Below are 228686 nucleotides of genomic sequence, written 5' to 3'. Positions count from 1 at the left end.
CAATCGACAACATGACAGGCTCTACGGTCGCGGAAATCCTCGCCCAGCACCAGGGCGGCAACGGCTCCCCGACCAGAACCGCGGCACGAGTGGCCGACGCGATCGCCGCACGCGGCGACGACGGCACCTGGATCACCCCGGTGCCTCGTGACGAATTGCTCGCTGCCGCGGCGGCTGTCGAAAGGATGCCGGGCGCGCGGACGCTGCCGCTGTACGGCGTTCCCTTCGGGGTGAAGGACAGCATCGACGTTGCCGGCTATCCGACAACGCTGGCCTGCCCCGACTACGCCTACCTCGCGACCCGTACCGCGCCCGCCGTGCAGCGCCTGCTCGACGCGGGCGCGCTGTTCGTCGGCAAGACCAATCTCGACCAGTTCGCCACCGGTCTCAACGGCACCCGAACTCCGTATCCGGTGCCGCGCAGCGTCTTCGGCGGCGATCTGATCTGCGGCGGTTCGAGTTCGGGATCGGCGCTCGCCGTCGCACTCGGCCAGGTGCCGTTCTGCGTGGCCACCGATACAGCGGGTTCGGGTCGCGTACCCGCCGCACTCAACGGCATCGTCGGCTGGAAACCGTCGCGCGGCCTGATCAGCACCGTCGGGCTCGTGCCCGCCTGCAAGTCACTGGACTGCCTCACCCTGATGGCGACCACCGTCGAGGACCTGGATCTGGTCGCCGAGGTGATCATGGCGGTCGATCACGAGGATCCGTGGGCCCGCGCCAGGGGAGCGCGATTTCCTGGTGGCCCGATCCGGCTCGGCCTGCCCGCACCGCAGGAGCTCGAGTTCTTCGGCGACGACGCCATGCGCGCGGCACACCTCGGTGCGCGAGACAGGTTGCCGGGTAGGGGATTCAGCTGCGTCGACACGACACTCGCACCCTTCCTCGCGGCGGGCGCGCTGCTCTACCAAGGTCCGTGGGTCGCGGAACGTCTGGTCGAATTCGAGGAGTTCCTGACCGATCGGCCCGACTCGATCCTGCCCGTGATCCGGGAAATCCTGGACAGTGGACGGCAATTCAGCGCCGTGGACGTGTTCCGCGCGCAACAGCGGTTGCAGGAACTGCGCGCTGAGGTCGCCCGGATATGGGACGAGGTCGACGCGGTGGTGGTGCCGACCATCGGCACCACCTTCACTGTCACCGAGGTGCTGGCCGACCCCATCGCGACCAACACCGTGCTCGGCCATTACACCCACTTCGGCAATCTCCTCGACCTGACCGCGATCGCGGTCCCCGGCGGCACCACCCGCGACGGCAGGCCGGTCTCGCTCATGGTGTTCGGCCCGGCACTCGCCGACGACCTCGTTCTCGCCGCCGCCGCACGGCTGCTGGACGAACCGCGCACCACGGCACTGCCCCACCACCTCGGCCCGGTATTTCTCCAGGAGCGACGATGACCGAAATCCCCGCCACCCCGAGCCCGTTCACCTTCGATCCCACCACGACCGCGCTCGTCGTCATCGACATGCAGCGAGACTTCCTGCTCCCCGGCGGCTTCGGTGAAAGCCTCGGCAACGACGTGGCGCTGTTGCGCACGGTCATCGAACCTCTCACCGGTGTGCTCGCCTCGGCCAGGGCCGCGGGCATCACGGTGATCCACACCCGAGAGGGCCACCTGCCGGACCTGTCCGATTGCCCACCGTCGAAACTTCGGCGCGGCAACCCCTCGCAGCGCATCGGTGATCCGGGGCGATTCGGGCGCATCCTGATCCGCGGTGAGTACGGCCACGACATCATCGACGAACTGGCGCCGCTCGACGGCGAGACCGTCATCGACAAGCCGGGCAAGGGCGCGTTCTATGCGACCGAACTGGCCTCTGTGCTGCAACAGCATTCGATCACCACCCTGCTCGTCGCCGGCGTCACCACCGAGGTCTGCGTCCACACCACCGTCCGCGAGGCCAATGACCGCGGCTACGAATGCCTCGTGGTCGCGGACTGCGTCGGCTCCTATTTCCCGGAATTCCAGCGCGTCGGACTGGCGATGATCGCGGCTCAGGGCGCGATCTTCGGCTGGGTCGCCGGCTCCGCGGATGTCATCGCCGCACTCGGCACCACCGCCCCCGTCACGGCCTAGCGAACAGGACCCACCATGTCCGTCGACACCTCGAAAACAGCAGTCACACCGGAACGACCTGCGCCACCGGCACTTCCGTGGTGGACCAGGGGAGATACCAACGCCTTCTTCGGTTTGGCGTTCAACATCCTGGTCAACGTCCTCACCCTGACCACACTCACCATCGCGGTGGTGAAGATTCCCAGCACCGATGTGCTCGGCACGGTGCTGCCCGCCCTCGGCGTCGCGCTCGTGCTGGGCAACTTGTACTACATGGTGCTGGCGAGACGCCTGGCCCGCCGCGAAGGACGCGCCGATGTCACCGCACTGCCCTACGGGCCGAGCGTTCCGCACATGTTCATCGTCGTGTTCGTGGTGATGCTGCCGATCTACCTGGCCACCGGGGATCCCCTGCAGGCGTGGGCAGCCGGGCTGGCCTGGGCGTTCATGATCGGCGTGATCGTGATGATCGGCGCCTTCGTCGGTCCCTACATCCGCAAGGTCACCCCGCGTGCCGCGATGCTCGGCACCCTGGCCGGCATCTCGATCACCTTCATCGCCATGCGCCCCGCCGCGCAGATGTGGGAGGTGGCCTGGATCGGACTGCCGGTGCTGGCCATCATCCTGATCGGTTTCTTCACCGACATCAAGCTGCCGGGCAACATCCCGGTCGGACTGGTCGCGCTGCTGGTCGGCACGGCGATCGGCTGGATCGGTGGGTACATGTCGGCACCCGATGTCGCCCAGGCCGCGCACGACATCGCGCTCGGGCTGCCCGACCTGCGCCTCGGCCTTCTCTTCGACGGCCTCGGCAACCTCGCTCCGCTGCTGGCCACCGCCATCCCGCTGGGCATCTACAACTTCACCGAAGCCATGAGCAACGTGGAAAGCGCCGCCGCCGCGGGCGACAACTACAACCTGCGCAGCGTGCTGCTGGCCGACGGTTTCGGTGCGGTGATCGGTGCGGGCTTCGGTTCACCCTTCCCACCCGCCGTCTACATCGGTCACCCGGGATGGAAGGACGCGGGCGGGCGCACCGGCTATTCCCTCGCCAGCGGCCTGACCATCGGCATCATGTGCCTGCTGGGGCTTTTCGGCATCCTCGCGACGCTGCTGCCCATCCCGGCGATCGTCCCGATCCTGCTCTACATCGGCCTGCTGATCGGCGCGCAAGCATTCCAGGCGGTGCCGAGGATCCACGCGGTGGCGGTCGTGGCCGCGCTGCTGCCCAACCTGGCGGAGTGGGCCGTCACCCAGATCGACAACGCGCTGTCCGCGGCGGGGACGTCGGCGGCGAAGGTCGGCTCGGACGCGCTCGGTCAGGCGGGCGTGGTCTATGACGGGCTGAAAGTGTTCGGGTCCGGTGCGGTGCTGGCCGGGCTGGTGCTCGGCGCGATCGTCACGTTCATCCTGGACAAGCGTTTCCGCGCGGCGGGAGTGGCGGCGATCATCGGCGCCGGGTTGAGCTGGATCGGGCTCATTCACGCGCACGCGGTCGAATGGGCCGCCGCGTCCGGTGTGGCGCTCGGTTACTTGTTCTTCGCGCTCGTCTGCCTGGCGTACTCGCTGCTGCCTGCGGCGACGCCCGCCGCCGAGGAGTCCATCGCTTGAGCCCGGTCGACCCCTACTCGCCGGAGCCGGGGGTCAGGAGTTCTTCGGCAGTGTCGTGAGGAAATCGCGGAAGTCGGTGGCCGGGTGGCCGGTCAGGTGCGGGACCGCATCGGTGACGTGCGCGAGGTCGCCCTGGGCGATCGCGGTGTAGGTGCTGACCCAGCCGTCGACTTCCCACTTCGGCGCGTCGTACTTCGCGCGAGAGGCGTAAGCCTCGTCGACAGACTGCTCGACGTAGCGGAACGGCCGGCCGAGAACTTCGGTCATGTCGGCGGTGGCAGTGGTCAGGCTGAAGGCTCGCGGGCCGGTGAGGTCGAAGGTCCTGCCGTGGTACGCGTCCGAATCGAGCACCGCCGCAGCGCAATCGGCGACATCGGCACGGGTGACCGCGGCGACTTTGCCGTCACCGGCCGGGCCTTCGATCACTCCGTCGGCATCGGCGAAATGCGGGATGATGTCCTGGTACTGGTTGTCGCGCAGGAAGGTGAACGTGAGACCGGAGGCGCGGATGGCCTGTTCGGTGTACCAGTGGTCACGGCCGAACGTGAACGTGGCATCCGGTGCGGCCCCGACGAACGACAGATACACGATCCGTTGCACCCCCGCGTCCTTCGCGGCGTTCACCACCGCGGTCTGCTGGGCTGCGCGGTCGGCGCTCTCGGTGGCGGAGACGAAGAAGAAGGTCTGCACGCCGTCGAGTGCGGCCGCCACCGTGGTGGGATCGCCGAAGTCGATGGTGGCCGTGGTAGCTCCGTCGATGGGCGTGATGTGGTCGACGTGGCGTCCCAGCAGTCGCAGGCGGGCGCTCGAGGACGCGAGCAGACGGGCAACGCGGCCGCCGATATGTCCGCTGGCCCCTGAAATCGCAATCGTCTCCGGCATCGGTCCAGGCTATGGGCACGTAGCGGCACGGTGGTCCGACACGCCCATCCGGTACGTCGACGCGCGCGTCGATGCGCGAATCACGCCGAGAGATGGTGGAATCGGCGCGTGCGCGTATCGAGTGCAATAGCCGCCTGTGTCGCCGTCGCGGCGCTGATTCTGCCCGCGGGCCCGGCTGCGGGCGCGGTCGGGGACACGGCCTGCGGGTCCACCCTGTCCCGGACCGACATCGACGAGATCGTGCGGTTGTCGGACACCTCGGCGATCTCCGGCGCCGACAGCCTGGACCGGCTCGAGGACGCGGTGGCCCGCCATCATCGGATCACCGAGATCCTCGTCGAGCATCGCGACCTGCGCGGACTGTTCGCGATCGGGCTCGACGGCGTCGAATACGCCGCAGTGATGCCGATGCAGCGTGACCCGGCGGCGTTCGCGAACCGCGAGTACGCGCACGCGATCAGCTCGGAACTGCTGCGCCGATTCCTCGACAATCTGCACGCCGAATTCACCGGCGGCATCGCGGAACCGCAATGGGCACACTATTTCTCCCTCGCCCGCGACTGCGAGGCATCGCGCGCCCGCACCGCTATGGCCGGCTACAACGCACACCTTACCGTGGACCTGACCTACTCAGTGGCCGCCGTGGGCAGCAGGCCCGAGAACGCGCCGGACTACTTCAAGATCGTGGCCGGCATCGCCTCGGTCGGTGACGTGATCATCGACCGCACCAAGGCGGCCTACGGCGCGGACCTGGGCCCGCTGTGGCGGTTCTATTTCGTCGGTGCGGGATTGGACCAACTGTTCGGCGCCGGCGTCGCCACCGAACAGATGCTCATCGCCGCCGACCTCGGCGCGAACACGGTGATCTTCACCAACGGCCTTGCCCTGCAAGACCCCGCCCTGGCACCCGCCATCCGCTCCGAGATCACGGCGTTGTGGCAGGCCGCCGATCTGGCTTTCGAAGCACTGGCCCGTATCAACGCACTCTGACCATCTCCGCGAAGCCCGTTCGAACTACCTCGCCCCCGTTGTCAGTAGCGTTCGAACCGGATGCCGGCGGCGAGCGGGTCGTGAGCGATGTCGTCGAGTTCGAGAATCTGGTGGATCCAGGTCGGCGCGGAGACCGGATTGCGGATCAGCGCCCGAACCGTGATGGCGGCGACCACGGCTGTAGCCGGCGATTGTCCACGACCGCTCGCCGATCTGGTCGATCCGTCCGCGGCGCGGGCGAGCGCTACCCAGCGGTCACTGCTACCGGGCATATGAGCAGGCGCCAGCGATTGCAATGCGGGCGCCCAGGTGAGAGCGGCCAGACCGAGTGTGGCGAGGCGGGAGTCGAGACGGAGATAGGTGCGCACCGGAATGCCGAACTCGCGGGTGAGGCGGTGCTGATCGGCGAAATCGGCGCGCAGCGCGGGAAACGGCCGGTAGGCGGCGTCCGCGGGCGTCGAAAAGTGTTGCCGTCCGGTGAAATTGCGGACGCTCGTGCCGTCGGCGTCGGGAAAACGCCGGCCGAGGAGCTGGTAGGTCCAGGCGGTCGCGGCGGGGCCGTGGGTTTCGCCGGCGCCGAGGCCGACCATGATGTCGACCGGGCCGCGACGGTGCGTGAGCGCGTCGACGGCGAGCAGGGTGGTCAATCCGGGAGCCAGCCCGACGCCGAGCACCGCGGGGCCGTCGAGGTCTTCGAGTGCCTGGACATACGTCGACGTCGCGGAGATGTCGACGAAGACGATTCCGCGACCGGCACAGGACTGCGCCAACCGAACATCTTCCGCGCCCGCGCAATTCACGACGACGGTCGCCCCGGCCAAGGCCGCGTCGACGCCGGCGCTGTCGCGCAGGTCGACTACTCGATCCGCCCTGACGGGATCCCGCCCCGCCGTGTGTGTCTCGACTCCCTCGGCACGCAGCAATCGCACCAGGTGCGCGCCGACCGTTCCGTATCCGCCCAGAACCACTACCGACATCGAATCTCCCGTCCTCGGCACCGATGCTACGTGGCCGGGAAACGGAACGGCCCCGACCTCGCGGTGGGTAACCGCATGGCCGGGGCCGGATTTCGTCGAATCAGCCCGGGGTCTTCTCCGAGGTGCGGATCTCGACGATCGGCAGGACCAGGGCGGCGGGCGCGCCCGCGGGCACGACCGGCCGGTTCGGGCGGATCGGGGCGATCGTGGCGTAGCCCGCGCTCTGTTCGGGGCGGGTGTCGAGTTCGCCCTTGTTCGGCCAGTAGGCGGCCGCGCGCTCGGCCTGGGCGGTGATGGTGAGCGACGGGTTGACGCCGAGGTTGGCCGACACCGCCGCACCGTCGACGACGCTGAGCGTCGGATAGCCGTACACGCGGTGGTAGGCGTCGATCACGCCGTGCTCACGGTCGGCGCCGATCGCCGCGCCACCGAGGAAGTGCGCGGTCATCGGCACATTGAACACATCACCCCAGGTGCCACCGGCGACGCCGCCGATCTTCTCCGCGACCCGGCGGGTCACGTCGTTGCCCGCCGGGATCCATGTCGGGTTCGGTTGTCCGTGGCCCTGTTTGGAGGTCAGCTTGCGGCCACCGAACAGTCCGCGCTTGGTGTAGGTGGTGATCGAGTTGTCCAGGTGCTGCATGACCAGGGAGATGATCGTGCGCTCGCTCCAGTTCTTCACGCTCATGAAGCGCAGGAAGATCAGGGGGTTGGACAGGACGAGGCCGAGGAACCGCAGCCACCGCGGCACCCGCCCGCCACCGTCGACCATGAGCGTTTGCAGCATGCCCATCGAGTTCGAGCCCTTGCCGTAGCGCACCGGCTCGACGTGGGTGTCGGGGGTGGGGTGGATCGACGAGGTGATCGCGACGCCCTTGGTGAAGTCCTGGTCGGGCCCGAGCGTCTTGGTCGCGGCACCGACGATCGACTCGGAGTTGGTGCGGGTGAGCAGGCCGAGCTTGTCCGACAGGTTCGGCAACGCCCCTTCGTCACGCATCGCGTGCAGCAGTTTCTGCGTGCCGAGCGTGCCGGCCGCGAGCACGACATGCTTGGCCGTGAGGGTCTTGGGCGCCTTACGCACCCAGGCGCCGGTCCGCTCGGTGGCCACATCCCATGTGCCGTCGGGCAGCGGTCGCAGCGCCGACACCGTGGTCATCGGAATCACCTGCGCGCCGGCCTGTTCGGCGAGGTAGAGGTAGTTCTTCACCAGAGTGTTCTTGGCGCCGAACTTACAGCCGACCATGCAGTCACCACATTCCACGCAGCCGGTGCGCTCGGGACCGACACCACCGAAGTAGGGGTCGGCCTCGGTCTCACCCGGCGTCCCGAAGAACACCCCGACGGGTGTCTGCACGAACGTCTCGCCCACGCCCATGTCCTCGGCGACGGCTTTGAAGATCTCGTCGGCGGGCGTCATATGGGGATTCGTCACCACACCGAGCATCTTCTTCGCCTGCTCGTAATAGGGGGTGAGCTCGCTGCGCCAGTCGGTGATCTCGCGCCACTGCGGGTCCTGGAAGAACGGCTCCGGCGGCACGTAGAGAGTGTTGGCGTAGTTCAGCGAGCCACCGCCGACACCGGCGCCGCCCAGGATCAGGACGTCGCGCAGCGGGTGGATGCGCTGGATGCCGTAGCAGCCGAGCTTGGGTGCCCATACGAATTTGCGCAGGTCCCAGCTGGTTTTGGGCAGTTCGTCATCGGCGAAGCGGCGACCGGCTTCGATGACGCCGACCTTGTAGCCCTTCTCCACCAGCCGCAGTGCGGTGACACTGCCACCGAAGCCGGAGCCGACGATCAGAACGTCGAAATCGGTGGTGCGCTCGGGCATGGGGGAGCTCCTCGATCGGTGTCGACAGTGACGCGGGTAACGCTAATGGCGACAGCCAGAGCTGTCAACGTAGGCTCCGTGCCCACCTATGCTGGTCGGGTGGCCCGATATACCCGAGCGGAACTCGCCGACGTCAGCGGCGTGGCGTCGCGCACCATCCGCTATTACCACTCGCTCGGCGTGCTGCCGAAACCCGGCCGGGCGGGTAAGGAAGTCGTCTACACCGACGAGCACTTGGACCGGCTGCGCGACATCGTCGCCATGCAGGCGCGCGGACTGCGGCTGGACGCCATCCGCGAGGTGTTCGACACCGAGCCGCAGGCAGGCGACTGGCGCACGCTGTTCGATCCGCGCGCGGGACAGTCCATCGAACGCTCGACCTACCTCGACGATGCCGAGCTCGCCACGATGCTGGGCGAGCGTGGGACGGATGTGCTCACCGAACTCGCCTCGGCGGGATATCTGGAACGACGCGGCCACCGGTGGTTCGTCGCGGACCGCACGATGCTCAAAGCCGCGCTCGTCCTCTACGACGTGGGTATCGACGTCACGCTCAGCGGGGTCCTGCGGACACTGATCCAGTCGCGCATCGCCGATCTCGCCGACGAGGTGGTCGGCACGGTGCGCGACGCGACCGGCACCGGGTACGGCGGCGAAGGGGTGGGCGTGGACCTGAGCCGCTTCCGCGACCGATTGCTCGCGATGGCCTGGGCGGTCGGTGGCGCGACACTGGCCGCCGAGATCGAACGCGCCGCCGCCGAGGACGACACGGCCGGACGCCGGGATCCGGCCCGCGCCGCGAGTGGGCGATGATCGGACGATGAGCTCCGACCAGCCGGGTCCGCGCGCACTGGCCCGCGCGCAGACGATCGCCGACATCAAACGCATCGGCCGCGAGCATTTGGCGACGCAGGGGGCGGCGGCGTTGTCGTTGCGTGCGGTTGCTCGCGATCTGGGCGTGGTGTCCTCGGCGGTGTATCGGTATGTCCGCAGCCGCGACGAACTGCTGACCATGCTGGTGGTCGACGGCTACAACGCGCTGGGCGACGCCGTCGACGCGGCCCTGATCGACGCGCCCGACGACCCCGCGACCCGCTTCCGGCTCACTGCCCGAGCCGTGCGGGAATGGGCTATGGCCGAACCCGCCTGGTACGGACTGCTCTTCGGCACACCCGTGCCCGGCTACGCCGCACCGGCGGCCGACACCGAAGCGCCGGGCGTGCGCGTGATCGCGATTCTGCTCGGCATCGTCGACAGCGCCTACCGGCGAGGCCAGCTCGACGGCCCCGTGCCCGACCCCGCGATCTCCGCGCGTACGGCGGCCGATTTTGCCACGATTCGCGAGCAGTTCGGCCTTGCCGCTCCCGATCGGGTGATCGCGTCCGCCCTCACCGCGTGGACCACCCTCTTCGGCGCCGTGAACTTCGACGTGTTCGACATGTACGGGCGCGACACCTTCACCGACCGGGCGGAAATCTTCGACCTGAACATCGACCAGCTACTGCATCTGCTGGGCTTCGTCGTGCCGCGCCGGGATCATGAGGACCGGTCGGTACGGTAGCGAATTGAAGAGTTCCCGCGGTATGTGGGGAGAGGGAATGTGTGAACGGCGACATCGGCGTCGCCAACGAAGGAGAGTGCCCGAGTGAATTCTCGCGAGGAGATCTTGCGCCGAGTCCGTGACGGGCTGCTCGACCTGCCCGAGGACGAGCGCCGGGTACCCATGCGTCGATCCGGGGGCAGGCACGCGATCGTGGATCCGACCGAGCGGGCCGAGGTGCTGGAACGGTTCGTCGACCGGTTGCGCGAGCACGGTTCGCTGGTGCGCACCGTCGACATCGCCGGCTTGCCCGCCGCGGTCGCCGACGTCCTCTACGGCATGAGCGTGCAGACAGTGCTCGCCGCGGTCGAGCCCGGCCCGGCGTGGCTGGACCACTGGGCCAGTGCGCCGGGCCATCAGGTCGTGCACAGTGGCTCGGATGCGGTCGAGCCCGGCGACGCGGTGGTTCGCGATGCGGTGGCAGGCGACGCCTCGACCGGTTCGCTGGCCCTCGATGTCGATGGTGGGCCCGCCGTCTCCGAGTCCGTACCCCAGGTCTGTGTCGTGCGCGCCGATCGTGTTTTCGTGTCCCTGCCCGAAGCGCTGGACCATCTCGACCAACGTCGCCCGTTGATCTGGCTCGGCGGTCCCGGCGACGCCGAGCTGGCTCGCCAGCTGGTGGTGCTGCTCGTCGAATAGGCGGGGAGAAAACGTTATCGCGTCAGGGTTGTGTGGGACTTACGGTCTCAGTTATTCTCGGGTAGCGGTGTGACGGCGATAACAGTGCCGTGCGCGCCGGACGCGAACCGAGGAGGCACCGATGACGCTGACCGAATCGAGCCGTGGCGGACCCATCACCGAGGAGTACCGAGAGGCGCTGGCAACCCTGTCACAGGGGTCTGTCGACCGTCATTTCGATCCCTACCTCGACATCGACTGGGATTCACCCGAGCTCGCCCTTGACCCGAACGATGTGCGGTGGGTTCTCTCGCCGCGGATCGACCCACTCGGCGCCACGCAGTGGTATCGCGACCAACCGCTCGACCGGCGGATCGCGATCGGCAAGTGGCGGACCGCCAACGCGATCAAGGTCGGCGCCGCCTTCGAGAGCGTGCTGATCCGCGGAATGATGCAATACATCATGAAGCTGCCGAACGGTTCGCCCGAATTCCGGTACTGCTTGCACGAGATGACCGAAGAGTGCAACCACATCCAGATGTTCCAAGAGCTGGTCAACCGCATCGACGTCGACGTGCCCGGGATGCGCCCGCTGTTCCGGGCGCTGTCGCCGCTGATCGGCGTCGCCGGTGGCTACGCTCACACGATTCTGTTCATCGGCATCCTCGGCGGCGAGGAACCGATCGACCACTATCAGAAGGCCGTGATCCGCGAGGGCGCGTCGATGCCGCCGATGGTGTTGCGCACCATGGAGATCCATATCGCCGAGGAAGCGCGCCATATCTCCTTCGCTGGGGATTTCCTCACCGCGCACATCGGCCGGATGGGCAAGTTCAATCGTGGCGTCTGCTCGGTGGCGTTCCCGATCGCGATGCGCTGGCTGGCCGGCGAGATCATGGCGCCGCCGCGGTCGTTCGAGCGCGAGTTCGATATTCCGCGCGAGGTCATCGAGCAGGCGTTCTGGAAGTCGGAGCATTCCCAGCAGATCCTGTCGGGCTACTTCGGTGACATGCGCAAACTGGCCAACGACCTCGGTCTGATGAACCCGACCGCCAAGTGGCTGTGGCGCAAGTTCGGTATCGACGGGCCCGCGTCGCGCTACCGCAGCGAGCCCGAACGCAGCGCGCGTCGCGTCGCGTGAGCAGATCCCGGCGGCGATTCAGTTGCCGGCGACCAGTTGGGTGATGATCTCGGTGAGTTGCTGGTCGGGGTCGAGGTTCAGGCCGTGGCGGCGGGCGACGCCGTCGACCACGTGCCAGGCGTAAGAGGCGACCTCCTCGATGAGCTGATCCCTGGTGAGCGCGGGCTCGGGGTCGTTGGCCCAGCGGGTGACGGTGGCCTCGGTCATCGACACGATGGCGAAGGTCATCGTGTCGGCCGAGGCCTCGTCGGTGACGCCGACCACCCCGGCCAGGCCGGTGACCAGCGCCCTGGTCGATCCCGCGATGGTGGCGATCAGCGCGCTCATCGCGTCGATATCGGGATCGGTCTCCGACGGGCCTGTCCGCAGGAACTCGTGTAATCGGGGGTGGTCCTGGATCCAGGTCACGACGCCGCCGATCGTGCGCACCAGGATTTCGTGGATGGAGCCCTCGGCGATGTCGAGCGCGTCCTCGATGTCGGCGACGAAACGGTCGGCGATCTCGCTCCTGATCCGGCGATCCAGCTCGTCGCGGCCGGCGAACTGCCGGTAGACCACCGATTTCGCGAGGCCGGCGTGCTCGGCGATCTGGATGATCGGCACCTCGACGCCGGCGGGCGCCTGCTCGATCAGCTCGACCGCGGCCAGCACGATCCGCTCCCGGCGGCTGTCATTGTGCGGCTGCCATCGGGCTTGCCTGCCGCTCACGGCGCTGGAGGGGTGTGACGCTGTGCTCGACACCCGCCCGAGTGTAGAGCAAACGTTGACGCTTCAAACCGCTACCGGGGGACCGACACCGGATCGGTGCAACTGGCGAGTCCGTCGACCAGCGAGCACGGAGCGACGGGGCGCGTCGGCCGATAGTCGGGGCCGACGCCACCCGCCGTGGTGATCGCCCGGTAGGCCGAGACCGCGTCGGTCGGTGTGCGAGTCAACGTCGGGTCGGTGAGCACGTCGACGGTGTAGAGACCGAAACGTGGCGTGTAGGAACCCCATTCGTAGTTGTCGGTCAGGCTCCAGTAGTTGTAGCCCATGAGCGGAATGCCGTCGGCGACGGCGCGCTGCAGCCAGTAGACGGTGTCGCGGAGCGAATCCGCACGGGTGTAGCCGTCGGCGCGCGGGCGCCCGTTCTCGGTGGGGATGCCGTTCTCGACGATGTAGAGCGGGCGGCCGGGGAACTTGCGGGCGTAATGGTCGAGCGCGTAGTAAATGCCTTCGGGTTGCAGCGGAATGGTCCAGAGGCGGTCGGGATCGGGGACTTGCAGCTGTGTGGGGGAGAGGCCGTAGTAGTAGTCGATGCCGATGTAGTCCAGGCGCGCGGAGATCCGGTCGAGCAGTGGCCCGCTGACCGCATCGTCGACCCCGGGAATGTAGGCGACGTTGCTGGTCACCTGCGCCCCCGGGTGTACGGCGTGGATGTAGTCGTAGATGCTGTTGTGGGCCTGGGCGATTCGATCACCCATCGTGAGGACGTCGGCCGCGCCGATGCCGCCGTGCCGCAGATCGTTGACCAGATAGAACGTGGGCTCGTTGAAGGTCACCCACAACGGATCAGCGCCGGCGTACCGGTCGACGACGCGGCGGGCGTTGGACAGCCAGTTCGCGACGATCTCCGGATCGCGCCAGCCGCCGCGGTCTGCCGCCCAGCCCGGGTACACCCAGTGATCGAGGGTCAGCATCGGACGCATTCCGGCCTCGGTGATCGCCGCAATGACGTCGTCGTAGAACGCGAGCCCTGCTTCGTCCCAGATTCCGGGTTGCGGTTGTACCCGGGCCCACTCGATACCGATGCGGTACACGCGCACACCGAGTTTCGCGGCCAGGGCGATGTCGGAGCGGTACCTACCGTGGAAGTCCACCGAGTTCAGGTAGGGGTCGGCCGTGCTCCCCGATTCGACATAGCGGCGCCAATTGCTGTCCGGCGCATCACCTTCGGCCTGAAAGCCGGAAGCCGCCACGCCCCACAGGAATTCGGGTCCGAGGGGCGCGAGGAGGGCCGGTGCGGGTGGTCGAGCGAGAGCGGGGGAGGGGCCGGTCGCGAGCAGGGCCGAAGCGGCCACAGCGAACGTAGCGAGGATGCGTCGACCACGAGGGGAGGGCATGGCACTCCTGGCGGGCTAGGGGAGGGGAGTGGGATCAGTGTGCGACATCGAGGGGACTGTGCGGGGGAATTGCGGCGGCGGGGCTGGAACTAACAAAATTACATGGAGTTACGTAGATATGCGCATCTACTTATGTATCTACCTCTGGGCGGCCCTACACACCCGCCCAACTGACAACATGTCCATACGATTCGAAGAACTCACCAGCACCGACAGGGGAGGGCTTCCGCTAAGTCGCCAGATCGACGGCTACGGCACGACCGGTGTCGAACCAGTACTCGTGCAGCCGCCGGATCTTCGCCCGTGAGGGCACACCGCGCAGGTGAAGCGTGCATTCGCCGAAGTCGAACGGCACGACGGTGTCGCACAGCAGAGCTCGCGCCGTGGCGAGTTCGGCCGGGTCGGTGATCTCTCTGGCCATCCCGCTGTGGGTCCCGTCGGGCAGCTTCACGGTGACGTGCGGATCGGCGCGGACATTGAGCAGCCAGGCATTGACCGCGCCGGGTCGCTGCACCGTCACGTGGGGTGGCATCAGCTGGACGAGGTACGCGCGATCACCGTCGCGAAGGATCCGGACGCACTTCGGGCGCGGAAGACCGGACTTGCGTCCCGTAGTGGTCAGAATCCCGTACCCACGCGGTGTGCGGAGGCGAAAGAACGGCAGCATGCCCGCGCTGAGCAGCTTGCCGTCGCGAGGACCGCGCACGAGTCGGCCGTGTTTGCCGATTTCGGCCTCCGCCGCGGTGCGCCGGGCTTCGTTTCGGGCCTCGTCCATGCCCCTATGGTCCGCTCGCGGCGATCGGTCGTCCAGCACACCGAGTGAGTTGGCTCTCAGCACGCGGTTGTGAGTGGGCGAACCAGGTTCGCTCGAGCCAGGATTCTGGGATGGTGTGGAATCCCTTGCCGGGCTTTGCGCGCGTGTTCGCGTCACAGCCCTGGGTGATGCGTGGCGCCGGCGTCGTTCTGCCGACCGAGCGGTTGTTGCGCAGGCTCAGCGGCGGTCGGTGGGGTGTGCTCGACCTGGCCGGGCTCCCGTCGATCGAGATCACGGTGGTCGGGCGCAAGTCGGGACAGCCGCGCACGACCTCGCTGCTGTGTGTGCCCGACGGCGACGGCTTCTATCTCGTCGGCTCGAACTGGGGTAAGCCCGAGCATCCTGCCTGGTCGGCGAATTTGCGTGCGGCCCGCACGGCATCGGCGCGTTTCGGCGGCAGTTCCGCGTTCCCGGTGTCGGTCGTCGAGATCACCGGTGTCGAGCACAAGCGGGTGTGGGACCAGGCGGTGGAGTTCTGGCCAGGGTACGAGATGGAGTTCCAGCGCTCGGGCGGTCGCGAGTTCCGCATCTTCCGGCTCGACCGGATCGCCTGATCAGAGGGCATTGATCGGCGCCGGCCGCCGATTGACGGCGCTGCGGGCTCGCTCGGATTCAGAGGCCGAGCTTGGTGACGGCGTTGTCTTCGAGCGGATTCGCGGTGCGGATGTAGCCGTGCACGGTGCGGGGGTTGGCCCAGCGGCCCTGGCGCATGATCTCGCGGTCGCTGGCGCCGCCGAGGGCGGCCTGGGTGGCGAAGCCCGCGCGCAGGGAGTGCCCGGAGAACAGGTCAGGGTCGAGGCCCGCGCGGGCCGCGTAGCGCTTGACGAGTTCGGCGACGGCCCGGCCGGACAGCGCGGTGTCACCGATCGAGCCGTGCCGGTTGATGGTGGGGAACAGTGGGCGGTCCGTTTCGGTGCTGAGCCGGGTGCCGGTGAAGCCGTGGCAGCGGTGGATCGTGGTATCGGCGGCGAGGTTGTCCGTCGTCCAGGATCGTGTGCCCTCGTCGCCGGCGTCGGCGTTGACTTCCAGTAGGCGAACCCAGTCGGCGAACGCGCAGATCGGGCAGGTGCGTGGGTGTTTGCCGCGGGGCAGGGCAATGCGCTGTTCGGCGACGCCGGTCGGGTCGGTCTTGGTTGTGGGCAGATGCACGACGAGCAGCGGTTCGCCGGTGGTGTGGTCGGTGCGTACGTGCACGTCGCTGATCCGCAGGCCCGCGAGTTCGCTGCGTCGCAGTGCGCCGGCGAAGCCGACAAGCAGCGCCAGACCGTCTCGGCGGCGCGCGGGCTCGGTGGGCCAGGCGGGTGCCGGGAGTTCGGCGAGAAGCTGGTCGAGGGTGTGCAGCAGGACCGGGCGTTTCCGGGCCGGCGGGGTGCGCCGGGTTCGGCGGATACCACGCAGGGTGAGGCGCACGACGTCGGAACGTGTCGGTGAGGGGAGTCCGTTGGCAGCGTGGACTGCGGCGATGGCGGCGGACTTGCGATCCAGGGTGGCCGGGCTGAACGCCCACGTGCCGTTTTCTCGGCGGGCGTCGGCGGAGGCGGCCAGGTAAACGGCCACATCGAGTGGGTCGGCGGGCAGGGCCTGTCGGTGTTCGGCCGCGCACCAGCCTGCCCAGGCGATCCAGTCGGTCCGGTAGGCGCGCAGCGTGTTGGCCGATTGGGACGCTTCGAGGTAGCGGCGCAGTGCGCCTGCCTGGGTGTCGTCGAAGCGCTCGCGGACCAGGCGCAGGGCTGCGGTGTCGACGAGCACGCTGCGTACTCCGCGGCGCAGTTCGGTGCGGACTTGCTCGGGTAGCACGACCGATGCGTCGCTCAAGTTCGCCACTCCTCGCGTGAATCGCCGCTGCCGCCGATGGTTACCGGCGTCGCAGCTTATGTCATCGGCGTGCGGTCACGGCATCTCTTCGAGTTCGGCGAGCTGGGTGTGGATGTAGGCAGCGAGGCGGTGCCGGGCCGCGCCGGTGAGGAAGCTGGTGTCGCCCAGGCGCGGGAAGTGTTCATCGACCTCTCCGGCAGGCGCCGCGGCAGTCTCAGGAGCTTCGCCGACCAATGCGAGACGGGCCGGATGCTGTTGGGGCAGAGCAACATTCGGTTCGTACGGCTCTGAGGTTACTGCTCCGGTACGCACCATGGTCGAATCCTAACGTTTTGGTTACGGCGGCTGCCAACATGACGTGGCATGGAGTGATTACCGCCACGTTTTGTTCCATATAGTTCATGACGCCCGGTCGGAGTCCGCGCGAGCCGACATCATGGAGCGATGCGGGTGGTCATCGCCGACACGGAAATTCGGTTCGTCGACTACCCTTTCGCGGGCGCGTCGGTGTATCCCGACGGCGTGATCGCGGTATCCGCGATCACCGAAGCCGATCCCGGAGCGATCCGCCCACACCTGCGCACCGTCACCGGTGAGACGTTGTTCGTGCCTGCCGAGCACCGTCGCGCGCTCGACGATTTCTGCCGGCGCAACGCGATCGCGGTGCATCGATGTCTCGATATCTGGGCTGATCTGCTCGAGCCGTTCCTCGACACCTGGTTCGATGCCGAGGACCAGCAGGCGACCGAGGCGCGGTTGCACGCGGCGGGACTGGGGTCGAAGGAGATCGCCGAGATCCGTGGGCGCGTCGAACGCGCGATGATGTCCTACAACTTCGACAGCATGCTGTGGGAGTGGGTGCATCTTGACCTGTACGACCTGTTGTCCGCGGCGAACGGCGTTCTCGTGCGGTCTGAAGCGCAGGCGACTCTGGGAGATCCGGTCGAGCTGTACCGCTGGGCGATGAGTATCGCCGAGCGAGCCGGATCGATCTGAACGGCACGTCTTTTCGTCTCACGACGCGCGTGCTTGCTGGTCCGGGCGGGCTGTCGCGGCGACATATCCGGCCACCGGGCTCAACCGCAACACCGCGGGCATGCGGCGGGTCAGCGCGGGCGGGCCGGTGAAGGTGATCCGTCCGGTGCGTTGCGCGTGGGTGAGCGGCATGCGCCCCAGCCACACTTCGTAGAGCCCGGCGACATCCGCGGTGATCGTGACGTCGACGGGATAGCCGGGATCGGTCTCGCACACCGAGGGCACCGCGCCTTCGACGACGATCCAGAAGCGACGTACATCGTCGGTGAACCGGACGTGCAGCACCTGCCGCCGGCCGGGCAGCATCGAGGTGTCGACGCGGGTGTGCATCCACCACACGAGCAGGGCGGCGTCGAGTTCCTCCTCCTGCGGTGCGCCGAAGGTCCAGCGTGCGCCCCATTCGCCGAGGCCGAACAGGATGGGCTCGAGCTGGCTACCGGCTTCGGTGAGCAGGTGTTCGGTGCCGAGCTTCTCGATGAGTCCGGCGCGTTCGAACTGGCGCAGGCGCTTGGCGAGCAGGCTGCGCGACAGGCCCGGCAGGCCGCGGGCGAGGTCGTTGAAGCGGGTGGTGCCGAGGAACAGGTCGCGCAAGATGAGCAACGACCATCGTTCGCCGAGCACGTCGAGAGCGCGCGAGATCGGGCAGTACTGGCCGTAGCCTGCGGTCGTGATTGTCATGGGCACCTCAGCGGTCGGCAATTGCTCCTCCGTCGCACCGACGGGGTCCACTTTCTGGACCGGGAGAGTCCACTTTCTGGACTATCTGGTTATCGCGCCGCTTCCTACCTTCGAAACATGACTTCCACAATTTCTGACACCACGTCCAGCACCGACCGGGTTTCGGTGGCCCGTGAGATCGGTGAAATCTTGCGTCTCGAGGTCTCTGAGCGGGACCGCACCGGCGAAATCTCTGTCGCCGCGTTCGATCGATTGCGGGCGAGCGGTCTGTCCGCGGCGCTCGTGCCGGTCGAGTTCGGCGGTGGGGGCGCGTCGCATCGGGAGATGGGGGAGATCCTGCGCGAACTCGGCAGGCACGACCCCTCGACGGCGGTCGCGTTCGCGATGCACTCGCATCTGGTGGCCGCGCAGGTGTGGCGCCACAACCATGGGGTGGACGCGTCGGCGGTGTTCGCGAAGGTGGCGGGCGGGGCGATTCTGGTCAGCACCGGCGCCTCGGATTGGGTCGATTCCAACGGGCAGGCCGTGCGCGTAGAGGGTGGGTATCGGGTGAGTGCGCGTAAGGCGCCCGCGAGCGGATGTGAGGTGGGGGACGTGCTCGTCAGCAGTGTTCGCTGCGACGGGGAGGTGCTGCATTTCGCGATCCCGTTGGCCGCCGCGGGGGTGAGCATCGACAAGACCTGGGACTCGTTCGGTTTGCGGGCGAGCGGGTCGCACACGGTCGTGCTCGATGAGGTGTTCGTGCCCGATGCCGCGATCTCGATGACCCGCCCGGCCGGTCCGTGGCCGCCGGTGCTGAATGTGGTGATCGGCGCGGCCCTTCCGCTGGTGCTGGCCGCCTACCTCGGTGTCGCGGACGCGGCTGTCGAGCTCACCGCGCGCCTGTTGGAGGGCCGTTCCGACGCCCACACGGTCCAGTCGGGGGGCGAAATGCTCAATGCCCACACCACCGCCGAGGACCTCGTCGCCGCCATGTTCACCGCCTCCGAGAACCTGAACTTCCCCAACACCGACGCCTACGCGGCCCGCACCCTCAGCCGCAAAACCGTCGCGTCCGACGCGCTCATCACCACCGTCCGCCTGGCCATCGAAACCACGGGCGGCGCAGGCTATTCGCGCGCCTGCGACCTCGAACGCCTCTACCGCGACATCCACGGCTGCCAGTTCCACCCACTGCCCCGCGCCAAGCAGACCCGTTTCAGCGGACGAGTTCTGTTGGGGCACAGTCCGCTCGGCTGAGCGGCAAGGGGTCATCCACGCCGGATGACCCCTTGTCTACTGGTAGAGGTGGGCGGTGACGGTCGGGTCGTTGGCCAGGACGAAGTCGACGACATCCCAGAACTCCGGGAGGCGAGGGTGGGCCAATCCGTCTTCGCGCGAGAGCACCACTCCGTGGACGTCGTCGGCGGATCCGTCCAAACAGGCTTGGACCAGGGTCGCCGCCGGGTACGGATTGTTCTGTACCGGGCCGACGCGGCAACCGAAAGTCACGTGATCGTCGACGGCATCGGAATCCCAGGTCCCCAGGATGACATCGATCCAGGTGTCATGGTCCTGGTCGGCGTGGCGGTAGCTGTTGGCGAAGTACGCCGCGTAGGCGATGCCGTCGCGGGTGACCATGTTCCAGGTGCGCTCGATCGGCTCTTCGCAGCAGGGGCATTCGTACCGGGCGAACTGTCGTTCCTCCAGATCCGCTGCGAGTTCGGCCGGATTCATGTCGGGCCGCCGATCACCACGACCGGACGCCACATCAGCATCCGCGCCTCGAGTGTGCCGCCGAATTCCGTCGCCCTGACCCTCAATAGATCTTGATTCACCGCCACATGATCCGCTAGAGCGGTGAAAATCTCCTACTCGGGCGAGCTTTCACGTGGTTTGATCACCGGGTGATGATGCTCGCGCAACTGTGGTGGCCGCTGACCAGCGGCTGACCGAGTTGTGCGCGGCCGCCTGGAGGGTGGCCAGATCTGTCGTGACGACATCTGTTCCGGCCCCACGGGCGGTCCCGGAACGGAAGGACGACCATGATCGACCACAACACGTCTGCGGGGACCGGTGGGTTCGGCGAGATTCTCGTCAGCTCGCGCTCCCTCCACGAGTACCAGGCGATGTTCGCGCTCACCGATGACGATCTCGAGCGCCGAATTCTCGATTGTCCGGGTGGCGCCGCTGGATTCGCCGCCGAGGTCAGTCGACGCGGCGGCGATGTCACCGCCTGCGACGTAGCCTATTTCGACGACGGTATCGACCGAGTGGCGGCCGCCGCGGTCGCCGAAGCCGACCGGGGCAACAGGTACGTACGCGAGCACGCCGACGCCTACCGCTGGACCTTCTTCGCCGACCCCGACGAACACCACCGCGCCCGCCGCGAGTCAGCCGAACACTTCGCCGCCCACGCCCGCACCTCCCCGAACTGCTACGTCCCGGGCCGCCTGCCCGCGCTCCCGTTCGCCGACAACACCTTCGACCTTGCGCTGAGCTCCCACCTACTCTTCAGCTACGCCGACGACCTCGACTACACCTTCCACCACCGATCGATCATCGAACTGGCCCGCGTCACCACCACCGAGATCCGCCTGTTCCCGTTGACGCCCATCGGTTCGTCGGAGCGGTACCCGCAGCTCGAGGAGTTGCTCGCCGATCTGTCCGAATCAGGTATCGAGGGCCGAATCGTGGAAGTGGAGTACGAATTTCAGGCGGGCGCCCAGGAGATGCTGGTCTGCGAGTTGGCGGATTAGTGCTACCAACTCGTCTCGCTCTTGCCGCCTAGGTCCGGTGTGACGGCTCGTCGCCGGCGCCTGTTGTCCGGTCGTGGTGGTTCAGCAGCGTGGACAGCAGCGCGGTCAGCTGGTCTCGCTCTGCGGGGGAGAGTGGGTCGAGGAGTTCTTCTTGGCTGTGGGCGAGTTGCTTTTCCAGGCGGCGGAGTTGGCGTTTTCCCTGGGTGGTGAGGGTGATGACGTTGCGGCGGCGGTCGGTGGGGTCGGGGGTGCGGTCGACGAGGTTGTGGTCGGCGAGTTCGTTGATGGTGGCGACGATGTCGCTGACGTGGATGCCGCTGCGGCGGCCGAGGGTGGCTTGGCTCGCGGGGCCGAATTCGTCGAGGGTGGCCAGCAGCCGGTAGTGGTAGCCGCGGGCGTCGGCCGCTGCGAAACCCTCGCTGACCAGGCGGTGAGCGTGGTTCGCGGTTTGGGTCAGCAGCCAGGTGGGCAGGGTTGCCCACCTGGCGGGGGCCGGTTCGGGTGGGTGTTCCATGTGACAACTCTAACAAATCGTTTGTGCGACCAACGATCGCGATATCGTTGGTCGCATAAACGTTAGTCGCCCCAACGTTGGGCGGACGAAGGAGTTCAGACCATGATCGAGCCGTTCCGCGTCGACATCCCCCAGGCCGATATCGACGACCTCAACGACCGGCTCGCCCGCACCCGCTGGCCCAACGAGATCGCCGACGCCGGCTGGGACTACGGCTTCCCGCTGGCACGGCTGAAGGAACTCGCCGAATACTGGCGCACCGGCTACGACTGGCGAGCGCACGAGGCGAAACTCAACGAACTCGCGCACTTCACCACCGAAATCGACGGCCAGAACATTCATTTCGTCCATGTCCGCTCGCCGAAGCCGGACGCGCTCGCCCTGATCCTCACCCACGGCTGGCCCGGCTCGTTCCTCGAATTCCTCGACGTGATCGAACCGCTGTCCCGCGACTTCCACCTGGTGATCCCGTCCATTCCGGGCTACGGCTTCTCGGGGCCGACCCGTGAGCGCGGCTGGGACATCGTCCGGGTGGCGCGCGCGTGGGCCGAGTTGATGCGGCGGCTGGGCTACGAGCGCTACGGCGCCCAAGGTGGCGACTTCGGCTCGGGCATCTCTCAGTCGCTCGGAGCGGTGGCACCGAAGAATGTTGTCGGCGTGCACGTCAACTACCTGCCGACCCGTCCGAACCCGGACGTCGAACTCTCCGGTACCGACGAAGCGCGACTGGACAAGGTCAAACAACTGATGGCGAACCGACCGCCCTACCAGGCACTCCAGGCCGCCACCCCGCAGACCATCGGCTACGCGCTCACCGATTCGCCGGTGGGTCAACTCGCCTGGATCGCCGAACGTTTCGCGCAATGGACTGACCCACGCTCGCCGATCAGCGACGACCGGATGCTCACCGACATCTCCCTGTACTGGCTCACCGCCACCGCGGCGTCCTCGGCACGCCTGCATCGCGAGTCCGCGAGGGGCAGCGAGCCGTGCCCGGTGCCGCTCGGCGTCGCCGTCTTCGCCCACGACATCACCCAATCGGTGCGCCCGCTGGCCGAGCAGCTCTACGACATCAGGCACTGGTCGGAATTCGACCGGGGCGGTCACTTCGCCGCCATGGAGGTGCCCGACCTGCTCGCCACGGATATCCGGGAGTTCTTCCTCAACAGCGTCGAGTAGGGCTACCGCCGATCAACGGCCGGTACCACCAGGAGCCGGTGGGCACTTCCACGGCGCCAGAGCGCTTCGATGCCTGTCCGGCGGTCGCCTCACTGGTGCTGCCGGCAACCGACTCTCCGCATCGCGCTCGCGCAAATATGACACAAGGTGTCAAGGTTGTCGCCGAGGATGGGACTCGCCGGTTGGCACACCACTGAGAGATGAGGGACCTCCTTGCACGAAACCCCAGAAGATCTCGCAGAGCTGCAGGCACTGCTCGACGCTTCACTCACCAGCGCCACGTCGCACCTGCGTTCGATCATCGACGCCGAGAACACGCTGACCGCAGAGGCGCTCACCCAGACCCTCACCGGCATGTGCACCCTCGCGCTGTCCACCGTGACCGCGAAGGGCGAACCGCGGATCAGCGGGGTGGACGGACATTTCCTGCACGGACAATGGCATTTCGGCACGGCGCGCACCGCCGCGAAGGCGCGTCATCTCGCGGCCAGACCTGCTGCCAGCGTGGCACACATGCGCGGGGAGAACTTGGGCGTGTTCACGCACGGCACGGTCGAGATCCTCAACCCGCTGGGCGGTGAACCCGGGGCAGGCTGGCCGCAACTGCTGGCGTACCTCCAGGATTTCTACGGTGGCGACGCCTTCGACTGGGACAACGAGGTGGTCTACTTCCGCCTGCGTCCGCACTGGATGACCGTCTACGCACCCGATATCGCCCGGCTGGCTCCCTGACTATCTGTACGCGGGCGAAAACCCACACTTGCGCTATACGTATACATCTACTTATAGTGAGAGCACGCAATGTACGTATACATCTACGTACAATCCTCGTAGCCCAGGAGTGCAGATGCCTACTTTCCAGACCCCGCAGTCGATCACCGTCGCCGTTGACGTGCCTTGCGGTGACGTCACCGTGGTCGCCTCCGATCGAACCGACACTGTCGTCGAAGTCCGCCCGGTCGATACCTCCAGCAAGGCCGATGTCCGTGCCGCCGAACAGATGCGGGTCGAATTCGCCGACGGCAAGCTGACGGTCGAGGCCCCGAAGACGTGGAAGACCTTCACCCCGTTCGGCGGCAACCCGTCGGTTTCGGTGACCGTCGCGGTGCCGATCGGCTCCGCTCTCGACGCGACCCTCGCCATGGGCCGGCTGGTGAGCGCCGGCGAATTCGGCCGGTGCGATCTCGAAGTCTCCGCCGGTGACATCGTGGTCGAGCGCCCGAACGGTTCGGTGAGCGCGAAGACCGCCAAGGGCAACATCCGTGTCGACGAGGCCACGCGCGGGGTGCTGCGACTGGAGACGTCGATGGGCGACCTCGAGGTAGGGATTCGGCCGGGCCGCGCGGCGCGGCTCGAGGTCAACGCGCTGTACGGCACTGTGCAGAACCGCCTGGAACCCGTCGATCCGTCGCAGGGAAGCGGCCAGGCCGTTGAGGTTTTCGCGCGCAACCTGTACGGCAACGTCATCGTCGGCCACGGAACCCTCGTGTAGACCAGCGGTGCCGTTCGCGTGCCACCACGCCATCCTCGCAGTGATCGCATCACCGATCGGTGGGCGTGGGCCATCCGGGTGGATGCGCCCACGTCTGCCGCGAGGGTGGCGCTGGTCGCCGCGTGCGTCGACGTCGGAGGGGAGTTCGCCGCGCTGGGCCGCGTGTTCGACAATGATCTCGGATCGGGTGTAGCGGTCGTCGCGTGGGCGCCGCAGTGCTCGGTCGGCTCGACCGCCATCGGATAGTCCACGCGCAGAAGGAGTTCCGCTGTGTCGCACGATCGCACGCCTGTTCCCGCCGACCCGACCGTGCTGCACCCGATGCCCGACCAGCCGCGGGTTGTGCTGTTGAAACCGCTGATCACCTCGCCGCTCATCGAGGTCGGCGAGTACTCCTACTACGACGATCCCGACGACCCGACCGCCTTCGAAACCCGCAATGTCCTCTACCACTACGGCCCGGAGAAACTGATCATCGGGAAGTTCTGCGCGCTGGGCACCGGAACGCGGTTCATCATGAACGGCGCCAACCACCGCATGGACGGCCCGTCGACCTTCCCGTTTCCCACCATGGGCGGCTCCTGGTCGAACCACTTCGACCTGCTCACCGGCCTGCCGGGCCGAGGCGACACCGTCGTGGGCAACGACGTCTGGTTCGGCAACGGCGCGACGGTGATGCCCGGCGTGCGAATCGGCCACGGCGCCATCATCAGCACCGGGTCTGTCGTCACCGGCAACATCCCCGACTACGGCATCGTCGGCGGAAATCCGGCCCGCCTCATCCGAACCCGCTTCAGCGACACTGATATCGCCCGCCTGCTGGCAGTCGCGTGGTGGGATTGGCCCGCCGAGAGCATCACCGCGCACGTACCGACGATCATGTCCGGCAGCATCGACGACCTCGAAGCCGCCGCCGAATCGTCGAAATGAGCGAGCTGAATCAGCTCCAGACGTAGCGTTGCGGGTCCATGCGTTGCCATGCGCGGTTCATTTTTGCGTAGGCGGCCCGGCGGTAATGCGTCCAGGTGTAGCCGCCGGCGCGCAGAGCACGGTGGTGGCCGACCCACACGAGGAGCATGACTGCGAGAAACAGGACGCGGTGCGCGATCATGGTGCAGCGGTAGCGGGTGCGGGATCGGTTGTGCGACAGCACCGCGAGTCGCTCACATTGCAGCCGCACATGGGGCACCTCGTCGGCGAGGATCTGAGCGCAGACCGCGCGCAGGACCGGTGAGCCGGTAGCCCGGCGGATCGCGTTGTAATAGATCATCGCCAGCACTTCGACCATGACGACCGGGGTGGTCCAGACCTCGATGTCGGTGATGCTGTACCGAAGTCTGCGAAAGAGCGTGTCACCCCAATCAGCTTGTCGCCGTGGAATTCCCGCATCGTCCAAGATCCGGCCCAGCAGCGCGCCGTGGCGTTGCTCCTCACGGATGAACAGGTCGATGACATCGCGATACGCGGGATCACCGGTGGCAGCGGCATATCGGTCGGCCGCCGCCGCCAGATGCTGTCCCTCCGATGTTTCGCCGAGCTGCCAAGCCTGGAGTGACCGGCGAAGAGGCGCCATCTCGGCGGTCGTTGCCCCGACCCCGTTGGACTGCCACGGAATCTCACGCTGCCGGAGCGCGTTCTGCTGGAAGTAGGCGAGCCATTCCTCGGTGGAACGCACTCTTCGCTCACCCACCCGTGTACCGATCGCTGATGTCGCGCTCGTCGAATCCCGCACAGCTTCCCCCTCTGCTCGCCTCCAGTCGTACCCGAAGCGGGAGTTCGCCGCCAGCGGACCGTACGCGAGCTACGCCGAGTCACCGGGAAGGCCGGCTTCCTGGTGACCCGGCGTCGGGTGTTCGCCCGGCTACTTCCAGGACGGCAAGCAGCCGGCGGCGCGCAGGCGCGAGGCGAAGCCGGTGTCGACGCTGCTGCTCGATCCGGTGGCCGAGCCGGTGGTAGCTCCGGTGAACGCGGCGGCGAGCTCGCCACCGAGCCCGGCACCGATGGAGCACCCGAGCAGATTGAGGTCGATGGTGATGATCTCGTTGGGCTCCGCGGGGTTGTCGACGGCATTGGCCGGTCCGGCGAGGCAGGCGATGGTGGCGGCGACAGCTACCGCGACGGCACCGGCTGTGACAGAACGCATTTTTCTCCTGGCAGTTGATTCGGCGAATTTTCGGTGCCGATCAGCCAGCGAACGACCGTCGGCACCGCGGCAGTGCGGCCCGGCCGAGCACGGCGGGGCAACTCCCCTCAACGAACTACCCACGACATCCGCTGCCGGAAACCCCGATTGTCCAGATGCGCGGTGAGACATCCCTCGCGTTGTGTGCGGCGGCATTTCGTGACCGACGCACACCTGTGCCCCACGGTGTCGATGCTGTGAGCTGGGAAGATTCATCGTCGACAGCGCAACGAGAACACGATTTCCGCAGTGCCGGTGAGCCGTTCGCCGTCTCTGGTGGACAGGGGCGAGTGCAGCGAGATCGAGAGCCCGCGACAGCTCGGTACGGTCGGATTCATGGAGTGGAGCTTTCGATCGGCCGAACAACTCGTCGCCGCGCTGCGGGCGGGTGCGGTGTCCTCGGTGGAACTGACCGACGAGGCGATCGACCGTATCGAGCGTGCCGACAAGGCGATCAACGCGATCTGTGTGCGCGACTTCGACCGTGCGAGGCAGGCCGCACACCGTGCCGACCAGGCGCGTGCCCGCGGCGCCGACACCGCACTGCTCGGAATCCCGGTGACGGTCAAAGAGTCCTACGACATCGCCGGGCTCCCCACGACCTGGGGCATGCCGCAATTCGCGAACTACTGTCCGCCCGGGAACGCGGTGCAGGTGTCACGGCTCGCCGCCGCGGGCGCGGTGGTCCTCGGCAAAACCAATGTGCCGTTGGGACTGCAAGACGTGCAGAGCTTCAACGAGATCTACGGCACCACCAACAACCCGTGGGATCACGCGCGCACGCCCGGTGGCTCCTCCGGTGGATCCGCGGCCGCACTGGCATCCGGATTCGGTGCGCTGTCCATCGGGTCCGACATCGGCGGTTCCCTGCGTACCCCCGCGCATTTCTGCGGCATCTACGCGCACAAGCCGACACTCGGGCTGGCCGCGACCCGCGGCATGGTCGCACCACCGGCGACAGCATTGCCGGTCGATCTCGACCTCGCGGTCGTCGGTCCGATGGCGCGCACGGCCCGCGACCTCACCCTGCTCCTCGACGTCATGGCCGGACCGGACCCGCTGACACACGGTGTGGCATACGACCTGGCACTGCCGCCCACGCGCCATGAGCGACTCGCCGACTTCCGTGTCCTGATCCTCGATGAGCATCCGCTCCTACCGACCGGGTCCGCGGTGCGGGCAGGCGTGAACCGGGTGGCCGACGCGCTGGTCGAAGCGGGCGCTCGCGTGCAACGACACAGTTCACTGCTGCCCGATCTCGCCGAAGCCGCGACGGTCTACATGCAGTTGCTGTTCGCGGGTGCGGGCGCGCGTTTTCCCGTCGACGCCTACGAGCAACTGCGGACCCGAGTCGCGCAGCTGAGCGCAGACGATCGGAATCTCGTCGCGGTGCGTCAACGCGCCCTGGTGTGCAGCCACCGCGACTGGCTCGCAGCGAACAACACTCGCGAACTGCACCGCGCCGGCTGGCGGCGACTGTTCACCGAATTCGATGTCGTCGTGTGCCCGATCACGCCCACTCCCGCGTTCCCCCACGACCACGACCCCAACCTGCTGGGCCGCCACCTCGAAATCGACGGTGTGGGCTACCCGTACCTCGACCAGCTCGTCTGGGCCGGCGTAGCGACGATGCCCGGCCTGCCCGCCACCGCCATCCCGGCGGGACGCTCACCCGATGGCCTACCGGTCGGGGTGCAGCTCATCGGCCCGAAGTTCGAGGACCGCACCCCACTGCGGCTTGCCGAACTGCTCGAACAGAAGATCGGTGGCTTCCAGACACCGCAGTAGACACACGGTGGCTGTCTCCTCAGTACCTATAGACGACTGATTCCGGACCGCTGTCGGCCACCTAACTTGGTGATCACACCACCGAGCCGCAAACGGACCGAGGAGAATCATGACCGCCTACGTCATCGCCAGATTGCAGGACGCCCCGCTGCACGCGGAGATCGCCGAGTACATCGAGCGCATTCCCGCCACCTTCGAGCCGTACGGTGGTCACTTTCTCGTGCACGTGACGCCGCACGAAGTGAAGGAGGGCAGCTGGAGCGGCGGCATCGTGATGATCGGCTTCCCGGGGATCGACCAGGCGCGGGCCTGGTGGGACTCGCCTGCGTACCAGGAGATCGCGCCGTTGCGCTCGCGGCACATCGAGGGCGACATCATCCTGGTCGGCGGGGTCGCCGAGGACTACGACCCCGCCGCCACCGCCCAGGCCATGCGTGCGGCATTGAGCGCCTGAGGCCCGAACGGGCCCTCGACCAGGCGGCTCAGGAACCGGGGGCCGGCCAAGTGGCCGCGTCAGTGTTGCGCGACACCCGGCGTAGCAGGGTCGCGAGCAGCTGCCGCTCCTGCTGGTCGAGTCCCGCCAGGAGCCGGTGGTCGCGATCCACGCGACTGGGCAGTTCGGCGTCGACGAGATCGCGCCCGGCAGCGGTCAGCTGCATCAGCACCACCCGGCCGTCGCGCTCGAAGCGCAAACGTTCGATCAGTCCGATCTTCGTCAGCCGGTCAGCGTGTTTGGTGGTCGAAGCGCCGCTGGTCATGGTCCTCGCGGTCACTTCGCTGGCGCGCAATGGACGGCCGGCGCGGGCGAGGGCGCACAGGATGTCGAATTCGCCACGGTTGACGCCCCTCGGTGCGAGCGCCCGGTCGAGCTGGTGCAGCGCCAGCGCGCTGATCCGATTGATCCGCCCGATCACCTCGATCGTGGAGGTGTCCACCTCGGGATAGGTCTCGGCCCATTCGGCTCGAACGCCGTCGACGAAGTCGGGGGAGGTGTCGCCCATAGGGTCATCCTAGCGATCGGTTTCACACTATTTCAGATATACTTTACTAGTAAAATAGATTTAGGATGGCAGCGTGCCTGCCGCGACTTCCGACCTACAGAACCCGCCCGACGCGACCCCTGCCCGGCTGCGGCACTCTCGTGACGCGTTGGCGCACTCGGTCTCCGCATCCACCTGGCGGCGTGCGCTCGAGGTTCGATCTGCCGACGCGACCCTCGCGGTCTCGTTGCGCGTCGGCGCAGCGGCCGCACTGGTGTTCGTCGCCTGCGGCCTCCTCGATCTGCGGCAATACGTCGGCTTCGCGGTCCTCGGGGCACTGGCCTCCGCCTTCGCACGGCACGAGCCGATGGTCCGGGTCGCCGCCAAGGTGACGCTGGTCGGCGTGCTGGTTGTCGCTTTCATCGCAGGCGGTGGACTGCTCGCGCTCGCCCACGTGCCGATGTGGGCCGAGGTCGCGTTGATGTCTGTCGGTGCCGCGGTGGCAACGATGTCGGTCTCGGCATTCCGGATCACCGGCCCGGGCCCGGTGATCCTCGTCTTCGCGGCCACCGCGGCCGTCGGATACGTCACCGCCTCCGGCGATCTCGTCCACGCGTGCTCGGCCGCGGCGATCGGCGCCGCGGTGGGACTGCTCGCACAGACCGCGCCACTGCTGGTGCTGCCCCTGGGTCCCGCCCGGCTGGCCGTCGCGCGGGCACTCTCGGCCGTCGCCGCGATCGATCGTGGCGGGTCCGTCGAACCGGCCCGCGCCGCGATCGCGCACGCTCGGGAGAAGGTGGCGCTCAGCGGTTGTCGAGGCCGGGATATGAGGCACGATCGTGACCTGATCGCCTTGCTCGATGAGGCGGAGGGCGCGGTCGACGACTGGACCGCGGGAGAGCGGAGGCGGCTGCTCGACGTAGTCGGGCACGAGGCCGAACTGCGCAAGATCAAGCGGCACAGCATTATTTTCGACCGCGATGCCGAAGGCGAGGTGCCCGCGCTGCCGCGACCCGAGGGGTTCCTTTCGACGGGCCTGTGTGGGCTGCGCTCACGCGCGGTCCTCGGCAATGCGGCGCGCATCGCACTCGCTTCCGCTGGCGCGGGGTGGTTCGCCGCCGCAGCCGGGCTCGCCAGTCCGCTGTGGGCGTCGATGGGTGCGATGGCCGCGATGCAGGGTGTCTCGTACGCGATGACCGTGCAGCGGGGAATCCAGCGCCTGCTCGGCAATGTCGGCGGCGCGGTCATCGGGGCACTGTTGATCGCGGCGGGCCTGGGGTACTGGGCGACCGCGGTCGTGATCGTGGTGCTGCAGGTGTGCGCCGAAGTGATGGCCGCCCGCAACTACGCCCTCACTTCACTGGCGGTCACCCCGATGGCGTTGCTGATGGTCGGCCTCGGAGTGCACCTGTCGCCCGAGATCGGCGTCAGCCGGATCGTGGACACCCTGATCGGCGTCACGATCGGCGTCGTCGTCGCGGCCGTGACGATCAGCCGTTCTGACCTACACCATCTCCAGGTCTGCCCAGCCGCCGACGCGAGATAAGGCGTCGTCCACGTTCGTCCCCAGGCCGACGAGCAAAGAGCGGCGAGCGCCGTCCTCGCAATACGAGATCGGGGTTGAGCCGCCGTCTGCCGGACACCGACCCGATCAACCAACCGTTCGATGGTGTTGTCCCGAGTCGCCGCGATGTGGGGAATCGGGGAGCCGAGCTCCGAGGCGAAATACGCACTCGGTGCAGGCGAACTGGCCGGGACCGGCAGCGCCACGCGCCGGTCCCGGAATGTCCTGGCTAGGTGAACAAGCGGGCGTGCTCGGTAGCCCAATGTGCGAATGTGCGGGCTGATCGGCCGGTCACTGTCGCTACGGTGTCGAGGACCTTGTCCGCGGCGTCGGGTGGGTGGGTTGCCAAGCGGAGACCGAATTCGACGTATTCGTCACCGAATCCGTGACCGGCCAAGCGGTCCCGTTCCTGGGCTCGGTTGAGTTGCCGGTGGGTGAGTGGAAGTCCTGTCGCCTCGGCGAGTATCCGTGTGCGTTGCGCCGGGGTCAGGGCCTCGGGGCCGGTGAGGCGGTAGGTTTTGCCGCCGTGGCCGTCTCGGGTCAGCGCGCAGCGGGCGACCGACGCGATATCGGCTTCGTGGACCATGGCACTGGGCCATTGGGCGAAAGCGGAGACGGTGCGGTGTTCGCGGATTTCGTCGAGCCAGTCGAGAGCGTTGAGCATGATCTCGACGGGTTCGAGGCGGGTCCAGGTGATACCGCTGCCCGACAGCGCGTCTTCGACGCTTGTCCGGGACCAGCCACCCAGGACGGTGGCGCGGTCGATTCCGCATCGCCGGGCGAGGTCGACGATCTCGGGGCCGGTGGTGAGATCCGCGCCGTCGTCGCCGCCGAAGGTAATGAGGTGGACGGCGTCGACACCGGTGAACGCCTCTTGCAGGGTCGAGGCGTCGGTCAGGTCGCCCTGCACACGCCGCGCGCCTGGTGGCAGGTCCGCGGAATGCGGGGTGCGGGTCAGTGCCCGGACTCGGTGGCCGTCGGCGAGTAGCTGGTCGACGAGGTGGCGGCCGATATGCCCGGTGGCGCCACAGACGAGGATTTCCATGGTGGTTCCTTTCCTGGTCAGTCGGTGCTCTTGCGCAGTGCGCGCAAGCCCACAGCGATACCGATGACCGCGGTGAGGATCGCGGCAAGCCAGCCCCAGCCGACGTCGGCCGAGAGGTGGCCGGCGAACAGATCGCGTTCGGCGTTCACAACGTGGGTCAGTGGGTTCACCACCGAGAGTGCGCGCATCCAGCCCGGAGCTTGTTCGAGGGGAAGCAGCATGCCGGACAGGATCATCGAGGGAAACAACAATGTCTGGTGCACGGTCCAGAAAACCCAGTCCTGTTCCCGGACGACGATGGCCAGTGCGTAACTGAACGAGCCGATGCCCAGGCCGAGGACACCCAGCAGCAGCAGGCCCTGCACCGCGCCGAGTGGATCCGGCCGCAGCCCCAAGGGGATGGTCACCAGGATGATCAGGGTCGCCTGCGCGATCAGGGGGAGGAATTCCTTGACCGCGCGGCCCAGGAAGAGGGCCGACCGGGACAGTGGTGTGACCAGCAGGCGCTCGTGAGTGCCGTTCTGGAGGTCGAACTGGAGATTGGAACCGGTGCCGGCGGTACCGAACAACGACGTCATGACCAGGATTCCGGGAACGAACCAAGCCCAGGGCGACTCACCGTCGCGGGCCAGCAGCGGCCCGAACAGCAAGAGGAAGAACAGGGGTTGGACCAGGCCGAAGACGACCGAGAACGGATCGCCGAGCACGGGGCGCAGTTCCCGGACGGTGACGAGCAGGGTGTCGGCGACGATATTGCGGCGCGGTTCAGTGGTGGTCATCGGGTCTCCTCCGGATCGTGGTTGCCGCTCTCGGTCGTCCCCGGGTCGCGCAAGCTGCGTCCGGTGAGCTCGAGGAAGACATCGTCGAGGGTGGGCACCCGGGTAGCGGCGGAAACGACCTCGATGCCGCGCGCATGGGCCGCGGTGACCAGCGCGGGTACGGCTTTCGGACCGTTCGCTGCGTGGGCGACGACAGTGGTGCCGGTGTGGGTCACCCGGTTCACGCACTCGGTCCGGCGCGCCAGCGCGGCCAGCTCTGCGGCCCAGGCCGGGTCGCCCGCTTCGAGCGTGACCCGGTCTCCCGCGTGCTCGCTCTTGAGCGTCTCGGGTGAACCGTCGGCGATGATGCGTCCGTGATCCACGATCACGACTCGATCGGCGATCTGGTCGGCCTCGTCGAGGTAGTGGGTGGTGACCACGATCGTCATGCCGGATTCCGCCCGGAGCCGGGCGATGTGGTCCCACAGATTGGCCCGGTTGTGCGGGTCCAGGCCGGTCGTCGGCTCGTCGAGGAACAACAGCGCGGGCCGGTGGACCAACCCCATCGCCAGATCCAGGCGCCGGCGCTGGCCGCCGGACATGGCCTGGGACTTCCGATTTCCGAGCCCGTCGAGACCCAGGGCGGTGAACAGCTCACCCGCCCGGATCCGCGCCGATTTCCGGTCCAGTCCGTAGATCCGGGCTTGGGTCACCACCTCATCCATCGCACGCTGGGTATGTCCCGCGCTGTTGCCCTGACCGACGTATCCGATCACCCGCCGCACCTGGCCGGGTTCGCGCTGGACATCGTGGCCGCCGATCTCCGCGGATCCGCCGGTCGGCGGCAGCAGCGTCGTGAGCATGCGCATCAAGGTCGTCTTACCGGCCCCGTTGGGGCCGAGAATCGCCAAGACTTCTTCGCGCGCGACGGTCAGATCGATGCCGTCGACCGCGCGGACTTCTGATTCGCCGGGACCGTGGAAGGTCCTGGTCAAATTCCGGGTGTTGATCACGTCCTGCCTCTCGATGGGGTACAGGACGATCAAAACCTCCGTTGCGGACGATATACGGCCACAAGTCGAACGGGGCGGCCCGGAAGTTCGTGCCCCGGAATGCCGAATGCCCTGCGGCGCAGACGAAGCCGCAGGGCATTGCCGACGGGTCAGCGGGTGCGCGGATCCTGCAGCGACGCCATCGCTTCCATGAGCGAGGAATGAACGGCGGTCAACTCCGGGGTCGCGAACGACTCCCAGGACTGCTCGCCGGCACCGGCCTCGGCGGAATCGGCCTGCCCCCAGTCGCCGCCGCCGGTTTCGTCCGCCGCTCCTTCATCCCAGGACGCGTTACCCGGATTGTGCTTGTACACCCACCACAGGTGGCCGAACGGGTCGGCGAACCGGGACAGTACGTCGCCCCAGAAATCGGTCGGCTCGGTGACGATCCGCGCACCACGCGCGGCGGCTCGTTTCAGCGTGGCGGCCGGATCGTCGACGTAGACGCGAACGAAGGACGGCGTATACGGCCAGTCCGGTTTGCGATCGGCGATCGTCAGCGTCGAATCGCCTATCCGCAGTTCGGAATGCAGAATCAGGCCGTCGGTGTCGGCGGTCCGCGCCTCGGTGACCTCGATCGCCCCGAACACATCGACCAGGAAGCCGAGCAGACCTGCCGCGTCGTCGGTCCAGATGAAGGGGTCGACCGTTGCTGATCCGGCGGGCGCCGGGGGGACGGCGGGAGTTGTGGACATACTGTCTCCTTTCGGTTGGTGCCCTAAGATTCGTCGCAGTTGCGGACAGTATGTGGCCACAAGTGCGCCTAGCCTCGGGGTGTGTCCACCAGTACTCGCACCCTCGCGCTTCTCGGTCTGCTGCAGAGCCGTCGCCACTGGTCCGGCGCCGACCTCGCGCGCCGGCTCGATGTCAGTGAGCGAACCGTCCGGCGTGATGTGCTCGGTCTCCAGGAGCTCGGCTATCCGATCGTCACGACGCGCGGTACCGGCGGCGGCTACCAGCTCAGTGCGGGTGCCTGCCTGCCGCCACTGGTCCTGGGTGAGGAGGAGGCCGCCGCGACGGTGCTGGGGCTGAAGGAGATCGCCACCGGCGTCCATCCTGCCTCCGCGGAAGCCGCGATGAGTGCTATGGCCAAGATCGTCCAGGTCCTTCCCACTCGTATCCGTCGCCGGATCGACAGTCTGCGGACCGTCGCGACCCCCGCCGGTGATGGATACCACCGAGCCGGGATCGACGATGTCACCGCGTTGACCACACTCGCGCTGGCCTGCCGGGACGCCGATACTGTCTCGTTCTCCTACCGCGGCAGCGACGCGGCCACTTCGCAGCGCACCGTCCAACCGCATCAGATCGTCAATGTCGAAAGCCGCCTCTATCTGGTGGCCTGGGATCTCGATCGCACCGACTGGCGTACCTTCCGAATCGACCGGATCACCCAACCACGCCGCACCGGCGCACGATTCGCACCGCGCCGCCTGCCCGGCGCCGATCCGGTGGAATATGTTCGCGACAGGATCGGGTCGATGCCGTCGAGGTACCGGGTGCACGCCACCATCCAGGCTTCCGCTGAACGCGTCAGAGCCGAAATCGTCCACTACGGCACCGTCGCCGCCATCGACCCCGGATCGTGCGAGGTCCATATCGCTGCCGAATCCCTGGACTGGGCAGCCTTCTGCCTCGTCTCGATCGGCGCACCGTTCATCGTGCACGGACCACCCGAAGCCACCGACCTCATGAAGGACTGGGGATCCAGGCTCCTCACCGCCACACGAGCGACCGGAAACGGACTCGTCTGCAACAGGTCGATCGGCGACCGGACGCAGGACTTCGGATGATCTTCGGCACCGGCGATACCCGCCGTGCTCCTCGCCCGGGACAGCGGACGGGGCGCACGCGGCGGTGATCGCCGCGGTGTCCCAGTAGAAGGGCCGCACCTCGGTGATGCGGGACGAAGTCCATTCCCTGCCACAGTGCCGCGACCGTGGTGGCGGAGACTCGGGAAGAAGGTGGCCGTGGCGGGGGGAGACCTCTGCCAGCGCGATGAACACGCCCGAGGTGGCCATTCCGAGCGAGCCCACCACCATCACCAAGCGCGGTCGTCTCCGGCCATGTGTCTCCCGAGCGCGGAACCGTGTGGCGCGGTGGGCTGCGGGGCACAAGTCTCGGGCATCCCTGAATCGGCCGGGAGCTCACGGTGAATCCGTCTTTGGTACGTCCGTACAGGCGAGCACAGTTTTTCAGCAGTTCCGTAGCCATTACGTTGCGTTGAATGCGACCAAACGTAAACGAAAATGATTCGAGCTCATTCGAAACGAACGCAGATCCTGACCACCGATAATGTTCACTTATCGGTGGTCAGGGTTGGAGCGTCCGGATCCGACTCCCGAAGGGGCGACACGGGTTTCGTTTCGTGCAATACGTAATGGAATGACGAAACAAACGCTACGATTCTCCCGTGTCGAGCGTATGCAACTATCCGGGCTGTGCCCGTCCCATCACCCGCGCCGGTGGCCCGGGACGCCCCTCCGAGTACTGCGATCACCCCGACCACACGCGGTGGCGGGCGTGGCGGGAAAGGCAACGGCAGCAACAGGAGTCCGAGAGTGCGAGCTCTGCCGTCACTGTGACGGCTCAGGGGCCGGTGACGGTGGCGCGGCTGCGCGCCGACGAACTGCTCGGGCAGTTTCGGGGGCTGGCCGAACAGCTGGGGACCACGCTGAACGCGGCGGTGGCCGAGCTGCAGACAATCGGCGATCCGTCGGTGGCCGAGGCGCAGGTCCAGGCTGTCCAAGCCGACGCTGCTCGCCGGATCGCCGAGGCGGAGATGGCGACGGTGGCGGCCGAACAAGCGCGGCGTGAGGCCGAAGAGGCCCGCGCACTGGCGGAATCGGTGGCCGAAGAGGCGGTGGCGGCCGCCGAACACGCTGAACAGGCAGTGAGTGAAGCACTCGCGGCTAGGGACGAAGTCGTGGCCTCGGTCGACGCACTCACCCGACAGGCCTCCGAAGACGTGTTCGCGGCCCGCAGCGACGCCGAGGCGCAAGTGCGTGCGGCGCAACAACAAGCGGCCGACGACATCGACGCGGCGACGCAACAAGCCGACGACACCGTGGCCCGTGCCCAACAGCGCACCGACACCGAGATCGCGCACCAGCGTCGCGACGCCGAGGCCCGGATCGCGGCCGCGAACGCCGAACGCGATCTGGCGATCCAGCGGGCCGCCGACGCCGACCGTGCCACCGAGCGCGCCGAGCAAGCCACCGCCGAACGCGTGGAGGCCGCGGCCGAAGCGCGCGAGGAGTGGCGCCGAGCGCGCACCGAACTCGACGCCGCGCGCGGCGAACTCGACCGCACACGCACCGAACTCGCCGAGCTGCGCCGCACCACCACCACCGAAACCCGGCAACGCCGCGACGAAGCCGCGGCCGCACTCGAGCAGGTGCGCACCGAAGCCGCCGAACGGTGGGCCGCGCTCGACGACGCACGCAAACAGACGCTGGCCCGTGCCGAACGCGCCGAAGCGCAGCTCGACGAACTGCTCGCCACCACCCGCGCACCGCTGCCACAAACATGAGCGGGGGTATCGGCGGCGGCGAGCAGCGACCTGGACTAGCGTCACGCACATGACCGAGCAGCCCGGCCCTCTCGAATCGACGCGTGAGTTCGCCGCCATCGACATCGACGACATGCTGAACGCCGACGAAACCTACACCGGACCGAACCCGCGCACGCGACTGATCGCGATCCTGGTGGTGGTGGCGCTGCTACTGGGCGCCGGTGCCACCACCCTCGCGATCCTGCTGGCCTGACCTCTCAGGCAGGCCGGGCCAGCGGGGTGTCGGGTTCGCCGGAATTGCGCAGTGCGACGATCTGTTCGGGCACCCAGTAGATCCGGCCGAACTCGAACGCCTGATACATCCCGTCGTCGTGGGCGGTCTCGTCGGAGGCCGGCCACCCGAGCTCGCCGTTCTCCGACCCGGCCGCCGCCCACCGCGCACCGATCGCACCGTGCACCCAGTACGCGGGTTGTGCGGCACGCCGGTAGACGGTGCCGCCCTGAAAGGCTTGCGCCAGCCCGGGTCCGGAACCTCGCGGATCGGGCAGTTCGGTGTGCTCGGCCGTCGGAAAGCCCAGAGGGCCTGTCTCCCAATCCAACTCCGCGTACTTGTCCATGATCGCGGTCGGGACGGCGTGGGCATCGGTGCTGGGATGCCAGTACACATAGCCGTGCTCGAATTCGGCGAACCGTCCCACTCCGTCCGGTGTGCTGAGTTCGCCGTCGGTGCGGCGCGCGCCCAGCCATGGGGACGCGGCCGCACGGTCATCGATCGCGTTCGGCCCGGTCCCACCGGCGAACGAGGCCACGTGGGTGGCGAACACATCCCATGGGAAGTTCGGGCCCACATCGGTGTGCGAGCCGATGCCGAGCGCCCTCGTGACGTACTGATGGTCGGAGATCCCGTCGCCGACGTGGTAATTCGGCTCGATCACCTCGGTGGAGTACCCGTGCCGGTGCGCGCTGCGGACGGCGAGGAACGCCGCGATCCGCAGATCGCCGTCGATGGCCAGCCACTGTTGCCGCGACCAGGCGATCCGGCTGCCCGCGAAGCACAGATTCACCGTGAAGGGGTTCGCCGAGAGCACCGACCAGGACGCGAGCTCCTCCGGCACCACCCGCACCACCACCGCGTCGCGCAGCGTGTAGTGGTAGGACACGCCGTTGGCGGGGTTGTTCAGGTAGGCGGCAAGGGATTCGGCGGTGCCGTTGCCTTCCTGGGTGTGCAACAGGAAATTGGTGATGCGGGCGCCCTCGCGCGGGGAGTGCGACGGTCCGAGCCGGTCGATCTCGGTGAACGGCGGTACCGAGACCGAACGGTCCAGCGCCCACTGCCCGAAGTCGGGGGCGAGGATGTCGTTGACGTCGACGCGGGTGCCGTCGATGATCGGTCCGGGGTTGCTCGGGGTGTCGATCACCCGCTGGTAGAGCACCGCGCGTGGTTCCCGTTCGGTCCCCGACCAGGCCCGCGTCTGCCACGCCCAACTGAATTGCCCACGCGCGCCGACCACTCCGTCCTCGATCGCCCACGCGCACACCCGCGAATGCCCGTAGATCCCGGTCCAGGCCGTACCGAGCACCGAGTTCACGCCCCGGAAGAACTCCACGGCCGTGCTGTTCCACTGCGACAGCGAGATGTCCTCGTCGACGGCGAAGAAGATCGGTGCGTGTCGAGGCGCGCCCACACGGAGGTGGGTGGCCAACGCCTGTTCTGCCATCCGGCGACCGCCGTCGAAACCGGTCGTCCAGTCCGAGGGGGTCGGGTCGCCGGGTTTGCCGTACTGCCAGATGGAGACGATGTCGAGCCCGGCGGCGGTGAGCGCGCGAGCGTAGTCGGCGGTGATCGGTTTGGCGCCGAAGTTCGCCCCCGGCCTGCTCGGTGAGATGTAGGCGAGAACGGCCGAATGGCCCGCCGCGACGATCGCCTGCGGTTGGATGAGCCTGGCCGCGAAATCGACAGCTGTAGACATGATTGACCCCCTGTTATGGCTGCGTACCCGATGGAATTCCCGAGATGGTGGAACTATCGCGATGATTTACGCTGGTACCCGAGGATCGGTACCGAGGTGAGGATCTCACCGTGCACTATTCTAAACGAAACACTTACTCCCGCACCGTCGTTCACCAACGAATAGGGTAGTACCCGAATTCGGGCACAGTGTCACGCGCGCGTGCCGGTGCGACCGCTGACATCGCGCCGACTCACCCAGTGTCGCGACCCCTGTCGATGCCGATCGGTGCGCGCGGCTGTGCGGTGCAGGACTGGCCCGCGCTGTCACGGCAACGGTTGTCGACCGACGGCATCGAGGCGTGGTAACGGCGTGTCGCGAAAGCCTGTGTGGCAGAACGGTAGCGGGCGAGCGCGGGGCACGGTTGACTGGTAGCCATGGCCTCCACACGATCCAGCAGGCAGCGCCGACCGGGGATGCCCGCGCCCTCGGTCCCGCCGGGCGAACTGATCGTCGTCACCACGCCGACCGGTCCGGAGATCACACCGGTCGCCCTGCGCGAGAACCGGTCCGTGCGCACCAGGGTCGATGAACTCCTGCCCGCTACCGCGCGTCTGGTGCCGATCTTCGGTCCGGACAACCGTCTTGCGGCCCGCTTGGCCGACACGCCGCAGGCGGCGGTGGCGGGGGAGTACCTCAGTTACTACTCGGTGCACGGTGACCTGGGCGATCTCGGAGAGCTCGCGCATCGGCTGCGCGAGGACGACACCGTCGCCGCCGCCTACGTGAAACCGGCGGCCGAACCGCCGCTGGCACCGCTCGCGGAGAACGTCGTCGCACCGCGAGCACCCGCCGTGACGCCCGATTTCCGGGTCAGACAGGCCTACCTGGACGCAGCGCCTCACGGTATCGACGCGGTGTGGGCCCACGGTCAGCCCGGCGGGCTCGGTACGGGGGTGCGGGTGATCGACGTCGAGGGCGCGTGGCAGTTCACCCACGAGGATCTGCGACAGAACCAGGGCGGAGTCATCGGCGGCACCGCCTCCGCCGACCTGGGATGGCGCAACCACGGGACCGCTGTGGCCGGCGAGATCAGCGGCGACCTCAACGAATTCGGTGTCACCGGAATCGCCCCCGAAGCCCACATCAGGGCTATCTCGATCTTCGGCATCGGCTCGGCCGCGGCGATCCGCTCCGCGGCCGACGCCCTGAACCCCGGCGACATCGTCCTCATCGAACTGCACCGCCCCGGACCACGATTCGACTACCGGGGCACCCCCGATCAGCGCGGCTACATCGCCGTGGAATGGTGGCCCGACGACTTCGCCGCCATCCGCTACGCCGTGAGCCGGGGCATCGTCGTCGTCGAAGCGGCGGGCAACGGCGGCGAGAACCTCGACGACGCCGTCTACGACACCCGCCCCGGCGACTTCCCCACCACCTGGCACAACCCGTTCCGTGCCGGCCCCGCCGATTCCGGCGCCATCCTGGTCGGCGCGGGCGCCCCACCGCCGGGCCTGCACGGTCGCGACCACGGACCCGCCCGCTCCCGCCTGGACTTCTCCAACCACGGCGCCCGCCTCGACACCCAGGGCTGGGGCCGCGAAGTCACCACCACCGGCTACGGCGACCTGCAAGGTGGGCCCGACGAAGACCTCTGGTACACCGACGAATTCAGCGGCACCTCCAGCGCGTCGCCGATCGTCGTCGGCGCCATCGCCGCCTACCAGGGCATCCGCGCTCCCGGCCGCGCGACCCCCGACCAGATCCGAACACTGCTGCGTACCACCGGCTCGCCCCAAACCGCCGCCCCTGGTCGTCCGACCACCCAGCGCATCGGCACCCTGCCCGACCTGCGCGCCATGACCGCGAAAGGTTGACGTATCAGATGGCAGTCATCCACCAGACCACCGTCACCCCGTCCAAGAGCGATCTCGTCGCGGCATGGTTACCCAGTCGGCAGTGGTACCTGGGCACGACCCCACGCCTGGACAAAGTCGGTGGTTTCCGCCTCGATGATCCGGCCGGCGAGGTCGGGGTCGAATTCGTGCTGTTCGTCGACGATTCCGGTCCTGACCAGGTGCTGTATCAGGTGCCGATGACCTATCGCGGGGCACCGCTGCCCGGCGCCGACTCGGCGCTGATCGGCACAGCTGAGCACGGGGTGCTGGGTCGGCGCTGGGTCTATGACGGGACCCGCGATCCGGTCGCGATCGCCGCCGTCATCGCTCTGCTGACCGGCCGCGCGACCGCTCAGGCTCAGAGTCTGAGCGACACGTCCGACCCGACGGTCGTTGTGACACCGGCAACCTCGGCCGACGGCGACCTCGGTGTGGCCGTGGACGGCGTCGCGCACACCGATGTCGCCTGGGGTTGCGCTGCCGTGCGATTCCATCGTGTGCCGGTGTCGTTGTGGGTCGGCGGAGCCGGTTCGGTGGCCGCGCCCTCGGCTCTGGGCTCGGTGGTCGAGTTGATCAGCGTGTTGACCGACTGGGCATAGCGCTGCCCGTGCGCGACCGACCGACACGTGCCCTGCCGGGTCGAAAACCGGATGTGCCGGGGCACGGTGGCGTGGCAGGGTACGAGCATGGCAACGGCGAAGAGCGTGTGCGTTCGGGCGGGGACTCCTGCGGACTCGGCTGCGATCACGGGGTTGCAGGAGGCCGGGTTCGGGATGCGGTACGGGGGTGATGAGAACGAATTCCGGGGAGCGGTCTTTCCGGTGGAGCGGTCACTGGTCGCGGTGGAGGGTGACCGGATCGTCGGGCACACGGTGGACCGGACGATGACGATCACGGTGCCGGGGGAGCGGACGGTGCGCGCGTGTGGGGTCTCGGGCGTCGCTGTGGCGCCCACACATCGGCGGCGAGGGATCCTGCGCGAGCTCTATCGCGCCCAGCACGCGCGGACCGAGGCCGACGGGTTGCCGTTGACGATCTTCACGGCCAGTGAGGCCACGATCTACGGGCGGTTCGGCTACGAGGTGGCCATCATCGACACCGCGGTCGCCATCGATACGCGGCGTGCCGAATTTCGGTCCACGACACCGGATCCCGGTGGTGTCACCTTGGAGACGCTGCAGGACACGGCCCCGCGGATTCGCGAGATCTATGAGCGCTGGCAGCAGGTGACGGCGGGGGCGCAGGTTCGCCCGGATGCCAAGTGGGACCTGTTCTTCGCCGATGTGGAACGCCACCGCCACGGCGCGACGACGCTGTTCGTGCTGCTGCACGCCGACGGATATGCCCTGTATCGGCGCTCGCGGCGCGAGACCCGTGACATCGCCGCGGTGTGGGAACTGCGTGCGGTCACCCCCGACGCGCACGCCGCGCTGTGGCGGGTGCTGCTCGGTATGGACCTCGTCGACACCGTGGAAGCCGAGCTCGCCGACGACGATCCGCTCGCCTACATGCTCACCGACCCGCGCGCCGTGCAGCTGACCCACCGCGGTGACGCACTGTGGGCGCGGGTCATGGATGTCCCCGCCGCCTTGACCGCCCGCACCTACCGCGCCGACCTCGATACCGTCGTGGCGGTGCGTGACCCGTTCCGCGACGCGGGCGGGAACTTCGCCCTGCGGATCCGCGACGGCGTCGCCGAGTGCGAGCCGACTTCCCGGACAGCGACTCTCGGCTTCGACCTCAACATTCTCGGCGCCCTCTACTTCGGTGCCCATCGCGCCAACACCTTCGCCGCCGCGCACCGGATCGCCGTCGAGGACCCGAAGGCACTGCGCGCGTTCGACGAAGCGTTCACCACCGACCGTGCCCCGCAATTGGGCTGGTTCTTCTAACACCCCGGCAACGGGCGCGTTCGCCCCGAAGGTCGCCGCGCCGGGAGTACGGTAGGTAGCTGTGGATTCGCACGAGGTCGATTCTTCGGTTCGGGTGCGTGGCGCCCGGGTCCACAACCTGCGTGATGTCGACGTGGACATGCCACGAAACGCGCTGGTCGCCTTCACCGGAGTGTCCGGTTCCGGCAAGTCGTCGTTGGCGTTCGGCACGCTCTACGCGGAATCGCAACGCCGCTATCTGGAATCGGTGGCACCGTATGCCCGCAGATTGCTGCACCAGGTGGAGGCGCCCGATGTCGACAGCGTCACCGGCCTACCGCCGACCGTGGCCCTGGCCCAGCGCCGGTCCTCGCCGTCGTCACGCTCGTCCGTCGGCACCGTCACCGCGATCTCGAACACGCTGCGCATGCTCATGTCCCGCGAAGGCGACTACCCCGACACCCCGGCCAGGACCGGTCCCGGGCACTACCCGGAGGGCACCAACCGCCTCTACTCCGACGCGTTCTCCCCGAACACCGTCGAGGGAGCCTGCCCACGCTGCCACGGACAGGGCGTCGTCCACGAGGCCACCGAGGCATCGATGGTTCCCGACCCGTCGCTGAGCATCCGCGAGGGTGCGATCGCGTCGTGGCCCGGCGCCTGGCAGGGCAAGAATCTGCGCGACGTGCTCGCCGCGCTGGGCTACGACATCGACCGCCCATGGCGTGAACTCTCACCCGCCGCGCGCGAATGGATCCTGTTCACCGAGGAGAAACCGGTCGTCACGGTGGAACCCGTGCGCGAACCACATCGCATCCACCGCCCGTATCAGGGCACCTACACCGGCGCCAAGCAGTTGCTGTTGCGTTCGCACGCCGAATCCAAAAGTGAGGCGACCAAGGCCCGCGCGGCCGAATACCTGCACACCGCCGTCTGTCCGCTGTGTGCGGGGCGACGACTCAAACCCGAAGCACTCGCGGTGACCTTCGCGGGATACAACATCACCGAACTCGCCGATCTGCCACTGAGCGAGCTCGTCGAGGTGCTGCGCCCCTACACCCCCGGCACCGACGCCGTGGCGGTACTCACCCAGGACCTCACCTCCCGCATCGATGTGCTGATCGAGCTCGGGCTCGGTTATCTGAGCGTGGACCGGGAGAGCCCGACACTGTCCGGCGGTGAGCTGCAACGATTACGGTTGGCCGGGCAGTTGCGGTCGGGGCTGTTCGGTGTCGTCTACATTCTCGACGAACCCTCGGCGGGACTGCACCCGGCCGACATCGCGGCACTGACGACAGTGCTGGACCGGCTGAAGAACTCGGGCAACAGTGTGTTCCTGGTCGAACACGATCTCGACATCGTCCGCCACGCCGACTGGCTCATCGACATCGGTCCCGGCGCCGGGGTGAACGGTGGCACGGTGCTCTACGCCGGTGAGGTCGACGGGTTGCGCGAGGTAGCCGACTCGGTCACCCGGCCCTACCTGTTCGACGAGATCGTCCGCCCACCGCGCGCGGCACGCGCCCCGACCGGCGAGCTCCGATTACGCGCCATCACCAGTCACAACCTGCGTGACCTCGACGCCGACATCCCCCTCGGAGTGTTCACCGCGATCACCGGCGTTTCCGGTTCGGGCAAATCGACACTGCTGCACGCTGTGTCGATCACCGCCGACGCCGACCCGGACATCGTGCGAGTCGTCGAAGTCGATCAGGCGCCGATCGGGCGCACCCCACGATCGAATCTGGCCACCTACACCGGCCTGTTCGACACGGTCCGCAAACTCTTCGCCGCGACCGACGCCGCCAAAACCCGCGGGTACGGCGTCGGGCGGTTCTCGTTCAACGTCGCCGAGGGCCGCTGCCCGACCTGCCAGGGCGAGGGATACATCACCGTGGAGCTGTTGTTCCTGCCCAGCACCTACAGCCCGTGCCCGGCCTGCCACGGCGCGCGCTACAACCCCGAAACCCTCGACGTCACCTACCGCGACAAAACCATCGCCGAGGTCCTCGACCTGACCGTCGACCAGGCCGCCGACTTCCTCGGCGACGTCGAAGTCGTCGCGCGTGCCCTGCGCACATTGCGCAATGTCGGCCTCGGCTACCTGCGGCTCGGACAACCCGCCACCGAACTGTCCGGCGGTGAAGCGCAACGGGTGAAGCTGGCCACCGAGTTACAGCGGGCACGGCGCGCGGGCACCGTCTATCTGCTCGACGAACCAACTACCGGGCTGCATCCGGCCGACACCGATATCCTGATGACACAACTGAATTCGCTCGTCGACAGCGGCGCCAGTGTGGTGGTGGTCGAACACGACATGACGGTTGTCGCCGGTGCCGACCACGTGATCGACATGGGGCCGGGCGGCGGCGGGCAGGGAGGCCGGATCGTGGCGCAGGGGACACCGAAACAGGTGGCGGACAGTACGGTCAGCCGGACTTCGCCCTACTTGTCGGAGCGATTGACATGACCGGCAGCGCGGATCGGACCCGCACTGCGATGCTCGTCGCGGGCGGGTGTTCGTTCCTGCTCGGTCTGGCGCTGCTGCTGTGGCCGGGGCGCGACGAATCCATGCTGGCGACGCTGTTCGGGATCTCGCTGATCCTGAGCACCGTGGTGCAGGTGTATCTGGCGTTCCTGGCGCGGATCGCGTTCCTGTTGCGGGTGCTGGTACTGGTCAGCGCCGGGCTCACGGGGATCTTGGCCGGTCTGGTCTTCCAGGGCGGCAATATCGAACTGCTGGCCCTGTGGATCGGCATCGGCTGGTCGGTGCGCGGGATCGTGCACGCGCTGGTCGCGGCGTGGGACGACAGCGTCGAGGACGGCTGGGCGCACGAACTGTGCGGTCTCGCCACCACCGCGATCGGCATCGCCGTCATCGCGATCACCTTCCAGACGGTCACCGGGCTGGCCACGATGGCCGGTGCCGGCCTGGTCGTGATCGGTGTGATGGAACTGCTCGCCGGTGGGCTCGGGCGGGCGGCGATGCAGGCGGCGCGCGGGTCCGCGCCCGAACAACCGGTGCCACCGGTCCGGGCCGCGACCGAGCTGTAGTAGCGAATCACACACTGCGAGTTCGGCATTCGAGGTCTACGCGAACTCGCGGACAACGTCACATTGCGGGCAGTGGAGCGAGCGCTGAACTCTGCGTGCACCCTCGCTCACGGCTGGGGTAACTGTGCTGCGCGCCGGTAGCGTGGCCCGCGGCGTGCGCACGGGGAGGGTCCTGTTCGGCGCGCCGCGTCCGCAGCCCGATTGTGAGCCCAGGAGAATGTGGTGTCGCGCGTAGTCCCCGGCATAGCTGCCGATGCCGTCCAGCGTGAAGAGCTGGCTATGCGGCGCATGACCGAAAGTTTGGTCGAAGACCTGTCCGAGAACGTCCCCGTCGACCAGGTGACGTCGGCGGTCGGCGCCGCGCACCACCGGTTCACCGGTAAACCGATCCGGGAGTTCGTGCCGATCCTGGTCGAGCGGATCGTGCGCCGCGAACTCGCCGATCCCGACCCGACGGTGCGGGTTCCGGCCCCCACGGCCAGCGTGCGGGCCGCGGAACTGATCGCGCGCGAGTCGAACACGACCGAGGAACAGCCGAAGCGGTCGGTGAGCAGGCGCGCGGTGGTGCCGTTGTCGATCGGTGCGGCCGTGATCGTGGCCGGTGTCGTCGCCGGCGTGGTGCTCTTGCCCGGCGGTGCCGATGCGCCGGCCGCGGCTCCTGTCGCCGGGCTGACGGTGGTGCGTGGGGTGGTGGGGTCGGAGAAGATGTCGTTCTTCGCCGACGAGCGTGTGGCGAAGGTGCTCGCCGACAACGGTATCCGGGTCGAGGTCGAACCGGCCGGTTCGCGCCAGATCGCGACCACGGTGGACCTGGGCGCTTTCGATTTCGCGTTCCCGTCGAGCATCCCGGCCGCGGAACGAATCCAGCGACAGCGCAACATCACCACCAAGTACACGCCGTTCTCGTCACCGATCGCCATCGCCACCTATCGGCCGATCGCGGACCTGCTCACGGCGGCCGGGGTGATCAAGCCCGGTCCGGTCGCGACCTTCGACATGGACAAGTACCTGGAGCTGGCCGGGACCGGTGTGCAGTGGGACGACCTGCCCGACAACACCACCTACCCGGTCGCCAAGAACATCCTGGTCTCGACCACCGACCCGCGCAGCTCGAACTCCGCGGCCATGTACCTCTCGATCGCCAGCTATGTCGCCAACGACCACACCATCGTGCGCGGCGCCACCGCCGAACAGCACGTGTTGCCCGCACTGTCGAAACTGTTCCTCGCCCAGGGCTACACCGACAACAGCAGCGACGGACCGTTCAACCAGTACCTCACCAACGGCATGGGCCAGACCCCGCTGGTCTGCATCTACGAGGCACAGTTCGTCGAAGCCGCGGGCAAGGGCCGGATCAAGCCGGACATGGTGCTGACCTACCCGACCCCGACGGTGCTGTCGAGCCACACCCTGGTCCCGCTCGACGCCACCGGCGACAAGATCGGCAAACTGCTCACCGACAACGCCGAACTGCGCCGCCTGGCCGCCGAACACGGCTTCCGCACCGGCGACACCGCCCAGTTCACCTCGGTCGCGGCCGAACGTTCGGTGCCGGTGGCCGCCGATCTGATCGATATCGTCGACGTACCGGCCTACGAGACTCTCGAGCACCTGCTCGACGGGGTAGCCAAGTCCTACAACTGAACTCGTCTCACCCCGTGCCGCGCAGCTCACCGCTGCGCGGCACTCGCGTTTGCGCGGCCGGAGGGATGGCGCGCCATGTGTCGATGAGATGCGGTCTGGAACCGATTCGCGTCCAGGTGCGGGGCGCAGACCGTGGTGCCGGATTCGGGGTTGACACGGGTTCGGCGCACGACTGTACACTGATGTGTTGCCAGGTATCCGAGCTGGCCCGCACTGCGAATGGAGTTCCACCGAGATGGACAAATTCGAACCCGGCCGAGAACTGATCCACGAGCTGTCCGTCGCGGCACGCCGAACCGGTACCGCGCTCGCCGCGATCTTCGGCGACGCGGGACGCAAGAGCGCGCGTGAGGTGGTCGATCTGGCACACGAGGGACGTGAACTGGTCGCCGGAACACTGCGGGCCAGCGCTGACGAACTTCGCCGTCGCCGCTAGTGCGTGCACCGGCGGATTCGTCGATGCCGCTGCGGCGTTCGCACGAAGTCGCCGTTACGGCGAACCACGGGTCTCGGTAGGATTCGGCGGGTGCCAGATTCTTCCGAGATAGCCCGGCTCTTCGATCGGCGGCCGCGTCACTGGGGGTCGCCCGCGGACCCGGTGGCTTGGAATGCGGTGCGGGACAAGGTCTGTGCGCAAGTCCCGCCGGAGACCGCGACAGAGTTCGTGACGTTGCTGCGGCGGGAAATCGTCGAGGTGACCGGGGTTGACGTCGACGATGCCGACGCGATAGCCGAGGCATCCGTGCTGGTCGAAGGGCAACCTGAAGCTGTGGACCTGCCGACCTGGCGCACCATTGTGCTGCCGCTGCTGACCGCCCGCGCGCGGCAGCTGTACGGCGAACTACCCACCGAGCGCCCCTGACGCCTCACCTCGTCGTGCGCGCCAAGGCTCGCTCTCTCCGCCGCATTCGCGCACCGGCCGTCCTTCGGCGAGGAGAGTTCGATATCAGTTCAGTGCACGCCTGTACACTCCACTGTCGACGGTAGGGCTGGACAACGTCGATCTGCCACTCGAAAAAGATTCTCGTGGTTCGGCGATGAGTTCTTTCGGCGCGCACCGTCTGTATGAGTGCTACCTGTAGCCGAGATCCGGGAGAGCCTCATGACCGCCAGTTCCGCCGTCACCACCGGCACCCTCGTCGTGCCGGACGCCCGTCTGTACTACGAGGTCCGTGGTGCGGGACCACTGCTCGTCCTCGTCGGCGCCCCGATGAACGCCGCCTCGTTCGCCGCGGCCGCCGAACATCTCGCCACCACCAATACCGTCCTCACCACCGACCCGCGTGGGCATTTCGGCAGCCCCCTGGACGACCCGAACCAGGACTCGACGGTACTCGCCCGTGCCGGAGACCTCGCCCAGCTCATCACCCACCTCGACGCGGGCCCGGCCGTGGTGTTCGGATCCAGCGGTGGCGCGGTCACCGCGCTGGCCCTGGCCCAGACCAGCCCCGACCTGGTCACCACCGTCGTCGCCCACGAACCGCCGCTGCGCGAACTGCTCCCCGACGCCGAGGCCCAGCGCACACTCACCGAGGACATCGTCGCCACCTACGCCGCCGGCGATGTGATCGGTGCCTGGCGGAAGTTCTTCGCCCAAGCCGCCATTGCGATCCCGGAACCGATGCTCGAACAGATCTTCGGCGGCGACCGCGATCCACAACAGGTCGCCAGCGAACGTTTCTGGTTCGCCCATGAACTGCGCCCGACCACCTCCTGGGTACCGGACCCGCCGGTGCTGCGTTCGATCCCCACCCGGGTGATCATCGGGATCGGCGCCGAGTCCACCGGTCAGTTCTGCGATCGCACCTCGCGGGAACTGGCATCGGCGCTCGGCGTCGACCCGGCTCTGTTCCCCGGCGACCACACCGGCTTCGTCAACGACGCCGTCACCTTCGCCGCCCGCCTGCAAGAAGTACTCGACGAGCCGTGAGCGTGGTTGCTCGCGCAGGCGCGGGCCGGGGGAGAAGATGCGAGGCATGAGCGAATCACAGGACTGGAACAGCAAGATCATCGCCGAGTTCCGAGCCAACGAAGGGCGCGTCGGCGGCCCCTTCGAGGGCGCGCCGATGGTGCTGGTGCATCACCGAGGGCGGCGCACCGACCGGCGACTGGTATCGCCGATGATGTACCTGGCCGACGAGAACGACCCGAAGCTCCTGTACGTCTTCGCGTCCAAAGCCGGTGCCCCCACCAATCCCGACTGGTACTACAACCTCACCTCGGCGGGCGCGGCCGACGCCGAGGTCGGCACCGAGACCTTTCCGGTCACCGTCACCGAAGTGACCGGCGAAGAACGCGACCGCCTCTTCGCCGAGCAGGCGCGACGGTATCCCGGTTTCGCCGAATACGAGGAGAAGACGAAGGGCATCCGTACCATCCCGGTGCTGGCGTTGCGCCGGAACTGATCGAATGAGGTAGCGGGGCAGGGCGACCGGACCGCCAGCCCCGCTACCGGAGACCGAGGCGGTGGTAGTACCGCAGTCCAATGTGCGAGCGGGTTCGGGCTTCCTACCGTTCGATCATGCGTCTTCGAATCCTCACCGTGCCGATCCTCGCCGCCGCGCTGGGCTTGTCCGCCTGCACGACCAGCGCGGCCGAGACTGCCGCCCCGGCTCGCGTGGACAGCGTGCGGGCCGACCTCGACGCGATAGTCGGCTCAGGTGCCGTCGGGGCCGTCGCCACGCTCACCGAGCGCGGAGCCGGCACCGTCGTCGCTTCCGGACTGGCCGATGCGGCCGCGGCGACCCCGATCGGTACCGATGTTGCCCACCATATCCGGGTCGGTAGCGTCACCAAATCCTTCACCGCCGCGATCGTGCTGCAGCTGGTAGCCGAACATCGCGTCGACCTCGACCGGTCCATCGACACCTATCTGCCCGGATTGCTCACCGGTGTGGGCGTGGACGGCAGCGCGATCACCGTCCGTCAGGTCCTGGGCCACCGCAGCGGCCTGCCCGAGCCTGCTCGGTCCCCGGAGCTCGACGAACACCAAGCGGCGAAGAACGGCCGCACCTTCACTCCGGCTCAGGAGATCGCCCTGGCTCTGGAGCATCCGGCGAAGTTCGCGCCCGGCAGCCGATTCGAGTACACCAACATCAACTACATCGTCGCGGGCATGCTGATCGAAGCGGTGACCGGGCATCGCTACACCGACGAACTGCGCGACCGCATCCTGACACCGCTCGGCCTGTCGAACACCTACCTGCCCGCGACCGGCGAAACCGGACTGCGCCAACCGCACCCGACCGCCTACACCACCGTCGACGGGACGCTCACCGACACGACCCTGATGGAACCGTCGGTGCCATGGGCATCGGGCGCCCTGGTGAGCACCGGCGCCGATGTGAACCGGTTCTTCCTCGCGCTGCTGGCCGGTCAGGTCGTGCCCCAGCCGCAACTCGCGCAGATGCTCGACGGCGTCGACATGGGCAACGGGGACGGCATGTCCTACGGTCTCGGCCTCGGGTACACCCAACTACCGTGCGGTGCGCAGTATGTCGGCCACATCGGCGGCGTCGCGGGCTTCTCCACTGTCGCGGGTGCCACCAGGTCCGGCCTCGCGGTCACCATCGCCTACACCGGCGAATCGTCCTCTGTCGATCTCGGCGGGATGCTCACCCACGCACTGTGCGACTGAATCCCTCGCCTCTTCGTCAACGCGGTGATGGCACACGATGCAAGTCCGCATCGTGTGCATCGACAATCGCGTCACGACATCGCTCGCCCACCGTCCGCAGTGCCGCGACGAGCTCAGGTGGGCAGGTGACGGTGAATCCGATGTCCAGGGCGTGCGGTAGAGGTCGGTGGCCACCGGTCATGGCCGGGGGCCGTCACCGGCTCGATGCCACGCGGCACCGATCTCGCTCAACCGCTCGACGGCGTAGGTGGGGTCGACCAGTGCCTCCGGGGTGTGGATGCCCGGTGCGGGTCGGTCGCCGCGCAGGCCGAGCAGCCGTTCGGCGCCGAGCGCGATCCCGAGTGCGGTCAGCGGCCGCTGACCGTCCCGATGGACGAGGTACCACGTTCTGTCGAGCGATTCGCCGCTGCGGCCGATTCCGGCGAGCTCGATTCGGATCTCGACGGAGGCAGGTTCACCGCGCCGCCGGCTCAGGGTCGCACCGACCGCGAAGTCGACCCGGACGTTCGGTGCGCCGGTAGCGAGGGCCAGGCTGGGCACGTCGAGAACCGGGATGCTCTGGCCGGGCAGGGCGGTGCCGTCGACGGTGTGGACGTCGGCTTGTGCGTCGGCCTCGGCGAGCCAGGTGAAGACGCCGTCGCGGCGCACGAGACCCGCCGTCGTGACGGCCGACCAGCGTTCCAGGTCGGCGATTCCCGCGGGTCCCCCGGTGTCGGTGTCATCGAGTGCGACGCCGACTCGGACCGTGTCGACCCGGTCGAACTCGCGCGTGGCATCCAGCGCGGCGAGAACGATGATTCCGGCCATCAGATGGCTGGCGACCAGAACCGGTGCAGCACTGGACTTGTGCGCGCCCGCGACGATCTCCGGGCCGATGTCGAGGAGGCCGCTGGAGATGCTGAGGTAGGGCAGGCCGCGGTCCTGTGCGTAGTGCAGGCCGTTGAGACGGTCGTCCCACAGGGTCGTCACGACCGCCGAGTAGCCGGCCTCGGCGAGACCGAGGTCGCGGCGGGACAGATCGATCGTCACCGCGGTGGCGGTGCCCAGGCTGTCGGCGACCCGTTGCGCACGACCGAGATCACGTCCCGCGATGGTCAACGGCAGAGTCGGATGCCATCGGCGCAACAGAGCCGCGGTGTCCGACCCCGCCTGTCCCGACCCGCCCAAAATCAGTACCGATTGCGTCATAGTGCATTCCTCTCCGTTAAGCTACAAGTTGTAACTTACTCTTTGTAGCTAAGCTGTGGGCATGGCGCAAGGGAGGACGATGACCGCACGATCTGGCAGATTGGCCAAGCCGGCCAGGCGCGAGCAACTGCTCGACACCGCCTTGACGCTGGTGCGCGAACACGGCACCGATGGCCTGACCTTGGCCACGCTCGCCGAAGCCGCGGGCGTGAGCAGGCCGATCGTCTACGACCACTTCGGCACCCGCCCCGAACTGCTCCTCGCGCTCTACCGCCAACTCGACGAACGTCACCGCCTCGCCTCGGAACAAGCCGCCCGCGACGCCACCCCCACCGTCGGCGAGATCGCCCGCGTCATGAGTGCCGCCTACTTCGCCTGCGCCACCGACATGCCCGAATTCGACGCGATTTCCGCCGCCCTGAAAGGCAACCCGGACGTGCAGGCGATCCAGCACGACATGCTCGACAGCTACCGCGACTGGATGGCAGCCACCCTGCACCCGTTCTCCGCACTCACCGCCACCGCACTGCGACTACGCTGCGTCGGCGTGCTCGGCGCGGCCGAAACACTGGCCGCAGAACTGAACCGGGGCGCGACGACACCCGAGGAAGCGATCTCGGCACTGACCGATCTGATCGTCGGTAGCATTGGTGCGGTCGAGCGGCACTGACGGGGGAAACGGGTGGGCATCGAACCTGAAATCCTTACAGGCGCTGGTGTTGTGCGCGGTCGGTGGGAGGGCGCTGTCGCGGTCTTTCGGGGGATCAGCTATGCGGAGCCACCGGTTGGAGCACTGCGGTTCGCGGCGCCGGTGCCTGCGCGGCGGTGGCAGGGCGTTCGGGACGCACTGGTGTTCGGCCCTCCGGTGCCCCAGGCGCGCAATAGCGGTTCGGTGATGTTGTCGGTGTCCGGCTCGACCGATGACGGATCCGAGGACTGTTTGACCCTGAACGTCTGGTCACCCGACCTCGGGGCCGCGCAACTGCCGGTGATGGTGTGGATTCAGGGCGGCACCTACCTCGAGAACGACACCGCCAACCCGCATTGCGACGGTGCGCTGCTCGCAGCGGCCGACGTGGTGGTGGTCAGCATGAACTATCGAGTCGGCGTCGACGGTTTCGCGCGCATCGCCGGAGCTCCGGACAATCGCGGCATCCTCGACCAGATCGCTGCTCTGCGCTGGGTCCAGGACAACATCGCTGCATTCGGTGGCGACCCCGCCAACGTCACCGTTTTCGGTCAGTCCGCGGGCGGTGCGTCGGTCGGTGCGCTGCTGGTTATGCCGATGGCGGCCGGACTGTTTCACAGGGCGATCAGCCAGAGCATGCCCGGCACCTACTTCACTCCGAGCCTCGCCGCCGCGATCTCGACCACGATCGCCGCACAGCTCGGTGTCCGGGCCACCGTCGAAGACCTCGCCCTGCTGCCGCCACGCGCACTCACCGACGCCACTACCGCGGTGATCGCCGCGATGCCCGAGTTCGTCGATGTCTGGGGCCCGATGGCACTCACGCCCACCCCGTTCTCCCCTGTTGTCGACGGTGAGATATTGCCGTGCGCGCCGTGGCGTGCGATCGCAGGCGGTGCCGCACGCGACGTCGACCTGCTCATCAGCCACACCCGTGACGAGTACCGGCTCTACACATCTCGCCCCGGCAGCGAACCGGCACCGTCGACCATGACCGCCGCTTTTCGCCACCTCGCACCGGGCGGGGATGGTGACAGGCTCTACCGCGCCGCCTATCCGGAAGCGACATCCGGCCAGCTGTTCGAAATCCTCAACTCCGACTGGCTGTTCCGGATGCCGAGCCTGCATCTGGCCGATGCCGCGCACGCCGGCAGCGGACGCGTCTGGCTGTGCGAACTGGCGTGGAGCTTCAACTCACAACAGGGCGCCGCACACTGCCTGGACTTCCTGCTCGTCTTCGGCACCCTCAGTCCCGACGAGGTCCGCGCCCACCCCTTCGCCCATCCGAACGCCGCGAACGAAATGCCCGATCTCGCCGACCGCATGCGTAGCGACTGGGTGAACTTCGCTACCTCGGGCAACCCCGGCTGGGCGCCCTACGATCCCCAAGCGCGAACCACGCGCGTCTACCACGCCGAACCCATCACCCAGCCCTACCCCGAGGAACACTCTCGCCGCATCTGGTCCGCCCACCTGTTCGACACGCTGGACCTCCCGAGCTGAAGCATCAAGCCCGGCTGCGCCTTCCGTGGCACGCTCGGCCGCTAGGTTGAACCAGTGTTCACTGCCAATGGAATCCCGGTCGGTACGGGGCGCAGGTTGATCGCGCCCGCTGTCGATCTGTACGGAGCGTGGCTCGCCGCGCATATCGAGTGGGGCCCCGGTGTTCATGAGGACGGTTTCGGCTTGTTACCGAGTGACGACGTCGACTCGGTGGCGGGATTCGAGCGCTGGATCGCGCGGCTCATCGCCACGTCAGCGAAGGGACGGGACGGGCGTTGCTCGTATCGCTGGATAGTCGAGGATGATCGCGTGCTCGGCGGGATCGCCTTGCGGCACGGGGACGGTGACCTTGTGCGGAGGGTCGGGCATGTCGGTTACGGGATCCGGCCGTCCGCACGCCGACGAGGGCTGGCTACATGGGCGTTGGGGGAGATCATCGCTGAGGCGCGAGTGGCCGGGATGGATCAGGTGCTGGTCGTCTGCGCTGCCGACAATCTCGGGTCGGTGAAAACGATCGAGCGATGTGGTGGCGTTCTCGAAAGCATCCAGGACACCGAACTCGGTCCGGCTCGGCGATATCGGATCACGGTCGGGGAGTCACGCGCGTAAGCGCATCGGTGGGAGGGTCGCCGGGTCCCACGGCGTGACTATCGGCGGCCGAAGTGTTCGACGAGGCCATTGTGTGATCTCGCCATCCTCGAGTTGTTATCGGCGTTTGATCGTGGCGAGCCAGGCGGACGTTGTGTCGGCGAATCGTGTTCGCAGATGCTCGGGGGCGACGTTGGTGAGGCGCCAGGCGGGGTTGTCATCGAAGGGTGCGGCGAGGGCTTGACTGGTGACCGGGTGCGGTCCGGTGTCGGGCCCGGTGTCGCTGAAGCACAACACGTACAGGGTCCCGCCGGAGTCGGTGACCGATGCCAGGCTTGCCACGTACTCGGTGCGTTCGGACGCGTCGAAGGTGTGGAACAGGCCGCAGTCGAGGACGGTTTCGAAGCGGCGATACAGGCGCTGGAGGTGTAACGCGTCCGCCATCGCGAAGGCCACGTCGATCCCACGATCGTCGGCTGCTTGCCGGGCGGCGGCCAACGCTGTTTCGGCCACGTCGACGCCCAGCACCGGCAACCCTCGGGCGGCGATGAACAGGGCGTTGTCGCCGGTGCCACACCCGACATCGAGAACCGGTCCGCAGAACCCACCCGCTTCGGCCAGCCGCACGACAGCGGGCTGCGGGGTGCCGATATCCCAGGGCGCGGGGCCGTCGACATAGGACGCGTTCCACGATTGACCCGCTTCGCGTTCGTGACTGGTCGGTGGCCGGGAATCGGGCTGGGAAGTCGGCGTCATCAGTGGATGAACTGGTTGGAGCGGTCGGCGAGGTCGAGAACCGGCTGGGGGAACAGGCCGAGCAGGACGGTGGCGCCGGCGCTGAAGGCCACGACCAAGGTGGTGGAAAACGGGGCGGTCACGATGGGCGCGTCGGCTGGCGGGTCGGTGAAGAACATCAGCACGATGACCCGGACGTAGAAGAACGCGGCGATGGCGCTGCAGAGGACACCGACGATCACCAACGCGGTGTAGCCCGCACCGGAGGCAGCCGCGAAGACCGCGAACTTGCTGACGAATCCGCTGGTGAGCGGCAGACCGGCGAAGGACAGCAGCAACAGGGCGAATGCCGAAGCGAGCCACGGGGATCGGCGGCCGAGGCCCGCCCACTGCGACAGCGCGGTCGCTTCGTCACCGGAGGCGTCCCGCACCAGGCTGACCACCGCGAACGCGCCGACGGTGCCGAGACCGTAAGCCAGTAGATAGAACAGCACGGCGGCCACACCGGCGCTGTCGGCGGCGACGATACCGACGAGCAGGAAACCGGCGTGCGCGATCGAGGAGTAGGCCAGCATGCGCTTCACATCGGTCTGAGTGATCGCCATGATCGCACCGACGACCATCGTGGCCACCGCGACCGCGGCGAGCACCGGGCGCCAATCCGAACCCAGCGCACCGACTCCCACCATCAGCACCCGCATGGTCGCCCCGACGGCGGCGATCTTGGTGGCAGCCGCCATGAACGCGGTGATCGGTGTCGGCGCGCCCTGATAGACATCGGGCACCCACGCCTGGAACGGCACAGCGCCGATTTTGAACAGCAGCCCGACTGCGAGCATGCCGATACCGAGCAGTGCCAGGGTCGCGTTCTCGGGCTGCTTGTCCAGTGCCGCGCCGATTCCCGGCAGCGACACGGTGCCGGTCTGCCCGTAGAGCAGCGCGACACCGTAGAGGAAGAACGCCGAGGAGAACGCACCGAGCAGGAAGTACTTCATTGCCGCCTCTTGCGAGAGCAACCGCCTGCGGCGTGCCAGCCCACACAGCAGATACAGGGGCAGCGACAGCACTTCGAGCGCGACGAACATCGTCAGCAGATCGTTGGACGCGGGAAACAACAGCAGACCACCGACCGCGATCATCGTCAGCGGGAACACCTCGGTGGTCGAGACACCCGAGCGCACCGCGGCGAGCTCGTGCGCGCTCCCGGGCACCGCGGAGGCTTGCGGCGTGAACGCGTCGACCCCTCGGTCCGACGCGGCCGCCGCCCGGCTCCACGTGCCGGGCCCGCTGCGCGCCCGCGGCACCGCTCCACGCTCGGCGATCAGCAACAGGCCCAGCAGCGAGATCAGCAGGATCGTGCCCTGCAGGAACAGCGTGACCCCGTCGATGGCGACCGCACCCACCACCGCGGTGCCCTCGGATCCCGCGAGCAGCACCACAGCCACCAGCGCGCCGACCAGACCCGCCACTCCGAGCACCAACTGCGTCGGATACCGGTAGGGCCGTGGCACGAACGCTTCGACGAGCACACCCACCACGCCGACCCCGAACACGATCAGCATCGGGGCGAGCAGGTGGTATTCGATGCTCGGTGCGGGCGCGATGGCCGCGAGCTCGGTGATGGTCACGGAGTCCGTCCTCATTTGTGGCCGCCTGCGGGCGGGGTGGCCGCACCAGCTTCGGGAGCGGGGACCGTCGGAGCGGGATCGTGCTTACCGATCGTCGAGAGGGTGTGCCCCACCGCGGGATCCACCAGATCCAGGATCGGTTTCGGATAGAACCCGAGCACCAGCAGCGCGACCAGCAGCGGCACCACCACGGCCAGCTCACGCGGCACCAGATCACGCAGGTGTTCGTTGCCCTTCTTCAGCGGGCCGGTCATCAACCGCTGATACAGCCACAGCACGTAGAGCGCGGCCAAGACCAGTGCACCGGTCGCGATCACCGCCGCCACCTGGTACTTCGGGAAAGTACCGACGAGGACCAGGAATTCGCTGACGAACGGCGCAAGGCCGGGCAGCGAGAGCGTGGCCAGGCCCGCGAGGAAGAAGGTGCCCGCCATGACCGGGGCGACCTTCTGCACGCCGCCGTACTCGGCGATCATCCTGGTGCCGCGCCGGGAGACGAGGAATCCGGCGATGAGGAACAGTGCGGCCGTGGACAGTCCGTGGTTGACCATGTACAGCGTCGCCCCGGATTGGGATTGGCTGGTCATGGCGAAGATGCCGAGGATGATGAACCCGAAGTGCGAGATCGAGGTGTAGGCGATCAGTCGCATCACATCGGTTTGGCCGATCGCGAGCAGCGCGCCGTAGAGGATGCCGATCACGGCCAGTGTGATCACCAAGGGCGCGAAGGTGTCCGATGCCAGCGGGAACAACAGCAGGCAGTAGCGCAGCATGCCGAAGGTGCCGACCTTGTCGACCACCGCCATCATCAGTACCGCGCTGGACGGGGTGGCCGAGACCGCCGCGTCGGGCAGCCACGTGTGCAGTGGCCACAGTGGCGCCTTCACGGCGAAGGCGAACATGAACCCGAGGAACAGGGCGTTGAGAACCGCTGTGCTGCCCCCGAGTTCACCGCTGTTGGCCGCGGCGACCACGACGCGCAGATCGAAGGTTCCCGCCGACCCTTCACCGAGGCCCGCCTGGGCGGTCAGCACGTACAGCCCGATCACCGCGGCGAGCATGATCAACCCACCGAAGAGGTTGTAGAGCAGGAACTTCACCGCCGCGCGCGAGCGTTGGGCGCGGACCGCGGCGTCGGTGGTGCGGGTGCCGAAACCGCCGATGAGGAAGTACATCGGGATCAGCATCGCTTCGAAGAACACATAGAACAGCAGGATGTCGAGGGACAGGAACGAGATGAGGACCATCGACTCGACCAGCAGCATCAGTGCCATGTAGATATGCGTGGTCTTGCGGCCGTCGCCGGTGGCGGTGTCGTCGTGCCAGCCCGCCAGGATCAGCAAGGGCACCAGCACCGCGGTCAGCAGGACCAGTGCGGTGGCGATGCCGTCCAGGCCCAGGGTGTACCCGACGCCGAACGCCGGAATCCATTCGTGGGATTCGACGAATTGATACTGGGCACCGCCGGGCTGGAACCGCACGGTCAGTACGACGGCCAGTGCGAGCACGCCGATCGAGACCGCGAAGGCGATGCCGCGTGCCACCGTGCGGCGGGCGGCGGGCACGACGAGTACCACGCCCGCACCGATCGCGGGGGCGAGCCAGAGTGTCGTCAGCCAGGGAAACGAGTTCACCAGAACCTCACCGCCAGCAGGGCGGCGGCCACCAGGGCCGCGCCGGTGAACATGGACAGGGCGTAGGAGCGCACGAAACCGGTCTGTACCTTGCGGATTCGCGCCGACAGCCCGCCGATCGAGGCGGCGGTGCCGTTGACGATCCCGTCGACCCCCTTCGCGTCGAGGAACACCAGCGCCCTCGTGAGGTGACGGCCGGGGCGTTCGAAAACGGCTTCGTTGATCTTGTCGCCGTAGAGATCGTCACGTGCGGCCCCGGTCAGCACGCTGACCGGCTCCGGGGCGATGTCGGGGATCGAGCTCTCGGCGTATTTGCGGTAGGCGATGGCCACACCGATGGCGACCGCGGTCAATGCCAGACCGGTGACCACCGCCGCGGGGATCACGGGCTCCGCGTGATGGGAACCGACGACGGGTTCGAGCCAGTTCACCAGCGACGAGCCCCAGACGAACAGGCCACCGGCGAAGACCGATCCGAAGGCGAGCAGGATCATCGGCCCGGTCATCACCGCGGGTGACTCGTGCGGGTGGGTGTCCGGCTTCCAGCGGCGCTCGCCGAAGAAGGTCATCAGCATGACGCGGGTCATGTAGAACGCGGTGAGTGCGGCACCAATTAGAGTGACCGCCCCGAGCAGGATTCCGGTGGATCCACCGTGGTCGAAGGCCGCCTCGATGATCTTGTCCTTGGAGAAGAACCCGGACAACGGTGGCACTCCGATGATCGCGAGATAGCCCAGGCCGAAGGTGATGAACGTGATCGGCATCAGCGTGCGCAGTCCGCCGTAGCGGCGCATGTCTGTTTCGTCGTTCATCGCGTGCATCACCGAGCCGGCGCCGAGAAACAGTCCGGCCTTGAAGAAGCCGTGGGTGAGCAGGTGCATGATCGCGAACGCGTAGCCGGCCGGGCCGAGGCCGACGGCCAGGATCATGTACCCGATCTGGCTCATCGTCGAGGCTGCCAGGGCCTTCTTGATGTCGTCCTTGGCGCAGCCGATGATGGCGCCGAACAGCAACGTCACCGCACCGACGGCGATCACCGCTGTGCGTGCGTTCGGCGCGAGGTCGTAGATCGGGTTGGCGCGGGCGATCAGGTACACACCGGCGGTGACCATCGTGGCGGCGTGGATGAGCGCCGAGACCGGAGTGGGGCCTTCCATCGCGTCGCCGAGCCACGACTGCAGCGGCACCTGCGCGGATTTGCCGCAGGCAGCCAGCAACAGCAGCAGGCCGATCGCGGTGAGTGTGGCTTCACTCGCGCCCGGTGTCGCCGCGAACACGGTGCGAAAGTCGAAGGAACCGAAGGTCGCGAACATGACCATCATGGCGATGGCCAAGCCCATGTCACCGACCCGGTTCACCACGAACGCCTTCTTGGCTGCCGTTGCCGCCGAGGGCTTCTCGTACCAGAAGCCGATCAGCAGATAGGACGCCAGGCCCACGCCTTCCCAGCCCAGATAGAGGACGAGGAAGTTGTCGGCCAGGACCAGCACGAGCATCGCGGCCAGGAACAGGTTGAGATAGCCGAAGAACCGGCGCTTGTCCGGATCATGACTCATGTAGCCGATCGAGTAGAGGTGGATCAGTGACCCGACTCCGGTGATCAGGAGCGCGAAGCAGATCGACAGCTGGTCCAGTTGCAGGCTGAACCCGACCTGCAGATCACCGACGGGCACCCAGTTGAACAGTTCCTTGTGCACGGCGCGGTCGGCGTCGGCGCGGCCGAGCATGCCGAAGAACGCGACAACGGCGACGACGAATGAGGACAACGCGGCCGTCGTGGCCAGGTAGGAGCCCCAGCGGTCGGTGAGGTGGCCGAACACGAGCAGGATGATCGCGCCTGCGAGCGGGAGGGCGGGCAGCAGCCACAGCGTTGCGGTACCCATGTCAGAACTTCAGCAGGTTGGCGTCGTCGACCGAGGTCGACCGGCGGGCACGGAAGATCGTCATGATGATGGCCAGGCCGACGACGACCTCGGCGGCGGCGACCACCATGGTGAAGAACGCGATCACCTGACCGTCGAGGTTGCCGTGCAACCGGGCGAAGGTCACGAACGCCAGGTTCACCGCGTTGAGCATCAGCTCCACACACATGAACACCACGATCGCGTTGCGGCGCAACAACACTCCCGCGGCGCCGATGGTGAACAGCAGCGCAGACAGGAACAGGTAGTTCTGGGGGTTCACCGCTTGCCTTCCTCGTCGGCCGTCGGGTTGTCGTCGCGGACCGTGCCCACCGAGAGCACGGCGGCTTCGGTGTGGGCGCGGTTGCGGCGGTGACGCAGGATCGTGCTCACCGAGAGTTCGGCGAAGGAGCCGTCGGGAAGCTGGGCGGGACTGTCGACGGCGTTGTGCCGTGCGTAGACACCCGGTGTCGGCAGGGGTGTGGCCCGTTCGCCGGCGTTGCGGAAGCGATCACGCGACATTTCCCGCTGTCCGCGTTTGGGGGTGAACTGTTCACGGTGGGCCAGCACCATCGCACCGATCGTGGCGGTGATCAGCAGTGCCCCGGTGAGTTCGAACGCCCACACGTAACGCAGGAAGATCAACTCGGCGAGTTCGGCGATCACGTCACGGTCGCCGAAACCGCGTCCGGGAAAGTTTGTTCCGCTGTCGCGCAGGGCCGCGCCGATACCGCCGATGAACAGCAACCCGAATCCGAGCCCGACGATCGCGGCGGCGATGCGCTGGCCGCGCAACGTTTCCCGCAGCGATTCCGCCGAGTCGACGCCGACGAGCATCAGCACGAACAGGAACAGCATCATCACCGCGCCCGTGTACACCACGATCTGCACGACGCCGAGGAACAGCGCACCCTGCGCGATGTAGAACACGGCGAGCGCGATCATGGTGGCGGCCAAGCACATCGCCGAATGCACGGCCTTGGCCGCGGTCACCATGCCGAGGGCACCGAGCACCGCGATCGGGGCGAGTACCCAGAACAGCACGCCCTCGCCCGTGGAGGTGTTGGTCACTTCGGCGGCCAGCATGTGTGCGGTGCTCATCGCAGTGCCTCCTGCTCCGACGGTGCCGGACCGACCCGGCCCAGGTAGTAGTCGGCCGCGTCGGTGCCCGGTGCCATCGGATGCGGCGCGGGGGTCATGCCCGGCTCCAGGGGGGCCAGCAGCTGGTCCTTCTCGTAGATGAGGTCGGCGCGGTTGTCGTCGGTGAGTTCGTATTCGTTGGTCATCGTCAGTGCGCGCGTCGGGCAGGCCTCGATGCACAGACCGCAGCCGATGCAGCGCAGGTAGTTGATCTGGTAGACGCGGCCGTACCGTTCACCCGGGGAGAAACGTTCGTCCTCGGTGTTGTCGGCGCCTTCGACGAAGATCGCATCGGCCGGGCACGCCCACGCGCACAGTTCGCAGCCGATGCACTTCTCGAGTCCGTCGTCGTAGCGGTTGAGCTGGTGCCGGCCGTGATAGCGCGGCGCGGTCGGCACCTTCTGCTCGGGGTAGGACTCGGTATTGGGCTTTTTGAACATCGTGGCCGCGGTGACCGCGAACCCGGCGAGCGGGTCGAACAACCCGAACTCGGGCTGGTCGTTCGCGGGCCGTGCGGGCATCGGCGGCACCGGGAAGCCCAGGAACACCGACGAGGTCGCCGGCTCCTGTGGCGGCAAGGGCGGCAGCCCTTTGCTGCGACCCGCGCGCAGGAACGTCGCGATCATGGCGGCGGTGATCACCACGCCCACACCGACCAGGATGTAGTTCTGTCCGGCGATGCCCTCGAGGTCGAGGACCCGTGCCGCGGCCACGACCATCACCCACACCAGCGAGGTGGGGATGAGCAGTTTCCAGCCGAGATTCATGAACTGGTCGTAGCGCAGCCGGGGCAGCGTGCCGCGCAGCCAGACGAACACGAACAGGAACGTCCACACCTTGAGGGTGAACCACAGCAGCGGCCACCATCCGGAGTTGGCGCCCTCCCACAGGCTGATCGGGAACGGCGCCCGCCAGCCACCGAGGAACAGCGTCGTCGCCAGCGCGGACACCGTGGCCATGTTCACGTATTCGGCGAGCATGAACATCGCGAACTTCAGCGACGAGTACTCGGTGTGGAAACCGCCGACCAGTTCACCTTCGGCTTCGGGCAGGTCGAAGGGCGCCCGGTTGGTCTCGCCGACCATCGACACGCAGTAGATGAGGAAGGAGGGCAGCAGCAGGAACACGAACCAGGTGCCCTCCTGCGCGCTCACGATCTCGGAGGTCGCCATGGTGCCCGACAGCAGGAACACGGTGGCGAAGGTCAGTGCCATCGCGATCTCGTAGGAGATGACCTGCGCGGTCGAGCGCAGGCCGCCGAGCAGCGGATAGGTCGAACCCGACGACCAGCCGGCGAGCACGATGCCGTACACGCCGATGGAGGTGATGGCGAGGATGTAGAGCACCGCGACGGGCATGTCGGTGAGCTGCAGCGCGGTGTGCGTGCCGAAGATCGAGACCTCCGGGCCCATCGGGATCACCGCGAAGGCCATGAAGGCCGGGATCACCGAGATGATCGGGGCGAGCACGAAGATCGGCTTGTCCACGATCGCCGGGATGATGTCTTCCTTGAGCGCCATCTTCACGCCGTCGGCGATCGACTGGAGCATGCCGCCGGGGCCGATCCGGTTGGGCCCGATCCGCATCTGCATCCACGCCACGACCTTGCGTTCGGCGTAGACCGCGATCAACGGCACCAGCATCAGGTAGATGAACACGCCGAGCGCCTTGACCACTACCAGCCACAGCGGATCGGTGCCGAAGACAGGCCCGGCGTCGGCCGCGAGGAGTTGGACTCGATCACTCATGACGGTGTTCCTTCATCCTGTCGTCGGCGCGACGCAGGCGCACCACGGCGCCGGGCGTCACACCGAGTTCGGCGGCGACCGTCGAACCGGGCGAGTGCAGCGGCAGCCACACCACCCGGTCGGGCAGGTCCGTGATCATCAAGGGCACCGAGATCTCGCCGCGGTCGGTGTAGACGATGACGTGATCGGCTTCGTCGGCTTCGATCTCGGCGGCGGTCGCCGCGGACAGCCGTGCGACCGGCGGGCGGGCGACACCGGCGAGATTGGGTTCACCGTCTTGCATCCGGCCCGCGTCGAGCAGCATCCGCCAGCCGGCGAGCACGGCCATTCCTGGCCCGGGTACGGGTCGGGTCTGGCTGGTCAGTTCCGGGGCGGAGATGGGCTCACCGGTCCAGGCGCCGAGTCCGTCGAGTTCGGTGCGGGCCGCGGCGGGGTCGGGCAGGTTGATCGGGACGCCCATCTGCGCGGCCAGCGAGTGCAGCACCCGCAGGTCCGACAGGGGAGCGGCGACGCGGCGGGTGGTGTCGAGCGGGGCCGCGGTGAAGGGGCGCGGACGAGCTTCCCAGGTACGGAAGGTGCCGGACTTCTCCATCGCGGTCGCCACCGGGAACACGACGTCGGCGCGTTCGGTGACGGCGCTGTGCCGCATTTCGAGGCTGACGACGAAGCGGGCCGCGTCGATGGCGGCCAGTGCGGCGGCCGGGTCGGGCAGGTCGGCCGGGTCGACACCGCCGATGATCAGCGCGCCCAACTGGGCGGCGCCGGCCAGGATCGCGTTGGCGTCGCGGCCGACGGTGACGGGGAGTTCACCGGCCTGCCACCGATGTCGAACCTGTTGGCGTGCCGAAGGGTCGACGACAGGCCGGCCGCCGGGCAACAGGCTGGGCAGAGCGCCCGCTTCCAGCGCGCCTCGTTCGCCCGCACGACGTGGCACCCACGCCAGTGCGGCGCCGGTGGCATCGGCCAAGCGGACCACCGCCGACAGTGCGCCGGGGCTGCCCGCGAGACGTTCACCCGCCATGATGACCGCGCCGGGCGTGTTCAGCATCGTCATGAGTTCCGCGGCATCGGCGGACGTTTCGGCCATGATCGAGGTGATGACGTCGGCTTCCCCACAGGGCGGGGTTTGGATGAGCGCACCCGACATGCGTTCGAGTCCGCGGGAGGCGAACGGAGCCAGCGACACCACCCGTTGCCCGCGGGTCCGTGCGGCCTTGCGCAGCCGCAGGTAGACGATGGGCGATTCCTCTTCCGGCTCGAGCCCGACCAGCAGCACGACGGGGGCTCGGTCGAGTGCGGCGAAGTCGACCTGGACACCGCGTCCGGCGACGCGGGCGGCGAGGAAGCGTTCTTCCTCCTCCGAATGCACCCGGCTGCGGAAATCGATGTCGTTGGTCGCGAGGACCATCCGCGCGAACTTGCTGTACGCGTACGCCTCTTCCTCGGTGACACGGCCGCCGACGAGCACTCCGGCACTGCCGATCGCGGCGCTCAGGCCCGCGGCGGCGGCGGTGAGAGCTTCGGGCCAGGACGCGGGGGCGAGGACACCGTCCCAGCCGCGCACCATCGGTGTGGTGAGGCGGTCGCGTTCGGTGGCGTAGGCGAAGGCCCAGCGGCCCTTGTCGCAGTTCCATTCCTCGTTGACCTGGGGGTCGTCACCGGCCAAGCGGCGCAACACTTTTCCGCGGCGGTGATCGGTGCGCTGTGCGCATCCGGAGGCGCAGTGCTCGCACACGCTCGGGGTGGAGACCAGGTCGAACGGGCGGGCCCGGAATCGGTAGGAGGTACCGGTGAGGGCGCCCACGGGACAGATCTGGACGGTGTTGCCGGAGAAGTAGGAGTCGAGCGGTTCGGCTTGGGCGATGCCGACCTGTTGCAGCGCACCGCGATCCATCAGTTCGATGAACGGGTCGCCGGCGACCTGCTGGGAGAACCGGGTGCAGCGGGCGCACAGCACGCACCGCTCCCGGTCGAGCAGCACCGCCGTGGACAGCGGGATCGGTTTCGGGTACGTCCGCTTCTCGCCGTCGAATCGGGATTCGGCGCTGCCGGTGGACATCGCCTGATTCTGTAGCGGGCACTCGCCGCCCTTGTCGCAGACCGGGCAATCCAGCGGATGGTTGATGAGCAGCAGCTCCATCACCCCGCGCTGAGCCTTCTCGGCGACCGGGGAGCTGATCTGGGTGTGCACGATCATGCCGTCGGTGACCGGGATCGTGCAGGAGGCGACCGGCTTTCGCTGCCCTTCGACCTCGACGAGGCACTGACGGCACGCACCGACCGGGTCGAGCAGGGGGTGATCGCAGAAGCGGGGGATCTGCACGCCGATCAGTTCGGCGGCACGGATCAGCAAGGTGCCGACGGGAACTTCGATGGTGGTGTCGTCGATGGTGACGCTCACCATGTCGGCGGGCACCACATCGCTGCTGTTGCCTGGCGCGATGGCTGGCCCACCCGCCACCCGACCGCCACCCCTCACGGAATCGCTACGCGATGCTGGATTCATCGGTCCTCTTTCGCTGGTGCCCACACGGTCGAGGCGGCCGGGTCGAACGGGCAGCCGCCGAGTCGCTGATGCGCGAGGTATTCGTCGCGGAAGTACTTCAGCGAGGAGAAGATCGGGCTGGCCGCGCCGTCACCGAGCGCGCAGAACGATTTACCGTTGATGTTGTCGGCGATGTCGGCGAGCTTGTCCAGGTCGGCTTCGGTGCCGTCGCCGGCTTCGAGTCGGCGCAGCAACTGCACGAGCCAGTAGGTGCCTTCGCGGCACGGTGTGCATTTGCCGCAGGATTCGTGGGCGTAGAACTCGGTCCAGCGCAGGACCGCGCGCACCACGCAGGTGGTGTCGTCGAAGATCTGTAAGGCCTTGGTGCCCAACATGGATCCGGCGGCGGCGACACCTTCGTAGTCGAGGGCGACGTCGAGGTGTTCGTCGGTGAACATCGGGGTCGAGGAACCGCCGGGGGTCCAGAACTTGAGGGTGTGGCCGGCTCGCACACCGCCGGCGTAGTCGAGCAGCTCGCGTAACGTGATGCCCAGCGGGGCCTCGTATTGGCCGGGGCGGGCGACGTGTCCGGACAGGGAGTACAGGGTGAAACCGGGTGATTTCTCGCTGCCCATGGAACGGAACCACTCGGTGCCGTTGCGCAGGATCGAGGGCACGCTGGCAATGGATTCGACGTTGTTCACGACCGTCGGGCACGCGTACAGGCCCGCGACGGCGGGGAACGGGGGGCGCAGACGGGGCTGCCCGCGCCTGCCTTCGAGGGAATCGAGCAGTGCGGTTTCCTCACCGCAGATGTAGGCGCCCGCACCGGCGTGCACGATCAGGTCGAGGTCGAAACCAGAGCCGAGGATGTCGTGGCCGAGCAGGCCCGCGGCGTAGGCCTCGGCGACGGCGGCGTGCAGCCGGCGCAAGACCGGCACCACCTCGCCGCGCACGTAGATGAACGCGGTCGCGGCCCGGATCGCGTAGGCGGCGATCACGATGCCTTCGATGAGGGTGTGCGGGGTGGCCAGCATCAACGGGATGTCTTTGCAGGTGCCGGGTTCGGATTCGTCGGCGTTGACGACGAGGTAGTGCGGTTTCGTGGTGCCGTCGGGGCCGGGACCCTGCGGAATGAACGACCACTTCATCCCGGTGGGGAAGCCCGCGCCGCCACGACCGCGCAGACCCGCGTCCTTGACGGTGTGGATCACCTCGTCGGGCGTCTTGCGCAAGGCGGCGCGCAGTCCGTCGTAGCCACCGGTCGCGCGATAGCTCTCCAACGTCCAGGACCGCGGGGCTGCCCAGTGTTCACTGAGTACCGGGGTGAGCGACATCATCGCGATCCCCCTGCCGAGTCCTCCTCCGCGGCAGCGGTTTCGAGCCCTGCCACGGTGGGTGCGCCCGGTGCTCCTTCGAGCGCGCCGGGACGATCGTCGGGAAATCCGGCGAGGATGCGGGCGGTCTCGCGGAAGGTGCACAGCGGTGCGCCGCGGGTCGGGCGGACCTGGTGGCCCGATCGGAGGGCATCGGCGATCGCGACCGCGGATTCGGGAGTCTGGTTGTCGAAGAATTCCCAGTTCACCATCATGACCGGGGCGTAGTCGCAGGCGGCGTTGCATTCGATGTGTTCGAGGGTGATCGCGCCGTCTGGGGTGGTTTCGCCGTGCCCGACTTCCAGATGGTGTCGCAGCGCTTCGTAGATGGCGTCGCCGCCGAGGACAGCACAGAGGGTGTTGGTGCAGACCCCGACGTGGTAGTCACCGGTGGGGGTGCGCCGGTACATCGAATAGAACGTGGCGACCGCGGTTACCTCGGCGCCGGTGAGATTCAGGTGATCGGCGCAGAAGTCGATACCGGTGCCCGTCACGTACCCCTCCTCGGACTGCACCAGGTGCAGCAGAGGGAGAAGGGCGGAGCGGGGGTGCGGGTAGCGGGTGATGATTTCCTTGGCGTCCAGTTCGAGGCGTTCGCGTACATGCGGCGGATACGGTTCGGGACGGGTGCTCAGGCTCAGGAAAATCGGTGTGCTGGTGGGGTTCATCTGTCCACTCCGCCCATGACCGGGTCGATGCTGGCGACCGAGGCGATCACGTCGGCGACCATGCCGCCCTCGCACATCGCGGCCACCGCTTGCAGGTTGGTGAACGAGGGGTCGCGGTAGTGCACCCGGTAGGGCTGGGTGCTGCCGTCGCTGACCATGTGCACACCCAGTTCCCCGCGCGGGGACTCCACCGCCGAATACACCTGTCCCGCAGGCACTCTGATGCCCTCGGTGACGAGCTTGAAGTGATGGATCAGCGATTCCATGGAGGTGCCCATGATCTTGCCGATGTGTTTGGGTGAGTTGCCGAGACCGTCGGGGCCCAGTTCCAGATCGGCGGGCCAGGCGATCTTCTTGTCGTCGATCATCACCGGCCCCGGGCGCAGCTTGTCCAGGCACTGTTCGACGATCTTGATCGACTCGGTCATCTCGGCGATCCGAATGATGTAGCGGCCGTAGCAGTCACAGCCGGTGGTCGTCGGGATGTCGAATTCGTAGTTCTCGTACCCGCAGTACGGGTCGGATTTTCGCAGATCATGCGGCAGGCCGGTGGCGCGAAGGACGGGCCCGGTGATGCCGAGTGCCATGCAGCCGGTGAGATCGAGGTAGCCGATGTCCTGGGTGCGCTTCTTCCAGATCGGGTTCGCGCTGAGCAGGTGTTCCATATCGCGCAGGCGCCCGGGCAGCAGGTCGAGCAGTTCCCTGACTTTGGTGACGCCGTCGGCGGGCAGATCCTGCGCCAAGCCGCCGGGACGGATGTAGGCGTGGTTCATCCGCAGGCCGGTGATGTTCTCGAAGACGTCGAGGATGAGTTCGCGTTCACGGAAACCGAACAGCATCGGGGTGAGCGCGCCCAGTTCCATGCCGCCGGTGGCGAGAGCTACCAGGTGCGAGGAGATGCGGTTGAGCTCCATCAGCAGCACTCGCACCACGGTGGCGCGTTCGGGGATCTGGTCGGTGATGTCGAGCAGTTTCTCCACGCCGAGGCAGTAGGCGGTTTCGTTGAAGAACGGGGACAGGTAGTCCATCCGGGTCACGAAGGTGACGCCCTGGGTCCAGTTGCGGAATTCCAGGTTCTTCTCGATGCCGGTATGGAGGTAGCCGATGCCGCAGCGGGCCTCGGTGACGGTTTCGCCTTCGATCTCGAGGATCAGGCGCAGCACTCCGTGGGTGGACGGATGTTGCGGGCCCATGTTCACCACGATGCGTTCTTCGGCGCCGCCGTCGATCACTTCGCTGACCTGGTCCCAGTCTTGTCCGGCGACGGTCACCACCGGTGGTTCGTCGCGGCGGAAGTCGGTGTCGGTCATCAGCTGTAGGTCCTCCGCTCGTCGGGCGGCGGTATGCGCGCGCCCTTGTACTCCACCGGGATCCCGCCGAGCGGGTAGTCCTTGCGCTGCGGATGCCCGCGCCAGTCGTCGGGCATGGTGATGCGGGTCAGGGAGGGGTGCCCGTCGAAGAGGATGCCGAAGAAGTCGTAGGTTTCGCGTTCGTGCCAGTCGGTTGTCGGATAGACCGAGAACAGCGACGGAATGTGTGGATCGGCGTCGGGCGCGGATACTTCCAGCCGCACGCGGCGGCCGTGCGTGATCGACTTCAAGTGATAGACGGCGTGCAGTTCGCGGCCCTCGTCGTCGGGGTAGTGCACGCCGTTGATGCCCAGGCACAGTTCGAATCGCAGGGTGCTGTCATCGCGCAACGCGCTCGCGACCGCGACCAGGTGTTCGCGTTTGACGTGCAGGGTGAGTTCGTCGCGGAAGACCACGATTTTCTCGATCACGGTGTCGAAGGCGATGACCCGGCCCACGAGTGCGGCGCGCAAGGTACCGACGAAGGCGTCGAACCAGCTGCCGTACGGGGGCGGGGTGCCCGCGGGCAGGGCGACCGGGGTGACCAGACCGCCGTAGCCGGAGGTGTCACCGGTGCCGCTGACGCCGAACATGCCGCGCCGGGTTCCGATCACTTCGTCTCGAGGCGGTGTGGAGGGTGCCTGTGCGGGCGATTCCTCCGGAACCTGCTGTCCCGCAGAGTTGTCGGTGTTGTCGGGGGAGTCGAAGGTCATCGCAGCAGGCCCTCCATCCGGATGGTCGGCGTGCTGGCCAGTGCGGCCTTCTCGGCGGCGGCGATCGCTTCCTCGCGGTTGACGCCCATCGGCATCTCGGCGATTTTCGCGTGCAGTGCCAGAATCGCGTTGAGCAGCATTTCCGGGCGGGGCGGGCACCCGGGCAGGTAGATGTCGACCGGGACGATGTGGTCGACGCCCTGCACGATGGCGTAGTTGTTGAACATGCCGCCCGAGGACGCGCAGACCCCCATGGCCAGCACCCATTTGGGTTCGGTCATCTGGTCGTAGACCTGGCGCAGTACCGGCGCCATCTTCTGGCTCACCCGGCCCGCCACGATCATCAGGTCGGCCTGGCGTGGGGAGGCTCGGAACGCCTCCATGCCGAAGCGGGCGATGTCGAATCGTCCGGCGCCGGTGGCCATCATCTCGATCGCGCAGCACGCCAGCCCGAACGTGGCGGGCCAGACGGAGCCCTTACGCAGGTAGCCGGCGAAATCCTCGACCGTGCTCAGCAGGAACCCGCTGGGCAGTTTCTCTTCGAGACCCATTATTTCCCACTCATTCCCAGCTGAGGCCGCCGCGACGCCACTCGTAGGCGTAGGCGACAGACACGTTGACGATGAACAGCGCCATCGCGGCGAGACCGAACAGCCCGAGCGTGTCGAAATGCACGGCCCACGGGTACAGGAACACGATCTCGATGTCGAAGATGATGAACAGCATCGCCGTGAGGTAGTACTTCACCGGAAAGCGCTGTCCCGCTGCATTTCCCGGGCCACCGGCGATGGCGTGCGGGGTCGGCTCGATGCCGCATTCATAGGGTTCGAGTTTGGCCCGGTTGTAGCGTTTCGGGCCGATCAGCGACGCCATGATGACGGAGAACACCGCGAACGCCGCGGCGATGGCGCCGAGTACGAGTGCGGGCACCTCGATGTTCACGACTGCACTTCCCCTCCTCGCTGGAGCAGGCCGAGCCGTGTGGCCCGGCCGCGGACGGCAGCTTTCGGCGAGACGGGGCCGACAACGTTGTCCGCCGAACCGGGGCTCGCGCAAGGCTGTGCAGCGATGGCGGAGCGTTATACAAGAGCCCGTGCTCGTGTGAGCTAGAGCACAGACTACCGCCGTTTCGGGGCTCCGCCGCACGTTTCCGGGGAGGGGTTTGATCGATTTCGGTACCGCGATTCATGAGCGATACGGGGGTAATCGCCTTTGGGCACGCGTCAGCGAACCACCGGCGTTACCAGTGGTGATAGATGGAACGGTGCGAAGCGGACTATCCGACAGGTCGGGACGATGCCCGGATAGTCGGCATTCAGCGGGCGAGCAGGATCCCTGCGACCGCGTTGGTGAGCTGCATGGCGTCGATCGGGTGCGAGACGGCGGCCTCGGCGCGCGACCAGTTGGCCAACCAGGCGTCATCGGGTCGGCCGGTGAGCACGACCACCGGCGGGCACTGATCGATCTCGTCCTTGAGCTGCTTGGCGATACCGAGGCCACCCGTCGGAGCGGATTCACCGTCCAGAATCGCCAGATCGATCCCACCGGCATCCATCTGCTCGATGACCACCGGCGCGGTAGCGACTTCGAAGAAGTCGAGCTCCGGTAGATCGGCGCGCGGCCTACGGCCCAGCGCCAGGATCACCTGTTGGCGGGTATCGGCATCGTTGCTGTAGACCAGCACACGCAGAGGGGTGGAACCATGGGATTCGGCCACGCTCGGATCGTACGTCCGAGGGTGGCGCCACCGTGGCAGGTTCGCCGGATCGACCAGTCGCGCAGTGGTATCGGCGTCGATCAGCACCGTGCGGGGTCCGCGCTCAGGACCGCGGCGGTAGATCGAACTCGCCGCGGATGTCGGTGAACAGGCTTTCGACGTGAGGGCCGAAGGTGATCGCGGCTTCGGTGATCGCGGCTTCGGTGATCGCGGAGAGCGCGCCCTGTAGCGGATCGGCATGTCGCGCATGGAAAACCGTGTTGAGGGCGAAGTGTGGGCGACTGATGTTGCCGCGGTCGTAGGGGTTGCGCGCCGGGGCGGGGGGCGCCGGCCTTTCCCACACGATGCTGCTCCGGAAGCTCGCCTCGTCGGGTCCGTACTGGTCTCGGTCCAGCCGCGCGAACGCGGCGTCGTTGTCGTGGAAGGGTTCGGGCAGCGGTGCGCCGGATCGGAGCGCGTCCAGCGCCGGGCGCACCCAATCGCGATCACTGAGACCGGCGAGGGCGTAGGCACGCTGTGCGCAATACTCGGCCAGGCGACGCCGTTGCGTGGCGCTCATGGCAGCAATCGACTCGGCCAACGCGCGGTCGTAGCCCGCGAGTTCACGTCCGTGATAGGTGTCGGCGAAGGCGGGGATCGGGTCACCGCCCCACTCCGCGCGGGCTCTGGCCTCGGCCTCTGCTCGCAGCTCTCGCTGCCGGTCCGGCTCCGGCTCGGTCGGGCTCGGGGTGGGCTCGGTCGGTGGTGCTTCGCTGTTGGCGGGGATGCCGTAGCCGGGCATGTCCCACTGGCGGGCGGGTCGAACAGCGGTGCCGTCGTCGGGCCAGAGCCGGATTCGCCAGTGATCGCCCGGTGTGGTGTCGCCGGGCCAGCCGTAGTTCACGAAACCTGTTCCGGCGATCTCGGCCAGGTAATCACCGGGCGGCACGGGTGCGTCGGCCCAGCCGTCGACAGGTGAACTGATGGTCAGTCCGTGCTCACCGATGTGCAGTCGGGCTTCGCTGACATGCTGCCACTCGCCCTCGTCAACCGGTCGCCGATCCCACACCTGTATGTGGATCGGCATGTCGAAGTTGTTCTGGTGCGGGCTGAGCACCACCACGGTGTGACCGTCGCCCGCCGACGGCCTGTCCGCATGCGCGGCTTCGAGCAGCGCGAGCTCTACGTCCTCCTCGCCCTCCCCGCCGTGCAGGATGAACTGGCCGTAGTCGAGCGTCAATTCCAGACGATGCTCGGCGAGGAGATGCGAGGGTGCGGTCACGCACGAAATCGTGGCACAGCCCACCGACAGCGATCGATCAGTGTTGGCGTCGAATCAGTGAGTTACCGCCTCGTCCAGCTCGGCGAGGAGCCGCGCTTTGGAGCGGGCGCCGACGAGGGTGCGCAGGAGTTGGCCGTCGCGGAAGAGCAGCAGCGTCGGAGCCGCCATGACCTGGTAGTGGCGAGCGGTGAGTGGGTTCTCGTCGGCGTTGAGGGTGCGAACAGCGAGCGTGTCCGCGCGTTCGCGGGCGACTTCGGCCAGCACGGGGGCGAGCATTTTGCACGAAGGGCACCACGTCGCCCAGACGTCCACGAGGACAAGGCCGGGGTGGGCGAGCACGTCGCGGTCGAATGTCTCATCGGTCACCGCGACGGTGCCGGCGATCGCAGAACTCAGGGTCATCGCTATTCCTCGTGTTCGGTGGGGTTGTCGGGTGTTCGCTCGCCCTGCTGGGTCGTCCCCTCGCTACGTGATGAGGGCTGCAGGGCAGAGACGGCCGTCGGCCACGGGAGCATTCGTGTGATGCTGTGGCGGTGCGTGGCGTCGCGGAGGCGATCGGTGAGGGCGTCTCTGCGGGCGGTGAGGGCGTCGATTTCCGCGGTCAGTGCGTCGATGGTCCGCTGGTACTCGGCCAGCGACGCGGGGCAGTCATCGACGTGTTCGCTGCCCGTGGCCAGGCAGTCCAGGAACGGGCGTGTCTCCTCCACCGGGATGCCCAGACGATTCAGGGATCGGATTTCGCGCACCAGCCGGACGGTGTGGTCGTCGTATTCGCGGAAGCCGTTGGGGTGCCGTTCCGGTGCGACCAGCCCCAGCGCCTCGTATCGCCTGATGGCCTTGGGGCTGAGCTGAGCCAGCCGCGCGAGCTCTCCGATCCTCATGCAGCGAATGTAAACGCTGCCCCCAGGGGCAAGGTCAAGTGAGAGTTCACATTGTTTATCGGCGGTCCGTGAGCCATTCTGGAAAGGGCAAGGGACGCACCGGATTTCGCAGGGGGTCGTGACCGAATGCCGAATGGACTGAAAACGCTGACCCGGTACACGATCGAGGAAGAGCATCGGCATCCCGGTTCGTCGGGGGAGTTCTCCGCGCTGGTCAATGTGGTGGCGACGGCGGCGAAGATCATCGCCAATCAGGTGACGCGGGGGGCGATCGTCGGGTCGGGGGCCGAGGACGAGTCGTCGGTGAGTGGCCGCCTCGATGTGTTGACCGATGAGATCATGGTCGGGCAGACACAGTGGTCGGGGCATTTATCGGGGTTGTTGTCCGAGCAGCATGCGACGGTGCTGCCCGCGACGCAACGGCGGGGGAAGTATCTCCTGGCCTACGACGCGTTGGACGGTTCGAGCAATATCGACGTGAATCTGCCTGTCGGGTCGATTTTCAGCATTTTGCGGGCGCCGGAAGCGGTTGTCGCCGGCGACGCGGAACCGGCCGAAACCGACTTCCTGCAGCCGGGTGTGGAGCAGGTGTGTGCGGGGTTCACCCTGTACGGGCCCGCGACGATGCTGGTCCTCACCACGGGCAGCGGCGTCGACGGCTTCACCCTCGATCGGGAAATCGGCGCGTTCGTGCTGACTCATCCGCAGATGCGAATCCCCGAGGACACCTCGGGTTTCGCGATCAATGCCGCGAACGAGCGGTTCTGGGAGCGGCCGGTGCGCCGGTATGTGCTCGAGTGTTTGGAAGGGGTCGAAGGCCCCCGCGGGCGCGATTTCAATATGCGGTGGGTGGCGTCGCTGGTGGCCGACACCTTCCACATTCTGACCAGGGGCGGGCTGTATCTGTACCCGCGCGATACGCGCAATCCCGCACTGCCGGGCCGTGTCTCGCTGTTGTACGGGGCGAACCCGATCGCGTTCATCGTCGAGCAGGCGGGCGGGGCGGCGACCACCGGGCACGAGCGCATGATGGAGGTTTCCCCGGCCCGGGTGCATCAGCGGGTGCCGTTCATCTTCGGTTCCCGCAACGAAGTGCTGCGCATCGAGCGGTATCACCGGGAACCGGACGCGGGCAAGCGGTTCGACAGTTCGCTGTTCGGCACGCGGTCACTGTTCCGGCCCGCCAAACACGATCAGCGCACGTAGATGCGTGATCGGCACCGTACTTTTCGGGTGATCAGGCCGGGTCCTGGTCGCGTTCTTCCTGTTGCCTGCGGGCCTCGCGACGTTGCTGCTCGGCACGCTCGCGCAAACCGCGGAGGAAGGCCTCGTCGTCGTCGGGATTCGACGCGACCTGGCGACCGGGGCGGTCGTATTCACCGAACCGGGTATTGGAGGCAGGTCCTGACTCGCTGACCGGCCTGCCCGCGAACAACCACAGCAGCGCACCGATCGTCGGGATCAGGACGACGACGATGATCCACCCCATTTTCGGCAGGTGCCGGATGCCCGCGTCGGGGCTGGTGATGATGTCGACCAGGCAGTACACCCACAGGGCGAGAGTCAGAAAGCCGATGACGGCGTAAGGCATTCGGCGATTATTCCACGTCGCCCGCACGGTGGATCCGTGGTGGTCAGTCGGGCAGGAGCGGGACCGAGATTCCTTCGCCGCTGCGCAGGAGTGCGGCGCGGGTGACGGCGGTGGAGCCGAACCGGCGGCGAAGGTCGTCGAGGGTGGCGTCGAGGGTGTTCTCGGCGCGCGCTTCCAGCGGGAGGGTGAGTTGCATGGTGTCGGCGTCGTCGAGGTTGGTCAGCGAGAGGCCGATCAGGGTGATGCCGCGTTCGGTGATGAGCGGTTGGGCGGTGTGCAGGAGCAGGCGGGCGGCCTGGCGGATCGCGGTGGAGGCATCGGTGGCTTCGACCAGGGTGTGTGATCGGGTGGCGCGGGTGAAGTCGTCGAAACGTAAGCGCAGCACCACTGTTCGGCAGACGCGGTCGGCGGCGCGGAGGCGGCGGCCGAGGCGGTCGGTGAGGCCGTCGAGGTAGGCGGCTATCTCGTCGGGGTCACGGGGGCGGCGGCCGAGGGCGCGCTGGGCGCCGATCGAGCGCCGACGCTTGCCGGTTTCCACGCGGCGTGGATCGCGAGCCCACGACAGGGCGAACAGGTGACGGGCCGCGGCGGGTCCGAGGATGGCGCGCAGGTGGGGTTCGCCGAGTTCGGCGAGCTGGCCGATGCGGGTGATCCCGTTGGCGTGCAACGTCGCCGAGGTGACTTTGCCGACGCCCCATAATCGCTCCACCGGCAGCGGATGCAGGAAGTCGAGTTCTTTGCCGGGTTCCACGAGGCGTATTCCGTCGGGTTTGGCGACGGCGGAGGCGACCTTGGCGAGGAATTTGTTGCGTGCGATGCCGACGGAGATGGGCAGGCCCACCCGGTCGGCCACCTGTGCGCGCAGCCGGTGGCCGATGTCGATCGGTTCGCCGCTGATCCGGCGCAACCCGCTGACGTCGAGGAATGCCTCATCGATCGAGATCCCCTCCACCACCGGGGTGGTGTCGTGGAATACCGCGAAGACCGCCTTGCTCGCCTCGGCGTAGGCCGACATCCGCGGTGGCACCACGATCGCGTGCGGGCACAGGCGCAGCGCCTGGCCCGCGTTCATCGGTGTGCGGATTCCGAACGCCTTGGCCTCATAGCTGGCCGCCAACACCACCCCGCCGCCCACGATGACCGGTTTGCCGCGCAGCCACGGCTGGTCACGCTGCTCGACCGAGGCGTAGAACGAGTCGAGGTCGGCGTGCAGGATCGTGGCCTCGGCGCGGGACTGGATACGCGGGCGACGCGGGGCGGCGGAATCGGACACGAACATATGTTCGCATCAGGGTCTGACGAGTTCGGCCCGTCAGGGTTCGGAGATGACCCTGGCCTGCAGGTTGTCGGCGAACGCGCGCGCGGCGGTGATGTCGGTGGCGTCGGGGTGGCCTTTGCGGATGCCACCGACCAGGCGCAACGGCAGCCAGGTGTCGAAGCCTCGGCAGTCGAAGGCGTCGACCACGTCGAAGCCCTTCTTCTCGATGTCCCGGGTCAGGCTGGTGACATAGCGGCGAAACGGCGGTTCCGGGAACCCGCTGGTGCGGAACACGAACGCCTTGCCCTGGTGCCCGGCCGGCAGCGAGGCGATGAATCGGCGCAGTTCCGGATGGAAAGCCATGTTGTAGATGCCCGAGCCGAAGCCTACGAGGTCGTAGTCGGCGAGCTCGGCCGGATCGATGTCGGCGGGGGCGACGACCCGGCCGCCGAGTACCTGGCCGATGGCTTCGGCGACGCGCTGAGTGTTGCCGTGCGAGACCGACTTGCACACGAGGATGACCTTCACGGGAATGGTCCTTTCGTTCCGCTGCGTTGCTGGACACTCTCGAAGACACCGCTCGGGGTGCCGACGTGACACGGCGGTGCTGTGCCCTGCGTCACAGTGTGTGTTCGGCGGCGATATCGAGGGTGCGCACGACATCGATGGACCGCAGTTTGTCGGGGTTACGGACCGCGTAGAGCCCGGTGATGAGGTCGCCGGTGAGCTCGACCACCAGCACCGTGTCCAGATCGCCGTTCTTCGATCGGGCGATCACCGTGGGCTGTGCGTTGAAACTGCCGAATTCGACCGTCGCGCCCGCCATCGCGTTCTGTGTCAGCCCGATCAAGAACCGCGCGACCGGCTCGGCACCGATGATCGGGCGTCGCGCGGCACTCACGCGGCCACCGCCGTCGGAGATCTGCAGGACGTCCGGCGCGAGCACCGCCATGAGGGCGCTGACATCGCCGGTGCCGGCGGCCAGCAGGAAGCGGCCGATCACCGCGCGGCTGGTGTCGGAATCCGGCTGGAAGCGCCGGCGCCGCGACGCGACGTGCGCGCGGGCCCGGTGGGCGATCTGCCGCACGGCGGTGTCGGATTTGTCGATCATCTCCGCGATCTCGCGATGGCTGTGCCCGAACACCTCCGACAGCACGAACACCGCGCGCTCGGTGGGACCGAGAGTTTCCAGCACGAGCAGCATCGCCATCGACACCGATTCGGCCAGCAACACATCGTGTCCGGCGTCGGGCGAGGTGCGGATCGGTTCGGGGAGCCAGGTGCCGACGTAATCCTCGCGGCGACGCCGGACCGTGCGGAGATGGTTGATCGCCTGACGGGTGACGATCTGCACCAGGTACGCGCGCGGATGCGTCACCTGCGTCGCCTCGCGCCAGCGAAGGTAGCTGTCCTGCAACACGTCCTCGGCATCGGCGGCGCAACCCAGGATTTCGTAGGCGATCGTGAACAGCAGTGGCCGGAAGGTGGCGAATGTGTCGGACTCGGTCATCGGACCACCCCTGCGCGCCTCATACGCCGATGATTCCGGGCGGCAGCGAGTCAGCGCAACCACGCTGTCGCGCAGACGATCCCCGTCGTTGCGCCGGTCGAGATCGCCGGACACCTCATACCGCGGCGGTGTCGTCGCGCCGACCGAACCAGACAGGCAGGTGGTCGAGCAGATCCCGCTGATCTCGACCGACCCACGCCACATGCCCGTCGGGGCGAAGCAGCACCGCGGGGGCGTCGAGTTCCTCGCTGACATCGATGATGTGGTCGACCCGCTGCGCCCATCCCCGCACGGAGAGGTGCCCGGTCTGGTCGAGCAGGAGTCCGCGGCCGGCGTGCATCTGCGCGTAGAGGCGGCCGCGCGTCAACGCGATGTCGCGCAGTCGCCGGCCGAGTAATGGATCGCCCTCGCCGAAGTCGTAGCGGATTCCGATGGCGATGATCTTCTCGGTGAGATAGCGGCTCACCTCGTCGAATTCCATCAGCTGCGATACCAGCCTGCGCACCGCCTGTGGTCCCGCGTCGAGCGACATCAGCGCCATCTGGGCGCGGGTGTTGTCGAGCACGTCGGCGGCCACGGGGTGGCGTTCGGTCTCATAGGAGTCGAGCAGGCCCGGTGGCGCCCAGCCGTTGATCTCGGCGGCCAGCTTCCAGCCGAGGTTGAACGCGTCCTGCACGCCCAGGTTCAGTCCCTGTCCGCCGGTGGGCGGGTGGATGTGGGCGGCGTCGCCTGCCAGCAGCACCCGGCCGACCCGGTAGTGCTCGGCTTGGCGGGTGCCATCGCCGAAACGCGACAGCCAACGGGGCGAGTGCGCACCGAAGTCGGTGCCTGCGGTGGCGATGAGCTGTTGTCTCATCTCCTCGAGCGTGGGCGCGACAGTCCGGTCCTCGGCGACTCCGGCCGCGGGCGCGAGGACGCGATAGACGCCGTCCGCAAGGGGGATCGCGCCGAATCGCAGCTGGGTCTTGCGGACTTCGGCCATCACTTCGGTGATCGTTTCCGGTGACGCGGTCAATGCCATTTCGCCGAGCAGCGTGTCGACCCGGCTCGGCTCACCGGGGAACGCGACGCCGAGCAGCCTGCGCACGGTGCTGCGGCCACCGTCACAACCGACGAGATAGCGCGCACGCAACCGGGTGCCGTCGGCCAGTTCGACGGTGACCGCGTCGTCGCGCTGGTGCACGCCGACCACTTCGGTGCCGCGCCGGATCTCGACGCCGAGTTCGGTGGCGTGCTCGCTCAGCAGCTGGTCGGTGCGGGGTTGCGGGATGGCCAGAACATAGGGATGCGCGGTGTCGAGTCGTTCGGGCGCCGGTGCGGGAATGCCGGCGAAGAACCCGCCGAGCGGATGTCGACGTCCGAGCGCGAGGAACCGGTCGAGCAGGCCGCGCTGGTCCATGATCTCGATACTGCGCGCGTGCAGGCCGAGCGAGCGGACGATCTTCGTCGGCTCCACGTCCTTCTCCAGCAGGACCACACGCACCGCGTGCAGCCTCAATTCGGCGGCCAGCATCATGCCGGTCGGTCCACCGCCGACCACGATCACGTCGATCATCGAATACTCCCCTTCGACAGGATTTCCGCAGGTTGCGGGCTCGCCGAGAGATTGTGCGGCATCACCGGGGTCTTGCCGCAAGCCCCGGGGTGCGCTATACGTTGGAGGTGGCAAGGAACGGTTTTCCGTGCTTGCCATTGCCATGCTCGCGACTCTCACCGAAGCGGTGCCGGTACTGTGAAGCCGGTTCGGGCAAGGTGAAGGAGTCGGTCGGCGGTGCGTGGTTTCGGGGATCTCGAGTCGGTGCTGATGGATCGGCTGTGGGACCGCGATGTGGACACGACCACGGTGCGCGAACTGTTCGACGAACTCGCGACCGAACGCGACATCGCCTACACCACCGTGATGTCGACGATGGACAATCTGCACCGCAAAGGCTGGCTGGCCCGCGAGCGTGAGGGCCGCGCGTACCGGTACTGGCCGACGGTGACCCGCGAGGAACACAGCGCTCGGCTCATGCACGAGGCGCTCGGTGTGGGCGGGCGCTCCGACCTCGTCCTCAACTATTTCGTCGACCGGATCAGTGACGACGAATTCGCGGGACTGCGAGCGGCATTGCGCCGTGTCGCCACCCGGCGGGCCGAGGCGAGCTAGCCGGTTGCTGTCGGACCGATCTGATCTGATGGGGACTCCAATGGGATCGGTCACGGGGATGGGGACGCATGCTGAGTGTCGGATGGGATCAGGTGTTCGCCTGGCGGCTGCGCCGTCAGTTCGTCACGGCACCGACCGCGGGCGCTGCCGAGGATGTGGCGGCGCGGTTGACCGGGGTGCAGGCGCAGGTGGCGTCGGCGGCGGAAATGGCTGTGGCGGTGCGCCGGTGCGATTCCCGCGCGCCCGGTGTCGGTGAGGCGTTGGCCGCGGGCACGCTGATCAAGACCTGGGCGATGCGCGGCACCCTGCACGCGATGGTGCCCGAGCAGGCCGCGGCCGCGCTGTCGCTGCTCGGATCGGCGCGGACCTGGGAGAAACCGTCGTGGCAGAAGACGTTCGGCGCGACCCCTGATCAGGTGGCCGGTCTGGTGGAGGTGGTGTCAGGGGTTCTGGCGGGTCAGGTCCTGACCCGCGACGAGCTGGTCGATGCGGTGCTCGCCGAACCCGGCTTCGCCCACCTCGGCGAGCAGTTGCGCTCCGGCTGGGGTGCGGTGCTCAAACCGTTGGCCTGGCAGGGCGCGCTGTGCCACGGTCCCGCGCGCGGGACCAAGATCACCTTCACCACACCGGCCGACCTGGCACCCGGGTGGAAGGGCATCCCCGAACCCGATCTCGCCGCACCGGCGCTGATCCGCGCCTATCTCGGCGCGTACGGTCCCGCGACCCCGGAGGTCTTCGACGCGTGGCTCAGTCGCAACAGCGTGCGCAAAACCGTGCTGCGCGGGTGGTTCGCGGCACTGGGTGACGCGCTGACCGAGGTCGACGTCGAGGGGCGGATCGGCTGGATTGCGAGCGAGTTCGCCGACGATCTCGCCGCGGCGACCCTCGACGGCGGTGTCCATCTGCTGGGTCCGTTCGACCAGTACGTGCTGGGACCCGGCACCGGCGATACCGCGCTGCTGCCCGCCGAGCACCGGTCGAAGGTGAGCAGGACGGCAGGCTGGATCTCGCCGCTGGTGCTGGTCGACGGTCGCATCGTGGGCACCTGGGAACAGATCGACGACGAGGTCGCGGTGTCGATGTTCGACGCGCGCAAGGTCCCGAAGCGCGCCCTGACCGCAGCGGTGAACCGGCTGGCAGAGTCCGTCGGCGCACAGGGCCTCGGCGTCCGCGTGAGCTGAGATTTCGGATACGCCAGACGACGAACCAAGCGCTTGCTACGGTGGCTCGATGATCCCCACGATCGTCTGGGGCACCGGAAACGTCGGCCGCGCGGCCATCCGTGCCGTGGCTGCCCATCCGGCGCTGGTTCTCACCGGGGTGCTCGTGCACAACCCCGACAAAGTCGGCCGAGACGCGGGCACGCTCGCAGGCCTCGACACCGAATTGGGAGTGGCCGCGAGCGACGACATCGACGCGTTACTCGCCACCGGACCCCAGGCGGTGGTGTACGCGGCGTCCGGAGAGATCCGGCCCGACGAGGCGCTCGCCGACATCGTGCGGGCGATCCGCATCGGCGCCGTCGTCGTCACCCCCGCGCTCTACGCCCTCTACGACCCGCGCAACGCGCCGGCCGAAATGCGCGAACCGGTGCTGGAAGCCATTGCCGCGGGCGGTGGTTCGCTGTTCGTCTCCGGGGTGGATCCCGGCTGGGGCAACGATGTGCTGCCGCTGTTGATCAGCGGGCTCGCCGCCACCATCGACGTGGTGCGCTGCCAGGAGATCTTCGACTACTCCACCTACGACCAACCCGACTCGGTGCGCTACCTCGTCGGGATGGGACAGCCGATGGACTACCAGCCGCCGATGCTGCTGGCGAGCGTGCCGACGATGGTGTGGGGCGGCCAGATTCGGCTGATGGCCAGAGCATTGGGTGTCGAACTCGACGAGATCCGCGAAACGGTCGACCGGCGCGCCCTCGACGCGACGGTGCAGACCACCCAGATGGGGGCGTTCGACGAGGGCACCCAGGGGGCGGTGCGGTTCGAGGTGCAAGGCATCATCGACGGGCAGGCGCGCATCGTGATCGAGCACGTCACCCGCATTCATCCCAGCTGCGCACCGGACTGGCCGACACCGCCCGACGGTGACGGTGCCCACCGGGTGATCATCGAAGGTTCGCCACGCATCGAGGTCAGCGTCGAAGCGACCGACGAAGGCGGCAATCGCGCGGCAGGCGGAAACGCCACGGCGGTAGGACGTTTGGTCAATGCCATCGACTGGCTGGTCCAGGCGCCGCCCGATCTCTATGACGCACTCGATGTGCCGCTGCGCGCCGCGGTCGGCAAACTCGGAAGGACACCACGATGATCATCGATATTCCCGAGGGCAAAGACCCCATCGGCTATGTGTGGGGCGAGATGGTGCCCGGCATCGGCGTCGCCGCGGCGGCGTTCTCGCTGTCGGTCTACGAGCACTCCACCCTCGGCCTGCGTGAATTCGAAGCGGCCCGGCTGCGGATCGCCCAGATCAACGGCTGCCTGTTCTGTCAGGACTGGCGCACCGAACGCGAGGGGCAGAAGGTCGAAGCGGAATTCCCCGAAGCCGTCACCCACTGGCGTGACACCGACCGGTTCGACGAACGGACCCGCCTCGCCGCCGAATACGCCGAGCGTTACGCGACCGACCATCACGGCCTCGACGACGAATTCTGGGCCAGGATGTTCGCGCAGTACTCCCAGGCCGAGGTGGTGGAGCTGAGCATGAGCATCGGTTCCTGGCTGGCGTTCGGCCGCCTCAACCGTGTCCTCGGGCTCGACACCGTGTGCGTGCTGCCCGGCCACTGACCGCCGGGTGCGCCACAGGTGGCACCGCCTCGCCGTCGGCCGGGCGTCAGGGACTGGGCAAGACTGTCGCGCTCGCGCCGATTAAGCTGCGGGCCGTGATGGAACCTGCGCGAGAGCAGCTCATCGATACGGTGGCCTGGGTGCTGATCGAGAACGGTCGCATCCTGTGCGCCCGCCCGCGCGGCAAGGACGTGTACTTCATCCCGGGCGGCAAACGGGAAGGCGTCGAGACCGACCTGCAGACCCTGGTCCGTGAGGTCGCCGAAGAGCTGACCGTCGAGCTCACGCCCGAGAGTGCTGTTCATGTCGGCACCTATGAGGCCGCGATCGCCGACGGGCACGACACCGTTGTCCGGATGGCGTGCTACACCGCCGACTACCGCGGGGTGCTCACCGCCAGCAGTGAGATCGAGGCGCTGGCCTGGTTCGGATTCGGTGACCGCGATCTGGTTCCCCCGGTCGACCAGTTGTTGTTCGACGACCTCGCGGCGGCCGGGTCGTTGCGGTGACCGGCGCGGTGGCACGGCCGGCGTTCTCGGCGCTCTCCGGTCGGATCTGACCGTACGGGTCAGCGGGATCCGGGGATGTATACGCCGGCGGCCCGGAGTTTCGCTTCGACCAGGGCCGACAGCCGGGCCGAGGCTGATTCCCGCTCTTCACCGTGGTGGCGGATCAATTTGTAGCGTGTCGCGGCTTCTGTGCGGGCTTGCAGGCCCGTCACGATCTTCAGCTGCTCGGGGTTGGCGAGGTAGTGCTCGGCCAGCGCGGTGGCCACCTCCTCGATTCGCGGGTCATCCGGTTCCCAGGTGGCCGATTCCGAGGCGCGCCTGCTCAGTGTGAGGAATTCGGTGTCGTCGAGGGCGTTCTCGACATTGGTGAGGTAGTCGTCGAAGCCCTCCGGGACCAGCGCTCTGGCCAGCACCCACCCTTCCCTGGCTGCCGCGACCTCGGCCGGGGGGAAGCCGAGGCCGGGTAGGCGTGCGAGCAGCGCCACCGCGCGGTCGGGCAGCAGCGTGCGGTCGCCGTCGGCCAGCCGGTGCAAAGTGTCGCGGCGCACGATCAGTTCCTCGATCCGCTCGGTGAGACGACGCTCCACGTCGGCGAGCTCGGTGGCGAACGCATCGGCGTCGGCGTCGAGCAGTGGTCCGATCTCGGCCAGGGGAACTCCGGCGGCGGCGAGGGTTCTGACCTGCACCAGGCGCAACAGTTCGGCGGAACCGTAGCGCCGGTAGCCGGAGCTGTCGCGGGCCGGCTCGTCGAGCAGACCGTTCTTCTCGTAGTGCCGCACGGTCTTGATCGTGACACCGGCGAAAACCGCGGCCTGGCCGATCGTGACGCCGTTCATCATCTGCTCAGTCCGCCTTGTTCGAGGTAGTCCTACTCGGAAAGTTGACCTTGATGGTGCGTCGAGGTCAAGCATTCCGGGCCGCGCCCGGTTCGGCGCGGCCCAGAGGGGGTGTTCAGGCCGTGACGGCACCGAACACTTCGCCGAGCAGGCGCTGCGTCGCGGCCTGGAACGTCGCCGACATCGACAGGTCGGCGTCGTCGATGTAGTTGAGTGCGGCGGTCATGGTCTTGGTGCCGTCGAGCGTGCTGTACATCAGCGCCGCATGCCCACCGTGACCGCCGTTGTGGGTGATGACGGTGCCGGCCCGGGTCTGCTGGACGAAGACCCCGAGCCCGTAGCCGACCTTGGCTTCGGGCGTGAGCATTTCGGCCAGCAGCGGGGCGGGCAGCAGCTTGCCGCTCAGCAGTGCGGCGAGGAAGGTGTGCAGGTCCTTGCTGGTCGAGATCATGTCGCCGCCGCTGGAGATCCAGGACGGGTTCTGGGAGGTGACGTCGACTGTCTTCTCCACCCCGGCGTCGTCATAGCGGTAATAGGCGTGGGCGTGCGGTCCGCCGATCTCGGTCGAGGTCTCCGGCACGACAGTGTCGGTGAGCCCGAGCGGACCCAGGATCAGTCGTCCCATCTCCTGGGCCAGCGAATGACCGGTGACCGCCTCGATCACCAGCTTGGCGAGCGCGTAGTTGGTGTTGGCGTAGCTCCAGTCCGTGCCCGGCTCGAACCGCGCGGGCTTAGCCAAGGCCAGTCGCACCAGCTCGTCGGCCCGGTGGGTGTCGAAACGGTTGTCCACCCAGTCTTTGCCGCCCCACGCGACCACACCCGGTGCGGTCGTCCCGTCCTCGTAGAACTCGCCGGTGAAATTGAAGATCCCGCTGGTGTGCTGCAACAGCATGCGAACGGTGATGCGCGGGTCCAGCGCGAATCGGGGCAGGTAGTCGACGGCGGGAGTGCCCAGGGCGATCTTGCCCTCAGCCACCAGTCGCAGGACCACTGTCGCGACGAAAGTCTTGGTGTTACTGCCGATTCGGACGCGCCCGTTGATCGGCGGTGGTGCGCTCTCGCCCAGCACGCTGTGCCCGGCGCTGCCGACCCACTCGCCCTGCTCGTCGTCGACTCGCACGTGCAGGCCGACGAAACCGGTGGCGACGATCTCGTCGAGGGTCTGCTGCAAGGTCGGGTAGTGCTGTGCCGCAGTGGTTGTGGTGGTGTTCGTGTTCGAAGTCATGACATGAGCGTCCACCTTGACCCAAGGTCAACCGCAAGAGTGATCTGAGTCACGGCGCACCCGCGGGTTTCGGCTGGCCCAGCTCCTTGCGCAACGTGTCGGCGATGACGGCGAGGGCATGGTCTTCGGTCATGCGCCAGTGAGTTGCCTCGACCGCGTGGTTGTCGACTGCGCCGGTCACCGCCGCGGACCAGGACGACGCACCGGTGGTTCCGGTCGGATCACTGTGGGCCGCGGTGAAATAGGTGATGGTGCCGTCGAAACGGCGCGGGCGGTAGGCGGCGTCGAGGGCCACCGAGGTGATCGCCGCGTCGGCGATCCGGTCGATGCGGGAGGAGTCGACCGTAGCCTGCGGTGCGGAGAGTTCGAACAGTGTCCGTGCGAGTTGGTGGATGTCGACCGGTTCGGCGAGGTCCACCCGCTCGGTGCCGACGAACCCTCCGAGCAGGTCGGCGGCGGTGACGGTGGTCGCGACGGCCGCCGAAGCCGCTGACAGGGTGCTGTCCAGCATGGCCAGCACTGCGACCTGCTCGCCGTCTTCCTGGAGTTGCACCGCCATGGCATGCGCGATGACGCCGCCCAGGGACCAGCCGAGCAGATGGTACGGACCTTCGGGCTGCACGGCGCGAATCTGCTTGAGATAGAGCAGTGCCCATTGCTCGATCGAATCCGGAAGAGGCTCGGTCGAACTCAACGCCGGTGACTGGAGGCCGTACAGCGGGCGGTCCAGGTGTGCCGCGAGGCCGCTGAAGGACCAGGCGATGCCGCTGATGGGGTGAACACAGAACAGCGGTTCGCGGGTTCCTTCGGTGCGCAGGGGCAGCAGGACGTCGAAAGCGGCGTCGGTGCCCGCGCTGTCGGTGCCTTCGGCCCGCAACGCCGCGACGATGCCCGCCGGGGTGGGGGTGGTGAAGACCCAGGTGACGGGGACGGTCGCGGCTGTCGCGGTACTGAGCTGGGCCGACAGGCGGGTGGCGCTCAGGGAGGTGCCGCCGAGTTCGAAGAAGTGGTCGTCCATGCCGACACGGTCCAGGCGCAGGACATCGGCGAAGATCCCGGCGACCGTGTGTTCGATGGCGGTGTCCGGGGCCCGGTATTCGCGAGTGGCCAGTTCGGGCGCGGGCAGGGCGGCGCGGTCGAGTTTGCCGGTGTGGGTCAGGGGGACTTCGTCGAGGGCCATGATCGTGGCCGGGACCATGTGGGTGGGCAGTGACCGAGCCGCCCACTGCGCGAGAACGTCCACGTCGACCTCGTCACCGTGCGAGGCCACCACGTAGGACACCAGAACTGTCTCCCCGGCCCGGTTCTCGCGTCCGACGGTGACGGCGAAACCGACCTCGGGATGAGAAGCCAGTACGGCATCGATCTCTTCGAGTTCGATACGGAAGCCACGGATCTTGAGCTGGAAGTCGGTGCGACCGCGGTATTCGAGTTCGCCGTCCGTGCGCCACGCGGCGAGGTCGCCGGTGCGGTACAGGCGGGTGCCCGCGCGGAACGGGTTGGCGACGAAGCGTTCGGCGGTGAGGTCGGGACGTCCCAGGTAACCGGTGGCCAGCTGGGCGCCCGCGAGGTACAGCTCGCCCGCTACACCCGCGGGAACCGGGCGTAGCCGTGCGTCCAGGACGTAGACCTGGCTGTTCCAGACCGGTGTGCCGATCGCGACGGTGGTCGTGTCGGCGCCACCCACCCGGTGGCTGGTGATCGAGACCGCGGCCTCGGTCGGGCCGTAGACATTGAACAGGGCGGTGTTCGGGGCCACGGCGGCGAATCGGCGGGTCAGTGCGACCGGCAGGGTCTCACCGATGGCCAGCACGCGGCGCAGCGACGGTGGGAGGTGTTCGGTGACCAAGGTGTCGAGCATCGACGGCACGACGTGCAGGGTCGTCACTTCTTCGCGCCGCATCAGGTCGGCGAGGTAGGCCGGATCCCGGTGGGCGTCGGGTGCGGCCAGGACCAGCCGACCGCCGCAGACCGCCGCGGACCAGAACTCCCAGACCGACAGGTCGAAGGTGGCCGCGGTCTTGAGGAGCACGCTGTCCTGGGCGGTGAGCCCGAATTCGGCTGTCTTCCAGCGCAACTGGTTGACGATCGCGGCGTGGGAGACGGCGACACCCTTCGGGCGGCCCGTCGATCCCGACGTGAAGATCACGTAGGCGGTGTTCGCGGGGTGCAAAGGCGCGCGGCGGTCGCGGTCGGTGATCGGGGCGGGGCTGTGGGTGGCGAGGTCTATCTGTTCGATGCACCGAACACGAGTTGTCGCGGTGTCGGTGGCGAGCCAGGTGTCGGCGGTGGTGAGAACGAGTAGCGGGGCGGCCGTGTCCAGGATGTAGCCGGTGCGCGATCGAGGGTGGTCGGGGTCGATCGGGACGTAGACGCCGCCCGCGGTGCTGACCGCGTACATCGCCACGACCAGGTCGATCGATCGCCGCATCGCCAGCGCCACCCGGGTTTCCGGGCCGACGCCCGCGGCGATGAGGTAGCGGGCCAGGCGGTTGACGCGGTCGTCGAGGTCGGCATAGGTCAGCCGGGCGTCGTCGGCGACGAGGGCGAGGGCATCCGGGGCGCGCGAGACGGTCGCATCGAACAGGGAGACGAGGGTCGCGGCCGGATCCGCTTGTCGCGCTGTCTGATTCCAGGTGTCGAGGATCCGGACTCGTTCGCCGGGGGCGAGCAGGTCGATGGTGTGCAGCGGTGCGCCGGGATCGGTGACCACCGCGGTGATCAGCCGGGTGAGCCGGGCCAGGAAGCCTTCGACCGTGGCCGCGTCGAACAGATCGGTGGCGTAGGTGCAGTAGCCGGTGATGCCCGCGGGAGAACCCTCGGCGGTGTAGCGGTCGGCCAGGATCAGGTGCAGGTCGAACTGGGACAGCTCCCGGTCGAGCTCCACCGACGACACGCTCGTGCCGGGCAGGTCCATCCGCAGCTGCGCCAGGTTCTGGAACGACAGACCGACCTGGAACAGGGGATGGCGGGCGGTGGAGCGGGCCGGGTTGAGGACTTCCACCAGCCGTTCGAACGGGATGTCGGCGTGGGCGAAGGCGGCCAGGTCGGTGTCGCGCTGGCGGGTCAGCTGTTCGGCGAAGCTCGCGCCCGCGTCGACGCGGGTGCGGAAGACCAGGGTGTTGACGAACATCCCGATCAGGTCGTCGAGGGCGGCGTCGCCGCGGCCGGCGACCGGGGTGCCGATGGCGATGTCGGTGGTGCCCGACAGCTCGGCGAGTACCACCGCGAAGGCGGTGTGCACGGCCATGAACAGGGTCGCGCCGTGGGTGCGGGACAGTTCGGCGAGGGCGGCGTGGGTGGCGGTGTCGACGGTGAACGCAACCCGCCCGCCCGCGTAGGACTGGACCGCCGGTCGTGGCCGGTCGCGGGGTAGTTCGAGCTGGTCGGGCAGCTCTGCCAAGGCTTGCTGCCAGTAGGCGAGCTGGGCGGCCGCCATCGAGGTGGGGTCGGTGTCGTCGCCGAGCAGGGTTTGCTGCCAGATCGCGTAATCGACGTATTGCACGGGCAGCGGTGCCCAGGTGGGGGTTTGTCGTTGCGCACGCGCGGTATAGGCGATGACGAGGTCACGGGTGAGGGGGCCGCCGGAGAAGCCGTCACCGGCGATGTGGTGGACGGCCATGGCCAGGACATAGTCGTCCGGGCCGAGTTCGAACAGGGTGGCACGCACGGGCACTTCGCGGGTGACATCGAAAACGGTCGAAACCAGCTCGGTCACCGCGGATGTCAGGCGGTTGTCTGCGATCGTGGCGACGTCCAGGCGCGGTACGTCCGGGTGGTCGGACGGCAGCACGACCTGGGCCGGTGCCTGGTCGACGGTCGGGTAGATCGTGCGCAGGATCTCGTGACGTGCGACGAGATCGGTGAAGGCCAGCCGCATCGCGGTGGGGTCGAGTTCGCCGGTGAGGCGGAGCACGACCGGGATGTTGTAGGCGGCGGTTCCGGTATCGAAGCGGTTGAGGAACCACATGCGCTGCTGGGCGGGCGAGAGGGGGATGTGATCCGGGCGCGGACGCGCTTCCAGGGGAGGGCGGTGGGCCGCGCGGGCCAATCCGGCGATCTCGGCGGCGCATTCAGCGACCGTGGGTGCGGCGAACAGCACACGCACCGGCACCCGGATGTCGAGTGCCGCCCCGATCCGAGCGGTCAGCCGGGTGGCGAGCAACGAGTTGCCGCCCAGGTCGAAGAAGTTGTCGTCGGCGCCGACGCGTTCGGCACCGAGCACCTCGGCGAACACCTCGGCGACGGTTCGTTCCACCCCGGCCGCGGGCGCACGGTAGGTGCGCGTCGCGAATTCCGGTGCGGGCAGAGCATGTCGGTCGATCTTCCCGGCGGCCGAGAGCGGGATGCGGTCCAGGACCACGACGGCGGCCGGGACCATGTGCGCGGGCAGCATCGACGCGGACCACCGGGTGATGGCGCCGGGGTCGATCTCACGGCCTGTCACATACGAGACCAGCACGGTGTCACCGGCGGGGTTCTGCGCCCCGAGAGTGAGAGCGAAACTCACCTGCGGGTGCCGCAGCAGGACGGCGTCGATCTCGCCGGGCTCGATGCGGAAACCGCGGATCTTGATCTGGAAATCGGTGCGGCCCAGGTATTCCAGCTCGTAGGTGTCACCGTGCACCCAGCGGACGAGGTCACCGGTGCGGTACATGCGGGCGCCGGGACCGGCCCAGGGGCAGGCGACGAAACGATCCGCGGTGGCGGCGGCGCGGCCACCGTACCCGCGTGCGAGGGCAGGACCCGCCAGGTAGAGCTCGCCGGTGGCGCCCACCGGCACCGGGTGCAGACGGGCGTCGAGCACTACCGCGCGCATCCCCGGTACGGGGCGACCGATCGTGACGCGGTCCCCGGCACGCAGCGCGGCGTAGGTCGCGCCGATGGTCGCCTCGGTGGGGCCGTAGCCGTTGAGGAAGCTGCGCCCGGGTTGCCAGGTGGCCAGCAGTTCGGGGGTGGTGGCCTCGCCGCCGGCGGACACGCACTGGAGGTCGGGCAGAGCTGCCGGGTTCAGGGTGCTCAGCAGGGCGGGGGTGATGATCGTGTGCGTCACCTGCTCGGTGCGCAGCAGGTCGTCGAGGTCGGTGCCGCCCAGGGTGTCCGGCGGTGCGATGACCAGGGTGGCACCGTGGTGGAACGCGGTGGCCAGTTCCTCGATCGACTGGTCGAAGCTGGGCGAGCAGACGTGCAGCATGCGGTGGTCGTGACGCAGGCGCATCAGGGCCGCCGAGTGGGTCACCAGGGCGCCGAGTCCGGCGTGGGTGACCGAGACGCCCTTGGGCGTGCCGGTGGATCCGGAGGTGTAGATCACGTAGGCGATGTTGTCGCGGCGCACGGGTGCTCGGCGGTCGCGGTCGCGTACCGGGGTCGACGAGCGAGCGGCGATGCGGTCCCGCACGGCCGGTTCGTCCAGGGCCAGCCAGCGCAGGGATCCGGGCAGGCTGTTCGCCTTGGCGGCGACGGTTAGGCCGATGGTCGCGCCGGAGTCGGTGAGCATGTGGCGGACACGGTCTTCGGGGTAGTTCGGGTCCACGGGGAGGTACACGCCGCCTGCTTTGGCGATGGACCAGAACGCGAGGACCGACTCGTAGGAGCGCGGGATCGCCGAGGCGACGACGGTTTCCGGGCCGATTCCCTCGGCGACGAGAGCTCTGGCCAGGCGTGAGGAGTCGGCGTCGAGAGTGCCGTAGGTGTAGGTGTTCGCGTTGTCACGCACGGCGATCCGGTGCTGGCCGTAGCCGGTGCCGCGGACGAGCAGCTCGGGCAGTGTGGGGGTGGTCGACGAGGTCGTGCCGTCGCCGAGGTGGGTCAGGAAGGTGTATTCGGCGTGATCGGACAGCGGTAGGTCCCCGGCCGGGGTCCGTGGATCGGTGGCGATCGCGGTGAGCAGACGGGCCAGGCGCCGCGCGAACGTGTCGGCCTCGTGGTCATCGAAAAGGGTTCGGGCGAAAGATATCTCGATCGCCGCGCTCGAGGTCGACTCGACTACCGTCACGGTGAGTTCACCGGCTGTCTCGGCCCCGGGCAGGGTGTGCCGCGTATCCGAACCGGCTTCTGTCGTCGCCAGAGCGGGCAATAGTTCGTTCGACGAGCCGACGGAGTCGCTGGACCGAACTTCCAGCGATACCTGTCCCAGTACACGGGGCTCGACGCCGAGCAGGTCGGCGAAGTCGGCGAGCGGGATCCCAGCATGAGCCAGCGCCGAAGTCTCGGCCTCGTGTGCCCGCGTGAGCAGATCGAGGAAGGGCGCCGCGAGATCGATGGTGGTGCGCAACAACAGATCAGGGGTCCCGGTGCTGATCACGATGTCGTCGGACGCCGTCAGCCGCGCCAGAAGTACAGCTAATGCTGTGCGGACCAGCGACTGCCGGCTCACGTTCGCGGTGTCGGCGAGCTCATGCAGGTCTCGGTACACCGTCGTCGGGATGGTCGTCCGGGCACCACCGTGCTCGGCTCCGAGACGACTGTCCGCGTGCCCACTCCGCGTGCGCGAGCGATCGAGATGGTCGGTGGGCAAGACCAGGCGGGCCGGCAGGTCGGCCAAGGTCTCGCGCCAGTAGCGGGATCGGGTGATCGGGTCGGCCGGGTCGGTGGCGAGCTGTTCGGCGATGCGGACCACGGGCGTGGTGGGGGTCGCGACGAGGTTGTCGATGGCCGTGCGGAGGCGGTCGGTGACCGCACGGGCCACCGGATCCGAGACGAGGTCGCGGCGGTACTTGATCTGCACCTGGGTGCGGGTGCCGAGGAAGACCAGGACCGTGATCGGGTAGTGGGTGTGGTCGGCGCCCCGCAGGTCGTCGATGCTCAGGTTGTCGAGCGCGCCGCCTGCCTGCTGGAGGCCTTCGACGTCGACGGGATAGGACTCGAAAGCGAGCATAGTGTCGAAGAGTTCGCCGAGTCCCGCGACGCGCTGGATCGCGCCGAGGCCGAGATGGTGGTGATCGAGCAGAGAGGCCTGCTCGGCTTGGACGGCGCGGATCAGGTCACTGACGGTGGCGGCGGGGTCGAGGCGCACCCGCACCGGAACCGCGTCGACGAACAGCCCGATCATGTCGCCGACGCCGTCGAGCTGCGGCGGGCGACCGGACACGGTCGCACCGAACACGACATCGTCGCGTGCGGTGCTCGCGGCGACGACCAGGCCCCAGGCCGTTTGGAACACGGTGTTCGCGGTGACCTCGGCGGCCGCGGCGAAGGTGGTCAGCGCGGACGTCCGGGCGGCGTCGAGTGCGAACTCGCACAGGCCGTAACCGTGGCCGGTCGCGGGCGGCCAGGTCAGCTCGGGGGCGATCGTCGTCGTCGACACCCCGTCGAGGACCGCCGACCACGCGTGCTCGGCGGCGGTGCGGTCCTGGCGGGTGAGCCAGGCGAGGTAGTCGCGGTAGGGGCGCACCGGCGGGAGCGCGGTCGCGTCGCCGTGGGTGGCGTAGAGGACGAGCAGTTCCTTCATCAACAGCGGCATGGACCAGCCGTCGAGGAGGATGTGATGGCCGGTCAGGACGAGGTGGCTGCGCCCGGAACCGGTGGTGTACACCGTGAATCGCAGCAGCGGTGCGATCGTGGGGTCGAAACCGGCTTCCTGGTCGGCGGCGAGCAGGGCGGGTAGTTCGGCGTCGGTGGCTTCGACGATGCGCAACGGTGTTTCGACGGTGTCGGCGACGAGCTGAACGGGGGTGCCGTCGGGGGCGGTGACGAAGGCCGAGCGCAGGTTGGCGTGCCGGTTCAGCACGGTAGCGGCCGCGTGGCGAAGCCGGTCGGTGTCGAGCTCGCCGGTCAGTTCGGCCATGAGCTGGATGACGTAGGCGTGAACCGACTCGTCGAGCATGTCGCCCAGCGCGAGCAACGAGTGCTGCAACGGCGACAGCGGCAGCACGTCCGACAGGCCGGGATGGGTTGTGCGCCAGGTGTCGAGATCGTTCTGCGAAACCTGTACCAGCGCAACATCGGAGGGGGTCAGCCCGCCCGCGGACGGGTGGTGGGTGTGCTCGGCCAGGGCGGTGAGCCAGCTCGTCCAGTCGTCGGCCAGCTCCTTCACCTCGGACTCGGACAGGATGCCGGTGGCGTAGCGGAAGTTCGCCTGTAGTCGCGGACCGGTGTCGGTGGTGACGGTGATCGCGTTGATGTCGAGGACGGTGTGCGCGGGCAGGGTGGGGTCGTAGTCGACCTCGATGTCGCCGAGGTCGGCGGTCGGCAGCCACGCGGTGTCGTCGGTGGGCTGGGTGGCGGTGCTCGCGCGACCCAGGTAGTTGAAACCGATCTGGCCGATGGTGCCCGACAACCCGGCTCGGGTGTGCGGGTCGCGGCGCAGCACACCGAACCCGATGCCGTTGTCGGGCACGGCCAGGAGCTGTTCCTTGACGGTGCGCACCGTCGCGGCGAGGGCTTGGTCGTCGAAGGCCGTCGGCGTGATCGCGGACAGGTCGAGGGCGACGGGGTAAACGGTGGTGAACCAGCCGATGGTGCGGGTCAGGTCCGCGCCGGGGACGGCGTCCTCCTGGCGGCCGTGGCCTTCGAGTCGCAACCGCAGGATGGGAGCGTCGATACCGCGACGGGCCCGCCAGACCCGCACGGCCAAGGCCAGCGCGGCGAGCAGGGGGTGGTCGGCGCCTGCCCGGTATTGGGCAGGCAGCGTGGTGAGGAGGGGTTCGGTGATCTCGGCGGGGATCTGCACGGTGATCGAGGCCGTCGTCGCCTGGGTGTCGAGGCTGCTGTCGATCGCGCGGGCGCCGAGCAGCGGGTCGGGGGTGGACAGGACCTGCTGCCAATGGTCGAGTTCGGCGGTGCGGTCGGCGGTGGTGAGGCCGTGCGCCCACCGGCGGAACGACGTGCCGACCGGCGGCAGGGCGATCTGCTCACCTGCCGTGTACTGGGCCCAGGCCACGACCAGGTCGGGTAGCAGGATTCGCCAGGAGACGCCGTCGATGACGTAGTGGTGGGCGGCGACCGCGAGGACATCGCGAGTGCCGTGCCTGCGGATCCAGGTGAAGGCGATCATGCGGGCGGCAGCGGGATCCAGCGCCGTGAGGGCCGAATCCATTGCGGCGGTGCCGATTCGGGTCAGCTCATCCGGTGTGCTGGTCGAGTCGACGGCGATCTCGGTGACCAGGGGGTCCACGTCGACGGCGTGGGGTGGCAGGACTTCGACCTGCCAATTGTCACCGTCTCGACGCACCCGCGAGCGCAGCATGTCGTGGTGGCGCAGGACCGCGGCGATGGTGGTGACCAGACCTGGGCGGTCGATGTTCTCGGGTAGTGCCAGGACCATGGTCTGGGCGAAACGGTCGCTCGAACCGGTGGTCAGGAAATCGGCCAGGACCGGCGTCAACGCGATATCGCCGATGCCGCCGCCGGGCAGCTCCGCCAGCACGGGCGACTGTGGGCTGTCGAGCGCGGCGATGTCGGACAGCTTGGCCACCGTGCGGTGTTCGAACACGTCACGGGTGGTGAACACGATGCCCGCGGCGCGGGCCAGCGACACCAGCTGGATCGACAGAATGCTGTCGCCGCCGATCGCGAAGAACGAATCGTGCACGCCGACCTGCGCTACGCCGAGCACGCGAGCGAACAGCCCGGCCAGCAGGGTTTGCACCGCGCCGGTGGGTGCCGCGGCGGGCGCGGTCGCGACGACCGGTTCGGGCAGGGCGTTGCGGTCGAGTTTGCCGTTGGAGGTCAGGGGCAGCGTGTCGAGAACCATGATCGCCGACGGCACCGCGTGCGCGGCCAGGCGGTGCGAGGCGTACTCGGTGAGAACGTGAGGGTCGGCGCGACGATCCTGTGCCGCGAGCACATAGGACACCAGCATGGTCGATCCGGCGGGGCTGCGACGTCCGACGGTCACCGCGAATTCGACATCGGGGTGGCCGACGAGAACGGCATCGATCTCGCCCGGTTCGATCCGGAAACCGCGCACCTTCAACTGGGTGTCGGCGCGGCCGAGGTAGTCGATGTCGCCGGTGCCGGGCCGGCGCACCAGGTCGCCGGTGCGGTACATGCGGGTGCCGGGCGCACCCCACGGGTCGGGGACGAATCGGGCCGACGTCGTCGTCGGCTGATTGCGGTAACCACGCGCCAACGCGCGGCCGGTCAGATAGAGCTCGCCGGTGACACCTGGCGGGACCGGGTTCAGCCGGGCATCGAGGATCATCGCGTGCGTGCCCTGCACGGGGGCGCCGATCGAGATCGGCTGTCCGGCAGCGAGTTCGGCGTAGGAGGAGATGATCGTGGTCTCGGTGGGGCCGTAGCCGTTGAGGTAGCGGCGGCCGGGCTGCCATTTCGCGAGCAGTTCCGGGGTTGTCACGTCACCGCCGACGGACAACATCTCCAGTGCGTGCAGACCGGCCGGGTCGACCGTGCCAAGGACCGCGGGGGTGATGATGGCGTGAGTGACGGACTCGGCGGCCAGCAGGTCCGCGAGTTCGATCCCGCCCGCGATGTCGGACGCGACGACGACCAGCGTCGCACCGGTGGTGAAGGCGCACAGCCATTCGAGGACGGAGGGGTCGAACCAGGGGGCGCAGATGTGCAGGAAGCGGTGCCCGGATTCGAGGCGGTAGCGGCGGACCGCCTCGTCGACCAATGGCGCCAGACCGGCATGGGTCACGGTGACGCCCTTGGGCAGACCGGTGGAGCCGGAGGTGTAGATGAGGTAGGCGGGGTGGTCGATACGCAGGGGTGAGAGGCGGTCGGCGTCGGTGATCGGCGTTGTCGGGTGGGTGGCGGTGATTCGGTCGAGGTCGTCGTGGGTGAGCCAGGCCGGCCCGTCGGGCAGGTCTTCGAGGTGCGCGGCGGCGGTGATGCCCAGTATCGCGCCGGAGTCGGTGACCAGGTGCTCGAGTCGGTGCGCGGGATTGCGCGGGTCCATCGGCACATACACCCCGCCTGCCGCGGCGATGGCGAGCGCGGCCACGACCATGTCGTAGGACCGCGGAAGGGCCACGGCCACAGCGACTTCGGGGCCGACTCCCCGGGCGATCAGTTCGCGGGCCCAGCGGGCGGTCCGCTCGGTCAGTTCGCCGTAGGTGATCGAACGGTTCTCGGACCGGACGGCGATCCGGTCAGGGCCCAGCGCACTGCCGCGTGCGATCAAGTCGGGGAGTAGCGCGGTGCGGGTATCGCTGGTGCACGCGGTGAGGGTCGTTTCTTCCGCGGTACCGAGAACCGCGAGGTCACCGACAGCGGTTTGGGGGCGCTCGAGGGCGTCCGTCAGCAAGCGGATCAGGCGTTGCGCGAACATGTCGACCGTTGCCCGGTCGAACAGCGCACTCGCGTAGACGAATTCGGCGGTGATGGCGCCGGTCGGGGCGTCGTTGTCGGCACGTTCTGCATCTGGTCGATGGTCACCCGCGGCGCCCGATCGTCGATGGTCGTCGGCGTGGGCGGAACTCGCGGCGCGCAAAGACAGCACGAGGTCGCGCTCCACGGCAGCCGCGGTCGGGCATTCATCCGACATCAGAGTGACCCGAACCAGTGGCTGGCCGGTGGCCTGGACACTCTTGTGCGACAACCCGTTTCGTGCGAATGCTCGCTGGGCGACCGTAGTCGCCTCGGCCAGCAACTGGTCGACCGAGGTCGCGCCGCACAACGGTAGTCGCAACACCACGCGGGCATCCGAAGACTGCGGGCACGGGGTGTCGATCGCGATGTCTTCGGCGTTGGACAGCCGGGCCAGCAGCACCGCGAACGCCGTGTGCACGAGGCTGAAGACCGTCGTGTCGCGGGCATCGGCGAACTCGCGCATGCGGTGATGGAGTTCGGCGGGGATCTCGAAGCCGACGCGGGCGTCGGCCGCCACGGGACCCGCGGGGCGGGCGCGATCTGTCGGGAGATTCAGTTCCGTAGGCAGGTCCGCGAGGACGCGACGCCAGTAGCTCGCCTCCGCGATCGCATCGTTGTGCTGGTCGAACGTGTCCAGCAGCTGCGCGGCGGTCTGGTCGGGTGTGTGAAGGAAGGCGTCGAGGGTGGCGCGCAGGCGGTGCGCGAGAGCTTGCGCGATGCCGGTGTCGACCAGGTCCAGACGGTACTGGAGGCCGACGCGGATCCCCTCGCCCACCTCGACGCCCACGGCCACCGGGTAGTGCGTGGCGTTGGCGGCTCGGATATCGACGATCCGAAGGCCGTCGACGGAGCTGTGCGCGCGCCGCATTCCCTCGGTGTCGACGGGGTAGGACTCGTAGGCCATGAGCGTGTCGAACAGCTCGCTCGTGCCCGCGGCCCGCTGGATCTCGGCGAGGCCGAGGTGATGACCGTCCAGCAGGGCGATCTGTTCGGACTGCAACTGCGACAACATGTTTCGCAGTGGCTCGGACCCGTTGTAGCCGACTCGGACGGGGATGGTGTTCGCGAAGAGTCCGACCATGCCGTCGACGCCGTCCAGCTGTGGCGGGCGGCCCGAGACCACCGCGCCGAACACGACGTCGTCGCGACCGAACACGCCGGCCAGCACCACACCCCATGCCGCCTGGAACAGGGTGTTGACCGTGACGTCGTTGGCCGCGGCGCAAGCCGCCAAGTCCGCGGCCTCGGCCGGTGACAGCTCGACGGTGCACATCCCGTGGCCCTCGCACGGCTCGCTCGGCGGCGGCACCACTGCGGTCAGGAAGGTCGGGGTGTGCCCGGTCAACGCCTCGCGCCAGCTCCGCAACGCGGCGGAACGGTCTCGGCCCGCGAGCCAGGCGAGATAGTCACGGTAGGGGCGTACCCGCGGCAGGACCGCCGGGGCGCCGTCGGCGGCGTAGCAGAGCAGCAGTTCCTGCATCAGCAACGGCATCGACCAGCCGTCGACGAGCAGGTGGTGCGCCGTCAACACCAAATGCATGCCGTCGGCACGGCAGAACAGCGTGAAGCGCAGCAGCGGTGCTGTGGACAGGTCGAAACCGATCCGCGCCTCGGCGGCCAGGAACTCGTCGGCGTCGGCGAGCTCGGTGTCGATGACCTGCCACGGCACCGTGACGGCCTCGGCCACGAAACCGACCGGCGCGCCCGCCGCCGACGAACCGAAGGCCGTGCGCAGAATCGCGTGGCGGTCGAGAACGGCCCGGGCGGCCCGTCGCAGGCGGTCGGTGTCGACCTCGCCGGTCAGTTCGACAGCGAGCTGAACCAGATACGGATCGGCCGGCGACACCTGGGCGAGGAAGAGCAGCCCGAGTTGCAGGGGCGCCAACGGCAGCACGTCGGACAGGTGCGGGCGTTCGCGATGCCAGAGATCGAGTTCGGCCTGGGTGACCTGGACCAGCGGGACATCGGCGGGCGTGAGGCCGCCGGCTGCCGGATCGCGCAAGTGTTCGGCGAGGATCGTCAGGGCGGCGGTCCAGCAGTCGGCCAGTTCGCGCACCGACGCCTCGTCGATGATGCCGCTGGCATAGGAGAACGACGCGCGCAGTGTCAGGCCGCCGTCGGTACCGGTGGCGAGGGCGTTGATGTCGATGACAGCGGCCGCGGGCAGCTCGGGATCTTGTTCGGCGACAGGCTCACCCCACTCGGCGGTGGGAAGCCAGCTGTGGTCGGCCTCGCCCAGATCGCCCGCGGTGAGACGACCCAGATAGTTGAAGCCGACCTGGCCCAGCGCGCCGTCGAGCTGCGATGCCGATTCCGGGTCCAGATGGCGGAGCATGCCGAAACCGATGCCCTTGTGCGGCACCGCGCGCAGCTGTTCCTTGATGGCCTTGACGACGGCGGCCGTGGCGTCGCCACCGTGCCACGCGGCGTCGTTGCCGACCTCGCTCAGATCGAGGGCGATCGGATACATGCTGGTGAACCAGCCGACCGTGCGAGTCAGGTCGGCGCCGTCGACCGCGGACTGTTCGCGGCCGTGGCCTTCCAGACGGACTCGTGTCGCGGGTGCGTCGACACCACGCCGGGACCGCCACCTGCGCACAGCCATGGCCAGGGCGGCGAGCAAACCGTCCTCGGCGCCCGCGCGGTACCGGGCGGGTAGGTCGGTCAGGATCGCCTGGGTGACGTCAGCGGGAACTTCGACGCTGAGGGTTCGCACCGTCGACGCGGTATCGCGGGAGTCGAGCCGGCGATCGCCGAGCAGCGGGTCGGGCACCGCCAGCGTCCGGCGCCAGTGATCGAGTTCCTCGCGCCTGCTCGGCGCCGTCTCGGTCAGGCCGTGCGCCCAGCGACGGAACGACGTGCCGACCGGAGGCAGCACGACACGTCGACCGACCTGGGCCCACGCGGCGACCAGGTCCGACAACAGGATTCGCCACGACACGCCGTCGATCGCCGCGTGGTTGGCTGCGACGACCAACCCGTCGGGGCCGTCCGGGCGGGCGAGCCACGCGAAGCCGATCATCCGGTGCGCCTGCGGATCCAGCGACGCGAGCACGGAATCCATCGCGGCGTCGGCGATCGCGCCGAGCGGGTCGGCGCCTGCCGGGACATCGACGCGCAGGAGCAGGTCGTGGACATCCACCGCGCCTGGTGGCAGGGTGTGCAGCTCCCACTGCCCGTCGACCTGTCGCAGACCGGACCGCAGCATGTCGTGGTGATCGACCACCGCGGTGAGGGTGTCCACCAGGCCATTTCGATCGATACCGGCGGGCAGGTCCAAGACCATCTGCTGGGTGAACCGGCCGAACACCCGCCCACCGGCCAGCGACGCGGCCAGCACCGGCGTCAACGGCATCTCGCCGACACCACCGCCGGGCAGTTCGGTCAACGTGGGCGCGGACTCGGCACCCAGCACCGCCACCCGCGCCAACCCGGCCACGGTGCGGTGCTCGAACACCGCCTGCGGGGTGAACGAGATGCCCGCATTGCGTGCGCGCGACACGAGCTGGATGGACAGGATGCTGTCACCGCCGGCGGCGAAGAACGAATCTTCGGCACCGATCTGCTCCAGGCCCAGAATCTGGGTGAACAGCTCGGCGATAGCGGCCTCGACCGGACCCTCGGGCGCACGCGAACCGACGGCCCCGAAAACCGGTGCGGGCAGAGCGTTGCGGTCGAGTTTGCCGTTGGGAGTCAACGGGATCTCATCGAGAGTCATCAGGACGGTCGGCACCATATGGCCGGGCAAGGAGGCGCCGACGAAGCGGGCCACCTCGTCGGTGTCGATCGACACGCCGTGCCGGGCCAGCACATACGACACCAGCACGGTCGCGCCCGAGTCGGCTTTCGTGCCGAGGGTGACCGCGTATTCGATATCGGGGTGGGCGGTGAGGGCGGCGTCGATCTCGCCGAGTTCGACGCGGAAACCGCGGATCTTCACCTGGAAATCGGAGCGTCCGAGGTATTCGACATCGCCGTCGGCGGTGCGCCGGACCAGGTCACCGGTCCGGTACATGCGGGAATCGGTGAACGGTGAGGCGACGAATCGTTCGGCGGTGAGCGCGGGCCTGCCCTGATAACTCTGGGCCAGCGCGGGCCCGAACAGATACAGCTCACCCGCCACACCGGCGGGAACCGGGCGCAGCCGCGAATCCAGCACTGTCGCACCGACTCCGGCGAACGCCGTGCCGATCGTGATGGGCTGTCCGGGCCGCAGCGCGGTGGTGCCGGTGGCGAGGACGGTGGCCTCGGTCGGGCCGTAGCCGTTGAAAAACGCACGGTCGACTGCCCAGCGGTCGACCAGGGTCGGGCCGAAGGCATCGCCCGCGACGACGACGACGCGCAGGGCGTCCAGGTCGTGGGCGTCGACAGATTCCAACGCCGCCGGGGTGATCAGCAGGTGGGTCACCCGTTCGCGGCGCAGCAGCTCGGCGAGCTCGGGGCCGCCGAAGACCGTCGACGGTGAGACCACCAGCGTGGCACCGGAGTGGAAGGCCAGCAGCAGCTCGAGTACCGAGACATCGAAGTTCGGCGAGCACACGTGCAGGACACGGTCGCCCTCGTCGACCGAATAGCGTTCCCTGGCGGCCGCGACCAAGGCACCGAGACCGGTGTGGGTGACGACGACGCCTTTGGGACGGCCGGTCGAGCCGGAAGTATAGATGACATAGGCCGGGTGCTGATCGGTCAGCAGCCGAACGCGGTCGAGGTAGGAGATCGGGTGGGCGGGGTGCGCGGCGATACGGTCGTGCTCGGTCGGGGCGTCGATGTCGAGCCACTCGACGGACTCGCCCAGCCTCTGCCGATGTGGGGTGCTGGTGAGGCCGAGGATCGCGCCGGAATCTTCGAGCAGGTAGGCGATCCGCTCGGCGGGCAGCGCCGGATCGACGGGGACATAGGCGGCGCCGGTCTTGGCCACCGCCCACACCGCCGCCACTGACTCGATCGACCGGGTGAATCCGAGCGCGACGACATCGCCGGGGCCGATGCCGCGTGCGATCAGGTCTCTGGCCAGTTGGGACGAGTACTCGTCGAGCTGGGTGTAGGTGAGTTCGCGGCGTTCACCGTCGACTGGGGTATAGGACACGGCGACGGTATCGCCGGCGGTGTCGACCGCCGCGGTCAGCAGCTGGGTGAAAAGCGGAGTACTCGACTTTCGGTTGCCTCGACCGCGCGGCGCACGACGAACTTCACGTGGAGAGGTGCGCGCTTCACGCATTCGAGTACAACATCCTTCAGCTAACCGGCCCACAGCTCTGCGATGACCCACGAACCCTGTCGGATTCGGCCTACCGGGGCGGACCAGTGTCGAACAAGCAAGAAGGAGTCGATATCGGGGCGTTCGGCGACCATGACACCACATGTCACGCTGTCACGACCACATGACCGGTTTGTTTATCGACGCCGAGACCGAATCGGCCAGAAATTTGTGCGGATGGCACAATGCCGTCGATGGTTTTTGTTCAACGGACGGAAGCGCGCATGGCGGCATACGGATCCCTGGTATGGGTGGGACAGGCGCTGGGCCCGCGCGTCGACGCCATCACCGCCGACCTCATCCGGGTGACCGAGCAGATGATTCCGCTCAACGACGTCGCCGCCGATCTGGCCGAGATGCGCGCCGCCAGCATCGCCGAGAACATCGCCGCCGTGCAGTACGTGCTGGCGAACAACATCGACCCGGCCACCGTCGGCCCGCCCCCCGGTGCCGCCGCCTACGCCCAACGGCTGGCCCGGCGAGGCGTGCCGCTGACGATTCTGCTGCGCGCCTACGGGCTGGGGCAGTACCGGGTCCTCGACGCGGCGATCGGGCTCGTTCTCGCCGTTCCCGGCCCTGACCAGCCCGCCCGGATCGCGGAGTTGCTCAAATTCGCGGGGACCTATCTGGATCGGCTCAATTCGTCGATGGGGCGGATCTACGAGGCGGAACGAGATCGCTGGCTCAGCAGTCGCCAAGCCGCGCGGCAGCAGTGGGTCGCGCGGCTGCTCGACAACGACGAGGTCGATGTCGCGGCCGCCGAGGAAGTGCTGGGCTATCGACTCGATCAGTGGCACCACGCGGCCGAAGTGTGGTCGACGGTCACCGGTGCGGAGGCGGTGCGCGCGCTCGAGCAGGCCCGACAGCTGCTGGCCGCGACGATGGGCACCGGTGGTGCCGAATTGGTCGCCGCGTCGGGCGACCGCGCCATGTGCCTGTGGTTCCCGACCGGACAGCTGTGCCCGGTCGAGGAACTCACCGCCCAGCTCGCAGCTTCCGGGTTGCCGGTGCGGGTCGCGCTCGGCCCGGTCGCCGAGGGGCTGCCCGGTTTCCGGCGCTCGGCCCGCAGCGCGGCACGAGCCAAGGCACTCGTCGTCTCGGCGGGGGAGACCGCGCCCCCCGTCGTCGACTACGACGCGATCGCACCCTTCGCGCTGCTGTCCGACGACCCGGACGAGCTGACCGGCCTCGTCCACCGCGTCCTTGGCCCCCTGGCCTGCGACGGCGCCAAGGTGGAACTCCTGCGCAACACTGTCGATGTGTTCCTCGCCGAAGGCGCCAGCTACTCCCGCACCGCCCGCGTCCTCGACGTCCACCGCAACACCGTCCAGTACCGCATCCAACAGGTCACCGGCCGCTACGGCATCGCCGTCGACACCGACACCTTCGAACTACGCTTCGCCCTTGGCATCTGCCGCTGGTACCCCCACGTCCTGACTCGGACAATCTGAGTCCGAGTGGTTTGTGCGTCCCGCACAGCTGATTCGTCAGCGCGGCGACCTACCCGCCGCGGTCCAGCTCGGCAGCGGCGCCGCGGTCGTGCTGCACGAGGTGCCACGACCGGAGCCGGGTGGGAATGGCTCGGACAGTGGCGATCTCGATAGCTGACCTTCATGATGGTCTGAAGAAAGATGAACGAGGTGGGGGAATGAACAAGAAGCTGAGCGCCGCTGTCGCGGCGCTGTTCGCCGGTGCTATCGCGGTGACCGGGTGCTCGAGCGACGCCGACGTGGTGTCGAAGAACCTGTCCAAGGAATCGGACCAGTTCAAGATCAACCGTCGCGTGGTGTTCTTCAACGGGATCACCGACAAGTACCTGCTGTCCATCGAGGGCAAGTGTTCGATCAAGGATGAGAACAACCAGCTCGAGGTGACGTGCAAGACCGGCGACGACGAATACAAGAAGCACTTTCTCGGCCTCTCGGACAACGTGAGCTACTTCGTCGAACAGCTCGAGGCCGCCGAGGTGAGCCGCTACCACTACAAGGTCATCTTCAAGCCCGAGGTCATCATTCCCGACGTCGACCGCCCCTGAGGGTGGTACACAGATCCGCGGGCGTTCCCGATGAGCGGGAAGGCAGGCACGCGGTGACCACGTCCCGGTCGTACGGTGGCGGCCGCGCGACGTAGCGGACGCTCACAGCCATTGCGAGCTCCTTCACGTCTGATCTGTCGATTCGACCAAGGAGCTCGATGTCTGCACCGCACCCCGACGATCCGGCCCGCCACCTCGCACGGTTGGCGGCGATCGAATCGATCACCGCGCTCAAACACCGCTACTTCCGTGCCTGCGACGCCAAAGACCCGGTCGGTTTCCGTGACTGTTTCGTCGCGGTCGGCTCGGTGCTGGACTACGGCACGCTCGGTACGACCGATGCCGACGGCATGGCCGCGGTCTTCGCGTCGATCGCGTTGCAGCAGGTGGACGGCAAGAACGCGATCCTCGACATGCACCACGGCGTACACCCCGACATCACCGTGCGCGAGGACGGGACCGCGAGCGGCCGATGGACGCTGCGCTTCCGTCAGGTCAACCTGATCGAGCGCACCGAGACCGTCGCGACCGGTGAGTACACCGACGAATACCGGGTGGAGGACGGGCACTGGAAGATCGCAACGTGCACGTTCCACCAGTTGTGGGCGATCACCCGCCCCCTCGACGACGCCACCCGGATCGCGCAGTAGGAGCGGACATGTCGAAGATCGCTCTGGTAACCGGCGCCAGCCGTGGCGTCGGCAAGGGAATCGCGCTGGCGCTCGGCACAGCAGGTTGGACGGTCTATCTGACCGGACGCGGCACCGAAGGTGGCGATGGACCCCTGGACGTCGCCGCCGCCGAAGTGAGCGCTCGCGGCGGCACCGGCATCGCCGTGCGCTGCGACCATCGCGACGACGCGCAGATCGCCGCGGTGTTCACCCGCATCGCCGCCGAGCAGGACGGGCTCGATCTGCTGGTCAACAACGTCTGGGCCAATCCCGACGGTTTCGCCGGATTCAGCGATCCGTTCTGGCGGCGGCCCGTCGCCGACTGGGACACCCTGATCGGAGTCGGTCTGCGGGCGCACTATGTGGCCTCGGTCGAAGCAGCACGGCTCATGGTGCCTCGCGGCAGCGGCGTCATCGCCAACATCTCCTCGTTCGGCACCCGCGGCTACCTGCACTCGGTGCTGTACGGGATGTCGAAGGCGGGGCTGGACAAGATGGCGGCCGACATGGCTGTAGAACTGCGCGACACCGGCGTGAGCACGCTGTCGCTGTGGCCCGGCATCGTGCGCACCGAGCAGGTACTGGCGATGGGCGTCGAGGACATCGAAGGGTTCCCGATCGCCGGCGCGGAGACACCGGAATTCGTCGGCCGGGTCGTCCTCGCCCTGGCCACCGACCCCGAGCTCCGCGCGCGCAGCGGCAGCACGGTGATCACCGCCGAGGCCGCCGTCGAATACGGGATCACCGATATCGACGGTGGACAGCCGGTCTCGCATCGTGCGGCATTCGGTGGTGGCGCGCTCTTCGGCGTCCGGTGAGACCGACGCATGCTGTGATCGCACGCACGGCAGATCACAGCATGCGCTGCCTGCCGTGCGCAGCGAACTCCGACTCCAACGCCTTCCGGTCCGCCTCGGTCATACGACCGTAGACCGGTCGGCCACGCCCCGCCCACCGGTATACCGCTTCATCGGTGCGCCACGCCTGTTCTTGCAGTTGCCGTTTGAGTACCTTGTTCGAACCCGTCACCGGAAGATTCGCCGAGACGCGCAGCAGGCGGGGGAGACCCTTGCTGCCGAGATCGGACTGCGCACAGAGGAATTCGGTGAACGCGCCGACATCGAAACCGACCGGATCGGCGACCTCGACGGCGGCCATCACCTGATCGCCCGAGCGCGGATCGGGCACCCCGAACACAGCGGCGGCGATGACAGCGGGATGACGGCGCAGGACCTGCTCGATCATCAGCGCCGAAGTGTTCTCGCCGTCCACCCGGATCCAGTCGCCCTTGCGGCCGGCGAAATACAGGAATCCGCCGGTGTCGACATAGCCGAGGTCCCCGGTCCAATACCAGCCGTTGCGCAAACGGTCGGCGTCGGCGACCTCGTTCTTGTAGTAGCCCTCGAACGCGAGCGCACCGGCCTTGTCGATCATCTCCCCGATGGCTTCATCAGGATTGCGGACCCGGCCGTACTCGTCGAGCTCGGCCCGCGCGCACTCCAGCAACGAATCCGGATTCACCACCGCCACACCGGCATGCGCGGGCCTGCCGAGCGCAGCGGGCGGTGCCGCCGGGTCCAGGGCAGCCAGGCTCGGCCCCTCGCTGGAGCCGTACCCCTCGAACAGCGTCGCCGCGAAGCGGCGCCGGAACTCGTCCTGATCGGCCACCGACGCCTCGGTGCCGAATCCGCGCACCAGCGAATTGTCGGAATCCGTCACGGCTTCGGGCGTGGCCAGCAGATACCCCAGCGCCTTGCCGACATAGGTGAAGTAGGTCGCGCCGAAATACCGAACGTCCGTAAGAAATTGTGACGCGGAGAATTTCGGGATCAGACAGACCGTCGCACCGACCGACAGCGCGGGCGCCCACAACGCCATGATCGCATTGCCGTGGAACAGCGGCATACAGCAGTAGTCCACGTCCTCGCGCACATGCCCGAACTTCGCCGTCGCCGCGTACGCGACCACCGACAGACGGCGCTGGGTACACCGCACCGCCTTCGACGCACCGGTGGTGCCGGACGTGAACAGCAACAGCAGCAACGAGTCCGGTCCGCCCACCGCCGAGGGCTGCCCACGGCAGGCATCGATCCGGGCGGCGTAACCGGGATCATCGACCAGCAGGAACCGATCCTCGGCCAGATCGAGATCCAGCTGCCGCAACCGCGCCATCCCCACCGCATCGGTGACGATCAGCTGACAGTCGACATACCGAACATCAGCAGCCAACTGGGCGTCACCCCGGGTCGGATTGAGCCCCGCCACCGCCGCACCTGACAGAGCCGCTGCGCCCAGCCAGAAGACGAAATCGGGCACATTGTCCAACAGCACCCCGATATGGAACGGGCCGTCGCGGCGCAGGGTGCGGGCGAGCTCCGCACGGGCAGCCGACTCCCGGACCACCGCATCCCAGCTCCACTCGGTGTCGCGGGTGCGCAGGCCGAGTCGCTGGTCACCGAGCCGGTCGAGCAGCATGGTCGCGATATCCGCCCGGCGCGCGCCCATCAGTGCGCCCCCGGGTAGATCTGCTTCAGGAAATCCTCGGTCACCGCACAATGATCATCGACAACCAGCCGCTCCAGCTCGTATTTGCGCAGGCTGCTGCGACTGGCGCCGAAGCCGGAGTAGTAGGTGCGCACGGTCATAAATCGGTAGCCGCTCAGGACGAAGCCGGATGTGCCGCCGCGGCGACTCCGGCTCGGCGACCGAAGAAGGTGCCGTCACCGAGCGACGTGCCGCTGATGTAGCCCCACGAATGCAGGCCCGAAGTAGCTCGGCCCGCGGCGAACAGGCCCGGTATCGGTGCGCCGTCCAGGTCGAGGACATGGCCGTCGACCGTGGTGTGCAGTCCACCGATGGTGAACACCTCAGCTCCGCCACGGCCCGCTTCGCCGTACTCGGGCGGGGCGATGCCGCGCTGGACGTCGATCGCGGCGAACGGTGACCGCAGCGGCCGCAGCCAGTGCGCCGCCTTGTGGAAGTAGGGGTCCTGCCCATCGGCCGCGTGCCGGTTGTATTCGGCGACCGTCGTCTCCAGCGCGCCGGACGGCATGCCGATCTGCTGCTCGAGGTCGTCGAGGGTCTCGGCCACGAAATGCGGTTGCACGCCCCACCGTTCGTTCTCCGGCACTTCCTCGTAGGCCTGCTCGTCCAGGATCACCCACACCTTCAAGCCGTGCTTGAACAACGCGGCCTGACCGACGAGCCCGGGATAGACGTCCTCGTTGATGAAGCGCCTGCCGATGTCGTCGACGATCATGCCGCGCACCATCATCCCCGGAATCAGCGAGATGCCGACCTGCGCGGCGGACATGTGCCGCACCGCCGCGCCCGCGGCCTGTGCCATCACGATGCCGCGCCCGTCGTCACCACCGTCGCTGTTGACACCGAGCCCGACCAGTTGCGGTGCGTGCTGAGCCACCATCGCGGCATTGTCGGCGAACCCGCCCGTGGTCACGACGACACCACGTCGAGCCCGGTAGGTGTAATACCGGCCGTACTGCTTCGCGACGACACCGACCACACGTCCGGCCTCGGTGACGAGACGGATCGCGTTGGTGTCGGTATGTACCGTCACAGCGGTCGCGGCGACGGCCTCGAACAGCTTCTGCATCAGCACCTTGCCACCGAAACCGTCGGAGGCGACCCGGTGCCCACGCGGCGACGGCTTCGCGAGATCGGCGAAGGGCCAAGCCTTTTCACCCATCCACATCAGACCGTCGTCGGTGGGCGGGACCCAGGTGGGGGAGTCCCACAGCGAGGGTTTGAACGGGACACCGTGGTCGACGAGCCACTGGTAGTGCCGTGCGCTCTCACGGCTGTAGAGGCCGACCTTCTCCCGGTCGGCGTCCGGTCCCAGCGCGGCCAGCAGGAACGCTTCCATGTCCTGTGCGGTGTCGTCGAACCCGCAGGCCCGCTGGATCTCGGTGCCGCCGCCCAGATACATCTCGCCACCCGACAGTGCCGACGATCCGCCGCCGCCACCCAGCTTCTCCAGCACGATGACATCGGCGCCCGCGGCGGATGATTCGAGTGCCGCGGCCGCACCGGCGCACCCGTATCCAATGATCAGAACATCGGTTTCGTAGTCGACCTGCTCGACATCGCCCGCATCGAGGGGCGCCACCGAATTGTGTGTGCTCATGACAACTCCCATCCACTGTGCTGCGCACGCTAGGAGTTCTCGCGCACGCCGGACGGGGGAGTGTCCACCCACCGGGAGACCGGCTGCCGATCAGCTGCTCGCTACCGGCAACCCTGCTTTTCGATCATTGAAGCGGGCCTTCTTCTGACGATTCCCGCACGTGTTCATGTCGCACCATTTGCGGGTGCGGCTCTGGCTGGTGTCAAAGAACGCCGCTCGACAGGTCGGCGATGCGCACAACGCCAGTTTTCCGTCTCGTTCGCCGGCGAGGATGCTGATCGCATCGGCGGCGATGACGCCCAGGGCGTCTTCCACGCAGGAATCCGAGTTGAGTCGCCAGAGCCGATTGCCCTCGGGCGTCAATACCGCGGACGCCCGGCCCTCGATGCTGCGGTCGTTGATGACGCGAACAGCAGACGCTGGGGGAGCGTCGTGCATCGCGGTCGCGGTCGCGGCGACGTGCATCGATTCTCTCAGTTCCCGGGCGAGTTCGAGCTGGGCGGTGGTGCAGGAGTTCACGGCCAGGCCGCTCACTGCCAGCCAGTCGACGAGTCGCTGCGGCGTGGGGATGCGCTCCACCGCGTCGCCGGAGCGCTCCGTCAGCGTCGCCGTGAAACTGGTTGCCAGCACAGTGCCGAGGCGGAAGTCGGGAAACTCAGCATGCATGGAACCACCTTAGCCGGTTGCGCGCCTGCACAAGACCATGTTAGAACCGTCTAAGACGGTTCACCTAGCGCAGGAGGTCTCATGCCCAGTCGGATCAGCGACGTCCACGCATTCGAAGCCCACGCAACCGACGCCGACCTCGACGATCTCCGCGCGCGCCTGGCAGCGGCGCGACTACCGGAGCCCGAAACGGTCTATCGCGCCGCACCCGACCCGCGCCGATGGGAGCAGGGGGTTCCGCTCGCCGACCTCGTCGAGGTCGTGAACTACTGGCGCACCGAATACAACTGGCGGTCGTTCGAAGAGCGCCTCAACCGGATCGGCCAGTTCCGCACAACCATCGACGGTCTGGGAGTCCACTTCCTGCACCGCCGATCCACGCGCGCCGATGCCACCGCGCTGATCATGACGCACGGCTGGCCGGGCAGCGTCGCCGAGTTCACCGACGTAGTAGACGAGTTGGCCGATCCGAAGGACGCGGACGCGCCGGCGTTCCACGTTGTCGTTCCCTCACTGCCCGGCTTCGGTTACAGCGACAAGCCGGCCACCACAGGCTGGGGGACCGAGAAGATCGCGGCCACCTGGGTGGAGTTGATGACAAGGCTCGGCTACCACCGGTTCCTGGCTCACGGCGGCGACTGGGGAGGCAATATCACCACGGTTCTCGGTGGCAGATTCCCGGCGCATGTTCTCGGCATCCACTCGACGTTCGCCGAGGCGCCGCCCGGGTTGACAACGGACGGGCTGACAACCGCCGAGCGCTCATGGGCCGAGGAGACTCGCGATTTCTGGCGGCACCGCGCGGCATACGCGAAGCAGCAGGCGACCCGACCGCAGACCATCGGCTACTCGCTCGTCGACTCACCGGTCGGACTGCTGGCCTGGATCCTCGACAAGTTCGCCGAGTGGACAGACACCGAAGACAGCCCGTTCGAGACGATGTCCATCGACCGGGTTCTTGACAACGTCACGCTGTACTGGCTGACGCGGACCGGCGCATCGGCGGCCCGCATCTACTACGAAAGCCACAACTCGCTCGACCCCGAACTTCGCGTCGACGTTCCGTCGGCAATCACCATGTATCCACGTGACATCGAGAAGTGTCCGCGGGTCTGGGCGCAAGAGCGGTACCGGCAGATCGTCCGATGGGCGGCGCCCGACCGTGGGGGACATTTCCCGTCGCTGGAGGTTCCCGAGTACTTCGTCAAGGACCTGAGGGAAGGTCTCGCAGCTGTACTGGCCGCCAGGGTAGTAACTACTTGACATAATGTGCATTATCGGCGTTTGAAGGCGGCCCGTCGGAGGGGGTTTTCGCGGATGTTTGCGCTGCATGCTGGGTTGCATCGCATGCCGACAGGCACTCGCTGTCGCTTCTCCGTGTTGTCGTGTGCCGCGCATCAGTACTTGCGTGGCCATACCTTGGAATGCGCGAAGAAAGCCGACGAAACCCGGATAATCTCGGATTGGTCGATTCATGACCGTTCGCGCTGAATGCGCCTATCGGCAAATCTGGGCCCGAATCCTCGGTAAACCGAACCGGCTGACTGAAGCCCGGCACTCCCCCTCCCACTTCCCCGCCCATTGTTTCGTCACAGTGACGAAACAATCGAGGGTGGCTGAATGGCGCACCGCATCGCCGATATCGCCATGATGCGGTGCGCGAAGAGGATCAAACCGGAACAGGGGTGAGCCGGCGCGATTCGATGGCCTTTTCGGAGCTGGTTTCCGGCGCGTTGTCGGCATCGGCGGTGAGGTACTTGTCGGGCAACGACAGCTTGGCGATCGTGCGCACGGTCAGAGCGTATTGACGGACCAGGCTGCCGGTGGTGTACGGCAGGCGGTATTCGGCCGCGAGTTTGCGTACTTCACGTTGAATTTCGGGGAGCCGGTTGCTCGGCAGGTCCGGGAACAGGTGGTGTTCGATTTGATGACTGAGCGTGCCGGAAAGGATGCGCATCAGGGGACCGACTTCGATATTCGCGCTGCCCAGGTACTGGCGCAAATACCATTCGCCGCGAGTCTCGCCCTCGATATCACGCTTGGTGAATTTCTCCGCGCCGTCGGGGAAATGCCCGCAGAAGGTGATGATCTGCTCCCACACGTTCTTGGTGAGATTGGCGGTGATGTTCGCGCGGATTGTCGATTTCCAGTTGCGCCCGGTCATCGCCGGGAAGATGACATAGTCCTTGAGCAGCTGCTTACCTGCCTTCTGGACGATTTCGTCGCGGGCCTGCCGGAACTTCTTCTTGTCCTTCTTGCCCGCCAGCACGCGCGGGATCTCCAGGTGGTACACGCACATGCCCAGCTCGTACAGCAGTGACACCGGGACGAGGTAGACGAAGTTGCCCAGGTGGTACGGACGCCAGCGCCGGTCACGGGTGATGCGCAGCAGCCCGTATCCTTCGTCGGGGTCCAGCCCGAGCACATTGGTGAAAACGTGGTGGCGGTAGTTGTGCGCTTCCTTCCAATGGGCGGCGGGCATGGAATGGTCCCATTCCCAGGTGGTGGAGTGGATTTCCGGATCGTTCATCCAGTCCCACTGGCCGTGCATGACGTTGTGCCCGATCTCCATGTTCTCGAGCACCTTCGACAGGGTGAGCAGGCCTGTCCCCCACCACCAGCTGCTTTTTCGGCCGGAGTCGAGCAGTACCAGCCGGGCGGCTATCTCGCACGTTCGCTGAACGCGGATGACTGTCTTGATGTATTGCGCGTCGCGTTCGCCCAGACTGGATTCGATCTGCCCGCGCAACGTGTCCAGGCGTTGCCCGAACTCTTCGATGTCGGTCGGCGTGAGATGTGTGTACGCCTCGACGTCAGATATAGCCATCTGCTGTGTTCAACCCCTGTTCCGGTGCCGCGCGCCGGGCGCGGTCCAGGTGAGAATACGAACTCACGGGGTTGATGCGGTGTCCTGCTCGGTATTTAGTTAGACGTAACAGCCGGGAGTCCTGGATTGGGTGTCAGTGACCAGCGGCGGGTTCGTAGATCTTGTCCACCTCGGTGGCGTACTTCTTCATGACCTCTGCTCGCTTGAGCGACATTTTCGGTGTCAGTTCGCCGGTGGCCTCGGTCCAGTCGACCGGCAGAATGCGGACTTTCTTGATCCCCTCGGCATGGGACACCGTCTTGTTGGTGTCGGCGAGGACCGCATCGATCTCGGCGATGAGATCCGGGTTCTCGATCAGGTCCTCGTTCGAGGTGTCGGCGGGCAGGTTGTGGTTGCGCTTCCACGCCGGGAGTATTTCGGGGTCGAGGGTGATCAGGGCGCCGACGAACGGACGGCCGTCACCGACCACCATCGCCTGGCTGATCAGCGGGTGGGTGCGCAGCGCGTCTTCCATCAGGCCCGGGGAGACGTTCTTTCCGCCCGCGGTGACGATGATTTCCTTCTTGCGGCCGGTGATGGTGAGGTATCCGTCGCGGTCGATGCTGCCGAGGTCGCCGGTCTGGAACCAGCCGTCGGCGAAGGCGTCTTCGGTGGCCTGGGGGTTGCCCCAGTACTCGCGGAAGACGACAGAGCCGCGGAGCAGCAGCTCGCCGTCGTCGGCGATCTTGACGGCGTGGCCCTCGGTCGGGCGCCCGACCGTGCCGACCCGGGTATCGGCCGGGGTGTTCACGGTGATCGCCGCGGTGGTTTCGGTGAGTCCGTAGCCCTCGTAGATGGGGATGCCGACACCCCGGAAGAAGTGACCGAGCCGCGCGCCGAGTGGTCCGCCTCCGGACACCGCCGCCTCGCATCGTCCGCCGAGGGCGAGACGCAGTGTGCGGTATACGAGTGTGTCGAACAGGGCGTGGCGCAGTCTGAGGACGATGCCGGGGCCGCCGGTGTCCAGGGACTCGCTCCAGGCGATGGCGGTCTCGGTGGCCAGGTCGAAGATCTTTCCCTTGCCGCCGGCGTGCGCCTTCTGCTTGGCCCCGTTGAAGACCTTTTCGAACACTCGCGGCACCGCCAGGATGAAATGCGGGCGGTAGCTGCCGAACTGGTCGACCAGCGTGGACCAGTCGGAGCTGAACGCGACGACCACCTTGGCGTCGAGCGCGGCCAGTGTCACCGCGCGCGCGAAGACGTGGGCGAGCGGCAGGAACATCAGGGTCTTGTTGCCCTCGGTGACGAACTCGCCCAGTGCGATTCGGTCGGATTTCGACTCGGCGTAGAGGTTGCCGTGGGTGAGGATCACGCCTTTGGGACGGCCGGTGGTGCCCGAGGTGTAGATCAGGGTGGCTGGGGATGTCGCGCCGACCTCGGCTCGGCGGGTGTGCACGGCCGCGTCGTCGAGGTGGGCGCCGCGCGTGGTCAATTCCTCGATGACGTCCTTGTCGATCTGCAGGATTTCTCGCAGTTCGGGCAGTGCGCGGTCGTCGATCTCCTCGATGGTCCGGCGGTGTTCGTCGCTGTCGACGATGAGCAGCGTTGTCGCGGAGTCCTGCAGGATCCACTTGGCCTGCTCGGCGGCGGAGCTGTCGTAGATGGCGACGGTGCAGCCGCCGGTGGCCCAGATGGCGTGGTCGAGCACGACCCACTCGTAGCGGGTGGGGGCCATGATGGCTACGCGGTCGCCGGGTCCGATGCCCGAGGCGATGAGGCCCTTCGACACGTCGGTGACGGTTCGGGCGAACTCGGCCGCGGTGACGTCGGTGAGTTCGCCGCTGCCGTTCGCGACGTTGAACAACACCGTGTGGGGTGAGTGCTCGGCGTGCAGGAACACGCTGTCGGAATTGTTCGCGTGCTCGGGAATGGTGTAGGAAGCCGGGGCTTCGAACTCGTGCATCACAGGGCCCTTCCACATGGATTGATCAGTTACTGCGCGGGCGCGTGCTCGATGCCGAGTCGCAGCATGCCGCGCAGGTCGTAGGTGTTGGTGGCGACCGCGCCGACGATCAGGCCGATCGCGAGTCCCGCGCAGGTCATCCAGAGACCCTGTGCCATGCCTGCTTCGAGGTGTCCGTCGAAGAACAGGATGGCGCGCACGGCCAGGTAGATCTGGTGCATGGGTTCGAACGTGGCCATGTCGGCGATCCAGCGCGGTGTCGCTTCGAGCGGGATGGTGCCGGAGGATGACGGGATTCCGAGCACCACGAACACGATGAGGTTGATCATCAGGCCTGCCGTGCCGAAGGCGGCCATCACCGACAGGGCGGTGACCGCGATGGCGGCGATGGCCAGTGTGCCATAGAGGAACAGCATCAGTGGTCGCTCGATCGCCATGTTCAGCAGGGTCCCGACGCCGAGGAACACGCCGGAGGCCAGCGGGGCGCTGATCGCGGCGATCCCCCATTTGACGAGCAGGGTGCGCCACCGGCTGATCGGGGCCGGGGTGGTGGTCTTGTGCCATGGGCCGTATTCGGCGGGGATATAGCCGAGTGAGGCGTCGACCAGCGAATTGATCATCATCGCGCCGCTGAATCCGACGATCAGCAGGACCAGGGTGTAGAAGAAGGCCGCCAAGCCCTGGCCGGTGCCTTCGGGGAGCGGGTGGTAGGCGGTGACGACGACGTCGATCGGCTCGGCGAGTTGTAGCTGTGCCGCGCCGCTGAGTGGGGTGGCCCCGGCCGCGGCGCGGACCTGTTCGGCGAGTTGGGCGCCGACGGTGCTGTTGACCTGTGTCATGGCTTGGTCGGCGACGGTGTTCATGATCTGGGCGGCGAGGGTGCCGGCGCGCGGGTTGGTGAGCACGGAGATGATGGGCTGCTCGACCTGGCCCGGGACGATCGAGGCGGCGCCGAGGATGGCGACGCGCTTGGTGAAGTCGCCGGGGATGACTATGGCGCCGTAGACCTCGCCGTTCTGCAGCTGTTGCTGGGCTTCGTTGATGCCGAGTGGGCGCAGGTCGATCTTGTCGGCGGGGATGTTCTCGCTCAGCGCGGTGGTGATCTGTTCGCCGATGTTGGCGGGTTTGCCGCCGACGGTGTCGCCGACGTCCTGGTTGACCAGGGCGATCGGGAAGTCGTGCAGGTGCTTTTCGGGGTCGGCGGTGTAGCCGAGGTACATGGTGCCCAGCAGCGCCGCCAGGATGGTGACCAGGGTGATCGGGGCCAGCCATTCGCGGATTGGCATGTTGCGCGGTGTGCGGGTGGGCGCGGTGTTGTCTGTCATGGCAATCGTCAATGTAGTCAGCGACTACAAAGTAGTCAACGCAAACATTGGGTGGCCGTCGGATATCCTGCTCGTACCATGTCCCTGCACACCCCCTATCACCACGGCGACCTCCGCGCGGCTTTGCTGACGCGCGCCGAGGCGACGCTGCGCGAGTCCGGTGTGGACGGGCTGTCACTGCGTCAGCTGGCCCGCGACACCGGCGTCAGCCACGCGGCGCCGAGCAGGCATTTCCGCGACAAACAGGCACTACTCGACGCGCTCGCCGTCACCGGGCTCGAACGCCTCGGCGCCTGTTTCGAACAGGCGGTGATCGAAGGGCCGATCACGGCACGCCTACAAACGGTCGCCTACGCCTACCTGCGATTCGCCGTCGACAACCTCGAGCTCTTGCCGCTGATGTTCGCGCGCAGGAACAACTCGACCTCCGCCGACATCCAGGCGGCCGTCGACCGCGCCTTCGCGGTCCCGATCGCCCTCATCGCCGAAGGTCAAGCCGCAGGCGAGATTGTCGAAGGCGACCCGAAACGCTTGGGCGTCACCGCGCTGGCGGCCCTTCAGGGGCTGGCCACCTTCGTCGGATCCGGCTACACCGCCGACTACGACTCCGAACAGTTGCTCGACGACCTGGTCCGGCATCTCACTCTCGGCCTACTCCCCCGCGCCCCCGGCTGACAATGCCGCGAACCACATGTGGCCGACCAGGCTTCAGGCTCGGATGAACAGCCGCATGGATTCGTCGACAACGGCCTCACGCGTTCGCCCCTCCGGGTCCGCGGCGGGGCGGAGCCAGATCGAGGCATGATTGAGGATCCCGTGCAGACAGTGCAGCGCCACGGCGGGGTCCGGGCAGTCCAGCTCACCTGACGCGACACCGCGGTCGACGACCTCACGTTCGGTGTGATCAGTCGTTCCCATAGCGATACCTGAGCATGAAGTTGAATCGAATCGCGCTCTGGTCTGCAACGAAGGGTGGTACGTCGTGCCACACGGCCGGCCCGAGGAATCTCAGTTGGCCTGCGATATCTTCCTTCATCTCCAGCAAGCCAGTGCCCTCGTCGAGGATGCGAATGCACGAACGGCATCCAAGCGGAACCGGGATCTGCAGGTTGATCCGATTACCTGTCTGTTTGTCGTCGTGTGCTGCGATGTAGTCACCGGGGCGATACGCCAGGAAGTAACAGCGGTTGAATTCGGCGCGTGTGCCGAGCACGGAACCAACGACCGGAACAAGGTCGCTCGCCAGCTGACTGCCGAGTCGGGACAGGCCAGATTCCGCCATGAGAGCGGTCTGCACCTCGCGAATTTCCGGTTCAGCGTGAGGATGTCCGGGATCGAAACGAAGATAGCGACTGCCACCGGTGAGTACGGTGGACTCCTTGTTCGTCGCGTGTGTGACAGTGATTTCCTCGGATTGGCCGATGAGCACAGACATCACCTCCGTCAACGCTTGAATGACGGAAGCCCGCGTTTGGTGCGCTTGGCGATTTTGCGCAGTTGCGTACTGTGCAGCAGGTCTGCTGCGGCGGCTTGGAGAATCTTGTAGCCCGGCCCGCCGAGCTCACCGGTCGGATACAGGGCGCGGTCGGCATCGAGAAGGGTCGACCATGGCGTCGACAACGCCGCCGCGGCCAGTGAGAGGTCAGCATATGGGCAGCAGGCGCCCGCGCCGACGATGTTGCTGCTCTGCTCCAGAATCGCGATATCTCGCGGGATCTGGGTGCGTAGTGCCGCAGCTCGGAGGTGTCGCGGGCGGCGTTGTGGGGGGCGGTCACTTGGGTACGCAGCCCGCCGAGCAGAGCGTCGGCGGGCTCGCCTCCGATCACCGTGCGATAAGTATCGGGTCCGATACTCGCTAGACAGTCGACCAAGCCGGAAGCGAGGAAAAGATCCGGTCGCGGATCGCTGAAAGCTGCTACAGACTTCGGCAACCCGGCCAAGAACGCGTCGTAGTCAAACTCGTGCACGGTGAAGGACAGGTCGAGTTCGGTAGCGAGTGCGGTGGCATAGTCGACGTCGTCAGCGTTGTGCCCGTCGAATACACAGACCGCGTCGAAGACGATGCCCTGTTCGGCCATCACCACTGCGAGTAGGGCGCTGTCGAGGCCACCTGAGAGGAGCAGCAAGGGCGGTTGCTGTCGTATCGCGGCCTGATCGAGGACCGCCGTTATGTGCTCGAGGAGTGTGGCGGGGGTCAGCGGCGGACTCTCGGCCCACGTGTGACGGTGGGGTTCGACGTCGCAGACAGGGTTGCCGTCGTCGAAATGATAGGTCGCGTCGGGCTCCAGCACGACCACCTCACGCAGGAAAGACGCCAGCCCATCGGGCCAGTCCGACAACGGCAGAGACCGCAGTCTCGCCACACGATCGGCGTCGAGAGTGGGAGCCTCTGACCCGATGACGGTTCGCAGCGACTCCGATATATGCCAGCCGTCAGTGTCGTGGAACCGGGCGTAGAGAGGCCGCCCGCCGAGCACTGCGGTCTGCACGGTCGTGCTGCCCGCGCTACGGTGCATATGCGTAGCCCCAGAATAGGAGATGGTGCTCATCGATGTGCCTCCTGCACAGTTGGTTTGGTATCAAGCGGCTTATGCGAGGCTAGAAACACAGCGCAGCCGATAGCTGCAGTCGCGGCAATGCCCCCCATCACGAGCACGGAAATACCGGCGAGCACACCACCGATTGCGCTGCCGGCCGGGCGCAAGCTACCCAGAACTGAGTTCGCGACCGAGAACACCCTGCCCTGCATCTGTTCGGGCACGCTGACCAGGAATTTCGTGTCGGCGAACAGTGATGTCGCACTGAGTCCGACCCCGACCAAGAACACCGATGCTCCCAGCAGCCACAGGTCGGAGACCATCACCGCGGCGAGGAATCCTGCCGCGAAGAGCGTCAGCGATCCCGCCACGGCCAGGGAGTCCTTGGCCGCGGCCAGGCGAGAGGTTCGCTCGCTACTCAGCGCGACGGCGATCAGCAACAGGCCGCCCTGGTAGGTGGAGTACAGCAAGCCGTAACTCACCCCGGAGCCGGCGTTGCGTTCTGCGAGCACTGGCAGCAGGAGCGCAAACCCTGAGGTCAGCATGTTCACTGTTGCGCCGACGATCAGCACCCATCGAATGATCCTGTTGCCGATCATGAAGCGGAGGCTGTCGCCGAACCCGACCGATTCCATGTCTCGATTGCGACGCAGGTACTCGCGGTCCTCGGGGCGGAAACACACGACAGTGAGGGCGATGCCCGACAACAGGAACGTGGCGGCGTCGAACGCCAGGAGTCCACGCTGCCCGCCCAGTGACACAACCGTGCCACCGACTAGCGGACCGGCGATCAAGGCGATGCGAATGGCGGTGTGCATCTTGGCATTCGCGTGACGGCGTCGGTCGGCGGGAACGAGTCGCCCGATCAACATCTGCAATCCTGGACCGTAGGCCATACCGCCAAGGGCAGTGGTCACCATCGCTATCCACAGAGTGGTCAATCCGAAATCGCGGTCGACCAGGACAAGCACGGAGAGAACCATGCATGCTCCGAAGTCGGCGAGCAGAACCAGCCCAATCCCTCGAGGACCGTCAAGCAGCACCCCGACTCCAGGTGACAGCAGCACGGCGATCGCGCCGCAAACGGCAAGCATGAATCCCGCAGTGCGGACGTCGCCGTGCCCGTGCACGAAAATCCAGACGACACCAGTGAACAGTGCAGTGTTGCCCAGAGTCGAGATGCCGCTGGCACCAGCGATGACCCAGATAGTCAGCCGGTTCATCTTCAGTGCACCACGTCCAGCGTCGGGAGCAGTGCCAGCGAGGCGGACAGCTTGTCAACATAGCCCGCTCCCCTGGTGGCACAGAGGAATTCAGTGCTGCGGTAGTGCAGGTAGATGGTGCGACGCTGGGCGGCGGTGCTGTTGGGTGGTGACCCGTGCAAGATTCCACGTTCGTGTAGACAGATCGTCCCGCTCGGACACACGATCTCGACCGCTCCGTCAATTGGGTCCCCGCAGGCAGTGTGTTGGTGCCGGTGCAGCCAATCAATGCGTCGGTTGATACTCCACCGGTGAGAGCCGGGCATGATCTGCACTGCCCCATTGCCAGCGGTCGAGTCCTCGAGATAGATCGCTATGACGTAGTCATAGCGCGGGCGAGGCCGCCCCGGCGGATCGGGATCGAAATGCCAGGCCAACGCGTCACGTTCATGGGGGCCCTTGACGATCAACTGGGCGTTGACAGGCATTGCCGGGCTGCCGATCGCGGGTTCCCCAACCTCGATCTGACCGTCCACCTCTATCGACAACCCGAAGGCGAATGGACCGGTCTCGACACGACCGTCACCTTCGGTCACACCGGACAGGGCTTGACAAGCACTGTTCTGCACGATATACGCGGCCCGGTGGGCGTCGCCGAACAGATTCTCACCCTCCGTCCGCAACCCCAGGATTAGACGCCCGTGCCGGGCTCAGTTGGGTCCGGCGAGGACTACCGGGCGGCCGTTGCGCGGTTGGGTGGGCCGGTTGCTGTGCGGGAACAGGGCGCGGTAATCGTCGACGTCGGGAGTCGCCACCGGGGCGGGGTGACGTAGCACGATCCATTCGACGCCTTCGGTGCATGGTGGCGTGGTCAGCGAGCCCTGGTAGCGGAATTGGGCGAGGTTGGCGGGGAGGTACTCGCGGGGGTCGACGGTGGTGACGGCTCGGGTGAGGCCTGAGCGGTGCGGTGGCGCGGTGAGGATGCGACTCAGCGGGGCGGGATCGGGTTGCGCGTGAAGCAGCACGGCGACAACAGCCAGGCGGCCCGATGCGGCGGTATGGACGAAATGCAGTTCCATGGCGGTTTCGTTGCCGTCGACGGTGTGTTCGCTGGGCAGATGAAAGTGGAACTGGGTCAGGGTGAAAGGAGTTCCGTCGATGACGACGCGGTTTCCGGAGTCCGCCGGTACGGCCGCTTGAATCGTGTGCCCGTTGTTCAGCAGGCTCACCGAGGAAATCGGGCGATAGTCGATCTCGATGTGATCGGACGGGTGCAGTTCGGTGGGGCTGTCCAGGTCGATCGGTGATTGGGCGTGGCCGACTCGGCATGTCGCGTAACCGCGGTCCAGATCGGCCCAGTGGTCAGGCCCTTCGGCGTTGTTGTAATCCCAGTGCGGTGCACCGGTCGTGGCCACGACGGAACCCCCGCATCCGGCGACGCCGAGCAAGGCCAGCGCGGCGAGCGCCCCACGACGGGTCATCACGGGGCTGAGGTCATTACGTCGAACCGGCACGGTGCAGCTCCTTGCGAGATTCTGCCGTCTGCCCGAGTACACAACGCATCCCGGGACGGCAGTGCGCGCATGCCGAACTCAGCGAGCCGTCAACCGAACCAAACCTGTCCGATTTGCACCGAATAGTGTTCCAGTGCAGACGTTTTCGGCTACGCGCGGGGGTCTCAGGCTATGCCGGCCACCACCACGCAGACCAGCCCGGAATGCGACGAGATACATCACACCGGCAGTGGCCTCGACCGGCCGCCCACCTTAGGGTCGGATCATGATCGACATTCCGCAGGGGTTCGCTCGCGAAACGATCAGTCGTGAAGGGGAATCGGGGCGGGCGTGGATCGCGGGGCTGCCGTGTTTGATGAATGAGGTGCTGGAGCAGTGGTCGTGTGTGCCGGATGGGCCGGTCACGCACGGCAATGTGGGGATCGTGCTGCCGGTGCGGCGATGGGATCTGCCGCCTGCGGTCGTGAAGATCTCGTTCCCGCACCCGGGCAATGTTTTCGAGCCCGATGCTTTCGCCACCTGGAATGGGCGGGGTGCGGTGCGATTGTTCGCACGCGACGACGAACGGTTCGCGATGCTGCTCGAGCGGACGGGGCGCGGCACGCTGGCCGAGGTCACCGACTTCGACGAGGCTGTCGGCATACTCGGGCAACTGTCGCGTCGCCTGGCCATCGAGGCTCCGGCGGGACTGCCGCGTGTGAGCGAGCTGGTAGCCGAGTGGCCCGACGAGATCCGAACGACCGCCGCCGAACTGGGCGCTCTACTCCCCCGTCGTGTGCTGGACGCTGCCATCGAGACGTTGCGTGACCTCGATTCATATCAGCCACAGACCCTCGTCCACGGTGACCTCCATGATGCGAATGTGATGGCGGGCGAGCGTGAGCCCTGGCTCGCGATCGATCCCAAGGGATACGTCGGCGATCGCGCGTACGACACGATCACCGTCATCCGCAGCTATCGGTTCGCTCCACTGCTGTTCACACCTGCCCCGGCGGCCGGCATTCGTCGCGGACTGGACTTGTACTGCGAGGCGGCGGAGATCGACCGTGATCGTGCTCGTCGGTGGGCGCAGACGCGTGCGGTCAGAGCTGCGCTCTGGGGCCGGCGTCACGGCGATCCCGACTGGTTGATCCGAGCGACCGATCAGCTGGCCGAGATCCTGATGTGAGGTGAGGTCACGGCGGTCATCGGGTGGGCGGAAAGCCTGTTCGTCGGCTCGGAACCGAACGGTTCAGGCGGGGTTGGACGGCCAGTTCTTTTCCATCCACTGATCCGGTTTCGGGTGTGGGGTGAAGCCGTAGGCCCGGTAGAGGTCGTGGGCGTCGCCGGTTGCGAGGGCCATGCGGCGCAGGCCCCAGTGGTCCGCGTCGGCCATGATGCGATCGAGCAGGTGCTTGCCGACACCCTGTCCGCGGTGGGAACGGTCGACGTAGACGTCGGCGAGCCAGGCGAAGGTGGTGCGGTCGGTGACCAGGCGGGCGAAGGCGATCTGGGAGCCGTCGCGGAACACGCTGTAGGGCAGCGAGTTCTCGACGAGGCGCTGCACGCGCTCACGACTGCGACCGAGAGCCCAGTAGGCGTCGGTGGACAGGTGGTGGTGGAGCCAATCGAGGTCGACGGCGGCGGGATGGGTAGAGATCTCGAGCATCGGTCCAGGATAGGTGAAACGGTTGCGCGCACCGGGAGAGGAAGACATCGCCCCTGCCCCCGAGGTGCGCTGCTCGGCCGGGCTCACACCGAGCCCGGCCGAGCGAATCTCAGGCGCCGACGTAAGTGGCCAGGTGTTCGCCCGTGAGGGTGGAGCGCGCCTCGACGAGGTCGGCGGGGGTGCCTTCGAAGACGATGTGGCCGCCGTCGTGGCCCGCGCCGGGGCCGAGGTCGATGATCCAGTCGGCGTGAGCCATCACTGCCTGATGGTGTTCGACGACGATGACGGACTTGCCGGATTCGACGAGCCGGTCGAGCAGGCCGAGGAGCTGTTCGACGTCGGCCAGGTGCAGGCCGGTGGTCGGTTCGTCGAGGATGTAGACCCCGCCCTTGTCGGACATGTGGGTGGCGAGCTTGAGGCGCTGGCGTTCGCCGCCGGACAGGGTGGTCAGCGGCTGGCCGATGGTGAGGTAGCCGAGGCCGACCTCGGTGAGGTGGGTGAGGATCTTGTGAGCGGCGGGGGTGCGGGCTTCGCCGTCGCCGAAGAACTCGCGGGCCTCGTCGACGGGCATCGAGAGCACTTCGCTGATGTTCTTGCCCGCGAAGGTGTATTCGAGGACTTCGGCCATGAAGCGTTTGCCCTCACACACCTCACACACAGTCGACACGCCGGCCATCATCGCCAGGTCGGTGTAAACCACGCCCGCACCGTTGCAGTTCGGGCAGGCGCCCTCGGAATTGGCGCTGAACATGGCGGGTTTGGCGCCGGTGGCCTTGGCGAACGCTTTGCGAATGTGGTCGAGCAGACCGGTGTAGGTGGCGGGGTTGCTGCGACGTGAGCCCTTGATCGGGGCCTGGTCGACGGAGATGACGCCTTCGTCGATCGGGATCGAGCCGTGCACGAGCGAGCTCTTGCCCGAGCCCGCGACGCCGGTGATCGCCACCAGGATGCCGAGGGGGATGTCGACGTCGACCTTGTCGAGGTTGTTGGCGGTGGCACCGCGAATCTGCAAGGCGCCGGTCGGCTTGCGCACCGAGTCCTTGACCGCGGCGCGGTCGTCGAAGTGGCGGCCGGTGACGGTGTCGCTGGCGCGCAGCCCGTCGACGCTGCCTTCGAAGCAGATGGTGCCGCCCTTGGACCCGGCGGCGGGACCGAGGTCGACGATGTGGTCGGCGATAACGATAGTTTCGGGCTTGTGCTCGACGACGAGCACGGTGTTGCCCTTGTCGCGCAACCGCAGCAGCAGGTCGTTCATCCGCTGGATATCGTGCGGGTGCAGGCCCGCGGTGGGCTCGTCGAAGACATAGGTGACGTCGGTGAGCGAGGAGCCGAGGTGGCGAATCATCTTGACGCGCTGGGCTTCACCGCCGGACAGGGTGCCCGAGGGACGCGACAGCGACAGGTAGCCCAGGCCGATCTCGACGAACGAGTCCAGGGTCTGGCGCAGCGATTCCAGCAGCGGCGCCACCGACGGGTCGTCGACCTCCTTGACCCACTCGGCGAGATCGGTGATCTGCATGGCGCAGGCGTCGGCGATGCTGATGCCGTTGATCTTCGACGAGCGGGCCGCGGCGGACAGCCGGGTGCCCGCACAGTCGGGGCAGGTGCCGAAGGTGACGGCGCGTTCGACGAAGGCGCGCACATGCGGTTGCAGCGCATCGATGTCCTTGGACAGCATCGACTTGCGCAGTTTGGGGATGAGACCTTCGTAGGTGAGGTTGATGCCCTCGACCTTGACCTTGGTCGGTTCCTTGTACAGCAGGTCGGCGAGCTGTTTTTTGGTGTACTTCTTGATCGGCTTCGCCGGGTCGAAGAAGCCGGAACCCTTGAAGATGCGGCCCATCCAGCCGTCCATGCTGTAGCCGGGGATCTTGAACGGGCCCTCGTCGAGCGAGAGGTTCTCGTCGTAGAGCTCGGTGAGGTCGATGTCGTTGATCTGGCCTTTGCCCTCACAGGTGGGACACATGCCACCGGTGATGGCGAAGCTGCGGCGTTCCTTGACGGTGACACCGTTCTTCTCGACCTCGACCGCACCGGCGCCGCTGATCGAGGCGACGTTGAACGAGAACGCCTGAGAGGACCCGATGTGCGGGTCGCCGAGGCGGCTGAACAGGATCCGCAGCATCGCGTTGGCGTCGGTGACGGTGCCGACGGTGGACCGCGGGTCGGCGCCCAGCCGGGACTGGTCGACGAGGATGGCGGTGGTCAGGCCCTCGAGCACGTCGACGTCGGGGCGGGCCTGGCTGGGCATGAAGCCCTGCACGAACGCGCTGTAGGTCTCGTTGATCAGCCGCTGCGATTCGGCAGCGATGGTGCCGAAGACCAGGGAGCTCTTGCCGGATCCGGACACGCCCGTGAAGACCGTCAGCCTGCGCTTGGGGATCTCGATGCTCACATCGCGCAGGTTGTTCACCCGCGCGCCGTGCACGCGGATCACATCGTGGCTGTCGGCCGGCTCTATGGTGGTGCCGGTCTTCTTGGCCGTGCTCATGGGTCTCCCTCGATCAGTCGACATCGCCGGACATCGAATCTACCGGCGCGGTGGCTTACTTGGTCTGCTGGATGCGGACCATATTTCCGGCGGGGTCGCGAAAGGCGCAGTCGCGGACACCGTAGGGCTGATCGGTGGGTTCCTGGACGATCTCGATGTCGCCGGCCTGCAGCTTTTCGAACAGACCGTCGAGGTCGTCGGTGGCGAGGTTGACGCCGGCGTAGGTGCCTTTGGCCATCATCTCGCTGATGACGCGACGTTCGTCGTCGGTGAGGCCGGGATCGGCGGCCGGGGGATGCAGCACGATCGAGGTGTCGGGCTGGCCGGTGGGGCCGACGGTGATCCAGCGCAGCCCGTTGTAGCCCACATCGTTGCGCACCTCGAAGCCGAGCGTGTCGCGGTAGAAGGCGAGGGCGGCATCGGGGTCGTCCTGCGGCAGGTAGCTCGAGTGAATGGTGAGGTTCATGCCGACCACGCTAATTGTCGGCCGGAGCGGAAGCTTCTCGATTCCTGATCGGTCTGGTCACCTTCTTGACCACGCACGACGGCATGCCCGCGGTCTGTTCGTCCTGTTGCTGTTTGTAGACGCTGGGCGGCACGCCGACGAGTTCGGTGAAGCGGGTGCTGAAGGTGCCCAGCGAGGACGAGCCGACCGCGAAACACACCTCGGTGACGTTCAGGTCGCCGCGGCGCAGCAACGCCATGGCCCGTTCGATGCGGCGGGTCATCAGGTAGGAGTACGGCGATTCCCCGTAGGCGAGGCGGAATTGCCGGCTGAGGTGCCCGGCCGACATGTGGACGCCGCGGGCGAGGGCCTCGACGTCGAGTGGCTGGGCGTATTCGCGGTCGATGCGGTCGCGCACACGACGCAGCAGCACGAGGTCGCGCAGGTGCTGTGGCTTCGCGGGTGTGGCGGTCACACAGCCGATCGTCCCACGTCGGACGGTGTTCTCGACACTGGCGGGTCGGTCCGGGTGTGCAGGACTCCGGCGAGTTCGGCGCGGAAGTGGGGGCAGGTGCGGAAGTCCTCGGCGTCGCAGTCCAGGACCGTGTCGAGGGCGGCGCGGGTGCGGGCGATCTCGATCATGTGCGGGGACAGGTCAAAACCGTACGGGCGCACCACCGTGGTTGTTCAGGTCGACGTGAAGTCGAGCTCGCCGGTCGAGCGGACGGTCGCGGTGCGGCCGGGTGCCTGCTGGAATTGCCAATACAGGTTCGTGTGGGCGATGACGTCTTCGGGTTTCGGTGCGCCCCACCGGGTCTTGTCGCCGGTGGTGTGGGCGTCGGCGACGAGGGTGACGTCGTAACCGCGCACGAACGCGCCGTGGATGGTCGAGCGAACGCAGGCGTCCGATTCCGCGCCCGTGACGACCAGGTGGCCTGCGCCTACCGCCGCGAGGAGCCCCTCGAGCTCGGTGTCCTCGAAGGAGTCCCCGTAGCGTTTGTGGACCAGCGGTTCGGTGTCGGTGCGGGTGAGTTCGGGGACGTAGTGCCACAGGTCGCTGTGTTCGACCAGGTCCTCGGAGGAGTGCTGGATCCAGATGATCGCGACATCGGCGATGCGGGCCCGGTCGACGAGGGCGTTGATGTTCGCGACGACCTCGTCGCGGCGAGGTGCTTCGTCGACGACGCCGTTCTGCACGTCGACGACGAGCAGTGCGGTGTTCGGGCGGTCGGGCAGCGTGGTCATGGCGAATCTCCTCGGCGGCGGTCAGAGTGGGCGAAGGACGACGACGCCCGGGACGGTCTGGAGATACTCGGTCAAGGGGGTGTCGACGACCTGGTTGTGCGCCGCCAGCGAGGAGGCGTTGCGGAATACCGGGCCGGTGGGGGTTTGGACGATGATGCCGACGTGGGTCACGTCGAGACCTGCCTCCGGGGTGTAGGCGCCGAGGAAGTCGCCGGTGCGAAGGGCTGCCCGAACTCCCCCGTCGACGGCGGCCGCGGGAATGTGGGTGACAGCACGGTCGACCACGGCGACACCCGGCAGGTAGGTGCTGCCGTCGGCTTTCGCGTTGAGGTGCTTGGTGGTGTTCACGGCGGCGGGACTCAGACTCGCGGTGACATCGGTGGCGGCGAGCCGTTCGCGGGTGGCCCAGTCGGTGAAAAAGTGCTTGCGCTGGGCGAATTCGACGCGACCGTCGATGTAGCGAGTGCTGACCAGGTGGGTGAAGAACTCGTCGCGGGTGCTGGAGCGGGAGGCGGCGTCGATGTAGTCGAGGTAGGTGAAGCAGTCGACCCGGCGCAGATCCGCGACGAGCTGTTCGGGTTCGGTGGCCGAACCGATCAGCATGTTCGCGCCGTACGGGGTGCCGAGCAGCCGCGCGGACAGTCGTTCGATGATTTCGCCACGGCCCAGACCGCCCGATTCGGCGCGCACGGTGAGGAGTTCGTCGATCTTGCGTGCGGAGGCGTCGTCGACGGACGGTGCGGCCGAGGCCGGTGCGAGCGCGCACACGAGCGCGGCGAGCACGAGCATGATCCGGACGATGATGCGCAAGACGCCTCCAGCTGGCCACGGGTCGATCGGTCCGAGCGGTGTCCACCGTAGCCGAGTAGGCCGACACGATTGACGACTCAGGGTTCCCGGCGCCGCGATGATGGAGGAGTGTGACCTCGGACCGTCATCGATGCCCACTGTTCGCGAATGCTCTCGTATCGACCGAGAGATGGGTTGTTCGCGTACCGTTGTCGCAGGTGGTCCGTGTTCGCGGTGAGTTCGCGATGGGATTGCTGACCCCGAGTGTCGTGGATGTGGTTCGTGCAGACGTCGACCGTTGGCCCGTCCGGGCGGAAGGGATGCCGAAATGCGTGCGTTGACAGTGGTTCCCCTGCAGAAGCAATCGTTGCGGGTGGAGGATGTGCCCGACCCGGTCGTCGGTCCCGGCGAACTGCTCGTCGATGGGATCTCGCTGGGCATCTGCGGCACCGACCGCGATATCGCGCAGGGCGACTACGGCTGGCTACCGCCGGGCAAGTCGCAGATGGTGCTCGGGCACGAATCTCTGGGCCGGGTGAAGACCGCGCCCGAAGGCAGCGCGTTCGCCCCCGGTGACCTCGTCGTCGGGATCGTGCGCAGGCCGGATCCGGTGCCGTGCGGGGCGTGCGCGCGCGGCCAATGGGACATGTGCCGCAACGGGATGTATGTCGAGCGTGGGATCAAGGAGATCGACGGGTACGGGTCGACGTCCTGGGTGGTGCGCGAGGACTTCGCGGTGCGGCTCGATCCGGCGCTGGAGAAAGTCGGGGTGTTGCTGGAGCCGACGACCGTGGTCGCCAAGGCATGGGATCAGATCGAGAAGATCAACAACCGCGCCTGGTTCGATCCGCGCACGGTCCTGGTCACCGGCGCCGGGCCGATCGGTTTGCTGGCGGCCCTGCTGGGGCAGCAACGCGGCCTGGACGTGCACGTCCTCGACCGGGCCAGCGGCGGAACGAAAGAAGAGCTGGTCGAGGCGTTGGGCGGCACGTTCCACACCGGGACGGCGGCCGCCGCCGCGCAAGAGATCCGCCCCGACATCGTGATCGAGGCGACCGGTGCGCCCGCGGTGGCGTTGCAGGCGATGGAGATCGACCACCCCGGCGTGATCGTCTGCCTGACCGGGGTGTCGACCCCCGGTGTCGACACCGATGTCGATGTGGGCGGATTGAACCGCAATATCGTGCTCGGCAACGCGGTGGTGTTCGGTTCGGTGAACGCGAACCGCCACCACTACGAACAGGGCGCCGAAGCGCTGGCCACAGCGGACAACTCGTGGCTGGAGGGCCTCATCACCCGGCGGCTGCCGCTGGAGAAGGCGCTCGAGGCGTTCGATCCGGGTGGGTCCGACATCAAGGTCGTCATCGATCTGGCCTGACTCGCCGAAGCGGGCCGCCGGTGGTCAGTCGGCCACCGCGGATTCGGCCGTGGGGACCGCGCAGCCGTCGGGACCGCAGCTGTCGCCGTCGGCGATGAGCTGAGGGGCAGGTCGGTCGTTCCAGGCGGTGTTCAGCGCCCGGGTGAACGTTTCGGGAGGTTGGGCTCCCGAAACCGCGTACTTGCCGTCGAAGACGAAGAACGGGACACCGGTGGCACCGAGCGCGGCGGCTTCGGCTTCGTCGCGGCGGACCGCGTCGGCGTAGGCGTCGGGGTCGGCCAGCACCGCGCGCACCGAGTTCTCGTCCAGACCCGCGCGCACGGCCAAGCCCACGAGGCGTTCGGTGTCGCCGAAGACGGGCTCGGGCTCGGCGAAGTTGCCCGCGTAGAGCGCGTCGAGCATGGCTTCCTGTTCGCCCTGGTCGAGGGCATAGTGCAGGAGCCGGTGCATATCGAAGCTGTTGCCGGAGTCGCGGCCCGCGGTTCGGTAGGGCAGGCCGATCGCCGCGGCCTGGGCTCCGATGCCGCGTTCGTTCGCGGCGGCCTGGTCGACGGTGATGCCGTATTTCTCGGCGATCGCCGGAATCACCGGGCGTGTGGAGCCGGCCGGCAGTGTCGGATCGAGTTCGAAGGACCGGTGCACCACCTCGACGTCGTCTCGGTGCGCGAAGCCGGCCAGCGCTTCTTCGAAGCGGGCTTTGCCCAGATAGCAGAATGGGCAATTGATGTCGGTCCAGATCTCTACTCTGGTGGACAAGCGGGCCTCCTGCGGCGCATCGAGGGGTGCGGCGGTGGTCCGCCGGACAGTTCTGGACAGGCGTTCGAATTCGGGGAATGTAACGCCGGCAACGAGGCCGCTATTCCCTGGCGCGTCCGGGCACGACGGGACGAGCACGAAGGGCATCGATGGAGTTCGAGCGGAAGGGGTGGGTGCAGGTGCCCGAAGGATTGGTGGCGCCGCGCGCGCTGGGCGGGTTGTGGGCGGTGCGGCACGCGCAGAGCGAGGCCAATGCGTGGTTCTCCGACCCGGCGACCGAGCAGCGGCCGATGCGGGGTACCGATTCCGCGGTGGAACTGACCGCCCACGGGCAGTGGCAGGCGGAATGTCTCGGCGACTGGCTGGCCGGGTTGGCGAGCACGCAGCGACCCACGCTGGTGGTCTGCTCCCCCTACCTGCGCACCAGGGTCACCTGGGCGGTGATGGCCGAGGCCGCCGCCACCCGCAACCGGCACCTGCGCCCGATCCGCACCCTGGTCGACGAACGTTTGCGCGATCGGGAGATGGGGGTGTTCGAACTGCATCCGTATCGGGCGATTCGGCGCCGCGCACCCGAGGAGGGGCTGCGTCGTGAGCTGGTCGGCAACTGGGTGTACCGGCCGCCGGGCGGGGAATCGCTGGCCGATGTGGCGTTGCGGGTGCGCAGTTTCCTCGACGAGCTCGATGTGGTGGCCGCGGGCGAGCAGGTACTGGTGGTGACCCACGACGCGGTGGTGGTGTCGTTGCGCTACATCCTCGACGGACTCGGTGCGCCGGTACCGGATTCGCTCGAGCCGGTGCCCAACGCGTCGGTGTCGCAGTGGCGGCGTGAGGGCCCCCGACTGGCATTGCGCGTGTGGGGCTCGGTCGACCACCTCGCGATGGACGCGGAAACGGGATAGCACCCACTGGCGCCGCTGTCGTGGGCGGCGTCAACGGACCGATGGGTCCGTGGGTGGGACAATGCGCGAGTGGATGTCGCGATCGGTCTGGTTGTCCTCATCGGCTCGGCGACCGCGCTGGCGGCGCTGGCGCGGCGATTCGGGGTGTCGGAACCGCTGGTGCTGACGTTGGCCGGGGTGGCCGCGTCGTATCTGCCGATGGTGCCGCAGGTGCACCTCGAGCCGGAGGTGGTGCTGCTGGGGTTGCTGCCGCCACTGCTCTACACCGCCGCGCTGCGCACGTCACTGGTCGATTTCAAGGACAACCTGCGCACCATCGCGTCACTGTCGGTGGGATTGGTGCTGTTCAGCACGTTCGCGGTGGCGTTGGTGGTGTGGTGGTTGCTGCCGGTGCCGTTCGCGGCCGCGGTCGCGTTGGGTGCGGTCGTCGCTCCCCCGGATGCCGTGGCGGCGACCGCGGTGGCCCGACGCACGGGGATGCCGCGCAGCATCGTGACGGTGCTCGAGGACGAGTCGCTGTTCAACGACGCGACCGCGCTGGTGGCGTTGCGTTCGGCGATCGCGGCGATGGCCGGTGCGGTGACCGCGTGGCAGATCGGGGGCGATTTCCTGCTCGCCGCTGTCGGTGGCGGTGTCATCGGGGCCGTGGTGGCGGTGGCATTGATGATGGTGCGCAGGCGGATCACCGATCCGGTGCTGGATACGTCTGTTTCGCTGCTCGCCCCGTTCGTGGCGTATCTGCCCGCCGAGCACTTCCACGCCTCGGGCGTGATCGCGGTCGTGACGTGCGGGATGATCCTGGGCCACGGCGCGCAACGGTGGCAGGGCGCGGCCTCGCGGGTCGCCGAGCGCACCAATTGGCGCACCATCCAGTTCATTCTGGAGAGCGCGGTGTTCTTGATCATCGGGTTGCAGGTGCGCTGGATCGTCGAGGCCGCCTGGCACAGCGGGTTGGATCACGGCACACTCGCCGTCGCGGCGGTGGGCGTGCTGGCCGCGGTCATGCTGGCGCGCCCGGTGTGGGTGTTCACACCGGTGTTGGTGGCCAGGCTGTTCGGGCGCGCGACCGAACCGTTGAGTCATGCGGCGGTGGTCTCGTGGGCGGGCATGCGCGGGGTGGTGACCTTGGCGGCGGTGTTGTTGCTGCCCGACTCGACCCCGCAGTTGCCGGTGCTGGAACTGCTCGCCCTGGTGGTGGTCGGCGGCACCCTGCTGGTGCAGGGCAGCTCGTTGCCGTGGCTGGTGCGGTTGCTGCGGTTGCGCGGACCCAGTCGCGAGGAGGATGCGCTCGCGAAAGCCGATCTGCTGCAACAGGCTTCGACCGCAGGCCTGGCCGAGCTCGACCGCCGGATCGGACCGGACACCCCCGAACCGGTGATCGAATCGCTGCGGCAGCGGCTGATCTGGCGCTCCAACGCCGCCTGGGAGCGACTGGGCCGCCCGGAGGCCGAACTGGTGACACCGACCGCGGAGTACCGGCGGCTACGGCTGGCGATGCTGGGCGCCGAACGCGATGCGGTGCTGAAGGTTCGCGACGCGGGCGCGGCGGATTACGAAGTGCTCCAGCATGTGCTGGCCCGGCTCGACCTCGAGGAGTCGATGATCGACCGGTTCGACGAGAGCGACGACGAGCGCCGCGCCGAACCGCTGTCGACCGCCGCCGGTGCGGTGGGGTGCGCCCATCTGGACGAGGCGCCGACACCAGCGCAGCCGCCGGCGGCTGAGTTGGTGTGCCAGACCTGTCTGGACGAGGGCATGCGCTGGGTGCATCTGCGAATGTGCACCGCCTGCGGGAACATCGGCTGCTGCGAGTCGTCGATCGGTGATCACGCGAGCGCCCATTTCCGGGACTCGGCGCACCCGGTGATGCGCAGTGTGGAGCCGGGGGAAGCCTGGCGGTGGTGCTACGTCGACCAACTGCTCGGCTAGATCACGGAAGTGAGACCGGGATCCGGTCGTCTCGTCGGCGTGGTCGTCAGCCGCGGTGGGAGTAGATCAGGCGGGCGTACTCGGCGAGCAAATGGTCGAGTTCGGTGGATTCGCCTGCGGCGGCGAGCTGTTGGTAGCCGATGATCATGGCCATGCCGAATTCGGTGACGACGGTGGCGGTGGCAGTGTCGTCGACGACGCCGTCGATGACGCGGTGCACGGTGCGCCGACGCGACTCGTCGACTCGTTTGACGGTGACGTGTACCGATTCGTCGTTGGCCGCCCAGGCGCGCAGCGCGGCTTCGGCGCCGTGTTCGAGTCCGCTGGCGAGCACCGACATGGCGCGCACGTCGGCGTCGGCGTCACCGTGGCCGACGTCGAGCGCGCGTAGCTCGACCATCTGACGGTTCTCCCAGTGTTCGAGCAGGGTGTCGACGAAGCCCTGCCAGGAGCCGAAGTGGTGATAGAACGAGCCGCTGGTGACGCCGAGGCGACGGCACAGCACCCCGATGTTGAGACCTTTGAAACCGAACTCGGCGAGCACCGCCACCGCGGTGTCGAAGTACTGCTCCTTGGTGACCACTCGGGACATCGCGATGCCGTTCTGTTCGTGCGGGCAGGGCCGAAGAATCCGAACAGTACCCCATCGTATCGAGCCCTCGCGCATACATAACGTTGTCTACGCTGTGCTCTACAGGGCCGAAGGAACACCGAAATGTCAAGTGCCGGAAGGAAATACGTGCACAGAGGCCCAAAAGCGCATCCGGATGGAATAGCAGAGCAGACGCTCTGTAAACTTTTGTTCATGCCGAGACCGCGTACCCACGACCCGGAGACCGTTCTGGACGCCGCCGAAAAGCTGGCAGCAGGCGCCGGACCCGCCGCTGTCACGGTGCGCGCGGTCGCCGCCGCTACCGGAGTATCCAATGGCGCGCTCTATCACACATTTCAGTCCCGCCAGGTTGTCCTGGCGCGCACGTGGTTACGCGCCGCGCACCGATTCCTCGCCCTCCAGTCGGCCGACATCGAGCGCGCCGTCACCGCACCCGACCCCGAGACCCGCATCGAGGCAGTCCTCGACGCCGCCGAGGCCCCGGCGCGACTGGCCGAAACCCATCCCGATTCCGCGCGCCTGCTCCTGATCGTCGACCGCGCCGAACTGCTCGCCGGCGACATCGCGCCCGCGCTGGCCCAGGAGATCGCCGACACCGAGAAGGCGCTCGTCGCCGCGCTCAACCGGCTCGCGCGCGCCCTGTGGGGTCGCGCCGACCGGCGCGGCGTCGCCACCGTCACCACCTGCCTCGTAGACCTGCCCACCGCGCTGCTGCTGCGCCGCGACCGGCTCACCGACCCCCTGGCCCGCGCACAGCTGCGTGCTGCCGTGCGTGCCGTCCTCGACCTCGGTCCCCACTGAAAAGGAATCAATCCCATGCCCACACTGCGCCACCACGATTCGATCGCCGTGCTCGACCTCGGCGACGGCGAGAACCGCTTCTCCCCCGACTTCCTCGACGAGATGAACACCCACCTCGACGCAGTCGTCGCCGAGGGCGCGTCCGCGCTGGTGACCACCGCGACCGGCAAGATCTACTCCAACGGTCTGGACCTGGACTGGCTCTCGGCCAACGGTGACCGGGCCGCCGAATACGTCGCCGCGGTGCACACCCTGTTCGCCCGGGTCCTCACCCTGCCCATGCCGACGGTCGCCGCGATCGGCGGACACGCCTTCGGTGCGGGCGCGATGGTGGCGATGGCGCACGACTACCGGGTGATGCGCGCCGACCGCGGCTACTTCTGCTTCCCCGAAGCCGACATCCGCATCCCGTTCACCAACGGCATGGCCGCGCTCATCCAAGCCAAGACGACCCCCAAGACCGCCGTGGCCAGCATGACCACGGCCCGCCGCTTCGGTGGCACCGACGCACTGGCACTGGACCTGGTCGACGCCACCGCCGCGGACAGCGAAGTCCTCGATACCGCACTGGCTTTGGTGGCGCCGCTGGGCGGCAAGGACCAGACCACGATGACGGCGATCAAATCCGTGATGTTCGCCGATGTCCTCGACGCGCTGCGCAACCGGGACTGACCTGATCAGGGCAGCCGGGGGCCCTTGCCCAGGTAGATGTCGCCACGGTCATCGCCTGCCCAACCGCCCCCGGTGTAGTCGCCCAGCACGAAACACGCGTCGCAGAACTGCTTTCCGAACACCGTCAGGTAGATGCTGCGGTAGGAGCTGATGGCCCGCATCTTCACCGACTTGTAGGCCGCCTGCGCCGGGGGTTGCGCTTCCAGGAACGCGTAGCGGCGAAAGTCGGCGACCGGTTCGGTGGAGAAGCGGACCAGCCCGAGGCGACTGAGGTTCCCCAGGTAGTGGTGGTCGCGGTCGGGCAGCGCGCACCCGGCCATGGCGGCGATCATGTTGATACCGTCGGCCAGTCGCTGCGAGCCGATCCCGAACGGCGCCATGGTCCGGATGTCGATCGCCGGCTGTGGTCCGGCGACGGCCAGGAAGCGCAGGATCCGGGCCTCGTCGGGTGTCAGGTCGTGCAGGATCGGCACGAATGAGGGGTGCAGCTCACGTGGTTGCTGCGCGGAGTCCCAGCCCTCGGTGATCATCGCGTCGCCCATCGCCTTGAGATCGTCGGCGTCGACCGTGGTTTCGGCCGGGCCGTAGACGCCGGTGGCGGTGCTGGTCAGGCCGAGCGCGCTCAACGCGGCGCGACGGAACAGATCCACGCGTTCGTCGATGATCTGCGAGATCGGTTCGCCGGAGCGGAGGTCGTCGACGAGATCGGTGGCGGTGTGCACGGCGCCCTTGGTCACCGCGCCGACGATGTGGCGCAACGACAATCCCGCGATCCGTGCCAGGCCGAGCAGATCGGTGGGAATCCTGGGTTCGCGATCAGGGTTGGGCTCCATAGCTCACACTCCGAAGATCAGCAGGTGCAGCGCACCGATGAAGGCACCGAGCACGCCACCGTGCAGATACAGCAGCCAGGCGTCCTGTTCGATGGCGGTGTAGAGCATTTCGACGAACTCCTCCGGCGGTAGTTCGCGCAGTTTCTCGGTGGCGAGCCGGTCGACGCTGGCCGCGGTGGTCTGGGAGAATTCGACGTCCTCGACCAACCACGGCTTCATCTCGGTGGCCAGGCTCGCGCCCGCGGTGGCCTGGATGGCGTCGAAGTGGCGTGGCCCGATCGCGAGCCGGGTCACCGAGCGCAGCGGGCCCAGGATCCGGTCGATCTCCGCCTCGAGGAAATGGGCGATGACCGCGCGGGTCTTGTCACCGCTCGGCCCGTCGAGCAATTGCTCGGTGACGACGTCGAGGGTGACGATCTGATACCCGATCGCGTGCCCCAGATCCGCCGCCGCCTGGTACTGCCGTTTCGCAAATTTCGCGACCCGCCACGGATACAGGTAACGCGGTTGCGGCACGGCGGGCTCGAACACCACCTTGATCGCGATGACGTTGACCAGCACGCCCACCGTCGCGGCACCGGCCACCACCCACGCCCACGCGGGCAGGAAATGCAGGACATCGTCGAGCCAGCCGGGCAGTGAGATCACCGCGGGGGTGTCGCCGTGGGGATTGCTGTAGTGCAGCAACGACAACCACAGCGCCACGATCACCCCGAACGGGAACCCCAGCACCCCACTGCGGATCATGAACCGCAATTCCGGGGCGCCGAGCCCGTAGATGACGTCCTTGAGCAGTTCGGGCCTGCGCCGCAGGTAGCCCACCACCATCAGCTTCACATCGAGGAGCTGGTCGATGTTCGCGCCGATGAAGTCGAACGCGCGATCGGTGATCGCGGGCAGTTCGGCCTCGACCCGTGTGTAGATCGCTTCGCGTGCGCGCGGCGGCATGTCGGCCCACAGGCGCGGGTGCTCGGCGACCATGATCGAGTCGACCATCGAGCGCACGTTCGGCATCGCCACCAGCGCGACCTGCGCGGAGATCTTGCGTGGATCCATCTGGTCGAAGAAGTCCTTGGCGGTGCCGATCTTGGCGACCGCGTTGTCGACCATCAGGCTCGCCATCTTCTCCGAGCGGGCCGGAATGAAGCCTTGGAAGCCGAGGATGCCGCCGGGGGCGAAAGTCGGCAGGATCTGCACCTTGCGCGGCAGCAGCGGGAAGATCGTCTTCAGGCCCGGCACATAGAAGCCGGTGAACCGCACCGGCGCGAAGAGCATGATCACCCCGGTCCAGTTGGTGATCAGGCCTGCCATGGCACTGAAGATCGGGATGGTGATCATGTCGACCCAGAACTTGCTCAGACCGGTCGTCTTCTCCCAGTCGAGCAGGCCGAAGAAACCCGCCGCCTCGATCCCAGCATTCATCCGGCGTCCACTCCGTTGTGTGGCGAACATCGCGCGTACGGTCATCATAGGCGACCGAACTCCCCGGTCCGGGCAAGTTAGGCGGTTACCCGCTAAACCGGAGCAAACCCTGGATCAAGATCGGACGTGGCGTTTTCGCCAGGCTCGGGACATGCTGTGCGGCCGCCATCGCACCGAGACCGGCGGCGCGACGTGGATTCGTAGGCTGAAGACTCAGTGCGTGGTGTTGACCAGCAGCAGGTTGGTGTCGATGTCGTGGGTGACCTTGTTGGCCACCGAGCCCAACAGGCGTGCGGGACCGCTCATTCCACGGTTGCCGATCACGACGAGGTCGTATTTCCAGGCCGAATTGCAGATCGCCTCCGCCGGGGGGACCCCGGTGAGGATGTCGCGGCCGAACAGTTCCGGGTCCTCGACCGAGATCCGGCCTTCGACGTCGATCAGGATGTCGGCGCCGTCGTCGTCGGTCTTGGCGGAGGTCACCAGGAACGGGCGCGCGCCCAGGGCGAGGGCGAGCGCGTAGCCGCGATGGACCGCGGTCAGCGAACTCGCCGATCCGTCCGTGGTGAGCCCGATGGTGGTCCAGCGTTTGGGGACTTTGCTGGTGAACACGACGTCGGTCTGACTGTGGTGGGAGACGTGATTGGCGGTCGAGCCGAGCAGTCGCGCCTTGGAGCTGCCCAGGCTGCCGCCACCGATCACGAGCAAGGTCTCGGGTTCGCGTTCGGCGATCTCGAGCAGCAACGCGCCTGCGGTGCCGTCGAGTTCGGTGCGAGCGACCTCGGTCACGCCGGCTTCGAGCAGGGCTTCGGCGGCCGCGCGGGTGTTGGCTTCGGCCCATTCGGCGTCGGTGCCCGACTTGCGCCCCGCGTCCTTCCACACACTCACCGCGGTGACCGCGACACCGAGGCGCACCGCGAACTCCCCCGCCACCGCTACCGCCGTCTGCGCGGCCTCCGAGCCGTTGGTTCCCACGATGACGCGCTGGTAGCAACCCATGTGACGCTCTCCGATCGACGGCAGGTCAGCTGCGCTGTGGCCCACAGTATAAGCGCAGCACACTGCGGGCAACCGGCGCGGCGGTGCCCGTCCACGCCACCGCGAGCCACGTGTGTCTGCGGTCGGCCCTCATTTGTGCCGTGGTGCGGTAGGCAGCGACAGGCGTTTGAGGTGTAAGGCGTTGAGGGCGACGATCAGGCTCGACCCCGACATCGCCATCGCGGCGATCTCCGGGCGCATGGTCAGACCCCATGGGGCGAAGACACCGGCCGCGATGGGCAGGGCGATGCCGTTGTAACCGACTGCCCAACCCAGGTTCTGGTGTTCCTTGTGGACGGTGCCGCGGCCGATGCGCAGGGCCGTCGGCACCGCGTACGGATCCGAGCGCATGAGCACCACGTCGGCGGTCTGGATGGCGACGTCGGTGCCCGCGCCGATGGCGATACCGAGGTCGGCGCGGGCCAGGGCGGGCGCGTCGTTCACACCGTCGCCGACCATCGCGACCTTCTTGCCGGTGCGTTGCAGATCGGCGATCCGGTCGGCCTTGTCCTTGGGCAGGACATCGGCGATCACGGTGTCGATGCCGAGGTCGTGGGCGATGCGTTCGGCGGTGCCTGTGTTGTCACCGGTCAGCATGACCACGCCGACACCGAGTTCGTGCAGTGCCCGCACCGCGTCGGCGGAGGTCGGGCGTGGGGCGTCGGCCAGCGCGATCACCGCGTGCGCGTGGCCGTCGACGGCGACCAGGACGGCGGTGTGGCCCGAGGCAGCCAGTTCGTCACGGTGTTTCGCCAGCTCGCCCAGCTCGATGTGGTCGGCGTCGAGCAGTCTGCGGTTGCCCACGATCACGTGCTGCCCGTCGACAGTGGCCGTCGCGCCGCGGCCGGCCACATTCTGGAAATCGGTGGCCGGAAGGGTCGGCGCACCATGGGCTTTCGCGTAGTCGACGATGGCCTCGGCGAGCGGGTGCTCGGATTCGAGTTCCACCGCCGCGACCAACGCCAGTACCCGGTCGCTGTCCACGCCGGGCGCGGTGATCACGTCGGTGACTTCGGGTGCGCCCTTGGTGAGGGTGCCGGTCTTGTCCAGCACCACCACATCGATGCGCGCCGCGTCCTCCAGCGCCGTCGCGTTCTTGAACAGCACACCGCGTTTGGCGCCGAGACCGGTGCCGACCATGATCGCCGTTGGCGTCGCCAGACCGAGCGCGTCCGGACAGGTCACCACCACCACGGTGATCGCGAACAGCAGCGCCTTGCTCAGCGACGCCCCCACGAGCAACCACACCGCCAGTGTGGTCAGGCTGCCCAGCAGGGCGACCAGGGTGAGCCAGAACGCCGCCCGATCGGCCAGCCGCTGCCCCGGGGCCTTCGAATTCTGTGCCTGTTGCACCAATTCGACGATCTTGGCCAAGGCGGTGTCGGACCCGACCTTGGTGGCCTGCACCCGCAGGCTGCCGGTGGTGTTGATGGTCGCGCCGATCACCGCCGAACCCGGCTGCTTGGGCACCGGCATGCTCTCACCGGTCACCATCGACTCGTCGACCTCGCTCGACCCGTCCAGCACGGTGCCGTCGACGGCGATCTTCGCGCCGGGCCGCACCAGCAGCACCTCGCCCACCCGCACGTCGGCGGTCGGCACCCGCACTTCCTGACCGTCGCGCAGCACAACGGCTTTCGGGGGCGACAGATCCAGCAGACTCGTCACCGCGTCGCCTGCCCCGCTGCGCGCCCGCATCTCGAACCAGTGGCCCAGCAGCACGAACGTCGCCAGCATCGTGGAGGCCTCGTAGAACACCTCGCCGCCGCCGGTGAACGTCACATACAGCGAATACAGCCATCCCGTCCCGATACCCACGGAGACCAGCACCATCATGTCGAGGGTGTGGGCCTTCAACGCCGCCCGTGCCCCGGTGAAGAAGATGGTGGAGGAGTAGAAGATCACCGGCACGCTCAGGATCAACATCCAGATGTCGGCGCGCATCCCGAACGGGACGGGTAGATGCAGGCCGAGCATGTGGGTGGCCATCGGCGACCAGAGCATCACCGCAGTGGAGAAGACCAGCGCGACGAGGAACCGGTTCCGCATGTCGCGAGCCATGTCGTCCATCGACATCGACGCGTGCCCGCCGTGCGTGTGCCCATCACCCTGCGCGGCTTCCGGCTGATCATGCGTGGGCGCGCGATGACTGGAGGTCTCGTCAGGGGGTGGCATGGCAGGTGGCGCGTGGCCGACCACGGAATCGGTGGACTGCTCGGGTGAGAGGGTGGATTCGGCACCGTGCGTGACGGGCCGTGTACGAGTGGTCGGCTCGCTCGTCGGGTCGCAGACGTGGGTCGGGACGGAGCGCCCCGCGCAGTGATAGCCACAGTCGCGGATCCAGGTGCGCAGGTCGGCGACCGATGTTCGGGTGGGATCGTAAGTGACCGTGGCGGTTTGGGCGACCGGGTTCGGGTCGACGGCGAGCACGCCGGGGCGGTGGCGCAACCCGTTGGTGAGTACCCCGTGGGAACTGGCGCGCAGCTGCCCGCCCACGTGCAGGACGGTCGTGGCGGAGGCCGGTTGATCCTGCGGGTCGGGCATCGCCGCTCCTGTCGCCGGTTGTGCGCACAACGCGACAGCGCCCCGCGCCTCACTTCCCGGCGACTCTACCGGCGGCTGGTCACAGGTCGGCGCAGGTCACCGCAGCAACGGCCGGCCGCCCGCGATCTCAGGGGGCGCAGGTACCCCGGTGACGGCCGCGGCGGCGGTGATTCTCGGGCGCAGGATCAGCCGCAGCGCCGCGATCCGATCAGAGGCTGACACCCAGGAGCGCGTCGACGGCGGTGCGGACCAGGGCGGGGGCCTCGGTGTCGGTGCCGCCGTAGGCGATGGCCTGTTCGGCCCAGTTGTCGATCGCGTCGAGGGCCTTCGGGGTGTCGAGGTCGTCGGCCAGGTGCTGACGCAGCCGGGCGACGGTGTCGGTGGCCGAGGGACCCGAGGACAGCGACACGGCTTCACGCCAGCGGTCGAGGCGGCGCTGCGCGGCGGTGAGCACCTCATCGGTCCACATGCGGTCGGATCGGTAGTGGCCGGAGAGCAGGCCGAGGCGGATCGCGGCGGGGTCGACGCCGGCGCGGCGCAGCTTCGACACGAGGACGAGGTTGCCCCGGGATTTCGACATCTTCTCGCCGTCCAGGCCGATCAGACCGGCGTGCACGTAGTGGCGGGCGAAGCGGCGGGCGCCGGTGATCGCCTCGGCGTGCGCGGCGGAGTACTCGTGGTGGGGGTACATCAGGTCCGAGCCGCCGCCCTGGATGTCGAACTCGGCGCCGACGCGGTTGAGCGCGATCGCCGCACACTCGATGTGCCAGCCTGGCCTGCCCGCGCCGAAAGGGGCCTCCCATGACGGTTCGCCGGGGCGTTCGGCTCGCCACAGCAGGGCGTCGATGGTGTCGCGCTTGCCCGGTCGGTCCGGGTCGCCGCCACGTTCGGCGAACAGCGTCTCCATGGTGGCGCGGTCGTAGCCGGATTCGTAGCCGAACTGCTCGGTGGCGTCGGTGCGGAAGTAGATGTCGGGGTACTCGGCATCGTCGACGATGTAGGCGGCGCCGGCGGCGAGTAGCTTCTGCACCAGCTCCACCACCTCCTCCACCGATTCGATGGCGCCGATGTAGTGGCGCGGGGGCAGCACCTGCAGGGCGGCCATGTCCTCGCGGAACAGGTCGATTTCGCGGCTGCCGAGATCACGCCAGTCGATGCCGTCACGGTCGGCGCGCTCGAACAGCGGGTCGTCGACGTCGGTGACGTTCTGCACGTAGTGCACGTCGTGGCCCGCGTCGCGCCAGATCCGGTTGACCAGGTCGAACGTCAGGTAGGTGGCGGCGTGACCGAGGTGGGTGGCGTCATAGGGCGTGATGCCGCAGACGTACATCTTCGCGGTCTCGCCGGGGGTGACCGGGCGGATCTGACGGTCGGCGGTGTCGTACAAACGCAACGGCGGCCCTGTTCCGGGGACTGTCGGCAGGGCGATATCGGACCAGGACTGCATGCCTTCGAGGGTAGAGCCCCTGTCGGGGTGCTCGGCCCGCGGCCCGGCCCATGGGGTTGCTCGCGGCGTCGCGGCACGGCCCGCTACCTGCACACAAACGTGTCCGGGCGCCCGCGTCAAGATTTGCACTCGAGCAGATCCGCTGGTCACGGGGGTAGCGGGGCGATTCGGGCGTGTCGTGCCCAGTGTGCGGTCCCACCGGGGCGAACGGTTGCCATCGCGATCATTGTCACAGTCCATAATGCACTGGACATCCCTATTGATCCCTATCAGTACATTCGTTTACGGTAGTTTCATGACAGATCGTCTGTATTCGGTGGAGCAGGTCGCCGAACTGCTCGGACTCCATGTCCGCACCGTGCGCAGCTATGTGCGCGACGGCAAACTCCCTGCCGCGCGCATCGGCAAGCAGTACCGCATCACCCACGAAGACCTCGAGACGTTCACCGGTCTGCCTATCTCCACACCGCAGACGGTGTCGCGTCGACATGCCGAGTCCTCGTGCATCGTCGAGATCGACGACATCGACCGCGCCACCGTCGACCGGATCACCACCCTGCTCACCACCACTGCCGGAACCCGAGGCGGGAGGGGTCAGCGGATGCGCGTGGAAACCAGCTACGACCCGGCCCGGCGCCGCCTGAAAGTGATCCTGCTCGGCAGCCTGGCCGACAGTTCCCGCCTGCTCGACTACCTGGACGGAATCCTGCGCTCATGATCTACAAGTCCGACGAAGGCCGACGGCTCGTCGAACAGCGCTACCGCGAACATCTCGACGCGTGGCCGGTCCCCCGCGAGGAACGGCGAATCGACACCGGCATCGGCGCGACGTTCGTCGTGGTCTCGGGACCGGTGGACGCACCGCCGCTGGTCGTGCTGCACGGCTCAGGAGCCAACGCGAGCGCCTGGCGCGCCGACATCGCGGACTGGTCGAGAAATTTCCGCGTGTATGCGGTGGATCTGCCCGGCGAACCGGGATTCAGCGTCCCCACCCGGCTGGTTTTGGACAGCGACGCGACCGCGAGCTGGCTCGACGAGGTGATCGACGGACTCGGCCTCGACACCGTGGCGCTGGTCGGTATGTCACTTGGCGGGTGGACCGCACTCGATTACGTACTGCGAAGGCCGGGTCGGGTCACAACATTGGTTCTGCTGTGCCCGGGCGGGCTGGGCAAGCACCGCTACGGCTGGCTCGTGAAGGCGATCGGCCTGCGGATGATCGGCAGGCACAGCGTGCGTGACATGGCCCGCCTCGGCCTCGGTGTGGATGGGCCACAAGCGGATCCGATCATCGATGACATCGAACTGACGTTCACCCATTTCTCGCCCCGCCCCGGAAAGCTGCCCATTTTCCGCGACGAACAACTACGCGAAGTGGACATCCCGGTCCTGATAATCGTCGGCGAACGTGACGCCCTGTTCGACTCCGCACGCACCGCCGAACGCGCCCGCACCTTCGCTCGGGGCGAGGTGCGGCTACTGCCCGGAGTCGGCCACGCACTCCTGAATCAGACTGCCGCGGTCAACGAATTCGTGCTCGCCCACGCGGGATGAGACTTCGGTGCCACCGCTCCCCGACGCGCGGCGACACCGAACATGATCACATCACAGTTCGCGGCACTGCATCTGCGCCGCGTCCGGGCCGAGCTGCTGGGTCGCGTAGTACGCCGCACCAACCTCGTTGCCGGCCTTCACCGTCACGTCGGGCAGCGGCGCACCGGCCTGGTTGGTGGAGGAACACACGTAGGTCTTCTCGGCCCACCACCCGGCGGGAAACGCCTGCGCGGGCGCGGCAACAGCGGCGGCGGCACCGGTGAGCAGCAACGCGGCAGCGGAGGCGGTAACAACAGAACGGGTCGACATAGGTTTCCTCAGATCTCACGGGGACAACGAAAGTGCTTGGAGCACACTAGCACCGGCGCTGACCAGGCAACAGAGCCTTGGCCCCCGCCAGAAACGGCGGCCGCAGCCGCGGTGATCCGACCTCAGTCGACCAGATAGCGCAGCAGCACCGCCGTCTCGAAGCGCCGTGTTTCGGCCAATCGCAGCGTGATCCGCTGGTCCAGTGCCGGGAACATCGGGGTGCCGCCACCGAGCACCACGGGCGAGACGAAGACCTGGTACTCGTCGATGAGCCCGTGTGGCATCAGCGCCGACGCGAGGCTCGCGCCACCGACCTCCATGACCCCGTCACCGCCGGCCTTGATCTTGCGGACCTCCTCGACCGCGTTCTCGCTGACCAGGGTGCTGTTCCAGTGGACTTCGGTGAGCGTGCGGGAGAAGACGACCTTGGGTGTGCCGGTCCAGAGCTCGCCGAACTCGCGCTGGATGGGCGGTGCGTCCTCGGGCACGTGCGGCCAGTAGTCGGCCATCAGCTCATAGAGCCGACGACCGTTCAACGCGACCTCGAGACTGCGGAACCTGTCGTTGTGGAACTGGTGCAGCTCGTCGTCGGGATCGGTCCAGTCGATTTTGCCGTCGCGGTCGTTGACGTAACCGTCCAGCGACACGCCGAATCCGTAGATCAGTTTCCTCATGACCGTGTAGACCTCCTTCGCGTTCGAAACTCATCGGATCTCAGCTGATATCTCGGAAACTACGGGAGAACAGGACTCGTCGGGGGATTCGCGTTCGCGGGTCGTGCGCGCGGGAATCAGCACGCTGCGCCGAGTATCAGGCGACACCGAGCACGAGCGCGGCGCCCACGAGTTCGACCAGGCAGTAGAACCAGTTCGGATAGAAGCGGGTCCCGCTGTCGACCAGTCGCGAGACGATCCGGCCACCCGCCATCCCGGCCAGCGCGAACCCCACGGTCAGCGCTGCCCCGGATCGCAGATCATCGGTACCGAACGCCGACCAGAACAACACTCCGGCAACGGCCAGGCCGAAACCGCCGTACACCGCGCGAATCTCCGCCCGGCTCACCGCCGTCGGCACCGACATGCCGAACGGGCGGGCCAGTGCGGCGGGAGCGGCCAGCGCGTACAGCCCCATCCCCACGAACAGCACCGCGACAACACACAGCACGACAGTTCTCATCGGCTCCCCTCGATCACGCGTCCCCGCGCACCGGCTTCCGTGGTCAGATACACCACGAGGTCGCGGGGCAGGCCGTGGGTATCGTGCAGGTAATGGTAATCACCGTCGGTCATAGGACCACCGAAACGGCGGTGGGACAGAACCTTTCGCCCGCGCTGGAGCAGCCGATCGAATTTGTGTTCTTCCTCGACCAGGATGGTGCGCACGTCCTGGGATCGCTCGGATTGCCGGAAGTGCCCGAGGGTATGGTCCACCAACTCGATCGGCAGGTCCGCCAGGGTGCGGGTCGGGTCGTCTCGCCACAACGTGGTGAGGGTGCGGCGGATCAAACGCCGCAGGATGTGACCACGACCGGACGGCGACGGCGTGACCCGGTCGCCGAGGATGACGATGCTCGATCGCAGATGGTCCGACAGCACTCGCACCGACCGGCCGTCGAGCGGTCCCCAGATTCGGGGCAGGGTGCTCAGCCAGGGCTGGAACAGGTCGATCTCGAAGACGGACGGTGTGTTCCGCAGGATTCGCACCAGCCGTTCCAGCCCCAGACCGGTGTCGACGCAGGGTCGTCGCATCGGTTCGAGGCTGCCGTCGGGATGGCGGAGGTAGCGCATCATGACGTGATTCCACACCTCCACCCACCGATCATCGGTCGTCGGCGTGCCCTGCGGCGTGTCGTGTCCGGTCCAGACGAAGATCTCGGAGTCGGGCCCGCACAGTCCGGTCGGGCCGTTGGACCACCAGTTCTCGTCGGTGGTCGGTTCGACCGGTAGACCCAGCTCGTCCCAGGTGCGCCACGACTCGTGGTCGGGCTCGACGTGGTCGTCACCGCCGAACACCGTGACGTGCATCCGGTTCGGGTCGATGCCGAAGCCGTCGCGCAGCAGTTCCACGCCCCACCGCAGGCTCTGCGAACCGCTGTAGTCGCCGAGTGACCACGACCCGAGCATCTCGAAGACGGTGAGATGAGTGTCGTCGCCGACCTCGTCGAGATCGGTGGTGCGCAAGCATCGCTGTAAGCCGGTGAGACGCCGGCCGTGCGGGTGGGGCCGACCCATCAGGTACGGGGTCAGCGGATGCATCCCGGAACTGGTGAACAGCACCGGATCCCCCGGCGGCGGGATGAGTGATCCGCCCGGTGTGAGGTGGTGCCCGCGTTCGCGGAAGTAGTCGAGGAAGGTCTGAACGGTCTGGTCGGTGGTGATCATGGTGGGTGCTCCATCGAGGTGAATCGACCGGAAGCGGACACCATGACGAACGGCGACAAGATCGACGCACGCCAGCGGACCGTTTCCGGTCGCCGGCGTGGGAGAGAAGGTCAGGCGGCAGCGACCGGCGAGCGCAGAGCTCGTGCGGTCGCGGCAGCGATTCGTGAATCGACCTTCATGGCTGCACTGTAGCAACCGGGCCGGGCGGAGCACGATCGATTTTCGGGCCCGGACCTGCTGTCAGAAAGCGGGCCAGGGGATCGGGCGCGAGGAGTTGGGGATCGGCATCACCGGGTGGTCCAGCAACGCCTTCGCCCGTTCGTTCAGGGCGGTGATCTCGGCGTCGGTGATGTGGGTGGCCAGCGAATCGGCAACGGCGCCGGGCAGATTCGCGGCGAAGGTGGTGATGTCGGGGATCAGCGACTCGTGCACCGGCCGCCCCGCCCAGCCCCACAGCACGGTGCGCAGTTTCGGTTCGGCGTGCAGGCAGATGCCGTGGTCGACGCCGTAGACCTGCCCGTCGACACCTTCCAGCGCGTGCCCGCCTTTGCGATCGGCGTTGTTGAGCAACAGATCCAGCACCGCCATCCGTTGCAGGCGCGGATCGTCGGCATGGATGAGCGAGACCTCGTTGCCCTGTTCGTCGAGCGCGCGCAGCACTTCGCAGAATCCCTCGGGCACGGTTCCCGGCGTGCACAGATCGACCAGGTCGAGGCGCTGGCGGGCATCGGTGCGGTTGTCGACCGAGGTAACCCAGCGCTGCACCATGCCCGGCCCCAACGGCCCCTCGCGCAGCACCGTCTCGGGGATCACACCCCAGCCGAGGTGTTCGGAGATCAGATACGACGCGACTTCGCGGCCCGCGAGGGTGCCGTCGGGAAAGTCCCACAGCGGCCGTTCACCACGCACCGGTTTGTACACCACCCGCAACGGGGCACCGTCGGGTTCGGGTGCGGCGATCTCACACACCAGCGTGAGGTTGCTGGCGACGCCGATCCGGCCGACGATGTCGAGGTCACCTTCGGTGAGCACCGGCACTGGAGGTCACTCCTCTTCGAGCTCGGCGGCGCCGAAGATCTCGCCGCGTTTGTACCCGTTGGTGCGCACACACATGTGCCCACGCGAGGACAGCGGTTCCCCGCACAGCGGGCACGGTGGACGGCCTGCCGCGATCACCCGCGCCGACCGCAACGCGAACTCCCGTGCCTGGATGGGGGTCAGGAACACGCGCACCGCGTCGGGGCCTTCGTCGGTGTCGTCGAGCACCACCGATTCGTCGACCTCGGTCTCGGTGATCGCGAGCAACTCGACCACCACGGCGTTGGCGTCGGAATCCCAGCCCAGACCCATGGTGCCGACCCGGAATTCGGTGTCGATGGGGGTGACCAGCGGCGCGACATCGCGCACGTCCTCACCTTCGGGTGGTACCTCGGCGCCGAAGCGGCGCGCTACCTCGTCGAGCAGCAGACCCATCCGGTCGGCGAGTACTTTCACCTGCTGCTTCTCCAGCAGCACACTCACCACCAGCGGCTCCTGCACGGCCTGCAGGTAGAACGAACGATCGCCCGGTTCACCGACGGTCCCGGCGACGAAACGGTCGGGGGTGCGAAATACATGGATTGCGCGTGACACATGCACCTCCTGATACGTGACCCTGATCGACACTCACGAACACACTCCTCTAAGGAGAATCGCGGTGCCCCGCATTCCCATTATCCGCGTTCGTGGCCGTAGGCACCTCCCCACCGGGTGCCGGTGTCGTCGGTGCGGCCGCGGCCAGTGCGGAAAGATCGGCGCCGGTGTCGTTGAACTTCCACACCGACGGCCCGTGCGTGCCGTAGCGGACAACGCTGATCGAGGCCGGTTCCACCGCGATCCGCTGAAAACTGTCCAGGTGCAGGCCGAGCGCGTCGGCCAGGATCGATTTGATGACGTCGCCGTGGGCGCACGCCACCCACAGCACATCCCGGCCCGCCTTCTGCGCCAGGGTGCGTTCGATATCGCGGATCGCGGCGACCGCGCGCTGCTGGACCTGGGCCAGCCCTTCCCCACCGGGGAACACCGCGCCCGACGCGTGTCCCTGCACGACCCGCCACAGCGGTTCGGTGAGCAGTTCGGCGATCGGGCGCCCGGTCCAGTCGCCGTAGTCGACCTCGATGAGGCGTTCGTCGTGCTCGGGTTCGAGGCCGAGTTTCTCGGCCAGCGGCGCCACGGTGCGCTGACAGCGCAGCAGCGGTGAGCTGGCGATGTGTTCGATCGGCAGCATCGCGAGCCGGTCGGCCACCGCGGCGGCCTGTTCGGTGCCGCGCTCGGTGAGTTCGACACCGGGAGCGCGGCCCGCGAGGGTACGCGCGGTGTTGGAGGTGGACACTCCGTGCCGGAGCAGGATCACCGTCATGGGACCAGCCTAACCATGGGTCGGGGTCGGGATCAGGTGGCGGAGACGACGCCGGCGGCCAGCAGGGCCATCACAGCGAGGCCGACGATGATCCGATATCCGACGAACCAGTAGAACGAATGCTTGCTGACGAACTTCAAAAGCCAGGCCACCGAGGCGTACCCGACGAAGAACGCCAGCACGGTAGCGACCAGCAACTGCGGTCCACTGGCATTGAGTCCCTCGCCTGCCGGTTCGAACGCGTCAGGCAGGCTGAACAGGCCGGACGCGGTCACGGCGGGGATCGCCAGCAGGAAGGAGAACCGCACAGCCGCCTCTCGCTTCAAACCCAGGAACAGGCCCGCGGTGGAGGTGGCCCCGGAGCGCGAGACGCCCGGGATCAGCGCGAGGCACTGAGCCAAGCCCATGATGATGCCGTCGCGGGTGGTGAGCTGTTCGATGGGGCGTTCCTTCTTGCCGAAGTACTCACCGGCGGCGATCACGAGGGCGAAAGCGATCAGCATGAACGACACCAGCCACAGATTGCGGGCACCGGTGCGGATCTCGTCCTTGAACAGATACCCCAGCACACCGATCGGGATCGTGGCGATGATCACGTACCAGCCGATGCGGTAGTCGAGTTCGCGCTGGGTGTCGCGTTCATGAGCGTCGCGGGCGCTGCGGTCCATCACCGGCAGTTTGGTGGTCACCCGGTCGCCGACCGCGACCTCGCGCTGCGAGCGTTCCCGCCACCGCATGCCGAGGGTGGTGAACCAGGCGACGAGGATGCGCCAGATGTCTTTGGCGAAGTAGACCAGGACCGCGAGTTCGGTGCCGAGTTGGGTGACAGCGGTGAACGAGGCACCCGCGTCGTCGCCGAAGAACACGCCCGAGACGATCCGAAGGTGTCCGGAGGAGGAGATCGGCAAGAACTCGGTGAGCCCCTGCACCAATCCGAGTACCAATGCCTGGAACCAGGTCATCGACTCGCCCAACACGTCCTCCTGCTGACTCGCGCCCGAAAGACGGCGTCCTCCTGGGCTTTTGCTTCACAACCGGCCATGACGGCCACGATCTCGCAGCGACCCTACCCGTCGTCGCTCCCGGTCGCCGCCCGCCCGTCGCCGAGATCGGGTTCTGCCGCGCCGTGGCACGGGTCGCCGAGCGAGGCCGCGGTGGTGCGCGCATTAGGCTGTCGCCGTGACGAATGCGCGGGCGCGGTGATGGAACAGCGAACGGTGGGACGCAGCGGACTTCGGGTGTCGCGAATCGGGTTGGCGACACATACCTGGGGAACTCATACCGATGCCGATGAGGCATCGGTGCAGTTGGCGGCGTTCACCGAGGCCGGTGGCACGCTCGTCGACATCTCGCCCGTCTACGGCGAAGGAGCGGCGCAGCGGATCCTGGCGGACCTGCTCGGCGACCTGGTGTCGCGTGACGAATTGGTGCTCAGCGGCAGTGCGGGGGTGGTGTTGCACGCGCCGGGCGCCGGAGTGGGCGACTCGGTGCCCGCACCCGCGGCGGTGGGCCCGGTGGTCGACGCGTCGCGACGCACTCTGCTCAAACAGCTCGATCGGACCCTGCTCGAACTGGGCACCGACCATCTCGACATCTGGAGCATCGCCGCCTGGGATCCCTACACCCCCCTCGATGAGGTCGCGGCGACCCTGGAGACCGCGGTGCGGACCGGCCGCACCCGGTACGCGGGAGTGCGTGGCTTCGCGGCGTGGCAGTTGGCGAGTCTGGCCGCGATCGCGCCGATCAGCGCCGCGCAGACGCCGTACTCGCTGCTCGCGCGGGGCACCGAGAACGATGTGATTCCCGCCGCCCGCCACCACGGGGTCGGCACCATCGCGTCGGCGCCGCTGGCGGGTGGAATCCTGACCGGCAAGTATCGCGACGGTGTCCCCGCGGATTCGCGGGGTGCCGACGAGGCGACCGCGGCCGAGATCCGGCGCAGGCTCGACGACGACCGCGCGACCAGGGTGGTCGACGCGCTGGTCACGGCCGCCGACGGGCTGGGCACGTCGCCGCTGGCGGTGGCGCTGGCCTGGATCCGTGATCGACCGGGGATCGCGAGCATGATCGTGGGTGCCCGCGATATCGGTCAGCTCACCGGTGTGCTGGCCGCCGAAACCCTCGAGTTGCCGCGAGCGATCGCCGCGGCACTGGACGATGTGAGCGCCCGTTCCGAATGATGGCTAGCCTTACCTTCATGAGACTGCGTGGTGTGCTGACGGCGATGCTCGCGGCGACGGTGCTGACCGGCGCCGTCGCTTGCACCGGAAGCAACACTGCATCGACTGCCAATTCGGGTGGGCCGGCGACGGCCCAGCTCGCCGACCTGGACCCCGTGCCGATCGGACCCGCGCCGAGTCCACGGTTACCGGTGACGGTGAAGTCCTATGACGGCACCGACGTGACGATCGCCGACACCTCGCGAATCATCGCCGTGGACCGGTACGGCACCCTCGCCCAAACCGTGTGGGCGCTCGGGCTCGGCGCGAACCTGGTCGGCCGCAGCACCTCGGCGTCGTTCCCGGCCGTGGCGGCCGTGCCCAATGTGGCCGGTGGCAACGGCAGCCTCAGCGTCGAGGCGGTCCTGAACCTGCGACCGTCGGTGTTTCTCACCGACACCACCAGCGCGGCCCCCGCCGTGCGGGAGCAGCTGCGCGCGGCCGGGGTGACCGTCGTGTACTTCGACCCCGAGCGCAGCATGGACGGTGTCGTTCCGCAGATCGAGGCCGTAGCCACCGCGCTGGGCGTTCCCGAGGCGGGCAAGCAGCTCGGCGCGCGCACCCACGACGAGATCGCCGACGCGACAGCTCGCGTGCCGAAGCAGGATCCGCAGCCCAAGATCGCCTTCCTGTACCTGCGCAGCGCCGCGATCACCATGATCGCCGGGCGCGGCTCGGGCGCTGATTCGCTGATCACCGCGATCGGTGGTGTGGACGCGGGCACCGCCTCCGGGGTGAACGAACCGTTCGTGTCCATCACCAGCGAGGCGATGATCGCCGCCGCCCCCGATGTGCTGCTCGTGATGTCGGACGGGCTGAAATCGGTGGGCGGCGTCGAAGGACTGGAGAAGGTGCCCGGCATCGCCCAGACTCCGGCGGGCCGCAATCGACGCGTGGTCGACATGTCCGACGCGGTGATCCTCAGTTTCGGCCCGAACACCGGCCGCGTCGTCTCCGCACTGTCCGACGCCGTCTACGGCAAGTCCGCATGACCGGTCAGCAGTCGCCCCGGGTGGGCTCCGCATGAGCGAGGTGCCCGACCTGACCAAATCCGCGGACACCCCGCGGATCACCGACGCCACCCCCGATCCCCTGCCGCCCACGACGCACCGGGGCACGCGCGTGACCGTCGTGTTCGCGGTGGCGCTGCTCGCTCTGCTCGTGCTGGCCGTGGTGTCGGCGGTGCTCGGGCAGGTCCCCACGACCGCCGCCGAGGTGCTCGGCAGCGTGGCGCACCGGATCGGTCTGGATATCGGGCCCGTGCCCGCGCATCCGGCCGGTGAGGTGACGCTGTGGGAGGTGCGGTTCCCCCGGGTCGCCCTCGCCATCCTGGTCGGCGCCTCGCTCGCGACAGCGGGTGCGCTGTTGCAGGGCGTGTTCGCCAATCCGCTCGCCGAACCCGGCGTCATCGGGGTGTCGGCGGGCGCGGCGGTCGGAGCGGGCACCGTGATCGTGGTCGGTGGCGCGTTCGTCGCCGCGTGGTCGGTGGCGGCGGCCGCCTTCGTCGCCGGTCTGATCACCACCGCGCTGGTCTATGTGCTGTCGAGGTCGGGTGGGCGCACCGAAGTGGTGACGCTGATCCTCACCGGTGTCGCGATCAACGCCTTCGCCGGCGGGTTGATCGCGCTGCTGCTGTTCGTCGCCAGCCCCGCCGCACGGGATCAGATCGTGTTCTGGCAGCTCGGCAGCCTCAACGGCGCCACCTGGCAGTCGGTGGCGGTGGTGGCGGTGCTGGCCTCGGCCGGCATCCTGGCCGCGATCCTCATCGCACCACGCCTGGACCTGCTCGCACTCGGCGATTCCGCGGCCCGCCACCTCGGTGTCGACGTGGAGCGGCTGCGCAGACAGGTGATCGTGGTGGTCGCCGTGCTTACCGCGGCGGGCGTGGCGTTCAGCGGCATCATCTTGTTCGTCGGCCTGATCGTGCCGCACCTGGTCCGCATGATGGTCGGCCCCGGCCACCGGGTGCTCGTCCCGCTCAGCGCGATCGTGGGCGCGGTGGTGCTGCTCGGCGCCGACGTCGTCGCCCGTACCCTGGTCCACAACGCGGACCTGCCACTGGGCATGCTCACGTCCCTGATCGGCGGCCCGTTCTTCTTCTGGCTGCTGCGCCGCACCCGTGCCCGTGCGGGAGGCTGGGGATGACCGACACCACGCGCGAGCGCCGCGCCTCCTGGCGTTCGCTGTTCGCCCGAACCCCCGACGTGCCGGCACGCCCGGAGCTCGGCACCGTCACCCTGCGCGCCACCGGGCTCACCGTTCAGCGGGGCACTCGTACGGTCCTGGAAGAGGTCGACTTCCAGGTCGCGGCGGGGGAAATCGTCGCGCTCGTCGGTCCGAACGGTGCGGGCAAATCCAGCTTGCTCGCCGCGCTCGCCGGGGAACTCGAGCCCAGCGCGGGCGTGGTGAAACTCGAAGGCCACGCGCTTTCGCACTGGACTCCCGCCGATATGGCCCGCCGCCGCGCGGTCCTGCCCCAATCCCACGCGGTCGGCTTCCCTTTCACCGCCCGTGAAGTCGTCGCCATGGGACGGGCCCCATGGTTGCACACTCCGGCCGCCGACACCGACGACGCCCTCATCGCCGCGGCACTGGCGGCCACCGACGTCACCCACCTCGCCGCGCGGGTCTTCCCGTCGCTGTCGGGCGGCGAGCGCGCCCGGGTTGCCCTGGCGCGCGTGCTGGCCCAGGACACCGCCACCCTGCTGCTGGACGAACCGACCGCGGCCCTCGACCTCGGTCACCAGGAAGCCGTCCTGCGCTTGGCCGCGACTCGTGCCGCCGAAGGCGCCGCCGTGGTCGTGGTGGTCCACGATCTCGGGGTGGCCGCCGCCTACGCCGACCGTGTGACCGTGCTGGACGCGGGCCGCGTCGCCGCCGACGGACCCCCACGTGAGATCCTCACCCGCGACCTACTCACCGCCGTCTACCACCACCCCGTCGACGTCTTCGACCACCCGACCACCGGTGCCCAGCTCGTTTTGCCCGAACGCGGTCGCACCTGACACAACCGCGGAGAAGACACTTCTCGACATGCGGGCTTCGGCGGCGACGGAGGGCCGCGCGGGGCTGAGTAGGCTGGGCGCCGAGGTCATTCGTCCATCGCGGTCACCATCGCAACGACGATCGGTCCACTCGTCGCTCGCGAACGTGGCTCGCTCCTATCGCAAGAGGAGATCCGATGAGCCCCACCATCGCCAGCGTCGTCATCCCCGTATCCGATCTGGCCGCGACGAAAGCCGTCTACACCACCCTCTACGGCGAACCCCACACCGACGAGCCGTACTACGTCGGCTGGGCAGTCGGAGACGTCCAGATCGGCCTCGACCCCAGCGGTGACGTCGCGGCGGGCCCGGTGGCTTTCGCCGGAGTCGACGATGTCGACAAGGCCAGAGCAGCGGCGATCGCCGCGGGCGCGACCGAACGTACCGCTCCGCGCGAAGTCAGCCCCGGCGCCCGCATCTGCGTCCTGGAGGACACCGACGGCAACGCCTTCGGCATCATCGGCAAGTAGCGCAGACGGGACCGTGGCAGGCTCTGTCGCGGTCTTCGCCCGAGTTATTGACCTACAGGTATAGAACGTCTACCGTCGAGACATGGCCAGGCCACAGAACTTCGACACCGACACGGTCCTCGACCGCGCGATGGACCAGTTCTGGACCCACGGCTACGCCAACACCTCCCCCGCACAGCTCGCCGACGCCACCGGTATCGGAAAAGGCAGCCTGTACAACACCTTCGGCAGCAAACGCGCCCTGTTCGACGTCGTCCTCGACCGCTACGGCCGACTCGGTGTGGCCATGGCCGAGGACTACATGTCCCGGCCCGGAACCACCCGCGAGTGTCTGCGCGAATACCTGCGCGCCACAGTCGATCTCGACATGGCCTCCCCGACCCGGCGCGGCTGCCTCGCCGTCAACACCGCGGCGGAGCTCGGCGGCCACGACGTGGCAGCTACCGCGATGGTGCGTGGCATCGAACAACGCATCGTCGCCACGCTGGCCGCCCGGATCGACCAGGGCCGCCGCGACGGTGACGTCGACCGTGACGTGGACCCGAATTCGATTGCGGCCCTGTTGTTCACCACCAGCGTGGGCCTGCGCCTCATGGCGAAGACCAACGATGCCGCCCAGCTCTACCGCCTCATCGACGTAGCGCTGACCACCCTCTGAAACCCCCGCTCCTGCAACCACTTTCCGCATGCCCTAATTATTGACCTGCAGTTCAAGAAAGGTACGAGCATGGATCTCGAACTCACCGGAAAGACCGCCGTCGTCACCGGAGCCTCCCGCGGTATCGGTCTCGCCGTCGCCGAAACCCTCGCCGCGGAGGGCGTGCGGGTCGTCGGCGCCGCCCGCACGATCACCCCCGAACTGGACAAGGTCGCGGCCGCTACGGTCGCCGCCGATCTGGGGACCGCGCAGGGCGTCACCACGGTCATCGACACCGCACTGGAGGAACTCGGCGGCATCGACATCCTGGTCAACAATGTCGGCGGCGGGGACCCGGATCGGCTCACCTTGGGCGGATTCCTCGACACCACCGACGACCAGTGGCGCCACTTCCTCGACATCAACCTGTTCAGCGCGATCCGGGCCACCCGCGCGGCGTTGCCGAGCCTGCTCGACCGGCGCGGTGCCATCATCAACGTCTCGTCCATCAACGCGCACCTGCCCGCGGTGGGCCCCACCGGCTACAGCGAAGCCAAAGCCGCCCTGACCTCGCTCGGCAAACGACTCAGCGAGGAATTCGGACCGCGGGGTGTGCGGGTCAACACCGTCTCCCCCGGCCCCGTCGGCACCAGGATCTGGCGCGACGAACACCGCCTCGGCGCGAAACTGGCTGCCGCCCAGGGCATCTCCCACGAGCAACTGCTCGCGGCGCTACCCGGCCAGTTCGGCATCGCTTCGCGACGGATCTCCGAAGCCGACGAGGTCGCCGCGCTGATCGCGTTCCTCGCCTCGGCCAAGGCCACCAATATCCTCGGCGCCGATGTGGTGATCGATGGCGGCATCATCAAGACGATCTGATCTCGCCCGCGCGGTACCTTGGTACCGGATCGAGGTACTGCGCGTGAGTCACATGTCCACAGTCGCGAAACTCGCCGCCACGATCGCTCTGGCGGGACGGATCATCCAGTCCGACAGCACTATTCGGCCTCGCGAGGTTTTCTGCCGCTAAGCACAGTCAGCAGCAGCTACGCTACGAAAGATGGTCCCGCTGTCACATGTCGCGGCCTTCGCCGTCGCCGCCTCGGCCATCATCGTCATTCCCGGCCCCAACGTACTGTTCGCCATCGGCCGAGCACTGTCGCTGGGGCGCAGGTCGGCGGTCCTCTCGGTCGCAGGTGGTGTCGCCGGATCGTTCGTGCCACTGCTGGCTGTGTCGTTCGGACTGGGCGCGGTATTGATGGCCTCGGCGATGCTGTTCACGATCGTGAAAGTTGTCGGTGCCGCGTATCTGATCTATTTGGGCATCGCGACGATCCGGCAGCGCAAGAAGCTGGCCGAGGCCCTGCGATCGGACGTGCCGAGCGCCGGCGGTGGTCGCGTGTTCAGGCAGGGATTCATCGTCGGTGTGACCAACCCCAAGACCATCGTGTTCTTCGGCGCTGTCCTTCCACAGTTCACGACCTCGACCCGAGAGGCTTTGCCCGCGCAGTTGCTGATCCTGGGTGTCATCTTCCTGTCGATCCAAGCGCTGTCCGACACTGGTTGGGCACTGCTGGCGGCGACGGCGCGGTCGTGGTTCGCTCGTTCTCCACGTCGTCTCGAAACCGTCGGCAGCACCGGCGGGCTGCTGATTGTCGGAGTCGGTGCCGGTATGGCGCTGACCAGCACCAACTAACCGCGATCGCACGGTCGTGGGACCGATATCGCCCCGCTCGCCCTGGTCTGATCGGCTATTTCCAGATGATCTTCAGTAGGGCCGGGGTGAGCACCATTCGGATGATCGTGGCGTCGATGATCAGGGCCACGATCATTCCGTAGGCGATGTATTTCATCAGCACCAGATCCGAGAAACCGAACGCGCCGGTCACCACGATCAGGATCGCGGCCGCCGAGGTGATCACCCCGCCGGTGTGGGCCACGCCGTACCGGATGGACTCCTCGGCATCGGCACCGGCGGCCCGTTTCTCGGCGATCCGGGACAGCAGGAACACCTCGTAGTCGGTGGACAATCCGAAGATCACCGTCACGATCAACGCCACCACCGCGAACATCAGCGGTCCCGGCGTGAACTGGAAGGCCCCCGACCCGTGCCCTTCCACGAAGATCCAGGTCAGCACACCCAGGGTCGAGACCAGGCTGAGCGCGCTCATCGCGACAGCCTTCACCGCCAGGATCACCGAACGGAACGCCACGATCATCAACGCCAGCGCGGCCGCGATCAGGATCGCCAACAGCAGCGGCAGCCCGTCGATCAGCCCGTTGATGCTGTCGCGTTCGAGCGCGGGTATACCGGCGACCATCACCTGCACGCCCGGTGGGGCGGGCAGCGCACGCAGCGCGTCGATCACGCGGTCGGCGTCACGTTTGTCGCCGAGCCCGGCGGAGAGCACGTTGACGTTGTCCTTGGTCGCCGCCGCGGGTTCGAACCGCCCGGTCAGCCCGGGAACCTGATTGGCCTCGAAGCGGATATCGCTCAACTGCTGTGGCGAAGCACCGACCACGATCAGTTTCAGCGGTTCGGTGCGAAAACCCGGAAAGAGGTGGTCGAAGTCTTCCTGGGCCACGCGCGCCGGGTTGTCGGCGGCCAGATACTTCTCACTGATCCCACCGAACTCGATGTGGCGCAACGGAATACTCAGCGCCAGCAGGCCGAGCACGATCGGGATGACCACCGCCCACGGCCGTCGCATCGCCCACTGCGCCAGCCGGGAGAAGAACCCGGCGTCGATCTGAGCTTCGGTCTTGCTGCGCGAGAAACGTTTCCAGCCCAGCCAGTCGATCCGGTGGCCGGCGATGCTCAACGCGGCGGGCAGCGCGGTGACCGACAGCAGCGCCGCCAGCATCACCGCGGAGATGCCGCCGTAAGGCACCGAGCGCAGCACCCCGTTCGGGAAGATGAACAGTGCACCGAGGCTCAGAGCGATGATCGCCGCGGAGAACAGCACCGTGCGCCCCGCCGTGGCGACGGTCCGCGCGGTCGCGTCCTCGACCGAACGCCCGGCCGAGAGTTCCTCCCGGAACCGGGTCACCGTGAACAGCCCGTAGTCGATCGCCAACCCGAGCGCGACCAACGTCATCACCGCGCTGGCGAACACGTTGACCTCGATCTGGGCGGTGAGCACCCGCAAGATCCCGGAGGTGCCGAGGATGGTGAGTCCACCGATCAGCACCGGCAGCAGCGCGCCGATCACCCCGCCGAACACGAAGTAGAGCAGGATCGCCACGATCGGCAGAGCGATGATCTCGGCACGCTTGATGTCGTGCTGCATCCCGATATTGATGCCCTCGACCACCGGCTGCAGCCCTGCCAGCTGCACCGTCGTGCCGCCGGGGCCCGCGCCGGGGACATCGGCGTGCAGGTGCGGTTTCAACGCGAGGTAGTTGTTGACCGTCGCGGTGCCGCCGCCCCCGGCCAGCCCGATGCTGGCGAACGCGTGTTGTTTGGTCGGGTCGGAGGCGTTGGCAGAGAACGGGCTGTCCCAGTAGCTGTCGATCTTGTGGATGCGCTCGCCGTGCTGTTTGCGTAGGTCGGCCAGCGCCGCGGTCACCGGTCCGCGGACGGCGGGATCGTCGACGGTGGTGCCCGTTGGGGCGGTGTAGATGACGATCAGGTCGCCGTCGGTGTCGCGGCCGAACGTGTCGTCGGCCAGCTTGGACGCCGCCACCGACTGGCTGGACTCGTCGAACCAGCCCTCCTGGGTGTAGCGGTCGGCGAGGTCGCGACCGAACCACCCCGAGATCAGCACGGTCAGCACGAAGAAGCCGAGCACGAGGAATCGGTGACGGTAGACGAACCTGCCCCACCGCATGGATCGAGATTCGCGCATCTCAGCCGCAGGCGGCGGTGCGGTAGTCGGCCGAGCGCAGGATGCCACACAGGTCGGTGCGGGAGATCTTCCACTTACCGTCGAGCAACACGAAATGCACGATGGTGGTGCGCACATTGGTGCCCGAACCGTCCTTGTCCAGGCGCATGGTGGCGGTGAGTGTGCCGTCGCGGTTGTCGAACACCGGGTCGACGACGCCGTACACCGCGTGGGGGTTGTCGCGCAGCGCCTTGTACATGTCGGGGATGGCGTCGGAGAACGCGGCACCGTCCTCGATCAGTTCGGTGCGTTCGACATCGGGCAGACCAGGGTCGAGCGCGCGTTTGATCTGCGCGTCGAGCTCTTGGGCGGTCGGCAGCGGCACAGCGGCCTTGCTGGCCGAGACCGCGACGGAGGAGGCGAGGGAGGCATTGGCCGAGGACCGTGCGGCGTCGACCGAGGCCTCGTCGGTGGTTCCCGCGCACGCGGCGAGGGCGACGAGGGCCGTGAGGCAGGCGGTGGCCGCAGCGGCCCTGGCGGAAAGTGTGGAAGACATCACCATCTACATACCATCAATGACGGCACTGATCCGTCCCAGGATGGCGCGAACTGTGGAGATGTCACTGGTTGCGGGCGCCTCGACCGGGTCGGCATCGGGGAGCAGATCGCGGACGAAGGCGCTGACGCTGCGTTCGTCACCGAGGTCGATGTCGGTCACCTGAGCCTGAGCCTGCGCCACCACATCGCCGGATCCGGGCACCGCGTCGCCCAGGTCGGCGCGATAGATCTGCACTGTGAGGGTGGCGCGGTGGGTGCGGAAGGCAAAGGGGCGACCGTCGTCGGTGGTGCCGAAGCCGTGGGCGAACGGCCCGACGGAGATGTCATCGATGCCGAAACCCGCTGGTGTCCGGTCGGTCATCGTGGGGATCTCCTGCCGCTGCCTGGCAATCAAAGAACTCGACGCGTCAACAGTAACGCGCGTCACCGACACCTCCGACGCCAGATACCCGGTCGGAGCTACTGGTGAGTCATCATGGTCAGATGGTGATCAAGGCAGTCACCTCGTGCGGATTGAAGGAGTTCGGTGCATGCGCCCTCGTGGCTCGGTCGCCTCTGCGTTGGTCGGCGCGGCGGTTTTGGTGGTACTGACCGGGTGCAGCGGTGAAGACGGCGGTCCCGATGTCCCGACCCGGGTGCCGGCGACCGCGGCGGTCTCGCCCGCCGCGGTCGATCCCGCCGGGCAGGTCTTTCCCGCGACCGCGACCAAAGCGCTGCTCGCCGAACGCTCGACAGGTGTGCTCGCCGCCCTCGATACCGCCGGCACCACACTGTCGCTGATCGACCCCGCCGCACCGGCCACCGCTCACGCGGTCGCCCTGCCCGCCGCCGGTGCGTCACTGGCCCAGGGCAAACCGGGAGAAGTCCTCGTCGCCGCCCCCAACCGGGTTCTCCGGGTAGACGCGGGCACGGGTGCGCTCACCGAGACACCTGTCGACGGTGACGTGCACAGCGTGCACACTCGCACCGACGGCACTCTCGTTGTCGGCACCGCCGACGGGACCGTGCGCGAACTGACCGCCGACGGCACCCTCACCCGCACGATCACCGGCCTCGTCTCGGCCGACGCGATCGCGGTGACCGGCGAGAACATCACCGTGCTCGATCGCAAGCAAACCGCCGTCGTCGCGGTGCGCGAGGACGCACTCGGCCTGATGTTGCGTGCAGGCGACGGAGCCACCAACGCCATCACCGACCCGCACGGCCGCATCATCGTGGCCGACACGGCGGGCAATGAACTGCTGGTCTACTCGGCCGGTCCGCTCGTGCTGCGCCAGCGTTTCCCGGTATCATCGTCGCCTTACGCGCTCGCCTACGACTCGCGGTCGGAGCTGCTGTGGGTGAGCGCCACGCTGAGCAACGAGGTCATCGGCTACGACCTGTCGACCGGTATCGGTGTCGAGGTGGCCAGGCTGGCGACACTGCGCCAGCCCGACGCGATCACCGTCGACGAACGCACCGGCGATCTGTTCGTCGCCTCGGCCGCGGGCGATGGCCTGCAGCGGATCGGCGTGCAAGAGCGGAAGAGAGGGCAGTGATGGCCACACCTCGCGCAGCGCGCTCGGCGATACCGCCGAGCTGGGAAACCAGCAACGACGACTACGAATACGTGCCCCTGCGGCTGCCACCCGAGGTCAACCGGGTCACCGCCTCGATGCGACTGGCCATCCAGGCCGAATTCGGTGGCTGGGAGTTGTCCCGGGTGCGCGCCTACACCGACGGCAGTCGCCGGGTGCTGTTGCGCCGCCGCAAAAACGCCGTCCTGCCTGTGCCCGAACCCGGATTGTGAGCCGACCATGTACGCCCTCCTGTTACGCCTGATGTTCCTGATCCCGCCGGAGCGGGTGCATCACCTGGTGTTCGCCGCGCTGCGCTTGGCCACCTGGTTCCCGCCGACGCGCTGGCTCGCCCGCAAGCTCACCGTGGTGCGGGACCCGATCCTGGCCACCACCGCGTTCGGTGTCGACTTCCCCGCACCGCTGGGCCTGGCCGCCGGTTTCGACAAGAACGCCGACGGCGCGAATGCCTGGGGCACCTTGGGGTTCGGTTTCGCCGAGATCGGCACCGTCACCGCGCACGCTCAGCCCGGCAATCCCGCGCCGCGTTTGTTCCGGCTGCCCGCCGACCACGCCCTGATCAACCGGATGGGTTTCAACAATCACGGTGCCGCCGCCGCGGCGGCTCGCCTGCACGGCGCGCACCCCACTGTCCCGATCGGCGCGAACATCGGCAAGACCAAGGTCACCGAACCCGATGCCGCCGCGGGCGATTACGCGACGAGCGCTCGATTACTCGGCCCGCTCGCGGACTTCGTCGTCGTCAACGTGTCCTCCCCCAATACCCCCGGCCTGCGTGACCTGCAGGCTGTCGAGTCGCTGCGACCGATCCTGCAGGCCGTGCTCGACAGCGTGTCGGTGCCGGTCCTGGTGAAGATCGCCCCCGACCTGTCCGACGACGACATCGACGCCGTGGCCGACCTCGCCGTCGAACTGGGTCTGGCGGGCATCGTCGCCACCAACACCACCATCCGCCGCGACGGCCTGGCCACCCCGACCGCCGAGGTCGAAGCCATGGGTGCGGGTGGGCTGTCCGGCGCCCCCGTGGCCGAACGCGCCCTGCAGGTCCTGCGTCGCCTCTACACCCGCGTCGGCGATCGGGTGGTCCTGATCTCGGTGGGCGGCATCGAAACCCCCGAACAGGCCTGGGCCCGCATCCTGGCCGGCGCCACCCTGCTGCAGGGCTACACCGGGTTCATCTACGGCGGCCCCTTCTGGACCACCCGCATCCACCGCGGCATCGCCGCCCATCTGCGCGCGGGTGGCTACGCCCGCCTGTCCGACGCCGTCGGTGCCGAGCACCGCGCCCACTCGGTCTGAGGTCTCAGCCGTAGTACGCCTGGGGCGCCCGGTTGTCGTCCATCGATCGCATCGGGCGTAGCCGGGGCAGTCGCTCCGGTGGATCGTGGAACGACTGCCCCGCTGCCGGGTCGTCGCCGTGCCCGCGAGCGTCGATGCGCTTGGCGAGTTTGATCAGAGCCTGCTGCCAGATGATGCCGAGCAGGTCGGCGCGGGCGCTGATCTCGGCGTGCGCGAGGCGGTCGTGCACGGCGGCGAGATCGCTGACGAGTTCGTCGAGCTCCATACCCGCCCAGGCTTGTTCACGGGTCAGGGTGTAGTCGGGCAACCAGCTCAATCGCCAGCCGCCGGTGTCGGTGCGCTGGGCGAATTCCGGCGTGCGGTCGCTGCGTAACGTGTCGTCGGTGCCTTGAATAACCATCGCGGACCTGCCTTCCCCGGCGGGGCGCTGCGCCCTCCCCGAGCGTCTGGCGGGGCGTCCACTCCCCGTAATCCAGTGTGGCATTTGCCATTTGTCTTGGTCAATTGCCATTGTTAGTAGGTAATTGCCGGATTTCGGGCGTGGCAAACCCGGCATTGTGGCGATCGCAGTGCGGCGTCCGCCCCGATCAGGTGCGCGCCGGCCTCGACAAGTGGACGGGAGGCAGCATGCCGATGGTTCCCCAGGACGCCCGCGTCGCCGCGATCCGCAGCATCCTGGCCAGGCTGGGCAAGTACGCGGGCTTGAACGCGGAACGCCTGCGCCACACCGAGATCGACGCTGCGCCGCTGCTGGAGCTGCTGTCGGTGCGCCGGCACGCACGCCGCACCGGGGCCAGTGCCGAGGCCTCGATCCTGCCCGTGGTGCGCGAGGTCGCGCAGTGGCTGCCGCCGACGGACCGGCTGATCGTGGACGCGGCGCTCTCGCTCGGCTTGTTCCGGGACCGGTCCGGCGTGGGTATCGATGTCGAACGCCTGTATGCAGACAACCTCGGGGAACGTCGAGAGGCCTTGACCGAGCAGTGGGTCGCGCTGCACACCCTGCTCGACGTCGACCCGGTTCCCGAAGCACCCACCGTCAAACGGTTGCGCACAGTTTCCGAACACACCGCCTTCACCGCGCTCGCCGGGCTGCTCGCCACCGATTCCGGCTATCCGATGGCGGGACCCTCGCTCACCCAACCCACCACCGCGCCCGCCCGGCGCGGTGTCGTGACGGTCTTCGGTGACGCTGTCATCGATCACCTCTACCGGGTCGACACCTTCCCCGCCGCCGACAACGCGGCCAGTGGCACCTTCACCGGCCATCCCGGCGGCAAAGGGCTCAACCGGGCTGTCGCCGCGGCCCGCCTCGGCATCGGCGTGCACCTGGTCTGCGCGGTCGGCGGTGACGAATACGGCCGCCGCATCCTCGAATTCATCGACACCGAACGCGTCCATCTCGATCTGGTCAAAGTCGTCCCGTTCGCGAGCTCGCTGGTCACCGCGGTGGTGATCACCCCCAACGGAGAGACCCGCATCATCGGCTGCCGCGACAGCCGCGTCCAGCTCCAAGACGACGACCTGCACCGGCCCGAACTGCGCGCCGCGCTGCAAGCCTCCGACGCGGTGATCCTGAGCTTCGAGCCACCGCCGTCGGTGATCGAGCAGGTGCTGTCGGTGGTGTCGCAGATGCGGCCGAAACCGCCGGTGATCGTGTGCCCGACACCGTCGATGCCGGTGCCGCAGAGCCTCTATCAGTACCTGGGCGCGGTCGACTACCTCGTCGGCGCCGCCGCCGATCTGCACGCCCTGCTGCCCGATGTCCCGGCTGAATCCGCCGACGACATCGCCCGGCTGCTGCGCGGCCTGGGGGTCGGCACCGTGTGCACGGTCGAGAACTTCCGGTGTGTCGTCGCCTCCGACACGGTCGAGACCGTCATCGACCACTTCCCTCAGGTGCTCAAGGCATCGGTCGGCGCCGCCGCCGCGTTCACCGGCGCCCTGGCCTATCGCCTCGTCGATTCCGGGACCCCGCTCACCGCAACCGATTTCGTGTGGGCGACCGCGGCGATGATCCCCACCCAGAATCTGGGCGCGGTGGCGGTGTCGATGCCCAGTGTCGCCGAGATCGACCGCATCGTGCGGCTGTACGCGCCTCCTGCCTGATCCGGGGGTAAAGTCGCGCCGTCGAAGCTCACCCCCTGTCCGGTACCGCCCTGTCCACGCACGGAGGATCGTTGACCATTCTGTCGTTCGGCGGTGCCAGGACCGGACGTACCGGTGCCGATACCGCACACCGGCTGGGTCGCCACGGCGAACAACTACCGATCCGGGTGATCGAGATCCCCGACCCGCGCGACGGCGGACACCTGCTCGTCTTCGGTGAGCCCCGCGACGGCTGCCTGGTGCGGGTGCACTCGCGGTGCCTCTACGGCGAGGGTCTCGGTTCCGACGACTGCGACTGCGGCGGGGAGCTCACCGCGTCGATGGACCGGATCCAGGCCGAGGGCGCGGGCGTGCTCGTCTACCTCGAACAGGAAGGTCGCGGGGCGGGACTGATCTGGAAGGCGCGCGGCTACCGGGAGAGCGAACAGTCCGGTACCGACACCTTCGACAGCTATCGGCGTCTGGGCCTCGACGCCGATACCCGCCGCTACGACCCCGCCGCCCACGCTCTGCGCGACCTCGCACTCACCCGGGTCCGGTTGCTCACCAACAACCCCGACAAGTGCCGGGCATTAACCGAGGCCGGGATCACCGTCGAGCCCGTCGCCCTCACCATCGCGTTGCACTCCTCGCGTGGCAGGCAATATCTGCAGGCCAAACGACGTCACCGCCAGCACACCATTCCCGCCGATCCGCTCGCCGACGAGCAGCGATCGGACCGGGCGCGGTCGTGGTGGCGACCACTGGGTCGCCGGTAACCCCCCTCACAATCCCGTATGTCCGGTTACGATAAGTGAGCCACGCCACTGTCGATGCCCCTGTCTCGAGATAACAAGACAGTTTCACTCGCATTGGCTCGGTATCCAGCTCGGCCTATGGGAACAGGAATATGACAGACATCGGTTTCGCGCACGCATCCGGCGTCACGGTGCACACCGTGCCCGCCGCCTTCCAGCAGACTGCCGCCCTTCGGCCCGACCAGATCGCCTTGCGCACGGTCGGTGGCACCCAGGAAATCACCTGGTCCGAGTACTCGACCCGGGTCAAGGCGTTGGCGGCCGGATTGGCGAAACTGGGTGTGCGCCAAGGCGACACGGTCGGCATCATGCTCACCAACCGGCCCGAGTTCAACCTGATCGACACCGCCGCCCTGCACCTGGGCGCAGTCCCGTTCTCGGTGTACAACACCAGCTCCACCGAGCAGATCGCGCACGTGTTCGCCAACGCGGGCAACAAGGTGGTCATCACCGAGCAGGTGTTCCTCGACACCATCCGCGCCTCGGGCGCCGAGATCGAGCACACGGTCATCGTCGACGGCACCGCGGAGGGCACTGTCACGTTGGCCGCACTCGAATCCGATCCCGCACCGGACTTCGATTTCGACGCGGCCTGGCAGGCGGTCCAGCCCGGCGATCTGGCCACCCTGATCTACACCTCCGGCACCACCGGCCCGTCCAAGGGTGTCGAGCTCACCCAGAGCAATGTGATCGCCCAGGTCGTCGGCCTGGTCTCGGGTCCGCTGCCGGTCGGTTTCGACGACCGCGCCGTGTCGTATCTGCCGGCCGCGCACGTCGCCGACCGCATCTCCGCGCACGCGATGAGCCTGCTCACCGGCATCCAGATCACTACCGTCACCGATCCGCGTGAGATCGCCGCCGCCCTGCCGGACGCCCGTCCGACGGTGTTCTTCGGTGTGCCGCGGGTGTGGCAGAAGATCAAGGCGGGGATCGAGAACAAGCTCGCGGTCGAGCCGAGCCCGGTCAAGAAGGCACTGGCCAACTGGGCGATCGGTGTCGGCGTCGCGCAGGCCAAGGCGAAGCTGGCCGGTGAGAGTTCGCTGGTACTGGGCGTGCAGCACAAGATCGCCGACACGCTCGTGCTGGCGAAACTGCGTGAGGCGCTCGGGTTCGCGGAGCTCAAGTGCGCGGCCTCCGGTGCCGCGCCGGTACCGCCGGAGACTCTCGAGTACTTCCTCGGCCTCGGCTTCGCCGTCACCGAGGTGTGGGGGATGTCGGAAACCGCGGGCGTCGGCACCTACACCGAGCTCGACAAACCGCGCCCCGGCTCGGTCGGCCGGGTGATGGACGGGTGCGAACTGCGCCTCGACGCCGATGGTGAAGTGCTGCTGCGCGGCCCGATCATCACCCCCGGCTACCGCAATATGCCCGACAAGACCGCCGAAGCGATCGACGGCGACGGCTGGCTGCACACCGGCGACATCGGGACTCTCGACGCCGACGGCTACCTGCGCATCGTGGACCGCAAGAAGGAACTGATCATCAGCGAAGCGGGCAAGAACATCGCCCCCTCCAATATCGAGAACGCCATGAAGGCGGCCTCGTCGATGATCGGCCAGGCCGTCGCGATCGGTGAGGCCCGCGCCTACATCACCGCCCTGATCATGCTCGATCCCGACGTCGCGGCGTTGCGCGCCAAGGACTTCGGCGCCACCGACGCCACCCACGCGGAACTGTCGCGGCGCAAGGAGATCGTCGACGAGGTCAGGGAAGCGGTGCTCGCGGGCAACCGCAAGCTCTCGCGGGTGGAGCAGATCAAGCGTTTCGTGATCGTGGACAACCTGTGGGAGCCCGGCGGTGACGAGCTGACCCCGAAGATGTCGCTCAAGCGGACCCCGATCTCGAACAAGTACGCCGAGACCATCACCGAGCTCTATGCCGCGACTCCGCCGGAGCATGTCGTCAACGTGAAGTAGTTGCCAAAACGGCGGTGGCCCTGGAAGTCTCAGGGCCACCGCCGTTGTCCGTTCTCAGTTCTGTTCGTAGGTGCCGATCAGGGTGGCCCTGGCCAGGGTGTGGAAGAACAGGTTGAACCCCAGGTAGGCGGGCGTGGCGTCCGCTCCGACCTCGAGTTCGGGCACGTCGACGGCGTGTACGACCACGAAATACCGGTGTGGGCCATGGCCTTTCGGCGGGGACGCACCGACGAAGCCGGGGAACCCGCCGTCGTTGCGCAGGGTCACCGCGCCGGCGGGCAAGTTCCCCCCTTCGCTGCCCGCCCCGACATCGAGCGAGGTCACCGAGGCCGGGATGTTGGCCACCGCCCAGTGCCAGAACCCGGAGGCGGTGGGCGCGTCCGGATCGAACACCGTGACCGCGAAACTCTGGGTCTCTTCGGGGTATCCGGACCAGCTCAGCTGCGGTGAGATGTCCTTGCCGCCCGATCCGAACACTCCCGACACCTGATCATTGGCCAAAGGCTGACCATCGGTGATGTCGGCGGAGGTGACGGTGAACGAGGGCACCTGAGGCAACGCGTCATAGGGGTTGTGAGTCATCGAGGACCTTTCCAGTCGAGGTCAGCTGTGCAGAAGGAAGTGTTCCAGCACCCGGGTGCCGAATTCCAGTGATGCCACCGGTACCCGCTCGTCCACCCCGTGGAACAGGGCGGTGAAATCCAGCTCCGGCGGCAGCTGCAGGGGCGCGAAACCGAAGCAGCGAATCCCCAAGCGGGCGAACGCCTTCGCGTCGGTGCCGCCCGACAGCATGTAGGGCACGGTGCGGCCGTCGGCGTCGTGGGCCAGGACCGCGTCGTTCATGGCGTCGACGAGGTGGCCGTCGAAGGTGGTTTCGTAGGAGTCGAGCTTGGTGATCCATTCCCGCTCCACATCGGGTCCGATCAGCTCGTCGACCTCGCGTTCGAACGCCGCCTGCCGTCCGGGCACCACCCGGCAGTCGACTACCGCTTCCGCGGTCTGCGGGATGACGTTGGCCTTGTACCCGGCCTGCAGCATCGTCGGATTCGCGGTATCGCGCAAGGTGGCGCCGATGATGCGCGAGATGGTGCCCAGCTTGGCCAGCTGACCTTCGATATCGGGTCCGTGCGGGTCGAACGCCAGCCCGCTCTCCTCGCTGACCGCGGCGAGGAACTCGGCCACCGAGTCCGACAGCACCACCGGGAAGGTGTGGCGGCCCAGGCGCGCGACGGCTTCGGCGAGGATGGTGACGGCGTTGTCCTCGTGCAGGAACGACCCGTGTCCGGCGCGGGCCTTGGCGCGCAACCGCATCCAGCCCAGGCCCTTCTCGGCGGTCTCCACCAGGTAGAGCCTGCGTTCGGTGCCGTCGGGGCGGGGCACGGTCAGCGAGAATCCGCCGACCTCACCGACGGCTTCGGTGACACCGTCGAACAGGTCGGGCCGGTGCTCGACCAGCCACTGCGAGCCCCATTTGCCGCCGTTCTCCTCGTCGGCCAGGAACGCGAACACCAGATCCCGCGGCGGCACCGTGCCCTCGGCTTTGAACTGGCGGGCCAGGGCGAGCGTCATCCCGACCATGTCCTTCATGTCGATCGCGCCGCGCCCCCACACGTAGCCGTCGCGCACCGCACCCGAGAACGGGTGCACGCTCCAGTCGGCGGCCTCGGCGGGCACCACATCGAGGTGCCCGTGGATCATCAGCGCCCCGCGACCGGAATCGGCGCCCTTCAACCGCGCGAACACATTCCCGCGCCCGGGCGCACCGGATTCGACGTACTCGGTCTCGTAGCCGACCTCGTGCAACTGCTGGGCCACCCACTCGGCGCATTGCCGCTCGCCCTTGGTGGTGGACAGTTCCCCGGTGTTGGAGGTGTCGAACTGGATCAGCTTGCTGACCAGCTCCACCACCTCGTCTTCCGCGCGGGACCGCCCGTTCGAACCAGAATTCTCGCCAGATGCCGACACGCCCCCTTTCCTACCACCATTCGCGTACCCCTCGCGCCACCTGCCGCCTTCGGGACCCTTGCGCCGCTGCTCGCGCTCCAGACTCGGCGTGAGCAGAACTACGAATTCGCCTGCGTCCCGGCGGCGTGCTTGGCTGGCGTGATGAGAGCGCAGGTTGTCCGAGTCGGTGTCCGCGTGCTGGCGGGGGCCGCGACGGTGATCGGCGCCGCCGGGGTCGCGTTGCATTTCCTCCGCTGGCCGGTGGAGCCGCTCGTCCTCGCGGCTTCGGGGGCGCCCTATCTGATGAGTGGGGCGGTGCTCGGTGTCGCCGGTTTCGCGGCCACCAGGCAGTGGATCGCGACCGGTGTGGCAGTGGTGGTGGCGGGCGCGGGGATCGCGACCCAGGTGCCGCTGTATGTCGCGCACAACGGTGGTCCAGGACAGGCGATCGTGGCGATGCAGGCCAATCTGCTCTTCGACGGTGCCGATCCGCGTGCGATCGTCGACCAGGTCCGGGCACGCGACATCGCAATCCTGACCGTCAACGAGCTCACCCGCGCGGCCGTGGAGAGCTTGTCGCACGCGGGCCTGGACGAGCTGCTGCCCCATCGCTATCTCGCCCCGGGGCAGACGGCCAGCGGTACCGGTATCTGGAGCCGATTCCCGTTGTCCGACACCGTCGAATACGACGGCTACGTTCTCAATCAGATCTCGGCCACCGCCGCCGTCCCCGAGCTCGGCCCGGTCGCGATCTATGCCTTCCACCCTGTCCCGCCGGTCTACGACACCGGTATCTGGGCCGACGAACTGGCCCGTTTGCACGAGATCCTGCGCCGGTCGCCCACCGATCGCCCGGTGATCGTCGGCGGCGATTTCAACGCCACCTATGACCATGCCCGCTTCCGCGCCCTGGCATCGGGGCGTTTCGCCGACGCCGCGGTCCAAGCCGGCGCGGGCCACCTGGTCACCTACCCGACCGACAAGACCATCCCGCCGCTGGTGGGTATCGACCATTTCCTGCTCGCGAATGCCCACGCCACCAGCGTCGACACTGTCGCCGTACCCGGCGCCGATCACCGGGCGCTGGTGGCGCGGATAGTTCTCACTGCCGATCGCTAGTCGCGTTCGGCGCTGCGTTCGGCCAGGCGCACCCGCCACTGCTCCATGGCCTGGCGCAGCGCCGCGCCGACGATGGCGACGAACTCGGCGGATTGTTCGAAGCGGGCGCCGGCCGGGGTGTCGGGGCCGAGGATCTCGACTCCGCGCCGGGTCATGGCGGACAACGAATTCTGCATCTGCACCGAGGCGACGAGGTTGCGCAGCCAGATGTCGTCGTCGACGAGGTAGCGTTCGCGCCGTTCGCCGGGGACCAGTTCGCGCCGCAGCATGCCCTGCTGTTCGAGGAAAGCGACCGCGTTCGAGATCGAGGCGGGGCTCACGCGTAATCGCGCGACCAGTTCGGCGGCGGTGAGCGCTCCGGAGTCGGTGATCTGCAGGCAGGCAAGCACTCTGGCTTCCATCCGGGGCAGACCCTGTTCGATGAGCAGAGCGGTGAACGATTCGGTGAAGTCGGCCACCGCGCGGGGGTCGCGCCCGTAAGCGCCGTCGGGGATCGGTGGCGCGAGCGGTGTGGCCTGCTTGTGGCGGCGTGCGCGCTGCTGGGTGGCCGCCTGCGCGCGTTCGGCCCGGTAGTCGCCGGGGCCACCGTTGCGGGTGACTTCGCGCATGATCGTCGAGGCGGGCCGTCCGAGCGTGCGCCCGATCTCGGCGTAGCCGAGTCCGTCGGCGAGCCCCGTGGCGATGTGCTGACGGTCCGCGTCGGTGAGTCTGCCTCCGGGCATCGCTGCTGGTCACCTTCCTGTCGACCGGTGCGAAGCGGATGGCCCGCACCACGCCCAGTATGCATTCACTCCCACTTCATTGCAAAGCGCAACGCCAAAGTCGTTGCATTCACTCTCAATATCATTGCAACACCGGCGTTCAAGTACGCATTATCAAGCACTTTCGGCGCATTTCACTGTTGACAGATGATTGAACGCAATCTATCTTTTAGTCATCAGTAAAACCCGAACATCACAACGCAAGGACACGGCAATGATTCCCTCCACCAGCACCACCGCTCCCTGGACCGGCATGGTGACGATCGACGACACCGAGCTGGCCGTCACTGACACCTGCGGCACCGGAACCACGGTGATCTACCTCAACGGCCAGTTCGCCACCCAGGGCTACTGGCGCCGGGTCATCGCCGACCTCGGCCCCGGCTACCGCCACATCACCTTCGACGAGCGGGCTCGCGGCAAGTCCGAGAAGTCGGCCGACTACGCCTTCGACACCTGCGTGCGCGATATCGACGCGATCCTCGCGGCCAGGGGCGTCACCGAGAAGCCGATCGTGGTCGGCTGGTCCTACGGGGCCTACCTCGGGGCGCACTGGACCAGCCGCAACCCGGCCGGTGCGCTCGGCGCGGTCCTCGTCGACGGCGCGTTCCCCTACGACTGGCTCGACGAGGCGATGGAGCTGCGCATCCGCACGCTGTTCAAGCGTTTGAGCTGGGTGCTGCCGCTGGCTCGCCCGACCGGGCTCGCGCCCCGGTTGACCGCACAGCAGCAGGCCGACAGCAATATCGAACTCGGCAAGCTCTCCAGTGTCAGCGCACTGAGCCCGGTGCTGAACGCCATCACCGTCCCGGTGCGGTATGTGGTCGCTTCGGGAACCTCGTTCGGCAGCCGCGGCGACGAGCAGGAGAAGATCCGCGCCGGACTGGACGCGGTGCTCGACAGCAACCCCAACATCCGTGTCAGCGCCAAGGTCGCCAGCAACCACGGCGCGATCCTGCGCAAGGACTTCCGCGCCATCGCCGATGCCGTCCGCGAGATCGAGACCACCGCCTCGACCCGCTGATTCGGTACCGACTCCCCTGCACCACAACAGAACCCAAGGAGAAACCACCATGTCCGTCACCCTCACCACCCAGGAAAAGGCCACCGTGCGGACCGCCGCGTACGGTGCGGTCTCCCTCCTCGCCGCCGCGGGCGGTGCTACCGGCGCGCCGCACAAGATCGCCACCACCGGCAGCATCGCGCTGTCGTCGGCGACCGGTGTGGTCGGGCACGTCCTGGCCGAGAAGTCCGGGCGCATCGCACTGCGCGGTTCCTCGGTCGCCGAACTCGCCGATCAGGTATTGCCCGCCCTCACCGCGGCGATGAGCCTGCTCGGCCGGCACGACCCGATCGAAGCCGAGAACTTCCGCAACACCATCGCCGTCGCCATCGACACCGCCCAGCTCTACCAGACTCGGCCCAACCCGACGATGGTCGACATGACCCGCAAGATCACCGGAGCGCTCACCGCCGCGTGATGAGATACCTACTCGCGCAACCACAGCCGTGTCACAGGGCCCGTGACACGGCTACCGTGGTGTGCCGGGTGATCACCGGTCGATGACAGCGCCCTCGCGCTCGGCGAGCACCACTTGCACCCGGGCCGCCATTGCCCGACCGGCCGCGCGCAACGGTTCGGACGAACGCAGTGTGCGGCCTAGAACGAACGCCCCTTCCAGCGCGGACAGCATCGCCAGGATCAGCTCGCGCGCCGCGTGAGCCCCGACGCCACGCTCGACGAAATACCCTGTGCCGTGGTCGATCCAGTCCCTCACGACCTCCGCGGCCACCTCCCGCAAGACCGGTTCGCTGTCGGCGATCTCGCCCGCGACGGTGCCGACGGGACACATGTTCATCCACCCCGACTCCTCGAGTGTGCGCGCGGCGTCGTCGAACGCGGCGGGCACGGCCACCCGTAGATCCTCGTGTGGGTCCATCAGCAGGGGTAGCAGCTGAATATAGGCAGCGCCCGTACTGCGCAACGCCTCGGCCGCGATCTGCACCTTGCCCTGCGGAAAGTGGTGATACAGCGACCCCATCGGCGCCTCGGCGGCGGCGGTGATCTGTTTGACGGTGATCGCGCTGTACCCGTGGACACGCATCAATTCCGCGACCGCGGTCACCAGTCGATCGCGGGTACTCGTTGACATCTGCTCGCTCACTCCACCAGACTAGAGCAAACACGCTAGAGCGAATGCTCTAATCGTGGAGCGCAAGGGAGGATGTCATGGCGACCGTCGAACTCGATGCCGGCCGGATCCACTACCGCGAACGCGGCGAAGGCCCCCCGGTGGTCCTGCTGCACGGGCTGTTGATGAACCACACGGTCTGGGACACGGTCCTCGACCACCTGCCCACCGGCTTCCGCTACCTCCTGCTCGATCTACCGCTGGGCGCCCACCCCGAACCGCTGCGCCCGGGCACCGATCTGAGCTTGCGCGGCCTCAACCAGCTCGTTGCCGATTTCCTCGCCGCACTGGACCTACACGACGTCACCCTCGTGCACTCCGATTGGGGCGGAGCCCTGTTCCTCACCGCCTACGGCCTCGACGAACGGGTCGGGCGCCTGATCATCTTCCCCAGCGAAGCCTTCGACAACTTCCCGCCCGGCCTCCCGGGCAAAACCGCCGCCCTCGCCTCCGTTCTGCCCGGCGGCGTCACCCTGGCCTTGCGTCAGATGCGCATCGGCTGGCTGCGCCGCAGCCCGGTGATGTTCGGTTGGATGGCGAAAACTCCCCTCCCCGACGCCTTGGTCCACGCCTGGACCGAACCGGGTCTGCGCGACCCCCGTATCCGCGCCGACCTGCTCGCCTACACCCGTTCCGGCTTCGACAAACGTGAACTCGTCACCAATACCGAAGCTCTGCAACGCTTCTCCGGCGAAACGCTCATCCTGTGGTCGTCCGCGGGCAAGGTCATGCCCCGCTCCCACGGCCCCCGCCTGGCCGCCCTGATCCCCCGTTCCCGCCTGGTCGAAATCGACGACGCCTACGTGTTGTCGATGCTCGACCAGCCCACCGCCGTCGCCGCCGCGATCACCGAGTTCCTGGCAACCTCCCGCGCCACCCGGGCGTGACCCACGTCACTGATTGATCCTGTCAGGGTTTCGGCTCCTGTCTCGTTCAGAAGGCACGAACCAGACAGGAGCCACTCATGAAGCACCGCATCGTCGTCCTCGGGGCCGGATACGCCGGAGCCTTCTCCGCCGGGGCACTGGCCCGCCGACTCCATTCCGACGACTTCGAGATCACCGTCGTCAACGCCGAACCCGATTTCGCCGAGCGGCTGCGCAATCATCAACTCGCCGCCGGGCAGAATCTGCGCCACCGGCCGCTGACGGCCGTGTTCGAAGGCACCGGCATCCGGCTGCGGGTGGCGCGGGTGACCGGTGTCGATGTCGACCACCGCACGGTCACGATCGCCGACGGCGACCACCTCGACACGCTCGACTACGACACCCTGCTCTACTCGCTGGGCAGTACCGCCGACGTCCACAGCGTCGACGGGGCCGCCGAGCACGCCTTCCACGTCGCGTCGCGCCCGGCCGCGCTGCGCCTGCGCGCGCGTCTGGCCGACCTGGGCGCCAACGGGAAGGTCCTGGTGGTCGGCGGCAATCTGACCGCGATCGAGGCTGCCACCGAGATCGCCGAATCCCATCCAGAGCTTCAGGTGAGCCTGGCCACCCGCGGCGAACTCGGCGGGTGGCTGGGCGGCAAGGCCCGCCGCCACCTGTTCGACGCCTTCGACCGACTCGCCATCACCGTCCACGAGAACACCACCATCGCCCGTGTCGAGGCGGCGGGTGCCGTCGCCGCCGACGGCACCGTTTTCGCCGCCCAGGCCACGGTGTGGGCAGCCGGGTTCGCCGTGCATCCGATCGCCGCGACCAGCGCTCTCGCGGTGGAACCCAACGGCCAGATCACCGTCGACCGCCAGATGCGGTCGGTCTCACACCCGGACGTCTACGTCGCCGGTGACAGCGCCTTCGTCATCGGTGACAACGGTTTACCGTTGCCGATGTCGTGCGCGTCCGCGGGATTCACCAGCATGCAGGCCACGGCCACCATCGTCGGAGACCGGACCGGGCGCAAGATCTCGACGACTTCGCTGTCGTATGTGGGCAACCACATCAGCCTCGGCCGCAAGGACGGGATCTTCCAGGTGGTCGACGCTGACGCGCGATCGAAGTCGTGGGCGCTGTGTGGGCGCAGCGCCGCCCGCGTCAAAGCGGTGATCCTCGGGGCCAATCCCTGGAGCCTGAGCCATCCCACGTTCGGTATGCCCAGCCGCCGGTACCGTGCGGCCGCCGACCGACCCCACGCCGTGGTCGCGACCTAGAGTCGTGCTCATGGACACTGCCACCGTGGCGCGTTTCGAGGCCAGCCGCAACCGGCTGGCCTCGATCGCCTACCGTCTGCTCGGCTCTGCCGCCGACGCCGAGGACACGGTCCAGGACGCGTTCCTGCGGTGGCAGGCCGCCGACCGCGACTACGTCGAAGTGCCGGAGGCGTGGCTGACCAAGATCGTCACCAACCTGGCTCTCGACCGGCTCCGCTCGGCGAAGGCGCGCCACGAACGCGCGGTCGGCGCCTGGATGCCCGAACCGCTGCTCGACGGCGACCCGATGCTCGGGCCCGCCGACACCGTCGAGCAGCGCGAATCGGTGACCCTGGCGGTGCTGACGCTGATGGAACGGTTGTCGCCGACCGAACGTGCCGTGTACGTGCTGCACGAGGCCTTCGCGTACCGGCATGCCGAGATCGCCGCAATCCTCGACATCACCGTTGCGGCGAGTCAGCAGCACCTGCACCGGGCTCGTGGGCGGATCACCGTCGCGCGCACCACCGACATCGATCACGGTGCCGCCCGCCGGGTCGTCGAGGCGTTCATCGATGCCGCGACCTCGGGTCGCACCGATCGGCTGATCGCGCTACTGACCGATGACGCGACCGGGCTCTCCGACGGCGTCGGCGGGCTGGCCGCGAAGCTGATCCGGTACGCGACCCCGCAACGACTCGCCACCGCGGTGCGCGCCGGTTTCACACCGAGTCCGGCCAAGCGACGCCTCGCCGGTGGCTCGCCATCGATGTACGCTGTCGTGGTCAACGGCTGCCCGGCGGTGCTCGTCACGCTCGGCGATCGAGTACTGGGGGTCGCGATCCTGGAGATGCGTGCGGACAAGATCGCCGGCCTGCGCAGCATCGCCGCACCGCACCGGCTGGGACGGCTCACCGCCGAATGGCAGCGGCGCGACCATGACGCCCCGCTGGTCCGATCGTGGTGATCGGCCGTGTCAGGAACTGCCCGCGACGCCGAGGGACAACGCGGCCCAGGCTTTCGGGGCGCCCGGCTGGTAGAACCGGTCGAGTTCGGTGATCTCGAAGCCCGCGTCGGTGATCAGTCCCGCGATGTCGCGCGAGAGGTGACAACCGCCGGCGATCTTCTGCTGGATCGGGTCGAGGCGATGCTGCCAGGTCTGCACCGACTCCTCCGGCGCGAGTCCGTGCTCGACGAAGTGCAAAGTGCCCCCGGGGCGCAGAACCCGGCGGATCTCGGCGAGTGCCGCCGCGATGTCGGGGATGGTGCACAGGGTGAAGGCGGACAGGGCGGTGTCGAAGGTGGCGTCGGCAAACGGCAGCGACTGGCCGTCCAGGCCCGCGCGTTCGATCGGAGTCGAGCTGCCCGCAACACGTTTCGCGGCGATCTTCCACGCGGTGTCCGCGGGCTCGACCCCGCTGACCCGCTCGACCGCGGCCGGATAGAACCCGATGTTGTTGCCCGACCCGAACCCGATTTCGAGGACCTCGCCGTGTAACCCGGCGCAGGTTCGCTGCCGCAGCGGCCCGTTCTGGGCGACGCCGCAGACTTTGTCGGTCAGGTGCGGGAGGATCCGGTCGGTGTAGAAGCCCATCCACCGATCATCCTCCCGCCACCGCGTTTTCCGCACCCGGTCGCGCTCAGCCCAGTCGTCGGTTGAAGACCTCGGTGCTCGCGCCCGAGGCGGGGTCGACAGTGAGCACTGTCAGGTTCACCGAGTCCGCGGTGAGGTCCAAGACCATGAACCCCAGTTCGTGCTGGGTTTCGAACAGCGCGCTGTGCGCATCGCTCGTCAGCCGCGGCTGACCGCCCGCGGTCTTGCCCGCCGCGCCCGACACGATCTGGCGGGTGCCCTTGGTGGCCGGCGTCGGTTCGAGCACCTGCAGGGTGTGGTCGTGGCCCGACAGCAGAAACGACACCTTGCCCAGCACGTGGTCTTCGAAGAAACGCTTGGCGTGGACGCCGTTGATCGGTTCGACCGGCAGACCCTCGTAGTTGCCCGCGTCGCCGTGCGGGCCGTTGCTGATGTAGGCCTGATGGGTGCAGGCGATCTTCCACGGCGCGGTGGACTCGGCGAGTGCGGCGTCGAGCCAGGCGCGCTGTTCGTTCATGTACGGCCCGTCGACGGCCCAGTACGGGTCGAGGAACGGCGGGATGTAGGCCGCGAGGGGATTGATGTCGAGCACGAAGAACTCCACGACCGGGTTCTGTTCGGGCACGCGCACCGAGTAGTAGCGGCTCGGCATCCACCAGCGCTGCGACTTCGCATGGTAGGCCACCTCGAAGTTGCCGCGTGCCAGCCAGCCGCCGTCGCCGGGGAACACCGAGCTGGTGTCGTGGTTGCCGAGCACCATGGCCCACGGAATGTCCAGTCCCGCATTGGGATTCTCGAATTTCGTGGCGAACTGTTCGTCGTCGGGGCCGTTGGGTCCGGAGTCGTAGATGTTGTCGCCCAGGCCCACCGCGAGCGAGAACGGCCGGCGCGCGTGGAATTCGCGGGCCGCGTCGGCTACCGCCCACTGGGTGCGGGTGCCGGTGCCCGCGTCGCCGGTGACCAGCACCCGCACGTTCCGTCCGGCCTGCGGGGTGAACTTGGGTACCTCGGCAGGCACCGCCGCGGCGGGCGTGAGGCCCACCAGTGACAGGCCCGCGACGACACCGGCGGCGCCTGCCAGAACTTCACGACGGCCGATTCCGGACGAGAACTGATCGTGCATGGTCACCTTCTGGGTAGTGGCTCTGCTGGACAACTGACCTGATCGAAGCACAGTGGCATGTTCGCGACGCCGCCGCAGCCTAACGGGCGCAGCCGCGGATCGTTCGTCAGCCTCGCGCATGTCGGCGAGGCCAGGGCTACACCGCGCACATCGATTGGATGACACCGCGCACGATCGGCGCGCCGTAGTCGGTCGGCGCGAACACCAGTTTCTGCACGATCGACAGCGGCGTGGTGACCGTTTCGGTGATTCCGGCGAACCCGGCGACGGTGGTGCCCGCCGAGAACAGCAAGCTGGTGATGTCGAGGGTCAGGGTCGCGAGATCGAAGGCGTGCTCGACCTGGACCTGCGCCAACGGCACCGTGTCGAGAGCCTTGCCTTCGGCGAGGTCGGCGCCGAGGTTGGCCAGGAAGGTCAGCGGGCCCAGGTCGAGGGCCTCGACCAGCGGGCCGAGGTCGTCGGCACGGCGCATCAGCATCACCTCGGCGACCCGATTGCCCGCCAGGAACTCCTGGAGCGCGTCGGCCGCCTGGTGCATCGCGACCCGGTCCACCGCCACGGCCCCACTGTCGAGGAAGGCGCGGGCGCGCTCCACGACGGTGGCCAGGGTCAATTCCGCGACGGGCGTGCAGGTGCCGTCGGCGTTCATGACCAGTGCGGCCAGATCCTCGATGGGCTGGGGAACCCGCACGGGCTCGATGACGGCGTCGCGGAGTTCCAGCGGCGGGTACACGTTCGGCGCCACGCAGCCGGCGTCGATCGAGTTCTGCACCGCACGGGCCAGCGCCTTGGTTCCGGTGAACACCGCGCCGACCACCGGTTTGAGGAACATCCCGACGGTGGGCACCATGCCCGCGACGAGTTCGGCCGGGATCTTGACGATGCCGGTCGCCAGGATGAACACCTCGATGGCGTCGTTGACGGTCAGCTGCGAGACCGACATCGTCTCGTCGATGCGCCCGGTGCGCACCGCGTCCAGACCGTTCACGAGGTAGGTGACGATCGGATCGTCGAGTTCGGCGGGCCGTACGCCGACCTGTTCCGGGCGCAGCGGCAGCCCGTCGCGGTGCACCCGCAGCGCGGCGATCCCGGCCCGGAAATCGGCAACCCGCTGGTCATAGGCGAGCAATTGCGCGGGCCCGACGGTGCCGCGCAGCACCGAGGCAGCAGCGGTCACCACGTCGTCGAAAGTCGGTGCGCCGCTGGTGCACACGGCGGTGGCATCGCTGATCGGCGTCGTGGCCAGAGTCGCGGATACGTCGGCCTGTGCGGTGCCGGGCGCGAGCATCATGCCCGTGACCAGGGTCAATGCGGTGAGGGAACCGAGGCAGGGCGCGGCACGGCGGGGCAGGGGCATTCGCATGTGCGGTGATCTCCGACCAGGGGGTGACAGGGCGAAATCGTTCGATCCGAACCTATGGCCGCCCGGTTTCCGAAACAGTCCCGTTTACATGAACACTTGCCCAACTTGGACACTAGTTCAGTTCACGTCGGGTAACTCAGATCTCCCCTGACACCGCAGTGCCGCGCAGGCCCAGCTGGTCTTCGAGCAGCTGGGCCAAGTCGCTGACGACGACATCGGCACCGGCGGTCCACAACGCCGAGGCGCCGGTCCCCCGGTCGACCCCGATCACCCGGAATCCACCCCGGCGCCCCGCTTCGACCCCCGACACCGCGTCCTCGATCACCACCGTGCGCGCCGGGTCCACGTCCAAACCCTGTGCGGCCGTGAGGAACGTGTCGGGCGCCGGTTTGCTCGCGAGGCCCTCGTCGTGGGCAACCACACCGTCGATCACCACCGCGAACCTGCCGAGCAGACCTGCGGTGTCGAGCACGAGCACCGCGTTGCGCGAGCTCGACACCACCGCCATCGGGACACCGGCGAGAGCGAGCGCGTCGACCAGACGCACCGACCCGTCGAACACCTCGACACCGTCACCACGGATGATCTCGGTGAAACAGACGTTCTTGCGGTTGCCCAGCCCGTGCACCGTCTGCGCACCGGGTGGGTCGTCCAGCTCACCGTCGGGCACACGCACCCCGCGCGAGGCCAGCACCGACCGCACGCCCGCCGCGCGTGCTTTGCCGTCCACCAGCGCGAAGTAGTCGGCATCGGTGTAGGGGGCGGCTTCGGGCGCGACGGCGGGCAGGAACTCGGTGAACAGCGCCGACCACGCCCGCCGATGCACCGCCGCGGTGTCGGTGAGAACGCCGTCGAGATCGAACAGCACTGCCTGCGCGTCGAATACGCCGGTCATGGCGCCTCGACCTCGACCACGACACCGGGTTCGAGTGTCACCGGCCGACCCCACACACTGATCCGCACCGCGGGTCCCGCACCGACCAGCTCGAATCGTGCGTCCCGATGCCCGAGATCGACTCGCACCGGCCTGCCCCGCCAGTGCACCGAGTACCGCAAGCGCTGCCAGGACGCCGGGAGCGCGGGCGCGAAACGTAATCCGTCGGCGCCGGCGCGTAAGCCCCCGAAGCCGTGCGTCGCGACCTGCCAGGTACCGGCCGCCGACGCGATGTGGATTCCCTCTTCGGTATTGCCCTGGTTGTCGTCGAGATCGACGAACGCCGCCCGCTCGAAATACCGTTGCGCCGTGCGGGAATCGCCCACCTGCAACCCCACGATCGCGTGGATCGACGGGCTGAGCGAGGACTTGTGCAGTGTGCGCTGCTCGTAGAACTCGTAGTTCAGCCGCCGGGTGGCCGGCGAGTATTCGTCGGGCAGCATGTGCAGCAACATCACCACATCGGGCTGTTTGAGCAGCGAGGTGGTCTCGCAGTCGAACGGGCTGTAGCCGGCCGGAAGTCGCGGCATGCCGTGGTCGTCCCAGTCGACGATGGGCACCACCGTGCGATCGAAATAGCCGTCGAATTGTTCGATGACACCGCAGTCGGGATCGGTCGGTGCGCGCAGCCGCTCCGCGGTGGCCAGCCACTGCGCCGGTTCGCCCGGGTCGAGCCCGATCGAACCCATGAGGTCGCGCAGGCGCTCCGGCCGTTCCGCCGACATCCGTTCGTACACCGCCGCCGCCTGCCGCAGATGCCAGTGCACCAGTGTGTTGGTGAACGCGTTGTTGTCCACATGCGAGTGGAACTCGTCCGGCCCCATCACCGTCCGGATGACCAGCGCATCACCTTCCTCGACGCACCGCTGCACCCAGAATCGGGCGGTCTCGAACAGAATCTCGGCGCCTTCCCCGAACAAGTAGTCGTCATCGCCGGTGACGGCGGCGTACCGCATGATCGCGTAGGCGATATCGGCGGTGATGTGCAGTTCTTCCTCGCGGGTGTAGAAGCGGTCTTTCCCATCCGGGGTGTATTGCGGACATTCCTCACGGCCGGTATCGGCCGATTCCCACGGATAGCGCGCGCCGCCGGTTCCGTTGCCGGCGGCCACCTCCCGTGCACCGGGCAGGGTGTGGTAGCGGTAGCCCAGCAGCGCACGGGCCGCGCGCGGCTGGGTGAACAGGAAGAACGGCAGCAGCATCACCTCCGTGTCCCAGAAGACATGCCCCCGATACCCTTCGCCCGACAGCGCTTTCGCGCCGATGCTCACGGTCGGATCCTCGGGGTCCGCGGCGATCAGCAGGTGATAGATCGCGAACCGTAGCGCCTGAGTCGCCCGAGCGTCGCCGACCACTTCGCAGTCGGCGTCGGCCCACAGCCCGTCCCAGGCCGCCCGGTTCGCCGCCGCGGCAGCATCGAACGAGTTCGCGCGCGCCACGGTGTCGAGGGCGCGCTGGCGAGGTGGGCGCACCGCTCGATAGTCGCGGCTGGTGGCGATGCCGACGAGTTTGTCGACCCGCACGGTTTCGTCGGGGCCCGCGTCGAAGTGCCACTCCACCGCGATGCCGTCGTGGCGGGAACGCTGGTGCCGCTGCCCGCTGTCGGCCGAGCAGGTGAAGGCGTAGGCCAGCTCGACCCCGCTGTCGATGGTGCGGCTCTCGATGACACCGGCCTCACCGTCGAATCCCGCACCGGCCGACACCAGGTGCGTGGACTTGGCCCATTTGTCCCACTTGCGTTCATAGCCGAATGCCGTCTGTTCGCGATAGGCAGGCAACCGTTCGAGATTGCGCCGGTTCGCATCGATTCCGGTGCGCACCGTGACTGCCCCCGCGCGGTCCAGGCACGTCACTTCGATCCGCACACAGCACAGATCTCGATCGGCGGTACTGGCGAACCGCTCGGTCCGCAGCCTGGCTCGCGCACCGCCGGGCAGCCGGAACACGGTGTCGCGGTGCAGGACTCCGCTGCGCAGATCCAGCTCCCGGCGGTGCTCGACCACCTGCGCGGACTCGGTGTCCAGGCGCATACCGTCGACGAAGACCTCGCTGTCGAGCCAGTCCGGCGCGTTCACCAGATCGATGACCGGGGAATCGTAGGCGTCGTAGACACCGGCGATGAACGTACCCGGCAACGCGCCCGTGTGCCGTTCCTCGAGCGAGCCCCGGGTGCCCAGGCGCCCGTTGCCGACGGTGAACATCGTCTCGAAGTAGTTGGCGCGCTGCGGGTTCCAGGAGTCCTCGACCAGAGTCCACGGTGTCGCCTCGTTCGAGTGGGTCCGCGCGTCCGCCGTCGCACCGCGGCTCGCGCGCGGTGCCCGGTCCGTCTGTGCCGGGTAGCCGTAGGCCGAATGCATCACGCAGCCTTCCTCGTCGAGGGGTGAGAGGTATCGATGACCGCACTGCGATGGTGACGCCGTGGGAGGAGTCAGGGCCGGGTCAGGCGGTGGCGGTGGGTCGTTCGTAGCCGGTGGCCTCGTCCATGTCCTCGAGCGACATGCCTTTGGTCTCGGGCACGAACTTGGCGACGAAGCCCAGTGACAGCAGCGCGAACACCGCGTACATCCCGTAGGCGAAGCCGAGCGAGAAGGTCTTCAGACTGGGGAACGAGACGGTGATCGCCCAGTTCGCCGCCCACTGGCCCGCCGCGGCGAGCGACAGCGCGGCGCCACGGATCCGGTTGGGGAACATCTCCCCGAGCAGCACCCAGACGACCGGTCCCCAGCTCATCCCGAAGAAGACGACGAACAGGTTCGCCGCGACCAGCGCGATCGGGCCGAGTGCACCGGTCAGGTGCGGCTCCATGACGCCCTCGGCGTCGGGCACCTGGTCGGCGCTGCCGAAGCAGATCGCCATCGTGGCCAGCGTGACGGTCATGCCGATCGAGCCGGTCAGCAGCAGCGGTTTGCGGCCCACCTTGTCGATGAGCATGATCGCGACGATCGTGGTGGCGATGTTGACCACCGAGGTGAACACGCTGATCTGGAACGACTGGGTTTCCTCGAAGCCGACGGCCTCCCACAGCACGTTCGAGTAGTAGAAGATCACGTTGATGCCCACCGCCTGCTGGAACACCGACAGCATCAACCCCACCCACACAACGGGGTAGAGCCCGCCCGCCGGACGGCGCAGGTCCTGCCAGGACGGCTTGGTGTCGCTGCGCAGGCTCTCCTCGATACGGCCGATGGTGAGCTCGAGGTTCTTCTCACCGAACAGCATCGACAGCACGCGCCGCGCCTCGGGGATCTTGTGTGTGGCGACCAGGTAGCGCGGTGACTCCGGGATCGTGGAGGCCAGCACGCCGTAGACCACGGCGGGCACCACCATGGACAAGAACATCCAGCGCCAGGCTTCGAGCCCGAACCACAGGATCTCACTCGCGCCACCGGCGAGGTGGGCGAGCACGTAGTCCACCAGCAGGGCCAGGAAGATGCCGAGCACGATGGCCAGCTGCTGCAGTGAGCCGAGCCTGCCGCGGATGCGCGCGGGCGAGGTCTCGGCGATATAGGCAGGGGCGATGACCGAGGCCACCCCGACACCGACACCACCGATCACCCGGCCCACGACCAGGATCCAGACATCGGGCGCGAAAGCGGTGACCACCGCGCTGAGGAAGAACAGGACCGCGGCGATCTTCATCACCTTGAGCCTGCCGATACGGTCGGCGACGCGGCCCGCGGTCATGGCGCCCGCGGCGGCGCCGAGCAGCGCCGAGGCCACCGCGAAGCCGAGAACGGCGTCGGCGACATCGAATTCGGATTGGATCGCCGAGACCGCCCCGTTGATCACGGCACTGTCGAAGCCGAACAACAATCCGCCCAGCGCCGCGACGGACGCGATCCGGATCACCCGGCTGCCCGAGGTCGGCTCGCCGTCGGGGAGAGCGGACTGGTCGCTGAAGGACCCTCCATCATGCATCGGCGTCGTCCTCTCCACGGCGGGCAGCGGCCGCCTCGCGAGTAGCGGCGTGAATCAGATCACAGTCTGCCCCGCAGGGGGTGCCATCTGCAGGAATTCACGATACCGAGCCCACATCGCCGTGTTGCCGGGTCGGCGTGGCGGCTGCGCTGGGCACCGCACGTTCACCTTCGCGACACGCGCACCCTTTAGCGTCACGGGGATGACCGATGTCGAGACTCGTCCGATCCCCCGTGATATCAGCGAGATCGCCGATCTCGCGACCGTGGTGAACCTGGCCGACACCACCGGATTCACCGTCGACGACAGCGACGACGACGATCCGATCCTGCTCACCGAACCCGGCGGCCTGGTCGTCGACACCTGGCGCGAGGGCTACCCCTACGACGAGCGCCTCTCGCGCCTGCGATACGACCTCGACAAGCGGTTACTGCAGATCGAACTGCTGAAACTGCAGAACTGGGTCAAGGCCACCGGTCGCCGCGTCGTCATCGTGTTCGAGGGTCGCGACGCCGCGGGCAAGGGCGGCACCATCAAACGATTCATGGAACACCTGAATCCGCGCGGGGCCCGGGTCGTGGCGCTGGAGAAGCCCTCCGCGCGCGAATCCACCCAGTGGTATTTCCAGCGCTACGTCGAGCACCTGCCCGCCGCGGGTGAGATCGTGCTGTTCGACCGTTCCTGGTACAACCGCGCCGGTGTCGAACGGGTGATGGATTTCTGCACGCCCGAACAGCATCGACGGTTCCTCGCGCAGGTGCCGCTGTTCGAACGGATGCTCGTCGACGACGGTATCGACCTGGTCAAGTTCTGGTTCTCGGTCTCACCCCTGGAGCAGCGCACCCGCTTCGCCATCCGCCAGGTCGACCCGGTGCGGCACTGGAAGCTCTCGCCCATGGACCTGGCCTCGCTCGACAAATGGGACGACTACACCGCGGCCAAGGAAGAGAACTTCGAGCACACCGACACCGACCACGCGCCGTGGATCGTGGTCAAGAGCAACGACAAGAAACGCGCCAGGCTCAACGCGATGCGGCACGTGCTGAGCGGGTTCGACTACGACAACAAGGATGCCGAGATCGTCGGCACCGCCGACCCACTGATCGTGGGCCGCGGGCGCGACGTCATCGGTTCCTGAATGTTCTAGCGAGTCAAGGCGACTCGGTGCGCGTCGAGCATCAGCGTGGCGATCTCGTCGCGCTCCGCGTCGTCGAGGACGTCGAAGCAGGGTGCGATCAGTTCGTCGGTCAGCTTCTCCGCCGCGTCCCAGCGCACCCGCACATCGTCGGTGACCGTCTCGAACGGTTCGGTCCAGCCGAGAAATTTCGCGTGACCGGGTCCGTCGAGGATCGGGGAGCCCGCGACCAGGATCGCCTGCAGCGGGGTCAGGCCGTTGGCCATCACCGCCACCAGGTGCAGTCCGCCACGAAGCTCGCGCAGCACATGGGTCAGTTGCAGCACCGCGGCCCGCCCGTCCTCGGGCACCGGCATGGCCCGCCAGCCGGCGAACAGCGGCAGCCCGGTCGAGGGTGCGGCATCGACCACACGGCGCAGCAGGTGCGCGAGCCGGTCGGCCTGCTCGAACGCGGCCAGCTTGCGTTGCCCGAAATCACGACACGCGACCATGTATTCCACCGCGGCGTCGGCGGCGGGCATCGGCACCGATTCCCATGCGGCACGCACACATCCGGGTTCGAAGAAGCCGAAGGCGGCGGTCACCACGTCGGCGTCGACGTCACCGAGCACCCCACCACGTCCTCGCGTGTAAGCGCCGTGGAACCCGGCCACCCCGGTCGTCTCCCCGAACGCCCTGGCCTCGCGCGAGATCATGAACGCCCCACCGAGTTCGAGTACCTGCCGTTTGACCGCTGCCGACGTCATTCGTCTGCCACCTTCCGCTGTTGTCCACTCCAGGCAGACTTTAGCGTTCCATAGTCAGATGCGGTAGCCCCTTCGCGAGGGCAACGACCGAAATCCCCTCGACCGCACCTAGGCTGGATCCCATGACCAACCAGCTCGTGGCGATCCTGTCCGGCGCCGGTGTCTCCACCGACAGCGGAATCCCGGACTATCGCGGCCCGGCGGGCCTGTGGCAGCGCGACCCCGACGCCCAGAAACTGGTCACCTACGACTACTACATGGCCGATCCCGACATCCGCCGCCGATCCTGGCTCATGCGTGGCGAGCACCCCGCCTGGCGTGCCCGGCCCAACCCCGCCCACCAGGCCGTCACCGCACTGGCCGCCACCGGGACGGCGGTGCGCGTGATCACCCAGAACGTCGACGGACTGCACCAGCTCGCCGGCCTGCCCGACCGCAAAGTCCTCGAACTGCACGGCAACGCCCGCACGGTGCTGTGCACCTCCTGCGACGACCGCACCACCACCGAGCAGGCCCTCGACCGCGTCACCGCGGGCGAACCCGACCCCGCCTGCCTGCGCTGTGGCGGCATCCTCAAAACCGCGACGGTCATGTTCGGCCAAGCACTCGACCCCGAAGTGCTCGGGCACGCCATGGCGATCGCCCAGGCCTGCACCGTGTTCATCGCCGCCGGCACCAGCCTGCAGGTCCAACCCGCCGCGTCGCTGGCCGGTGTCGCCGCCGATCACGGGGCCCGCCTGATCATCGTCAACGCCGAACCCACCCCCTACGACGACCTAGCCGACGAGGTCATCCGCGAACCCATCGGCACCGCGCTGCCCGCCCTGCTGGCAACATTGGCCACGACGAAGGCCGAGCACAACGGCTAATCTCGGCAGATGACCGTCGACACCGGCCGCACCAGCCGGAAGACCTGGCTCACAGTCGAATTCGTCGCCCTCTTCTTCGGCCTGACCGGCTTGTTCGCGGCGTTGCTGCGCGGAGTGAGCCCGCTGCCTTTCCTTGTGGTGATCACCGTCGGCATCGTGATCTACCTGCGCCGCACCGGTTTCGACCGTCGCGACTTCTGGCGGGCCGACGCACTGCGTCCCACCCTGCCCGGCATCCTCGCGCTCTGGGCGATCTCGGCTCTGACCCTCGCCGCCGCGGTGGCGGTGTTCCGGCCCGATTCGCTGTTCGATCTGCCACGCGAACGTCCCCTGATCTGGGTCCTGGTCCTGGTGTTCTATCCGCTGGTCAGCGTCTATCCGCAGGAACTGCTGTTCCGCGCCTTCCTGTTCCACCGCTACGCGCCGATCTTCGGCGACGGTCCGCGCATGATCGCCGCCAGCGCCGTCGCGTTCGGTTTCGCCCACTTCATCGTCGGCAACTGGATCTCGGTGCTGCTGAGCGCGGCAGCCGGTGTTCTGTTCGCAGTCCGGTATCGGCGGACCCGCTCGCTGCTCACCACCTCGGTGGAGCATGCTCTCTACGGCATCCTCGTGTTCACCGTCGGCCTCGGCGACTTGTTCTATCACGGGGCCGCGGCCGCGTAACTTTTCTCGACGCGGGGCCGAGGTGAACTCTCGGCGGCGTTGCGTCGTAGTGCTGGATGGTGGGGGGTCGAGACTGCGGCCGCCCGGGGCGATGACGGAGACCGGATGCGAGTGCTGTTCGTCGCAATGCCGCTGATCGGGCATCTGTTCCCGATGATGCCGCTGGCCGACACTCTGCGCGAGCGCGGGCACGACGTCATGGTGGCTACCGGTGGGGACGCGGCCGCGGTGGTACGGGCGCGATTGCCGGTGGCCGATGTCGCCCCGCCGATCCACTATCTGCGTGCCGCAGTGCGCGGGCTGGGCAGGCATCCGGTGCTGGCGGTGCGGTCGGGGCAAGGGATGGCGGACGCGCGCGGCGGCGCCCACGTCTTCGCGGTCACCAATCGGCCGATGATCGAGCCGCTGCTGCGTGCCGCCACCGAGTTCGCGCCGGAGGTGATCGTGCACGAGCCGTTCGCGTCGGCCGCGGCGATCGTGGCCGACCGGCTCGGCGTCCCCACGGTCCTGCACAACATCGCCCTCGACCACGGCACGGTCATCCGCCGTGAACTACTGCGTCTACTCACCGACGCCGCCCTGCCCGCACCAGCGAACACCCTGTCCATCGCCCCACCCAGCATCGTCCGGGTCGAGGGGCGACCGGTGCGCTACACCCCGTACTCCACCCCGGGCGCGGACACACCCGCGTTCCTGCGCGAATCGTCCACGCGCCGACGCATTCTCGTCACCCGCTCGACCATGCTCGGCGACGGCCCGGACACGATGCTGCGGGCGATCGTGCGCGCCGCACCGTATGTCGACGCCGACATCGTCATCGTGCGACCCGATCGAAAGACACTGCGCAACACCGCGCTTCCCGCGAACATCCGCACAACCGGGTGGATCGCCCTGCACGAAGCGCTGCCCCACTGCACCGCCATGGTCAACCACGCGGGAGCCGGTTCGGTCTATGCCGCCCTCCACGCCGGTGTCCCCCAGATCGCCACCCCCGCGCCTGGCGACCGAGCCTGGAACGCTGTGTCGGTGCAGCGCCGCGGTGCCGGGCTGTCGGTGCCTGCCCGTTCGATCACCGCCGCCCACCTCAACGCCGTGATCTCCGACCCCGACCTGACGGCCAACGCGCGGGTGGTCGCCGCCGAGATCGCCGCGATGCCCAGTGTCACCGACATCGCCGACGAGCTGACCCGATCGGTCGGCGCCCGGTGAGCTAAGGCGCTTGCACCAGCGTCAGCTTCGACGTCTTCCGCACGGTGAACCCCAGCGTCTCGTACAAGCTGATCGCCGTCGTGTTGTGGGCGACCGCATGCAGAAACGGCGTCTCACCCCGCGCGCGGATTCCGGCCCCGACCGCCCGAATCAGCCGCGAGGCGATCCCCCGGCCCCGGAATTCGGCGTCGGTGCACACCGCGCTGATCTCGGTCCACCCCGGCGGATGCAGCCGCTCTCCCGCCATCGCCACCAGCCGACCCTCGACCCGCAGTCCGAGATAGGTGCCCATCTCGATGGTGCGCGGCGCGTACGGGCCAGGTTCGGTTCGGGCGATCAGCTCCAGGATCTCGGGAACATCAGCGGCAGTGAGCGTTTCGAGCTCGGGATCGAGGGCGACCCGCAACCGCGCACCGTCCATCTGCACGGTGCCGAATTCGCCGAGCACCGTCCACGCCGACGGCACCACATGCCCGAGCCCGCGGATCCCCGCACTGCCGCCCGACCCGAGCACAGTCCCCAGATCAGCCCAATCCTGCTCATCCAGCACCGCCGGATGGCCGACGAATCGCGCCACCTCCGGCTCATAGCGCCCGATCCGCCCTGTCCACCGCGCGAACCGACTGTGCTCGCCCCGCAACGAAGCCCGCACCGGATCATCGAGCGGATGTACCGCGATATCGACGTCGACGGTCAACACACTCTCCTCACCAGGCATCCCGAACGCCGAAACGTTAGCCGACCACACAACCGCCGGTCACCGTTTGCACTCACCACGATTCCGGCTCGCGTCCTCGGGTACATCGTCTCGCCCCTCCGGAACCGCCCGCGCAACGAGCGGACGGAGTCAGTGCTCGGTGAGCGAAAGCTGGATATCCAGTTCCAGCAGATAGTGATTCACCGCCACAGCGGCTGTGGATCCCGCGGCTGCGGCGTGCATCAGTTGCGCAGGAGAATCGGCGACATTGCCCGCAGCCCACACACCAGCCACGCTGGTGCGCCCGGTCGCATCGACCGCGACCCAACCATCGTCACCGACCGCGCATCGCAGCCGGGTGAGCAGCTCGTCACGGGGAGTGAAACAGGGCCCGACAAAGGCCGCTTTCCGCGCAATGAGCTGTCCCGATGCGAGTTCCACGCCGTGGAAGCTGCCGTCCTGCACAACAACTCGGCTCACATCGCCCTCGATGACGTGAACTCCGCGCGCGGACAGGCGGCGGCGCTCAGCCTCCGACAACACGATCTCTCGCGGGAAGAACAGGACGTCGTCGGACCACTGACGCACCAGCGACGCTTGGTGCACAGAAAACGCCCTACATCTCGGCATGTCCAGGGCCGGCGTCAGCAAGACACTCACCAAACTCGAGCGGCGAGGACTGATCGCCCGCACCCAGAACCCGACCGATCGCCGATCGACCCTGATCCAGCTCACCCCGGCCGGAATCCACTTGATCGATGAGGTCTTCCCTCGTGAGATACAGGCCCACGCGCAACTTCTGGCCGACCTGAATCACGACCGCTCGACAGTGCTGCACAGCTTGGACCGCCTCGCCCGAAGTCTCGAAGCTCGAAGCGATGTGGGCGACGTCATTGTGTATTCGATCACTCAGCCTGCGGAAACGGCTCAGATCCCACGTCGGCTCAGATCGCTCGAACTAGCGTCTGATCATGACCGGGCCATCGCCGACCTCATCGCCACGGAATCCGCACTACATCCTCCCCAATGAATGGGATTTCGCGAACGAACGCCTTGCACTGCTCGGTGCCGCCTATGACCCTGAGAGCATCGCGCTTGCCCGGAGACTGGGCGTGGGTGCGGGATGGCGGTGTCTGGAAGCCGGGGCCGGCGGCGGCTCGTTCGCGCGTTGGTTATGCGATGCCACAGCGCCGGGTGGTCGAGTCCTCGCGGTCGACGCTGACCCACGCCACCTGACGGATCTGCCCCGCCGTGGCGGCGAAGTCGCCCGGATGGACCTCGTCACCGACGAACTCCCCGAAAGCGCGTTCGATTTCGTCCACACGCGATTCGTGCTGCTCCACATCGCCCAACGAGACATTGTTCTGCAGCGACTGGTCCGGGCGCTGGCACCAGGCGGCGTCCTCTTACTCGAAGAAGGCGACGGCCTCGGCGTCCTCGATGAACTACCCGGCGCGTTCGGGGAGGTCTGGCGAGCCTTCGCGCGTTCGACCGAGACCGCAGGCGCGAACCAAGCATGGGCTCGAGACCTGCCCGAACACCTGGGAGCTGTGGGGCTCGTCGACGTTCGAGCAGAGGCGCAGATTCCGATGTTCCGCGGCGGTTCGCCGATGGCGCACATGTGGAACCTCACCTGGGCGCAGGTACACGAAACCTTGATAGCACTTGACGTCTCGCCCGAAGTCATCGCCGCCGCGCAGGCCGAGCTGGCGGACGAACGACGGTGGTTCTATGCCCCGCCCACGATCCGCGTATGGGGCCGAGCTCGCTAACGACGCGCCCGGACAGCCGCACCGATCAACTCACGAGCACCGTCACCGAACACCGCCCGATCGTTCAACACCGCGAACATCCGCTCGTACAGGGCGATCTCACGCGGCTGCGTCACCGACAACTCCGCGGTCACCGTCTCGACCTGAACGAGCCGCCGATCGAAGATCGCAAACCCGTTCGTCGCCGGCCCCTCGTACGGGCGTCCATCATCTGACGGTTTTTCGATCGGCACCGTCGAGTAGATCGCCGGTGGCCGCAAGTACGGTCCCCGAAGGTGATCGCACCGGGCCCTCTAAGGCGTGTAGACCATATGGAGCTCGAATCTGAAGCCGGTGTCCTTCTCGTGGACGTCGACTCCCAGGCACAGGTCGCTGCGGCCTTCCTCGGCAGTCCACAGGTCGACGAGGACCTCCCAGCTATCGCCGCCCCTCCACATGGTGCACGAGCTTTCCCACGTGTGATCAGGGAGTTCGACAAGGGTTGCACCGTAGGATTCGATGGTGCCTCGAATGTGTGCCGCCAGGGTGTCCGGGATCGGCTCGACGGTGTCGATCTCGCCGATGAGCTGGTAATCGCCGCGCGCCAGGGCTCGAACGACCGATTGAAGGACGGGCCGCCAAACGCCTGCGACAGGCCGCTGGATGTCGTCTTTGACGGGAAGCCGACCATGGCCGGGCGGATCATCGTTCACCTATAGCTCCTCCATTTCCGGTTCCGTGAGCAGGGACAAAGACGAGCGTGGCGGTGAAGTCACTGCTGCTACACCGGTTTTCGATGCGTTCCCGCTGTTTGACCCGTCGTGAGGCGGGCATTCGCACTGAGCAAGAGACAAACCTCTACCGGAGGGACAGTGTCGTGTTCACACATCTACGAGGGGCCGTGTTGGTCGGGCTGCTGGTTGTCGCAGGCTGCGCTACCAGCACCGAGGCACCCGATCCCGGTTTGCCACCGTCGGCCGAGGGCGCGCCTGAAATCTCCGATGAGGCTGCCGTGCACCTGTGCGAGATGATGGCCCCGGATCTCGATAATTGGCGTGCGCAGGGGGTCACTGTGGCGCGCGTGTCGTTCAACGCCACGGTGCAGAACTGGGCGGTGCGTAGCGGCGGTATCAATGTGGCGGTGGCTCGCAATCGCGAGGTGATCGATACCGTCACCCAGCAGCACTGCGCTGATGTGCGCCGGCAGGCCGTAGAGGCCCTGGATGTGCCGGATCTGGCCTCAGCGCTCGCCGGAATCTGAGGCGCCTGGGCCGGACACCGCGGCGGGCGAGGTTTCCTCGATGCCCTCGGCTCCACGGCGCCGGTCGCGCAACACCAGCACGCCCGCCGCGACCGCCCAGATCACCGCGAACGCGACCGCGCGCATCAGACTCCAGTTGACCATCAGCATCACGAGGGCGACGCCACCGAACAGTGTCAACAGCCGGGCGGTACTCGTCTGACCTTTCATCGCCCGATCATCGCACGGTCCCCGCGTCCTGCCACGACGAGCAGTCACCGGTCAGCTCTCGACCCGCACGACCTCGTCGCGAACCGCAGGCCGGCGGGTGGCCCAAGCCAGCGCGGGCACGATCAGCAATGCGATCCCCGCACCGAGGAACGCCAGACCCGGGTAGTCGGCGAAGGCCACGACAACCCCCGATCCCAGCCCGCCACCCGCACCCGCGATCGCGATACCCACATCGACGGTGCCCTGCGTCCGAGCACGGGTAGCGACCGGCGTCGCATCCGCGATCATGGTCGTCCCCGCAACCAACCCCAGATTCCAGCCCACCCCGAGCAACCCGAGCGCCACCGCCAGCGCCCCGACCGAACTCGGCGGGGCGAGCGCGGCAGCCGACCCGGCCGCGACCAACGTCGCCGCGGCCGCCACGGCGACCAGCCCCGGCCCGAACCGATCGACGAGCATCCCCGACAGCAACGACGGCAGATACATCCCCGCGACATGCACCGCGATCACGAATCCCGCCGCACCGACCCCGTGCCCGTGATGCTGCATATGGATCGGTGTCATCGTCATGATCGCGGCCATCACCAACTGCGTCACGACCATCACCGTCGTTCCGGCCACGATCGGCGCCGACCACTGGGTCGGTGCGTCCGTCACGACGACCTCGCCGGGCGGCTCCGCCATCGCGCGGGCGAGCACGAGCGGGTCCGGACGCAACATCACCCACAGCACCAGCGCCGCCAGCACATACGCCGCCCCGGACAGCACGAACGGACCGGACAGCGCCGGAATTCCCCAGCTCACAGCCATATTCGACATCGGTGTCGTCAGGTTCGGCCCGACCACCACACCGACCGTCGTCGCCACCAGCACCGTGCTGATCGCGCGCGCCCGATGTGCGGGCTTCGCCAGATCGGCGCCGGCGTATCGCGCTTGCAGGCTCGTGGCGGTGCCTGCCCCGTACACGATCAGCGACACGAACAGCAGCGGCAGGCTCCCGGTCACCGCGGCCGCCACCACCCCGAAACTGCCCAGCGCGCCGGTCAGATAGCCCAGGGTCAGGCCTGCCCGTCGACCCGCCCGCTGCGAAATCCGCCCCACCCCGACCGCCGCCGCGGCTGACCCGACCGTGAACATCGCCGCGGGCAACCCCGCCAGCCCGGTCGACCCGAGCATGTCCTGCGCCAGCAACGCACCGACGGTGATACCCGCAGCAAGCCCCGCGCCACTGAAGATCTGCGCCGCGACCAACACCGCCAGCGTGCGCCGTTGCGCGGGATGCTCGCTCATGAGCGTCATCATCGCGGCAAAGATGGACGCCGGTCCAGTCGTTGGGCGCAGAAAGGTCCAGCGGCAACGAACCGGCCTCTTCGAACTCGGCGGCTAGCGCAAGTACGGCCCCAACTTGATGTTCACCGCGGACCCGACATCCTCGATCGAGGTGATCGGCCACACCCGCCCCGGCTGCATCGTGCCGGCGGCGGTGGCGTAGCCGACCACGTCGAGTGCCGCGGCGCCCTCGTCGTCCTGAAGAATGCCGGCCTCGGTGCGCACCCCATCGGAGAACACCACATCGAACTCGTCGGCCATGCGATCGGCGCGCACCACCACACCGGGAAACAGATGCGAATAGTCGACGATGATCCGTCCCGGCTCAGCGCGTTCGTTCATCGACGTCCTTTCCGAGCTCCGACCTCAATGCCCACACGGATCGGTGAGGTGCAGCCCTTCGCTGACCTTGATCCGGCGATGCTCGGCGAGCACGATCCCCACCCCGAACAGCAAACACACACCGCTGAGGATTCCGGCGATCACCGCCCATCCGACGAACCCGGAACCGGCGGCCGTCAAGGTGGCCGCGAGCATCACGATGCCGACTCCGACGAGGAACAGCCCCGGCCAATTGAGCGAGTCCTGAATCGACTCACCCGCATGTGAGCGCGTCGTGCGCTCGGTGTCGGGAAACTTGTGTTGATGGGGATCGATGTAGTCAGTCATGGCACGGCCTCCTTCCGACGAGAGTTCTCCGTTTTCCGCGCGTACCCCCGATTCAATCGGGCAAACCAGCAGAATCGCTCGCGTTCTCCCGAACGAGGACGAAAAAGTACGGCTCGGGAAAATTGCGGTAGTCCATCAGGCCTAACACGGTGTTCTCGTCGATCCGGCGGAACACATCGATGATCGGCAGGTGGTCGTACACCATCGCCGTGGTGACAACCCCACGGTGCTCGACCGCCCGCAGCCGCGCCCGGTACCCGCGGGCACGCAACGCCGGTTTCAGCACCCCGAGCAGTCCCCGGCCCCGGTCCACGACCTTGCTCGGCACCTTCCCGACCAGGCCCAACGGCACCCGTTGCGGATCGACAGCGAAAATATCGCCGGCCGGACCGCGAAACAGCAGCGGATGCACACTGTCGAGACCGTCGAACTGCTTGCCGTACCACCCCGACGCGACGAGCAAGCCGTCCAGCTGATGCCCGGTCGCGAGCTCGCGACCACTCCATCGGCCGGTGAGCTCAGACGCGAGCACCGGCGCGAGACTGTCGAACAGAGCCAGCGCGTCCGGTCGGGAACACGCGGGTTCGAGTGCGGTAAGTCGGTCGATCGTCATGAAGATCCTCTCGCCTCAGGCGGGCAGTCGCAGCGCACCGGGCGCGGAAGCGGGCACAGCGGGCTGTTCCGGGGTGACCGGACTGATCCGCCGGTAAGGGGCACCGAGATCCGGACGCGGATCCGGCTCACCCTTGTTCGGCCAGAACGCCATCGCACGCTCGGCCTGCGCGGTGATGGTCAGCGACGGATTGACGCCGAGATTGGCGGTGATCGCGCTGCCGTCGGCGATATGCAGTCCCGGATAGCCGTAGACCCGCTGATACGGATCGATCACGCCGGTCTCGCGCGAGTCACCGATGGTGCAGCCGCCGATGTAGTGCGCGGTCGCGGGGATGTTGAAGATATCGGTGGCGATATTGCCGGTGATGCCGTCGGACTCGGCCGCGTACCGGCGGGCGATATCGTGCGCCAGCGGAATCCACTCCGGGTTCGGCTCCCCACTGCCCTGCTTCGTCACCAACCGCTTGCCCTTCAGATAGGAGGTCAGCGAGTTGTCCAGCGACTGCATCACCAGCAGGATCACCGACCGCTCCGACGCACCGTGCGCATTCTGCGAACGCAGGAACTGCACCGGATGCAACACCATCGACAGCAACAGCCGCAGGAACCGGAACGCCCCACCGTCGATCATCGGCACCGTCTGCAAGAACAGCGCGTTCTGTCCCTTGCCGTAGGTACACACCTCCACGTGCGTCTGCGGCTCCGGGTGAATGGAGGACGTGATCGCCACCCCCTGGGCGAAATCACGCCGGGACTTACTGGTGACCCCGATGATCGCCTCGGAATTGCTCCGGGTCAGCTCGCCGACCCGCGAGGACAACTCCGGCAGCGTGCCGTCGCCGCGCAATTTGTGCAGCAACTTCTGGGTGCCCAGCGCCGCGGCCGCGAACACCACCTGCTGCGCGGTGAACGTGCGACGCTGCTTGCGCACCCAACCGTTGGACTGCACCGTCTCGACGCGATAACCGCCCGCACCGTCCGGCGCCACCGACGTCACCGTGGTCAGCGGATGCACCTGCGCGCCGTTGCTCTCGGCCAGGTGCAGGTAATTGAGCGTGGTGGTGTTCTTCGCATTGTGCTTGCAGCCGGTGAAGCACTCCGAGCAATGGATGCAGCCCGCCCGGCGCGGACCCGCGCCACCGAAGTACGGGTCATCGACCTCGACACCTTCGGAACCCTCGTTGAAGAACACACCGACATGGGTGCGGTGGAAGGTATCGGCGACCTTCAGATCGCGCGCGACCTGCAACAGCACGTCGTCCTTCGGCCCGATCCGCGGATTCTCGACCACGCCCAGCATCCGTGCGGCCTGGTCGTAGTACGGCGCGAGCTCGGACTTCCAGTCGGTGATGTGCGCCCACGCACGATCGCGATAGAACTCCGGCAGCGGTTCGTAGAGCGTATTGCCGTAGATCAGCGAACCGCCGCCCACACCCGAACCGCTGAAGACCAGGCATTTGCCGAGCGCGCTGATCCGCTGCGGCCCGGTCAGGCCCAGGCGCGGCGCCCAGATGGCCTTGGGAACGTTCCAGTTCGTCTTCGGAAAGTCCTCGGCGTTCCAGCGCCTGCCGGATTCCAGAACTCCCACCCGGTAACCCTTTTCGGTCAGCCGCAGCGCGGTCACGCTGCCACCGAAACCGGAACCGACGACGATCACGTCGTAGTCGTAGTCACTCATCGCGACACCACCTCATAGTCGGCGGGATCGAACCGCGCCTGCTTCTTGTATTGGATTCCCAGCAGTGGCCAGTTGGTCGTGATCCGGCCGTCGGCCTGGCGGTACCACGACGAGCAGCGAGTCCACACGCTGCCGCCGAGCTGGGCCTGGATCCGCGCGTCGTAGGCCTGCTCCACATCCGGACGGACCGTCAGCGCGCGACCGGACGCCGCGAGATGGGCGACATAGTCGCCGAGGTACTTCGCCTGCGCCTCGAGGAAATAGATGATCGAGCCGCCACCGGTATTGGTGTTGGGCCCGTACATGATGAACAGGTTCGGAAACCGCGGCACCGTCATGCCGTAGTAGGCGTGCGCGCCGCTGTCCCACTCCTGCGTCAGCTCCCGGCCCTGCGCGCCCGTGATCGTCATCGGCGCCAGGAACTCGGTGCTGGTGAAACCGGTTCCCCAGATGATGACGTCGACCTCGTGATCACGCCCGTCCACGGTGCGCACACCCGAAGAGGTGATCGCGGCGATCCGCTCGGTAATCACCTCCACATTCGGTTCCGTCAGCGCGGGAAGATAGTTGTCGGAGAACAGAATTCGCTTACACCCGACCGGATAGTCCGGCCAGACCTTCTCGAAGAGCCCCGGCTTGGCCTTGGTCTGCCTTCGCATGTGCCACTTCGACACCGCCTTGATCGCCGCGGACAGCGCCTTGGAGTACACCCACGCGACGCTGAGCCCTTCGACCACGCCGTACCAGGTGCCTCGCTCGGCGAGCTCGGTCACCGGCAACTTCTCGAACACCCGGTGATGGCGCTCTGAGAACTCGCGATCGGGGCGCGGAATGATGTAGGGCGCGGTCCGCTGGAACAGCGTCAGCTTCTCGACCTGCTGCTGGAGCTCAGGGACGAACTGGATCGCACTCGCCCCGGTACCGATCACAGCGACGCGCTTACCCGTCAGGTCCACGTCGTGATCCCACTCGGCAGAATGGAAACTGGTGCCGCCGAAGCTGTCCCGGCCCTCGATCGCGGGCACCGAAGGCCGGGACAGCTGGCCCACCGCCGACACCAGTACATCGACCACCACGGTGTCCCCGTCGCCGAGGCGGACCGTCCACTTGCCGGTCGCGTCGTCGAACGCGGCACCGAGCACTTCGGTGCCGAACCGGATGTGGCGGCGGACATCGTATTTCTCGGCAACGTGCCTGATGTAGTCGAGGATCGCTGGTTGCCGCGAGAATCGGTGCGGCCACCGTGGATTCGGCTCGAAAGAATACGAATAGAACGGGGACGGCACATCGCAGGCCGCACCGGGGTAGGTGTTCTCCCGCCAGACGCCGCCGACATCGTCGGCCTTCTCGAACACGACGATATCGTCGAAGCCGCGCTTCTTCAGTGCGATAACGGCCGCCAGGCCGCCGAACCCGCTGCCGATAACTGCGATGGACGGGGTCATGAGATCCCTTCGAGAACGAGGCGAGCACAGGTTGCGGGGTCGTCGCTGAACGGAAGGTGCCCGCAGCCGGGAAGGTCGACATGCTGCGCGAACGGCAGCACCTGCCGGGCACGCGCGCTCTGGGTACGGTGCACGAGCACGATGTCGCGGGTACCCCAGGCGATCGTCACCGGAATCTCGCCCAACGAGCCACGGTCGTCGCCGGGATCGAGCACGTAGTTGCCGAAGTCGTCGCGGGCGGCGGCGAAGGACGCGGCGCCCGCCAGCCCGGCCAAGTCGGTACGCGCGGCATCGGGATCGACGCGAACCGGACGGCCGAACATCGACGACAACAGAACGACGCGGCCGGCGGGATGCTCGACCAGCCGGTCCAGTGCCGGTCCGGCGACCCGAGCGGCGCCACGCATGCTGGTGAGCAGGCCCTGCGTCCACCGCCGTCCGACCGGCCCGTAGAAGCCGACCGGTGAGAACGCGGTGATCCCGGATGCGACTGCGGCCCGGCCCAGTTCGAGGGCAATGCCCCCGCCCATCGAACTCCCGACCACGTGGGGGCGTTGAATGTCGTTGTCCGCCAACCACTCTGTGAGCCAGGTGGCGTAGCCACGCGGACCCGGTCGCACAGTGTCCAGCGCGGGTGAGTCACCGAAACCCGGGAGATCGATCGCGATGACCTCGTGCTGCTCGGTGAGCAGATCGATGATCGGTGCGAAAACCTGCCAGCGGCTGCCGAGACCGTGCACCAGCACAATCGGCGAACCACTGCCCCGGCGGAGGTGAGAGATCTGCGTCATCGCAGCCCTTCGTCAATAAAACAGTTACTGCGTACGGTTTCTTGATTGCACCAGCTCCATCGGCCGTCGTCAAGAGGTGACGGCCGACACTTTTCACTCAATCTACCGAATCTTGTCGGCAGCACGTACGATTTCTCAGGTGACCGTGCAACCCCCACGCCGCACCCAGGCCGAACGTCGGACATCCACCCGCGCCAGAATCCTGGCCTGCACCGCCGAATGCCTACTCGAACGCGGCTACGCGGCCACCACCGTGAGCGCGGTCCAAGAACGCGCCGGCCTCGCCCGCGGCACCGTGCAACACCACTTCCCCACCAGAGCCGAACTGCTCATCGCCGCCACCACCCAGGTCGTCGACACCCGGCTCGAGAAATTCCGGCGTGAAGCCGAACTCCTCGCGCCCGGCCGCGACCGCCTGCAATCGGTCGTCGACCTCGCCTGGCGCGACCTCAACAGCCCCGCCTTCTTCACCGCGCTCGACCTGTGGGTCGCCGCACGCACCGACACCGAACTCCGCGACCAGCTAGTCATCGAGGAACGTCGCGTATTCACCGAAATGCGCAGGCTCTACCTGGCGGTGCTCGGCGAACCGTACGCCTCGGATCCGCGAGCCGAGGTCCTCGTCGAATTCACCATCGACCTGCTCACCGGGCTGTCGATGACCGCCATGCTCACCGGCACACTCGGCGAACGCGAGGCGGTACTGCGCCGATGGAAGCGGGCGCTCGCCGTACTCATCGGGCAGCTACCCAGCGAGCAACTGCTCGACGGAAGTCCGCTACCGGCAGCGCTGCACTGAGCGCGCTCGGCGGCGCCGCACATCGAGAATGTGGCGACCGCTAGTCGCCCGTCGTCTCGACCCCGGACAACCCGTTCCAGCACAACGCGACAACGGTATCGACCGCATCGCCCTTCGGAATCGGACGACCCGTATCCAGCCACTGCCGGGCCGCGAGGTGGCTGGCACCGACCACGCCGAACGCACACGCGTAGGCGCGGACATCATCCATCCCCGCCGCACGCAACTCAGCGCTGACCAGCACCGCGCACTCACCCATGGCATTGCGCACCCGCCACCGCACACACGGCTCGCTCGGCACCGGCGACTCGAAGACCAGCGTGTGCCCGCCGGCGTCCTCGTCGACGAAGTCGAAATAGGCCAGCACCGCGCGACGCACCTTGTCCTCTTGACCGTTCGCGTCGGCCAGCGCGTCGCGGATACCGTCGACCATCCGGTCCAGGTAGCCCTGCAACACCGAGAGATACAGATCGAGCTTGCTCGCGTAATGCGTGTACAGCACCGGCTTGCTCATCCCGGCGCGAATGCCGATGTCGTCCATGCTCGCACCGTGATACCCGTGCGCGACGAAGACCACACGCGCGGCATTGAGCACCGTGAGCCGACGCTGGGTGCGGGCAGTCGTCTCCGCGCCCTCGTCGGTCTGGATGTCGTTGAAGAGAAGTGTCATGGCGCGTCCGGGGATTCGAGGGTGCTCACCATGTGAGCACCGGCTTGACCACAATGCCCGCACGCTGATCGGCCAGCGCGGCGCCGACCTCGGCATGCGGGTACCGGGCGATTAGGCGCTCGACCGGGAAACGACCGGCCGCGTACAGATCGAGCAGGTGCGGAATGAAGGTGGCGGGCACGCTGTCTCCTTCGAGGCACCCGCGAATCGCCTTGCCGTGCAGCACGAGATCACCGACGTCGATCGGCGGCGTGCCACGCCCCAGACCCACGGCCACCACCGTCGCCCCCACCGCGAGCGCGGCGACGGCGTCGGCGAGCACGGTGGCGATGCCGGTCGTATCGAGCGCATGCGTCGCGCCGCCATCGGTGAGCTCACGGATACGCGCCGCCGTCGGCCCGTCGGCAGGATCCATCGCGGCGTCAGCACCCAGCTCGACGGCAAGTTCCCGCCGCGCAGCCGATGTTTCGACGACGACCACGCGCACATCGGGAACCGTCCGGGCCGCGAGCAGGCCGGCCATCCCGACCGCGCCCGCCCCGTACACGGCGACCCACGCACCGGGTTCCGGCCGCAGAGCGTTGAGCACCGCGCCTGCACCGGTCTGGAATCCGCAGCCGAACGGCGCCGCCACCGTGAGGTCGATCGCGGGGTCGACCACGACCGTGTTGTCCTCGGTGGTCAGCGCGTACCCGGCGAAACTCGACTGACCGAAGAATCCGTCGAGGATCGGGGACCCGTCGACCAGCGCGCGGGGCGTGTCGTGTGCGCGTCGCCCGAACTGGTTGAGCGCGGTCGCCCGGTGGCAGTACGCAAGCCGACCGGCCGCACAGTTGCGACAGGTACCGCAGTGCCGGAAGGTGAGCACGACATGATCGCCCGGCCGGACCGTGCGCACCTCGGACCCGACCGCCGCGACGACACCCGCGCCCTCGTGGCCGAGCAGGATCGGTCGATCCGCGGCACCCGCGCGACGCGAAACCAGGTCGGTGTGGCAGATCCCGGCAGCGACGATCCGCACCAGGATCTCGCCCGCGCGCGGTTCGTCGACCTCGATCGGCTCGATCGAGAACTCCGCGGCCGGATCGCGCGACAGCACCGCCGTTGTGCGCATCAAGAGACCCGTTCCAGCAGGAAGTAGAAGTATTCGCCGTGCGCGAGAACCAGTTCGGGGCGCCCGTTCATGATGCCCATCAGGGTGGTGTCGTCGAGCCACTTGAAGTGGTCGAACACCGCGCGACCGTCGTAGACCATGGTCGCGGTGACCTCACCGCGGAACTCGATGTTCCACAGGGTCGCTTCGCCCTGTCCCAGTTCGACATTGGAGAACAGGGTGCCGTCCTCGGCCCGGCAGATCAGCGGCTTCGCGTCGTCGAGTGCGTGGAAGTTCTTTCCGTACCAGCGGCTCGCGGGCAGGGCGCGGCACAGCGGGTGACCGGTCTGAAACGCGTCACCGCGCCATTCGCCGAGGATGTCCTCCGCGCGTGCCGGGCGTAGCCGGGTCCACAGCTGGTCCAGCTCGTCGGTCGCCACACCGTCCGCCTGCTCCTTGAGCTGCTGCCACCGTGGTTTGTCCGCGCTCATCAAGCCCTCGTCTCACAGAGTTCAGAACCGTTCGGTTCACAGTGGACCATAGTTCCGAACCAGATGGTTCGGCAAGAGGTAGGATTCGGCGCATGCGTGCGGCAGGTCAGGCAACCAGAGAGCGAATACTCACCGCGGCGAAAGCGGAGTTCGCCGAATTCGGCATCGCCGGCGCCCGGATCAACCGCATCGCGGACGCCGCACACGCCAGCAAAGACCGGCTCTACGCCTACTTCCCCGGCAAGAACGAGCTCTACGCGGCCGTCACCGAACGCTGGACCGCCGAGACCAGCAGCGAAGCCGCCATGTCCGCCGACGACCTTCCGGCCTACGCAGGCCGACTGTTCGACCACTTCGTCGCTCACCCCGACAACGCCCGCCTGCAGGCCTGGTCCGAACTCGAACCGTCCGGCGATATTCCGCAGGCCCTGCGCCGCACCATCGACGCGAAGATCACCGAACTCCGACGCGGTCAGCACGAAGGCCTGGTCACCACCGATATCCCCGCCCCGATCATGCTCCGCATGCTCACCGATCTGACCCGTACCTCAGCCACCCATGCGAGGACGGGATCCACCGACGACGGTCGCCTGGCGGCGCAGCGCGCGGCGGTAGTGGCGGCTGTAGCGCGAATGACCGACCCGCGGTAGCAAACCTGCACACTCCCCCACTACAGCAAGCCCCACCCCTCCCTTCCTTGTGTTTTTGAAGGCTGTCTGGCGGGTTCAGTCGGCGACGCGAGGTGAGAGAACAACATGGTTAGATGCATATATCGCAATATCGCGATTAAATATCTGACAGAACGTTGCCGAAGTTCGCCGATGCAAGACCGCCGCCCGATCGACTGCACGTTTCAAACACCTTCTGCCCCTTGGCCCTACTCGCTCCCCCGCCACTGATCAGACCGGCCATCGAAGTCCACTCCCCCACCTCGTACAGTTGCCCGAATGTACGAGGATCTGCGTATCTGCTTCATCGGCGACTCCTTCGTCCAGGGCATCGGCGACCCGGAGTACCGCGGCTGGGTCGGCCGCGTCCTCACCGCGACCGGACCCGGCATCACCGCGTTCAACCTCGGCATCCGGCGCAACACCTCCGCTGATGTCCTGCGCCGCTGCTGGCGAGAGGTCGAGCCGCGCGTCCTGCCCGATGCCGACAATCGCCTGGTGATCTCGTTCGGCAGCAATGACGCGGTCGTCGAGGACGGCAATGTCCGGGTGGGCAGGGCTGAGTGCCTCGACAACCTCGCGACCCTGCTGACCGAAAGCCGGGAGCGCGCGATCCATCCGCTGGTGGTCGGCCCACCGCCCGTCGTCGACGGCGGCGCGGAGCACCTGCGGCGTACCGCGGAGCTCGCCGACGACATGGCGAAGTTGTGCGCCGCACGCGAGGTGCCGTTCGTCGCCACCACCAGGCAATTGGCCGACGATCCCGTCTGGACTCGCGAAGTGTCGGCGGGCGACGGGGCCCACCCCGGCAGCGGCGGCTACCAGCGCTTTGCCGAGCTCGTCCTCGAGACCGGCTGGCACACCTGGATCACCCGACCCACCCCGTGAACGCCGCTACTCCAGGAGGCCGAGACCTGCCAGGTCGCGCACATACTTGGCGATGAGATCCGCCGGTAGGTGGGGGATGTCGTTGTCGGGACCGATCTGTGCGGCGCGGACGGCGGCCCGGAATCCGCCGGCGGGGAGAGCCGAACCGGGCAGTGGACGGCCGGGCCTGCGATAGGCGTCGAGTAGCGGGAGCAGGGTGTGTTTGCGCTGAGGATCGGGAAGGGCCCGCAAGGCTGTTTCGAAGCGGGCGAACCACTGGTCGTAGCTGTCGATGCGATCGATGTGATGGCCTGCTTCGATCAGCCAGTCGACGAAGACATCGAGGGAGATGCCGTCGTCGTGCGGGTTCAGGACGTCGTAGGTCCGGTAACCGCTCGTAGCGGCGGCGCCCAGTGTGGTGACAGCCGTGGCGACGAAGTCGGCCGGTAGACCGTCGTAGTGGGCGCGCTGTCGTTGCCCGGCGGAATCGGTGCGGTAGAACGACTTCGGCGCGAGCCCGGTGACGAGCACACTCAGCAGGAGCCGGGTGAAGACGTCGGGCACATTGAGCTGGCCACGGAAGTGACTGTGCGCCAGGATCATGTCCGAGCGGAACACCGCGACGGGCAGTCCGAACCGCTCGGCCGCCTCGCGCAACAGCACCTCACCCGCCCACTTGCTGTTGCCGTAGCCGTTGGCATAGGAACCGTCCAGCCGGCGGACCGGGCTCATGGTCCGCACGTCACCGTCTTCGGCGAAGGACTCCCCCTGTGCCGCGACGGCCACCGTCGACAGGTAGCTGACCGGCTTGCGCGTGGTTGTCAGCGCCAGCCGGATGATCTCGGCGGTGCCGACCACGTTCGGGCCGAACAGCTGCGCGTACGGAAGCACATGGTTCACCAGCGCCGCGGAGTGCACGATCAGATCGACCTCGGCGGCCAACCGATCCCACGTCGGCTGTGACAGCCCGAGATTCGGTTCACCGATGTCACCGGGCAGCACTTCCAGCGCGTCCTTCGCGAGACGCTGGAAATGGGCGTCGAGCTCGCTGTCGCTGCCGAACGCCGCGTCGAGGCGCTCGCGAGCGGCGATCGCGTCGCCGCCGCGCACTACGCAGATCACCGTGCCGCCCCGCGGGGCGAGCCGTTCCAGCCAGGTCAGGAGCAGGAACCGGCCGAGGTAGCCGTTCGCGCCGGTGATCAACACCGTCTGCGCGGGTGCTGGCGCAGGCACCTGCGCCACGGCGGTGACATCCAGGAACTTCTCGAGTGCCAGATCCGCGGCACGAATCTCGGTCGCGCCGGTGCCGTGTACCGCGCCGGAATCGGTTCTGTGCGTACCGGGTTCGCGTTCACGCTGGATGTAGTCGGCGATGCGTGCCAGGTCGCTGTCCGGACCGAGCAGCACATTCACCGGCACGTCCACCGTGAGCAATTCCCGCAGCAGAGTCGAATACGACAGTGCCGCCAGCGAATCGCCGCCGAGATCTCCGAATCGCGCATCCGGTCGCAGATCAGCCGGATCGCCGCCGAGCACCGCGCGCGCGGCACGGGTGACGGTCTCGTACACCGGTAGGCCGGGCGCATCGCGACGCAACCGCTGCAGTTCGTCCTCCTGACCCCGCGCGAGGTCCGCATAGAGCTTCTCGAGACGCTCGCCGTACCGCTGTTTCAGCTTCGGGCGCAACAGTTTCCCGACTCCGGACAATGTCCCGTCGGCTGTCGAGAACGGCTCGGTCTCGATGATGAAGTCACGCGGAATCTCGTACGGTTCGAGCTCGGCCGACACCGCGGCGCGGTGCAGCGACGAACTCACCGCGGCACGCAGCCCGTCCGGTGCCGCGAGCGCGGCCTCGGTGGGTACGACGACCGCCAGCAGATAGGACCGTTCGCTGCTGCCGTACACATAGATCTGGCGCACCAGATCGGCGCCCGCGAACACCGCTTCCAGTCGCGATACCGTCACGAACTCGCCCTGCGACAGCTTGAGGACATTGTTGCGGCGGTCGACATAGGCCAACCGGTCCGGCGCCAGCTCGGCGACCACATCGCCGGTGCGGCAGAAGCCGTCGGCGTCGAAGACCTCGGCGGTCACTTCAGGGCGGCGATAGTACCCGGCGATCATCGTGGTGGTCTTGAGCAGCAGTTCACCGCGCGGGTACGGCTTGTCGGTGCCGAAGTAGCCGAGCTCCGGCACGTCGACGAGTTTGTAGTCCAGCACCGGCGGGCGCATCACCTTCGTATCGAAGATCACCCCGCCACCGGTCTCGGTGGAGCCGTATCCGTCGTGCAGGCGCAGCTGCAGCACCGATTCGACGAAGGTGCGCAACTCGGGCACGATCGGCGCGCTGCCGCACAGCGCCGACATCAGCCTGCCACCCAGGAACTGTTCGCGCAGTTCGGTTTTCACCGCATCGGCCGCCGCCTCACCACGTTCGGCGACGTCATGCCGGAAGCGCTGCAGGATCATGTCGCACACCCGCGGCACCAGGAAGATCTCGGTGGGCCGCACGAGCGTGATGTCGGTGAACAACGTGGACAGGTCCGGCGCCGCCGCGAAGAACGCGGTGCCGCCACGGGCGAGCACGCTGTTGAGGGTGAGGCGGGCCGCGATATGGCTCATCGGCAGGAAGTTGACATTGATCGCGGCCAGCGGCCGCGCGGGCTGCCAGCCGACCGCGACCAGGCGCTGGGTGTACATCGCCCCCTTGGGCGTACCGGTGCTGCCCGAGGTGTAGATCAGCAGGGCGAGCGGGTCGTCGCCGTCGGCGGGCACGCTCAGCGGAGCCGCGGCGGCAAGGCGGCCCTGTTCGACGGTGCCGTCGAACGTGCTGGGTACCAGGGCCGATCCCCCGGCGCGCAGCCGGGCACGGGCCGTGTCGAGGGCATCGCGATGATCGTCGTCGTCGCTGTGATGGTCGAACACGATCAGCGAGCGGGGTGTGGCACCGCGGAGTATCGCGTCGACGGCGATGTCCAGGTGCGCGGTGTCGACCGCGAGCACCGTCGGCTCGGTCTCGTCGAGGATCGAATACAGCTGTTCGAGGCCCGCGCCCGCCTGTAACGGCACCGCGACCCCGCCGAGGTGGATCGTGGCGAGATCGAGCACGGTGTAGTCGGCGCTGGTGAACCCGAGCACCGCGATGAAGTCCCCCGCGACGACGCCGTCACGATGCCAGGCGGCGGCGAGCGCGCGGGTGCGCTCCCACACCTGCCCGTAGGTCAGTAGATCGAATTCCGGCAACAGCTTTCGAGTCCGCCGTTTGCCGGACTCGACCAGTTCGGTGCGGCGTGTGCCGAGCGCCGGGCGCTCGGCGTAGGCGGTCATGACGGTCTCGACGATGCGCGCGGTCGCAAGTCCGGGGGTCGTCACGATGGCGTGCACGTCCTCGGCGGGCCGCGCCGCGCGGATCTGTCCGTCGTCGGCGTAGAGCGCCTTGATGCGATCGGCCAGCTGCCCCGCGGCGAGCTCTACCGTCATGCTTCGCACTTCCGGATGCCCTGCCACGCTGCGCGTTGCGCGGACTCGGGGTCGACCAGCACGCGAGGTGGATGGTCGATGATGGAGGTCGTCCGGCGTTCGGCGGTGTAGGGGCTCCAGGGCGGCAGCGGCCTGCCGGTGCGGGCGAAGCTGAGCCAGTTGTCCTGGATGTGGTCCTGAACCGCGAGGAACGCGCGCCTGCCGCCTGCCGCTGTCATCGCGCGGCCGACCGGTCCGTCGACCCAGCCGAAGACCGGGATCAGGTCGAGCGCGTGGGTGGCGCCGAAACCCGCCAGGTGCAGTGCGCGGGGGGCGTAGTCGTACCGGTAGGCATAGGTGGGGGCGTACCGGCTGTGGCCTTCGAGGACGGCCAGTGTCGGGCGCAGGAACAGGTGGTCCCCGCCGACGCGTACCGCGGTGCGCGCGGCCGGATACCCGGGGTAGCTGCTCGTCACCGTGTGCTCGGTGCCCGGCTCGTACCGTTCGAAGATGGTTTTCAGCTGTTCGGGGGTGTGCGGCACCGACTTGGCGAAGCGCTGGAACAGCGTCGCCTCGTCGCGGTTGGTGCCGATGATCAACGGCACCGGATGCGCGCGGCCCGCCGCGATCGCCGCCAAGGGAGTTTCGGGCAGGAAGTCGCCGTCCGCGACCGGGGCGTAGGGAAAGCTGCCCGGCTCCTCGCGCAGCGCCCGGCCGAGCGCTCGGTCGCCCGCGCGGCACAGCTCCTTCGGCGACACGGTGCTCAGGACGGTCGCGGCGTCGGCCGGGGTGGCGCCGAGCCGGTCCAGACAGCGGCGGGCGAAGCGGCGGGCCTCCTCCGGTGTCGAGGTCCAGTCCGCGGGGGCGCTCTGGGCGATCGCCCGATGGAACAGGCCGCCGGCGGCGGGCGTCGCCAGCAGGCTCACCACCGCGTGTGCGCCGGCCGATTCGCCGAAGATGGTGACGTTGTCCGGGTCGCCGCCGAACGCGGCGATATTGCGACGCACCCATTCGAGTGCCGCGACCTGGTCTCGCAAGCCGAGGTTCGACTCGAAAGGCCTGTCGGGTGTGGAGAATTCGCTGAAGTCGACATAACCGAGCGCTCCGAGCCGGTAGTTCACCGATACCACGATCACGTCGCCCCGCGCGGCCAACCGTGCGCCGGAATACATGCTCGATGTGCCGATCAGGTATCCGCCACCGTGGAAGAACACCATGACCGGGCGCGGTGCCGACGAGGGCGTCACCGGAGCGGTCACATTGAGCGTCAGGCAATCCTCCCCGGTGGGTTGCCAGGTCCGCGGCCCCACACGGGCACCGTTGGGGTTCTGCACCGCGGCGTGGCGGAACTCGGTCGCCGACCGCACCCCCGTCCACGGTCGAACGGGCTGGGGAGCACGCAACCGCAACGCTCCGATGGGTGGGGCCGCGTAGGGCAGGGCACGCCAGCGGGCGATTCGGCGACCCGCACGACCGCGCACGACTCCGTCGGCGCTCACGATCTCGGTGGACAACATCCCCCGAATGTACCTGGTACCGACGGTACCGTGCATATGGTTCGGTGGGCGAACTGTCTCGAAAACGCATCGGCGCCGCCGACTAGACTGTGCCGATGACCGGCGTGGACCCGGAAGCAGCCCCGGCAGCGGCGGCGCACGCCCCCGACATCGCCGCGCTCGACCACTTGGTTTCCACCTGTCGCGCCTGCCCCAGGCTCGTCGCCTGGCGCGAGGAAGTCGCCGTCGTCAAACGCGCGGCCTTCCGCCACGACCAGTATTGGGGTCGACCGGTACCCGGCTTCGGGCCCGCCGACGCGCGAATTCTCGTGGTCGGCCTCGCTCCCGCCGCCCACGGTGGCAACCGGACCGGGCGCATGTTCACCGGCGACCCCAGCGGCAACGTCCTGTTCGGCGCGCTGCACGCGGTCGGTCTGGCCACCGGCGCGCACCCAATCAGCCGCGACGACGGCATCGAACTGCTCGGTATCCGGCTCACCGCACCGGTACATTGCGCCCCGCCGGAGAACAAGCCGACGCCCGCGGAGCGGCAGCGCTGCGCGCCCTTCCTCACCCGGGAATTGGAGCTGCTGCGCCCGACTCTGCGGGTGATCGTCGTTCTCGGCGCCTTCGGCTGGCAGGCCCTGTTCACCGTCCTGCTGACAGGGGGCTGGAATGTGCCGCGCCCACGTCCCCGTTTCACCCACGGAGCGCGGGTCGTCATCACCCATCCCGACGGCAGATCGGTCACCGTGCTCGGCAGTTACCACGTGAGCCAGCGCAATACCGCCACCGGTCGGGTGACTCCCGCGATGATCGAGGACATCCTGCTGCACGCGAAGACGATCGCCGAGTCCTGACCGGAATTCGCGACCTCGTCACCTAGGATCGAACAGTGCTGACTGTGTACACGATCGGCCATTCCACGCGGACCGCGGACGAATTCGCCGGCCTGCTCGATGATTACGGCGTCACCCAGCTCGTCGATATCAGAACCGTGCCCCGGTCGCGTCACAATCCCCAGTTCGGTCGCGAGACACTCCCGGAAATACTGCGGGCGAAAGACATTCGCTACGTGTATCTCGCCGCACTGGGTGGACTGCGGCACGGCCCGAGCAGCGATCTCAACGCCGGCTGGCGCAATGCCTCGTTCCGTTCGTATGCGAATTACATGCAAACACCGGAATTCGGTGCGGGAATCGACGAACTCCTCGACCTCGCGGGCACGGCGACGACCGCCGTCATGTGCGCCGAGGCGGTGCCGTGGCGGTGCCACCGCTCGCTGGTGGGCGACGCGTTGCTGGTCCGGGGCGTGCAGGTACGCGACATCATGTCCGCCACCCGGGCGCCCGAACATCAGCTGACGAACTTCGCCCACGTCGACGGAACGACGATCACCTATCCCCCACCGCCCGAATCCTGATATTCCTCCATTTCCACCCGGCACAGCTCGGCACCAGTTCACTGCGATGGCAGGAGATCCGACGATGAGTTCGCTGGCAATGAGCACACTGGATGTCTCCAGATGGCAGTTCGGTATCACCACGGTCTACCACTTCATCTTCGTCCCGCTCACCATCGGACTGGCACCGCTCGTCGCGGGAATGCAAACGGCGTGGGTGATCACCGGAAAAGAACACTGGTATCGACTCACCAAATTCTTCGGAAAGCTGTTCCTGATCAACTTCGCCATCGGTGTCGCCACCGGCATCGTGCAGGAGTTCCAATTCGGGATGAACTGGAGTGAGTACTCCCGGTTCGTCGGCGACGTCTTCGGTGCGCCACTGGCATTCGAGGCGCTGGTCGCCTTCTTCCTGGAGTCGACATTCCTCGGATTGTGGATCTTCGGCTGGACCCGCCTGCCCAAACTCGTTCACCTCGCCACGATCTGGATCGTCGCGTTCGGCGTCAACGCGTCGGCCTACTTCATCGTCGCCGCCAACTCGTTCATGCAGCACCCGGTCGGCGCGCAATACAATCCCGAGACCGGACGCGCCGAGCTGGACAGTATCTGGGCACTACTCACCAACAACACCACCCTCGCGGCGTTTCCGCACGTGGTCGCCGGCGCGTTCCTGACCGCGGCGACCTTCGTCGTCGGCATCGCGGGCTGGTTCATGGTGCGTAACGCACGCAGCGGTGATGCCACGAAACTCGATGAGGCCAAGACCATGTGGCGTCCGGCGGCGCGCGCGAGCATGTGGGTCATCGCCGCGTCGATCGTGGTAGTGGCTCTGACCGGCGATTTCCAGGGCAAGATCATGTTCGAGCAGCAGCCGATGAAGATGGCATCGGCGGAATCGCTGTGCCACACCGAGACCGATCCGAAGTTCTCGATCCTCACCGTCGGCACGCACAACAACTGCGACAGCGTCACGCATCTGCTGGAGGTTCCGTATGTGCTGCCGTTCCTGGCCGAGGGCAAGTTCACCGGCGTCACGTTGGAGGGCGTGGAGGATCTGCAGAAGTCCTACGTCGAGGACTACGGACCCGGCAACTACCGGCCCAACCTCTTCGTCACCTACTGGGGCTTCCGCGGCATGATCGGTCTGCTGGCCGGCCCGGCGCTCTTGCTGCTGGCCGGGCTCTGGATGACCCGCGGTGGCCGGGTCCCCGACAAGCGCTGGTTCTCCTGGCTGTGCCTGATCGCGATCCCCACCCCGTTCCTGGCCAACAGCGCGGGCTGGATCTTCACCGAGATGGGACGCCAGCCGTGGGTGGTTGTGCCGAACCTGACCGGCGACAAGACCATTCGCATGACGGTGGCGCAAGGAGTCTCCGATCACGCACCGGGGACGGTCCTGTTCTCCCTCGCGGTCTTCACGCTGCTCTACGGGGCGCTGGCGGTGGTCTGGTACTACCTGATGCATCGCTACACCGTGGTCGGGCCCGAACCAGGGCCGACGGCTTCCGATGACGAGTTCGGTCCCGATGACGACGGTGGTGGCGGCAGGCACCGCGCCGAACCCGTCGAGCCGCTGTCCTTCGCGTACTAGGAGACGACGATGAGTCTGCAGCAATTCTGGTTCGTGCTGGTCGCCGTGCTGTTCACCGGCTACTTCATCCTCGAGGGCTTCGACTTCGGCGTCGGCATGCTGATGCCGATCCTCGGTAAGGGTTCCGATGTGCGCAGGCGCGTCGTTCTCAACACCATCGGGCCGGTCTGGGACGGCAACGAAGTCTGGCTGATCACCGCGGGCGGTGCGATGTTCGCGGCGTTTCCCGAGTGGTACGCGAGCTTGTTCTCCGGGTTCTATCTGGCCCTGCTGCTGTTGCTGGTCGCGTTGATCCTGCGGATCTGCGCGATCGAATGGCGAGCGAAGATCAACGATCCGAAGTGGCGGGCCTGGTGTGACATCGGCATCGGCATCGGCTCGTGGATTCCGGCACTGGCGTGGGGGTGGGTGTTCGCCAACCTCGTGCGCGGGGTGCCGCTGGACGAGAAGCGGCAGGTCGTCGGCTCGGTGTGGGATCTGCTCAGCCCCTACGCGCTGCTCGGCGGGGCGACCACCGCCATTCTGTTCGCTCTGCACGGCGCGATCTTCCTGGCGCTCAAGACCGGTGGTGAAGTCCGCGACGACGCGCGCACGTGCGTGCGGATCCTGTTCGTGCCCACGGTGGTGATCGTCGGCGGGTTCGGGCTGTGGACGCAGCTCGCGTACGGCTCCGGCTGGACCTGGGCCGCTCTCGGCGCGGCCGTACTCGGCCTGGTCGTCGCCGGTGGGGCCACCGGCGCGGCCCGTGACGGCTGGGCCTTCCTCGGCACCACCGTCACGATCGCCGCCGCCACCATCCTGCTGGTCGGCTCCCTCTACCCGAACGTGATGCCCTCGACGATCGAACCCGCGTTCGACTTGACCATCCACAACGCCTCCTCCAGTCACTACACCCTCCAGGTGATGAGCTGGGCAGCGGTCCTGTGCACCCCGGTGGTCCTGATCTACCAGGGCTGGACCTACTGGGTCTTCCGCAAACGACTCACCGTCGAACAGATCCCTGAACCGACCGGACTACCTCTCTCGAAATAGGCTTTCCGGCAACAGAATTCGCCGCGCGCGTTATGGCACCGACAGTGCCGTGGCGTGCGCGGCGCGTTGTGAGGACCTGCCCAGCAGGCGGATCGCCAGCAGAACAACCCACATGCCGCCGGCAATGATCCCCACCCGTTCGACGAGCCCCGCCGGTCCCCCGTCCACCAATTGGGCAATAAAGGCGAAGACGACGTACGAGGTAGCGACCACCAGGCCGGTGACCACCGAATACCGGGACCAGCCACGACTTTCGGGCGCTTCATCGCGCCGTGCCAGCACGAAGCAAGCCACGGTCAGCGACGAGAACTGAACGAGACCGAGGAGACTGTGCACGGCGCCGTGAACGGTCAACGTTTCCGGCGCTCCCGCCGGATAACCCAGCGACGGGTCCGGAAGGATGGGCCCGATGGCGAAGAAAGTGAAGCCATAGATCCCGAGGAGGACGGGGCCCCAGATGGAACCGCGTCCCGTACGCAGAAGCCGCTTCGTCCCGATCGCGAAAGCGAGCAGCAGCGTTCCGGTGACGAGGTAATTCGTTATCTGCATCCACCCACCCGGCCCCAGTTCGAGGTTGCTGTCGGGGACCACCCAGGCGTTGTAATCAGGGCGAATCGCCCCGAGGACGAGCATGACGACGATGTTGATCAGCGGGGCGATCACACCGCAGGCCAGCAGCGATCTCGTCGCCGTCGACAGCTCGCCGGAACGTTGTGCTGAGGTCGGTGGATTCGCTGGGCCGAGGGTGTCGGTCACGGCAGGTGTCCTCTCGTCGATCGGGGTGAGGTGAACACCACTATCGACCGAACGATCACCCCGGGGATTGGAAGAATGTTCCCCACGCCCGGTACCGATCCCGGGCGATGACAGGCAGAGTGTCCGCGTGCAGCGTCCCCGGGGTGCGGTCCGCGAAGATCGCGACATCCCGGCACAGATGAGCCTGATCGGTGTACCCGCACACCGCGGCGACGTCGGCGGCGGGCCTGCCCGCGAGCAAACCGTCGACCGCGCACCGGAATCGGACCAGCATCGCCGCACGCTTGGGTGTGAGACCGATCTGGGATTCGAACCTCGCCCACAGCCGTTTACGGCTCCATCCGAGGGATTCGGCGAGCTCGCCGACCTTCACCCGGCCACCGGAGGCGAGCAGGCGCTGCCAGGCGGCGATCACCTCGGGATCGGGCGTCCGCGTCGGCCTGTCACGCTGTGCCAGAAACGATGTGGTCAGTGCGAACCGTTCCTCCCAGGTCCCCGCGTCCGCGAGTTGCTCGCGCAGTCGCCGAACCGCTGGTCCCCACAACTGTTCCAACGGCACCACGCCTCGGCCCAGATCGGTAGCGGCAGTACCCAACAGCGAGTGCGCACGGATCGGCGACAGGCGAACCTCCACGCACTCGGCCTGCCTGCTACGAATCCGTGCGGCCGCCAAGGGAAGTCCGACGACGAAGCCGCCCAGCGTCTGTCGCCCGCACGCGTCATCGACAACCAGTCCCCGACCGCCGAACTCGATGACCACCGCGACCGCCGTCGTCGCGGCAACCCGCAAGTCCGATCCGGCGCCGCCCACATCGCGATATCCGATGATCGCGGCACCCGACGCGGCGGCAGGGGACGGACCCGCGAAATCCCAACCCACACCGGGCGCGCCGCCGACCTCCGCAACTCCCACCCGATCCAGGCTACGGAAACTCGCGGCACATGTGCCCAACAGCGCGTTGGTAGCCGGGTACGTTCAGAGTCGGGCGGTCCAGGACGAGTTCACCGAACGCTCGAGGTCGCGCAGCCGCGCGGCAAGACGCGCTCGAACGTCCGGCCAGTCCTCCACCGTGATCGAGAACAGGACCGAATCGCGGATCGTGCCGTCGGCGCGCCGGGAATAGCGCCGCAGTGTGCCCTCGTACCGGGCGCCCAGGCGCGCGATGGCCTGCTGCGAACGGTGATTGCGAACATCCGTTTTGAGCTCGACGCGACCGGCACCCAGCGTGTCGAACGCATAGCGCAGGAGCAACAACTTCGCCTCCGGATTCACTCCACTCGCCCATACCTCCGGGGCGAAGAGGGTGGCACCGATTTCCAACCGGGCGTCCCGCGGACGGGTTTCGAGAAAGGAGGTCATCCCGACGATCGCACCGATCGGGTAGCCCGCGACGGCCCGGCACGTTCGGACAATCCACAGATAGTTCTCCGGCGTCGCGTGCCACGACCGCAGGAACTCGTCGAGTTCCTGTCGATCGCGCGGACGAAACGGAATATGGGCCCACACGACATCATGATCGAGTACCGCGAACAACTCGGCCGCGTCCGCTACCGGATCGACCGGATTCAACCGCACTGTCTCACCGACGAGTTCGGCATCCGCGGAGATCGGCCACTTCAGCTCCGGCCACACCGCATCGGCCGGCCGCGGGTCCGGCACCGGATCGAAGCGTTTCACATCGGCAAGACCATCCTCAGGCACAGCCGGATCATAGACCGGCGCCGATCACGTTCCGCGGCGCTGGATCGCCCGCGCGCCGCTAGTCGATCAGGTTCTCGCTTTTCAGCCAGTCGTAGGCGACATCGGCGGGGTCTTCTCCGTCGATGTCGACGCGGCCGTTGAGTTCTCGCATCAGGTCGTCGGTGAGGCGTTCGGAGATCGTGCCGAGGAGTTCGCGCAGTTCGGGGTGGGCGTCGAGGACGGGGCCGCGGACGACCGCGGTGCCGCTGTAAGGCAGGAAGAACTTCTTGTCGTCGTCCAGGACCACCAGGTTCAGGTTCTTGACGCGGCCGTCGGTGGTGTAGACCATGCCGAAGTGGCAGGGAGAGTCCTTGGCGGTGGCGGTGTAGACGACGCCGGCGTCCATACGGGTGACGTTGCCCGCGGGGACACCGTTGGGATCGTTGTAGGGGATGCCGTATTTCTGCAGCATCGGGATGAAACCGTCCGAGCGACTGAAGAATTCGTCGTCGACACAGAACGTTCGTTCGGCGACCGGCAGTGCGGCCACGTCCGAGAGGGACTTCACGCCCAGTCGCTGCGCGGTCGGTGTCGACGCACCGAACGCGTAGGTGTCGTTGAAGTTGGACGGGGGAAGCCATTCCAGGTTGTAGTCACGCTTTTCGACATCGTGGACGCGCTGCCACAGCTCCTGCGGGTCCACGATCGTCTCGGTCTCGTTGTGGTAGTTGACCCAGCCGGTGCCGGTGTATTCCCACAGCACGTCGGCGTCGCCGTTGAGCTGGGCCTGCCGTGACGAGGCAGATCCCGGCGCGCCGGTCAGATCGGTGACCGAGGCCCCTGCCGCGGCCAGGTAGGTTGCGGTGATCTTGCCGAGCAGCACACCCTCGGTGAAGCTCTTCGAGGTGACGACCAATTTCGCACCGTCGAGGGGACGTTCGCCGCCGGGCAGACTCGCGTCGTGGAAGGTGCCCGACGAGCTCACCAGCCCACACCCGGCGAGCAACGACAGCATCGCGACCAGCGCGGTGATCAACGGGACTCGCCTCATGAGACACCTCGTGGGGTCGCGGCCAGTTCGACGAGTCGGCCGAGCCAATCGATGATCAACGCCAGCAACCCGACGAGCACGGCACCGGAGATGAGCAGCTTGGGCAGGAACAGGGTGACGCCGGTCGTGATCAGCGTGCCCAGGCTGGTGGCGCCGATGAAGGTACTCAGCGTCGCGGTGCCGACCAGGATGACCAGCGCGGTACGCACGCCGTTGAGGATCACCGGCACGGCCAGCGGCAATTCCACTTGCAGCAGCGTCCGGCCTGCCGAGAAGCCGATGCCGCGAGCGGCCTCGATGGTGCGGTGATCGACCTGCCGCAACCCGACGATCGTGTTCTGCAGGATCGGCAGGATCGCGTACACGACGAGACCGACGACCGCCGTGCGGAATCCGGTGCCGAGCCAGAAGGTGAACAGCACGAGCAGACCGACGGCGGGCGCGGCCTGACCGATATTGGCGATGTTGACGGCGATCGGCTCGAGCCGCTGCAACGCGGGCCGGGTCAAGGCGATGCCGAGAGGAATCGCGACCACCACCACGATCAGTGTGGCGACCACCGTGAGCCGGATGTGCTCGAGGATCGTGGTCTGGAGATTGGCCCAGCCGAGCGAGGCCTGTTCGGTCGCGGTGAACGTCGACGACTGGTACCAGAGCACGTATCCGATGCCGATCACCACGATGATGAGCGGTTCGAACCACACATCGATCGGGACCCGGCGCAGTCGGTTCATGCCGGTCCGGCCGATCCGGGTTCGTCGTCGGCGGCGACGACCGGGGTGGGGGTGGGATCGGAACCGTCGACGTAGGTTTCGTAGGACAGGTCCTCGACGGCGGCGTGCCCCTCCGCGAGCTTGGTCTGGATCACGTCGGTCACCGAGCCGATGTTCAGCGAGCCCACGACGGCGCCGCGACCGTCGGTGACCAGGGTGGCGCCCTGGCTGGCGGCGAGCATGGCGTCGAGCGCGTCGTTGAGGGTCGAGGACTGCGCGACCACGGGCAACCGGCGATCGAGGTAGTCCGAGACCTCCGGTTTGCTCGCCACTTCCGTCAGCGAGGGCCACGACCGCGGCCGCCCCGCGTCGTCCACGACCACCACCCAGGTGTGCCCGGCTGCTTTCGCCCGCCCGATCACGACCTGCGAGGATTCGCCGATTCTGGCGGTGGTCACCGGGTCGACCTCCACGTCGCGGACCCGAGACACCGTGAGATAGGCCAGTTTCGCGCCCGATCCCACGAATTCCTCGACGAACGGCGTCGCCGGGTCGGTGAGGATCTCCTCCGGTGTCGCGTACTGCTCGACGTGTCCGCCCTCGGACAGGATGAGCACCTTGTCACCGAGTTTGGTGGCTTCCTCGAAGTCGTGGGTGACGATCACGATGGTCTTGCCGAGTTCGTGCTGGATCGCGATCAGACTGTCCTGCAAGCGAACCCGGGTGATCGGGTCGACCGCGCCGAACGGTTCGTCCATCAGCAGCACCGGCGGGTCGGCCGCGAGCGCGCGGGCGACGCCCACCCGCTGCTGCTGACCACCGGACATGTCCTTGGGGAGACGGTCGGCGAAGGTCGCCGGGTCGAGACCGACCAGGTCAAGGAGGTATTCGGTGCGTTCGGCGATTCGCTTCTTGTCCCAGCCGAGCACCCGCGGGATCGCGCCGATGTTCTTGGCAACCGACCAGTGCGGGAACAGCCCACCGGACTGGATGACATAGCCGATCGACTGGCGCAATTTGTCCGGGTCTTCCCGGGTCACGTCGCGTCCGCCGATGAAGATCCGGCCCTCGGTCGGCTCGATCAGCCGGTTGATCATCTTGAGCGTGGTCGTCTTACCGCAGCCCGACGGTCCGACGAACGCGACGATGTCGCCGGCGTCGATCTCGAGGTCCAGGCGTTCGACGGCAGGGGTGTCCTGCCCCTTGTACCGCTTGACGACCCCGTCCAAGGTGATGGAATCACCGGTCACGTTGCGCGGCGGCGCGGTCGGCGCGGGCTGGCTGGTCACATCGGTCATCACAGTCCCTTGGCAATCGTGAGGCGTCCGAGCAGGACGAGGAGCGCGTCGAAGACCAACGCGATGGCAACGATGAGAATGGTTCCGGTGAGCGCCATTTCGAGCGCGTTGGCGCCGCCGAGGCGCGACAGACCGTTGAAGATCAGCGAGCCGAGGCCGGGTCCGAGGACGTAGGCCACGATCGCGGCGACACCGACGATCATCTGGGTCGAGACCCTGATCCCGGTGAGGATCACCGGCCAGGCGATGGGCAGCTCGACGGTGAGCAGGATCCGCCACCGCGAAAGCCCGATGCCGCGCGCGGATTCGACGACCGTGGCAGGCACCGATCGCAGCCCGACGATCGCGTTGCCGATCACCGGCAGCGCCGCGAAGAACGCCAGCATGATGAACGAGGGCACCACTCCGAGCCCGAACGGGACCAGCAGCAACGCCAGCAGCGCCAGCGAGGGGATCGTCAATGCGACCCGGCTCGACGTCAGGGTCAGCGCCGACGCCAGCGGCAACCGATACACCGCCACGGCGACGAGGATCGCGACGACAGTGCCGACCAGCACGGTCTGAAAGGCCAGCGACGCATGCTGATAAGTGAGGAAGGTCAGGACCTCGCCTCGATCCTGGACATAGTTCCACAAATTCACGGCATTCCCATCGTCGGACTGGGCCAGTGGGTACCCGTTCGCACGTGATCAACGGTCGAATGTGCCGTCGAAGAATAGTCGATACCGGGTGTTCGTCCGGGGACGCGCGCGAGGAGGCGGCGCTCGATGACGGCTATGCCGCACGCTCGAGCGCAGCGGCGTACGGCTCGGCGTCGCCGGCGATCACCGTGCTCGTGCTGCCGTCGACCCCGACCGGGACCGGCCCGCCCAGCGTGATGCGGGTGAGCCTGCGGTGCTCGCTGCCGTCGTAGTCGTCGATGGCGTAGTGCTGGGTGGCCCGGTTGTCCCAGATCGCGACGTCGCCCAGCGACCAGTTCCAGCGGGTGGTGTGCTCGAGCCGGGTGATCCGGTCCTGGAACAGCCCGAACAGCGCCCGCGACTCGCTGCTCGACACCCCGACGATCTCCTTGACGAAGCAGCCGAGCAGCAGGGCGCGCTCACCGGTCTCCGGGTGCACCTCGACCACGGGGTGCTCGGTCTCGAAATAGGTGGACTCGAACTCGCGACGGTAGTCGCGGTCGGTGTCGGCGGAACGGTCCTCGATCTCGGCGGCGTAGTCGTAACGGTTCGAATGCCGCGCGCGCAGGCTCTCGGCGAGTCGCTGGAGCGGCTCCGGCAGCGAGTTGTAGGCGGCCACCGTCGAAGCCCAGGTGGTCGAACCGCCGTAACTGGGCAGGGCGACCGCACGCAGGATGGAGGCCCGCGGGACACGATCGACGAAGGTGACATCGGTGTGCCAGACATTGGACCGCGTCTGGTGCGAGTCGATCGCCAGGCTCTTCGCACCGGCCGAGGTGACAGTCGGGTGCGGGGTGGTCGGGTTGCCGAGCAACTGCGCGAACTCGTACTGCCCGTCCTCGGTCAGGTGGTGCTGGCCCCGGAAGAAGATCACTTTGTGCTCGCTGAGCGCGGCGCGGATGGTGGCCACCGATCGCGCGTCCAGGTCACCACCGAGCCGGACCCCGTCGACCTGAGCACCGATGTGGGCGCCGAGCTTGACCACCCGCACCGCGCTCCCGGGTACAGCTGCGTCATGGACGGACATACGGAGGCCTCTCGCTCGAACCTGGACGATCTCGTCACACGAAACCACCAGGAACGCGCCGCGACCATCGTTGAACTCAGGCTGAGCGGAATCGCCGAATCGGCAGACGGCGTCGCCGATTACGGTATGCGCAATTCCGCCGCGCCGTGCCCCTGGGTCCACGTACTGAACCGCGATTCGGCGGCTTCGGCCGACGGCGCGCTGATCACCCGGGCGACCGCTTCCCAGGACGCTCCCGACGCGCGCACGAAGCGGACGGCTTCGACCAGCCGCCGCTGGGCCGAGGCAGTGTCCTCGAACGCCAGCCGCACCGGTACCAGGGCCTGCATCTCGAGCTGGTGGTAGTCCCATTCGGCCAGGACCAGACGGGTCAGGTCGGCGTCGAGCCGACCGGTGGAGCAATGCAGCACCCGGGCAGAGGGGGCGTGGTCGGCGGCCAGGTCGGCGCGGAGCCAGGTTCGTCCGTGCCAGCCGTCGCAGGAGCACAGTGCGCGCCACCCGATCACTTCCTCCGGTCGGCGCGGGTGGCTGTCTGCTGATGCCGGCGGCCGGGCATCGTTCGCGACCGTCGCGCGGAGGCTGGGCGCGTCGCTGCGTGCGGACAACCCATCCGTGAAGATGTCGGCTACCCATCCGCGATGGTTTTCGAGCAAGCTGTTCATCCTGACTCCGATGTCGAATCCGAAAAGCTCGATCCCGAACCGGCCCGTCATGACGCGATCGCCGGAGGTTCGGTGTGTGGGACAACTACTCCCAGACACTTACGATCAACCTCATCGACGCCGACGGCAATCACTTCGCCACATTGTTGTTCCCAGTCACATAATGCCTGGTCGCGGTCTGTGCCTCGAGCGCGGAGTCTGCCGAGCCGAGCACGACCAGGCACCAGATCGGTAATGGGCGTGATCTTTACGCCATGTTTACGGGTCAGCGAGCCGGGAAGTCCCGTCGGCAACCCCGCTCGTGCTCGGTCGGGTGGGGTTCTATCGGCCAGGAGTACCGCATGACGCACGCAATCACCCACCTCAGCATGGGCCTCGGCTGGGCCCCGGCGCACGCCGACGGACTGCATCCCCGCCGCAAGGACATCGATCTCAACGCCGCGGCGCTGTCGTTCGCCGGCGAGACCTTCGTCGACGTCGTCTTCCACGAGCAGCTCACCTCGCGCGACGGCGCGCTGCGCCACCTCGGGGACAGCGTCACCGGTGACGGCGACGGCGACAACGAGGTGATTGTGGTCGACCTGACCCTGCTCGACCCCGCCGTCACCACGATCGTGTTCCTGGTAACCTGCTACACCGGCCAGCGATTCGACCAGATCGCCCACGGCTTCTGTCGCATCGTCGACAATGTCACCGGTATCGAATTGATCCGCATCGATCTCGACAGCGTCGGCGCGCACACCGGCATCGTCGTCGGCAAACTGCACCGCCCCCACCAGGATTGGGCCTTCACCCTGATCGGTCAGCCGATCAGCGCCCAGCACGTGGTCGACGCCGTCCCCCAACTCACCGCCTACCTGCGCTGACAGCGACGATCCACGCCGTCGTCACTCCGATAGACGGTCGCGGGCCCGCAGCCGCGTCTCGAGCGCGTCGAGGACGTGCGTGACGTCCGCGTCGAACTCCTCGGCCAGCATTTCCAGCAGAGCCGCGCCGATCAGCAACAGCGTGGAGAAGACCACGGGGGCGATGGGTTCGGTCGCCGCGAGCAGGAGTCGGGTCCGGGGCGCGCCACCACGATGCCAGGACTCGAGCAGGGCCAGTGCGCCCTGGAGGTAGATCGGTGGTTCCGGGCGGGCGCTCAGCGCGGGGATCGCACGGTCGGCCGCGCGGCGCAGGATATCGGCGGTGGCCTCGGCGCCCGGGGCCATGGCCTCCATCGCGCAACAGGCCAAACGCAGGACACCGTCCAGATGACGTGGGCTGTACCGGGCCGACTCCGGGATCTGGTCCCACGGCAGGCGCAGGACGCGAAGCAGGTCGGCGGTGATCGCCGTCGGCGCCTGCGCCGTCGCCGGGGACGAACCGGACGTGTGATCGACGCCGAGCATGATCTCGAGCCCGATCGCCGATGCCATGAGATCGCCTCGGCTGCTGCGAGTTTCGCGTCGATGGCGGCGATCCTCGACCAGCAGCCAGCCGACCGTCTGCGCGTCGGCGGTCCGCAACAGTTTCGCGTCGGCCTGCCAGCCGTTCGCGGTATCGCACCGCGACAGCGCGCAGACCAGATCGGCCATGACGTGGTTGCCGGTCACCAGTGTCGGCTGATGCCGCGGCCGGCGCGACACCACCGGAAGATCGCCCAGCCTGGCCGAGGAGGACACGAACGACATCGCGGTGAGCGCCGCCGCCGCGGTGCGCGCGGCGGACACGGCGTCGGCGGCGTTGGTGCGCAGCAGCGCGCGATGGATCGAGTCCGCCAGCGGTGCGACACCGAACTCCGCGTAGTGCAGCAACAACCAGGCCAGGGGCATGTCACCGAGGACCGGGACGAGCCGTTCGTTGAGCTCGTACAGCAACGCGGCCGACTGCTCCGGCTGACGAGATCGCGGCGCCTCCCCCGTGAGATCACGCCATTCCAGTAACGCCAGGTAATTGGGTAGCAGCAAGCTATCGACCAGCTCACTCACCTGAGCGATGACGAATTCGAAATCCAGCTCCGTCATCACGCCCGGCCCGACCGAATTCCCCACCGGGTTCCCGTCGAACGGATCGATACCCGATTCGCCGAGGGCGAGGTCGAACAACAACTCCGCGTGCCCGAGCCTGCCCACGACCCGGCCGACAAAGGGCACCACCCCACCGTCTTCCACGGCGGTTGCCGCGCCGAGGAGGCAATTCACCATCGCGCCTTCGGCTTTCGCGTGTGCGCAGAATCTCCGCAACCGCTGGTGCACGATATCCTCGGTATCGAAACCCGTCCGCACGATCTCTTCCGCGATCGTCACGATTGCCGCGTCGACGACATATTCGGGTCTGCCCGCCGCTTCATCCGATGCCGACGCGGGGCCCGCGAAATAGAGCCGGTCACTGAATGCGTCGCCCATTCGTCGCCTCACCACAACCTCCACTCGGATGCGCAGTATGCCGTGCACTTGACACCCTTCCAGCAAATTGTCCGCAAGTCGCGGCTCACACCTCACAAGGCGATAACGGCATGAACTCCGCGCGCACCGGCCGGGCCGACTGCGTGCATGACGCGTCACCCTGACGTGCTGCCGCGACACTATTTGCCCGAATTCGGGCAGGGATGTTGGCGAACCCGGTCGGGGCAGGCATGATCGTGCGAGTGAATGACGGGGTACCCACCGAGTTGGTCCGCTATGTCGTGGCGTCCACCGGCCTACCCGAACGCGTGGCCGCCCGGGTCGTCGCCGACATCGTCGGCTACTTCGACGAGACAGCCGAGCAGTTCGTCCGACGCAGGCACGCCGAACTGCAAGCTCGGGAGATGCGCAATGCCGAGATCTGGCGGCGCCTCGAGATCGAACTCGGCGAGCGGCCGGTCGCCGCTCCGTCATACACCGAACGGCAACTTCGTCGCATCGTCTACGGGTAAGGGGTTCATCACGCCATGTGTGGAATCGTCGGATACATCGGTCACCGGCAAGCTGTTCCCGTACTGCTGGAGGGTCTGCATCGGCTCGAATATCGCGGCTACGATTCGGCCGGATTGGCGCTGCCGCATCGCGGCAAGGCCCGCGTCTGTAAAACCCGGGGCCGGGTGCAGGACCTGCGCGACAAAGCCGACACCACTGCTCTGCGCGGTACCGTCGGCATCGCGCACACCCGCTGGGCCACCCATGGCGAACCCAGTGATGCCAACGCCCACCCGCACACCGATGTCAGCGGCCGTATCGCCGTGGTGCACAACGGCATCGTGGAGAACGCCGAACAGCTGCGGGCCGAGCTGACCGCGCTCGGCATCGATCTCGTGTCCGACACCGACACCGAGGTGATCGCCCATCTGGTCGCGCGCGAGCTCGCGGAATCCGAATCCCTCGAAGACGCCGTTCGCGTCGCGCTGCACCGGGTTCGAGGCACCTACGGTCTGCTGGTGCTCGACGCGCGCCGTCCGACCGAGCTGGTGGTGGCCCGCAACGGCAGCCCCATCGTGCTCGGCGTCGGGGACGGCGAGATGTTCGTGGCCTCCGATGTCGCTGCCCTCGTCCACCACACCCAGCGGGTGGTGTTCCTCGACGACGGCGAGCTCGCGACCATCCGCGACAGCGAATTCCGCACCAGCACACTGGGAGTCGAGTCCGAGCAGACCGACAAGACCCCGACCACCATCGATATGGTGGCCGAGGACTACGCGCTGGGCGGATTCCCCGACTTCATGCGCAAGGAGATCGCCGAACAGGGTGAGGCGGTGCGCCGGGCGCTGCGTGGCCGCCTCGACGATCGTTTCGCCACCGCCCACCTCGGCGGGCTGAACATGGACGCCCGCGAACTGCGCAGCATCAGCAAGGTCGTCTTCCTCGGCTGCGGTTCGGCCTACTACGCGGGCCAGCTCGGCGCCCAGCTGATCGAGGAACTGGCCCGTATTCCGGCCACCGCGGAACCGGCCTCGGAGTTCCGCTACCGCAATCCGGTCGTCGATCCCGACGCGCTCTACGTCGCGATCAGTCAGTCCGGCGAAACCCTCGATACCCTCGCCGCGGTGCAGGAGCTACAGCGCAAGGGCGGGCGGGTCATCGGCGCCGTCAACGCGGTGGGCAGCGCGATCGCCCGCCAGTGCGGGGCAGGCGTGTTCCTGCACGCGGGCCCGGAGATCTCCGTTGCCTCGACCAAGGCGCTGACCAATATGACCGTGTCGTTCACGATGCTGGCCCTGCTGCTCGGCCGGGTTCGCGACCTGTCGGCCGCCGACGGCGGCCGCATCGTCGACGGCCTGCGAGCCCTGCCCGCCGCCATCGACCAGGTCCTCACCGACGAAGACGCCATCGCCGAGATCGCGCACCGCTACGCCAAGGCCCGCAGCATGTTCTTCATCGGCCGGGTACGGGCGTGGCCGGTCGCCCGTGAAGGCGCGCAGAAGCTGAAGGAGGTCTCCTACGTGCACGCCGAGGCCTACCAGGCCTCCGAGCTCAAACACGGCCCACTCGCGCTGATCGACCAGGAGATGCCGAGCGTGGTGATCGTCCCCGACGACGAGCTGCTGGCCAAGAACCTCAGCACCATCGAACAGATCAAGGCACGCGGCGGACCGGTGATCGCGGTGACGAACGCGGATCTGCCGCCGAACGCGGCCGACGAAGTGATCCAGGTCCCGCGCGTGGCACCGGAGTTGGACCCGATGCTGCTGACGATCCCGCTGCAACTACTCGCTTATCACACGGCCATCGCCCTCGGCCGCGACGTCGACAAACCACGCAACCTGGCGAAAAGCGTCACCGTGGAGTAATAGTCGCGTGGAGTGGGGCGCACGGCGTCGGGGCGGCTGGCAGGATCGAGGCGTGAATACCGCGAACCTGAGCCGCTCCGAGACCGCCGCGCGATCGCGGGCGATCACTGTCCGCGCCTACCGCGTCGAACTCGATCTGTCGGCAGCCCCGGATCGGACCCGGGCCGGTTTCGCGACGACCACCACTGTCGAGTTCGACGCCGGCGCCCAGCAGACGTGGCTCGACTTCATCGGTCTGTCGGTGGAATCAGTGACCGTCAACGGTGTGGAGGTCGCCGTCGACTACGACGGGGCCCGGCTCGCTCTTGCCGGCTTGTCGGAGACCAACGTGGTCGTCGTGCGGGGCACCGGCGCCTACAGCCGCTCCGGTGAGGGACTGCACCGGTTCCTCGATCCGGTCGACGATCAGACCTACCTCTACACCCAGTACGAGCCCGCGGACGCACGACGGGTCTTCGCCTGCTTCGAACAGCCGGATATGAAGGCGCCGTTCACGTTCGCGGTCACCGCACCGGCCGGGTGGCAGGTGCTGTCGAACCGGCCTTTTGCGGCCATCCAGGACAACGGCGTGATCCAGAACGTCGAGTTCTCCCCCACCTTGCCGATCTCGACGTACATCACCGCGGTCGCCGCCGGGCCGTACCATCGCGTCGAATCGTCTTGGGCACGTGGCGAACTCAACATCCCACTCGGGATCTATTGCCGCGCTTCGCTGGCCCGCTATCTGGACGCGGACACGATCTTCGAGGTCACGAAGCAAGGTCTGGACTTCTTCGCCGAGAACTTCGACTACCCCTACCCGTGGGGCAAGTACGACCAGGTGTTCGTCCCCGAATACAACCTGGGTGCGATGGAGAACCCGGGGCTGGTCACGTTCACCGAGGCCTACGTGTTCCGTGGCGCGGCCACCGCCGCGCAGTACGAGGGCAGGGCCAACACGATCCTGCACGAGATGGCCCACATGTGGTTCGGCGATCTGGTCACGATGGTGTGGTGGGACGACCTGTGGCTCAAGGAATCCTTCGCCGACTACATGGGCGCGCTCGCGAGCTCCGAGGCCACCGAGTGGACCGACGCCTGGGTGGCGTTCGCGAACCGCCGCAAGGCCTGGGCGTATCTGCAGGACCAGTTGCCGACCACACACCCGATCGTCGCCGACATCACCGACCTCGAGGCCGCCAAACTCAATTTCGACGGCATCACCTATGCCAAGGGCGCCAGCGTGCTCAAACAGCTGGTCGCCTATGTCGGCCGCGAGGAGTTCTTCTCGGGGGTGCGCCGGTATTTCCGGACACATGCTTTCGGCAACACGACCCTCGACGATCTGCTGACCGAGTTGTCGGCGGATTCCGGCCGCGATCTGGCGGGCTGGGCGCGGGCCTGGTTGCAAACCACCGGGGTGTCCACCCTGACTCTCGACAACGGTGCCATCGTGCAAACCGATCCGCGCCCGCACCGGCTCGCTGTCGGGCTCTACGACTTCGATGCCGAGGGTGACCTGGTGATTCGCGAGCGCGTGGAACTCGACATCGTCGACGCTCGCACACCGGTGGATCTCGCCCCCGCTGCGCTGCGTCTGCTCAACGACGGTGATCTCACCTACGCGAAGGTTCGTCTCGACGTGGATTCCCTCGCCACCGTGGAGAGTTCGCTGAATCGGGTCACCGACCCGCTGGCGCGCGGACTGATCTGGTCGGCGCTGTGGAACGCCACCCGCGACGGCGAGCTCTCCGCCGAACGCTACCTGTCGATGGCTCGTGATTTCGCGCCCGTCGAAACGAACATGGCGCTGCTCACCGCGGTCCTGGCGAACGCGTCGTTCACCATCGGGCATTATCTGCCCGATCCGGCGCGGGATCGGTGGCGCGGCGACTGGCTCGAATCCTGCTGGGCCACACTGCATTCGTCGGAACCGGGTTCCGGCGCGCAGCTGGCTTGGGCGCGTGCGGTGGCGGCCGCCGCCACCGTCGACGGCCGCCGTGCCACCGACATCCGGGCGATCCTGCTCGACCGGGCACCGGAAGGCCTGGCCCCGGATCCCGATCTGCGCTGGGCGATGTGGACGGCGCTGGCCGCCACCGGCGACGCGAAGGTCGCCGACCTCGACACCGAAGGGCAACGAGACGACACGGCATCGGGGCGAACCGCCTACCTGCGCGCCCTCGCCGCCCGCCCGGAAGCAGACGTCAAAGCCGCGGCATGGGATTCAGCACTCGGCGACACCACCCTGACCAACGACCATCTCGACGCCACCATCGACGGATTCCGCGCAGGCCGCCACCGCGACCTGATCGCGCGGTATGACGACGACTACTTCGCGTCGCTGCGCACGGTATGGGACCGGCGCAGCATCGAGATCGCCCGGCGCATCGTGGTCGGGCTCTTTCCCGCCGCCGATTCGCTCGACGGGGTCGACCGGTGGCTCGACGCAAATGCCGACGCACCGAACTCGTTGCGCCGATTGGTCCTCGAACAGCGTGACCACCTCGCCCGGGATCTGCGCGTGCGCGGCGTGAACTGATATTTCCCATTTCGCGGCGGGCTAAACATATAAGTCCGAAAACATCGCTCTGTCAACCCCAATCGACCGATCACGGTTTAATAACCACCACCCTGGTGAACCCTTCACCCATGACCTACTCACGTAATCGCACAACGAGTACGCCGAGCATGGATCTGACCAGCACCACCATCATGTTGGCCACCTGCGTGTTCTTCCTCATCGGCCTGACCGCACTCACCGGATCCCTACCCGCGGCGATCTTCGGCGCCGCCAGCCTCGGCGCGGGAATGATGACCACCTCCAAAATGCTCGACCTCTAGATCATCTCCCCGCCC

Annotated in this window: 219 protein-coding genes and 1 pseudogene; 98 read left to right on the top strand and 122 right to left on the bottom strand. The window is 67.6% G+C overall.

Features of this window, described 5'->3' with window-relative positions; all coding sequences use genetic code 11:
* Positions 1-11: 11 nt before the first annotated feature.
* From ACFWFP_RS08635 to ACFWFP_RS08625, 3 genes are read left to right on the top strand one after another with little or no spacing between them, the layout of a single operon-like run.
* The gene (locus ACFWFP_RS08635) at positions 12-1397 is read left to right on the top strand and encodes an allophanate hydrolase (protein WP_379294095.1); all 1386 of its coding nucleotides are present in this window, start codon (positions 12-14) and stop codon (positions 1395-1397) included.
* Entirely contained in the window at positions 1394-2077 is a 684-nt protein-coding gene (locus tag ACFWFP_RS08630; RefSeq protein WP_379294094.1) for a cysteine hydrolase family protein, read from the top strand. Before ACFWFP_RS08635 ends, ACFWFP_RS08630 begins: the two co-directional genes overlap by 4 nt.
* Before the next feature lie 15 nt (positions 2078-2092).
* A complete protein-coding gene (locus tag ACFWFP_RS08625) occupies positions 2093-3667 on the top strand; it encodes a regulator (protein ID WP_379294093.1) in 1575 nt (524 codons plus the stop codon).
* Between the two features lie 33 nt (positions 3668-3700).
* Here the strand turns inward: ACFWFP_RS08625 and ACFWFP_RS08620 are convergent, their stop codons facing one another.
* Positions 3701-4549: an SDR family oxidoreductase gene (locus ACFWFP_RS08620; protein WP_379294092.1), complete on the bottom strand. Its 849-nt coding sequence runs from the start codon at positions 4547-4549 to the stop codon at positions 3701-3703.
* Between the two features lie 108 nt (positions 4550-4657).
* Between ACFWFP_RS08620 and ACFWFP_RS08615 the strand changes: the two genes are divergently transcribed.
* A complete protein-coding gene (locus ACFWFP_RS08615; protein WP_379294090.1) occupies positions 4658-5539 on the top strand; it encodes a DUF5995 family protein in 882 nt (293 codons plus the stop codon).
* A gap of 41 nt (positions 5540-5580) precedes the next feature.
* On the opposite strand, the gene ACFWFP_RS08610 is transcribed toward ACFWFP_RS08615, so the two are convergent.
* Positions 5581-6516 carry an NAD-dependent epimerase/dehydratase family protein gene (locus ACFWFP_RS08610; RefSeq protein WP_379294089.1) on the bottom strand — a complete coding sequence of 312 codons (936 nt, stop codon included), beginning with the start codon at positions 6514-6516 and terminating at the stop codon, positions 5581-5583.
* A 100-nt stretch (positions 6517-6616) separates the two neighbouring features.
* Complete coding sequence (locus ACFWFP_RS08605; RefSeq protein ID WP_379294088.1) at positions 6617-8344, bottom strand: GMC oxidoreductase; 1728 nt, start codon at positions 8342-8344, stop codon at positions 6617-6619.
* A gap of 99 nt (positions 8345-8443) precedes the next feature.
* On the opposite strand from ACFWFP_RS08605, the gene ACFWFP_RS08600 reads away from it, so the two are divergent.
* The 4 genes from ACFWFP_RS08600 to ACFWFP_RS08585 all read left to right on the top strand — a co-directional run bounded on the left by ACFWFP_RS08600 (position 8444) and on the right by ACFWFP_RS08585 (position 11703).
* Positions 8444-9157 (top strand): MerR family transcriptional regulator, encoded by a 714-nt coding sequence (locus ACFWFP_RS08600; protein WP_379294087.1) that lies wholly within the window; start codon positions 8444-8446, stop codon positions 9155-9157.
* Positions 9158-9164: 7 nt separating this feature from the next.
* Entirely contained in the window at positions 9165-9905 is a 741-nt protein-coding gene (locus tag ACFWFP_RS08595; protein WP_379294086.1) for a TetR/AcrR family transcriptional regulator, read from the top strand.
* 84 nt (positions 9906-9989) lie between these two features.
* Entirely contained in the window at positions 9990-10583 is a 594-nt protein-coding gene (locus tag ACFWFP_RS08590) for a hypothetical protein (RefSeq protein WP_379294085.1), read from the top strand.
* Positions 10584-10704: 121 nt separating this feature from the next.
* A complete protein-coding gene (locus ACFWFP_RS08585; protein ID WP_379294084.1) occupies positions 10705-11703 on the top strand; it encodes a diiron oxygenase in 999 nt (332 codons plus the stop codon).
* Between the two features lie 18 nt (positions 11704-11721).
* On the opposite strand, the gene ACFWFP_RS08580 is transcribed toward ACFWFP_RS08585, so the two are convergent.
* From ACFWFP_RS08580 to ACFWFP_RS08570, 3 genes are all read right to left on the bottom strand, one after another.
* Positions 11722-12444 (bottom strand): TetR/AcrR family transcriptional regulator, encoded by a 723-nt coding sequence (locus tag ACFWFP_RS08580; RefSeq protein WP_379294083.1) that lies wholly within the window; start codon positions 12442-12444, stop codon positions 11722-11724.
* Between the two features lie 38 nt (positions 12445-12482).
* Entirely contained in the window at positions 12483-13805 is a 1323-nt protein-coding gene (locus ACFWFP_RS08575) for a family 1 glycosylhydrolase (protein ID WP_379294082.1), read from the bottom strand.
* Between the two features lie 229 nt (positions 13806-14034).
* Complete coding sequence (locus ACFWFP_RS08570; RefSeq protein ID WP_379294081.1) at positions 14035-14580, bottom strand: nitroreductase/quinone reductase family protein; 546 nt, start codon at positions 14578-14580, stop codon at positions 14035-14037.
* Positions 14581-14690: 110 nt separating this feature from the next.
* Between ACFWFP_RS08570 and ACFWFP_RS08565 the strand changes: the two genes are divergently transcribed.
* On the top strand, positions 14691-15173 hold the full coding sequence (locus ACFWFP_RS08565) for a nitroreductase family deazaflavin-dependent oxidoreductase (RefSeq protein ID WP_379294080.1): 483 nt from the start codon (positions 14691-14693) through the stop codon (positions 15171-15173).
* 58 nt (positions 15174-15231) lie between these two features.
* Here the strand turns inward: ACFWFP_RS08565 and ACFWFP_RS08560 are convergent, their stop codons facing one another.
* Complete coding sequence (locus tag ACFWFP_RS08560; protein WP_379294078.1) at positions 15232-16434, bottom strand: site-specific integrase; 1203 nt, start codon at positions 16432-16434, stop codon at positions 15232-15234.
* A gap of 36 nt (positions 16435-16470) precedes the next feature.
* Here ACFWFP_RS08560 and ACFWFP_RS08555 point away from each other — a divergent pair, with 36 nt between their 5' ends.
* Positions 16471-16725 carry a hypothetical protein gene (locus ACFWFP_RS08555; RefSeq protein ID WP_379294077.1) on the top strand — a complete coding sequence of 85 codons (255 nt, stop codon included), beginning with the start codon at positions 16471-16473 and terminating at the stop codon, positions 16723-16725.
* Positions 16726-16878: 153 nt separating this feature from the next.
* On the top strand, positions 16879-17430 hold the full coding sequence (locus ACFWFP_RS08550; protein WP_379294076.1) for a hypothetical protein: 552 nt from the start codon (positions 16879-16881) through the stop codon (positions 17428-17430).
* An 18-nt stretch (positions 17431-17448) separates the two neighbouring features.
* Here ACFWFP_RS08550 and ACFWFP_RS08545 read toward each other — a convergent pair whose 3' ends face one another.
* Entirely contained in the window at positions 17449-18147 is a 699-nt protein-coding gene (locus ACFWFP_RS08545; RefSeq protein WP_379294075.1) for a winged helix-turn-helix transcriptional regulator, read from the bottom strand.
* A gap of 117 nt (positions 18148-18264) precedes the next feature.
* On the opposite strand from ACFWFP_RS08545, the gene ACFWFP_RS08540 reads away from it, so the two are divergent.
* Positions 18265-19386: an acyl-CoA dehydrogenase family protein gene (locus ACFWFP_RS08540; RefSeq protein WP_379294074.1), complete on the top strand. Its 1122-nt coding sequence runs from the start codon at positions 18265-18267 to the stop codon at positions 19384-19386.
* Between the two features lie 36 nt (positions 19387-19422).
* Here the strand turns inward: ACFWFP_RS08540 and ACFWFP_RS08535 are convergent, their stop codons facing one another.
* Complete coding sequence (locus ACFWFP_RS08535; protein ID WP_379294073.1) at positions 19423-19896, bottom strand: hypothetical protein; 474 nt, start codon at positions 19894-19896, stop codon at positions 19423-19425.
* Between the two features lie 275 nt (positions 19897-20171).
* Between ACFWFP_RS08535 and ACFWFP_RS08530 the strand changes: the two genes are divergently transcribed.
* Positions 20172-20885, top strand: a complete 714-nt coding sequence (locus ACFWFP_RS08530) for a hypothetical protein (RefSeq protein WP_379294072.1) — start codon at positions 20172-20174, stop codon at positions 20883-20885.
* Between the two features lie 28 nt (positions 20886-20913).
* Here ACFWFP_RS08530 and ACFWFP_RS08525 read toward each other — a convergent pair whose 3' ends face one another.
* Positions 20914-21399 carry a MarR family winged helix-turn-helix transcriptional regulator gene (locus tag ACFWFP_RS08525; RefSeq protein WP_379294071.1) on the bottom strand — a complete coding sequence of 162 codons (486 nt, stop codon included), beginning with the start codon at positions 21397-21399 and terminating at the stop codon, positions 20914-20916.
* A gap of 102 nt (positions 21400-21501) precedes the next feature.
* Between ACFWFP_RS08525 and ACFWFP_RS08520 the strand changes: the two genes are divergently transcribed.
* The 5 genes from ACFWFP_RS08520 to ACFWFP_RS08500 all read left to right on the top strand — a co-directional run bounded on the left by ACFWFP_RS08520 (position 21502) and on the right by ACFWFP_RS08500 (position 25000).
* Positions 21502-22578 carry an epoxide hydrolase family protein gene (locus ACFWFP_RS08520; RefSeq protein ID WP_379294070.1) on the top strand — a complete coding sequence of 359 codons (1077 nt, stop codon included), beginning with the start codon at positions 21502-21504 and terminating at the stop codon, positions 22576-22578.
* 213 nt (positions 22579-22791) lie between these two features.
* A complete protein-coding gene (locus ACFWFP_RS08515; RefSeq protein WP_379294069.1) occupies positions 22792-23310 on the top strand; it encodes a pyridoxamine 5'-phosphate oxidase family protein in 519 nt (172 codons plus the stop codon).
* Between the two features lie 115 nt (positions 23311-23425).
* Entirely contained in the window at positions 23426-24070 is a 645-nt protein-coding gene (locus tag ACFWFP_RS08510) for a hypothetical protein (RefSeq protein ID WP_379294068.1), read from the top strand.
* A gap of 18 nt (positions 24071-24088) precedes the next feature.
* Positions 24089-24316: a hypothetical protein gene (locus ACFWFP_RS08505; protein ID WP_379294067.1), complete on the top strand. Its 228-nt coding sequence runs from the start codon at positions 24089-24091 to the stop codon at positions 24314-24316.
* Positions 24317-24391: 75 nt separating this feature from the next.
* Positions 24392-25000, top strand: a complete 609-nt coding sequence (locus ACFWFP_RS08500; protein WP_379295108.1) for a CatB-related O-acetyltransferase — start codon at positions 24392-24394, stop codon at positions 24998-25000.
* A 10-nt stretch (positions 25001-25010) separates the two neighbouring features.
* Here the strand turns inward: ACFWFP_RS08500 and ACFWFP_RS08495 are convergent, their stop codons facing one another.
* Together ACFWFP_RS08495 and ACFWFP_RS08490 are read right to left on the bottom strand one after the other, a co-directional pair.
* Positions 25011-25745, bottom strand: coding sequence for a ferritin-like domain-containing protein (locus ACFWFP_RS08495; RefSeq protein WP_379294066.1), 735 nt, complete (start codon positions 25743-25745; stop codon positions 25011-25013).
* A gap of 186 nt (positions 25746-25931) precedes the next feature.
* Positions 25932-26213 carry a hypothetical protein gene (locus tag ACFWFP_RS08490; RefSeq protein WP_378991678.1) on the bottom strand — a complete coding sequence of 94 codons (282 nt, stop codon included), beginning with the start codon at positions 26211-26213 and terminating at the stop codon, positions 25932-25934.
* Positions 26214-26588: 375 nt separating this feature from the next.
* Between ACFWFP_RS08490 and ACFWFP_RS08485 the strand changes: the two genes are divergently transcribed.
* Entirely contained in the window at positions 26589-28040 is a 1452-nt protein-coding gene (locus ACFWFP_RS08485; protein ID WP_379294065.1) for an amidase, read from the top strand.
* 109 nt (positions 28041-28149) lie between these two features.
* Positions 28150-28494, top strand: a complete 345-nt coding sequence (locus tag ACFWFP_RS08480) for a DUF1330 domain-containing protein (RefSeq protein WP_379294064.1) — start codon at positions 28150-28152, stop codon at positions 28492-28494.
* A 28-nt stretch (positions 28495-28522) separates the two neighbouring features.
* Here the strand turns inward: ACFWFP_RS08480 and ACFWFP_RS08475 are convergent, their stop codons facing one another.
* The gene (locus tag ACFWFP_RS08475; RefSeq protein ID WP_379294063.1) at positions 28523-29041 is read right to left on the bottom strand and encodes a MarR family winged helix-turn-helix transcriptional regulator; all 519 of its coding nucleotides are present in this window, start codon (positions 29039-29041) and stop codon (positions 28523-28525) included.
* Positions 29042-29114: 73 nt separating this feature from the next.
* Between ACFWFP_RS08475 and ACFWFP_RS08470 the strand changes: the two genes are divergently transcribed.
* Positions 29115-30566 (top strand): FUSC family protein, encoded by a 1452-nt coding sequence (locus ACFWFP_RS08470; RefSeq protein ID WP_379294062.1) that lies wholly within the window; start codon positions 29115-29117, stop codon positions 30564-30566.
* Positions 30567-30813: 247 nt separating this feature from the next.
* Here ACFWFP_RS08470 and ACFWFP_RS08465 read toward each other — a convergent pair whose 3' ends face one another.
* From ACFWFP_RS08465 to ACFWFP_RS08450, 4 genes are all read right to left on the bottom strand, one after another.
* Positions 30814-31629: an SDR family oxidoreductase gene (locus ACFWFP_RS08465; RefSeq protein ID WP_379294060.1), complete on the bottom strand. Its 816-nt coding sequence runs from the start codon at positions 31627-31629 to the stop codon at positions 30814-30816.
* Positions 31630-31646: 17 nt separating this feature from the next.
* Positions 31647-32408 (bottom strand): ABC transporter permease, encoded by a 762-nt coding sequence (locus ACFWFP_RS08460; protein ID WP_379294059.1) that lies wholly within the window; start codon positions 32406-32408, stop codon positions 31647-31649.
* Entirely contained in the window at positions 32405-33433 is a 1029-nt protein-coding gene (locus ACFWFP_RS08455) for an ATP-binding cassette domain-containing protein (protein WP_379294058.1), read from the bottom strand. Before ACFWFP_RS08455 ends, ACFWFP_RS08460 begins: the two co-directional genes overlap by 4 nt.
* Before the next feature lie 116 nt (positions 33434-33549).
* Positions 33550-34134, bottom strand: coding sequence for a VOC family protein (locus ACFWFP_RS08450; RefSeq protein ID WP_379294057.1), 585 nt, complete (start codon positions 34132-34134; stop codon positions 33550-33552).
* A gap of 81 nt (positions 34135-34215) precedes the next feature.
* Here ACFWFP_RS08450 and ACFWFP_RS08445 point away from each other — a divergent pair, with 81 nt between their 5' ends.
* The 3 genes from ACFWFP_RS08445 to ACFWFP_RS08435 all read left to right on the top strand — a co-directional run bounded on the left by ACFWFP_RS08445 (position 34216) and on the right by ACFWFP_RS08435 (position 37206).
* A complete protein-coding gene (locus tag ACFWFP_RS08445) occupies positions 34216-35232 on the top strand; it encodes a helix-turn-helix transcriptional regulator (protein WP_379294056.1) in 1017 nt (338 codons plus the stop codon).
* A gap of 788 nt (positions 35233-36020) precedes the next feature.
* Entirely contained in the window at positions 36021-36971 is a 951-nt protein-coding gene (locus ACFWFP_RS08440) for a hypothetical protein (RefSeq protein WP_379294055.1), read from the top strand.
* Positions 36972-37020: 49 nt separating this feature from the next.
* A complete protein-coding gene (locus ACFWFP_RS08435) occupies positions 37021-37206 on the top strand; it encodes a hypothetical protein (RefSeq protein ID WP_379294054.1) in 186 nt (61 codons plus the stop codon).
* A 4-nt stretch (positions 37207-37210) separates the two neighbouring features.
* Here the strand turns inward: ACFWFP_RS08435 and ACFWFP_RS08430 are convergent, their stop codons facing one another.
* Positions 37211-38923: a glycoside hydrolase domain-containing protein gene (locus ACFWFP_RS08430; protein WP_379294053.1), complete on the bottom strand. Its 1713-nt coding sequence runs from the start codon at positions 38921-38923 to the stop codon at positions 37211-37213.
* Positions 38924-39339: 416 nt separating this feature from the next.
* Between ACFWFP_RS08430 and ACFWFP_RS08425 the strand changes: the two genes are divergently transcribed.
* The 11 genes from ACFWFP_RS08425 (at position 39340) to ACFWFP_RS08375 (ending at position 51009) form a co-directional block, all read left to right on the top strand.
* Complete coding sequence (locus ACFWFP_RS08425; RefSeq protein WP_379294052.1) at positions 39340-40782, top strand: S8 family serine peptidase; 1443 nt, start codon at positions 39340-39342, stop codon at positions 40780-40782.
* A gap of 8 nt (positions 40783-40790) precedes the next feature.
* A complete protein-coding gene (locus tag ACFWFP_RS08420; protein ID WP_379294051.1) occupies positions 40791-41402 on the top strand; it encodes a 1,4-alpha-glucan branching protein in 612 nt (203 codons plus the stop codon).
* Between the two features lie 51 nt (positions 41403-41453).
* Positions 41454-42695: a GNAT family N-acetyltransferase gene (locus ACFWFP_RS08415; protein WP_379294049.1), complete on the top strand. Its 1242-nt coding sequence runs from the start codon at positions 41454-41456 to the stop codon at positions 42693-42695.
* Positions 42696-42834: 139 nt separating this feature from the next.
* On the top strand, positions 42835-45144 hold the full coding sequence (locus ACFWFP_RS08410; RefSeq protein WP_379295107.1) for an ATP-binding cassette domain-containing protein: 2310 nt from the start codon (positions 42835-42837) through the stop codon (positions 45142-45144).
* Positions 45141-45728, top strand: coding sequence for a DUF308 domain-containing protein (locus ACFWFP_RS08405; RefSeq protein WP_379294048.1), 588 nt, complete (start codon positions 45141-45143; stop codon positions 45726-45728). Before ACFWFP_RS08410 ends, ACFWFP_RS08405 begins: the two co-directional genes overlap by 4 nt.
* A gap of 288 nt (positions 45729-46016) precedes the next feature.
* Positions 46017-47372, top strand: a complete 1356-nt coding sequence (locus tag ACFWFP_RS08400) for a three-helix bundle dimerization domain-containing protein (protein ID WP_379294047.1) — start codon at positions 46017-46019, stop codon at positions 47370-47372.
* A gap of 235 nt (positions 47373-47607) precedes the next feature.
* Positions 47608-47808: a hypothetical protein gene (locus ACFWFP_RS08395; protein WP_379294046.1), complete on the top strand. Its 201-nt coding sequence runs from the start codon at positions 47608-47610 to the stop codon at positions 47806-47808.
* Positions 47809-47898: 90 nt separating this feature from the next.
* Positions 47899-48234, top strand: a complete 336-nt coding sequence (locus ACFWFP_RS08390) for a hypothetical protein (protein WP_379294045.1) — start codon at positions 47899-47901, stop codon at positions 48232-48234.
* Positions 48235-48474: 240 nt separating this feature from the next.
* Complete coding sequence (locus tag ACFWFP_RS08385; RefSeq protein ID WP_379294044.1) at positions 48475-49302, top strand: alpha/beta fold hydrolase; 828 nt, start codon at positions 48475-48477, stop codon at positions 49300-49302.
* A gap of 46 nt (positions 49303-49348) precedes the next feature.
* Positions 49349-49777 carry a nitroreductase/quinone reductase family protein gene (locus ACFWFP_RS08380; RefSeq protein WP_379294043.1) on the top strand — a complete coding sequence of 143 codons (429 nt, stop codon included), beginning with the start codon at positions 49349-49351 and terminating at the stop codon, positions 49775-49777.
* Positions 49778-49893: 116 nt separating this feature from the next.
* Positions 49894-51009, top strand: coding sequence for a serine hydrolase domain-containing protein (locus tag ACFWFP_RS08375; RefSeq protein ID WP_379294042.1), 1116 nt, complete (start codon positions 49894-49896; stop codon positions 51007-51009).
* A gap of 177 nt (positions 51010-51186) precedes the next feature.
* Here the strand turns inward: ACFWFP_RS08375 and ACFWFP_RS08370 are convergent, their stop codons facing one another.
* Positions 51187-52197, bottom strand: coding sequence for a saccharopine dehydrogenase (locus tag ACFWFP_RS08370; protein ID WP_379294041.1), 1011 nt, complete (start codon positions 52195-52197; stop codon positions 51187-51189).
* A 79-nt stretch (positions 52198-52276) separates the two neighbouring features.
* Between ACFWFP_RS08370 and ACFWFP_RS08365 the strand changes: the two genes are divergently transcribed.
* From ACFWFP_RS08365 to ACFWFP_RS08355, 3 genes are read left to right on the top strand one after another with little or no spacing between them, the layout of a single operon-like run.
* On the top strand, positions 52277-52867 hold the full coding sequence (locus ACFWFP_RS08365; protein WP_379294040.1) for a TetR/AcrR family transcriptional regulator: 591 nt from the start codon (positions 52277-52279) through the stop codon (positions 52865-52867).
* 12 nt (positions 52868-52879) lie between these two features.
* A complete protein-coding gene (locus tag ACFWFP_RS08360; protein ID WP_379294039.1) occupies positions 52880-54388 on the top strand; it encodes a carboxylesterase/lipase family protein in 1509 nt (502 codons plus the stop codon).
* Positions 54389-54442: 54 nt separating this feature from the next.
* A complete protein-coding gene (locus ACFWFP_RS08355) occupies positions 54443-54997 on the top strand; it encodes a GNAT family N-acetyltransferase (RefSeq protein ID WP_379294038.1) in 555 nt (184 codons plus the stop codon).
* Positions 54998-55093: 96 nt separating this feature from the next.
* On the opposite strand, the gene ACFWFP_RS08350 is transcribed toward ACFWFP_RS08355, so the two are convergent.
* The 18 genes from ACFWFP_RS08350 to ACFWFP_RS08265 all read right to left on the bottom strand — a co-directional run bounded on the left by ACFWFP_RS08350 (position 55094) and on the right by ACFWFP_RS08265 (position 74212).
* Positions 55094-55732 carry a class I SAM-dependent methyltransferase gene (locus ACFWFP_RS08350; protein WP_379294037.1) on the bottom strand — a complete coding sequence of 213 codons (639 nt, stop codon included), beginning with the start codon at positions 55730-55732 and terminating at the stop codon, positions 55094-55096.
* The gene (nuoN, locus tag ACFWFP_RS08345) at positions 55732-57354 is read right to left on the bottom strand and encodes an NADH-quinone oxidoreductase subunit NuoN (RefSeq protein WP_379294036.1); all 1623 of its coding nucleotides are present in this window, start codon (positions 57352-57354) and stop codon (positions 55732-55734) included. The genes ACFWFP_RS08350 and nuoN overlap by 1 nt, the downstream gene beginning before the upstream one ends.
* Complete coding sequence (locus ACFWFP_RS08340) at positions 57351-58973, bottom strand: NADH-quinone oxidoreductase subunit M (RefSeq protein ID WP_379294035.1); 1623 nt, start codon at positions 58971-58973, stop codon at positions 57351-57353. Before ACFWFP_RS08340 ends, nuoN begins: the two co-directional genes overlap by 4 nt.
* Positions 58970-60856: an NADH-quinone oxidoreductase subunit L gene (gene nuoL / locus ACFWFP_RS08335; RefSeq protein ID WP_379294033.1), complete on the bottom strand. Its 1887-nt coding sequence runs from the start codon at positions 60854-60856 to the stop codon at positions 58970-58972. The genes ACFWFP_RS08340 and nuoL overlap by 4 nt, the downstream gene beginning before the upstream one ends.
* A 1-nt stretch (position 60857) precedes the next feature.
* Positions 60858-61157 carry an NADH-quinone oxidoreductase subunit NuoK gene (gene nuoK / locus ACFWFP_RS08330; protein ID WP_266288663.1) on the bottom strand — a complete coding sequence of 100 codons (300 nt, stop codon included), beginning with the start codon at positions 61155-61157 and terminating at the stop codon, positions 60858-60860.
* Positions 61154-61975 carry an NADH-quinone oxidoreductase subunit J gene (locus ACFWFP_RS08325; protein WP_379294032.1) on the bottom strand — a complete coding sequence of 274 codons (822 nt, stop codon included), beginning with the start codon at positions 61973-61975 and terminating at the stop codon, positions 61154-61156. Before ACFWFP_RS08325 ends, nuoK begins: the two co-directional genes overlap by 4 nt.
* Positions 61972-63762: an NADH-quinone oxidoreductase subunit NuoH gene (gene nuoH, locus ACFWFP_RS08320; protein WP_379294031.1), complete on the bottom strand. Its 1791-nt coding sequence runs from the start codon at positions 63760-63762 to the stop codon at positions 61972-61974. Before nuoH ends, ACFWFP_RS08325 begins: the two co-directional genes overlap by 4 nt.
* Positions 63755-66166, bottom strand: a complete 2412-nt coding sequence (locus ACFWFP_RS08315) for an NADH-quinone oxidoreductase subunit G (RefSeq protein ID WP_379295106.1) — start codon at positions 66164-66166, stop codon at positions 63755-63757. The genes nuoH and ACFWFP_RS08315 overlap by 8 nt, the downstream gene beginning before the upstream one ends.
* A 98-nt stretch (positions 66167-66264) precedes the next feature.
* On the bottom strand, positions 66265-67584 hold the full coding sequence (gene nuoF, locus ACFWFP_RS08310; RefSeq protein ID WP_379295105.1) for an NADH-quinone oxidoreductase subunit NuoF: 1320 nt from the start codon (positions 67582-67584) through the stop codon (positions 66265-66267).
* Positions 67584-68291, bottom strand: a complete 708-nt coding sequence (gene nuoE, locus ACFWFP_RS08305; protein WP_379294030.1) for an NADH-quinone oxidoreductase subunit NuoE — start codon at positions 68289-68291, stop codon at positions 67584-67586. The genes nuoF and nuoE overlap by 1 nt, the downstream gene beginning before the upstream one ends.
* A complete protein-coding gene (nuoD, locus tag ACFWFP_RS08300) occupies positions 68288-69601 on the bottom strand; it encodes an NADH dehydrogenase (quinone) subunit D (RefSeq protein WP_378629165.1) in 1314 nt (437 codons plus the stop codon). The genes nuoE and nuoD overlap by 4 nt, the downstream gene beginning before the upstream one ends.
* Positions 69601-70353: an NADH-quinone oxidoreductase subunit C gene (locus ACFWFP_RS08295; protein ID WP_379294029.1), complete on the bottom strand. Its 753-nt coding sequence runs from the start codon at positions 70351-70353 to the stop codon at positions 69601-69603. Before ACFWFP_RS08295 ends, nuoD begins: the two co-directional genes overlap by 1 nt.
* A complete protein-coding gene (locus tag ACFWFP_RS08290; protein WP_379294028.1) occupies positions 70350-70904 on the bottom strand; it encodes a NuoB/complex I 20 kDa subunit family protein in 555 nt (184 codons plus the stop codon). The genes ACFWFP_RS08295 and ACFWFP_RS08290 overlap by 4 nt, the downstream gene beginning before the upstream one ends.
* A 10-nt stretch (positions 70905-70914) precedes the next feature.
* Positions 70915-71295 carry an NADH-quinone oxidoreductase subunit A gene (locus ACFWFP_RS08285; RefSeq protein ID WP_056819816.1) on the bottom strand — a complete coding sequence of 127 codons (381 nt, stop codon included), beginning with the start codon at positions 71293-71295 and terminating at the stop codon, positions 70915-70917.
* Positions 71296-71668: 373 nt separating this feature from the next.
* Positions 71669-72070 (bottom strand): hypothetical protein, encoded by a 402-nt coding sequence (locus ACFWFP_RS08280; RefSeq protein ID WP_379294027.1) that lies wholly within the window; start codon positions 72068-72070, stop codon positions 71669-71671.
* A 103-nt stretch (positions 72071-72173) separates the two neighbouring features.
* Complete coding sequence (locus ACFWFP_RS08275) at positions 72174-73331, bottom strand: hypothetical protein (protein WP_379294026.1); 1158 nt, start codon at positions 73329-73331, stop codon at positions 72174-72176.
* Positions 73332-73385: 54 nt separating this feature from the next.
* Positions 73386-73733 (bottom strand): thioredoxin family protein, encoded by a 348-nt coding sequence (locus ACFWFP_RS08270; RefSeq protein WP_379294025.1) that lies wholly within the window; start codon positions 73731-73733, stop codon positions 73386-73388.
* Between the two features lie 2 nt (positions 73734-73735).
* The gene (locus ACFWFP_RS08265; RefSeq protein ID WP_379294024.1) at positions 73736-74212 is read right to left on the bottom strand and encodes a MerR family transcriptional regulator; all 477 of its coding nucleotides are present in this window, start codon (positions 74210-74212) and stop codon (positions 73736-73738) included.
* 126 nt (positions 74213-74338) lie between these two features.
* Here ACFWFP_RS08265 and ACFWFP_RS08260 point away from each other — a divergent pair, with 126 nt between their 5' ends.
* Complete coding sequence (locus ACFWFP_RS08260; protein ID WP_379294022.1) at positions 74339-75418, top strand: class 1 fructose-bisphosphatase; 1080 nt, start codon at positions 74339-74341, stop codon at positions 75416-75418.
* Between the two features lie 31 nt (positions 75419-75449).
* On the opposite strand, the gene ACFWFP_RS08255 is transcribed toward ACFWFP_RS08260, so the two are convergent.
* The 5 genes from ACFWFP_RS08255 to rox all read right to left on the bottom strand — a co-directional run bounded on the left by ACFWFP_RS08255 (position 75450) and on the right by rox (position 80126).
* Positions 75450-75803, bottom strand: a complete 354-nt coding sequence (locus tag ACFWFP_RS08255) for a PLD nuclease N-terminal domain-containing protein (protein ID WP_379294021.1) — start codon at positions 75801-75803, stop codon at positions 75450-75452.
* Between the two features lie 43 nt (positions 75804-75846).
* Positions 75847-77082: a DNA polymerase IV gene (dinB, locus tag ACFWFP_RS08250; protein ID WP_379294020.1), complete on the bottom strand. Its 1236-nt coding sequence runs from the start codon at positions 77080-77082 to the stop codon at positions 75847-75849.
* A 33-nt stretch (positions 77083-77115) separates the two neighbouring features.
* Entirely contained in the window at positions 77116-77589 is a 474-nt protein-coding gene (locus tag ACFWFP_RS08245; RefSeq protein WP_379294019.1) for a flavodoxin family protein, read from the bottom strand.
* A 91-nt stretch (positions 77590-77680) separates the two neighbouring features.
* Positions 77681-78571 carry an RNA polymerase sigma-70 factor gene (locus ACFWFP_RS08240; RefSeq protein WP_379294018.1) on the bottom strand — a complete coding sequence of 297 codons (891 nt, stop codon included), beginning with the start codon at positions 78569-78571 and terminating at the stop codon, positions 77681-77683.
* Positions 78572-78686: 115 nt separating this feature from the next.
* Entirely contained in the window at positions 78687-80126 is a 1440-nt protein-coding gene (rox, locus tag ACFWFP_RS08235; protein WP_379294017.1) for a rifampin monooxygenase, read from the bottom strand.
* Positions 80127-80342: 216 nt separating this feature from the next.
* Between rox and ACFWFP_RS08230 the strand changes: the two genes are divergently transcribed.
* The 5 genes from ACFWFP_RS08230 (at position 80343) to ACFWFP_RS08210 (ending at position 84015) form a co-directional block, all read left to right on the top strand.
* Entirely contained in the window at positions 80343-80720 is a 378-nt protein-coding gene (locus ACFWFP_RS08230; protein WP_379294016.1) for a BlaI/MecI/CopY family transcriptional regulator, read from the top strand.
* Positions 80721-80788: 68 nt separating this feature from the next.
* Positions 80789-81901: a winged helix DNA-binding domain-containing protein gene (locus tag ACFWFP_RS08225; protein ID WP_379294015.1), complete on the top strand. Its 1113-nt coding sequence runs from the start codon at positions 80789-80791 to the stop codon at positions 81899-81901.
* A gap of 49 nt (positions 81902-81950) precedes the next feature.
* Positions 81951-83030 carry a dihydrodipicolinate reductase gene (locus ACFWFP_RS08220; RefSeq protein WP_379294014.1) on the top strand — a complete coding sequence of 360 codons (1080 nt, stop codon included), beginning with the start codon at positions 81951-81953 and terminating at the stop codon, positions 83028-83030.
* Positions 83027-83506: a carboxymuconolactone decarboxylase family protein gene (locus tag ACFWFP_RS08215; RefSeq protein ID WP_379294013.1), complete on the top strand. Its 480-nt coding sequence runs from the start codon at positions 83027-83029 to the stop codon at positions 83504-83506. Before ACFWFP_RS08220 ends, ACFWFP_RS08215 begins: the two co-directional genes overlap by 4 nt.
* Positions 83507-83604: 98 nt before the next feature.
* Positions 83605-84015 (top strand): NUDIX domain-containing protein, encoded by a 411-nt coding sequence (locus ACFWFP_RS08210; protein ID WP_379294012.1) that lies wholly within the window; start codon positions 83605-83607, stop codon positions 84013-84015.
* Between the two features lie 59 nt (positions 84016-84074).
* Here ACFWFP_RS08210 and ACFWFP_RS08205 read toward each other — a convergent pair whose 3' ends face one another.
* The 3 genes from ACFWFP_RS08205 to ACFWFP_RS08195 form a co-directional block, all read right to left on the bottom strand.
* Positions 84075-84851: a MerR family transcriptional regulator gene (locus ACFWFP_RS08205; RefSeq protein ID WP_379294011.1), complete on the bottom strand. Its 777-nt coding sequence runs from the start codon at positions 84849-84851 to the stop codon at positions 84075-84077.
* 115 nt (positions 84852-84966) lie between these two features.
* Positions 84967-86076 carry a serine hydrolase domain-containing protein gene (locus ACFWFP_RS08200; protein ID WP_379294009.1) on the bottom strand — a complete coding sequence of 370 codons (1110 nt, stop codon included), beginning with the start codon at positions 86074-86076 and terminating at the stop codon, positions 84967-84969.
* Between the two features lie 49 nt (positions 86077-86125).
* Complete coding sequence (locus ACFWFP_RS08195) at positions 86126-102568, bottom strand: amino acid adenylation domain-containing protein (RefSeq protein WP_379294007.1); 16443 nt, start codon at positions 102566-102568, stop codon at positions 86126-86128.
* Between the two features lie 263 nt (positions 102569-102831).
* On the opposite strand from ACFWFP_RS08195, the gene ACFWFP_RS08190 reads away from it, so the two are divergent.
* From ACFWFP_RS08190 to ACFWFP_RS08175, 4 genes are all read left to right on the top strand, one after another.
* Positions 102832-104058, top strand: a complete 1227-nt coding sequence (locus ACFWFP_RS08190) for a PucR family transcriptional regulator (protein WP_379294005.1) — start codon at positions 102832-102834, stop codon at positions 104056-104058.
* A gap of 197 nt (positions 104059-104255) precedes the next feature.
* On the top strand, positions 104256-104642 hold the full coding sequence (locus tag ACFWFP_RS08185; protein WP_379294003.1) for a hypothetical protein: 387 nt from the start codon (positions 104256-104258) through the stop codon (positions 104640-104642).
* A 158-nt stretch (positions 104643-104800) separates the two neighbouring features.
* Positions 104801-105292, top strand: coding sequence for a nuclear transport factor 2 family protein (locus tag ACFWFP_RS08180; RefSeq protein WP_379294001.1), 492 nt, complete (start codon positions 104801-104803; stop codon positions 105290-105292).
* Between the two features lie 8 nt (positions 105293-105300).
* Positions 105301-106131 (top strand): SDR family NAD(P)-dependent oxidoreductase, encoded by an 831-nt coding sequence (locus ACFWFP_RS08175; protein ID WP_379293999.1) that lies wholly within the window; start codon positions 105301-105303, stop codon positions 106129-106131.
* Between the two features lie 34 nt (positions 106132-106165).
* On the opposite strand, the gene ACFWFP_RS08170 is transcribed toward ACFWFP_RS08175, so the two are convergent.
* From ACFWFP_RS08170 to ACFWFP_RS08155, 4 genes are all read right to left on the bottom strand, one after another.
* Positions 106166-107818 (bottom strand): AMP-binding protein, encoded by a 1653-nt coding sequence (locus tag ACFWFP_RS08170; protein WP_379293997.1) that lies wholly within the window; start codon positions 107816-107818, stop codon positions 106166-106168.
* Positions 107818-107958 (bottom strand): hypothetical protein, encoded by a 141-nt coding sequence (locus ACFWFP_RS08165; RefSeq protein WP_379293996.1) that lies wholly within the window; start codon positions 107956-107958, stop codon positions 107818-107820. Before ACFWFP_RS08165 ends, ACFWFP_RS08170 begins: the two co-directional genes overlap by 1 nt.
* Positions 107959-107972: 14 nt before the next feature.
* Positions 107973-109457, bottom strand: a complete 1485-nt coding sequence (locus ACFWFP_RS08160) for an FAD-dependent oxidoreductase (RefSeq protein WP_379293995.1) — start codon at positions 109455-109457, stop codon at positions 107973-107975.
* Between the two features lie 90 nt (positions 109458-109547).
* Complete coding sequence (locus tag ACFWFP_RS08155) at positions 109548-110123, bottom strand: CGNR zinc finger domain-containing protein (protein WP_379293994.1); 576 nt, start codon at positions 110121-110123, stop codon at positions 109548-109550.
* Positions 110124-110204: 81 nt separating this feature from the next.
* On the opposite strand from ACFWFP_RS08155, the gene ACFWFP_RS08150 reads away from it, so the two are divergent.
* Complete coding sequence (locus tag ACFWFP_RS08150; RefSeq protein WP_379293993.1) at positions 110205-111386, top strand: epoxide hydrolase family protein; 1182 nt, start codon at positions 110205-110207, stop codon at positions 111384-111386.
* Between the two features lie 406 nt (positions 111387-111792).
* Here ACFWFP_RS08150 and ACFWFP_RS08145 read toward each other — a convergent pair whose 3' ends face one another.
* The 3 genes from ACFWFP_RS08145 to ACFWFP_RS08135 all read right to left on the bottom strand — a co-directional run bounded on the left by ACFWFP_RS08145 (position 111793) and on the right by ACFWFP_RS08135 (position 116217).
* Complete coding sequence (locus ACFWFP_RS08145; protein ID WP_379293992.1) at positions 111793-112950, bottom strand: fatty acid desaturase family protein; 1158 nt, start codon at positions 112948-112950, stop codon at positions 111793-111795.
* Between the two features lie 133 nt (positions 112951-113083).
* On the bottom strand, positions 113084-114892 hold the full coding sequence (locus ACFWFP_RS08140; RefSeq protein ID WP_379293990.1) for an AMP-dependent synthetase/ligase: 1809 nt from the start codon (positions 114890-114892) through the stop codon (positions 113084-113086).
* 29 nt (positions 114893-114921) lie between these two features.
* A complete protein-coding gene (locus ACFWFP_RS08135) occupies positions 114922-116217 on the bottom strand; it encodes a DUF3533 domain-containing protein (protein ID WP_379293989.1) in 1296 nt (431 codons plus the stop codon).
* A gap of 78 nt (positions 116218-116295) precedes the next feature.
* Between ACFWFP_RS08135 and ACFWFP_RS08130 the strand changes: the two genes are divergently transcribed.
* A complete protein-coding gene (locus ACFWFP_RS08130) occupies positions 116296-116892 on the top strand; it encodes a TetR/AcrR family transcriptional regulator (RefSeq protein WP_379293988.1) in 597 nt (198 codons plus the stop codon).
* Between the two features lie 33 nt (positions 116893-116925).
* On the opposite strand, the gene ACFWFP_RS08125 is transcribed toward ACFWFP_RS08130, so the two are convergent.
* From ACFWFP_RS08125 to ACFWFP_RS08105, 5 genes are read right to left on the bottom strand one after another with little or no spacing between them, the layout of a single operon-like run.
* Entirely contained in the window at positions 116926-117135 is a 210-nt protein-coding gene (locus ACFWFP_RS08125) for a hypothetical protein (protein ID WP_379293987.1), read from the bottom strand.
* On the bottom strand, positions 117122-117514 hold the full coding sequence (locus ACFWFP_RS08120) for a hypothetical protein (RefSeq protein WP_379293985.1): 393 nt from the start codon (positions 117512-117514) through the stop codon (positions 117122-117124). Before ACFWFP_RS08120 ends, ACFWFP_RS08125 begins: the two co-directional genes overlap by 14 nt.
* A 16-nt stretch (positions 117515-117530) precedes the next feature.
* Entirely contained in the window at positions 117531-118733 is a 1203-nt protein-coding gene (locus tag ACFWFP_RS08115; RefSeq protein ID WP_379295104.1) for an asparagine synthase-related protein, read from the bottom strand.
* A gap of 29 nt (positions 118734-118762) precedes the next feature.
* On the bottom strand, positions 118763-119977 hold the full coding sequence (locus ACFWFP_RS08110; RefSeq protein ID WP_379293984.1) for an MFS transporter: 1215 nt from the start codon (positions 119975-119977) through the stop codon (positions 118763-118765).
* 2 nt (positions 119978-119979) lie between these two features.
* Positions 119980-120444: a phytanoyl-CoA dioxygenase family protein gene (locus ACFWFP_RS08105; RefSeq protein WP_379293983.1), complete on the bottom strand. Its 465-nt coding sequence runs from the start codon at positions 120442-120444 to the stop codon at positions 119980-119982.
* Positions 120445-120462: 18 nt separating this feature from the next.
* Between ACFWFP_RS08105 and ACFWFP_RS08100 the strand changes: the two are divergent.
* Positions 120463-120651, top strand: a pseudogene (locus ACFWFP_RS08100) (thioesterase family protein); the annotation flags it as partial.
* Between the two features lie 15 nt (positions 120652-120666).
* Here ACFWFP_RS08100 and ACFWFP_RS08095 read toward each other — a convergent pair.
* Positions 120667-121470, bottom strand: coding sequence for a carbonic anhydrase (locus ACFWFP_RS08095; protein ID WP_379293982.1), 804 nt, complete (start codon positions 121468-121470; stop codon positions 120667-120669).
* Positions 121471-121735: 265 nt separating this feature from the next.
* Between ACFWFP_RS08095 and ACFWFP_RS08090 the strand changes: the two genes are divergently transcribed.
* On the top strand, positions 121736-122638 hold the full coding sequence (locus ACFWFP_RS08090; protein WP_379293980.1) for an aminoglycoside phosphotransferase family protein: 903 nt from the start codon (positions 121736-121738) through the stop codon (positions 122636-122638).
* Positions 122639-122701: 63 nt separating this feature from the next.
* Here the strand turns inward: ACFWFP_RS08090 and ACFWFP_RS08085 are convergent, their stop codons facing one another.
* The 7 genes from ACFWFP_RS08085 to ACFWFP_RS08055 all read right to left on the bottom strand — a co-directional run bounded on the left by ACFWFP_RS08085 (position 122702) and on the right by ACFWFP_RS08055 (position 128109).
* Positions 122702-123118: a GNAT family N-acetyltransferase gene (locus ACFWFP_RS08085; protein ID WP_379293979.1), complete on the bottom strand. Its 417-nt coding sequence runs from the start codon at positions 123116-123118 to the stop codon at positions 122702-122704.
* A 109-nt stretch (positions 123119-123227) separates the two neighbouring features.
* Entirely contained in the window at positions 123228-125609 is a 2382-nt protein-coding gene (locus tag ACFWFP_RS08080) for an ATP-binding cassette domain-containing protein (RefSeq protein ID WP_379293978.1), read from the bottom strand.
* A gap of 55 nt (positions 125610-125664) precedes the next feature.
* On the bottom strand, positions 125665-126075 hold the full coding sequence (locus tag ACFWFP_RS08075; protein ID WP_378629104.1) for a VOC family protein: 411 nt from the start codon (positions 126073-126075) through the stop codon (positions 125665-125667).
* A gap of 10 nt (positions 126076-126085) precedes the next feature.
* Entirely contained in the window at positions 126086-126529 is a 444-nt protein-coding gene (locus tag ACFWFP_RS08070; RefSeq protein ID WP_379293977.1) for a helix-turn-helix transcriptional regulator, read from the bottom strand.
* Positions 126526-126696: a hypothetical protein gene (locus ACFWFP_RS08065; protein ID WP_379293975.1), complete on the bottom strand. Its 171-nt coding sequence runs from the start codon at positions 126694-126696 to the stop codon at positions 126526-126528. Before ACFWFP_RS08065 ends, ACFWFP_RS08070 begins: the two co-directional genes overlap by 4 nt.
* A gap of 45 nt (positions 126697-126741) precedes the next feature.
* On the bottom strand, positions 126742-127299 hold the full coding sequence (locus ACFWFP_RS08060) for a cysteine hydrolase family protein (protein WP_379293974.1): 558 nt from the start codon (positions 127297-127299) through the stop codon (positions 126742-126744).
* Between the two features lie 21 nt (positions 127300-127320).
* On the bottom strand, positions 127321-128109 hold the full coding sequence (locus tag ACFWFP_RS08055; protein ID WP_379293973.1) for a DUF1460 domain-containing protein: 789 nt from the start codon (positions 128107-128109) through the stop codon (positions 127321-127323).
* Positions 128110-128416: 307 nt separating this feature from the next.
* Between ACFWFP_RS08055 and ACFWFP_RS08050 the strand changes: the two genes are divergently transcribed.
* Positions 128417-129466: a glucose 1-dehydrogenase gene (locus ACFWFP_RS08050; protein ID WP_379293972.1), complete on the top strand. Its 1050-nt coding sequence runs from the start codon at positions 128417-128419 to the stop codon at positions 129464-129466.
* 24 nt (positions 129467-129490) lie between these two features.
* On the opposite strand, the gene ACFWFP_RS08045 is transcribed toward ACFWFP_RS08050, so the two are convergent.
* Positions 129491-130222 carry a DsbA family oxidoreductase gene (locus ACFWFP_RS08045; RefSeq protein WP_379293971.1) on the bottom strand — a complete coding sequence of 244 codons (732 nt, stop codon included), beginning with the start codon at positions 130220-130222 and terminating at the stop codon, positions 129491-129493.
* A 149-nt stretch (positions 130223-130371) separates the two neighbouring features.
* Here ACFWFP_RS08045 and ACFWFP_RS08040 point away from each other — a divergent pair, with 149 nt between their 5' ends.
* Together ACFWFP_RS08040 and ACFWFP_RS08035 are read left to right on the top strand one after the other, a co-directional pair.
* Positions 130372-131124, top strand: coding sequence for a histidine phosphatase family protein (locus ACFWFP_RS08040; protein WP_379293970.1), 753 nt, complete (start codon positions 130372-130374; stop codon positions 131122-131124).
* Positions 131125-131193: 69 nt separating this feature from the next.
* Positions 131194-133053, top strand: a complete 1860-nt coding sequence (locus tag ACFWFP_RS08035) for a Na+/H+ antiporter (RefSeq protein WP_379293969.1) — start codon at positions 131194-131196, stop codon at positions 133051-133053.
* A gap of 46 nt (positions 133054-133099) precedes the next feature.
* Here the strand turns inward: ACFWFP_RS08035 and ACFWFP_RS08030 are convergent, their stop codons facing one another.
* Positions 133100-133645 carry a TetR/AcrR family transcriptional regulator gene (locus tag ACFWFP_RS08030; RefSeq protein WP_378629092.1) on the bottom strand — a complete coding sequence of 182 codons (546 nt, stop codon included), beginning with the start codon at positions 133643-133645 and terminating at the stop codon, positions 133100-133102.
* A 213-nt stretch (positions 133646-133858) separates the two neighbouring features.
* Between ACFWFP_RS08030 and ACFWFP_RS08025 the strand changes: the two genes are divergently transcribed.
* Both ACFWFP_RS08025 and ACFWFP_RS08020 read left to right on the top strand, forming a co-directional pair.
* Positions 133859-134467 carry a TetR family transcriptional regulator gene (locus tag ACFWFP_RS08025; RefSeq protein WP_379293968.1) on the top strand — a complete coding sequence of 203 codons (609 nt, stop codon included), beginning with the start codon at positions 133859-133861 and terminating at the stop codon, positions 134465-134467.
* 15 nt (positions 134468-134482) lie between these two features.
* The gene (locus tag ACFWFP_RS08020) at positions 134483-135139 is read left to right on the top strand and encodes an enoyl-CoA hydratase-related protein (RefSeq protein ID WP_379293966.1); all 657 of its coding nucleotides are present in this window, start codon (positions 134483-134485) and stop codon (positions 135137-135139) included.
* A gap of 5 nt (positions 135140-135144) precedes the next feature.
* Here the strand turns inward: ACFWFP_RS08020 and ACFWFP_RS08015 are convergent, their stop codons facing one another.
* The 6 genes from ACFWFP_RS08015 to mshC all read right to left on the bottom strand — a co-directional run bounded on the left by ACFWFP_RS08015 (position 135145) and on the right by mshC (position 142423).
* A complete protein-coding gene (locus tag ACFWFP_RS08015) occupies positions 135145-135972 on the bottom strand; it encodes an Abi-alpha family protein (RefSeq protein ID WP_379293965.1) in 828 nt (275 codons plus the stop codon).
* Positions 135973-135975: 3 nt separating this feature from the next.
* Positions 135976-137394, bottom strand: a complete 1419-nt coding sequence (locus ACFWFP_RS08010) for a hypothetical protein (RefSeq protein WP_379293964.1) — start codon at positions 137392-137394, stop codon at positions 135976-135978.
* A 213-nt stretch (positions 137395-137607) separates the two neighbouring features.
* Positions 137608-138393 (bottom strand): universal stress protein, encoded by a 786-nt coding sequence (locus ACFWFP_RS08005; RefSeq protein WP_379293963.1) that lies wholly within the window; start codon positions 138391-138393, stop codon positions 137608-137610.
* A 129-nt stretch (positions 138394-138522) separates the two neighbouring features.
* Entirely contained in the window at positions 138523-140976 is a 2454-nt protein-coding gene (locus tag ACFWFP_RS08000) for a heavy metal translocating P-type ATPase (protein WP_379293962.1), read from the bottom strand.
* 96 nt (positions 140977-141072) lie between these two features.
* Positions 141073-141198 carry a hypothetical protein gene (locus tag ACFWFP_RS07995; RefSeq protein ID WP_379293961.1) on the bottom strand — a complete coding sequence of 42 codons (126 nt, stop codon included), beginning with the start codon at positions 141196-141198 and terminating at the stop codon, positions 141073-141075.
* Complete coding sequence (gene mshC / locus ACFWFP_RS07990) at positions 141185-142423, bottom strand: cysteine--1-D-myo-inosityl 2-amino-2-deoxy-alpha-D-glucopyranoside ligase (RefSeq protein ID WP_379293960.1); 1239 nt, start codon at positions 142421-142423, stop codon at positions 141185-141187. Before mshC ends, ACFWFP_RS07995 begins: the two co-directional genes overlap by 14 nt.
* A gap of 295 nt (positions 142424-142718) precedes the next feature.
* Here mshC and ACFWFP_RS07985 point away from each other — a divergent pair, with 295 nt between their 5' ends.
* The gene (locus ACFWFP_RS07985) at positions 142719-143141 is read left to right on the top strand and encodes a helix-turn-helix domain-containing protein (RefSeq protein WP_379293959.1); all 423 of its coding nucleotides are present in this window, start codon (positions 142719-142721) and stop codon (positions 143139-143141) included.
* A complete protein-coding gene (locus tag ACFWFP_RS07980) occupies positions 143138-143977 on the top strand; it encodes an alpha/beta fold hydrolase (RefSeq protein WP_379293958.1) in 840 nt (279 codons plus the stop codon). Before ACFWFP_RS07985 ends, ACFWFP_RS07980 begins: the two co-directional genes overlap by 4 nt.
* A 51-nt stretch (positions 143978-144028) precedes the next feature.
* Here ACFWFP_RS07980 and ACFWFP_RS07975 read toward each other — a convergent pair whose 3' ends face one another.
* The 8 genes from ACFWFP_RS07975 to ACFWFP_RS07940 form a co-directional block, all read right to left on the bottom strand.
* On the bottom strand, positions 144029-144286 hold the full coding sequence (locus ACFWFP_RS07975) for a hypothetical protein (RefSeq protein WP_379293957.1): 258 nt from the start codon (positions 144284-144286) through the stop codon (positions 144029-144031).
* A gap of 122 nt (positions 144287-144408) precedes the next feature.
* Positions 144409-144960 (bottom strand): dihydrofolate reductase family protein, encoded by a 552-nt coding sequence (locus ACFWFP_RS07970; protein WP_379293956.1) that lies wholly within the window; start codon positions 144958-144960, stop codon positions 144409-144411.
* A 136-nt stretch (positions 144961-145096) separates the two neighbouring features.
* Positions 145097-145462 carry a DUF4345 domain-containing protein gene (locus ACFWFP_RS07965; RefSeq protein ID WP_379293955.1) on the bottom strand — a complete coding sequence of 122 codons (366 nt, stop codon included), beginning with the start codon at positions 145460-145462 and terminating at the stop codon, positions 145097-145099.
* Complete coding sequence (locus tag ACFWFP_RS07960; RefSeq protein ID WP_379293954.1) at positions 145459-146667, bottom strand: alanine--tRNA ligase-related protein; 1209 nt, start codon at positions 146665-146667, stop codon at positions 145459-145461. Before ACFWFP_RS07960 ends, ACFWFP_RS07965 begins: the two co-directional genes overlap by 4 nt.
* 240 nt (positions 146668-146907) lie before the next feature.
* Complete coding sequence (locus tag ACFWFP_RS07955; RefSeq protein WP_379293953.1) at positions 146908-147705, bottom strand: SCO1664 family protein; 798 nt, start codon at positions 147703-147705, stop codon at positions 146908-146910.
* Positions 147706-147711: 6 nt separating this feature from the next.
* Positions 147712-148299, bottom strand: a complete 588-nt coding sequence (locus ACFWFP_RS07950; RefSeq protein ID WP_056820470.1) for a DUF3090 domain-containing protein — start codon at positions 148297-148299, stop codon at positions 147712-147714.
* Positions 148300-148348: 49 nt separating this feature from the next.
* Positions 148349-149065 (bottom strand): histidine phosphatase family protein, encoded by a 717-nt coding sequence (locus tag ACFWFP_RS07945; protein ID WP_379293952.1) that lies wholly within the window; start codon positions 149063-149065, stop codon positions 148349-148351.
* Positions 149066-149097: 32 nt separating this feature from the next.
* Positions 149098-150039 carry an undecaprenyl-diphosphate phosphatase gene (locus ACFWFP_RS07940; RefSeq protein ID WP_379293951.1) on the bottom strand — a complete coding sequence of 314 codons (942 nt, stop codon included), beginning with the start codon at positions 150037-150039 and terminating at the stop codon, positions 149098-149100.
* Between the two features lie 228 nt (positions 150040-150267).
* On the opposite strand from ACFWFP_RS07940, the gene ACFWFP_RS07935 reads away from it, so the two are divergent.
* From ACFWFP_RS07935 to ACFWFP_RS07900, 8 genes are all read left to right on the top strand, one after another.
* Positions 150268-151245: an aldo/keto reductase gene (locus ACFWFP_RS07935; RefSeq protein WP_379295103.1), complete on the top strand. Its 978-nt coding sequence runs from the start codon at positions 150268-150270 to the stop codon at positions 151243-151245.
* 17 nt (positions 151246-151262) lie between these two features.
* Positions 151263-152276, top strand: a complete 1014-nt coding sequence (locus ACFWFP_RS07930; protein WP_379293950.1) for a hemin ABC transporter substrate-binding protein — start codon at positions 151263-151265, stop codon at positions 152274-152276.
* A gap of 31 nt (positions 152277-152307) precedes the next feature.
* Positions 152308-153429 (top strand): FecCD family ABC transporter permease, encoded by a 1122-nt coding sequence (locus tag ACFWFP_RS07925; RefSeq protein WP_379293949.1) that lies wholly within the window; start codon positions 152308-152310, stop codon positions 153427-153429.
* Positions 153426-154289 (top strand): heme ABC transporter ATP-binding protein, encoded by an 864-nt coding sequence (locus ACFWFP_RS07920; protein ID WP_379293948.1) that lies wholly within the window; start codon positions 153426-153428, stop codon positions 154287-154289. The genes ACFWFP_RS07925 and ACFWFP_RS07920 overlap by 4 nt, the downstream gene beginning before the upstream one ends.
* 176 nt (positions 154290-154465) lie before the next feature.
* Positions 154466-154798: a VOC family protein gene (locus ACFWFP_RS07915; protein ID WP_378629065.1), complete on the top strand. Its 333-nt coding sequence runs from the start codon at positions 154466-154468 to the stop codon at positions 154796-154798.
* Between the two features lie 82 nt (positions 154799-154880).
* Complete coding sequence (locus ACFWFP_RS07910; protein WP_379293947.1) at positions 154881-155456, top strand: TetR/AcrR family transcriptional regulator; 576 nt, start codon at positions 154881-154883, stop codon at positions 155454-155456.
* Between the two features lie 69 nt (positions 155457-155525).
* On the top strand, positions 155526-156314 hold the full coding sequence (locus ACFWFP_RS07905) for an oxidoreductase (RefSeq protein ID WP_379293946.1): 789 nt from the start codon (positions 155526-155528) through the stop codon (positions 156312-156314).
* Positions 156315-156495: 181 nt separating this feature from the next.
* Complete coding sequence (locus ACFWFP_RS07900; RefSeq protein ID WP_379293945.1) at positions 156496-157131, top strand: LysE family translocator; 636 nt, start codon at positions 156496-156498, stop codon at positions 157129-157131.
* 55 nt (positions 157132-157186) lie between these two features.
* Here the strand turns inward: ACFWFP_RS07900 and ACFWFP_RS07895 are convergent, their stop codons facing one another.
* Genes ACFWFP_RS07895 through ACFWFP_RS07885 form a run of 3 tightly spaced genes read right to left on the bottom strand, consistent with a single transcriptional unit; the run spans position 157187 to position 160181 of the window.
* Positions 157187-159265, bottom strand: coding sequence for an MMPL family transporter (locus ACFWFP_RS07895; protein ID WP_379293944.1), 2079 nt, complete (start codon positions 159263-159265; stop codon positions 157187-157189).
* Positions 159266-159284: 19 nt separating this feature from the next.
* A complete protein-coding gene (locus tag ACFWFP_RS07890; RefSeq protein ID WP_379293943.1) occupies positions 159285-159818 on the bottom strand; it encodes a hypothetical protein in 534 nt (177 codons plus the stop codon).
* A gap of 6 nt (positions 159819-159824) precedes the next feature.
* Positions 159825-160181 carry a hypothetical protein gene (locus ACFWFP_RS07885; protein WP_379295102.1) on the bottom strand — a complete coding sequence of 119 codons (357 nt, stop codon included), beginning with the start codon at positions 160179-160181 and terminating at the stop codon, positions 159825-159827.
* A 169-nt stretch (positions 160182-160350) separates the two neighbouring features.
* Between ACFWFP_RS07885 and ACFWFP_RS07880 the strand changes: the two genes are divergently transcribed.
* The 3 genes from ACFWFP_RS07880 to ACFWFP_RS07870 are packed head-to-tail and all read left to right on the top strand — an operon-like array spanning position 160351 to position 162696.
* Positions 160351-161358: a YncE family protein gene (locus ACFWFP_RS07880; RefSeq protein ID WP_379293942.1), complete on the top strand. Its 1008-nt coding sequence runs from the start codon at positions 160351-160353 to the stop codon at positions 161356-161358.
* Positions 161358-161609 carry a DUF5703 family protein gene (locus ACFWFP_RS07875; protein ID WP_379293941.1) on the top strand — a complete coding sequence of 84 codons (252 nt, stop codon included), beginning with the start codon at positions 161358-161360 and terminating at the stop codon, positions 161607-161609. The genes ACFWFP_RS07880 and ACFWFP_RS07875 overlap by 1 nt, the downstream gene beginning before the upstream one ends.
* A 7-nt stretch (positions 161610-161616) precedes the next feature.
* Positions 161617-162696 (top strand): quinone-dependent dihydroorotate dehydrogenase, encoded by a 1080-nt coding sequence (locus tag ACFWFP_RS07870; protein ID WP_379293940.1) that lies wholly within the window; start codon positions 161617-161619, stop codon positions 162694-162696.
* Between the two features lie 4 nt (positions 162697-162700).
* Here ACFWFP_RS07870 and ACFWFP_RS07865 read toward each other — a convergent pair whose 3' ends face one another.
* Positions 162701-163096: a hypothetical protein gene (locus tag ACFWFP_RS07865; RefSeq protein WP_379293938.1), complete on the bottom strand. Its 396-nt coding sequence runs from the start codon at positions 163094-163096 to the stop codon at positions 162701-162703.
* A 227-nt stretch (positions 163097-163323) separates the two neighbouring features.
* Here ACFWFP_RS07865 and ACFWFP_RS07860 point away from each other — a divergent pair, with 227 nt between their 5' ends.
* From ACFWFP_RS07860 to ACFWFP_RS07850, 3 genes are all read left to right on the top strand, one after another.
* Positions 163324-164802, top strand: coding sequence for a PfkB family carbohydrate kinase (locus ACFWFP_RS07860; protein ID WP_379293937.1), 1479 nt, complete (start codon positions 163324-163326; stop codon positions 164800-164802).
* 71 nt (positions 164803-164873) lie between these two features.
* Positions 164874-165560, top strand: coding sequence for a GTP cyclohydrolase II RibA (ribA, locus tag ACFWFP_RS07855; RefSeq protein WP_379293935.1), 687 nt, complete (start codon positions 164874-164876; stop codon positions 165558-165560).
* 131 nt (positions 165561-165691) lie between these two features.
* Complete coding sequence (locus ACFWFP_RS07850; RefSeq protein ID WP_379293933.1) at positions 165692-167515, top strand: AMP-dependent synthetase/ligase; 1824 nt, start codon at positions 165692-165694, stop codon at positions 167513-167515.
* 54 nt (positions 167516-167569) lie between these two features.
* Here ACFWFP_RS07850 and ACFWFP_RS07845 read toward each other — a convergent pair whose 3' ends face one another.
* Entirely contained in the window at positions 167570-168097 is a 528-nt protein-coding gene (locus ACFWFP_RS07845; RefSeq protein ID WP_379293931.1) for a YbhB/YbcL family Raf kinase inhibitor-like protein, read from the bottom strand.
* A 21-nt stretch (positions 168098-168118) separates the two neighbouring features.
* Positions 168119-169480, bottom strand: coding sequence for a M20/M25/M40 family metallo-hydrolase (locus ACFWFP_RS07840; RefSeq protein ID WP_379293929.1), 1362 nt, complete (start codon positions 169478-169480; stop codon positions 168119-168121).
* Between the two features lie 141 nt (positions 169481-169621).
* On the opposite strand from ACFWFP_RS07840, the gene ACFWFP_RS07835 reads away from it, so the two are divergent.
* Entirely contained in the window at positions 169622-170578 is a 957-nt protein-coding gene (locus ACFWFP_RS07835) for an endonuclease/exonuclease/phosphatase family protein (protein ID WP_379293927.1), read from the top strand.
* On the opposite strand, the gene ACFWFP_RS07830 is transcribed toward ACFWFP_RS07835, so the two are convergent.
* The gene (locus ACFWFP_RS07830) at positions 170575-171300 is read right to left on the bottom strand and encodes a helix-turn-helix domain-containing protein (protein WP_379293925.1); all 726 of its coding nucleotides are present in this window, start codon (positions 171298-171300) and stop codon (positions 170575-170577) included. The two genes, ACFWFP_RS07835 and ACFWFP_RS07830, sit on opposite strands and share 4 nt — an antisense overlap.
* 253 nt (positions 171301-171553) lie before the next feature.
* Between ACFWFP_RS07830 and ACFWFP_RS07825 the strand changes: the two genes are divergently transcribed.
* Both ACFWFP_RS07825 and ACFWFP_RS07820 read left to right on the top strand, forming a co-directional pair.
* Entirely contained in the window at positions 171554-172363 is an 810-nt protein-coding gene (locus ACFWFP_RS07825) for an alpha/beta fold hydrolase (protein ID WP_379293923.1), read from the top strand.
* Between the two features lie 49 nt (positions 172364-172412).
* Positions 172413-172820: a hypothetical protein gene (locus ACFWFP_RS07820; RefSeq protein WP_379293921.1), complete on the top strand. Its 408-nt coding sequence runs from the start codon at positions 172413-172415 to the stop codon at positions 172818-172820.
* Positions 172821-172892: 72 nt separating this feature from the next.
* Here the strand turns inward: ACFWFP_RS07820 and ACFWFP_RS07815 are convergent, their stop codons facing one another.
* Positions 172893-173504 (bottom strand): TetR/AcrR family transcriptional regulator, encoded by a 612-nt coding sequence (locus ACFWFP_RS07815; RefSeq protein ID WP_379293919.1) that lies wholly within the window; start codon positions 173502-173504, stop codon positions 172893-172895.
* A 65-nt stretch (positions 173505-173569) separates the two neighbouring features.
* Here ACFWFP_RS07815 and ACFWFP_RS07810 point away from each other — a divergent pair, with 65 nt between their 5' ends.
* The 3 genes from ACFWFP_RS07810 to ACFWFP_RS07800 all read left to right on the top strand — a co-directional run bounded on the left by ACFWFP_RS07810 (position 173570) and on the right by ACFWFP_RS07800 (position 176626).
* Positions 173570-174418, top strand: a complete 849-nt coding sequence (locus ACFWFP_RS07810) for an alpha/beta fold hydrolase (RefSeq protein WP_379293917.1) — start codon at positions 173570-173572, stop codon at positions 174416-174418.
* 77 nt (positions 174419-174495) lie between these two features.
* Complete coding sequence (locus tag ACFWFP_RS07805) at positions 174496-175680, top strand: NAD(P)/FAD-dependent oxidoreductase (RefSeq protein ID WP_379293915.1); 1185 nt, start codon at positions 174496-174498, stop codon at positions 175678-175680.
* 10 nt (positions 175681-175690) lie between these two features.
* Complete coding sequence (locus ACFWFP_RS07800; protein WP_379293913.1) at positions 175691-176626, top strand: sigma-70 family RNA polymerase sigma factor; 936 nt, start codon at positions 175691-175693, stop codon at positions 176624-176626.
* A 9-nt stretch (positions 176627-176635) separates the two neighbouring features.
* Here the strand turns inward: ACFWFP_RS07800 and ACFWFP_RS07795 are convergent, their stop codons facing one another.
* The 6 genes from ACFWFP_RS07795 to ACFWFP_RS07770 all read right to left on the bottom strand — a co-directional run bounded on the left by ACFWFP_RS07795 (position 176636) and on the right by ACFWFP_RS07770 (position 184591).
* Positions 176636-177253, bottom strand: coding sequence for a class I SAM-dependent methyltransferase (locus ACFWFP_RS07795; RefSeq protein ID WP_379293911.1), 618 nt, complete (start codon positions 177251-177253; stop codon positions 176636-176638).
* Positions 177254-177299: 46 nt separating this feature from the next.
* Entirely contained in the window at positions 177300-178376 is a 1077-nt protein-coding gene (locus tag ACFWFP_RS07790; protein WP_379293909.1) for a metallophosphoesterase, read from the bottom strand.
* Positions 178377-178512: 136 nt separating this feature from the next.
* On the bottom strand, positions 178513-179739 hold the full coding sequence (locus tag ACFWFP_RS07785; RefSeq protein WP_379293907.1) for a hypothetical protein: 1227 nt from the start codon (positions 179737-179739) through the stop codon (positions 178513-178515).
* A 136-nt stretch (positions 179740-179875) separates the two neighbouring features.
* Positions 179876-180634, bottom strand: coding sequence for an HAD family hydrolase (locus ACFWFP_RS07780; RefSeq protein WP_379293905.1), 759 nt, complete (start codon positions 180632-180634; stop codon positions 179876-179878).
* A complete protein-coding gene (locus tag ACFWFP_RS07775) occupies positions 180631-183030 on the bottom strand; it encodes a glycoside hydrolase family 65 protein (RefSeq protein ID WP_379295101.1) in 2400 nt (799 codons plus the stop codon). The genes ACFWFP_RS07780 and ACFWFP_RS07775 overlap by 4 nt, the downstream gene beginning before the upstream one ends.
* A gap of 82 nt (positions 183031-183112) precedes the next feature.
* Entirely contained in the window at positions 183113-184591 is a 1479-nt protein-coding gene (locus ACFWFP_RS07770; protein ID WP_379293903.1) for a sugar porter family MFS transporter, read from the bottom strand.
* Positions 184592-184793: 202 nt separating this feature from the next.
* On the opposite strand from ACFWFP_RS07770, the gene ppk2 reads away from it, so the two are divergent.
* Positions 184794-185729 carry a polyphosphate kinase 2 gene (gene ppk2 / locus ACFWFP_RS07765; protein ID WP_379293901.1) on the top strand — a complete coding sequence of 312 codons (936 nt, stop codon included), beginning with the start codon at positions 184794-184796 and terminating at the stop codon, positions 185727-185729.
* 5 nt (positions 185730-185734) lie between these two features.
* Here ppk2 and ACFWFP_RS07760 read toward each other — a convergent pair whose 3' ends face one another.
* Entirely contained in the window at positions 185735-186472 is a 738-nt protein-coding gene (locus ACFWFP_RS07760; RefSeq protein ID WP_379293899.1) for a hypothetical protein, read from the bottom strand.
* Positions 186473-186594: 122 nt separating this feature from the next.
* On the opposite strand from ACFWFP_RS07760, the gene ACFWFP_RS07755 reads away from it, so the two are divergent.
* From ACFWFP_RS07755 to ACFWFP_RS07745, 3 genes are all read left to right on the top strand, one after another.
* Positions 186595-187341 (top strand): NAD-dependent deacetylase, encoded by a 747-nt coding sequence (locus ACFWFP_RS07755; protein WP_379293897.1) that lies wholly within the window; start codon positions 186595-186597, stop codon positions 187339-187341.
* A 9-nt stretch (positions 187342-187350) separates the two neighbouring features.
* Entirely contained in the window at positions 187351-188007 is a 657-nt protein-coding gene (locus tag ACFWFP_RS07750; RefSeq protein WP_379293895.1) for a CPBP family intramembrane glutamic endopeptidase, read from the top strand.
* 105 nt (positions 188008-188112) lie between these two features.
* A complete protein-coding gene (locus ACFWFP_RS07745; protein ID WP_379293893.1) occupies positions 188113-189216 on the top strand; it encodes a glycosyltransferase in 1104 nt (367 codons plus the stop codon).
* Between the two features lies 1 nt (position 189217).
* On the opposite strand, the gene ACFWFP_RS07740 is transcribed toward ACFWFP_RS07745, so the two are convergent.
* Both ACFWFP_RS07740 and ACFWFP_RS07735 read right to left on the bottom strand, forming a co-directional pair.
* Positions 189218-189934 carry a GNAT family N-acetyltransferase gene (locus tag ACFWFP_RS07740; protein ID WP_379293891.1) on the bottom strand — a complete coding sequence of 239 codons (717 nt, stop codon included), beginning with the start codon at positions 189932-189934 and terminating at the stop codon, positions 189218-189220.
* Positions 189935-190063: 129 nt separating this feature from the next.
* The gene (locus ACFWFP_RS07735) at positions 190064-190564 is read right to left on the bottom strand and encodes an FAD-dependent oxidoreductase (protein ID WP_379293889.1); all 501 of its coding nucleotides are present in this window, start codon (positions 190562-190564) and stop codon (positions 190064-190066) included.
* On the opposite strand from ACFWFP_RS07735, the gene ACFWFP_RS07730 reads away from it, so the two are divergent.
* The gene (locus tag ACFWFP_RS07730; RefSeq protein ID WP_379293887.1) at positions 190542-190943 is read left to right on the top strand and encodes a MarR family winged helix-turn-helix transcriptional regulator; all 402 of its coding nucleotides are present in this window, start codon (positions 190542-190544) and stop codon (positions 190941-190943) included. The genes ACFWFP_RS07735 and ACFWFP_RS07730 overlap by 23 nt on opposite strands.
* Positions 190885-191685, top strand: coding sequence for a class I SAM-dependent methyltransferase (locus ACFWFP_RS07725; RefSeq protein ID WP_379293885.1), 801 nt, complete (start codon positions 190885-190887; stop codon positions 191683-191685). The genes ACFWFP_RS07730 and ACFWFP_RS07725 overlap by 59 nt, the downstream gene beginning before the upstream one ends.
* 293 nt (positions 191686-191978) lie before the next feature.
* Here the strand turns inward: ACFWFP_RS07725 and ACFWFP_RS07720 are convergent, their stop codons facing one another.
* Positions 191979-192377, bottom strand: coding sequence for a hypothetical protein (locus ACFWFP_RS07720; RefSeq protein WP_379293883.1), 399 nt, complete (start codon positions 192375-192377; stop codon positions 191979-191981).
* A 188-nt stretch (positions 192378-192565) separates the two neighbouring features.
* Between ACFWFP_RS07720 and ACFWFP_RS07715 the strand changes: the two genes are divergently transcribed.
* Complete coding sequence (locus tag ACFWFP_RS07715) at positions 192566-192925, top strand: hypothetical protein (protein WP_379295100.1); 360 nt, start codon at positions 192566-192568, stop codon at positions 192923-192925.
* On the opposite strand, the gene ACFWFP_RS07710 is transcribed toward ACFWFP_RS07715, so the two are convergent.
* The 8 genes from ACFWFP_RS07710 to ACFWFP_RS07675 form a co-directional block, all read right to left on the bottom strand.
* Positions 192905-193135 carry a hypothetical protein gene (locus ACFWFP_RS07710; RefSeq protein ID WP_379293881.1) on the bottom strand — a complete coding sequence of 77 codons (231 nt, stop codon included), beginning with the start codon at positions 193133-193135 and terminating at the stop codon, positions 192905-192907. The two genes, ACFWFP_RS07715 and ACFWFP_RS07710, sit on opposite strands and share 21 nt — an antisense overlap.
* A gap of 51 nt (positions 193136-193186) precedes the next feature.
* Entirely contained in the window at positions 193187-194425 is a 1239-nt protein-coding gene (locus tag ACFWFP_RS07705) for an MFS transporter (protein WP_379293879.1), read from the bottom strand.
* 93 nt (positions 194426-194518) lie between these two features.
* Positions 194519-194806 carry a hypothetical protein gene (locus tag ACFWFP_RS07700; RefSeq protein WP_379293877.1) on the bottom strand — a complete coding sequence of 96 codons (288 nt, stop codon included), beginning with the start codon at positions 194804-194806 and terminating at the stop codon, positions 194519-194521.
* Positions 194807-194830: 24 nt separating this feature from the next.
* Positions 194831-195133 carry a hypothetical protein gene (locus ACFWFP_RS07695; RefSeq protein ID WP_378990032.1) on the bottom strand — a complete coding sequence of 101 codons (303 nt, stop codon included), beginning with the start codon at positions 195131-195133 and terminating at the stop codon, positions 194831-194833.
* 52 nt (positions 195134-195185) lie between these two features.
* The gene (locus ACFWFP_RS07690) at positions 195186-195746 is read right to left on the bottom strand and encodes a DUF4334 domain-containing protein (RefSeq protein WP_379293875.1); all 561 of its coding nucleotides are present in this window, start codon (positions 195744-195746) and stop codon (positions 195186-195188) included.
* A gap of 15 nt (positions 195747-195761) precedes the next feature.
* Positions 195762-197426, bottom strand: coding sequence for a GMC oxidoreductase (locus ACFWFP_RS07685; protein ID WP_379293873.1), 1665 nt, complete (start codon positions 197424-197426; stop codon positions 195762-195764).
* Positions 197423-198871 carry a flavin-containing monooxygenase gene (locus ACFWFP_RS07680; protein ID WP_379293871.1) on the bottom strand — a complete coding sequence of 483 codons (1449 nt, stop codon included), beginning with the start codon at positions 198869-198871 and terminating at the stop codon, positions 197423-197425. Before ACFWFP_RS07680 ends, ACFWFP_RS07685 begins: the two co-directional genes overlap by 4 nt.
* A complete protein-coding gene (locus ACFWFP_RS07675) occupies positions 198868-199662 on the bottom strand; it encodes an alpha/beta fold hydrolase (protein ID WP_379293869.1) in 795 nt (264 codons plus the stop codon). Before ACFWFP_RS07675 ends, ACFWFP_RS07680 begins: the two co-directional genes overlap by 4 nt.
* A gap of 139 nt (positions 199663-199801) precedes the next feature.
* Here ACFWFP_RS07675 and ACFWFP_RS07670 point away from each other — a divergent pair, with 139 nt between their 5' ends.
* The gene (locus tag ACFWFP_RS07670) at positions 199802-200461 is read left to right on the top strand and encodes a TetR/AcrR family transcriptional regulator (RefSeq protein WP_379293867.1); all 660 of its coding nucleotides are present in this window, start codon (positions 199802-199804) and stop codon (positions 200459-200461) included.
* A gap of 40 nt (positions 200462-200501) precedes the next feature.
* On the opposite strand, the gene ACFWFP_RS07665 is transcribed toward ACFWFP_RS07670, so the two are convergent.
* From ACFWFP_RS07665 to ACFWFP_RS07655, 3 genes are read right to left on the bottom strand one after another with little or no spacing between them, the layout of a single operon-like run.
* The gene (locus tag ACFWFP_RS07665) at positions 200502-201131 is read right to left on the bottom strand and encodes a TetR/AcrR family transcriptional regulator (RefSeq protein WP_379293865.1); all 630 of its coding nucleotides are present in this window, start codon (positions 201129-201131) and stop codon (positions 200502-200504) included.
* Positions 201132-201156: 25 nt separating this feature from the next.
* Positions 201157-202245 carry an NAD(P)-dependent alcohol dehydrogenase gene (locus tag ACFWFP_RS07660; RefSeq protein WP_379293863.1) on the bottom strand — a complete coding sequence of 363 codons (1089 nt, stop codon included), beginning with the start codon at positions 202243-202245 and terminating at the stop codon, positions 201157-201159.
* Positions 202245-202715: a DUF4334 domain-containing protein gene (locus ACFWFP_RS07655; RefSeq protein ID WP_379293861.1), complete on the bottom strand. Its 471-nt coding sequence runs from the start codon at positions 202713-202715 to the stop codon at positions 202245-202247. The genes ACFWFP_RS07660 and ACFWFP_RS07655 overlap by 1 nt, the downstream gene beginning before the upstream one ends.
* 92 nt (positions 202716-202807) lie before the next feature.
* Between ACFWFP_RS07655 and ACFWFP_RS07650 the strand changes: the two genes are divergently transcribed.
* Together ACFWFP_RS07650 and ACFWFP_RS07645 are read left to right on the top strand one after the other, a co-directional pair.
* The gene (locus ACFWFP_RS07650; RefSeq protein ID WP_379293859.1) at positions 202808-203365 is read left to right on the top strand and encodes a TetR family transcriptional regulator; all 558 of its coding nucleotides are present in this window, start codon (positions 202808-202810) and stop codon (positions 203363-203365) included.
* A gap of 297 nt (positions 203366-203662) precedes the next feature.
* Positions 203663-204271 (top strand): GDSL-type esterase/lipase family protein, encoded by a 609-nt coding sequence (locus tag ACFWFP_RS07645; protein ID WP_379293857.1) that lies wholly within the window; start codon positions 203663-203665, stop codon positions 204269-204271.
* A gap of 6 nt (positions 204272-204277) precedes the next feature.
* Here ACFWFP_RS07645 and car read toward each other — a convergent pair whose 3' ends face one another.
* On the bottom strand, positions 204278-207730 hold the full coding sequence (gene car / locus ACFWFP_RS07640) for a carboxylic acid reductase (protein WP_379293855.1): 3453 nt from the start codon (positions 207728-207730) through the stop codon (positions 204278-204280).
* The gene (locus ACFWFP_RS07635) at positions 207727-209226 is read right to left on the bottom strand and encodes a carboxylesterase/lipase family protein (RefSeq protein WP_379293853.1); all 1500 of its coding nucleotides are present in this window, start codon (positions 209224-209226) and stop codon (positions 207727-207729) included. The genes car and ACFWFP_RS07635 overlap by 4 nt, the downstream gene beginning before the upstream one ends.
* Positions 209227-209321: 95 nt before the next feature.
* Between ACFWFP_RS07635 and ACFWFP_RS07630 the strand changes: the two genes are divergently transcribed.
* The 4 genes from ACFWFP_RS07630 to cydB all read left to right on the top strand — a co-directional run bounded on the left by ACFWFP_RS07630 (position 209322) and on the right by cydB (position 213233).
* Positions 209322-210065: a uracil-DNA glycosylase gene (locus ACFWFP_RS07630; protein ID WP_379293851.1), complete on the top strand. Its 744-nt coding sequence runs from the start codon at positions 209322-209324 to the stop codon at positions 210063-210065.
* Between the two features lie 35 nt (positions 210066-210100).
* A complete protein-coding gene (locus tag ACFWFP_RS07625; protein ID WP_379293849.1) occupies positions 210101-210628 on the top strand; it encodes a DUF488 family protein in 528 nt (175 codons plus the stop codon).
* Between the two features lie 79 nt (positions 210629-210707).
* Positions 210708-212201: a cytochrome ubiquinol oxidase subunit I gene (locus tag ACFWFP_RS07620; RefSeq protein WP_379295099.1), complete on the top strand. Its 1494-nt coding sequence runs from the start codon at positions 210708-210710 to the stop codon at positions 212199-212201.
* A gap of 9 nt (positions 212202-212210) precedes the next feature.
* Positions 212211-213233: a cytochrome d ubiquinol oxidase subunit II gene (gene cydB / locus ACFWFP_RS07615; protein WP_379293847.1), complete on the top strand. Its 1023-nt coding sequence runs from the start codon at positions 212211-212213 to the stop codon at positions 213231-213233.
* A 30-nt stretch (positions 213234-213263) separates the two neighbouring features.
* On the opposite strand, the gene ACFWFP_RS07610 is transcribed toward cydB, so the two are convergent.
* The 9 genes from ACFWFP_RS07610 to ACFWFP_RS07570 all read right to left on the bottom strand — a co-directional run bounded on the left by ACFWFP_RS07610 (position 213264) and on the right by ACFWFP_RS07570 (position 221101).
* Positions 213264-213989, bottom strand: coding sequence for a DUF998 domain-containing protein (locus ACFWFP_RS07610; RefSeq protein WP_379293845.1), 726 nt, complete (start codon positions 213987-213989; stop codon positions 213264-213266).
* Between the two features lie 55 nt (positions 213990-214044).
* Positions 214045-214902, bottom strand: a complete 858-nt coding sequence (locus ACFWFP_RS07605) for a helix-turn-helix domain-containing protein (RefSeq protein WP_379293843.1) — start codon at positions 214900-214902, stop codon at positions 214045-214047.
* 63 nt (positions 214903-214965) lie between these two features.
* Positions 214966-215691, bottom strand: a complete 726-nt coding sequence (locus ACFWFP_RS07600) for a GNAT family N-acetyltransferase (RefSeq protein WP_379293841.1) — start codon at positions 215689-215691, stop codon at positions 214966-214968.
* A gap of 58 nt (positions 215692-215749) precedes the next feature.
* Positions 215750-216721, bottom strand: coding sequence for a glycine betaine ABC transporter substrate-binding protein (locus ACFWFP_RS07595; protein ID WP_379293839.1), 972 nt, complete (start codon positions 216719-216721; stop codon positions 215750-215752).
* Entirely contained in the window at positions 216718-217455 is a 738-nt protein-coding gene (locus tag ACFWFP_RS07590) for an ABC transporter permease (RefSeq protein WP_379293837.1), read from the bottom strand. Before ACFWFP_RS07590 ends, ACFWFP_RS07595 begins: the two co-directional genes overlap by 4 nt.
* Positions 217452-218732: an ATP-binding cassette domain-containing protein gene (locus ACFWFP_RS07585; RefSeq protein WP_379293835.1), complete on the bottom strand. Its 1281-nt coding sequence runs from the start codon at positions 218730-218732 to the stop codon at positions 217452-217454. The genes ACFWFP_RS07590 and ACFWFP_RS07585 overlap by 4 nt, the downstream gene beginning before the upstream one ends.
* On the bottom strand, positions 218732-219373 hold the full coding sequence (locus tag ACFWFP_RS07580) for an ABC transporter permease (RefSeq protein ID WP_379293833.1): 642 nt from the start codon (positions 219371-219373) through the stop codon (positions 218732-218734). The genes ACFWFP_RS07585 and ACFWFP_RS07580 overlap by 1 nt, the downstream gene beginning before the upstream one ends.
* A 133-nt stretch (positions 219374-219506) precedes the next feature.
* Positions 219507-220439 carry a TauD/TfdA dioxygenase family protein gene (locus tag ACFWFP_RS07575; RefSeq protein WP_379293831.1) on the bottom strand — a complete coding sequence of 311 codons (933 nt, stop codon included), beginning with the start codon at positions 220437-220439 and terminating at the stop codon, positions 219507-219509.
* A 119-nt stretch (positions 220440-220558) separates the two neighbouring features.
* The gene (locus ACFWFP_RS07570) at positions 220559-221101 is read right to left on the bottom strand and encodes a hypothetical protein (RefSeq protein WP_379293829.1); all 543 of its coding nucleotides are present in this window, start codon (positions 221099-221101) and stop codon (positions 220559-220561) included.
* Positions 221102-221442: 341 nt separating this feature from the next.
* Here ACFWFP_RS07570 and ACFWFP_RS07565 point away from each other — a divergent pair, with 341 nt between their 5' ends.
* Complete coding sequence (locus ACFWFP_RS07565; RefSeq protein WP_379293827.1) at positions 221443-221967, top strand: TerD family protein; 525 nt, start codon at positions 221443-221445, stop codon at positions 221965-221967.
* A 21-nt stretch (positions 221968-221988) separates the two neighbouring features.
* Here the strand turns inward: ACFWFP_RS07565 and ACFWFP_RS07560 are convergent, their stop codons facing one another.
* Positions 221989-223488: a hypothetical protein gene (locus ACFWFP_RS07560; protein ID WP_379293825.1), complete on the bottom strand. Its 1500-nt coding sequence runs from the start codon at positions 223486-223488 to the stop codon at positions 221989-221991.
* Positions 223489-223730: 242 nt separating this feature from the next.
* On the opposite strand from ACFWFP_RS07560, the gene ACFWFP_RS07555 reads away from it, so the two are divergent.
* The 4 genes from ACFWFP_RS07555 to ACFWFP_RS07540 all read left to right on the top strand — a co-directional run bounded on the left by ACFWFP_RS07555 (position 223731) and on the right by ACFWFP_RS07540 (position 228671).
* Positions 223731-224000 carry a hypothetical protein gene (locus ACFWFP_RS07555; RefSeq protein WP_379293823.1) on the top strand — a complete coding sequence of 90 codons (270 nt, stop codon included), beginning with the start codon at positions 223731-223733 and terminating at the stop codon, positions 223998-224000.
* Positions 224001-224015: 15 nt separating this feature from the next.
* Entirely contained in the window at positions 224016-225848 is a 1833-nt protein-coding gene (gene glmS / locus ACFWFP_RS07550; protein ID WP_379293821.1) for a glutamine--fructose-6-phosphate transaminase (isomerizing), read from the top strand.
* 52 nt (positions 225849-225900) lie between these two features.
* The gene (pepN, locus tag ACFWFP_RS07545; protein ID WP_379293819.1) at positions 225901-228369 is read left to right on the top strand and encodes an aminopeptidase N; all 2469 of its coding nucleotides are present in this window, start codon (positions 225901-225903) and stop codon (positions 228367-228369) included.
* Between the two features lie 110 nt (positions 228370-228479).
* Complete coding sequence (locus ACFWFP_RS07540) at positions 228480-228671, top strand: hypothetical protein (protein WP_379293817.1); 192 nt, start codon at positions 228480-228482, stop codon at positions 228669-228671.
* The last annotated feature ends 15 nt before the right edge of the window (positions 228672-228686 follow it).

The sequence above is a fragment of the Nocardia sp. NPDC060249 genome (assembly GCF_042728755.1).
Classification (GTDB): domain Bacteria; phylum Actinomycetota; class Actinomycetes; order Mycobacteriales; family Mycobacteriaceae; genus Nocardia.
The sequence above is the reverse complement of the archived record's forward strand: the minus strand, read 5'-3'. Positions and strand labels throughout refer to the sequence as shown.

Bases quoted from the DNA above. Each gene is read 5' to 3' on its own strand.
- ACFWFP_RS08635 (WP_379294095.1), top strand. From the start codon at position 12: ATGACAGGCTCTACGGTCGCGGAAATCCTCGCCCAGCACCAGGGCGGC.
- ACFWFP_RS08630 (WP_379294094.1), top strand. From the start codon at position 1,394: ATGACCGAAATCCCCGCCACCCCGAGCCCGTTCACCTTCGATCCCACC.
- ACFWFP_RS08625 (WP_379294093.1), top strand. From the start codon at position 2,093: ATGTCCGTCGACACCTCGAAAACAGCAGTCACACCGGAACGACCTGCG.
- ACFWFP_RS08620 (WP_379294092.1), bottom strand. From the start codon at position 4,549: ATGCCGGAGACGATTGCGATTTCAGGGGCCAGCGGACATATCGGCGGC.
- ACFWFP_RS08610 (WP_379294089.1), bottom strand. From the start codon at position 6,516: ATGTCGGTAGTGGTTCTGGGCGGATACGGAACGGTCGGCGCGCACCTG.
- ACFWFP_RS08605 (WP_379294088.1), bottom strand. From the start codon at position 8,344: ATGCCCGAGCGCACCACCGATTTCGACGTTCTGATCGTCGGCTCCGGC.
- ACFWFP_RS08595 (WP_379294086.1), top strand. From the start codon at position 9,165: ATGAGCTCCGACCAGCCGGGTCCGCGCGCACTGGCCCGCGCGCAGACG.
- ACFWFP_RS08585 (WP_379294084.1), top strand. From the start codon at position 10,705: ATGACGCTGACCGAATCGAGCCGTGGCGGACCCATCACCGAGGAGTAC.
- ACFWFP_RS08575 (WP_379294082.1), bottom strand. From the start codon at position 13,805: ATGCCCTCCCCTCGTGGTCGACGCATCCTCGCTACGTTCGCTGTGGCC.
- ACFWFP_RS08570 (WP_379294081.1), bottom strand. From the start codon at position 14,580: ATGGACGAGGCCCGAAACGAAGCCCGGCGCACCGCGGCGGAGGCCGAA.
- ACFWFP_RS08565 (WP_379294080.1), top strand. From the start codon at position 14,691: ATGGTGTGGAATCCCTTGCCGGGCTTTGCGCGCGTGTTCGCGTCACAG.
- ACFWFP_RS08555 (WP_379294077.1), top strand. From the start codon at position 16,471: ATGGTTACCGGCGTCGCAGCTTATGTCATCGGCGTGCGGTCACGGCAT.
- ACFWFP_RS08550 (WP_379294076.1), top strand. From the start codon at position 16,879: ATGCGGGTGGTCATCGCCGACACGGAAATTCGGTTCGTCGACTACCCT.
- ACFWFP_RS08545 (WP_379294075.1), bottom strand. From the start codon at position 18,147: ATGACAATCACGACCGCAGGCTACGGCCAGTACTGCCCGATCTCGCGC.
- ACFWFP_RS08540 (WP_379294074.1), top strand. From the start codon at position 18,265: ATGACTTCCACAATTTCTGACACCACGTCCAGCACCGACCGGGTTTCG.
- ACFWFP_RS08530 (WP_379294072.1), top strand. From the start codon at position 20,172: ATGATCGACCACAACACGTCTGCGGGGACCGGTGGGTTCGGCGAGATT.
- ACFWFP_RS08525 (WP_379294071.1), bottom strand. From the start codon at position 21,399: ATGGAACACCCACCCGAACCGGCCCCCGCCAGGTGGGCAACCCTGCCC.
- ACFWFP_RS08520 (WP_379294070.1), top strand. From the start codon at position 21,502: ATGATCGAGCCGTTCCGCGTCGACATCCCCCAGGCCGATATCGACGAC.
- ACFWFP_RS08510 (WP_379294068.1), top strand. From the start codon at position 23,426: ATGCCTACTTTCCAGACCCCGCAGTCGATCACCGTCGCCGTTGACGTG.
- ACFWFP_RS08500 (WP_379295108.1), top strand. From the start codon at position 24,392: ATGCCCGACCAGCCGCGGGTTGTGCTGTTGAAACCGCTGATCACCTCG.
- ACFWFP_RS08490 (WP_378991678.1), bottom strand. From the start codon at position 26,213: ATGCGTTCTGTCACAGCCGGTGCCGTCGCGGTAGCTGTCGCCGCCACC.
- ACFWFP_RS08485 (WP_379294065.1), top strand. From the start codon at position 26,589: ATGGAGTGGAGCTTTCGATCGGCCGAACAACTCGTCGCCGCGCTGCGG.
- ACFWFP_RS08480 (WP_379294064.1), top strand. From the start codon at position 28,150: ATGACCGCCTACGTCATCGCCAGATTGCAGGACGCCCCGCTGCACGCG.
- ACFWFP_RS08475 (WP_379294063.1), bottom strand. From the start codon at position 29,041: ATGGGCGACACCTCCCCCGACTTCGTCGACGGCGTTCGAGCCGAATGG.
- ACFWFP_RS08465 (WP_379294060.1), bottom strand. From the start codon at position 31,629: ATGGAAATCCTCGTCTGTGGCGCCACCGGGCATATCGGCCGCCACCTC.
- ACFWFP_RS08460 (WP_379294059.1), bottom strand. From the start codon at position 32,408: ATGACCACCACTGAACCGCGCCGCAATATCGTCGCCGACACCCTGCTC.
- ACFWFP_RS08450 (WP_379294057.1), bottom strand. From the start codon at position 34,134: ATGTCCACAACTCCCGCCGTCCCCCCGGCGCCCGCCGGATCAGCAACG.
- ACFWFP_RS08435 (WP_379294054.1), top strand. From the start codon at position 37,021: ATGACCGAGCAGCCCGGCCCTCTCGAATCGACGCGTGAGTTCGCCGCC.
- ACFWFP_RS08430 (WP_379294053.1), bottom strand. From the start codon at position 38,923: ATGTCTACAGCTGTCGATTTCGCGGCCAGGCTCATCCAACCGCAGGCG.
- ACFWFP_RS08425 (WP_379294052.1), top strand. From the start codon at position 39,340: ATGGCCTCCACACGATCCAGCAGGCAGCGCCGACCGGGGATGCCCGCG.
- ACFWFP_RS08420 (WP_379294051.1), top strand. From the start codon at position 40,791: ATGGCAGTCATCCACCAGACCACCGTCACCCCGTCCAAGAGCGATCTC.
- ACFWFP_RS08415 (WP_379294049.1), top strand. From the start codon at position 41,454: ATGTGCCGGGGCACGGTGGCGTGGCAGGGTACGAGCATGGCAACGGCG.
- ACFWFP_RS08410 (WP_379295107.1), top strand. From the start codon at position 42,835: ATGCCACGAAACGCGCTGGTCGCCTTCACCGGAGTGTCCGGTTCCGGC.
- ACFWFP_RS08405 (WP_379294048.1), top strand. From the start codon at position 45,141: ATGACCGGCAGCGCGGATCGGACCCGCACTGCGATGCTCGTCGCGGGC.
- ACFWFP_RS08400 (WP_379294047.1), top strand. From the start codon at position 46,017: ATGACCGAAAGTTTGGTCGAAGACCTGTCCGAGAACGTCCCCGTCGAC.
- ACFWFP_RS08395 (WP_379294046.1), top strand. From the start codon at position 47,608: ATGGACAAATTCGAACCCGGCCGAGAACTGATCCACGAGCTGTCCGTC.
- ACFWFP_RS08385 (WP_379294044.1), top strand. From the start codon at position 48,475: ATGACCGCCAGTTCCGCCGTCACCACCGGCACCCTCGTCGTGCCGGAC.
- ACFWFP_RS08380 (WP_379294043.1), top strand. From the start codon at position 49,349: ATGAGCGAATCACAGGACTGGAACAGCAAGATCATCGCCGAGTTCCGA.
- ACFWFP_RS08375 (WP_379294042.1), top strand. From the start codon at position 49,894: ATGCGTCTTCGAATCCTCACCGTGCCGATCCTCGCCGCCGCGCTGGGC.
- ACFWFP_RS08370 (WP_379294041.1), bottom strand. From the start codon at position 52,197: ATGACGCAATCGGTACTGATTTTGGGCGGGTCGGGACAGGCGGGGTCG.
- ACFWFP_RS08365 (WP_379294040.1), top strand. From the start codon at position 52,277: ATGACCGCACGATCTGGCAGATTGGCCAAGCCGGCCAGGCGCGAGCAA.
- ACFWFP_RS08350 (WP_379294037.1), bottom strand. From the start codon at position 55,732: ATGACGCCGACTTCCCAGCCCGATTCCCGGCCACCGACCAGTCACGAA.
- nuoN (WP_379294036.1), bottom strand. From the start codon at position 57,354: ATGAGGACGGACTCCGTGACCATCACCGAGCTCGCGGCCATCGCGCCC.
- nuoL (WP_379294033.1), bottom strand. From the start codon at position 60,856: ATGGGTACCGCAACGCTGTGGCTGCTGCCCGCCCTCCCGCTCGCAGGC.
- ACFWFP_RS08325 (WP_379294032.1), bottom strand. From the start codon at position 61,975: ATGAGCACCGCACACATGCTGGCCGCCGAAGTGACCAACACCTCCACG.
- nuoH (WP_379294031.1), bottom strand. From the start codon at position 63,762: ATGAGTGATCGAGTCCAACTCCTCGCGGCCGACGCCGGGCCTGTCTTC.
- ACFWFP_RS08315 (WP_379295106.1), bottom strand. From the start codon at position 66,166: ATGGTGAGCGTCACCATCGACGACACCACCATCGAAGTTCCCGTCGGC.
- nuoF (WP_379295105.1), bottom strand. From the start codon at position 67,584: ATGTCGCTCACCCCGGTACTCAGTGAACACTGGGCAGCCCCGCGGTCC.
- nuoE (WP_379294030.1), bottom strand. From the start codon at position 68,291: ATGAACCCCACCAGCACACCGATTTTCCTGAGCCTGAGCACCCGTCCC.
- nuoD (WP_378629165.1), bottom strand. From the start codon at position 69,601: ATGACCGACACCGACTTCCGCCGCGACGAACCACCGGTGGTGACCGTC.
- ACFWFP_RS08295 (WP_379294029.1), bottom strand. From the start codon at position 70,353: ATGACCTTCGACTCCCCCGACAACACCGACAACTCTGCGGGACAGCAG.
- ACFWFP_RS08290 (WP_379294028.1), bottom strand. From the start codon at position 70,904: ATGGGTCTCGAAGAGAAACTGCCCAGCGGGTTCCTGCTGAGCACGGTC.
- ACFWFP_RS08270 (WP_379294025.1), bottom strand. From the start codon at position 73,733: ATGACCCTGAGTTCTGCGATCGCCGGCACCGTCGCGGTGACCGATGAG.
- ACFWFP_RS08265 (WP_379294024.1), bottom strand. From the start codon at position 74,212: ATGAGGATCGGAGAGCTCGCGCGGCTGGCTCAGCTCAGCCCCAAGGCC.
- ACFWFP_RS08260 (WP_379294022.1), top strand. From the start codon at position 74,339: ATGCCGAATGGACTGAAAACGCTGACCCGGTACACGATCGAGGAAGAG.
- ACFWFP_RS08255 (WP_379294021.1), bottom strand. From the start codon at position 75,803: ATGCCTTACGCCGTCATCGGCTTTCTGACTCTCGCCCTGTGGGTGTAC.
- dinB (WP_379294020.1), bottom strand. From the start codon at position 77,082: ATGTTCGTGTCCGATTCCGCCGCCCCGCGTCGCCCGCGTATCCAGTCC.
- ACFWFP_RS08240 (WP_379294018.1), bottom strand. From the start codon at position 78,571: ATGACCGAGTCCGACACATTCGCCACCTTCCGGCCACTGCTGTTCACG.
- rox (WP_379294017.1), bottom strand. From the start codon at position 80,126: ATGATCGACGTGATCGTGGTCGGCGGTGGACCGACCGGCATGATGCTG.
- ACFWFP_RS08225 (WP_379294015.1), top strand. From the start codon at position 80,789: ATGCTGAGTGTCGGATGGGATCAGGTGTTCGCCTGGCGGCTGCGCCGT.
- ACFWFP_RS08220 (WP_379294014.1), top strand. From the start codon at position 81,951: ATGATCCCCACGATCGTCTGGGGCACCGGAAACGTCGGCCGCGCGGCC.
- ACFWFP_RS08215 (WP_379294013.1), top strand. From the start codon at position 83,027: ATGATCATCGATATTCCCGAGGGCAAAGACCCCATCGGCTATGTGTGG.
- ACFWFP_RS08210 (WP_379294012.1), top strand. From the start codon at position 83,605: ATGGAACCTGCGCGAGAGCAGCTCATCGATACGGTGGCCTGGGTGCTG.
- ACFWFP_RS08205 (WP_379294011.1), bottom strand. From the start codon at position 84,851: ATGAACGGCGTCACGATCGGCCAGGCCGCGGTTTTCGCCGGTGTCACG.
- ACFWFP_RS08200 (WP_379294009.1), bottom strand. From the start codon at position 86,076: ATGACTTCGAACACGAACACCACCACAACCACTGCGGCACAGCACTAC.
- ACFWFP_RS08195 (WP_379294007.1), bottom strand. From the start codon at position 102,568: ATGCGTGAAGCGCGCACCTCTCCACGTGAAGTTCGTCGTGCGCCGCGC.
- ACFWFP_RS08190 (WP_379294005.1), top strand. From the start codon at position 102,832: ATGGCGGCATACGGATCCCTGGTATGGGTGGGACAGGCGCTGGGCCCG.
- ACFWFP_RS08185 (WP_379294003.1), top strand. From the start codon at position 104,256: ATGAACAAGAAGCTGAGCGCCGCTGTCGCGGCGCTGTTCGCCGGTGCT.
- ACFWFP_RS08180 (WP_379294001.1), top strand. From the start codon at position 104,801: ATGTCTGCACCGCACCCCGACGATCCGGCCCGCCACCTCGCACGGTTG.
- ACFWFP_RS08175 (WP_379293999.1), top strand. From the start codon at position 105,301: ATGTCGAAGATCGCTCTGGTAACCGGCGCCAGCCGTGGCGTCGGCAAG.
- ACFWFP_RS08170 (WP_379293997.1), bottom strand. From the start codon at position 107,818: ATGGGCGCGCGCCGGGCGGATATCGCGACCATGCTGCTCGACCGGCTC.
- ACFWFP_RS08165 (WP_379293996.1), bottom strand. From the start codon at position 107,958: ATGACCGTGCGCACCTACTACTCCGGCTTCGGCGCCAGTCGCAGCAGC.
- ACFWFP_RS08160 (WP_379293995.1), bottom strand. From the start codon at position 109,457: ATGAGCACACACAATTCGGTGGCGCCCCTCGATGCGGGCGATGTCGAG.
- ACFWFP_RS08155 (WP_379293994.1), bottom strand. From the start codon at position 110,123: ATGCATGCTGAGTTTCCCGACTTCCGCCTCGGCACTGTGCTGGCAACC.
- ACFWFP_RS08150 (WP_379293993.1), top strand. From the start codon at position 110,205: ATGCCCAGTCGGATCAGCGACGTCCACGCATTCGAAGCCCACGCAACC.
- ACFWFP_RS08145 (WP_379293992.1), bottom strand. From the start codon at position 112,950: ATGGCTATATCTGACGTCGAGGCGTACACACATCTCACGCCGACCGAC.
- ACFWFP_RS08140 (WP_379293990.1), bottom strand. From the start codon at position 114,892: ATGCACGAGTTCGAAGCCCCGGCTTCCTACACCATTCCCGAGCACGCG.
- ACFWFP_RS08135 (WP_379293989.1), bottom strand. From the start codon at position 116,217: ATGACAGACAACACCGCGCCCACCCGCACACCGCGCAACATGCCAATC.
- ACFWFP_RS08130 (WP_379293988.1), top strand. From the start codon at position 116,296: ATGTCCCTGCACACCCCCTATCACCACGGCGACCTCCGCGCGGCTTTG.
- ACFWFP_RS08125 (WP_379293987.1), bottom strand. From the start codon at position 117,135: ATGGGAACGACTGATCACACCGAACGTGAGGTCGTCGACCGCGGTGTC.
- ACFWFP_RS08115 (WP_379295104.1), bottom strand. From the start codon at position 118,733: ATGCACCGTAGCGCGGGCAGCACGACCGTGCAGACCGCAGTGCTCGGC.
- ACFWFP_RS08110 (WP_379293984.1), bottom strand. From the start codon at position 119,977: ATGAACCGGCTGACTATCTGGGTCATCGCTGGTGCCAGCGGCATCTCG.
- ACFWFP_RS08105 (WP_379293983.1), bottom strand. From the start codon at position 120,444: ATGCCTGTCAACGCCCAGTTGATCGTCAAGGGCCCCCATGAACGTGAC.
- ACFWFP_RS08090 (WP_379293980.1), top strand. From the start codon at position 121,736: ATGATCGACATTCCGCAGGGGTTCGCTCGCGAAACGATCAGTCGTGAA.
- ACFWFP_RS08085 (WP_379293979.1), bottom strand. From the start codon at position 123,118: ATGCTCGAGATCTCTACCCATCCCGCCGCCGTCGACCTCGATTGGCTC.
- ACFWFP_RS08080 (WP_379293978.1), bottom strand. From the start codon at position 125,609: ATGAGCACGGCCAAGAAGACCGGCACCACCATAGAGCCGGCCGACAGC.
- ACFWFP_RS08075 (WP_378629104.1), bottom strand. From the start codon at position 126,075: ATGAACCTCACCATTCACTCGAGCTACCTGCCGCAGGACGACCCCGAT.
- ACFWFP_RS08065 (WP_379293975.1), bottom strand. From the start codon at position 126,696: ATGATCGAGATCGCCCGCACCCGCGCCGCCCTCGACACGGTCCTGGAC.
- ACFWFP_RS08060 (WP_379293974.1), bottom strand. From the start codon at position 127,299: ATGACCACGCTGCCCGACCGCCCGAACACCGCACTGCTCGTCGTCGAC.
- ACFWFP_RS08050 (WP_379293972.1), top strand. From the start codon at position 128,417: ATGCGTGCGTTGACAGTGGTTCCCCTGCAGAAGCAATCGTTGCGGGTG.
- ACFWFP_RS08040 (WP_379293970.1), top strand. From the start codon at position 130,372: ATGGAGTTCGAGCGGAAGGGGTGGGTGCAGGTGCCCGAAGGATTGGTG.
- ACFWFP_RS08030 (WP_378629092.1), bottom strand. From the start codon at position 133,645: ATGTCCCGAGTGGTCACCAAGGAGCAGTACTTCGACACCGCGGTGGCG.
- ACFWFP_RS08025 (WP_379293968.1), top strand. From the start codon at position 133,859: ATGCCGAGACCGCGTACCCACGACCCGGAGACCGTTCTGGACGCCGCC.
- ACFWFP_RS08020 (WP_379293966.1), top strand. From the start codon at position 134,483: ATGCCCACACTGCGCCACCACGATTCGATCGCCGTGCTCGACCTCGGC.
- ACFWFP_RS08015 (WP_379293965.1), bottom strand. From the start codon at position 135,972: ATGGAGCCCAACCCTGATCGCGAACCCAGGATTCCCACCGATCTGCTC.
- ACFWFP_RS08010 (WP_379293964.1), bottom strand. From the start codon at position 137,394: ATGAATGCTGGGATCGAGGCGGCGGGTTTCTTCGGCCTGCTCGACTGG.
- ACFWFP_RS08005 (WP_379293963.1), bottom strand. From the start codon at position 138,393: ATGGGTTGCTACCAGCGCGTCATCGTGGGAACCAACGGCTCGGAGGCC.
- ACFWFP_RS08000 (WP_379293962.1), bottom strand. From the start codon at position 140,976: ATGCCCGACCCGCAGGATCAACCGGCCTCCGCCACGACCGTCCTGCAC.
- mshC (WP_379293960.1), bottom strand. From the start codon at position 142,423: ATGCAGTCCTGGTCCGATATCGCCCTGCCGACAGTCCCCGGAACAGGG.
- ACFWFP_RS07985 (WP_379293959.1), top strand. From the start codon at position 142,719: ATGACAGATCGTCTGTATTCGGTGGAGCAGGTCGCCGAACTGCTCGGA.
- ACFWFP_RS07980 (WP_379293958.1), top strand. From the start codon at position 143,138: ATGATCTACAAGTCCGACGAAGGCCGACGGCTCGTCGAACAGCGCTAC.
- ACFWFP_RS07975 (WP_379293957.1), bottom strand. From the start codon at position 144,286: ATGTCGACCCGTTCTGTTGTTACCGCCTCCGCTGCCGCGTTGCTGCTC.
- ACFWFP_RS07970 (WP_379293956.1), bottom strand. From the start codon at position 144,960: ATGAGGAAACTGATCTACGGATTCGGCGTGTCGCTGGACGGTTACGTC.
- ACFWFP_RS07965 (WP_379293955.1), bottom strand. From the start codon at position 145,462: ATGAGAACTGTCGTGCTGTGTGTTGTCGCGGTGCTGTTCGTGGGGATG.
- ACFWFP_RS07960 (WP_379293954.1), bottom strand. From the start codon at position 146,667: ATGATCACCACCGACCAGACCGTTCAGACCTTCCTCGACTACTTCCGC.
- ACFWFP_RS07945 (WP_379293952.1), bottom strand. From the start codon at position 149,065: ATGACGGTGATCCTGCTCCGGCACGGAGTGTCCACCTCCAACACCGCG.
- ACFWFP_RS07935 (WP_379295103.1), top strand. From the start codon at position 150,268: ATGGAACAGCGAACGGTGGGACGCAGCGGACTTCGGGTGTCGCGAATC.
- ACFWFP_RS07930 (WP_379293950.1), top strand. From the start codon at position 151,263: ATGAGACTGCGTGGTGTGCTGACGGCGATGCTCGCGGCGACGGTGCTG.
- ACFWFP_RS07925 (WP_379293949.1), top strand. From the start codon at position 152,308: ATGAGCGAGGTGCCCGACCTGACCAAATCCGCGGACACCCCGCGGATC.
- ACFWFP_RS07920 (WP_379293948.1), top strand. From the start codon at position 153,426: ATGACCGACACCACGCGCGAGCGCCGCGCCTCCTGGCGTTCGCTGTTC.
- ACFWFP_RS07915 (WP_378629065.1), top strand. From the start codon at position 154,466: ATGAGCCCCACCATCGCCAGCGTCGTCATCCCCGTATCCGATCTGGCC.
- ACFWFP_RS07910 (WP_379293947.1), top strand. From the start codon at position 154,881: ATGGCCAGGCCACAGAACTTCGACACCGACACGGTCCTCGACCGCGCG.
- ACFWFP_RS07905 (WP_379293946.1), top strand. From the start codon at position 155,526: ATGGATCTCGAACTCACCGGAAAGACCGCCGTCGTCACCGGAGCCTCC.
- ACFWFP_RS07900 (WP_379293945.1), top strand. From the start codon at position 156,496: ATGGTCCCGCTGTCACATGTCGCGGCCTTCGCCGTCGCCGCCTCGGCC.
- ACFWFP_RS07895 (WP_379293944.1), bottom strand. From the start codon at position 159,265: ATGCGGTGGGGCAGGTTCGTCTACCGTCACCGATTCCTCGTGCTCGGC.
- ACFWFP_RS07890 (WP_379293943.1), bottom strand. From the start codon at position 159,818: ATGTCTTCCACACTTTCCGCCAGGGCCGCTGCGGCCACCGCCTGCCTC.
- ACFWFP_RS07885 (WP_379295102.1), bottom strand. From the start codon at position 160,181: ATGACCGACCGGACACCAGCGGGTTTCGGCATCGATGACATCTCCGTC.
- ACFWFP_RS07880 (WP_379293942.1), top strand. From the start codon at position 160,351: ATGCGCCCTCGTGGCTCGGTCGCCTCTGCGTTGGTCGGCGCGGCGGTT.
- ACFWFP_RS07875 (WP_379293941.1), top strand. From the start codon at position 161,358: ATGGCCACACCTCGCGCAGCGCGCTCGGCGATACCGCCGAGCTGGGAA.
- ACFWFP_RS07870 (WP_379293940.1), top strand. From the start codon at position 161,617: ATGTACGCCCTCCTGTTACGCCTGATGTTCCTGATCCCGCCGGAGCGG.
- ACFWFP_RS07865 (WP_379293938.1), bottom strand. From the start codon at position 163,096: ATGGTTATTCAAGGCACCGACGACACGTTACGCAGCGACCGCACGCCG.
- ACFWFP_RS07860 (WP_379293937.1), top strand. From the start codon at position 163,324: ATGCCGATGGTTCCCCAGGACGCCCGCGTCGCCGCGATCCGCAGCATC.
- ACFWFP_RS07850 (WP_379293933.1), top strand. From the start codon at position 165,692: ATGACAGACATCGGTTTCGCGCACGCATCCGGCGTCACGGTGCACACC.
- ACFWFP_RS07845 (WP_379293931.1), bottom strand. From the start codon at position 168,097: ATGACTCACAACCCCTATGACGCGTTGCCTCAGGTGCCCTCGTTCACC.
- ACFWFP_RS07835 (WP_379293927.1), top strand. From the start codon at position 169,622: ATGAGAGCGCAGGTTGTCCGAGTCGGTGTCCGCGTGCTGGCGGGGGCC.
- ACFWFP_RS07830 (WP_379293925.1), bottom strand. From the start codon at position 171,300: ATGCCCGGAGGCAGACTCACCGACGCGGACCGTCAGCACATCGCCACG.
- ACFWFP_RS07825 (WP_379293923.1), top strand. From the start codon at position 171,554: ATGATTCCCTCCACCAGCACCACCGCTCCCTGGACCGGCATGGTGACG.
- ACFWFP_RS07820 (WP_379293921.1), top strand. From the start codon at position 172,413: ATGTCCGTCACCCTCACCACCCAGGAAAAGGCCACCGTGCGGACCGCC.
- ACFWFP_RS07810 (WP_379293917.1), top strand. From the start codon at position 173,570: ATGGCGACCGTCGAACTCGATGCCGGCCGGATCCACTACCGCGAACGC.
- ACFWFP_RS07805 (WP_379293915.1), top strand. From the start codon at position 174,496: ATGAAGCACCGCATCGTCGTCCTCGGGGCCGGATACGCCGGAGCCTTC.
- ACFWFP_RS07800 (WP_379293913.1), top strand. From the start codon at position 175,691: ATGGACACTGCCACCGTGGCGCGTTTCGAGGCCAGCCGCAACCGGCTG.
- ACFWFP_RS07795 (WP_379293911.1), bottom strand. From the start codon at position 177,253: ATGGGCTTCTACACCGACCGGATCCTCCCGCACCTGACCGACAAAGTC.
- ACFWFP_RS07790 (WP_379293909.1), bottom strand. From the start codon at position 178,376: ATGCACGATCAGTTCTCGTCCGGAATCGGCCGTCGTGAAGTTCTGGCA.
- ACFWFP_RS07785 (WP_379293907.1), bottom strand. From the start codon at position 179,739: ATGCGAATGCCCCTGCCCCGCCGTGCCGCGCCCTGCCTCGGTTCCCTC.
- ACFWFP_RS07780 (WP_379293905.1), bottom strand. From the start codon at position 180,634: ATGACCGGCGTATTCGACGCGCAGGCAGTGCTGTTCGATCTCGACGGC.
- ACFWFP_RS07775 (WP_379295101.1), bottom strand. From the start codon at position 183,030: ATGCATTCGGCCTACGGCTACCCGGCACAGACGGACCGGGCACCGCGC.
- ACFWFP_RS07770 (WP_379293903.1), bottom strand. From the start codon at position 184,591: ATGCATGATGGAGGGTCCTTCAGCGACCAGTCCGCTCTCCCCGACGGC.
- ppk2 (WP_379293901.1), top strand. From the start codon at position 184,794: ATGACCGATGTCGAGACTCGTCCGATCCCCCGTGATATCAGCGAGATC.
- ACFWFP_RS07760 (WP_379293899.1), bottom strand. From the start codon at position 186,472: ATGACGTCGGCAGCGGTCAAACGGCAGGTACTCGAACTCGGTGGGGCG.
- ACFWFP_RS07755 (WP_379293897.1), top strand. From the start codon at position 186,595: ATGACCAACCAGCTCGTGGCGATCCTGTCCGGCGCCGGTGTCTCCACC.
- ACFWFP_RS07750 (WP_379293895.1), top strand. From the start codon at position 187,351: ATGACCGTCGACACCGGCCGCACCAGCCGGAAGACCTGGCTCACAGTC.
- ACFWFP_RS07745 (WP_379293893.1), top strand. From the start codon at position 188,113: ATGCGAGTGCTGTTCGTCGCAATGCCGCTGATCGGGCATCTGTTCCCG.
- ACFWFP_RS07740 (WP_379293891.1), bottom strand. From the start codon at position 189,934: ATGCCTGGTGAGGAGAGTGTGTTGACCGTCGACGTCGATATCGCGGTA.
- ACFWFP_RS07730 (WP_379293887.1), top strand. From the start codon at position 190,542: ATGTCCAGGGCCGGCGTCAGCAAGACACTCACCAAACTCGAGCGGCGA.
- ACFWFP_RS07725 (WP_379293885.1), top strand. From the start codon at position 190,885: ATGACCGGGCCATCGCCGACCTCATCGCCACGGAATCCGCACTACATC.
- ACFWFP_RS07710 (WP_379293881.1), bottom strand. From the start codon at position 193,135: ATGAAAGGTCAGACGAGTACCGCCCGGCTGTTGACACTGTTCGGTGGC.
- ACFWFP_RS07705 (WP_379293879.1), bottom strand. From the start codon at position 194,425: ATGAGCGAGCATCCCGCGCAACGGCGCACGCTGGCGGTGTTGGTCGCG.
- ACFWFP_RS07700 (WP_379293877.1), bottom strand. From the start codon at position 194,806: ATGAACGAACGCGCTGAGCCGGGACGGATCATCGTCGACTATTCGCAT.
- ACFWFP_RS07695 (WP_378990032.1), bottom strand. From the start codon at position 195,133: ATGACTGACTACATCGATCCCCATCAACACAAGTTTCCCGACACCGAG.
- ACFWFP_RS07690 (WP_379293875.1), bottom strand. From the start codon at position 195,746: ATGACGATCGACCGACTTACCGCACTCGAACCCGCGTGTTCCCGACCG.
- ACFWFP_RS07685 (WP_379293873.1), bottom strand. From the start codon at position 197,426: ATGAGTGACTACGACTACGACGTGATCGTCGTCGGTTCCGGTTTCGGT.
- ACFWFP_RS07680 (WP_379293871.1), bottom strand. From the start codon at position 198,871: ATGACCCCGTCCATCGCAGTTATCGGCAGCGGGTTCGGCGGCCTGGCG.
- ACFWFP_RS07675 (WP_379293869.1), bottom strand. From the start codon at position 199,662: ATGACGCAGATCTCTCACCTCCGCCGGGGCAGTGGTTCGCCGATTGTG.
- ACFWFP_RS07665 (WP_379293865.1), bottom strand. From the start codon at position 201,131: ATGACACTTCTCTTCAACGACATCCAGACCGACGAGGGCGCGGAGACG.
- ACFWFP_RS07660 (WP_379293863.1), bottom strand. From the start codon at position 202,245: ATGCGCACAACGGCGGTGCTGTCGCGCGATCCGGCCGCGGAGTTCTCG.
- ACFWFP_RS07655 (WP_379293861.1), bottom strand. From the start codon at position 202,715: ATGAGCGCGGACAAACCACGGTGGCAGCAGCTCAAGGAGCAGGCGGAC.
- ACFWFP_RS07650 (WP_379293859.1), top strand. From the start codon at position 202,808: ATGCGTGCGGCAGGTCAGGCAACCAGAGAGCGAATACTCACCGCGGCG.
- ACFWFP_RS07645 (WP_379293857.1), top strand. From the start codon at position 203,663: ATGTACGAGGATCTGCGTATCTGCTTCATCGGCGACTCCTTCGTCCAG.
- car (WP_379293855.1), bottom strand. From the start codon at position 207,730: ATGACGGTAGAGCTCGCCGCGGGGCAGCTGGCCGATCGCATCAAGGCG.
- ACFWFP_RS07635 (WP_379293853.1), bottom strand. From the start codon at position 209,226: ATGTTGTCCACCGAGATCGTGAGCGCCGACGGAGTCGTGCGCGGTCGT.
- ACFWFP_RS07630 (WP_379293851.1), top strand. From the start codon at position 209,322: ATGACCGGCGTGGACCCGGAAGCAGCCCCGGCAGCGGCGGCGCACGCC.
- ACFWFP_RS07620 (WP_379295099.1), top strand. From the start codon at position 210,708: ATGAGCACACTGGATGTCTCCAGATGGCAGTTCGGTATCACCACGGTC.
- cydB (WP_379293847.1), top strand. From the start codon at position 212,211: ATGAGTCTGCAGCAATTCTGGTTCGTGCTGGTCGCCGTGCTGTTCACC.
- ACFWFP_RS07595 (WP_379293839.1), bottom strand. From the start codon at position 216,721: ATGAGGCGAGTCCCGTTGATCACCGCGCTGGTCGCGATGCTGTCGTTG.
- ACFWFP_RS07590 (WP_379293837.1), bottom strand. From the start codon at position 217,455: ATGAACCGACTGCGCCGGGTCCCGATCGATGTGTGGTTCGAACCGCTC.
- ACFWFP_RS07585 (WP_379293835.1), bottom strand. From the start codon at position 218,732: ATGACCGATGTGACCAGCCAGCCCGCGCCGACCGCGCCGCCGCGCAAC.
- ACFWFP_RS07575 (WP_379293831.1), bottom strand. From the start codon at position 220,439: ATGTCCGTCCATGACGCAGCTGTACCCGGGAGCGCGGTGCGGGTGGTC.
- ACFWFP_RS07570 (WP_379293829.1), bottom strand. From the start codon at position 221,101: ATGAACAGCTTGCTCGAAAACCATCGCGGATGGGTAGCCGACATCTTC.
- ACFWFP_RS07565 (WP_379293827.1), top strand. From the start codon at position 221,443: ATGACGCACGCAATCACCCACCTCAGCATGGGCCTCGGCTGGGCCCCG.
- ACFWFP_RS07560 (WP_379293825.1), bottom strand. From the start codon at position 223,488: ATGGGCGACGCATTCAGTGACCGGCTCTATTTCGCGGGCCCCGCGTCG.
- glmS (WP_379293821.1), top strand. From the start codon at position 224,016: ATGTGTGGAATCGTCGGATACATCGGTCACCGGCAAGCTGTTCCCGTA.
- ACFWFP_RS07540 (WP_379293817.1), top strand. From the start codon at position 228,480: ATGACCTACTCACGTAATCGCACAACGAGTACGCCGAGCATGGATCTG.